Here is a 230,686-nt window from a genome sequence, read left to right as displayed (position 1 = left end):
CCGTCGACAACTATCGGCGCCTGGCCGAGCAGCTGCCGGAAATCGCCGCGCAACTGGTCGTCGGCAGCATCGGCGAGAACGTTTCCGCCGCCGCTGTCGATGAAAGCACGGTTTTCATCGGCGACGTCTTCAGTCTCGGCCGCGCCAGGGTTCAGGTCAGCCAGCCACGCAGCCCGTGCTGGAAAATCGACCACCGCTACGGCCACGCGGGCGTCGCGCGGCTGATCTCCGAGACCGGCCTGACCGGCTGGTACTACCGCGTCCTCGAAGAAGCCAGGATCGGCACGGGCGACCGCCTCGAACTGATCGAACGTCTGCCGGGCGCCGTCTCGCTCGCCGAGCTGTGGCAGGTGTGGCGCGAGCACCGGCCCGCCGCGGCGACCCTGCAGCGTTTGTCCGCGGCGCCCGGCTTGAACCCCGGCTGGCAGAAGAAGCTGCGTGATCGCCTGCACTGGCTGCGCAGCAACGGCAGCGGCGCACAGCCGGCCCGGCCACTGTTCCATGGCCGCCCACCCTGAGCACAGAAAACCGGCAGTCGGCGATTTAGCGATAGAAGGGCAAGGCTGCCACCCGCGCCTCGATGTCGGCGCCAAGTTGCCGGTAGGCCGCGTTGTCCGGGCCACCGTAAAGGCGCTCGAAGCGGGCTTCCGAGAGGTATTCCGGGAGACCGGCCAGCGACGGCGCCAGATCACTGTCGCGCAGCGGCCGGCTCATGGCCGCGTTGAAACGTTGGGGGTCGCCAGCCAGCAGTTCGCCGAAGCGCGTCCCGGCGCGATCGGCGGCGAGGTCGGCGAACGAGAAGCCACTCCCGCGCCGCGAATCGTCGATTTCCTTGTAGACGCCGATGGCGTTGGCCGCCGGTTCGCCGGCCCAGGCGGCCAGAGCGGCTGAAATGACGAAATGCTGCGCGCTGTCGTAGCGTCCGAGCAACTCCAGGTTCAGACGACGCGCACGGGGCCACTCGCCGGCTTGCGGAAAGAGCGTGTTGAGGCTTTTTCCGGACTCGTACGCGGCCAGCACGAGCAGCGCCGCCCGGCGCTGCTGTACGCCTTCTTCCCCGGCGGGGCCGGCGAGCAAGGGCAGCAGAACCTCGCTCAAGGGTACGCGGGCGTTTACCGGGTAGTGCATGAAGAGGTCGGCGAGTGCGCGCTGGGCGGCCTCGACTCGCCTGCTGTCGGCGGGTGTGAAAGCGAACGAGCGGGCGCGATCGAGAAGGCCTGGCTCCCAGACGTAGGCGACAGCGACGACGCCACGCGCGGGCACGAAGTCGAGGCGGCGAAACGCCTGCTGCAGGAGCTGCCAAGGCTCGCCAAGTCCGGCAAGCTCGATCACCGCGACGCTCAAGCACTCGACCAGGAGCCGCGGTAGGGGCAGCGACCCGAGGGTCGCGGAGGAGAGCTGCACTTGCCCGGCGTCGGACCGGAAGGCTGCGCGCAGATTCAGATAGCGAGCACCGGAAAGGCCGGGGAGCCGGAGAGGGACAGTGAGGCGGAATTCACCCGCCTGGTCGACCAGCGAAAAGGAGCCGCGCCCGTGCAGCCTGCGCGTCGCCAGATGATTGACGGCTTCGTCGACCAGCGCCACGGGAATCTGCGCCGTTCGTTGCTCGCCACGACGCAGTCGGCGCGGGTCGTTGCTGAGCAGAAGCCCGCGCGCTTCGCCGATCGCCGCTGGCGAAATGGTTTCGCCGCGGCTGACCAGAGGTACCGTTTGCAGGCCGGCAAGGAAAAGGACTGCCGCAACGAGGAGCGGCAGGAGGACGACGATGCGTATCACCGGCGCAGCGCGGCAAGTGTCTGCCGGCTGGCGCAGCGTCGCTCACTCAGCGGCGCGCGCGCACCCCTGCTGCCGCGCCCTGGCAGCGCTGCCAGGCTCGCCGTTCATGGTGTAGCAGGGGTGGCCGAAGGCAGCGGCGTCAGCGTACTGTCGGGGGTGCCCAGGCGAAACGCAAAGCCCGCCTTGCGCATCAGGTGCGCTTCGTTTTGCAGATCGGCACGGGTCAGCGGATGCTCTTCAAGCCAGCCGGGCGGGAAGCGTAGCTCGAGCTGGCGCCGCTCGACGCGCAGTCCGATCGTCGGCAGCGGGTCGCTCGTGCGGCTGCGGTGGAGGACCACCGCGAGGCGCAGGAGAACGCACAGCCGCGGCGCGGCGTCCTTCCACGCGCGCGGCAGGTGCGCGAAGGCGGTGCCGGGAAACGAGCGGCGGTGACGCCTGACCAGCGCCGAGAGCAGGAGTTGGTCGTCGCGCGAGTAGCCGGGCAGATCGGCGTGTTCGAGCACGTAGGCGCCGTGCTTGTGGTGCTGGTCGTGGGTCAGCAAGAGGCCGACTTCATGCAGGCGTGCGGCCCTTTCCAGGACATGCGCCGCCTCTTCGCCGCCAAGCCGCCATTTGCTGCGCACCTGGCGCAGCAGGGCGAGTGCCGTCGCGCTGACTCGCCGCGCCTGGGCTTCGTCAAGGTTGAAGCGCGTGATGACGTCGACGATCGTCCGGTCGCGCACGTCCTCGTGGCGTATGCGCCCCAGCAGGTCATAGATCAGGCCTTCGCGCAGGGCGCCTTCCGAGACCTCCAGCTGGTCGATGGCGAGCGCCTCGCAGAGCCCGTGCAGGACGACGAAGCCGCCGACGAAGACGCGCGCGCGTGCCGGGTCGAGTTGCCAGCGGCTGGCAATGGCCGTCGTGTCGCGCACCTCGAGCAACTCGCCGCGCAGACGGCGCAGCGCTTCGCGGGTGATTCCCTCGCGGCTCCAGCCCTCGCTGATCAGCACATCCTGGATTGCCTTGATCGAGCCGGAGGCGCCGGTGACCACTCCCCAACCGCGCGCCACATACTCCTGGCGGACCGGCTCGAGGGTCAGTTGCACGAGCAGTTCGGCCTCGCGCAGGCGGCTGGCGGTCACCCGCCCGTCGCCAAAACAGGCCCGGCTGAGGCTGACGCAACCCATCTTCAGGCTGGCCAGGTGAAGGGGATCGAATTTCTCGCCGATAATCAGCTCGGTGCTGCCACCGCCAATGTCGATCACCAGTCGCTGCCCGGAGACGTCGCCCACGCTGTGCGCCACGCCAAGATAGATCAGGCGCGCTTCTTCCTGACCACGGACGATTTCGACCTTGTGGCCGAGCACCTGTTCGGCGCGCGCGACGAACTCGGCACTGTTGCGTGCCTGGCGCAGGGTATTGGTACCGACGATGCGCAGTTGTTCGGGTGGGATGTCACGCAGCCTCTGGCCGAAGCGCGCGAGGCATTCGAGAGCCCGCTTCTGCGCTTCCTGCGAGAGACGGTTGCGCGCATCGAGACCGCCCGCCAACTGAACCATTTCGCGCAAGCGGTCATGGACCTGTACCTGCCCATTGGCCAGGCGGGCGACGATCATGTGAAAGCTGTTCGAACCAAGGTCGATCGCCGCTACAAATTCGGAAGACACGTCAGGACTCCTTGCCGCTACTTGAAAAGAGGGCGCACGCGGGACATTTTGGCGGCCTGCCCGCCTTGGCCAGGCCTGCTTCGCCATGACCGCAGCCAGCACAGCGTGACGTCCCTTGGCTTGGCGCCGGGAAACGGGCCTCGCCTGGCTCCTTGACCGCCCCGCCCGCTGGCGGCGGGCGCGGTGGGTGGCAGCGCGCAACCCATTCCCCGGCGAAGAAAAGATAGCGGAAGTGCTCCCTGTTCACCGTGACATGGCTCACGTTGCGGGATCCGCGACCGGCATGCAGAGAGAGTATCCCTGCCGCCGCGACCGTCGTCAATCGCTCGCCGCGGCCGATCTCAGAACTCGAGCGGATCGACCTCGAGGTGCCAGCGCAGGCGGGACGGCGCCTTGATCGCTTCGAGCTGCGGCAGCCAGTCGGCAAGAAAGCCTTGCAGCGCGCGCCGGGCGGGCGACTCGACGAGCAACTGGCCGCGTTCGAAGCTGGCACGCCGGGCGAGACGCATCGGCACCGGGTCGTAGAAGGTCACCGCATGCTGGCCTTCAACCGCCGGACAGTGGCGCGCGCTTTTCAGAAAGCCAAGCGCGTCGGCCATCAGCGGCGCTTCCGCACGCAGCATGGCCTGGTGCGCGTAGGGCGGGAAACCGGCCTGCTGGCGCTCGTCGAGCAGCTCGGCGGCGAAACCGGGGAAATCATGGCCGACCAGCGCAGTGTAGAGCGGATGCTCGGGAAACTGCGTCTGAATCAGGAACTCGCCCGGGTGTTCGGCGCGGCCGGCGCGGCCCGCGACCTGCATCAGCTGTGCGAAGAGGCGTTCGGGCGCGCGCCAGTCGGCGGCAAACAGCGCGGCGTCCGGAGCTATTGCGCCGACCAGGGTGAGCTTGGGGAAATCGTGCCCCTTGGCCAGCATCTGGGTGCCGACCAGAATATCGGCGTCACCGCTGTATATCCGTGCCACCAGGGCCTCCCACTGTTTGCGGCTACTCGCCGCGTCGCGGTCGACGCGCAGCACCCGGGCCTCTGGAAAACGCGCGGCGAGCACCGCTTCCAGACGCTGCGTACCGCGGCCGAAGGCGCTCAGGTCCTGGTTGCCACAGGTCGGGCAGGCTTTCGGCAGACGCGCTTCGAAGCCACAGTGGTGGCAACGCAGGCGGCGGTCGGCAAGATGCAGCACCAGGTTCGCGGCACAGCGATGGCAGTGCGAGGTCCAGCCGCAAGCGGCGCAGGCCAGCACCGGTGCGTAGCCACGGCGATTGAGAAAGAGCAGGCTCTGTTCGCCGCGCGCCAGGCGCTCCTCAATGGCGCGCAGGAGGGCGCTGCTGAGACCATCCTGTGGCTTGTCGAGGCGGGTGTCGATGCGCTGCACGGCGGGCAGGCGGGCACCTTCCACCGCCCGCTCACTCAGGGTCAGCAGGCGATAGCGGCCGCGGCCGGCGGCGGTGGCGTTGGCCCAGCTTTCGAGTGAAGGAGTCGCCGAACCGAGGACGATCTTGATGGCGCGCTGGCGGGCACGAAAGACGGCCAGGTCGCGCGCCGAATAGCGGATTCCGTCCTGCTGCTTGAACGAGGCGTCGTGCTCCTCGTCGACGACGATCAGGCCAAGCTCCGGCAAGGGAGTGAAGATGGCCAGGCGCGTACCCAGGACGATTCGCGCCTCGCCAGTGAGGGCCGCGCGCCAGTTCCGGCTGCGCGCGGCGTCGCCGAGTTCACTATGCAGGCTGACCAGGCCGGCAGCGGGGAAGCGCGCGGCGACGCGCGCTTCGAGCTGCGGCGTCAGGTTGATTTCCGGGACCAGCAGGAGGGATTGCTGTCCGTCGGCCAGGGCGCGCTCGATGAGGCGCAGGTAGATTTCGGTCTTGCCGCTGCCGGTGACGCCGTGCAGGAGGTAGGCGTGAAAGCCGTCGCCAGATTCGGCGATCGACGTCAGCACGACCTGCTGCTCGCCGGTCAGTTCTGGCGGCTTCGCCGCTGCCGCGGCGTTGGGCAGGACAGCACGCGACTTTCTGGCCTTGACTTGCTTGACGGCACGCAGTCCGGCCGGCACGGTCGACAGCATGACCTGGCCAAGCGGGACGTGATAGTAGTCGGCACAGAACTCGGCGAGGCGAAACCAGTCGGCAGGCAAAGGGGGCAAGTCGCGCAGGACGTCGCCAAGTGGCTTGAGTTGCGCCAGCGGAAGATCGCTCGCCACCGGCAGCTCGACGAGAATCCCGACTTTCTCATGGCGGCCGAAGGGCACGCGAACGCGGTAGCCGATGTCGCTCGCCGACAGCTGCTCGCCATCGGCGACGCGATAGTCGAAGAGACGACGAAGTGGAAGATCGAGCGCGACACGGGCGATCTGCGGCAAGAACATCAGGTCGAAACGCCGTTTGCAGACGAATGGAAAAAAGGATCGCTAGTTAGCGGTGGAAGCTCGTGCCACTTCTCGTAGTGCAGGATAAGATCTTCAGTTATTTGGGGTTTCTGCGCGATTCACAGATTCTGTGGATAACTCTGTGGATCGGAGTGCCTAAAAGCACCGCAACCGCCCTTCCCGTAAGGGTTTCAGAGCCGTTGCCGGAAAAACAGGCGATTGTAAAACGCTGTTAAATTAAATACTTACGATTACCACCCTGATTTACAAGCGACTTTCGCGATGGAGAGGAACTCAGAAGTGGCTTCTGTGAACAAGTCAAGCGGTAAACGCGGACTCAAACCCCTTTCTGGCGCAGCATCCGACTGTGCTCGTGTACCGCGTCAACCAACGCCTTGACGTGGTCCGGCGGCGTGAACTGCGAGATGCCGTGGCCAAGGTTGAAGACGTGCCCGGTCGCACCAGGGCCGTAGGCGTCGAGAACCTTCCTGGCCTCGCAGGCAATCGTTTCCGGAGAAGCGAAGAGCACCGCCGGGTCGATGTTGCCTTGCAGCGAGACCCTGTCGCCGACGCGTCGGCGCGCCTCGCCGATGTCGATTGTCCAGTCGAGGCCGACCGCGTCGCAACCAATCTCGGCGATCGCTTCCAGCCACAGGCCACCACCTTTGGTAAACACGATCGATGGCACGCGCTCACCATCCCTGTTCTTGATCAGCTTGTCGACAATTCGCTGCATGTACGCGAGCGAGAACTCGCGATACGCTGCCGGGGAAAGGGAGCCACCCCAGGAATCAAAGATCATCACCGCCTGGGCACCCGATTCGATCTGCGCGTTGAGATACGCCGTCACCGCGTCGGCAGTCACCGAGAGAATATGATGCAGGAGGTCCGGCCGGTCGTAGAGCATGCCTTTGATGCGCCGGTAATCGGTACTCGAGGCGCCTTCAACCATGTAACAAGCGAGCGTGTAAGGGCTCCCGGAGAAGCCGATCAGCGGCAGCGAATTGTTCAGCGCGCGCCTGATTTCCGCTACGGCGTCCATGACGTAACGCAGGTGATCCCAGGGATCGGGTGCGCTGAGGTCGCGAATCGCCCATTCCTCGCGCAGCGGACGTTCGAAACGCGGCCCTTCGCCGTCGGTGAAATAGAGTCCGAGACCCATCGCGTCGGGAATGGTCAGGATGTCCGAGAAGAGGATCGCCGCGTCAAGATCGAAGCGCGACAAAGGCTGCAGCGTCACCTCGCAGGCCAGGCCAGGGTTGGTGCACAACTGCATGAAACTGCCGGCGCGGGCGCGCGTTTCGCGGTACTCGGGCAGGTAGCGGCCGGCCTGACGCATCAACCAGACCGGGGTGTGCGTGGTCGGCTCCTTGAGCAGAGCGCGCAGAAAGGTATCGTTGGCTGGGCGGGTCACGGCAAACTCCGGCGGCGAGCTGAATGGGGCTCGGAAACCGCGATTATCCCCTTTCCCCGCTACTTCCGCCAGAAAGCCGGCGTCATCACCACCAGCAGGGTGAAGATCTCCAGGCGACCGAGGAGCATGGCGAAGGTGCATACCCAGATCTGGAAATCGGTCAGTCCCGCGTAGTTGTTGGCCGGCCCGACCTGGCCCAACCCCGGACCGGTATTGTTGATACTGGCGACGACCGCCGAGAAAGCGGTAATGATCTCCAGCCCGGAGAATGAGAGCAGCAGCGTCATGCTGGCGATGCAGACCATGTACATGAAACCGAAGGCAAGCACGGCGAAGAGAATGTTGGGCGGTACGACGTCACCGCCCACCTTCACTGGATGCACGGCGCTGGGATGCATGGCGCGCGTCAGCTCCCGGTACACCTGCTTGTAGAGCACAAGTGCGCGAATCATTTTGATGCCGCCACCGGTCGAGCCGGCGCTGGTCGCAAAACTGCACAGGAAAAGCATCCACAGCGGTGCGAAAAACGGCCACAAGGCATAGTCGGTGGTCGCGAAACCGGTCGTCGTGGCGATCGAGACAACGTTGAAGGCCGCATAGCGCAGGGCTTCGTCGAAGCTGGCATAGACGTCGTTGAAGACAAGAAAGGCAGCGATGCCAACAACACTGCCGAGAGTCACGAGTAGAAACCAGCCCGCTTCCGGGTCCGAGCGATAGGGGCGCAGGGAACGCCCGGAGAGAACAACGAAGTGGGTCGCGAAGTTCATTCCGGCAAGGAGCATGAAGACGATGGATACCGCTTCGATGGTCGGCGAAGCGAAATAGGCAAAGCTCGCATCGTGGCTGGAAAAGCCGCCGAGTCCCATGGTGGCGAACATGTGCATGATGGCGTCCGGCCCGCTCATACCTGCCCAGTAGTAGGCCAGGGCGCAGCAGGTCGAGAGCAGCGAATAGACGATCCACAGGCCTTTCGCCGTTTCGGCGATGCGCGGGGTCATCTTGGTATCCTTCATCGGTCCCGGCGTTTCGGCCTTGAACATCTGTCGACCGCCGATGCCCAGCAAGGGCAGGATGGCGATGGCCAGAACGATCAAACCCATGCCGCCGAGCCAGACCATCTGCGTTCGCCAGAGATTGATCGACACCGGCAGGTCGTCCAGACCGGTGAGAACGGTCGCGCCGGTGGTCGTCAGTCCGGAAACCGCTTCAAAATAGGCGTCCGTGAAACTGAGTCCGAGCTGGAGTACCAGCGGCAACGCGGCGTAGATCGGCAGCAGCGTCCACACCAGCGCGACCATCAGGAAGCCGTCACGAATCGTCAGGTCGCGGGTTTCCCTGCGCGTCACGTACCACAGGCCCAGGCCAGTGGCGATGGTCAGCAAAACCGCTTCATCGAACGATGCGAAAGCGCCGTCGTCGAGGAACCACGAGACCCCCAGCGGCACGAGCATGGTCAGCCCGAACATCAGGATGACCAGCGAGAGTACCCGGACCACCGGGTAGAAGCGTTGCATGCTGTCGGCTCAGAAAAAGTGGAAGCCAACCTCGAACAGTTTCTCGACCTGCTTGACCACCTTCTTGTCGATGCAGAAGACGATCACATGGTCACCCGTCTCGATGACCACGTCCTTGTGGGCGATGAGCACCCGCCCGGTCTGCTTCTTCGCTCCCAGACGGAAGAAGTTGAAGTCCTCGGTCTCGCCGAGGTCGCGCACGATGGCAGCGATGAAGGCGCCATGAATCACCGGCAACTCGCCGACGCAGCGACCGACTGCGCGCGAATTCTTCTTGTCGCCATGGGCGACGATCTCGAGCGCTTCCGCAGCGCCACGGCGCAGGCTATGCACCTGAACAACGTCGCCATGGCGGACATAGGTGAGCAGGGTGCCGATCGAGACCTGTGCCGGCGAGATGGCAATGTCAATCGGCCCGCCCTGCACCAGTTCGGCGTAGGCCCGCCGGTTGATCAGCGCCACCACCCGCTGACAGCCCATGCGCTTGGCCAGCGAGGCGCCCATGATGTTGTCTTCGTCGGCGTTGCTCAGGGCAAGGAAGAGCTCCATCTCTTCGATGCCTTCCTGCTGCAACAACTCCTCGTCGGTGGCATCGCCATTGAGGACCAATACCGACTTCAGCGAGTTGGCGACGAATTCGGCGCGGCGGCGGTCGACCTCGATCAGTTTGACCTCGCACTTGCCCTCCAGCGCTTGTGCAACGCGATGCCCGATGTTGCCGCCACCGGCAATCATCACCCGCCGCACGGGCTCCATCGAGCGGCGCAACTCGCGCATCACGGTACGGATGTGTTCGTCCGCAGCAAGGACGAAGACTTCGTCGCCGTCGGCAATGATCGTTTCACCGGTCGGCGTTATCGCGCCACCGTGACGATAGATGGCGGCGATCCGCCCGTCGATCTCCGGTGGCAGGTGGTTGCGCATTTCGGAGATCGGGCTGCCCACCAGCAGCCCGCCGGCGTAGGCACGCAGGCCGACCAGCGCCAGGCGTCCGCCGGCAAAGCTGAGCACTTGCAGCGCTTCCGGGAAGTCGATCAGACGCGCGATGTACTCGGTGATCACCTGTTCCGGGCACAAGGCGTAATCGACGGCGAAATTCTCGGGGGCCAGGAGTGTTTCGCTCTCGAGGAAGTCGCGCGCGCGCAATCTGGCGATGCGGGCGGGGACGTTGAAGATACTGTGGGCCACCTTGCAGGCGACGAGGTTGGTCTCGTCGCTCTGCGTCACGGCGATCAGCAGGTCCGCATCTTGGAGGCCGGCATTGGCCAGTACGGAGGGACACGAGGCGTTGCCGATCACCGTGCGCAGGTCGAGACGATCCTGCAGGAAAGCCAGACGCTCCTGATCGCTGTCGACGACGGTGATGTCGTTGTTCTCGGAGACCAGACTTTCGGCAACGCTGGCGCCGACCTGACCGGCACCCAGAATGACGATCCTCATTTCCTTCTCACTCCCTGACCAGCACGCGGCGAGAAATTACTCGCGCTCGTCGCCACGCCGACCGATGTTGAGGCCAAGCTGCCTCAGCTTTCGATACAGGTGGGTGCGTTCGAGGCCCGTCCTCTCGGCCAAGCGCGTCATATTACCGCGTTCGCCAGCCAGATGATATTCGAAATACATTCGTTCGAAGGCTTCTCGGGCTTCCCGGAGCGGCTGATCGAGAAACAGCGCCGGCAGCGGCGCGGCGGCACCGCCCGAGTCGGTCTGCAGGATGCGCTCGACGTCTTCCGCGGCAATCTCCTCGTCGAGCGCCGAGAGCGCGAGGTTCTTCACGGTCGTCAACAGCTCCGCCCATTCGCCATGCCAGTGGTGCAGACGCAGGGCATTACGCGCACCACTCGAGAACAGGCGTAAGGGCACTTCACCGCGCTCGGCGAGATGGGCGAGGAGCAGGGAGGCTATCTCGGGAACGTCGTCGGCGTGGCCGGAAATCTGCGGTAGCGCCACCCAGACTTCGCCGAGACGATTGACCAGCAGCGGATCCCAACCGGCGTCGACCAGTGCCGGCAGCGAGCGACTGGAGGCGGCGACCATTTGCAGGTTGTGCCGCTCCAGGCGTTCGAGCGCGAAAACAAGATTCATCTGCTGCAGTTTGCCAAGCAGCGCCAGGTCGGCGATGAAGACCACCCCGCCACTGGCGTTGTGCAGCATCTCCTGGGTCAGCGGCGTACTCGCCGCCGAGAGATCCAGCCACGGTGTGCGGTGCGTCTGCAAGGTACGCGCGCAGATTTCCGCGATGCTGCCCGAGGCGCTTTTCAGCAGCAGGACCGAGGTCTTGGCGGCCGCCTGTTCGAGACGCCTCTTGAGGTCCTTGAGCAGCGGCGAGCGCGCGAAGGCGTCGAGGGTCAGCGGCTTCTTCTCGAGCACTGTTTCGTGCTTGAGCGCCTTCTTCACGGTCGCCAGCAACTTCTGCAGGGCGATCGGTTTCTCGAGGAAGTCGGTGGCGCCGATGCGCGTTGCCTCGACCGCCGAATCGATCGTTCCATGCCCGGACATCATCACCACCGGCATGGTCAGCAAGCCGCTCGCCGCCCACTCCTTGAGCAGGGATATGCCATCAGTATCAGGCATCCAGATATCCAGGAGGACCAGATCGGGGCGCATGTCGGCGCGCACCTTGCGCGCCGCTGCGGCATTTTCGGCCAGGGAGATCGAGTGTCCCTCGTCGGCAAGAATCTCGGAAAGCAGCTCGCGAATGCCCATTTCATCATCGACGATCAGTATTTGCGCCATGTCAGGCCTCGGAGGAAAGATTGTGCGAGCGACGTTCGCTCGTCGGCAACGCAGCCAGCGGCAGGGTGATGCTGACCACTGCGCCAACAGCTTCGCGATTGTTGACCTTGATGCGCCCCTGATGTTCGTCGACGATCTTCTTGACGATCGCCAGACCGAGGCCGGTGCCACGTGCCTTGGTGGTCACGTAAGGCTCCAGTACGCGGGCTATCACTTCGGGCGGAAAGCCCGGCCCGCGATCGGCGACCACCATTTCGGCCATATTGCCGAGCAGGCGCGTGCTGATCGTGATACGCGGCGAGTCGACCATTTCCTGCGCGTCCTCGGCATTGCGCAGGAGGTTGTGGATGACTTGCCGCAACTGCGTGGCGTCACCGCAGACTGGCGGCAACCCGGCAGCGAGCTTGAGCTTGATCGCCGCACGCGAGGTTTCATAGAGGCCGAGCACTTCGCTGATCAGCGCGTTGAGGTCCAGAGCAGCGAGTTCGGGAGCCGGCAGACGCGCGTAGTCGCTGAAATCATTGACCATCCGCTTCATGGCTTCGACCTGGCGAATGATGGTCTGCGTCGAGCGCTCAAGCATGTCAGCGTCGGCACCGCTGAGCCGATCGGCCAGCTTCATCTGCAAGCGCTCGGCCGAAAGCTGGATCGGCGTCAAGGGATTCTTGATCTCGTGCGCCAGTCGACGCGCCACTTCGCCCCAGGCTGCACTGCGCTGAGCGGCGATCAGGCGCGTGACGTCATCGAACACCACCACGTAGCCACCGAGCGACTCGCCCGGCAGTTTCGTGCCGCGCAGCAACAGGATCTGGGGCAGGCTACCGGCCGCATCGAGCTCTATCTGTTCCTGCCACTCGTTGTTGGCGTGTTCGGCAAAGGCATCGAGAATGGCCTCGCCAAGCCTCCTCTGGCGCGGCCAGTCGCCCGCCGCTGCGCCGAGAAGCTCGCTGAAGTCGTCAGCCAGTATGGTCAGCGCACCTTCGTTGACGGTACGCAACACGAAGCGCGCATCGAACACCAGCACCCCGGCAGAGAGATTGGCGAGAATCGATTCCAGGTAGGCTCGCGCCGCTTCGAGTTCGGCACGCTGGCGCTCGTTATCGCGTCGCGCTTCGTCGAGTTGGCGGGTCATCTGTTTGAACGAGCGCGTCAGCACGCCCAGTTCGTCGCTACTGTGGACCTCCTTGCGAGGCGTGTAGTCGCCGGCGGTGACAGCCTGCGTTCCCTCGGCGAGAATCGACAGAGGCGCCGACAGACGACGCGCCAGCACGAAGGCCAGCGCGATCGCCGTGAACAGGGCGAGAAGCACGGTCAGCGTCAGCGTCATGGCATAGATGCGCGTCAGCCCCTCACGGCCCAGCGACAGCTCCTGATAGTCGGCATAGACGGTCTGGACGCTATCGGCGTTGACGGCGAGGGTGGCCGGCACCGGTTCGGTCAACTGCAGGATACGGGTCTCGGCACCGAGGCCCGGCGGCGTGACGGCGACCAGAACGCGCAAGGAGAGGTCTTTTTCGCCGTCGCTCTCGAGCAGCGCCACGCGGCGCTCCTTGCGCACCCTGCGCAGTTCCTCGCCTGTTGGCTGTTTGGGCAACAGGGTCGCCAGGTCGCCGGTGGCGGTGGCCAACAATTCGCCGCTGGTCGCAAACAGCGCCGCCGACTGCAGGCCATACTGTTCGCGCAGACGATTGAGGTCGAGCCGGCGCTGCGTTTCGGAACGCTCGCCAAGTTCCAGGGCCATCGTCTGTGCCTTGGCAGCGAGATCTTCAAGCAGCGAATCGAGCGCACTACGACCGAGATTGAGCCCCGCTTCAAGCGCTTTTTCGACGCGAACATCGAACCAGGTTTCTATGCTCTTGGTCACGAACTGCACCGACACCGCGTAGATCAGAACGCCCGGCAGGACGGCCATCAGGCCAAACATCAGCATCAGGCGCAACTTGAGTCGCGAACCGAACACCTTGGCCCGGTGTTCGCCCCAGAGCAGCCGCAACTGCCAGGCAATCAGCGCCAGCAGCGACAAGGCAACGATGACGTTCAGTCCCAGCAGCCACGCGTAGTTGCTGGCAAAAAGCGCGGTATTGGCGCTGGCCGAGGCAAGGAGAAAGAGCAGGATGGCGCCAAACGAGGCAGCGGCGACGATCAGGAATTTCATTTCTCTTCGCCGCTGGATACGGCCGCTGGCAAGGGCAAAGGCGGCGCCACCGGCACCACCTGCGTACCCGCCCCCCCCAGTTGGGCGGACTCGCTCGGGATGAATGTCCAGCGCGCCCATTCCGACGCGAGGTTCCAGTCCCGGTTGGCCAGGGCGTTGACCTGAAACGTCTTCGGCATCTGGCTCAGGTCAAGGCGCATGCGCACCGCAGCCAGGTAGGTCTGCTCGGCATGCACCGCGCTTTTTTCGAAAACCAGCCAGTTGCGCAAGCGCGATAGAATGCGCAGCGCTTCGTCGAGCGAGGCAAAGCTCTGGTGCAATGCGCCGCTGGACAAACGATACTGGCGGGTGAGAGCGTGGTAGGAAAGGAGTAGGGACTGGCTGCGGCTGGCCACCTGTTCGTCGAGCCAGTACCAACGCGAACGGCTGAGTTCGAAATCGACGACGAAGTACAGCCCGACGCCCCTGGCAACGGCGTCTTCCAGGCGCGCATTAAGACTGACGCTGAAGTCGGCGGACAGCACATAGCCTTCGTCGCCAACCGAGAGCAGGGGATTGCGGGCGCTGATGTCTGCTGCCTGCAAGCCGGGTGAGGCGATCAGCAGCCACAGCCAGAAGAAAAACGCGCTAAGCCGCTTTCTGCAACAGGGCATAGAAGAATCCGTCATGTTCGGGCTGCGGCACGAGTTCTTCTTCGATCAGGCGCCGCGCGTCGGGCTGGCGGAAGACGAAGGCGTCGATCTGCGCACGGTTCTCTTCCGGGAAAACCGAACAGGTGGCATAGAGGAGCTTGCCTCCCGCTTTCAATAGTGGCCAGAGGCGATCGAGGATCTCGGCCTGGATGCGGACGAAGCCTCGAATATCGCTTTCCCGGCGCAGGTACTTGATATCGGGATGGCGACGAACGACGCCCGAGGCAGAGCAGGGCACGTCGGCAAGAATCGCGTCGAAGAACTGGCCATCCCACCATTGCTCGGTCGCACAGCAGTCGGCAGGCGTAACCTTGGCGGTCAGACCAAGCCGGCGCAGGTTGTCCTCGACGCGACGCGTACGAACGGCGTCGATATCGACAGCCAGCAGGTCGACATCGGCCGCTTCAAGCAGATGCGCGGCCTTGCCACCGGGCGCGGCGCAGGCGTCGAGCACGCGCTGGCCCGCTACCGGCGCCAGCAACTCGGCCGCGCGCTGGGCGCCGGCGTCCTGGACCGACACCAGCCCGTCGGCAAAACCCGGCAAGGCATCGACCGGCATCGGCCTGTCGAGCACCAACGCCTGCCCACCGAGCGATCGCGCGCAAAGGCCCGCCGCCTGCAGGCGTGCGAGGTAGTCGGCGACCTCGATCCGGCGCTGGTTGACGCGCAGGGTCATCGGCGGCTGTCCGTTGCCGGCAGCGACGATTCCCGGCCAGCGATCCGGATAAGCGCGACGCAGGCGTGCCAGCCACCAGCGTGGGTGCTGTTGCGTGGCTTCGTCGTCGTCGGCCATCGCCACTTGCAAGACATGACGCTGCCGCTGATAGTTGCGCAACAGGCCATTGACCAGGCCCTTGAAAGCGCCACCGGCGAGCTCGCCGGCAGCGGCAACAGCCTGGTCGACAATCATGTAAGCCGAATCAGGACGCGTGTGCAGGCGATACAGGGCGGCCAGCAAAAGCGCTTCAACTTCGGGATGCGGCAGGGCACGGGTCAGCAGGCGGCCGAGGACGAACTCGCCACAGCCGTAACGGCGCAGGCTTCCATAGGTCACGTCCTGCGCGGCCGCACGTGCTGCCGGAGATTCGCCGCCAAGCGTGCCGAGCGCCTGCGTCAGGCTCTTCCCGGAACGAACCGCGGCGATCAGCCGCGCCGCCAGCAAGAGGCTGAAGGCCAGCGAATCGCTTGCCAGCGCGGAGTCCGCCGGAGGGTTACGGCGCTCAGCCGCCGTCTGCTGCCCGCTTGCGGGGCGGCGTACGCGCACCGCACGGGCTGACGGAGAGGGGAATGGAGGCGAAGTCGACAAGGCCTAGAATACTTTGCTCGGGAGGGAGCACCGAGTTTAGCACGATGCCTGGCGATGGCGGCCGGGGCGGTAGGGGGCGATAATGGTCGCATGTCCTCACCCTCGCTGAAACCTTACGTCTGGCTTTCGATTGCGGCGGCGCTGGCCACCATCGCTCTCAAGGCTGTCGCCTGGCTGCTCACCGGCTCGGTCGGTCTGCTTTCCGATGCACTCGAATCGCTGGTCAATCTGGCCGGCGCCTGCATGGCACTGGCCATGCTGTCGATTGCCGAGCAGCCGGAGGACGAGGGGCATCGTTTCGGGCACGGCAAGGCTGAGTATTTCTCGAGCGGCTTCGAAGGACTGCTGATCCTCTTCGCCGCTATCGCGATTGCCATTGCGGCCGGCGAACGCCTGCTCAACCCACAGCCGCTCGAGGCCGTTGGCGTCGGTCTCACGGTGTCGGCAATCGCCGCGATGATCAATCTGATCGTCGGGCGCGTCCTGCTGCTCGCCGGACGGCGGCACCGCTCGATCACCCTGGAAGCGGATGCCCGTCATCTCCTGACCGACGTGTGGACCTCGCTTGGGGTCGTCGTCGGCGTTGGCGCCGTGGCGCTTAGCGGTTGGCTATGGCTGGACCCGATTCTCGCCCTGCTCGTCGCCGGCAACATCGTGTGGACCGCCTGGCAACTGCTGCGCCGCTCGGCCAACGGACTGATGGATGGCAGTCTGCCACGCGAACAACAGGCGCAGGTTCTCCGCGTCCTTGAAGGCTATCGTAGCCAGGGAATCGACTACCACGCCCTGCGCAGCCGGGAAGCGGGGGCGCGCAGCTTCATCTCGCTGCACGTCCTCGTCCCCGGCGCGTGGACGGTAGCGCGCGCTCATCAACTGGTCGAAGGCCTCGAAAGCGAGCTTCGTCAGGAACTGCCGCACGCCTCCGTGTTCGTCCATATCGAACCTCGCGAGGACCCGGCTTCGCACCAGGATCTCGGCCTTGACCGCTGAGCCGGTCGCCGGCGCGGCGTGGCGCCGCCGGCCGGGTGGGCTGACTGCTCTGCCCGCCTTTCTGCCCAGCTTGCTGTTGCCGCTGCTGTTGCTCGTCGCGCCACCGGCATTCGCCTGGAACGCCGCCGGCCATCGGATCAGCGCCTTGATCGCCTGGGAACGACTCGACGAGCGGACGAAGGCTGCGGTGGCGGCCGTGCTGCGCCAGCATCCGGACTACGAGCGCTGGCAGACACGTAGCAAAGACGCAGACGCGGACCGCGCCGCTTTTCTCGAAGCCTCAACCTGGCCCGACGACATCCGCCGGGATCGGCGTTTCTACACCGCCGGACATGCGCCGCCGACGCCGACGCTGCACGGCTTTCCGGACATGGAGCGTCGACTTGCCTGGCACTATGTCGATCGTCCATTGCACCCTGAGCACAAGGCGCGCCCGTCACCGGGCGCGCTAGCCCGCCAACTGGCTGCGCTGCCGAAGATCCTGTGCGACCCGGAAAGCAGCGCCGCCGAACGGGCCTATGCACTCCCCTGGCTGATCCATCTGGTTGCTGATGCGCATCAGCCGCTACACGCGGCGAGCCGAAATCGAGCGCACGGGGACGACGACAGCGGCGGCAATGAGCAGCGGATTTTCAACCCCTTGCAGCCGAAGTATCCGTCTACCAATCTGCACAGCTATTGGGACGAGCTCCCCGGCAAGCCGTGGCTACGCGGAAAACGCCTGGCGAGCACGGTCAAGGTACTGACGCTCCTCTACCCACCCACGGCGCAAGCGGGAGGCGACGCCACGCAATGGCTCGAGGAAAGCTGGCAGCTCGCGCGACAGGCGGCGTATCCCGGTGGCGACAACGCCGTGCTGACGATCAGCGCCGAATTCCAGGCACGGGCCCTGGAGATCACCGGCCAGCGTCTCGGCCAGGCCGGTTATCGTCTGGCCGGACAGCTGCAGCGCGTGTTTTCGGGGGCGGGGCGGCAGTGTTCCACGTGAAACACCGACGCTTGAAAAACAGGGCACAACCGAGCGGCGAGGCGGCGCGGCCGCTCAACCGCGCGCCAAAGCACGCAGACGCGCGACGCGTTCCTCGGTTGCTGGGTGCGTACTGAAGAGGCCCTTGATGCCGCCGCCCGAGAGCGGATTCATGATCATCATCTGCGCCGTCTCGGGATGCGCCTCGGCAGGCACCATCGGGATACCCCGCGCATAAGCGTCGATCTTCGTCAGCGCATCGGCCAGCGCATTGGCGTCACCGGAGATCTCCGCACCCCCGCGGTCGGCCTCGAACTCGCGCGCCCGCGAGATGGCCATTTGAATCAGCGATGCTGCCAGCGGCGCGAGCAGAGCGACCAGGATGCCCGCCAAGGGGTTTCCTGGCCGCCCTTCGGAATCACGGCCGCCGAAGAACATTGCGAAGTTGGCGAGTGCGGAAATCGCTCCGGCCATGGTCGCCGAAATCGTCGAAATCAGAATGTCGCGATGCCGGACGTGCGCCAGTTCATGCGCCATGACGCCACGGACTTCCCTTGCCGACAGCAACTGCAGAATTCCGGTCGTCGCCGCGACCGCCGCGTTCTCCGGATTGCGGCCGGTGGCAAAGGCGTTCGGCTGCGCCTCGTCGATCAGATAGACCTTCGGCATCGGCAGTTCGGCACGCTGTGCGAGCTCGCGAACCATGCCGTAGAACTGCGGCGCCGATGCCTCGTCGACTTCGCGCGCCTTATACATCTTGAGCACCATCTTGTCCGAGAACCAGTAGGCGAAGAAATTCATCGCCCCGCCAAAGAGCAGCGCCAGCAACATCCCCGTCTGGCCGCCGACCATTGCCCCAATCGCCCCGAAAAGAGCCACGATGGCCGCCATCAGGATCGAAGTTTTTACCCAGTTACCGAGCATTTCCGTGACCTCCGCGAGAACAACAGCACACCACCATGGTGTGGCAACTTAGATGATGCCGGACGGCAAGGATTTCAAGGACGGTCCCGCGCTTGCCCCTCATCACGCCTGGTGGATTGCCGGCAAAGCGCAGCGGGAACCCGCCGCGATCCGCGTTCCGACCAGAAACTGTGTCGCTGGCAAACGTTTTCCGCCGGCCTTCTGCAGCTCGTCCAGGCGCAGAGCGCCTGCGCCACAGGCAACGACCAGCGAGTTGCGGTCGGCGACCAGAATCTCGCCGGGCTCGCCATCACCGGCGACCACGGCGGCGCGCCAGACCTTGAGCAGATGGCCGTCGACGGTGCACGAGGCCCCGGGAAAAGGGTTGAAAGCCCTGACGCAGCGAGCCAGCTGCAGCGCCGGCAAACGCCAGTCGAGCGTCGCTTCCGCTTTGTCGATCTTGGCAGCGTAGGTGGCCCCAGCGCCTGCTTGCGCTTGCGGCGACAGCGGCAGACGGGCCAGTGCCTCGACGATCAAGCTTGCGCCGAGTAGGGCAAGTCGGTCGCCAAGCGATGCCGCCGTGTCGTCGGCAGCAATCGGCAGGCTCTCGGAAAGCAATATCGGGCCGCTGTCCAGTCCTGCATCCATCTGCATGATGCACACCCCGGTCTCCTGGTCGCCGGCGAGAATCGCCCGCTGCACTGGCGCAGCGCCACGCCAGCGCGGCAACAGCGACGCATGGATGTTGATGCAGCCGGAAGCTGGCATGTCCAGAACGACCTGCGGAAGAATCAGCCCATAGGCGGCGACGACCATGACCTCGGCGCCAAGCGCGCGTATCTGCTCCTGTGCCGCGAGGTCCTTCAAGGTCGATGGCTGCAAGACTTCGATCCCGGACGCCAGAGCCAGCTGCTTGACCGGCGAGGGTCGTAGCGCCAGGCCGCGTCCCGACGCGCGGTCGGGCTGCGTGAGGACCGCAAGCACCTCATGACCGGCAGCGATGATGGACTGCAGGGCGACTCTCGCGAACTCGGGCGTACCGGCGAAAATCAGCCTCACGCGGTAATTCTCGCCTGCTTGGCGAGCTTGTTCCTGATCCGCAGCTGCTTGAGCTGCGAGAGGTGCTCGACAAAGACCTGCCCCTGTAGGTGATCGATTTCATGCTGCAGGCAGACGGCCAGCAAACCCACGGCCTCGATGGTCTGCTCTGCGCCGTCAAGGTCGAGATAGCGGACCACGACGTGTTCGGCACGCGCAACCTTGTCGTAGATCCCGGGCACCGACAGGCAACCTTCCTCGCAGACCTGCAAACCGTCCTGCTCGAGAATCTCCGGGTTGATCAGGGTAAGCAGCTGATCTCTGGTTTCCGAGGCGTCAATGACGATGAGCTGCTTATGCACATCCACCTGCGTCGCGGCAAGGCCGATTCCTGGTGCTTCGTACATCGTCTCGGCCATGTCACGCGCCAGGCGACGAAGGTTGTCGTCAATCCGTTCGACGCGCACGGCCATCGTCTTCAGACGCGGATCGGGAAAGCGGAGTATCGGTAGTAGAGACATAAAAGGCTTGATCGAAGAAATAACTACGTGCAGAATCTAATGTAGTGTCTTGGGTATTCCAACGCCGGTTGCGTCGGGCGCACGATGGCTTCGGCCATAGACGCGGCCAACAGCGAACTTGGGCAACCCCTGCAGCCGGAGCATTACGCCGCCTCGCCGCCATCCCGCCACACCGCCATGTACGAAGGCTCGTACGAGGATAACATGATGATCCGCATTATATCCGCGTTCATTCTGGCCACGGTCAGCGCGCTGTGCCTGGCCGCCGGGCAAGCCCCGCTGCTGGCCGAAAGCGCCCCCACCCGACATGTGGTCGTACCCGGTGACACGCTCTGGGGAATTTCGGGGACCTTCCTCAAGGAGCCCTGGCGCTGGCCGGAGATCTGGCGGATGAACCGGCAGGAAGTCAGGAATCCGCACCTGATCTATCCCGGTGACGTGATCGTCCTTGATCGTGACGCGCAGGGCAACGCCTTCCTGCGTCTGCAGAGTGCACGGCTGGAGCCGCAGATTCATTCCGAAATGAACGAAGAGGCGATACCGGCGATTCCGCCAAACGTCATCAGACCTTTCCTCTCCGATCCACTGATCGTCGAAGCGAACGCGCTCGACGCGGCTGCACGCATCGTCGCCACGCAGCTCGATCGGGTCTTTCTCGGCAACGGCGACCTGGCCTACGTGACCAATGCCGACCCTGCCCATCGCGACTGGAAGATCTACCGCAACGGCAAGCCTTTGCGTGACCCGGAGAGCAACGACATCCTGGGTTATGAAGCGTTCTACCTGGGCACCGCGAAACAGCTTCAACCGGGCAACCCGGCGACCTTCGAGGTGCGCTCGGCCACGCAGGAAGTCGGCTTTGGCGATCGCCTGCTGCCGGCGACGCCGCCACCGCTGATCGCCTACGTTCCGCACAAGCCTGATTTCGCCGTCGATGGCCGCGTGATCTCCGTCTATGGCGGCGTCGACGCAGCCGGTCGCGGCTCGATCATCTCGATCAACCGTGGCACCAGCGATGGCATCGAGATCGGACACGTGCTGGCTCTCGAACGTAATCGCGTGATTCACGAACGCGACGAGCAGGGTGACAAGGCGGTGGTAGACATTCCGCCTTCACGCATTGGCCTGCTTTTCGTCTTCCGCACCTTCGAACGAATTTCCTATGGCCTGGTCGTGCAGTCCGAAGGCACTGTAGATATCAACGACTTCGTCCGCACACCCTAGAAATGGACACCGGCGAGTCGCTCGCCGCCTGGTTGCGACTGACGCTGATTCCGGGTATTGGCGGCAAGACCCAGCGCAAGCTGCTCAACGCTTTCGGGCTTCCAGAAGCCATCTTCGCAGCGGATCGCGCCGCCATTGCCGGCGTTGTCGGCGACAAGGCGGCCAGCCTGCTCCTCGCTGCCGACAATCGCGCAGGGGTGGAAAGCGCCCTGGCCTGGTCCGCGGCGCCTGACCACGAGCTGCTCACCCTCGCCGACCGCGAGTATCCGCAAGCCCTGCTGCAGATTTCCGATCCACCGACACTGCTCTACGTCCGTGGTCGCATCGATCTGCTCAACCAACCGGCGCTGGCCATCGTGGGCAGTCGCAACCCCACTCCACAAGGGATCAACAACGCCGAGCGCTTCGCCGCCGCCCTGGCTGAAGCCGGACTGACGATCGCCAGCGGCCTCGCCCTGGGTATCGACGCAGCTGCGCATCGCGGCGCGCTGCGCGCGGCGGCAAGCACGGTGGCTTTCATCGGCACCGGGATCGACCGCCTCTACCCTGCCGCCAACCAGCAACTGGCTCTCGAGATCGCCGCCCGAGGCACAGTCGTTTCCGAGTTTCCACTCGGCGCGCCACCCGCCGCCGCCAACTTCCCGCGCCGTAACCGTCTGATCTCGGGCTTCTCGCGCGGCGCACTGGTCATCGAAGCGACCGTCGACAGCGGTTCGCTGATCACCGCACGCCTTGCGGCCGAACAGGGACGCGAGGTATTCGCCATTCCGGGATCGATTCACTCGCCACATTCGCGCGGCTGCCACAAGCTGATCAGAGAAGGTGCCAAACTGGTAGAAACCGTTCAGGACGTCCTCGACGAGCTCACCTGGCCACTGCTGACGGCGACGACCTCCACGAGCCCTGACGACCCTGCGCCGCAAGGCAGCGGCCTGCTGCCAAGCATGGGATTCGATCCTTGCAGCCTCGACGAGCTGGTCGAACGCAGCGGCTTGACGGCTGACGTCGTTTCGGTGATGCTCCTCCACTTGGAACTGGATGGTCAGGTCGCCACTCTGCCAGGCGGCCGCTACCAACGCATTTGCCAAGCCTGAGAGCCTTTTCTGATGATCGACATTCTGGTCTACCTTTTCGAGAACTATCACGACTTCAGCGCCCGCCCAAAGACCAAGATGCTGAAGCGCCGCTTGAGCGCCGTCGGTTTCGAAGACGAGGCGATCACCGTCGCCCTGGGCTGGCTGGACGGCTTGAAAACGACGCCACTCATTGAGCGGCCACGCGACCAGCGCGCGCTACGCGTCTACCTGTCAGAGGAGCAACGCAAACTTGGCCCGGACTGCCTCGCTTTCATCGCTTTCCTCGAAGCGGCGGAAATGTTGGCGCCCGCCTTGCGCGAACTGGTCGTCGAGGGCGCGATGCTCCTCGACGACGACCCGGTCCCTCTGGGCAAGTTCAAGATCATCGTCTTGATGATCCTCTGGAGTCGTGAGCAGGCGCTAGAGCCCCTGATCGTCGAGGAACTTCTCGACGACGGTGAGCACAGACTGCTGCACTGAGCACCGCGCGCCTTCGCTACCAGGACGCTGCTACCGCTCCGGCGACGGCAGGGCAGGCAGCGGTTTCGGCGACCCTCTCGCGAACAGCACTGCCGCCCGCCTTGCTTGCCAAGGGCGGTAGAGTGCTCTTATCATGGCCCGCCGAACCCTGTAGTGTTGGGCCATCCGGCCAGCCGCATTTTGGCCACTTTCCCGGACTGATGAAGACCCCATGAGCAAGAAACTGATCATCACCGAGAAACCCTCCGTCGCCGCTGACCTCGCACGCGCCCTCGGTGGCTTTGTTCGACACGAGGACTATTTCGAGAGTGACGACTACGTGCTCTCCTCGGCCGTCGGGCATCTGCTCGAACTGGCCTGCCCCGAGGAGTACGAGGTCAAGCGCGGCAAGTGGTCTTTCGCCCATTTGCCGGTGATCCCGCCGCACTTCGCGTTGCAGCCGATTCAGAAAACAGAGGCGCGCCTAAAGCTGCTGGTCCGCCTGATCAAACGCAAGGATGTCGACGGTCTGGTCAACGCCTGCGACGCCGGGCGCGAAGGCGAGCTGATCTTCAACTACATCGTCCAGCACGCCAAGACCAGCAAGCCGGTGGAACGTTTGTGGCTGCAGTCGATGACCCAACAGGCTATCCGCGACGGCTTCGCCCGCCTGCGCAGCGGCGCCGAAATGCGCGGTCTGGCCGATGCGGCCGTCTGCCGCTCGGAATCGGACTGGTTGGTCGGCATCAATGGCACGCGCGCGATGACCGCCTTTAACTCCAAGACCGGCGGCTTCCACCTGACGACCGTCGGCCGCGTCCAGACACCGACTCTGGCGCTGATGGTCGACCGTGAAGACCGCATTCGCAAGTTCAAGCCGCGCGCCTACTGGGAAGTCGAGGCGCTCTTCGTTTGTGCCGCCGGCAACTACCGGGGCAAGTGGTTCGACGAGAACTACAAGGGCAAGGACAACGACGAACATGCGCGTGCCGACCGCCTGTGGGACGAAGCGCGCGCCATCGCACTGCAGAAGAAGTGCACCGGCCGGGACGGCGAAGTCAGCGAAGAGTCCAAGGCCTCGACGCAGCTGTCGCCGCTGCTCTACGACCTGACCAGCCTGCAACGCGAAGCCAACGGCCGTTTCGGCTTTTCGGCGAAAGCGACGCTCGGACTGGCGCAGGCGCTCTACGAAAAGCACAAGGTATTGACCTACCCACGGACCGACGCCCGTGCGCTGCCCGAGGACTACCGTGAAACGGTCCGGGCGACGCTATCGATGCTCACCGGCGAGGGGGTCACGAAAGGGAGCGACGAAGCCACCCTGGCCCGCTACGCGCCTTTCGCATCGAACATCCTGGCTCGCCAGTGGGTCGTCGCGAACAAGCGCATTTTCAACAACGCCAAGATCTCCGATCACTTCGCGATCATCCCGACGCTGCAGGCACCAAGACACCTCTCCGAACCGGAGATGAAGCTCTACGACATGGTCGTCAAGCGTTTCCTCGCCGTTTTCTATCCCGCCGCCGAATCGTTGATCACGACGCGCATCACGCGCGTCGAGGAAGAGCCATTCAAGACCGAAGGCAAGGTCCTGGTCAATCCCGGCTGGCTCGCGGTCTATGGCCGCGACGCGCAGGAAGGCAGCGAAGGCAATCTCGTCGCCGTGCAGCCCGACGAAATCGTTCATGGCGAAGAGGTTCTCCTCAACGCACACGAAACCAAGCCGCCGCCGCGCTACTCGGAGGCCACTCTGTTGACGGCCATGGAAGGCGCGGGCAAGTCGATGGACGACGAGGAACTGCGCGCGGCGATGGCCGGACGCGGCCTCGGGACGCCAGCGACACGCGCGCAAATCATCGAGAACCTGATCGCCGAACAGTATCTTCACCGCGACGGCCGCGAACTGCAGCCGACGGCCAAGGCTTTCTCGCTGATGACGCTGCTCAACGGCCTCGGCATTCCCGAGCTGACGGCGCCGGAGCTCACCGGGGCATGGGAATGGAAGCTGGCGCGCATGGAAAGCGGCGAGATGTCGCGCAAGGAATTCATGGGCGAGATCGCGGCAATGACCGAGCGCATCGTTGCTCGCGCCAAGAGCTACGATAGCGACACCATCCCCGGCGACTTCGGCGAACTGACGACCCCTTGCCCCAAGTGCGGCGGTCTGATCAAGGAAACCTACAAGAAGTTTCAGTGCCAGGCCTGTGACTTCGCACTCTGGAAGATCGTCGCCGGCCGCCAGTTCGAAGGTAGCGAGATCGAGGAGCTGCTCACCGAACGCAGGATCGGCCCCTTGACCGGCTTCCGCAACAAGATGGGACGCCCTTTCAACGCGATCATCAAACTTAACGCCGACAACGCCCCTGAGTTCGACTTCGGCCAGGGAAGCGCTGGGGACGCCGCCGAAGAAGTCGACTTCTCGCAAAGCGAAGCCCAGGGCGCCTGCCCGAAGTGCGGCGCACGAGTATTCGCGCACGGCATGGCCTACGTTTGCGAGAAATCGCAGGGACCGAACAAGAGTTGCGACTTCCGATCGGGAACGATCATTCTCCAGCAGCAGATCGAACCCGAACAGATGCAAAAGCTGCTGAGCAGCGGGCGGACCGACCTCCTGCGCGGCTTCGTCTCGGCACGCACCCGGCGGAAGTTCTCCGCGTATCTGGTCCGCGGCGGCGATGGAAAAGTCGGCTTCGAGTTCGAGAAACGGGAACCCAAGGCAACGACCAGGAAGCCCCGAGTGGCCACCGCGAAGACTGACAACAACACGCCGGAAGGCAGCGAAACAACCAGCGCCAGCGCACGCAAGAAGGTGGCCGACTAGGAGCACACCCGCAACAAGGCAGCCTTGCTGCCGTGTTGCGCCGCTGTTTCACGTGAAACAGCGGCGCGGCGGGCCGCAGCCCCGGAATCGCCCGGCCGAAAAGCCGTTCACCGGACACTAATCGCGGACAATCACTCCGGGCGGCGGTGCGTCCAGGATCGCCGCACGCAAGACGTCGATCGCCTGCGGCCGCGGGAAGGTCGCCCGCCAGGCGATCACCACCTGGCGAAGCGGTGCCGGCTCGCTGAAATTGCGGAACTCCAGCAACAGGTCATCACGCGGCCACGCCGCCGCCGCGGAGGCCGGCACCACAGAGATTCCGGCGCCACTGGCCACCATGTAGCGCACCGTTTCGAGCGAGCTTCCCTCGCTCGCCCCGTCGGTACCGCCTGGGCCGGAAAGCTGTGGGCACGCCTGGACCACCTGATCGCGAAAACAATTACCGTTGCCGAGCAGGAGCAGGTTCTCGGACGCCACCTCATTGGGGTCGATCAGGGTTTGCTGCGTCAGCCCATGCCCGCTCGGCAAGACCATGCAAAAAGGCTCCTCGTAAACCACCCGTGAAACGATCCCTGCTTCCGCAAATGGTAAGGCGACGACGATCGCGTCAAGTTCGCCGCGACGCAACTGCGCGCTCAGGTTTACTGTGAAATTCTCATGCAGGAAGAGCGGCATCCGCGGCGCACGCAAGTGCAAAGCCGGAATCAGGCGGGGCAACAGGTATGGCGCGATGGTGTAGATGACCCCCAGGCGCAACGGTCCAAGCAAGGGGTCCTTGCCCTGTTCGACGAGTTCCTTCAGCCTGCTCGCCTCGTCCAAGACCCGCTCCGCCTGAGCGGCAATCTGTTCGCCGAGCATCGTCAGCCGCACTTCAGCCGAAGACCGCTCGAAGAGAATCACTCCGTAGCGCTGCTCGAATTTCTTCAAGGCCACCGACAAGGTCGGCTGGCTGACGTGGCATTTCTCCGCGGCCCGACCGAAGTGCTTCTCGAGGGCCAGCGTCGCGATGTAGCGCAACTCGGTCAAGGTCACTGCCGATCCTCCCGTTTCAGAAAGAGCCACCCTTGTCGGCCGCCAGCAGTGCCAGCTCCGCCGCTTCCAGCCACATCCACCGCCCAACCTCGAGCGACGCCGGCAAGCTGAAACCGCCGATGCTCGTCCGATGCAATGCCTCGACCCGATTGCCGGCCGCAGCAAGCATGCGCTTGACCAGATGATAGCGACCCTGCGTCACCGTCAAGCGCAGGCAGCGCTCGCCGAGAAGAGTGCAGTCCAACGCGGCAACCGGCTCGGGGTCGTCGTGCAGCACCACGCCACTCAGCAGCGCACCCACCTGTGACGCGTCGACCACATGCCGCGTTGTCACCTCATAGACCTTGGGCACCGCCTTTTTTGGTGAACTCAAGCGGTGAATGAACTGACCGTCGTCAGTCAATACCAGCAACCCGGTCGTGTCCTCGTCGAGCCGACCGACCGCTTGCACGCCGCGCTTGATGAGAGGATCGGGAAGCAGCGAGTAGACGCTGGGGTGGTGTAAGGGTCGCTGCGAGCATTCATGGCCTGCTGGTTTGTGCAGCGCCAGATACGCGAAACGCCGATAAAGCCAGGCAACTCCGTCTACCGCAAAGCGCAGGCCCTCCGCCTCGAAGCGGGCAAAGGGATCAGCGCAGGGCTGCCCGGCAACGCTGACGCTCCCCGAGCGAATCAGTGCGCGGCAGTCAGCCCGGCTGCCAAAGCCCTGCGAGCGCAGCAGACGCTCCAGTTCGATCATCGAAACCGCTCAAGAGTGGCGCAGCAAGCCAAGGTGCGGCGTAGGCCGCGAGCTTTCCGTGACGTAAGAATTGTACTCATGTCCGCAGTGTACACGACCCCGCGCTCCGTCCCATCGCCGGCTATTGTTCTTCCCCGCCGCAACGAGGACAATGGAAGGCATTGAACCCAATCTGAAGGGAAGCCGAGCATGCTGGTCAAATTCAACTCGAGCACCTCCGGGCAGATCATGATGTTCGCTCCGGCCGCCCGCCAGTTGCTCGAAATCCTGCACAAGGACTGCACCGCGCGCGGCGTGATTACCAGCGAGCAGTTGCCCGAAGCCATCGAACGCCTGCGGCGCGCCGTTGCTGGCGGCGGTAGCAACGGCACCCTTCCCCCTCAAGCCGGTACCCCCGCCCAAGATGACGACAGCAACGACGATCGAAGGGCCGACGGTCCGCCAATCGGATTGGCTCAGCGCGCCTTCCCGCTGATCGAACTCCTGGAGTGGACGCGCAAGGAGGACGGCTACATTCTCTGGGAAGCGGCCAAGGATTTCTAGGGGGCCCGCGGCTCGCTTCTGCCGCCGCATCGTCGATCGCCGCCTTGGCTCGTGGCCTTGATGGCGATCATCACATCATCAGTGGCGTCGTCGCCCTGCCGAACCACGCTCGGTGCTGGCGGTGCTCGATGAAGCGCGGCAGGCGCGCCGTAACCGCCCAGCGAGCGAGGCGAGCACAAGCTCAGACGCAGGGTGTCCGGCGTCATTCCCCCGCACTCAGACCTTCCGATACACCTCGGCGCCAGCCTTGACGAACTCGATCGCCTTCGCCTCCATCCCCTTGCTCAGCGCCTGCGCCTCGCTGACTCCCTGCGCTGCGGCGTACTCCCTGACTTCCTGGGTGATCTTCATCGAACAGAAGTGCGGACCGCACATTGAGCAGAAGTGCGCGACCTTGGCCGACTCCTTGGGCAGTGTTTCGTCGTGAAACTCGCGCGCCTTGTCGGGGTCGAGGCCGAGGTTGAACTGATCCTCCCAACGAAACTCGAAACGTGCCTTCGATAGCGCATTGTCGCGAATCTGTGCGCCGGGATGACCTTTCGCCAGGTCGGCAGCGTGCGCCGCCAGTTTGTAGGTGATGATTCCCACCTTGACATCGTCCTTGTCCGGCAAGCCGAGGTGTTCCTTGGGCGTCACGTAGCAGAGCATGGCGGTGCCGAACCAGCCGATCATCGCCGCACCGATGCCGCTGGTAATGTGGTCGTAGCCGGGCGCGATATCGGTGGTCAGAGGGCCAAGCGTGTAGAACGGCGCTTCCTTGCACTGCTCGAGTTGCAGATCCATGTTCTCCTTGATCATGTGCATCGGCACATGGCCCGGACCCTCGATCATCACCTGCACGTCGTGCTTCCAGGCAACATCGGTGAGTTCGCCCAGCGTCTTGAGCTCGCCCAGTTGCGCTGCGTCGTTGGCATCGTAGATCGACCCCGGGCGCAAGCCATCACCGAGGCTGAAAGCGACGTCGTAGGCCTTCATGATCGCGCAGATCTCTTCGAAGTGCGTGTACAGGAAACTCTCACGGTGATGCGCGAGGCACCACTTGGCCATGATCGAACCCCCGCGCGAGACGATACCGGTCAGGCGGCTGGCAGTCAGTGGCACGTAGCGCAGCAGAACGCCGGCGTGAATGGTGAAGTAGTCAACGCCCTGTTCGGCCTGCTCGATCAAGGTGTCGCGGAAGATTTCCCAGGTCAGCTCTTCGGCCTTGCCGTTGACTTTCTCCAGCGCCTGGTAGATCGGCACCGTGCCGATCGGTACCGGGCTGTTGCGAATGATCCACTCGCGCGTTTCGTGAATATTCTTGCCGGTCGACAGATCCATCACCGTGTCGCCCCCCCAGCGGATCGACCAGGTCATCTTCTCGACTTCTTCCTGAATGCTCGAACCCAACGCCGAGTTGCCGATGTTGGCGTTTATCTTGGTCAGGAAGTTTCGACCGATGATCATCGGCTCGCTTTCCGGGTGATTGATGTTGCAGGGAATGATCGCCCGCCCGCGAGCCACCTCCGAGCGTACGAACTCCGCCGTGATCTCGTCCGGAATGCTGGCCCCGAAACTGTTGCCCGCATGCTGGCGGCAAAGGATTTCTGCGAAGCGTTCGCCCTGCGCCCCGGAAGCCTTCAGTTGCTCGACGTAGGCGCGGCGGTTGTTGTTCTCGCGGATGGCGACGTATTCCATTTCCGGAGTGATGAGGCCGCGCCGGGCGTAGTGCATCTGACTGACGTTGGCGCCGTTCCTGGCACGCAGCGGCCGGCGCTGCAGGCCGGGAAAACGCAGTTCGTCGAGAGCCGGGTCGGCGGCGCGCCCACGCCCGAAATCGGAACTCAGGTCGCCGAGCGCCTCGCAATCACCGCGCTCGGCAATCCACTGCGCGCGCAGCGCCGGCAGGCCCTGGCGGATATCGATCGCCGCCTGCGGATCCGAGTACGGTCCCGAGCAGTCGTAGACGTAAATTGGCGGGTTCTTCTCGCCACCAAAAGCGGTGTCGGTATCGGCCTGAGAAATTTCGCGCATCGGTACGCGCAGATCGGCGCGGCTACCGGTAACGTAGATCTTGCGGGAATTCGGCAACGGCTGGATGGCGGCCTGGTCGACGTGAGCGTCAGCAGCGATGAATTTCTCGTTAGCGTTCATGGTGTTTCCTTGCAGAGGGGTACGGCAAAAGCGCTACGCAAGCGTGCAGCGTGCAAGGGGCCAGACAGACGAGAGAGACGGAGTGAAGAACACCCTGCGCACCCTGAAAACCCCGTGCGCTCCGCTTCCCTACGACGGCATGACCCGTACAGGTTCGAAGGGACTCTCTCAGCCACAGCGTGATCCGCGCGGCACCCCCAACGTGAGCGCCCCAAATTACTGCAACTGTCGGCATTTAGCAAGAATGTCGACATCGTCCGGGAGCACTCATCGCTCGCGGAAAGCACTGACGCGACGTGGCTATGCGGCGCTCGGCGGAAAATTCGCAAATCAAGGTCGAAGTGCCCGCGGTCGCGAGCGTTGGATAGGGCAGTCACGATCAGGTCGACGACCACCACACAGCGGTTTCCCGCACACGGCAAAAAAGGAGTGCGCATCTTGTGCAGGCGCACTGCACGAACCGCAGTGGCGCTGGCGTCCCCACGGGGATTCGAACCCCGGTACCTACCGTGAAAGGGTAGTGTCCTAGGCCTCTAGACGATGGGGACCCGGAACAGGAATCTCTCGACTTGCTGGTGGAGGTACGCGGGATCGAACCGCGGACCTCTTGCATGCCATGCAAGCGCTCTCCCAGCTGAGCTATACCCCCTCGAAAGAAGCGCGCATTATAGGGTTCGAGGCGGGGCTTGTAAAGCGCCGTTCATCACCGTAGAAAAATCGACCCAGTCTCGCTCCCCGTCGATCTCCTGCAGGCGGCGAAGGTTGCGCGCGCGCAACTGCTTGCTCAGCGAACGGCGTCCGATACGCGCATCAGAAATGTCGATCAGCCCGAATTGCTGATCGGGCATGTAGACCACGTTGCCGAGATGCAGCGAGCGGAAATAGACGCCGGCCTGGTGCAAGCGAATGACGAAGTCCGTGAACGCCCGCTTCAAGCCTGGCTCGATAGCCGGGTCTAAGCCCTCGCGCAGCATCTCACGCAGCGTCTTGCCGGTCAGCGGGTGGTAGTGCACGCCGTCGCGGGCAATCGAAGGAATTCGCCAGACGGCGATGATCACCGGCGCCGCTATGTGGCGCTGGTGAAGAGCCTCGGCGTTGTCGGCGAAGCGTTGCGCATAGGGCGACCAGGCTGCCGAAGAGAGCAGACGCTTGCGGCGAAAGAGCTTGAGGATTGTTCCGTCGGCAAGGCGCAGGACCTTGTCACCAAAGCCATCCGCCTCGAGGATTTCGGCGCCCGCTCGCATGGCAAGGTACTCGTCGTGCTCCAGTTTCTTCAAAGGGCTTCCCCGCGCGAAAGCCCCGAGTCTACCTTTTTCGGCGAACAGCAGGCGCGATCACCTGCGTCGGCCCGAGTCACGGCCGTTAGAATGCAGTTTTTTGCCAAGAGTGATGATCATCCGATGAACTTCATGCACGCTCTCAACGCTGCGTGGCACGACCGCAACAGCCTGCTCTGCGTCGGCCTGGACCCCGACCCGGCGCGCTTCCCCGCCCACTTGCGCGGTCAGCCAGACGCCATTTTTAACTTCTGCAAAGCAATCGTCGACGCCACCGCCGACCTGGTGTGCTCGTTCAAGCCGCAGATCGCCTATTTCGCCGCTCAGCGTGCCGAAGACCAGCTACAGGCCCTGATCGCCCACATCCACGACGCTCACCCGACGACACCGGTGATCCTCGATGCCAAGCGCGGCGACATCGGCAGTACCGCCGAGCAATACGCCATAGAGGCCTTCGAACGCTTCAAAGCCGACGCGCTCACCGTCAACCCCTACATGGGGCGCGACTCGATCGAACCTTATCTGGCCTACGCTGACAAGGGCGTTATCCTGCTCTGCCGAACCTCGAACCCCGGCGGCAGCGACCTGCAGTTCCTCGACGTCGGTGGCGAAAAGCTCTACGAGCGGGTCGCCCGCCTGGTCAGCCAGGAATGGAACCAGGGCGGTCAGTGCGCACTCGTCGTCGGTGCCACCTTCCCCGGCGAAATTGCCCGCGTTCGCGAACTGAGCGGCGACATGCCGCTACTTGTTCCAGGTATCGGTGCGCAGGGCGGCGACATCGAGGCAACGGTCCGCGCCGGCCGTACGGCACACGGCGACGGCCTGCTGATCAATTCCTCACGCGCCATCCTCTATGCCGGCAGCGGTGAGGACTTCGCGCAGGCGGCACGACGCGTTGCTCTGGACACACGCCATGCCATCAACGTCCATCGCCACCCTGCGCCTTAGACTGACTGCCGACAACAACCCTGCGCGGCCAGCAACGTCGCTGATAGCTCCACGCCAGGCGCTGGCTGGAGCGCGCAAGCACCATCGACGGCCGCCGTTTAAACTGCGTCCGCCGCTGGCCGTGCCATGCCCAGCATGACCGGCCGCAAGTCCATCCACCATTGTTCCGTCGGCCGCCGATGCTCCAGATCGACCACATCATGCATGCGGTTGATCGGAGAGATCATGACCTTGCCTTCGACCAGGCCGATATAGGCACCGGCAGCCGAACCCCGCTCCAGTTCGCGGGTCAGGAAATCGATGCAGTGCGCCGCCAGGCGGGTTGCCAGCACGCGGTCAAACGGCGAAGGGTTGCCGCCCTGCTGGACGTGACCCAGGATTGCCTGGCGCACGTCGAACAGGCCGTGACCTTCCTCCTCGAACAGCCGGCACATGAAATCGGTCGTGTACTGCGCGTTTGCGCGCTCGTTGCGAATCGTGAGATAGAAACGCCGACCGCCATGAAAACCCTCGATCATCCGTTCCACATCGGCTTGCAGGTCCTTCAACGAGACCCCTTCCTCGGGCAGGTAGATGCGCTCGGCGCCACTGGCAAGACCGCTCATCAGCGCCAGATAGCCGCAGTGGCGGCCCATGACTTCGACCACGAAGCACCGCCGCGCCGCTATGGCCGACTGCTTGATGCGGTCGAGCGCCTCGACGATGGCGTTGAGAGCGGTATCGGCGCCGATGCTCAACTCAGAGCCGGGCAGGTTGTTATCGATGCTCGCCGGCAGGCAAATGATCGGAATCTTGAATGCCGGATAGCGCTCGCGTTCGCTATAGAGGTTATGGGCAACCCTGTAGGCCAGCCAGCCACCAATGATCAGTAGTCCGTCGATGCGGTACGTTTCGAGCGCTCGCGCGACGGTATAGAGCTGCTCGACGGTCGGCGCCTGCCGGGTGGTACCGAGTTCAGCGCCGCCCATGGCAGCCCACCCCTCGACGTCGCCCCAGCTCAACTCCTCGATGCGGCCGGCAAGGAGTCCCTCGAAGCTGCCACGTACCCCCAACATCGTGTGGCCGCGGTCCAGTCCGAGTCGAACGGCGGCGCGAGCGGCGGTATTCATGCCTGGTGCAAGCCCGCCACCATGCAACACGGCCAGTCGACGGGGGCGGGCCGGCGGTATCACGCTGGGCGGCGCACCGGCCATCGCCTTGAAGGTCTGAAACATCTCGGTGAAGCTGCTCCCGCGCAGTTCCATCGCCTTGGCATAGTCATGCTCGGCGATCTTGCGCGCCACGGCGTGAGTTTGCTCGACACATTGCATCAACGGTGCCTGGCGTACCCGGTTGTAGCGCATGCCGACCATCTGAGGTTCACTCGTCGGGGTGGCCGACAACAACTCCTGCACTGCCGCGTGACCAACCAGAGTGCTCATGCAGCGGTCGAAGGCGCTTGGCGTCCCGCCTCGCTGGACGTGCCCGAGGATAGTCACACGCGTGTCCTCGCCAAGGCGGTCTTGCAGCACCTGTCGCACCCGGTCGCTGCTGATCGGCCCGCCTGCGTTGTCGCACGCGCCTTCCGCGACAACGACTATGCTGTCGCGGCGACCGGCAGCCCTACCGTTGCGCAGCAGATCGCACATCTCCTGCTCCCAGTTTTCCGACGGCGGGCTTTCCGGAATGAGCACGTAGTCGGCACCACCGGCGATTGCGCTCATCAGCGCCAGGTAGCCACAATGGCGGCCCATGACCTCGACCACAAAGGTGCGCTGGTGGCTGGCGGCAGTGCTGGTAATGGCGTCGATGGCCTCGACGATCCGGTGTAGAGCGCTATCGGCACCTATGGTCATGTCGGTACCAACCATGTCGTTGTCAATCGACCCCACCAACCCGGTAATCATCAGCGCCGAGTGCCTCTGCGCGGTCAGCTCGTCGATATCGCCGCGCTCGACAAGTTCTGCCACGAGACTTGCCCACTCCTGCCGAAACAGGTTGGCGCCGGTCAGGCTGCCATCGCCGCCAATCACCACCAACCGGTCGATCCCGTGCCGGAGCAGGTTTCTGGCCGCGGCAAGGCGGCCTTCGCGCTCGCGAAAAACGGGACAGCGGGCCGTCCCGATGATCGTTCCGCCGCGGTGGAGAATGCTCCCGACATCGTCCCAAGACAGCGAGCGAATGCGATCGCCGCCATCCACCATCCCCTGATAGCCCTCAAAAATGGCGTGCACGGCGACACCCAGGTTCAGCGCCGAGCGGACTACGGCGCGGACCGCGGCGTTCATGCCCTGAGCATCGCCGCCACTGGTCAGAACGCCAATGCTTATCGAGAGATTGCTGACCATCGATACGACCTTCCTTCAACTGTGAGAAACGGAGCTTGCCCGGTATCCACGAAAAACGGCAAGAAACATCGGTCAGAATCGATGGCGCGCAGCACGCAATCGTCGATGCGGCGAAAGGCGGAAACTTCTCCAGATCAACTGAAACATTCCTCTGGCGTCACAGGTTGGCCGAACGCCACCAGTTGCTGTGATCCTTGCGCAGTTCGTCGTGCGAGAGCATCGGGTAGTGAACAAGTTGCTCACCAATGCCCAGGAAGAAGCCGCCCTTGACCATTCGATACGGGAACTGCAGCGAGTGCACCCGATGCACGAGCTTGTTCTGCTTCGACCCTGGCCGCAATTCGAGCAAGGCTTCACGCAGGTGGAGCAGGAACGAATAGGGCAAATCGCCTTCCTGGCCGTTCTCGGGATCGCGCGCCAGCGGGCCAAGTTCGAGTTCGACAAAACACATCCCCGGGAAGCGGAAGAACTTCGATGGTTGGGTGGTCACGTCCACGTAATACTTTTCCGGTTCGAGGAGGCTGACCACTAGGCTGTTGATCGGTGCCAGGTCCTGGAACATGTGCCGCTCCTGGTCGGGTTTCGGCAATCCCTCTCCACGCTTCAATCCCAGCGTCGCACCCATCGCGGTCGTCAGGTAAAGCTGGCCGATCGCCTCCATCGAGAGATGCTCCATCACGCGATACATCGAGATGTAGACGGAGTTCTTCGGCGTACCATCCGGCTTCTCCGCGCAGCGCTCAAATGCACCGTCGATGTCGAAATATTCGTGGCGAAATGACGGATCTACCTCGAAGAACAACGCCTGCCCCTTCGACTTGAACTTGTGGCCCGTGGCGTAGTATTGGCCGAACCTCTCCGGTGGCAGCATGGACGCGATCAGTGCTTCAGGTATCAGCGAAAAGTAGAGATGCACCGACATGTTTGAATCCTCCCTGAAATAGTCGACCCTATTCGACGTTCTTGGTTATTGCCTTGTCGGCGATACCCCGCGAAGCCCTGGCACCCAGGGGCCCGTTGTATGGCCAACGTAGCGTACCGCTACACCGTCGCCTTTTTGGCGAGAATGCGCATTCCGTAGAAGCTGCGGAATACGAAGACGAGATTCACGATTAGGAACAGCGCAGCCAGAGCAATTACGACTCCCTGCTGTCCCTGTGCCTGGAGCCCGACCGCCATCTCGACCGCCAGCAGACCGAAGAGCGTCGTGAACTTGATAATCGGGTTCATGGCCACCGAGGCGGTATCCTTGAACGGGTCGCCGACGGTGTCGCCGACCACCGACGCGGTGTGCAGATCGGTTCCCTTGGCGTGCATTTCGGTCTCGACAATCTTCTTTGCATTGTCCCACGCACCACCGGCGTTAGCCATGAAAACGGCCTGATATAGACCGATGATGGCCAGCGAAATCAGGTAGCCAATAAAGAAGAACGGCTCGATGAAGGCGCAGGCCAGGGTTCCGAAGAATACCGCCATGAAGATGTTGAACATGCCCTTCTGTGCGTAGATCGTACAGATCTCGACGACCTTCTTGCTGTCTTTTGGCGACGCCTTGACCACCACATCGAGTCTGATGTGCGTGCTGATGAACTCGACAGCACGGTAGGCCCCGGTCGATACGGCCTGTGTGCTGGCGCCGGAAAACCAGAAGATCGTCGCGCCACCGGCAACGAGGCCGAGCAGAAACGGCGGGTGCAGCAACGACAGCTTGTCGAGGTTTTCGGTCAACCCGCCAGTTAGCAGCATGACAATTGAAAAGACCATGGTCGTCGCACCGACCACCGCGGTGCCGATCAACACCGGCTTGGCAGTGGCCTTGAAAGTATTGCCCGCCCCATCATTCTCCTCGAGCAGGAACTTCGCCGACGTGAAATCGACATCGAAGCCGAAATCCCGCTTGACCTCAGCGGCGACATCAGGAACCTGCTCGATCATCGAAAGCTCATACACCGACTGCGCATTGTCGGTCACGGGGCCGTAGCTATCGACGGCAATCGTTACCGGGCCCATTCCCAGGAAGCCGAAGGCGACGAGCCCGAAAGAGAACACAGCGGCCATCATGGCGGCCTTGGCTGAGTCGGGATTGATCACCGCGGTCAGCTCGTACTGCGACAGGAGGTAGGAACCGGACATCAGCCCGACGATGATCACACCGATCCAGAATGCCGAGAAGTACCCGGCAACGAGTCCGGACAGAATGTTGAGGCTGGCGCCGCCGGCCTCGGACGCGGTCACCACTTCGCGCACATGCTTTGAGTTGGTCGACGTGAATATCTTCACCACCTCGGGAATGATCGCACCGGCCAGCGTGCCAAGGGTGATGATCAGCGAAATCTGCCACCAGAGGTCCGCGTACGCTCTGCCGTTGACAGCGAACTGTCCCATCAGCAGGTACGACACGATGAAGGTGATCACCAGCGAGACGAGCGAAGTGATCCAGACCAGCGACGTCAGTGGCGCTTCGAAATTGAAGCGTTGCTTGTCGCCATATAGACGCCGCGCGAGCATCTGATTGCCGAAGTATGAAATTGCCGAAGCGACAATCATCATTACGCGCATGGCAAACAGCCAGACCAGCAGCTGAACCTGGACGGCCGGTTCTGGCACGGCGAGCATGATGAAGGTAATCAGTGCCACCCCGGTAACGCCGTAGGTCTCGAAGCCGTCGGCGGTTGGGCCAACCGAGTCGCCGGCGTTGTCGCCGGCACAGTCCGCGATTACCCCTGGGTTGCGCGCGTCATCTTCCTGAATGCCGAATTCGATCTTCATCAAATCGGAACCAATATCCGCGATCTTGGTGAAGATGCCGCCGGCGATGCGCAGTGCAGCGGCACCCAGCGACTCACCGATGGCAAATCCGATGAAGCACTTGCCGGCCAGAGAGGCCGGGATGAAGAGCATGATACAGAGCATGATCAGCAACTCGGTGGAGATCAGCAGCATGCCGATGGAAATCCCCGAGGTGATCGGAATTGCGTAAATCTGATACGGCCTCGCGGCCAGCGAGGCGAATGCCGTGCGGCTGTTGGCGAGGGTATTGATGCGTATCCCGAACCAGGCAACGCCGAACGAGCCAGCAATACCGATCACCGAAAACGCCAGGATCGTAGCCACTTCGGAAGCCGCCAGCTGCTGGACGAAATAGAAATAGCCGATCATGATGACCGCGGTAAGAGCCTGCAGAATCAGCAGGAACTTTCCCTGCGTGATCATGTAGGTCTTGCAGGTCTCGTAGATCAGTTCGCTGATTTCGGCCATCGAGCGATGCACCGGCAGGCGTCGAATCCGGCGGTAGATGACGGCGCCGAAGGTGAGGCCACCGACAGCAACGAGAAGTCCGTAGGAAAGAAGTGTCCAGCCCGAGATACCACCGAAGAAGCTTACCAGAGCGGTATCTGCCAGATCGGGAAGAACAAGGTTGACTTCGGAGACGTGGCCCTCCGTGGCGGCGAGGGCTGGAAGCGACGTCACAGCAGACAATAAGAGTAACGCCGACAACAGAAAAGTTGCAAAGCTGGAGCGCGGAGGGGCCAGTGCATTGTGAGCGAATGTCATATTAGAGGGGTCCAGATAGAGTTACTATTTGCTCGCCATATCCTTGGAAGTGTCCGGTTTTCTGGGCGGGAGAAGTCGCTATTCAGTACCGCCGCGGCGAGTATCTCCGCGCCAATAGGGCGTGTCAAGCGTACCCAGCGGGGCCTATCAGAACCGCTTTTCACGCACTATTGGCGGCTTATCGGCACGCCTTTCGAGCATGGTCAATCTGTCACGACAAATAGTTTCCCTATTACGCATCAATGCGTTATGGGCAAGGTATAGAGAATACCAAGCGCCTACACGTAAAGCACATAAGCATGTTCTCTCTCCGCTGACGCGCTTTTAGAAGCGACGATCGATAATCCTTTCAGGCCTTCCTAAAACACATTTCGAATATCCTTTGCTGACGTTGAGAAACCCGAAAGTAGCGGCTTCAGGCGGCCGTCTGTGTCATGAATCATCCCTGCGGGTAGTTCATGAAACATACAACTCGCATGATTCCAAATGAGAACCAACTATTTTTTCGGCACACAACTCCGCGCTCGTGACGCGATACGTGTGGCTGCGGCCGTCCAGTCACGGGACGAGAACGCCGAACGTACTGCGCAACGGGGGGGTTGGAGGGAGGTACGGAAATTTCCGCGCGTCTGAGAAGTGCGAATTCCCTGCGCTGTCTATGCCGCGATCGCTAATGCTCTTGCCACCTCGCCGCATCACGCGCAGGGGCAGTTGGAGTGCCACAGTGATCGCCAACTCGGCAATCAATGGAGAGGCGTAGCGGTGCCTCACGGTATTAGCAATATTCGCTACTTGTCTTCGCGGTTCCGGCTAGCTGCCGGCCGATTCGGCAAGGTCCTACCGGCGTTGCCGACCTGTCACCGACGGTATAACTGCTGTTTGGCGCAAGAAAAAACCGAGACAGTCTTCCGTCTCGGTTCATCGCTGACTAGTACTTACAGGTTACACGAGCGCCACCAACTGCTGTGATCCTGGCGCAGCTCTTCATGTGAAGGCATCTTATAGAAGACGAGATCAGAACCGTTACCAATATAGATACCATTCTTGATCATTCGATACGGGAACTCAAGCGAGTGCACGCGATGCACCAGCTTGCTTTGCTTGCCGGCTGGATCAACTTCAAGCAAGGCCTCGCGGAGGTGGTGAACAAACGAGTACGGCAGATCGCCAACGGCCCCAGCTCCCGGATCCGTCGCCAGTGCGCCTAGCTCCAGTTCAACAAAGCACAGGCCAGGGAAGCGAATGAACTTGTTGGGCTGACTGGTGACCTTTTCATAGTACGTCTTGGGGTCTTGCGCGCTGACCACCAGACTGTTGATCGGTGCGAGGTCCTGGTACATGTGCAAGCCCTTCCCCTTCGCCGGAAACGAATCGGCGCGGCTCAAGCCCAGTGTCTGCCCGTACGCGGTGCCCAGATACAGCTTGCCCAGAGCGCTCACCGGGATGTGCTCAAGCACCCGGTAAACAGAAATATAGACCGAGTTCTTGGGCGTGCCATCGGGGTGCGCGACACAGCGTTCAAAACCCTCATCAATGTTGAAGAACTCATGACGGAATTTTGGATCGACCTCGAAGAAGATCGCTTGTCCCTTGGATTTGTAGCTATGGCCGGTTGCGTAGTATTGCCCGAACTGCTCAGGTTCCAGCATTGAGGCGATCAGGGCTTCGGGGACCAGCGAAAAGTAGAGATGTATCGTCATGATTGTGTACTTTCTCCAAGATGAGATTGTGTGGACCACGTGCCACCGACGGACAATGCCGATGGTTACACATAGACCGATGCGGTTTTCTTGTTGCGGCCACGACTCTATTGTGCGAATTATACGAGCTGTGGCTGGCGGCGGCTAGCCGCTTGAACCGACTTCGTCCGTTCGCCTGCGCATTTATGTGTGAAGCATTTCCTGCCAAAAACCCGGCGCAGCGGTCATTCCTCCCCGTCGCCATGGGAAAGTCCGGATGTTTGCTCATCCGGCCATTACTCAGACGTCGATGTTTCGTGCCGCCAGGGCATTCGACTCGATGAAATGGCGCCGCGGTTCGACCAACTCGCCCATCAAGGTGGTGAAGATCTCGTCGGCGCGGATCGCGTCTTCGATCTGAACCTTGAGCAAGCGACGCACTTTCGGATCCATGGTCGTTTCCCAAAGCTGCTCCGGGTTCATTTCACCGAGTCCCTTGTAGCGCTGTTTGGTCACCGTACGCTCGACTTCGCCGAGTAGCCACTGCATTGTTTCAGCGAAGCTGCCGACGGTCTGTTGCTTTTCACCGCGAACGACGACGCCGCCAGCGCCAAACAGGTCGGCCAGGATCTCGGCGGTCTTGCGCAATTGCGCGTAATCACCGCTGACCAGCAGATCGTCATCGATGACGCCCACCTTGAGATTACCGTGCAGCACCTTTTCCAGGCGTAGCTGCCAGCGTTCCTCGGCGTCGTCATAACGCGCGAAAATGTTGATTCCCAGCTTGCCGCCAACGGCTTGCATGAGAGCGACGGCGCTGGCGGTGGCCGCCGCCTGGTCGCTGACGTCGACCTTCAGATTGGCATCGATCAAGGCATGCAGAACTTCGGGATTGATCAGGTGTGACAAACGGTTGATGACCGCCTCGGCGAGCAGATACTCACGCGCCAGTTCCTCCAGAGCAGCGCCGGAAATCTCCGCCGCTCCGGCTTTCGGGGTAAGCACCGAACCCTCCAGGGCGAGGGTCAGCAGGAACTGCTTGAGCGCCTGATCGTCCTTGATGTAGCGCTCGGTCTTGCCGTGCTTGACCTTGTACAGCGGCGGCTGCGCTATGTACATGTGGCCATTCTCGATCAGCTCGGGCATTTGACGATAGAAGAAGGTCAGCAGCAGGGTACGGATGTGTGCGCCATCAACATCGGCGTCGGTCATGATGATCAGACGATGATAGCGCAGCTTCTCCGGCTTGTACTCGTCCTTGCCGATACCGGTACCGAGCGCGGTAATCAGGGTGACGATTTCCTGCGACGAAATAAGCTTGTCGAAGCGCGCCTTCTCAACGTTAAGGATCTTTCCCTTCAACGGCAGGATGGCCTGGAACTTGCGATCGCGACCCTGCTTTGCGGAGCCACCGGCGGAGTCTCCCTCGACCAGGTACAGTTCGCAAAGCGCAGGGTCCTTCTCCTGGCAGTCGGCCAGCTTTCCGGGCAAGCCCACGCCATCGAGCAAACCCTTGCGTCGGGTCATTTCCCTTGCTTTGCGAGCCGCGTCACGTGCCCGCGCCGCTTCGACGATCTTGCCGGTAATCACCTTGGCGTCAAGCGGCCGCTCCTGAAGAAACTCGCTCAGCTTGGCCGCCACGACCTCTTCGACCGCCGGCCGCGCCTCCGACGAAACCAGCTTCATTTTGGTCTGCGAGGCAAACTTCGGATCCGGCATTTTCACCGACAACACGCATGCCAGACCTTCACGCATGTCGTCACCGGCGATATCAACCTTGGCCTTCTTGGCAATCTCGTTTTCTTCGATATAGCGGTTGATGACCCGCGTCATCGCTGCCCGCAGGCCGGTCATGTGCGTTCCACCGTCGGCCTGAGGAATGTTGTTGGTAAAGCACAGCACCTGTTCCGCATAGCTGTCGTTCCACTGCATGGCCACTTCCACGCTGATCGGACCATTGACGCTCATCGACTCGCCGGCAGCGTGGAAAACGTTCGGATGAAGTACCGACTTGCTGCGATTGATGTACTCGACGAAACCTTGAACGCCGCCCAGAAAGGCAAAGCTCTCTTCCTTGCCGTTGCGCTGGTCGACCAGGCGGATCTTGACCCCGTTATTCAGAAACGACAGCTCGCGCAGACGCTTGGCGATGATTTCAAAGTGGAATTCGACAACGCCGAAGATCTCTTCGTCAGCCATGAAATGCAACTCGGTGCCACGCTTCTCGGTGCTGCCAACGACCCTCGTCGGCGACACCTCTACTCCCTTCTGAATCTCGATCGGGCGATCGACGACCTTGCCCCGGTTGAAGTCGATCAAGTGCTTTTGACCGTCGCGGCGAATGGTCAGGCGCAGCCATTTCGACAAGGCATTGACGCAGGAGACGCCAACTCCGTGCAGCCCCCCGGAAACCTTGTACGAATTCTGGTTGAATTTTCCGCCCGCGTGCAGCACGCACATGACGATCTCGGCGGCCGAGCGCTTCGGTTCGTGACGGTCGTCGAACTTGATACCGGTGGGAATTCCACGCCCGTTGTCGGTCACCGAAATCGAGTTGTCAGCATGAATGGTGATGACAATATCGTCGCAGTGACCGGCCAGTGCCTCGTCGATGGCGTTATCGACCACCTCGAAAACCATGTGGTGCAAACCCGTGCCGTCCGAGGTGTCACCGATGTACATCCCGGGGCGCTTGCGAACCGCCTCCAGGCCCTCCAGCTGCTGAATACTTGTTTCATCGTAGGCCGGTTGCTCGTTTTCTTCAGTCATTCTTGATCCAAACTGTCTTTCGTCGGTTTAACCACTGCTGCTCCTCATGAGCCCTCGCGTCACCTCAAATGCGCATCGGCATGACCACGTAGCGAAACCGCTCGTTGCCCGGTATGGTCAGCAAGGCACTCGAATTTGCATCGTTGAAGCCCCATTCGATGGCCTCGTCAGAGCGGTTGTTCAGCACGTCGAGCAGGTAAGCGACGTTGAAACCAACGTCCAGTGGTTCGCCGTCGTACTCCACCTCTATCTCTTCCAGCGCCTCTTCCTGCTCGGCGTTGGCGGCCATGATCTTGAGACTGCCTTCACCCAGCATCAGGCGAACGCCACGAAATTTCTCATTGGTCAGAATCGCCGCCCTGACCATGGACTGCAGCAACTGGGCACGGCTGACCGAAACCACGTTCCTCAGGCTGGCCGGAATGACGCGTTCGTAGTCGGGGAAGCGACCGTCGATAAGCTTGGAGACCAGAGTGATGTTCGCGAACTTGAAGCGAATCTGGCTGGGCAGCATTTCGATGACCAGCGGCTCGTCGCTATCGCTTAGCAGCCTGTTGAGTTCGATTACCGTCTTGCGTGGCAGGATCAATTCCTGGCGCGTTGCTCCGTCGGCGCGCAGGGCCTCGGGAGAATCTTCAAGTGGCATGCTGGCGTAGGCCAAGCGATGTCCGTCAGTGGCCACGGCGCGCAACTCGCGACCGTCGACGAGCAGCAGCAGACCGTTAAGGTAGTAGCGAACGTCCTGAGCCGCCATCGCGTACTGAGTCTGCGCCAACAAGCTGCGAAACTCCTTCTGCGGAACACTGAAGCGCCGGACTTCACCCTCAGCCATCGCCAGGCATGGGAAGTCATCTGCCGGCAGGGTCTGCAGGCTGAAACGGCTCTTGCCAGCCTTTAGCTGCAAGCGCCGGTCGTCCAGCACCAGACTCACCTCGACGGATTCCGGCAGGGAACGCAAAATTTCCTGTAGCTTCCTCGCACCGACGGTCACGGCGCCATCGCCATCGCCGGTTGCTCCGCTCGTCGAGCTGGTGATCTGAATTTCTATATCGGTTGCCAGAAGGGTCAGTACGTCGCCGCGCTTTTCGAGCAAAACGTTCGACAGAATGGGCAAGGTGTGACGCCTCTCAACTATCCCCGAAACCGCCTGCAAGGGTGCCAGCAGAGTGTCGCGTCTTGTTTTAATAAGAAGCATATATATAAATCCTATAAAGACTATAGTCGGAACAAGTCTGTTGATACTTTGTAATTTATGTTTTTATTCAATGCGTTGACAAGATTTTTCGAACTGAAAAAAGTCTGTTTTCTCCTGTGGACCAAATCGAACAATTTATCCACAGGGACCTTTTGCCCTCTTTTTCCACTTTTCCTTTGCACTTTTTCCACGGACTTCTACACGCGCCACCCTAGCTCTTGAGGACCTGCTGCAGCACGTGCACGTCGTGGTTGAGTTCGTTCTCCTTGGTACGCAGGTCATCGATGGTGCGTACCGCGTGCAGCACCGTGGTATGGTCGCGCCCACCGAAGGCGCCGCCTATGGCCGGGTAGCTCAGCGTGGTCAGATTCTTGGTCAGCCACATGGCGATTTGCCGTGGCCGGACGATCACTCGCGTGCGCTTCTTCGAGAACAGGTCGGCCACCTTGATCTTGTAGTAGTCGGCAACCGTCTTCTGGATGTTGTCGACGGTGATTTGGCGGTTGACGGCGCCAATCACGTCCTTCAGCGCTTCCTTGGCCAGATCCAGCGATATCAGGCGACCGTGGAACGCCGAGTAGGCGAGTACCTTCTTGAGCGCACCTTCGAGTTCGCGCACATTGGAGCGCAGGTGTTTAGCGATGTAGAACGCCACTTCGTCGTCAAGCGCAACGCCATCGCCTTCGGCCTTCTTCTTGAGAATTGCCACCCGCATCTCCGTCTCCGGAGGTTCGATTTGTACGGTCAGTCCCCAATCAAAACGTGTAATCAGACGATCTTCAAGACCCGAGATGTTCTTCGGATAGGTGTCACAGCTGATCACGATCTGTTTGCGCGTTTCGCTCAGGGCGTTGTAAACGTAGAAAAATTCCTCCTGGGTACGGTTCTTGCCGTTGAAGAACTGTACGTCGTCGAGCAGTAGAACGTCGAGCGAGCGGTAGTAGCGCTTGAAGACGTCGAAGGACTTCTGTTGGTAAGCGCGTACGACGTCCGAGTAGTAGTCTTCGGCATGGACGTAACGGACGACCCGGTCGGGATAGTTGTCGAGTATGTGATTGCCGATGGCGTGGATCAGGTGCGTCTTGCCGAGACCAGCGCCGCCATAGATGAAAAGCGGGTTGTAAGTGGTCTCCCCGGGGTTGATCGAGACCTGCCGCGAAGCGGCGCGCGCCAGATCGTTGGCTTTGCCGACGATCAGGTTGTCAAAGGTAAAGGTCTTGATCAAGCGGGTTTTTTCGTATGCGGTACGGTCTCTTTCGGCGAGTGAGTTGGCACTGACGGCAGCCGCCGCCAGCGCAGCAATCGGGCGGCCATCATTTCGCTGCGCAGGGTTATTTGTTCCGGGCGCCGGTGGATTTGGCGGTGTGACGCGTTCGCCGAGGCTCAAGACGACGTTGACCGGCATCGAAAAGTGCTCGCTCGCCAACTCTTCGATGCGTGCCAGGTAGCGTTCCTTGACCCATTTCAGAATGAACCCATTGGGCGCCAGAAGCCGCAATCCGCGCGCGCAGTCCTCCTCTCCCTGCAGGACGAGGGGCCGAATCCAGGTGCTGAACTGCTGAGGCGGAAGTTCCTGCTCGAACTGGCTCAGACATGCGGACCAAAAGCTAGCCATCAATGATCATGGAGTAAAATCCCGAAATAGTGCGCCGATGCACGAGCGCAACGGCAGCCGTTCGCCATGACAAGACAGCTTGAAAATCATTGAGATGGACCGCTATCGCCGTGTGGCGCAGGCTACCTGCACGAGGCTGATAGCGAAGACCTGCCGCTGACCCTCGGCGCTTCGCATTTGTTGTCTTGTCTGGAGCGCTCAAAGGTCAATTCTAACCCGTTGAACGAAAGTTATCCACAGCTTCAGTCAAAATATGGTCTTGACAAGCTTTGCTCTAAAGCTGTCTAATTACGCGTTCACTTCGCAATGACTTCAAGGGTTTAACCATGAAACGCACTTATCAACCGTCGGTGGTTCGTCGCAAGCGCACCCACGGCTTCCTCGTCCGCATGTCTACTCGTGGCGGGCGTGCCGTCATCCGTGCTCGTCGAGCCAAAGGTCGTCACCGCTTGGCGGTTTGAGCGGCAGGACCTATCCCGTCAGCGATCTTTCGTTCGCCGCTGCCTCTTTCTCAAAGCGCTACCGCCTATTGAAAACGGATGAGTACTCATCCGTTTTTGGTTTCAGGAAGGCGCTAAAAAGCCGGCATTTCCTGCTACATTACCGCCCTCGCGACGCGGAGAACCTCCCCGATGCTCGGCTCGGCCTGGTTGTTGCCAAGCGCTTTCTGCGCCGGTCGGTCGATCGAAATCTGGTCAAGCGACTGGCAAGAGAGAATTTTCGCCTGCTGCGCGCCCGCCTTCGCTGCAATGATTTCGTGTTGCGTCTGGCGGTCAAGCCGAAAGCAATTGACCGGGAAGCTTTGGCGCTGGAGATCCAGCGTCTGCTGAGCAAGATGACCTCACCACAATAATGGACTGATGAAACCGTTGCTCCTCGCGCTGATAGGCTTTTACCGCTACGCGATAAGTCCCCTTCTTGGGCGTCGTTGCCGTTTCTTCCCCAGCTGTTCGGAGTACGCGGCGGAAGCCGTTGAAAAGTATGGCGCGGGCAAGGGAGGACGCCTTGCCCTGCAGCGGGTGTTCCGCTGTCATCCGTGGAATCCGGGTGGTTTTGATCCCGTACCCTGAATATCAATTGAATCGTATAGGCTTTCATGGATAACCGACGCCTGCTCCTGTTGCTGGTTTTCTCCTTCTCGCTGGTCATGCTCTGGGATGCCTGGCAGAAATACAATCAGCCGCCGCCAGTCGCCCCAATGGCGACAGCCGGGGCGGTGGCCCCCGGGTCGAGCGATGCCGCGGCGCCACAGCCGTCGGCAAGCCTGCATTCGCCGCTGCCGACGGTACCCGGCGAAGCAGCGGCACCGGTCGCGCCAGCGGGCGAGTCATTCACCATCAAGACTGACCTTTTCGTTGCCGAGATTTCAGCGCAGGGTGGTGACATCGTCCGCCTGGTGTTGCACAACTACAAGGACACCGAGGCTAAAAGCAAGGATTTCGCGCTCTTCGAGCGTCGTCATCATTACGCCGCGCAAAGCGGCCTGATCGGCGACGGTCTGCCAAACCACAAAACGGTCTTCTCTGCTTTGCCCGGCCCCCGCGAGCTCGGCGGTGACGCCAAGACTCTGCAGTTTCGCCTCGAGGCGCCGCCTGTCAATGGCGTAAGGGTTTCCAAGATCTACACCTTCACGCGCGGAAGCTACCTGATCGACATCACTCAGGAGATTGACAACGCTAGCGACAAGGAAGTGGCGCTTCATGCCTACTACCAGTTTCAACGCGATACCAAGGCTCCCGAGGGCGAGAGCCGGATGGTGTCGACCTTTACCGGTCCAGCCGTCTACACGGAGCAGGAAAAGTTTCAGAAGGTGCACTTCGCCGACATCGAAGCTGGCAAGGCCAAGTTCGTTACCCAGGCCGAGAATGGCTGGATCGCCATGGTTCAGCACTACTTCGTCGCCGCGTGGCTTCCTCCCGAGAAACTGCCACGCGAGTTCTATATGCGCAAGCTGGATGGCAACGTAGACCAGTTGGTGGCAGCCGGCGTCATCTTGCCGGTGCCGCTTACGGCACCTGGCTCGAAGACCGCTTTTTCCGTTCCCCTCTATTCCGGCCCGCAGTTGCAAGGAACCCTCGATCGTCTGGCACTGCCGAAGGCCGAGGGCGGACTCGGCGCGCAAGGTTTACCATTGGTTGTCGACTACGGCTGGTTGACGATCATCGCCGCGCCAATCTTCTGGTGTCTGCAGGCGATCCACAATGTCGTCGGCAACTGGGGATGGGCGATCGTCCTGCTCACCGTCGCCATCAAGTTGCTGTTCTTTCCGCTGTCGGCAGCCAGCTACAAGTCGATGGCCAAGATGCGTACCGTGACGCCACTTCTGGTCAAGCTCAAGGAGCGGCACGCCGGCGACCGCCAGAAGCTCAACCAGGAAATGATGGAGCTCTACAAGCGCGAAAAGATCAATCCGCTGGGCGGCTGCCTGCCCATCGCGGTGCAGATTCCGGTCTTCATCGCCCTCTACTGGGCCCTGCTTGGTGCGGTCGAAATCCGTGATGCACCGTGGATACTTTGGATTACCGACCTCTCGGCGAGCGACCCCTACTACGTGCTGCCGGTGGTGATGGTGGTCACCATGCTCATCCAGACCAGGCTCAACCCGACGCCGCCGGATCCGATCCAGGCAAAGGTGATGATGATGATGCCGTTCATCTTCGGCGCCATGTTCTTCTTCTTCCCCGCTGGCCTGGTGCTCTACTGGGTGGTCAACAACACCCTGTCGATTGCCCAGCAATGGCAGATCACGCGGATGATGGAAGGTGGCGCGAAAGCCGCCAACGACCCAAAAGCCTGAGTCGGGCAAAACGGCAGCGACCATAGCCGCCATCGCGACCGCTCCCGGTCGCGGTGGCATCGGCATAGTCCGCGTCTCGGGAACGAAGCTACTGGACTTCGCGACGGCGCTGAGTGGCAGGCAACCGGCTGCCCGCGTGGCGACGCTCGCCGAGTTCAAGGCTGCTGACGGTAGCGTCATCGACAGCGGCCTACTACTCCACTTTCCCGCGCCGAAGTCGTTTACCGGCGAAGACATCGTCGAGCTGCACGGCCACGGTGGCCCGGTGGTCATGAAAATGCTCCTGGCGCGTTGTCTGGAGCTTGGTGCGACCCTGGCCGAGCCTGGCGAATTCACCCGCCGCGCCTACCTCAACGGCAAGCTCGATCTGGCGCAGGCGGAAGCGGTCATCGACCTGATCGACGCCGCAACCGCAGCCGCAGCGCGCAGCGCCGTGCGCTCGCTGCAGGGTGAGTTTTCCCGCGCAGTGAATGGCTTGCTCGAACAACTGATCGAGCTGCGCGCGTTGGTCGAGGCGACCCTGGATTTCCCGGAAGACGAAGTCGATTTTCTCGAAGCCGCCGACGCTGTCGGCCGTCTTGGTCGCCTGCAACAACGCCTGACACAGGTCTTTGACCGCGCTCAGCAGGGCCGCTTGCTGCACGGTGGTCTGCACGTCGTCCTCGCCGGCCAGCCAAATGTCGGCAAGTCCAGCTTGCTCAATTGCCTTGCCGGCGACGACCTGGCGATCGTTACGTCCCTGCCGGGAACCACTCGCGACGTTGTGCGCAGCACCCTTCAGCTCGAGGGCATTCCACTGCACGTGATTGATACCGCCGGCCTGCGCGAAACTGCCGATCCGATCGAGCAGATCGGCATCGAACGCAGCTGGCGCGAGATCGAGCGGGCAGACGTGGTCGTTCTGCTGGTCGATGCGTGCACCGGCGTTGGCGAAGCAGACCGTGCCATTGTCGCGCAGTTGCCCCGTCATCTTGCCCGCGTGACGGTGCATAACAAGATCGATCTTGCCGGCCGCACCGCGACCAGCACCGATGACGCCGACGGCGTGACCATCGCCCTCTCGGCCAGATCGGGCGACGGCGTAGACCTCCTGCGCCAGGCCCTGTTGCGCATTGCTGGCTGGCATCCGGCCGAAGACGTGTTCATCGCCCGCGAACGCCATTTGCGTGCCCTGCAGCAGACCCGAGAGCGCATCGAGCAGGCGCAGGCACAACTGCCACGGCTGGAGCTGTTCGCGGAAGAGCTGCGTCTGGCGCAACTGGCGCTGGCGACGATCACCGGCGAGTTCACTGCTGACGACCTTCTCGGCGAGATTTTCGGACGCTTCTGCATCGGCAAGTAAGGCCGCTGCTGACTTTCTGCCCGCTGTCCAGGGCGCGTCAAAACAAAGGATTATAGGGAATGAGCTGGGACCCCGAGCAATACCTCAAGTTCGTCGAAGCCCGGCGGCGACCGGCGCTCGATCTGATCGCCCGTCTTGGCGGCAGCTGCCCCAGGAACGTGGTTGACCTTGGCTGTGGCGCCGGCAACATCACTCGACTGCTCGCCGAACATTGGCCGCAGGCCAGGATCATCGGCATTGACAGTGATGCGGCAATGCTCAGGAAAGCCTCATCGACGGCTTCACCGATCGATTGGCAGAAGGCCGACATCGCCGCCTGGCGGCCATCGGTGGCTCCTGATCTGATCTTTTCGAACGCCGCACTGCACTGGCTCGACGATCACCCGCAGCTGTTGCCCGCGCTGATCGCGCAACTCGCCGACGGTGGCGTGCTGGCCGTGCAGATGCCGTCGAACTTCACTTCTCCGTCGCATCAGATTCTGCGCAAGCTGACCGATGACTATCGCTGGCAACAGACGCTCGGCGGCATCGAGATGGGCAAGGTTCTCACGCCGGCCGAGTACCACCGTCTGCTGTCGCCACACTGTCGCCATCTGGACATATGGGAGACCACCTACTGGCAGGCACTCGGCGGTGACGACGCGATCATCGAATGGATGAAGGGAACGACGCTGGTGCCCTATCTGTCCCGTCTTGACGAGGTCGCCAGAGAGCAGTTTCTGGCCGCTTATCGCGCACCGCTGGCAATCGTCTATCCGCGCACCAGTGCCGGCCATACCTTGTTCCCGTTCAAGCGAGTCTTCTTCGTGGCACAGCGCTGAATGGAGTTTACGCCCGCCGAAGTGTCCGTTTTCTTCGCCCTGGGGATGGCCGCCTTGTTCGCCGGTTTCATCGACGCGGTCGTCGGCGGCGGCGGTCTGATTCAGATCCCGGCGCTGTTTACGACGCTGCCGAACGAAGTGCCAGCGACCCTCTTCGGCACCAACAAGTTCTCCAGTGTTTTCGGAACCAGCAACGCCGCCTGGCGCTATTCGCGTCGGGTCAACATGCCTTGGCGAACGACCTTGCCGGCGGCAATCGCGGCATTCGTCTTCTCCTATTTCGGAGCGGCGGCAGTTGCCTGGATGCCGCCAGAGCTGTTGCGCCCGCTGATCCTCCTGCTGCTTATCGGCGCGGCCATCTACACCTTCGCGCGCAGTGAATTCGGTGCCGTTCATCGGCCGCAGCACACGGGTCGCCGCGAGTTCGTCTATGCGCTGATCGTTGGCGGTGCAATTGGCTTCTACGACGGCTTCTTCGGGCCCGGTACCGGCAGTTTCCTGATCTTTCTCTTTATCCGTTTTTTCGGCTTCGATTTCCTGCACGCCTCGGCAGCGTCGAAAGTCGTGAACGTGGCCACCAACCTGGCGGCGATGGGCTATTTCCTCCCCAACGGTCACATCCTGCTCGGCGTTGCCGTGCTCATGGCCAGCTGCAATGTTCTTGGATCCCTGATCGGTACCCATCTTGCACTGCGGCACGGCAGTGGCTTCGTCAGGAAGGTGTTCTTGTGCGTCGTCAGCGCTTTCATCATCAAGTTTGCGTACGATACCTTCGCTTGAGTCTGTCTGCTTGGCGGCTCAGGCGTGCGGTTTGTCGCCCTGCTTGCGCGTCGCCGACAAGGGGATGACAGCAATCCCGTACTTGCGCGAGACGCGTTGGTACATCTCGCGTGCGGCAATCACCTTGGGGTTGCGCAGGTCCCTTTCCTGAGCCATCTGCAGGTAGCCGAGACCGCGCTTGGCCAGCGCGGGATTCCATCCCTTGAGTTCGAGAAGGGTGAAAATGGCTTTGCTGGCGTTGACCAGGAACTGCAGGTTGGGTACCCGTTCGGCGGCTTCGATGAGCAGCTTCACCGAGCCATCGAGATCGCCACTGCGCGCGGCAAGCACGCCGCGGTTGTTGAGGTCGACAATTTCCTTGCCGACCTGCGCGAGTAGCGCCTGACCCGTTACTTCGTTTCCGGTCTTGGCGTAAATGCTTTCGATCTGGGCGATCATCGCGCGGTCCTGGTGGTTCTCGGCGGCGACCTTGCGGACCACTTCCTGGGCGCTGGCTTCGTTGCCCGTGGCCAGGCACGCGTGTGCCAGATCGAGCGCCTGCTTGCTCGAAACCAGGCCATCCTTGCCGTCAGCCTTCAAGCCATCGTGCAGGACGAGAGCTTTCTCGACGGCCAGCCTGGCTTTGGTCGGATCGCCCTCCTTGTTCGCGCATAAGCCATCGACGACCAGGGCTGCCAGTTCGCCCTGTTTGCTGCCGCGCCAGTCGCGGCGGAGTTCGCCGGCAATCCGCTTGGCACCTTCGACGTGTCCCAGATCGAGCATTGCGCGCGCGAGATTGGAATAGTCGTCGATGTTGTTCAGCGAAGATCCACGCCTGCGCTCGAGCACTTTTCCGTAGGCGCGTTCGGCGGTCTTGAAGTCCTGGTTTCGCGCCGCCACGTCGCCGACCATCCGTTGCCGGGCCGAGTTGTTGGGCGAGATCAGCGCTGCCGATTGCAAGGCTTCCTGGGCCTCGCGCAGCTTGCCCATCTCTTCACGTACTTCGGCGAGAAAATCGTAGGCGGCCATGAACTCCGGGAAATCGTCGATCAGCGCCTGGGCGACGATTTCGCCTTCGGCCAGACGCTGCTGGCTGCGCAGCGCGGTCGCCAGACCCATGCGTGCCCAGGGCACCACGCGCTGCTGCAGCACCTGTTCGAATACCGCCTGGGCTTCGGCTGGACGTCCGAGCACGTTGAGAATCTCGCCCTTGAAGCGCAGCAGGTCGAAAAGGAAGCCGCTCTCCTGCGCGAGCAGGCGTTGGCAGGCCTTCAGCGCGTCGCTGAAGGCGCCGTTGTCGAGATGTTCGTAGAGCGGCGCGAAGAACTGCTTGCGGTACAGCGCACGTACCAGCCTGCCGTGCAGCTCGTCGGCGGTGAAGGGTTTGATCAGGTAGTCATCCGGGGCCAGTTCGGCGATCGAGACGACATTGTGATAGGCGCGCTCGCTGGTAATCAGCATGAATACCGTCGATAACGCCACCAGGCGTTGCTGGCGCAGTTCTTCGAGCAGCTGCTGGCCGTCGCGTCCGTCCTCGAGCTGGTAGTCGGAGAGGATGATGTCGAAATGATGTATGCGCACTTGCCGGAGAACTTCGGCCGAGGTGCCGGCGTTATGCACCGATGTGACACCCAGTGCCGAAAGCATGATGCGCAGCGAGCTGCGTGCGTTGGGATAGCGATCGATGAGCAAGGCCCGCTTGAGCGCCAGCTCCTTGCTCATCTTGTGGAGCAGATCGGCGGTCGTCTCGGGTGTCCTCATGACTGGCACATTACCTGACCGTGCCCTGGCGGGCAAGCCAGGGAGTCAGCTCGCCGCGCGGGGTCAGCGCCCAGCAGCGTCGCTGACCGCTGGCGGTGCGAGCCGGGCGCCGACTTCGCTGCCCGTGCTGTTCAGCAGGGCTCGCTGCGGATGAGGTGATCGAAGGCGGTAAGCGCAGCTTTGGTGCCCTCGCCCATGGCGACGACGATCTGTTTGTAGGGGACGGTGGTCACGTCGCCGGCGGCGAAAACGCCCGGCAGTGAAGTGGCGCAGCGGGCGTCGATCTCGATCTCGCCGCGTGGCGACAACTCAAGCGTCCCCTTGAGCCACTCGCTGTTCGGCAACAGACCGATCTGCACGAAGATACCGGCGAGGTCGATGCGCCGCTTTTCGCCGCTGGCGCGGTCGGTGTACAACAGGCCGTCGACCTTCTCGCCGTCGCCGCTCACTTGCGTGCTCAGCGCCTCGGTGATCACCTCGACGTTGCCCAGACTGAACAGCTTCTTCTGGAGCACCGCGTCGGCACGCAGGGTCGCCTCGAACTCGAGCAGCGTGACGTGGCCGACAATGCCGGCAAGGTCGATTGCCGCTTCCACGCCCGAGTTGCCGCCACCGATCACCGCCACCCGCTTGCCTTTGAACAATGGTCCGTCGCAGTGCGGGCAGTAGGCGACGCCATGACCCCGGTACTCCTTTTCGCCGGGAACGTTCATTTCCCGCCAGCGCGCACCGGTAGCCAGGATCACCGTCTTGCTGCGCAGCGTTGCGCCGCTGGCCAGGCGAATCTCGGTCAGGCTGCCGGCGGCCTGTGGCAGCAGCGCTTCGGCGCGCTGCAGATCCATGATATCGACGTCGTACTCCCTGACGTGCTCCTCGAGTCCGGCAGCGAGCTTCGGCCCGTCGGTGGCCTTGACGGAGATGAAGTTCTCGATCGCCAGGGTATCGAGTACCTGCCCGCCAAAACGCTCGCTGACCACGCCGGTGCGGATTCCCTTGCGTGCCGCGTAGATGGCGGCGGCTGCGCCCGCCGGGCCGCCGCCGACGATGAGGACGTCGAAAGGCTGGCGAGCGCTGATCTTCTCGGCTTCCCGCCGGGTGGCACCGGAATCGATCCTGGCGACGATCTCCTCCAGGGCCAGGCGGCCCTGGCCGAAGGGCTCACCGTTGAGAAACACCGTCGGCACGCCCATGATCTGGCGCGCACTCACTTCGTCCTGGAACAACGCCCCGTCGATCATCTGGTGGCTGATGCCGGGGTTGGTGACGGCCATCAGGTTCAGCGCCTGCACGACGTCCGGGCAATTGTGGCAGGAAAGCGAAATGAAGGTCTCGAAATGGAACTCGCCGGGAATGGCGCGAATTCCTTCGATCACGCTGGCGTCGACCTTCGCCGGGTGACCGCCGACCTGTAGAAGGGCGAGAATCAACGAGGTAAATTCGTGCCCCATGGGGATGCCGGCAAAACTGATGCGCGCCGTTTCACCCGGCAGACCGACCGAAAACGACGGCTTGCGCGCAGCGTTGCCGTCTTCCCTGAGGGTTACTTTGTCGCTGAGCGCGGCAATCTCCTGCAGCAGGGCGAGCATCTCGCGGGCGGCTTCGCTGCTATCCGGCGAAGCAACTATCTCGATCGTTCGCTGCAGTTTCTGCAGGTAGGCGACGAGTTGAGTCTTGATGTTGGCGTCGAGCATGTCCTTGCGTCCTTGTCGAGTGGCATGGAAAGGGTCCCAACGCAAAGGGGCCGCCAAGCATCGCTTCGCGGCCCCTTTGCGTTGGGACCCGGTCTCACGCTGCGCGGAGCATCCGCCAGCGTGAGTGAGCGTTTGCTCCTAGATCTTGCCGACCAGGTCGAGTGACGGAGCGAGCGTCGCGTCGCCCGGAGTCCATTTGGCCGGGCAGACTTCACCCGGATGACTGGCGACGTATTGGGCAGCCTGCACCTTGCGCAGCAGCTCCTTGGCGTCACGACCAATGCCCAGGTCGTGAATCTCGCACACCTTGATGACCCCTTCGGGGTTGATGACGAAGGTGCCGCGTAGTGCCAGACCTTCCTCTTCGATCATCACCTCGAAGTTGCGGGTGATCGCGCCGGTCGGGTCGCCGATCATGGGGTAGGTGATCTTCTTGATTGTCTCGGAAGTGTCGTGCCACGCCTTGTGGGTAAAGTGCGTATCGGTGGACACCGCGTAGATTTCGACGCCAAGTTTCTGGAACGAAGGGTATTCGTCGGCCAGGTCACCGAGTTCGGTCGGGCAGACGAAAGTGAAGTCGGCCGGGTAGAAGAAGACAATCGACCACTTGCCTTTAAGATCGGCGTCGGAGACGGGGCCAAACTTGCCGTTGTGAAAAGCGGTTGCTTTGAACGGTTTGATTTCGGTATTGATCAAGGACATCTTGAGCTCTCCTTCGGGTTGAGTGAATGAACTGAATCGACGAGCCGATGGTAGTGGATTCGACAGCATTGTTCCAATTGATTCTCGCAATTCGAGTCATAGCCAAGCGCTATATGCACCAAGTTGAGAGGATCGGCGCCGCGCTCTCGCGCTCGCTGAAACCTGTTATTTTTCAGCGAACTGCCGTAGAATTCCGCTCTTTTGCGCAGCTCAGTGCGCGAGGAAGGCCGGACTGCCCATGCTCTTTCCTGACCGTTTCGAGGTGATTGTCGTCGGTGGCGGCCATGCCGGCACCGAGGCGGCCCTGGCCGCGGCGCGCACGGGAATGAAGACCCTGCTGCTGACGCACAACCTCGACACCCTCGGTGCGATGAGCTGCAATCCGTCGATCGGCGGCATTGGCAAGGGGCACCTGGTCAGAGAGGTCGATGCGCTCGGTGGAGCGATGGCCGAGGCGACCGACGAGGCGGGCATCCAGTTCCGCACCCTCAACTCCAGTAAGGGTCCGGCGGTGCGTGCGACGCGGGCGCAGGCCGACCGTGTCCTCTACCGGCAGGCGATTCGCCGTCGCCTGGAAAACGAGCCGAATCTGACCATTTTCGCGCAAGCCTGCGACGATCTGATCGTCGAAGCTGACCGGGTTGCCGGGGTGGTGACCCAGCTCGGCGTGCGTTTTTCGGCGCGAGCGGTGGTCTTGACCACCGGTACTTTTCTCAACGGACTGATCCACGTCGGCATGTCGAACATGGTTGGCGGACGCATGGGTGACCCGCCAGCGGTTTCGCTGGCGGCACGGCTGCGCGAGCTGCAATTGCCGGTCGGGAGGCTGAAGACCGGCACGCCGCCGCGGCTCGACGGGCGGAGCATCGATTTTTCGCGGCTGGTCGAGCAACATTCGGATCAGCCGCGTCCCGTCTTCTCGTTTCTTGGCGACGCGGCGCGGCACCCGCAGCAGCTGCCGTGCTGGATTACCAGTACCAATGCCGGCACGCACGACATCATCCGTGCCAACCTCGACCGCTCGCCGATGTACACCGGGGTCATCGAGGGCGTCGGCCCACGCTACTGTCCTTCCATCGAAGACAAGATTCACCGCTTCGCCGGCAAGGACAGCCACAACATCTTCCTCGAACCGGAAGGTCTGAACACGCACGAGATTTACCCCAACGGGATCTCGACCAGCCTGCCGTTCGACGTCCAGCTGGCGATCGTGCGCTCGATTCGCGGCCTCGAGAACGCGCACATCCTGCGTCCGGGCTATGCCATCGAATACGATTACTTCGACCCGCGCGCGCTCAACGCGTCGCTGGAGACGAAGGCCATCGGCGGACTGTTCTTCGCCGGTCAGATCAACGGCACGACGGGTTACGAAGAAGCTGCCGCGCAAGGCTTGCTGGCCGGGGTCAACGCCGCCCTGCTGGCGCAGCAGAAAGAGTCCTGGACACCGCGTCGTGACGAAGCCTATCTCGGCGTGCTGGTCGACGATCTGATTACCCGCGGCGTCGCGGAACCCTACCGCATGTTCACCAGCCGCGCCGAGTATCGCCTTTCGCTGCGCGAGGACAACGCCGATATGCGCCTGACCGAACATGGTCGCCGCCTCGGTCTGGTTGACGATCGACGCTGGGCGGCTTTCTGCGCCAAGCGCGCAGCGATTGGCGCTGAGCAGGAGCGCCTGAAATCGACCTGGGTACAGCCGGGAAAGCTTGCCGACGGCGAGGCGCTGCGCGTCTTCGGCAGGGAACTGGAGCACGAGTACAGCCTGCACGATCTTCTCCGCCGTCCGGATGTGAGTTACCCGGCATTGATGAGCCTGCGCTTTGGCGAGGCGTCGGCTGACGCCGGCTTGACCGATGCGCAGGTCATCGAGCAGGTTGAAATCCAGGCCAAGTATCAGGGTTACATCGAACGCCAGCAGGAAGAAGTGGCCAGGAGCCTGGCCAACGAGGAACGCTGCTTTCCGCCCGACTTCGATTTCGCCACTGTCGGCGGCCTGTCACGAGAGGTGCAGCAAAAGCTGTCGCTGCAGCGCCCGCAGACGCTCGGCCAGGCGTCGCGAATTCAGGGCATGACGCCGGCGGCGATCTCGATCCTGACGGTGTGCCTCAAGCGTGGCGAGTCGGACGCTCAGCGCCTGCGCGCTGCTGGCAGCGCTTGATGGCTGCGGCGGAGCAACTCGAACGGGGCTTGCAGGATCTGGGCATCGAGCTCACTGCGAGCGCGCAGAACAAGTTGCTCGCCTACGCAACGCTGCTCGAGAAATGGAACCGGACCTACCGCCTGACCGCAGTGCCGAATGCGGCGCAGACGGTCAGCCATCACCTGCTCGATTCACTGGCGGTGCTGCCCTTCCTGAGCGCCGAGAGCCTGCTCGATGTCGGTAGCGGCGGTGGCATGCCCGGGATCCCCCTGGCCATCGCCCGCCCCGAGCTGCGCGTCGTCCTGCTCGACAGCAATTCGAAGAAGAGCGCCTTCCTGCGGCAGGCGGCAATTGAGCTGGAACTGGCGAATATTGCCGTACACTGCGGGCGGGTCGAGGAGTATCGGCCAGCGTTTTCTTTCGCGGCGATCACCGCGCGCGCTTTCGCCGATCTGGCCGAGCTGGTCAGGCTTTCGCGTCACCTGTTGCAAGTGGACGGCCACTGGCTGGCCATGAAGGGCATCTGCCCGCAGGCCGAGATTGCGCGTTTGCCGGCAGACGTCGCGGTCGACGCGCTACATCGTCTGGCAGTGCCGGGGCTTACCGGCGAGCGGCATCTGGTGCTGATCAGCAGCCGTGCCGCCGGGCATTGAGGGGGAGTTGATTTGGCAAGAATACTCGCGGTAACCAACCAGAAGGGCGGCGTCGGAAAGACGACGACCGCCGTCAACCTCTCTGCCTGCCTGGCCGAATGCGGCCAGCGCGTATTGCTCATCGACCTTGACCCGCAGGGCAACGCGACCACCGGTTGCGGTGTTGTCAAGCGTGGCGCCATGCCGACCGTCTATCAGGTGCTGATCGGTCGGTCGACGGCCGCGCAGACTCGCCTGAGCAGTGACTTCGGCTTCGACGTGCTGCCGGCGAACCGCGAACTGGCGGGAGCCGAGATCGACCTGATCGACCTCGGGCAGCGCGAATATCGTCTGCGTGACGCGCTTGGCAGCGTCCGCGAGGACTACGACTTCATCCTCATGGATTGCCCACCGGCATTGAACATGCTGACCGTCAACGGTCTGGTGGCCGCGGATACGGTGATGATTCCGATGCAGTGCGAATACTATGCCCTGGAAGGCCTGACCGACCTCGTTGCGACGCTGAAGAAGATCCGCGCCAACCTCAACCCGAGGCTCGAGATCGAGGGGCTGCTGCGCACCATGTTCGACCCGCGATCGACCTTGACGCAACAGGTTTCGTGCGAACTCGAAGGACACTTCGGCGAGAAAGTCTATCGCACGATCATCCCGCGCAATGTTCGTCTCGCCGAAGCGCCGTCCTACGGCAAGCCGGTGATTGCCTTCGACCGTAGCTCCAAGGGGGCGCAAGCCTATCTTCTCCTGGCGCAGGAGATTCTCGACCGCCGCGCCGACAGGAAGCGCGCGGGCGCAACGACCGCCGGACTGGGAGTCGAGTCATGAAACTCAAGGGCTTGGGCCGCGGTCTCGACGCCTTGCTGGCCGGCAACGACGCGCAGAACAAGGAGCAGCTGCGCAGCGTGCCGCTGGCCGACATCCAGCCCGGTAAGTACCAGCCGCGCACGCACATGGACAGCGCGTCGCTCGAAGAGCTGGCTGCGTCGATCAGGATGCAGGGCCTGATGCAGCCGATCCTGGTCCGCCCGGTGAGCGAAGAGCGCTACGAAATCATCGCCGGCGAGCGACGCTGGCGGGCGGCCAAGATGGCCGGCTTGAGCGAGGTTTCGACCTTGATCCGGGAGATTCCCGACGAGGCGGCGTTGGCCATGGCGCTGATCGAGAACATCCAGCGCGAGAACCTCAACCCGCTCGAGGAAGCGCTGGGCCTGCAGCGCCTGATCGACGAGTTCGCCATGACCCACCAGCAGGCAGCCGACGCCGTCGGTCGTTCGCGGCCGGCGGCGTCGAACCTGCTGCGCCTGCTGCAGCTGGCGCCAGCGGTCCAGGAGCTCCTGATGCGCGGCGACGTGGATATGGGCCATGCGCGCGCACTTCTCCCGCTGGCGGGCGCGCTGCAGGTTCAACTGGCGCAACGCGTGGTGCAGAAGGGATTGTCGGTGCGCGAAACCGAGCGCCTCGTCCAGTACGCGCTGCGGCCCCCGAAGGAGCAGGCACCGCCTAGGCCGGATCGCGATGTGCTGCGTTTGCAGGACGAATTGGCTGACCTCTTGGGGGCGCAGGTGGCCATTCGCGCCAACCAGCGCGGCGCCGGCAAGGTGCTCATCGAGTTCGGCGATCTTGATCAGCTTGAAGGAATCCTGCAGCGCCTGCGTCATTAATGCGGCGCAGCATAGAGGCGTTTTGGCAGCCGGCTGATACCGCACGCAAGGCAGATTTTGCAGCGAAAAGGGAACTTGGGACTTTCTTGCACATGCGGTTTGATTCGGCTAAAGGAGTCTGGTATCCTGCCAACGTTTTGGAGGGGCTGGTCGTGCATTCGCAGGTTCGCTGGTTTTTCCGCTGCCAGGCGGTCGTCACCCTGGTGGCTGCGTTGATAGCGGGCCTTGCACTGGGGGTCGATGCGGCTGTTTCCGCTGCGCTCGGTGGTGGCATTGCGATTGCCAGCGCTCTGGCCTATGTGTGGCGCGCTTTGCGGCCGAAGGGAACGGCGGTTGCCGATGCGAAAAAGGCGTTCAGTTCCCAGGTCGCTGCCGAAGGTTACAAGTTTGCGGTGACTCTTCTGCTGTTTGCCCTGGTGTTCAAGGGCTACGCACAGCTCGCCGCCTTGCCGCTCTTCCTTGCGTATGCTGCAACAATTGTCGTTTATTGGATGGCGCTGCTCAGACAGCACTAGTCAAACAGGGGAAAAACATGGCTTCAGGCGAAGCGTTAACGAGCAGTGAATACATCGTCCACCACCTGACCAACAACGCGGTTGGTGAAGGATTCTGGAGTCTTCACCTGGACACCTTGTTCGTTTCCGGCATTATCGGGCTGGTCGCCTTTCTCGGCATGGCCAAGCTTGCCAAGGAGGCGACCTCCGGTGTTCCCGGCCCGCTGCAGAGTTTCATCGAGATCCTGCTGTCCTTCGTCGACCAGCAGGCCAAGGACACGTACCACGGCAGAAGCCCGCTGGTGACCCCCCTGGCCATCACCATCTTCGTCTGGGTCTTCCTGATGAATGCCATGGACCTGATCCCGGTCGACTTCCTGCCCTTGATTCTCGGCGTTTTCGGGATCCATTACTTCAAGGCGGTGCCGACGACCGATCCCAATCTGACGTTCGCCATGTCCTTGACGGTCTTTACGATCATGATCGTCATGGGCATCAAGGTGAAAGGCGTGGGCGGTTTTTTTTCACGAGGTCGTCGCCGAGCCATTTGGTATCAAGCTGGCGCCGCTCAATATCGTCTTCCGTCTCATTGAAGACCTTGCCAAGCCGATTTCTCTCTCGCTGCGTTTGTTTGGCAACATGTACGCCGGTGAAATGGTGTTCGTCCTGATCGCGCTGCTCGGCGTCTGGCAGTTGCCGCTGGCTCTGCCGTGGGCCTTGTTCCACATCCTGATCATCACCTTGCAGGCTTTCGTGTTCATGATGTTGACCATCGTTTATCTGTCGATGGCCAGCGAGTCCCACGGTTAGCGGGCGATCGCCGGGTGTCATCATGCTCTGTCTGATTCACGCCGTTCCTGTTTAATCCATTTAGCATTTTTTGTTAGGAGAACCACCAATGGAAGCCGCTCTGTCAATGTTGCTTGGTAACACCGCCATCGCCGTCGCCATCCTTATCGGGGCGGGTGCCCTTGGTACCGCTATCGGGTTCGGTATTCTTGGTGGTCGCTTCCTCGAAGGAGCCGCTCGCCAGCCGGAAATGATTCCGACCCTGCAGGTCAAGATGTTCATCGTTGCCGGTCTGCTCGACGCGGTGACCATGATCGGTGTCGGTATCGCCCTGTTCATGCTCTTTGCGAACCCTTTCATCGCCGTCGTCAAGGGCTGATCGCTTCTCCTTTCCGACTCACCCCTAGAAGGAGGTTAGCGTGAATATCAACGCAACGTTATTTGGCGAGGCGGTCTGGTTCGGTGTCTTCATCTGGATCACCATGAAGTACGTCTGGCCGCCCCTGCAGAAGGCCATTGCCGATCGCCAGGCACTGATCGCCGAGGGGCTTGCCGCCGGTGAGCGTGGGAAGCACGAACTCGAGCTTGCCGGGAAGCGTTCCGCCGATTCCCTGCGCGAAGCCAAGGTGAAGTCGGCCGAAATCGTCGTCGCCGCCGAAAAGCGCGCCTTGCAGGTGATTGAAGAGGCGAAGCTGGCGGCAAAAGTCGAAGCCGACAAGGTCGTCGCCTCAGCACAGGCCGAGATTGCTCAGCAGGTCGAGCAGGCCAGAGCCGAACTGCGTGGCAAGGTCGCCGATCTCGCCGTCGCCGGCGCGGAGCGCATCCTGAAGCGTGAGGTCGATGCCAAGGCGCACGCGGAGATGCTGGCCGCACTGAAGCAGGAACTCTGAGACCATGGCCGAACTCGCTACCATCGCGCGTCCCTACGCTGAGGCGGTTTTCCGCGTCGCGTTGGAAAACAAGGCGCTTACGGCTTGGTCCGAGCGGCTGTCGCTGCTCTCCGCACTCGCCGCGGATAGCCGGATGCTTTCATGCATCGGCAACCCCGAACTGTCTGCCGCGCAGAAGAGCGAACTTTTCAAGTCGCTGGCTGGCGAGGCGCTTGAGGGCAGTGAAGCCAATCTGATCGACGTTCTTGCCGCCAATGAGCGGCTTTCCTCCCTGCCGGAAATCGCGAACCTGTTCGAGACGCTCAAGGCCAGCCAGGAGGGCGTCAAGGAAGCGACGATCTACAGCGCTTTTCCGGTCGATGCAACGCAGCGCAAGGCGCTAATCGCGGACCTCGAAGCGCGTTTCAAGACCCGGCTGACTGCCGACGTGGTCGTCGATCAATCATTGATCGGCGGCGTAAAGATTGTGGTTGGCGACCAGGTCCTCGACACTTCCGTGCGCGGAAAATTGGAGAGCCTGCGGTTGGCGCTCAAGAACTAGGAGAATTTCCATGCAGTTGAATCCTTCAGAAATCAGCGAACTGATCAAGAGCAAGATCGAGAATCTTGCGATCAGCGCCGATCTGCGCACCCAGGGCACCGTTGTTTCGGTGACCGACGGCATCTGCCGTGTCTATGGCCTTACCGACGTCATGCAGGGAGAAATGCTCGAGTTTCCGGGCAATACCTTCGGCATGGCGCTGAACCTCGATCGCGACTCGGTTGGCGCGGTGGTTCTCGGTGAGTACGATCAGATCAGCGAAGGCGACACGGTCAAGACGACCGGTCGCATCCTTGAAGTTCCGGTCGGTCCCGAGCTTCTCGGCCGCGTGGTCAACTCGCTTGGCCAACCGATCGACGGTAAAGGCCCGATCAACAACAAGCTGACCGACAAGATCGAGAAGGTGGCCCCTGGGGTGATCTGGCGCAAATCGGTTTCGCAGCCGGTGCAGACCGGCCTGAAGTCGATCGACGCGATGGTGCCGATTGGCCGTGGTCAGCGCGAGTTGATCATTGGTGACCGGCAGGTGGGCAAGACCGCGGTGGCAATTGATACGATTATCAACCAGAAAGGCCAGGACCTGATCTGCATCTACGTTGCCATCGGTCAGAAAGCCTCGACCGTCGCCAACGTCGTTCGCAAGCTCGAGGAGAATGGCGCGATGGCGTACACCACCGTCGTTGCTTCCACCGCCTCGGAAACTGCCGCGCTGCAGTACATCGCGCCATATTCCGGTTGCACCATGGGCGAGTACTTCCGTGATCGCGGCCAGGATGCCCTGATCATCTACGACGATTTGACCAAACAGGCATGGGCCTATCGCCAGGTGTCCCTGTTGCTTCGCCGGCCGCCAGGACGTGAGGCCTACCCGGGTGATATTTTCTACCTGCATTCGCGCCTTCTTGAGCGTGCGGCACGCGTTTCCGAAGAATGGGTCGAGAAATTCACCAATGGCGAAGTCAAGGGCAAGACGGGCTCGCTGACTGCCCTGCCGATCATTGAGACGCAGGCCGGTGACGTTTCCGCCTTTGTCCCGACCAACGTCATCTCGATTACCGACGGGCAGATCTTCCTCGACACCGACCTCTTCAACGCCGGTGTCCGCCCGGCCATGGACGCCGGTATCTCGGTCTCGCGCGTCGGTGGTGCGGCGCAGACCAAGGTCGTCAAGAAGCTCGGCAGCCATGTTCGTCTGGCGCTCGCCCAGTATCGCGAACTCGCCGCGTTCTCGCAGTTCGCGTCCGACCTCGATGAAGCGACTCGCAAGCAGCTCGATCGTGGACGCCTGGTAACCGAGCTGATGAAGCAGCCGCAATACTCGCCAATGTCGATCTCCCAGATGGCAATCACCCTGCACGGGGTGAACAAGGGCTATTTCGACGACGTCGATGTGACCAAGGCGCTGACTGTCGAGAAGCAGATGCAGGCTTTCATCGCGCAAAAACACGCCGACCTCATCAGCAAGATCGAAACAACCAAGGATCTCGACGCTGACGCTGAGCAGAAGCTCACCAAGGCGATCGAGGAGTTCAAGGCCACACTGGCCTGATGATCGATCGAGGAGGTTGCCATGCCTAGCGGCAAGGAAATCCGCAACAAGATCAAGAGCATCGAGAGCACGGCCAAGATAACCAAGGCCATGCAGATGGTTGCTGCATCGAAAATGCGCAGGGCGCAGGACAGGATGCGCGCGGCCCGCCCTTACGGCGAGAAGATTCGTCTGGTAGCCGGCAACCTCTCGCACGCCCTGACCGACTACCGCCATCCCTTTCTGACCGTACGTGAGCAGGTGAAGGCCATCGGCTTGATCACGGTTACCTCCGACAAGGGACTGTGCGGCGGGCTGAACACCAACCTCCTGCGTCTCGCGCTGACGAAGATGAAGGAGTGGGATGCCGAAGGCAAGAAGTTGCGCGTCACGACGATCGGCAGCAAGGGGCTGGGCTTCATGCAGCGCGCCGGCGCCGACATCGTTTCGCAGCTGACCGGGCTCGGCGACACGCCGCACCTGGAAAAGCTCATCGGTCCGGTCAAGGTTCAGCTCGACGCCTACATCAACGGTGAGATAGACGTCCTGTACATCGCCTGCACGCAGTTCATCAACACCATGAAACAGGAACCGACCTTCTATCAGTTGCTGCCGCTGTCTGGCGAACTGGTCGGTGGCGGCGAGAACCGCTGGGACTATATTTACGAGCCCGATGCCAAGACGGTGATTGACGACCTGCTCGTGCGCTATGTCGAGGCGATGATTTACCAGGCGGTTGCCGAGAATATGGCTTCGGAACAGAGCGCCCGCATGGTCGCCATGAAGTCGGCTTCGGATAACGCCAATAACGTCATCGGTGAACTCAAGCTGGTGTACAACAAGGCTCGTCAGGCCGCGATCACGCAAGAGATTTCGGAGATATGCAGCGGCGCAGCGGCCGTCTGACGTCCGACCACGCGATAGTTAGTTTATTGATTAGGGATACAACCATGAATCAAGGAAACATTGTTCAGTGTATCGGCGCCGTCGTGGACGTCCAGTTCCCGCGTGACGCCATGCCCCACATAAACAACGCCCTCCTGCTCGACAAGGCCGAAGAGTCGGATATGTGCGAAGCCGATCTGGTGTTCGAGGTTCAGCAGCAACTGGGCGACGGTATCGTGCGCACGATCGCCATGGGGTCGTCCGATGGCCTCCGCCGTGGCATGAAGGTCAACGATACCGGTGCTGGCATCTCGGTACCGGTTGGTGACGCCACGATCGGCCGCATCATGAATGTTCTCGGTCGACCAATTGATGAAGCCGGGCCAATTGCCACCGAAGAACGACGTTCCATTCACCAGTTGGCACCCAAATTCGACGAGTTGTCGCCCTCCGTCGATCTTCTGGAGACCGGCATCAAGGTCATTGACCTCGTCTGTCCTTTCGCCAAGGGCGGCAAGGTTGGCCTGTTCGGCGGCGCTGGCGTGGGCAAGACCGTCAACATGATGGAGTTGATCAACAACATCGCCAAGCAACACGCGGGGCTTTCGGTTTTCGCCGGGGTCGGCGAGCGGACTCGTGAGGGCAATGACTTCTACCACGAGATGAAGGAGTCGAATGTTCTCGACAAGGTGGCGATGGTTTTCGGTCAGATGAACGAGCCGCCGGGCAACCGCCTGCGCGTCGCGCTGACCGGGCTGACCATGGCCGAGCGCTTCCGTGACGATGGCCGCGATATTCTCTTCTTTGTCGACAACATCTACCGTTACACGCTGGCCGGAACCGAGGTATCGGCGCTGCTCGGCCGGATGCCGTCTGCGGTGGGCTATCAGCCGACCCTGGCCGAAGAAATGGGCCGCCTCCAGGAACGGATCTCGTCGACCAAGGTAGGTTCGATCACTTCGATTCAGGCCGTCTACGTGCCCGCCGATGACCTGACCGACCCGTCGCCGGCGACCACCTTCCAGCACCTCGACTCGACCGTCGTTCTGTCTCGTGACATCGCTTCGCTGGGCATCTATCCGGCCGTCGACCCGCTCGACTCGACCTCGCGTCAGCTCGACCCGCAGGTGGTTGGCGAGGAGCACTACGGCATTGCCCGTGCAGTGCAGATGACTCTCCAGAAGTACAAGGAACTGCGCGACATCATCGCCATTCTCGGGATGGACGAGCTGTCGCCGGAAGACAAGCTGGCCGTTTATCGGGCCCGGAAGATTCAGCGTTTCCTGTCGCAGCCGTTCAGTGTGGCCGAGGTCTTTACCGGCTCGCCGGGCAAGTATGTTCCGCTCAAGGATACCCTCAAGGGCTTCAAGATGATCGTCGAGGGCGAATGCGACAACATTCCCGAGCAGGCCTTTTACATGGTCGGCGGTATCGAAGAAGTGTTCGAGAAAGCCAAGACCCTCTAAAAGGGGATCAGGGAACGTCGCTTCGCCCCGCTTGCGGGCGCGAAGACGACTTGCAAGGGAAGAAGACCATGTCAATCAGAGTACATGTCGACGTTGTCAGCGCGGAGGAGTTGATCTTCTCCGGGCAGACCGACTTCGCGGTTTTTCCAGGCGAGGCGGGTGAGCTCGGTATCTATCCGCGCCATACGCCGCTGCTGACCCGCATCAAGCCGGGGACCGTGCGCCTCAAAATACCGGATCGTGAAGAATACGAGTTGGTCTATGTGTCCGGCGGGATGCTGGAGGTACAGCCGGCGCTGATTACGGTACTGGCCGATACGGCGGTGCGCGCAGCGGACCTGGACGAGGCCAAGGCGATCGAAGCAAAGCGTCATGCAGAGGAGATGCTTCGCGACCATACCTCCGATGTTGGTCTGGCTTCGGCGGAAGCCGAGCTGGCCCAGGCCGTGGCTCAATTGGCGGCAATCAAGAAACTTCGCACGCGCTGAAGAGCCGTCGAGGCCGGGGATGTAGACGCTCCCTCCGGCACAACGGCAGGAAAAAGGGCAGCCCAGGCTGCCCTTTTCTTGTTCACCGTCGAGGAAGACGGGCTGGGTTTAGCGTCTAGCGAAGAAGCTCCATCCGCCCAAGCCGCTTTTCGACGCGTGCCAAGTCGTCGCGAAGCGCGTCGACCTCGGCGCAGAAAGCGTCGACATCGCGGCGCGGGGGAATGGCTTTCTCTTCTTCGGTCAGATATTCGACGATGCCAAATGCCAGATTGCGGGCGCTCCGCCCGTGCCATCGCGCCAATCCGCTTGCCAGACGCAGGGCCCGGCGGGCGACGATGTCGCCCAGCACTTGTGAAAGATCGTGCTCGGCATCCCAGCGCAGGTTGCGGAAGACAAATGCGAGTGCCTCTGCGAGATCCACCGAGCCCGCGATGGTCGCCGCGGAAAACAGCGACGATCGGTTACTCAGCGCACGTACCGGCGCGTCGTCGGGCAGGCGGATACTGACCGCGACGGGCGAAGCTGCGTCCGCCGCGGCGAGCAGGCCGGACTCGAGTATGGTGAACCGCAACTGCCCGCTGGAAAACTGGACCCGCGCTGTCTGCCCGGAAAAGGCGGCCAATCGAGCACGAGCCCAGTCTTCACCCGTCAGTACGTGATTGATGACCGCCAGCGGCGGCCCGCTCCACATACCCTTCAGGAAGCTTGCTGGATACCGGCAACCACCCAGCCGCTCGAACCGTCGACCGGCTTGGTCAAATTCCACACCTCGTCGAAGGCTACTGCGGGCGCGTCGGCCTGCTCACGAATCATGCCGTTCATGCGCACGCTGGCGACATGGCGGCTACCCTCGGTGAGCACTTCGAGAAGCTCGGCGTCTAGCGTCACCACGTCCGTTTGCTGACTTGCTCCGCTGCGCTCGCCCATCTGCAGCTTGATCTCGGCAAAAACCTCGGGGGTGACGAAGGCACGGATGTCTTCCATGTTGCCGGCGTCATTTGCCGCCTGTAGGCGGACGAAGTTCAACTTCGCGACACGGAGAAAGCCATCCACGTCGAAGTCGGCGGGAATGCCTGCCGGCTCCGGAGTGGCCATGTTCGCCGCTCCGCCTGGACGATGCTCTGGCTGGCTTCGGCCAGGAAGCTCCTGGGCGGCGTCGAAACGCGGCGGCGGGGCGGCCACTCCGCCGCCCGCGCCGGCATAGCTCATAGGCTGGCCAGCCCCGGCCGTCGCCGCAGCCTTGCGCCGAAACAGCCACTTGAAGACGAACACCGCGGCCATCGCCAAGAGCGCGATCATCACCAGATTGGCCATTCCCTCACCGAGACCAAAATGCGACAACAGCGCCGCAATTCCGAGCCCGGCCGCGAGTCCGGCCAGGGGGCCCATCCAGCTGCTCTTGGGTGCCGCTGCCGTCGGCGATGCAGCATTGGCCGGCGCCGGCGCGGCTTTCTGGGGTGCTGGCGTGGCCTGCCGCTGCATGCCCATCGAGCGACCACCGCCGAAGCGCTTGGCTTCGGCATCTGCGACCATGAGACCAAAGCTAAACGCGCACACGGCCAACGCAACAAAGAATTTCTTCACGACTCTCTCCTCTTCAGAACTTGAAACCACGGTGCAGGGCAACGACGCCCAGCGCCAGATTGAAATATTCGACCCGCTCTAGCCCAGCCTGTTCCATCAAGCTCTTCAGGCCCTCCTGGTCCGGGTGTACACGAATCGATTCTGCGAGATAGCGATAACTTCCCTCGTCGCGAGTGATCAGCTGACCGAGGCGCGGAATCACCTTGAACGAGTAGAAGTCGTAAGCCGGTGCCAGAGGCTTCCACACCTGCGAAAACTCGAGGACCAGCAGGCGACCTCCCGGTCTAAGTACCCGGCGCATCTCGGCGAGTGCCGAGATCTTGTGGGTCATGTTGCGCAGGCCGAAGGCGACCGTGACGCAGTCAAAGTAGTCGTCCGGAAACGGCAACTTCTCCGCGTCGCATTGCGCGACGCGGACCATCACGCCACGATCGCAGAGGCGGTCGCGGCCGCGCGTAAGCATGGCGTTGTTGATATCGGTCAGCCAGACCTGACCGCCGCGGCCCAGCTTTCTGGCGAAGGCCAGAGCAAGGTCGCCCGTGCCGCCAGCGACGTCGAGGATCCGTGAATCCTCACGGACACCACTCTTGGCGATGGTAAACGCCTTCCACAAGCGGTGCAGACCGCCCGACATGAGATCGTTCATCAGGTCGTAACGTTGTGCCACCGAATCAAAAACATCTGCGACGCGCTGCGCCTTGTCGCTTTCCGCTACTTCCTCAAAACCAAAATGGGTGGTCCCTCTATCACTCATTGATCCCGCTCGCGCTCCTGAAGTTGTGCTGCTCAATGCTTGCCGCAGCCACCGTGGGCCTTGCTGACCGGCGGCGTGGGAACTTTCCCCGGGTCACGACTGGCACCCGCTGCCGCCAGTTTGGCCAGATAATCCTTCCACAGCTGCTGTTGATGGCTACCCAGGTTGTAGAGAACATCCCAGGAATAGAGACCACTGTCATGGCCATCGGAAAAGACCGGGCGGATGGCGTAGTTGCCGACGGCTTCGACGCGGTCGATGCCCACCCCGCGCTTGCCGACTTGCAGCACCTCCTGACCCGGGCCGTGGCCGCGCGCCTCAGCGGACGGCGTAAAGACGCGCAGGAATTCGTAGCTCAGTTCGAAACGCTCGCCGTCCGCAAAAACCAGCTCCAGGACGTGAGACTTCTGGTGCAGTTTGATCTCGGTCGGGATTTTCGTGGTCTCGTCCAGGCCTGCCATGGATGCCTCTAAGCTCAATAGGGCCGACCATGATAGCGCAAAACGCATGCCGGCACGCCGCGACGATCCGCGGCGTGCCGGCGATCGCCCGCGGCTCGGACGGCGATCAGGTGACGGAAAAGCTCACCCGGTCGAAATCTGCCCCGGAGCCGATAACCCGGTCCAACTTCACCCGCCAGACGCCGTTGACGTAGATCTCCAGCAGCCGCCCGGAATAGAACCAACCCTGCGGGATGACCAGGCTCTGCTGGGCCCCGATCGCGGCAACCGCGGGCAGCATGAAGGCGCGGCTATAGGGCTCCGGTCGTCCCGCCTCGCGCGCCAGCGGCCGGGCGGCTACCGCCTGCGGCCTGCCCGGCAGGGCTGAGATGCCGGCGATCAGACCTCCGCCCTGTTCCTGCATCAACCAGACGACCTGGGCCAGAAGATGGGCGTTCCCGTCGTGTGGGCAGATGGACAGCAACTGCTCTGGAACCAAGCGCCGTCCGGCGGTCGAGCGCAGCAAACGGAAGCCGTTGGCACTCTCGTCGAGCACCTCCCAATCGTCGACTGCAAAGCCCAACTGAGTCTGGCGGACTTCAAGCTGCTGGGTTGGATCGAGCGTATAACGGAAGGTAAACAGGCTGTCGAATTCCTCACGCGAATAGATGCGTGCGCTCTCCGGCTGACTGAACTCCTTCCCCGAGATGATGTAGTGCACTCCGGTAAAGCCGGCGCACACTCTGGCCATTCCTGCACCCGGGTGACGGCGGAACTGGCGCGCCGCGCGCAGCAAGGACCACGGCCTGGCCAGCCGTTTGAGAAGCTGCTGGCACTGGCTGGCGGAGCAGTCCTCACCGAGACCGAGTTGTGACGGTGTGATCTTCTGCTGCAACTGCCTGCGCGTCTGGTTGATTTGCATTGCCAGACGGGCGCTGTCGATGCGACGAATGTTCTCCGTCTGCAGGCACGCGGCGGCGGGACGCAGGCCTGCATCTTCCATCAGGTCGACGACCGTTGGTGGCAGGCTTTCGCCCGGGGCCACCGGATGGACGGTCAGCAGCGGCGCCCAGTTGCTCGCCCAGCGTCGGACTATGCCGAGCTGCTGCACGCTGAGGCTGTACGGACCGGCCAGCTCGGTCAGCAGCTGACTGGCGAAAGCCGCCGTGCAGTGGGTGCTCCGCCCAAGCGGGTCGAGAGAGTCGGGCACCGCCAGCGTGGCCACCCCCCACTCCTCGGCGCTGGCGTAGAAGCCGTGCAGATTCAGCCACATGCCGCGCGGCAGTTGCCGGCGAGCGCGATGATACTCGCTGATTGCCATCCCGGTGTAGTAGATGCAGCGATGCAGGATGAGCGCCAGCCGGTCGGCGGCGTCGTCGTCTTCATCGTCAGTCCGTTGCAACCGCGCGCAATGGGCGTAGGCTCGCGAGGCCTTGAGCCAGGTGGCGACCACCTGCTGAAAAGCGGCTTCCTCGGCGTCGCCCAGCGGCAGCGCCTTACTGGTGTATTCGCGAGCCAGCTGTTCCTCGATGAAGCACAGCGAAATTCGCGTCTGCTCAAGGAGTTGCAGGTAGACGTCGCCCGGTGGCGGCGACTGCAGCAGGCTATCCAGGAAATTGTTGATCTCGAACTGAGCCTGACGCGAGTTGGCCAACGGCAGGCGTGAGAGAATTCTGAAACCCGTTTGCAGGTCCGAAATTTTCATGGTGGCTGGGGCTGTGCTAAGGACTGCGCTCATGATTTTGCCTCCTGGCTGACCGCTGCCCACGGTCTAGGTGGTACGCAGGGCGGCGATGATCTGGTCACCCAATTTCCGGCCATCAACCGGCTGGCGCCGTGTGGTACTGGCCCGTTTTGCGGCTGCCCAGACCGGCTGGGGGAAGTTTCTGTCGTCTCGCCAACGTGGAATCAGGTGCCAATGAACATGTGGCGTCAGGTTGCCCAGGCTCGCAAGATTGACCTTGTCCGGCTGGTAAAGGCTGCGTACGGCACTCTCGACAGCAAACACCACCGTCATCAGCTGCATTCTTTCCTTGTGCGGCAGGTCGGTCATTTCGCGGAGATGGCGGTGCAGGATCACGCGGCAGAAACCCGGATAATCCGGGTCCGCTACCATCACCACGCGGCAGATGCCGTTCTCCCAGATCACTTCTCCGCCTGGTGAGTCGCATAGCTCGCAATTCTCCAAACCGCCTTCACTCACTTCCTGACTCCTTGTCCACCGGCCGACGCCAATGCGCCGTGTTGACCGAGACGATAGGCCTGTGCGGCGAAACGCGAGAGGAAATAGGTCACGGAGCGAGAGACAAAAACCCGGGAAGGCCATCGCTTTCCAGGAGTCGCGCCGGCAGGCTCCGAACGGGGCGTTCGCGGCCGCCGCCGAGGCACTCCGCGCGGGCTTGTGGTGCGGTGCGCGATCGGCCATCCCGTGCGCGCTAGCTGACGAGCCCCTCACGACAGGGCGAAGGACGGGAAGCGGCGGCTGGCTGGACGAGGACGCAGGCCGCGCGGCAAGAACCCGGAAAGCGAAGCGGCGCCACTCGCGCGGCGCCGCTCGCGCGGCTCAAGACCGGCCGCTGACGGCAGGCCTTACAAGCGTTCGACGCGCACCTTGGTGACGGAGCGCGCGTCCGCTTCGATCACCGTGTAGCGAAAGCCGCGTTCTTCCACGCTATCGCCGACGACCGGAATGTGGCGCAGGCGGTTGATCAGGAAGCCGGCGAGCGTGTGCGCTTCGCCGACCGGCAAATTCAGCCGCAGCGAATCGTTGAGTTCGGAGATCGGCGCCCGCCCGCCGACCAGATGACGATCGTCGGTCTCCGACTCGATGACCACCCGAGGCGGCTTCATGTTGTCGAAGTCGTAGCCCGAGTCCACCGTCCCGACGACCTCCTCGAAGATGTCTTCCATGGTCAGGATGCCGATCGCCGAGCCGAACTCGTCGACGACGATGGCCATGTGGTCGTTGCGCGCCCGCAGCATCGGCAGGACCTGATCGATGGTCTGCTTCGGAGAAAGGTAGAGTGCCGGGCGAATGAAGTCGCTCACCGAACGCTTGCCAATGTCCGGCAGCAACAGGTCCCAGGTGGTCAGCGTCAGCACACCGGTGACGTTGGTGATGTTGCCGCGAAAGACGGGCAGGCGATTGAAGCCGTGTTCCCAGACTCGCCGTACCGCCTCGTCCATGCCGCGACTCTCGCTGAAACCAATGACTTCGGCCAGCGGCGTCATTACTTCGCCGACCGTTGTGTCGGCGAAGCGAAAGATGCGCCGAATGCGTTGTTTATTGGTGGCGCCGCCGCCGTCAGCGGGCGTTTCCGAGAGATCGAGCAAAACGCGCAACTCATCCTTGGTGATAAAGCCGATCTGCCCCGACGACGCGCCGCCGAACAGGCGTGCGGCAAAGCGGGCAACGCGGCTGAAGACGAAAATCACCGGATAGAAAAGGTAGGAAAAGAAGCGTAGTCCGTAGATGATCTTGGTCACGATCCAGTCGGATTTCTGCTGGAAGATGCTCTTCGGAACGATCTCGCCGAAAATCAGCAGGAAGGGCGTGAACACCAGCACCGAGACCAGGTCACCCGACTCCCCCAGCAGATCGATGAACATCAGCGTGCCAATGGTGGTGATCGTCACCGTCGCGATGTTGGTCCCGACCAGCGTCGTCCCGAGCATGACGTCGGGCGTTCGAAAGAGCTCCAGCACCAGTTTCGCACCCGGGTCACCCAGGCGTGCCTGATGGCGAAGGTGAATCTTGTCGGCGTTGACCATTGCCAACTCCGATCCCGAGAAGAAGCCCTTGAGTATCAGGAAGATGAAAATCACCACCAGGTGAAAGCCCCAATCGAACGGGATCCATTCCATCGTTATCTCCTCGCCTGGTTATCAGCGGCAGCGGTTTTATCTACGCTCTGGTCGCCCTCGGTCGCCTGCGCGCCGCTGGACTCCGCTTCCTCTTCCCTCGCCTCGCGCAACAGCTCGTCCTCGTATTCGTCGAGTGACTCCTGTTCCTGATCTGCCGGTGATTCGTCGGACGTTGACTCGGCAAGGCTCTCCATGTCCAGCGGTTCCGCCGGAGCGGAGCCGCCATCCTCCTCCTGCGTTCGCCCAAACGAGACGCGAACCTTGGTGATGCGCATGCCGCTCACTTCTTTCACCGTGAGCTCGTAGTCGGCGCTGAAGATCTTCTCGCCAACCCGCGGCAGCCGGCCAAAAAGTACCAGCGCGACGCCGCCGATGGTGTTCATCAACGGGTCGTCGATGTCGAAATTGGTGAGCGTGCGGAAATCCGCGAGGCGCATATAACCGGGGACGGTGAAGCTGTTGTTGTGTTCCTGCTGATAGTGCTCCTGTCCTCTCATCTTTCCGGAAATTTCGCCGAAGATGAACGTCATCACGTCCTTGATGGTGACGATTCCGAGGACTTCGCCGTATTCGCCGATGACCACCGCGGCGCGGGTGTTGAAACGCTGGAAATACTCCAGCATCTCGTCGACTTTCTTGGTTGGCGGAACGAAATGCGCCGGTTTCAGGATTTCCGATAACTCGATTTTCGAGATATCGCCATCAACGCGCACCCGGCGCAGCAGATCCTCGGCCTGCAGGAAGCCGATCACGTTGTCCCAGTGGCCCCGGTAAACCGGAACACGCGGATGGCGATAGCCGCGAAAGCGCTCGATCAGTTCCTCGATCGGCAGATCGGCGTCGAGGAAGCGGATGCGCGGCCCCGGCGTCATGATTCGTGCTACTTCGGTTTCCGCCGCCTCGAGCACCTTGTCGATGAGCACCCGCTCCGACGCCTCGATGACCCCGGTCTCCTCGCTGTCGGCCATCAGCGTACGCAGCTCGTCCGGCTTGAGGATGTTCTCGCGGTCGACGTGTTCGCCAACGACGAAGGTCGTGACCCGGTCGGCAACCAGGCGCACGACGTCGCGCAGAGGGGTGACCAGGAAAATCCACTTCGGCAGAAAACGCGCTGACAGTTTTGTGGCGAACTTTACCGGCGCGTTGACGGCGATCGTTTTCGGAGTGACTTCGCCAAAGAGCAGCAGTAGCGGCACCATGACGACGATATTGATCCATCCGGCATCCTTTTCGCCAAACATGGTGACCAGAATCATGGTCATGTTGGCCGCCGCCGCGATGTTCACCAACTCGTTGCCGCAGAGCAACGAGACGATCAGCCGCCGTGGCTCGTCGAGCATCGCGTGAATGCTTTCGGAATGAGGGTTGCGCGAGTTGCGCAATTTCTGCAGATCGATGCGACTAAGCGAGAAAAGTGCGGTTTCGGAGCCGGAGAAAAACGCTGAAAACGAGAACAGAATGCACTGAATCAGAATTCGAATGGTCAGTTCCCAATCGATCTCCGACAGATTGATCAAGTCGACGGTTTCCCTCAACCAGTCCATGAAATGCCCCCGTCCCAGGAATTATTGGCCAGCACAGACCGCCATTTGGCGTGCCGGATCGCAGTGTGCACGGTCCTCTGATCAACCGGCCGGCAGCCGAACCGATGCGGGGACGCGCAAGCGGCAAGGATAGGCGCAATGTAGGCACGAAACAAGCCTTGGCGCGGGAAAACGCCGACTTTTCCGGCTCTTGGCGGCCGCGGAGGCGTCGTTGGCAACTCCGTCCCGCGCATTCGTTGCGCGTCTTTGCCGAAACACGGTGCAGCTTTCCCTGGTCGCTGCCAAGGCAAGAGCCCTGCGTTGTTGGCCGCTAGACATGCGCGTTGGGCGCGTAATCTACGCACGAAAAACACGGGATAGAGACGGAATCTATTGTATTCTTGCGTCTGCCCGTTTACAGGTTGCGATCGAGGAACAGCCCACGGCGGGTTCCCAATGAATTGTCCTGCGGGTATTCGCCGGTGACCGGGTTGGCTTGAGAAGCGGCCTCCAGGTGGCGGCGAAAGCGCCCGGAAGGTCGTGACCCGCCGCGGTCGGCGGCCTGGATCCCCATCCGGCGACGGCACAAGCCAGTTGCCATCAGAAGAGAGGAGCATTTGCCCCATGGCTGACAAGAAACCAGATTCACCCTCGCACGAACCGCCCCGCGGCCCGATTCTCGTGCCGGTCGATTTCTCGGCGCACTCGGAGGCCGCGCTGCTGCTCGCCAGTGACTTTGCCGACGGCCTGGGATGCAAACTCGCGGTCCTGCACGTGGTGCACGACCCACAGAACATGCCTGGCTACTACGCGCGCATGGCCGGCAAGAAGACCCTGACGCGAATGGCGGATATTGCGGGCGAAATGCTCGACGAATTCATGGCCAAAGTTCAGAAGCGGCATCCCGAGCGGCACGCCTTGCACAAGGCCGAGGTGCTGCTGGTCAAGGGAATTCCGGTGACGCGAATTCTGCAGGTGGTCGAGAAAGAGAAGGCCAGCATGGTCGTCATGGGCAGCAAGGGTGCGACAGGACTGCGGCACCTGCTGCTCGGGTCCGTGGCCGAGCAGGTCCTTGGCCTCGCCAAGCTGCCGGTGACTATCGTCAAAGAACAACCAAAATACTGAGTCGAAACGACCGGAGGAGACCTTACCTATGCTCAACACCTATCTGAAACAATGCCAGACAACCAACGGTGCCCTGGTTGCCCTAGGCATCGTCGGCGCAGTTCTGGGCGTCATCGCCTGGCCCGCGCTGGCCGCCACCGGCAGCACCGCCCCCATGAACTGGGGTGGCATGACCATGGAGCTGCTCGGCGGCCTGGCCCTTTTCCTCTACGGCATGACGCAGATGGAAGTGGGGCTGAAGGCGGTCGCCGGCGAGCGCATGAAGAGCATCCTCGCCAAGCTGACCGTCAACCGCTTCGCGGGCGTCGGAACCGGCGCCGTGGTGACCGCGGTGATCCAGTCGTCATCGGTGACCACCGTCCTCCTGGTAGGCTTCATTTCGGCCGGGCTGATGTCGCTGCCGCAATCGGTCGGCGTCATCATCGGTGCCAAGATCGGCACCACGATTACCGGCCAGATCGTCGCCTTCAAGATCACCAAGGCGGCGCTGGCGATGGTCGCCGGCGGCTTTGGCATGCTCTTTCTTTCCAAGAACGAGAAGATAAAGGCCTATGGCGGCATGCTGATGGGTCTGGGCCTGGTGTTCTTCGGCATGCACGTGATGGGTGAGGCTATGCACCCCTTGCGCAGCTACCAGCCCTTCCTCGACTTGATGCAGACGATGACCAACCCGCTCCTCGCCGTGCTCGTCTCGGCAGTCTTTACCGGGATCATCCAGTCTTCCTCGGCCACCACCGCGATCATCATCGTCATGGCCTCGCAGGGTTTCATCAGCCTCGATGCCGGTGTCCCGTTGGTCATGGGTGCCAATATCGGCACCTGCGTGACGGCGCTGCTGGCCGCCATCGGCAAGCCGCGGGAAGCTGTGCGCTGCGCCGTCGTGCATACCGGGCTTGCTTGTACGGGCGTCCTTATGTGGCTGCCGTTTGTCAGCGTTATCAGGAGTGCGGCCGTCGCCATGTCGCCGGTCTATCCCGAACTCAGCGGTATGGATCTGCTCGCAGCGGAGACGCCGCGCCAGATCGCCAACGCGCACACCTTCTTCAACATTGCCAACGGCTGCATTTTCATCTGGTTTACCACCTACATCGCGCGCGCGGCGGAGTGGCTGGTGCCTGACAAGCCGCTCGAAGAGGACGCGATGATCGTGCGTACCAAGTTCCTGCAGGAGGAACTTCTGACCACGCCAACCCTGGCGCTGGACAGTGTGCGCATGGAAGTCATGCACATGGGCGAGACCGTCAACGCGATGCTGAAGGGGATCATGCCGGCGATCATCAAGGGCGATACCAAGGCGCTTGAGGAAATACGCCAGATGGACGACACGGTCGACATCCTTCATGCGGGAATTCTCGACTACATGGCCAAGATCAGCAAACAGCCGCTGCTTGAAGAACAGACCAGGGAGTTGATGCAGCTGATGGAGGCGGTGAGTAACCTGGAGAACATCGGCGACATCGTCGAAACGAATCTGGTGGTCCTCGGCCATGATCGCGTTCGCGACAAGATCGAGGTCAGCGAACAGACCCAGCAGGTGCTCAATGGCTTCCAGGTCGCGATCAGCAAGGCCGTAGCGGCGGCGGTGATGGCCGTCGCGCAGCGCAACGAGCGCTCGGCACAGGTGGTCACCGGGATGAAGGACGAGATCAACCGCATCGCCGATTCGGCAGCCATGCACGAGGCGCGCCGGCTGGTTGCCGAGGAGCCCAATCGCATCCTGGCCTACACGCTGGAAGTCGAGATCATCGAGAAGCAGAAGCGCATCTACTACTTCGCCAAGCGCATGGCCAAGACCGTCTTGCCGACGGTTCTTCAACAGCGCGATTAAGTAGTCGTCGTTCGCAAGAGCCCTTGCCCGCTGCGGGCAAGGGTTTTTTTCGTTTTGGCCTGGCGTGTGGCCCCGCGCCTGCCGGTCGCCGTCGCGAAAATCGTGTCGCCGGGCTGGCCGGGTTAGAATGGCGCGATGCTGGTTCTCGGAATCGAATCCTCATGCGACGAAACGGGTATGGCGCTGTACAGCACGTCTGCTGGCGGCTCGCTGCTCGCGCACACGCTGCACTCGCAGGTGGCCATGCACCAGGACTACGGCGGTGTCGTGCCGGAACTCGCCTCGCGCGATCATATCCGGCGCGTCGTACCGCTGTTGCGCAAGGTTCTTGCCGATAGCGGCCGTTCGCTGCCCGAGATCGACGCCGTTGCCTACACTCAGGGGCCGGGTCTGGCCGGTGCCTTGCTGGTTGGAGCGGCCTTTGCCGAGGCGCTGGCGACCGCGCTCGAGCGGCCCAGCGTCCCCGTGCACCACCTCGAAGGTCACCTCCTGTCGCCATTGCTGTCGCGCACGCCACCGCGTTTCCCTTTTGTCGCCCTGCTCGTTTCCGGCGGCCATAGCCAGCTGATGCGCGTGACGGGCGTCGGCGAGTACGAGCTGCTCGGCGAAACGCTCGACGACGCGGCCGGCGAGGCCTTCGACAAGACCGCCAAGCTGCTCGGCCTGGGCTATCCCGGCGGACCGGCGCTGGCCGAGCTGGCCGAACGGGGCCGCCCGGAGGTGGTGAAGCTGCCGCGCCCGATGCTCAAGTCCGGCGATCTCGATTTCAGTTTCAGCGGCCTGAAAACGGCAGTGTTGACCAAGGTCCGCGAGCTGCCGACGATCGATGAGCAACAGCGGGCGGACATTGCGCGCGGTTTCCAGGACGCGATCGTCGAGGTCCTGGTCAGCAAGGCCTTGCGCGCGGTGGCGACGAGTGGTCTCAAGCAGTTGGTCGTCGCCGGCGGCGTCGGCGCCAACCGTGAGCTGCGCCGCCAGCTCGACGCGCGCGCCGGCAAGGCGAGGATCGCCGTCTTTTATCCCGAACTCGAATTCTGTACCGACAACGGCGCGATGATCGCCCTCGCCGGCGCCCTGCGCCTGCAGACCGCCGGCGATCGCGGAACGGCCGGCAAAGCGACCGGTGCTTTTCAGGTGCGGCCGCGCTGGCCGCTGCATTGCATTTAGCGCGAGTCGGTCGACTTCGTAGCGTGCCCTGATTTGGTCGATCTCACCGGCCTCGGCGGCTTGGCGCCACTGGCCAGCGCCTCCTTCTTGCCGCCGATTTTCGGTTCGCTGCCGGCCATCAGCCGCTGCAGGTTCTGCCAGTGCTTGCCGATCAGCGCCATCGAAATGATCCCGATGGCCAGCACGATGCCGTCCTTGCCCCACGCCAGAACGGCGAAAACCGGCGCCGCTGCCGCCGCTACCAGCGCTGCCAGCGACGAATAGCGCAAGGTCAGGGCGATGAACAACCAGGTGCCCAGCGTCGCCAGTCCCAGCCAGACGTTGATCGCCAGCAATACGCCGGCCGCCGTGGCCACGCCCTTGCCGCCCTTGAAGCCCAGGAAAATCGGGTAGAGGTGGCCGAAGAAAACCGCCAGCGCGACCAGTCCTGGCGTGTAGTCGGGCAGGCCGTACTGGCGCGAATAGTGGCTGGCCAGAAAGACCGCCAGCCAGCCCTTGGCCGCGTCGCCGAGCAAGGTGAATATCGCGGCTCCCTTGTGACCGCTGCGCAGGACGTTGGTCGCGCCGGGATTCTTCGAGCCATAGCTGCGTGGGTCGGCAAGGCCGAAAAGGCGGCTGGCGACCAGCGCGAACGAAATCGATCCCAGCAGATAGGCAGCCAGGACGCCGAGGGCAGTGAGCAGGGAAGGCGGCATGAGCGGTGATCCGGTCGGCGGACGGTGGAATGCCTGGCAGCTTGGCTGCACGGATGGGCAGATGGTCGATGTGGCTCTGGGTTAGAATGCGCACACTTGTCGTCGCGCAGCAGACTTCGCGACCAGCCCGGGATTTTACACCGACCTGACGCAACGCCGCATGGACATCATTTTCATCGACGCGCTTCGCGCTTCCACGCTGATCGGCATCTACCCGCGCGAAAAAGCGATGCCCCAGACGATAGAAATCTCGTTGCAGATCGGCACGTCGACCGCCAGCGCCGGCGCCAGCGACGACATCGGTGACACCATCGATTACGCGACGGTCGCCGAACGCCTGCGCAGCGAGTTGGCGGCGCGCCACTTCAACCTCCTCGAACGTCTTGCCGAATACGTGGCGACGCTGCTTCTCGAAGACTTCGGCGCCACCTGGGTTCGCGTCTCGATCGCCAAACTGGGAATGATGAGCGGCGTGCAGCGCGTCGGCGTGGTCATCGAGCGCGGCGCCGCCTCCTGATCGCCCGCTCGCGGCCCCTGTCTGGCTGCCTGCCCACTGCCAGCCCTGTATTGCTCGAGCGCTCAGAAGCGCAGGTTCATCCCGGCGTAGAGCGAACGCCCGGTACCCGGCACCGCGGTTCCGTAGAGCATTGGCCGCTGACCAAGATAGGCGCCCCCGAGGGGCGACTCATAGAGCCTGTCGAAGAGGTTCTCGACGCCGATGTCGACGCGCAGCTGCTTCCATTCGTAGCTGCTGCGCAGGTTGAGCAAACCGTAGCCGCTGGTCCTTAGCTCATTGCGCGTCTGCGAAACCTGCGTCTTGGCGTCGACGAAGACGCCCTCGACGGTGTTGGTCCACGCTCCCGAGTTCTGCACCAGCGCCAGCTTCGCGTTCAGAGGCATGATGTGGTACAGATTGTCGTCACTCTGCGAGTTCCGCCCGCGCACGTAGCTCAACACCCCGGTCATCGTCAGCTTGCCGATTGCGCTCGCTTGCACCAGCGGCAAGCGGGCGCTGGCGTCGGCGCCGTACAGCCGCGCCGTCTGATTGGCAAACTGCAGGTAAACGAAGTTGTCGGTGCGTGTCAGGTTGCTCCCCTGGCACGGCGACATGCCGCTGCCACCCGAACAGCGAACGGCATCGACGTAATCCTGCACGTAGGTGTAGAAGGGGGTGACGCTGAGATTCCACTGCTCGCGCGCCGCGTCGTGCCAGCTCGCTGTTGCGCTGATGGTGTGCGCGACCTCCGGATCGAGGTCGACGTCGCCGACGTAACCGTTGCCGTCACCGAACCAGTTGACCATGTTCATGGCCATCGGGTTGTTGGTCGACCAGGCGTAGCGCTCGTAGAGGTTCGGCGAGCGCGTCTTGCGCGCGTAGCCTGCCTCGTAGGTCTGCTCGGCAGCTGCCGTGAAGCGCAGCAGGGCGGCGAGATCGATGTTGTGGTCGGTCTTCTGGCGATCGAGAGCGTTGAACGCGCCGGGAATCGACGCCGGATTTTGCGGGTCGCCGTAGAACGCTGTGTTGTAGCCCTGCACGTCGCCGCTATCCATCCTCACCGTGCTGCTGCGCAGTCCGAGCTGCGACAGCCATTGCCGACTCCAGCGCGCCTCCCACTCGCCATAGACGTCGAAGCGGTCGCGCTGGCCGTCGTTGATGTTCCAGAAAGTCGATCCCTTCATTCCCGCCATCGGCATGGCCACCACCGGCGAGATCGGATCCCACCAGTCGTCCAGCCGGTATTTCTGGTATTCGCCGCCGACCCTGAACAGGTCGCGTTCCGAGGCGATGATCTCCGCCTTGAGCTGGACGCCGGTGGTCTTGCCGTGCGTATCCATCGGCATGCCGGCCAGGTTCTTCATCGGGCCAGTGGTCTGCAGCTTGTCGTCGAGGAAGTTCATCGTATGCCGCGTGTCTTCGTGATAGGCGCGCGCCTCCAGCGAACCCCAGGCATACTCGCCCAGATAACGGGCGTTGACCTGCTGGCTGGTGTTGTCGGTCAAGTCCATGCGTTGATTCGGGAAGCCTTGGTAGGGCATGTGCTGATAGCCGAACTTGAGCTCGAAGAGATGCTCGGCGTGGCGCAACGCGAGGCTCAGCAACTGGTTTTGCGACTTGTACGGCGACGAGCCCACCTCGTCGCCGTCGAGCCACTCGGTCGTACCCTCCGACAGCCCGGCGGCCTTGAAACTACCCCCGGCCCGATAGTTGTCCGCCTGCGCCGTCGAGCCCGCATAGTTGAGGCTGAGCATCTCGTTGGCAATCGTCGCCGAGAGATTGGCGCCGCGACCGTTGCCGTTGCTGCGGTAGAAGGCACCGGCCTGGCCCTTGAGCAGCTTGCCTTCGCCGGCCTTGGCGAACTCCGGAGGCGGCGAGTTGACCTGGATCGTTCCGGCAATGCTGTCGCCGCCGGCGCTGACCGGAGTGACGCCGGCAAACAGGGCGACGCTGTCGACGTTGGTCGGGTCGATATACGACAGCGGCGGATTCATGTGGTTGGCGCACGAGGAAATCAGGTTCATGCCATCAACCTGGATGCGGATGCGGTCGTCGGCAAGACCGCGGATCACCGGCAGGCTGGAAACGCCACCGGCGCCGTAGGTGCTGACACCGGGCAGTGCGTCGAGCAGCCTGGCGCTATCGCTGGTTGCAGCGCGGTAGGGCGCGATGCTCGCCGCGTCCAGGCGCCTGCTGTCGAGCGGATCGACGTCGTCGATCCGCGATGCATTGACCACCACTTCCTTCATGACCGGTGTTGCCGAGCTCTCTTGTGCGTCGGCGTGCTGCCACCCACCGGCCAAGGCCAGCGCCACTGCGACGGCGATCGGTTTTCTCTCCCGCTCCATTGCCAACTCTCCCTGAATGTCTTCTTGATGCCGGGCATTCTAGGGATTGATGCTGCAGTGCGGAATGTGGCAAATCGCCGCACAAGGCACTATTTTTGATGAAAATCAAAAGCTTGTGGCAGGGGACCTGCTGTCGGTGGGCCTGGTGGCAGCGCGGCCGACGCTTGCGTTACGGGTTCGGCCTGACGCCGCGGTCAGCCGAACGAAGCCTAGGGCAGGGTCATGCCGACGGTCCACATCATGCCTGCCGCGCCGAACAGCACCACCTCTGAACAGAAGCGGTTATAGCAGTAACCCATCGACGGTATGATGGCAGGGGCATACCCCGAGCCGTTCATCGGGATCTTGTCCTGATACTCACCCCGGTAGCCATGTATGACGCCGGCCGTGAGTTTCAGATAGAACGGTTGCACCGTCTCGACCGGCCGCCAGAGCAGGCCGCCGTAGGCGTACCAGGTCGCCTGACTATAGGAGTTGTCAAACGTCGCTGCGCCGACCAGCAGCTGACCCTTTAGCCACTGCTTGTCCAGTCGCCACTCGGGGTTGATCAGAACTTGCGAATTATCGTGCGCGTCATCGGGGTGGAAGTGCACCGAGGCGAGGCTGGTCTGGAGGTAGAAACGGTCGGTTCGCCACGGCTCGGGAGCGCTCCAGGCGGCCTTGAAGTCTGCCTGTGGCGGGGTCTGGGGCAGTTGTTGCGCCATGGCGGCCGGAACGGCCAGTGTCGTCGCCGCCAGTGCGGCAAGTGCTCGTTTCAGAAACGGCATCATCAGTCTCCCTGCACGCGTCGCGCGGCGGCGTTAGTGGCTGGAACGGCGCGAATCGGTACGATCGCGAAGACGTCGTTGGCGAGGAAAAAACAGCTTGTTTTGCCCGGCCCGGGACGAAAAGCCGGAACGATAGCACGGCTCCCGCGGCCTTGTCAGGTTTTGCGCCGTCCGCGCCGCGCCGGCATTCAGCGGCCGGCCTTTCGGCCAGGATCGCCGGCCGGCGGACGGCTCACCGGAACGGGTGGATCGACGAGCGGCCAGACGCCGCGGGCGAGCGCGCGACTGCCGTCGAAAACCAGCCAGCTCTGGCTGCCGTAGTGCGGCAGCGGGCGCAGCAGGGCGCTCAGCGCCGCAGCGTCGCGTGCCGAAACGACCGCTACCGGCACGTCCGTTTGGCCGACGATGGTCCACAGCTGGGCGCTTCCGCGCTGACCGGGAGTCGGCGGCCGCGGCGGCAGGCCGGTCGCCGCCAGCGCCGCGTCAACGTCGGCATGCAGGCCGATCAGCAATACCGGCGTCGTCGTCTTGCGCAGATCGTCGGGCGGGATTTCCCGCGGCGCGACTTCAAATAGCCGTGCCGCAAGGGCTGCACCCGCGTCGCGCACCTCGGAAAGCGCCGTGACCAGCAGCAGGCGTGGCTCGCGGGCGACGATCCACTGGCGCAGGATCGGCGGCAGTTGCGCCGCGTCGAGCAATCGCCAGAGGCGCAGCTGCGGGTCGAGAACGACGCCTTGCGGCGAGCCGGAAAGCGTCAGACTGACCGTCTGCTGCAGCCGGTCAATGTCGACGGAACGGCTTTCCGCGCGCCCGCCGTAGTTGATTTCGAGGGGCAGACGCAGAGCGTAGGCCGGCGCGTCTTGACTCACTTCGAGTGTCAGGCGCGTGTCGCCGGCGACGGTGCTGGCGCTTGCGCTGTGGATGCGCAGTGTGGGCGCGCCGTCGCGCAGCAGCCACTGGCGGAAGAAAATCGTCAGCGACTGCCCCGACGCCTGCTCGAATGCTTGCTGCAAGTCGCCCCAGCTGGCGACACGAAAGCGCTGCTGTTGCCAGAATAGCCGCAGGCCGGCGCGAAAGTGCTCCTCACCAAGTCGGTCGCGCAACATCACGAAGAGCATCGCCGCCTTGCCGTAGCCGACGGCCGCCGCCGCGCCGTGCGTGCGCGAGCGGAACGACGCCAGCGTCTGCCTGCTCGCCGCCGGCAGCGCGGCGAAGTCGCGCAGCCAGCCGAGGCGCATGGCCTGCGCGGCGGCGGCCGATTCGCTCTCCTTGTACGCGTAGTCGGCCATGAAGGTGGTCAGGCCCTCGGCCCAGTTACCCGTCGCGTAATCGACGTAGACGCCGTTTCCCCACCAGTTGTGCAGGATTTCGTGGCCCAGCGAAGTGGCGCGAATGAAGGGCAGCTTGAGCACCTCGGCACCGAGATAGGTCAGGGTCGGCATTCCGAAGCCGGTCGGCAGCGGACTGGCGATCACCGAAAAGCTGCTGAACGGGTAGGCGCCGATTTCCCGTGCATAGCGTTCGATGTGCGTACGCGTGTCGTCGAGGTAGGCGTCGGCCAGGCCGGCGATCTCGTCGAGCTCGCGCGTGAAGTAAGTGCGCAGGCGCAGCGGCCCGGCGTCGCCGGCCGGCATCGTTTTCTCGCGCACGATCCACGGGCCGGCCATCAGGTCGATGCCGTCGGCCGGATCGGCGAACTCGAAGCTGGCGCGATAGCGATCGCCGGGTCCTGCCGGTAGCTCCTCGTCGAGCAGTCGGCCGGCGACCAGCGCCCGTTGTTCACCAGGGACGTTCACGCGCACGCGGTAGCTGAACAAAGCCGCCGGTTGCGGATACCAGCCGCCGCCCGAGGGCAGGAAACTGCCTTCGACAGCGGCCATCGGCGGCAACCCGCGCAGCACCTGACGATGGTCGAGGCGGGGATCGAGGGCCGGCAGCGTGCCCTGGTAGGCGATGCGCAGCGTCGCCTGCGCCGTCGGCAGGCGTGCCTGCCAGGTGCGCAGATTTCCCTGCTGCCCGGTCAGCCGGACGACGATCGGCTGACTGTCGGCCGACGCGCTGTCGATGGTCAGCGACTCGTGCAGGGCGAAGCGAAAGCTCCGCTGACCGGGCCTGACCGCGGCGACGACGGCGAGGCGGCGACTGGCCGGGTCGAGCGTGACATCGAGTGCGAGATGCGCGGCAGGCGTGTCGACCGCCCACGCCGCAGCGCTGGCGACGGCCAGCAAGAGTAGCGCCGGCAGCGAGCGCAAGGCAGACCAGCGACTCATTGCTGCGCCGGGAAGCGGACGATGATTTCAAGCTTCTCGCCGGCGCGCTCGATGTGCAGCGGCAACCAGGTTCCCGGCGGCTGCTGGCGTATCGAGTTCAACAGCGAAGTCAGACCGTTTAGCGGCTGGCTGGCCACGGCAAGAATCCGGTCGCCATCCTGCAGGCCGCTCTTCTCGGCCAGGCTGCCCTTACTCACGCTGGCGATCAGCACTCGCCCGTCCTTGCTTTCGAGCGTCACGCCAAGGCGCGGCGGCTCGGTCGCCGTGCGCGGCGGTGTTGGCACGGCGAAGACGGCGTCGGCGAGCCCGGGGACAAGCTCGTCGCAAGGGCTTGCCGCGGCGAGCGGCAACAGGGTGCCGATCGAGCGCACGCCAAGGTCGCGCAACTGGTGCGGCACGCCATGCCCGAAGCGCAGGTGACCGCTTCCCATGATGCCGACGATCAGCGGCTTGCCGCCGCTCGCCGTCGGCGCCACCTGGCCGGCCAGCACTTCGGCCATCGCCCGATCCCAGGCCAGTTGCGAGTCGACAAAGCGGGCAAAGGCGGCGTCGCCGCGTCTGGCCTTGGTCGACTTGCCGCGCATCGTCGCGTGCTGGCGATAGACCTCGAAGAGGAACTCGCGGTAGGCGTCCGACGGCGCGGCCGCCTGGCCGACGCCTTCACGCTCGGCAAGCGGTACCGCGTCCCAGCCGCGGTCGGCAATCTTGCGCGTCAGCTCCTGGTCGATATTCAGGGCCAGCATCGGGATTCGGTTCAGTCGCGCGAACTCGAAGAGCGGCAGATACAGTTCCGGCCGCGTGTTCCAGACCTTTTCCCATTCCGCTTGCGCGAGAAACTCCTTCACGCTCAGCTCGCCGGCGACCCAGCGATCGAGAATCGCTTGCACCCGGCGGGGAAACATTTCGAAGCCGATGACCATCTCCGGGCGCAGCGCGTGCAGTCCGGAGAGCACCTGCAATTGCCACTGGTGGTGGTCGGCGTCGTCATGCTCTTCTCCGAGCAGCAGTACGTCGCGTCCGCTCAGTTCAGCGAGAATCTTCTGCTTGCTGGCGGCTTGCGGCTGCCGCTCGGCGAAGACCGCCCAGCTTGCCGGCGCCAGACAGGCTTTGGTCGGCGCTTTCGTGCTGCCCGCTGCGCTGCCCATGGCGCTGCTGTTGGCGACCAGCGCGCCCAGAAGCGTGCTCCCGACTGCCGCGACGAGCAGGGAGAAGATCGTTCGCGGAGCTGCTCGGGATCCGGGTCGGGGTGGGAGTGATGGCATCATGGCTGGTGGCTCCGGGGTGGGGTGCTGGTCGGCGACCTGCCGCCCGCCGTGGGCGTCGCCAGGCAGGACTTTCCTTGCTGTTACCGACCTGCACAGACATCATAGGGCAGAAAATGTTCGCCTCGGCAGGCTGCCGGAAAGGACCGGAAGCTGCTATCTTCGCAGCATCGCAACCAGAGCACGGGTGACGCGCCATGAGCACGCCCTTCTCCACCGCCGCCGGCACGCACCGCGTACGCGGTGCCTGCCCGCACGATTGCCCGGACACCTGCGCGCTCGAAGTGAGCGTCTGCGACGGCCGCGTCGTCAAGGTCGCCGGCGCCGCCGATCACGCGCCGACCGCCGGCGTGCTGTGCACCAAGGTGGCCTTCTACCCCGAGCGCATCTATCACCCGGACCGCCTGCTCTACCCCTTGCGCCGGGTCGGCGGCAAGGGCCCCGGGGCGAGCTTCGAACGCATCTCCTGGCCGCAGGCGCTGGCGACGATCGCCGATCGCTATCGCCAGATCATCGCCAGCGACGGCGCCGAGGCGATCGTTCCCTACAGCTACGCCGGCAATTCCGGCCTGCTCGGCTACGGCTCGATGGATCGCCGCTTCTTCCACCGTCTCGGTGCTGCGCAACTCGACCGCACGATCTGCGCCAGCGCCGGCGCGATGGGCTACCGCGCGAGCATCGGTGCGAGCGTCGGTTTCGACGTCGAGAACGTCGTCGATGCGCGCCTGATCATCATCTGGGGCAGCAACAGCGTCGTCTCGAACCTGCACTTCTGGCGGCTGGCGCAGGAAGCGAAACGACGTGGCGCACGTCTGATCGCCATCGATCCCTGCCGCACGGCGACCGCCGACAAGTGCGACCAGCACATCGCGCTGCTGCCCGGAACCGACAGCGCGCTGGCCCTTGGGCTGATGCACGTGCTGATCCGCGACGAGCTTCTCGACCGCGACTACATCGCCCGGCACACGCTCGGCTTCGACGCCCTCAAGGAACGCGCTCGGCAATACCCGCCGGCACGGGTAGCGGCGATCTGTGGCATCGAAGAAGCCGAGGTCGAGCAGCTCGCGCACGAATACGGCCGCACGACTCCGGCAGCGATCCGCACCAACTACGGCATCAACCGCACCGCCGGCGGCGGCATGGCGCTGCGCACGCTGGCCTGCCTGCCGGCGCTCACCGGCGCCTGGCGACACCCTGCCGGCGGCATCCTGCTCTCCAGCTCGGGCAACTACCCGGTGGACAGCGCTGCCCTCGAACGCCCGGATCTGATGCCCCACCCGGCGCCGCGAACGATCAACATGAGTACCATCGGCCAGGATCTGTTGCGCGCGCGGCCACCGATCAAGGCGCTGTTCGTCTACAACAGCAATCCGGTGGCCATCGCGCCGCACTCGGTCGAGGTCGCGCGCGGCTTTGCCCGCGACGACCTATTCACTGTAGTCCATGATCTTTTCCAGACCGACACCGCCGACTACGCCGACATCCTCCTGCCGGCGACCAGCCACATGGAGCAGCTCGACATCCACAAGTCCTACGGGCACCTGCACGTCCAGGTAAATCAGCCGGCGATCCCGCCGCTTGGCGATGCTCTGTCGAACACCGAGCTGTTCCGCCGCCTGGCGCGCGCGATGGGTTTCAGCGAGGCGTGCTTTGCCGACTCCGACGAAGACCTCTGCCGCCAGGCCTTCGACTGGAACGACCCGCGCCTGGCCGGGCTGTCGTGGGACAAGCTCAAGGCCGACGGGCACGCCCGGCTGAACCTGCCGCGCGGCGCAGCGCCCTTTGCCGACGGCGGCTTCCCGACTCCCTCGGGAAAATGCGAGTTCTACAGCGCGAGCCTGGCCAGCGCAGGCGTCGACCCGCTGCCCGATTTCACCGCCCCGCGCGAGTGGCGGCAGAGCCCGCTGGCCAGCGAGTTTCCGCTCGCCTTGATCACCCCGCCGGCGCGCAACTTTCTCAACACCAGTTTCGCCAACTCGGCGCGCTTCCTGGCGCAGGAAAGGTCGCCGGCCATCCATCTGCATCCGGCCGACGCGGCCACACGCGCCATCACCGACGATAGCCTGGTGCGTATCTTCAACCGCCGCGGCGAGTTCCACGCCCGCGCCGTCGTCAGTGACCGTGTCCGGCCCGGCGTGGCGATGGCCACTTCGATCTGGTGGCGCAAGCTTTCGCCCGACGGTCGCAACTGCAACGAAGTGACCAGCCAGGCGCTCACCGACATCGGTGGCGGCGCCACTTTTTACGATTGCCTGGTCGAGGTTGCCGCGCTTTGATCGGTTTGCGTCGCCGCCTGGTTTCCGGGCCATGACCGTCGACGCAAGACACGCTTCTGGCGGTACCACGCGCGCCTGGCTGTTTGCCCTGCTGGGCGCACTGCTGGTGCTGGCCGCTGGGCAGGTCGTCGCGTATTACGCGCAAGAGAGTGAACTGGAGCAGGAAAGGAGCGACGTTCTCCATCGCCTGTCGACGGTGCGCGCCCGACTCGAAGGCCTGGTCAATGTCAACCTCTCGCTGGTGCATGGCCTGACGGCGGTTATCGAGTCCCGGCCGGACATCGATCAGGCCGGCTTCGCGGCCATCGCCGATGGCCTGGTGGACAAACGCTACGCCTTGCGCAACATTGGTGCCGCGCCGGATCTGGTGCTTTCCCTGATGTATCCGCTCAAGGGCAACGAGGCGGCGCTGGGCCTGGATTACCGCCAGCATCCGGTGCAACGCGAGGCGGCGTTGCGCGCGCGCGACAGCGGACGCACGGTGATCGCCGGGCCGCTGTCCCTTGAGCAAGGGGGAGTGGCCATCATCGCGCGCAAGCCGGTCTTCCTGCCAGCCGCCGAAGCCGGCGGAGAAAAGCGTTTCTGGGGCCTGGTGTCGGCGGCGATCGACGTCGAAACGCTCTATGAGCAGGCGGGTTTGCGCGACTCCGACCTCGGTCTGCGAGTGGCGCTTCGGGGGCGCGACGGCAGCGGCGCGCGCGGTGCGGGATTCTTCGGCGACGCGGCGCTCTTCGGCGACGATCCGGTGACCGTCGAAGTGACCCTGCCCGGCGGCGGATCGTGGCAAATGGCCGCCATTCCGGCCGATGGCTGGGGACGTGTCGACGCGGGTATCGTGCTGCTGCGCCTGGTGAGTTTTCTGCTGGCCCTGGCGGCGGCGGTCATGACCTATCGCCTGGTCCGTGGCGGCGAGCTTCTCGCCAGCCACAGCGCCCGACTCGACGCGCTGCTCGAGACCCTCCCGGATCTGGTCTGGCTGAAGGACGCCAACGGCGTTTATCTGAGCTGCAATCCGCGCTTCGAGTTGTTCTTCGGCGCGACCGAGGTCGAGATAAGGGGCAAGACCGACCATGATTTCGTGCCTGCCGAGCTGGCCGATTTCTTCCGCGAGAAGGACCGCGCCGCGATTGCCGCAGGCGGTCCCCGCGTCAACGAGGAATGGGTGTCCTTTGCCAGCGATGGTCATCGCGAGCTGCTGGAAACGATCAAGACCCCGGTCTTCGACGGGCGCGGCCGTCTTCTCGGGGTGCTGGGCATCGCTCGTGACATCACCCAGCGCAAGCAGGCCGAGGCCAGTTTGCGCGAGCAGGAGGCGTTCTTCCGACTGATCGCCGAGAACATGGGCGACATGGTGACGGTGCTTGATGTGCAGGGGCGCCGTCTCTACGACAGTCCCGCGTACCGCGCCCTTTTCGGCAAACCGGACGAAGTGCAGGAAGCCGATCCTTTCGCCAGCGTTCATCCCGACGATCGCGAACGTGTGCGCCGGGCCTTCGCGACGACCATCGCCACCGGCATCGGGACGCGCGGAACTTTCCGCGTCGTGCTGCCCGGTGGCGGCTGGCGCGACATCGAATCGCAGGGCGGCGTGATTCGCGATGTCGATGGCCGGGTCGAGCGGGTGGTGGTGGTCTCGCGCGATGTCAGCGAGCGCAGGCGCATGGAGGATCGGATCCAGCAGCTCAACGCCGATCTCGAGGCGCGGGTAAGTCAGCGCACGGCCGAATTGGACGCTGCCAACAAGGAGTTGCAGACCTTCACCTACTCGGTCTCGCACGATCTGAAGGCGCCGCTGCGCGGCATCGATGGCTACTGCCGTCTGCTGCTGGAGGATCACCGCGAGCAGTTGGACGAAGAGGGCCGCCTGTTTCTCGACAACGTGCGTAATGGTGTCGCCCACATGGCGCGCCTGATCGAGGACCTGCTCGCCTATTCGCGCCTGGAAAGGCGCGGCCTGCACGGGCAGACCCTTGACCTTTCACGGCAGGCGGGCATGGTTCTGGACAGCCGCCGTGTGGAGATGCAGGCGCTGGGGATGGTCGTCGACGTGCGTCTGCACGGCCTGAGCGCCTGTGCCGATCCAGCGGCTCTGAATATCGTGCTGCGTAACCTGGTCGACAACGCGCTCAAGTTCTCACGTCAAAGACAGCCACCGACCCTGGCCATCAGCGGCACCCAGACCGAGAAATCGGTGACCGTGGCGATCAAGGACAACGGCATCGGCTTTGACATGCGCTTTCACGAGCGCATCTTCGAAATCTTCCAACGCCTGCAGCGTGCCGAGGATTATCCCGGAACCGGCGTCGGCCTGGCCATTGTGCACAAGGCCGTACAGCGCATGGGGGGACGGGTCTGGGCCGAGAGCCAGCTTGGTCACGGCGCCACCTTCTATCTGGAGTTGCCACGATGATCGCCAGGGCGAAAGCAATAGCCGGTGCGCGTTCACGGCGCCTTTGCCGACGCGTCAGCACGATCATGCCTGCGTCGGGCGATCGCCTCGATCGGCGTCTGCGGCACGCGGCGGCGACCCTGCTGCGTACGGTCTGCGGGCGCTGCCAGGCCGCGTTGCTGGTGATCGCGCTGCTGCTGCCCGCTTTCTCCGCCTCCGTGCAGGCCGAGCAAAAAACGCTGCGCGTCGGCGTGGGCAGCAATCCCCCCATCGCCTTCGACGATTCGTCCGGAGAAATGCAGGGAATCGCCGTCGACGTCGTGAACTACGTTGCGCAGCAGGAGGGCTGGCGCGTGGAGTTCGTCCACGACGAGTGGCAGGCGATCTTCGCCATGCTCGAGCGCGGCGAGATCGACCTCCTGACCGGTATCGCCTACACCCCTGAACGCGCCGAACGATTCCAGTTTACCGGGCAGACCCTGCTCGGCAACTGGGGCGTCGTCTACGCCAGGCCAGGGAGCAGGATCCAGTCGCTGCTCGCCCTGCGCGACAAGCGCGTCGCGCTGGTCGAAGGTGCGACTCACAGCGATGCGCTGCGCGAGCTGCTCGACGAGTTCGGTGTGCCTATCCTTGCGCTTCCTGCCGCCAACTACGAGCAGGTAATGGCCCTGGTCGCCGCCGGTGACGCCGACGCCGGGGTCGTCAGCCGCGTTTTCGGGACGCTGCATTCGGCCCGTTATAAGGTCGAGTCCACGGGCATCGTCTTCAACCCGATCTCGGTCCGCTATGCCGCGCCGGCAGGCGCCGATCCGGCGATCATCGCGGCGCTCGACCGCCACCTCGCAGCGCTGCTCGACGAACGCGATAGCGTCTATTACCAGTCGCTCGACCGCTGGCTGGGCGGGTCCGGAACGGACCAGTGGCCGCAGTGGGTGGCGTGGGCCTTGATCGCTGCGGCAGCTGCGCTGGTGGTGGCCGCATTCTTCGTCGTTCTGCTGCGTCGGCAGGTGAAGCGACGAACACTGGCCCTGCGCGAGAGCGAGGATTCCCTGCGTGCGACCTTTGATCAGGCGGCTGTCGGAATTGCCCAGGTCGCCCCGAACGGCTCCTGGCTGGACGTCAATCAGCGCCTCTGCGACATCGTCGGCTACAGCCGTGACGAGATGCTGCAATTGAGCTTTCAGGCGATCACCCATCCCGACGACCTCGCCGCAGATCTCGAACTGGTCAATCAGGTCCTGGCCGGGAGCCGGGATACTTACAATCTTGAAAAGCGTTACCTGCACAAGTCCGGCGCGTCGGTGTGGATAAACCTGACGGTGAGTCTGGTGCGCCGCGGTGACGGCACGCCGAAGTACTTCGTATCGGTCGTCGAGGACATCAGCCGCCGCAAGCTCGCCGAAGCGGCGTTGCGCGCGAGTGAAGCCCGACTACGCCTGTTCATCGAGCATGCGCCAGCCGCGCTGGCGATGTTCGACCCCCGCATGCACTATCTGGCTGTCAGCCAGCGCTGGTTGAGCGACTATGGGCTGGAAGACTGCGACGTCCTTGGCCGCTCGCACTACGAGATATTCCCCGAGATCGTCGACGCCTGGAAGGAGGTCCATCGCCGGGCGCTGGCGGGCGAAGTGGTGCGCGCCGACGAGGAGCGTTTCGAGCGCTTCGATGGCCGCGTTCAGTGGCTGCGCTGGGAGGTGCGGCCGTGGCACACCGCCGAGGAAACGATTGGCGGCATCGTCATCTTTTCCGAGGATATCAGCGAACGCAAACTGGCCGAGGCGCAAGCCCGACAGGGCGAACGGGTACTCGACTCCGTCTTCCAGGCCCTGCCCGATCTCTTTTTCCTGATCGCTGCGGACGGCACCATCCGCGATTACCGTGCCCGGCAAAGTGCCGACCTCTACCTGCCGCCGGAAGCCTTCCTCGGCAAGCGCGTGCAGGACGTCCTGCCCGGCGAAGTGGGCGAACTGCTTGCCTGCCGGATGGCGGAAATCGGCGAACACGGCGGGCTGGCGACGACCGAATACGACTTGCCGCTGTCGGGCTGCGTACGCCGCTTCGAGGCGCGACTCACGCGTTTGCCCAGTGCCGGTCCGTTCATCGCCGTCGTGCGCGACATCAGCACTGAACATCAGGTGCGTCTGGCGCTGGCGGCCAGCGAGGCGCGCTATCGCACGCTGTTCGAGTATGCGCCGGACGGCATCTTCGTCGTCGACCAGGAGGGCTACTGTCGCGATGGCAATGCAGCCATCTGCCGGATGCTCGGGTACCCGCGAGAGGATCTGCTCGGTCGGCATTGCGCAGACATTGTTGTGCCGGGCGAGCGCGCGCACATCGCTCCGGCGCTTGACGCCATCAAGGACAAGTCTGATTACCAGCGGGAATGGCAGTTCCAGCGCAAGGATGGCTCGACTTTCGTCGCCGATGTGATCGCCACGCGGATGCCCGACGGTGCTCCGCTGGCAGTGATTCGCGACATCAGCGAGCGTCGACACATGGAAGACGAGATCCGGCAACTGAACGCCGATCTCGAGGAGCGCGTGCGTCGGCGCACCGCCGAACTGGACGCCGCCAACAAGGAATTGCAGACCTTCACCTATTCCGTCTCGCACGATCTGAAGGCGCCACTGCGCGGCATCGATGGCTACAGCCGCCTGTTGCTCGACGCCTACCACGACCAGTTGGACGCAGAGGGGCGCCTGTTCCTCGACAACGTACGCGACGGGGTCGCACACATGGGCCGCCTGATCGAGGATCTGCTGGCCTATTCGCGTCTCGAACGGCGCAGTCTGCACAGCCAGACGCTCGTCCTGTCGGAGCAGGTGAGCGCCTGCCTGGAGATCCGCCGTGCGGACATCGACGCCTGCGGCATGGTCGTCGAAGTGGCGACGCTATCGGGGCTGAGTGTTCGCGCCGACCCGGACGGGCTGAGCATGGTGCTGCGCAATTTGCTCGACAACGCGCTCAAGTTCAGCCGCAAGAGTCGGCCGCCGACCCTAGTGATCAGCGCCAGCCAGACCGACGAGGCGGTGATTCTGGCGTTCAAGGACAACGGTATCGGCTTCGACATGCGCTTTCACGAGCGCATCTTCGAGATCTTCCAACGCTTGCAGCGCGCCGAGGACTATCCCGGCACCGGCGTCGGCCTGGCCATCGTACACAAGGCCGTGCAACGCATGGGCGGGCGGGTGTGGGCGGAAAGCGCGCCTGGTCGGGGGGCTTGTTTCCATCTCGAGTTGCCGCGCGGGTCCAATGCTGGCTGGCCACCGGCCGGCGACCCGGGAAAAAGGCCATCGCGAAGGGTGGCTTGACGGCTTGTTTCTACTGGTGCCTCCGGTCGGAATCGAACCAACACCTGATGATTACAAATCAACTGCACGACCTTCATGCTACGGAGGCGGCGACGGCTGCCGAGGCCGTGATTATAGCCGAATCGGAATCGTCCGCCAGGCGGTGACGTGCTTGCGTCGTGCCTGGCGGGCGTGTCCGGGGGCTGGCTGGCTGGGCGCCAGGCGAGCCGCCGTTGCGGCCCGGGCGAAGCGCTGCGCTCCTCCCTCAGGTGTCTGATCTAGCGCAACTTCCACCGCTCGGCGTGCTTTCTCCGCAGCGGGCGCGCTGCTAAAATGCCGCGACCCGCAACTCTTGTTGATGGAAGCTCATGCCAACGCCCACGAATCCGTCGGAAATTGCCCGCGAAGCCTTTCGCCTGTTGGCCAGCCGGCGCTTGCCGCCGTCGCCCGAGAATTATCGCGCGCTGTACCACGAGATCGCCGGGACCCCGGCCGGCGCCGCGGCGCCGTTTCCGGAGCGTGAGCTGAAGGCGCTGCTAAGCGCCTTGCCGAAGGAAAAGCCGGCTCAGGAGAGGTTGCTGAAGCGCTTCGAGCAGGCGTTCAAGGGCAAGACCTGGGACGAGCTCAAACGCGGCTTGGGCGAGTTCTTCGCGCAGCTCGGCAAGGAACAGGATCTTCCCTGGAGTGAGCTGTTCGGCGACTTCCTGCGGCAGTGGGAGAGCAAGCAGGCGGGTCTGACCGTGGCCCGCAAGCGCGAGGCGGTGGAGCGGGTACTGGCCGGCGCTGCCGGCAACAGCGAGCTGCTGTTCACGCGCCTGCAGGGGCTGGTCCGCTCGTGGTCGCTGAATGCGCCGATGGCCGAGGAAATCCCCCTCGTCGAGGGCGACAAGGCGGTGACTGCGACGGCCGCCCCGTCGGCCAAGCCGTCGACGGCAGACCTTGCCGCGGCGGCAAAAGCGCAGCAGACCAGCGCGCAGGCTGCCGAGTTGTCGGCCGAGCTGAGCGAGATCTTCGCGTACACGCTGGAAGTGCTCGTTCCGTCACAGCTTCATGACGAGCCGGAGCTGGTCGCCGACGCGAAAGCGTTGGCGCACAAGATTCGCACGGCCACCTCGCGCGCAGCGATGGACGGCTTGCAGGCGAGTATCAAGCGCTTTGCTTTTCGCCTCGAAATCCTCGCCGAAGACCGCGTCGAGCTGCGTGCGGGCCTGCTCAATCTGCTCCAGTTGTTGATCGAGAACGTTGGCGAGCTGGTCGTCGAGGACCGTTGGCTCGCCGGCCAGATCGAGATCGTTCGCGATATCGTCGCCGGCCCGTTGAGCATCCGCTCGATCGGCGATGCCGAAAATCGGCTCAAGGAAGTGATTTTCAAGCAGGGGCAGCTGAAGCACAGCCTCAACGAAGCGCGCGAAAGCCTCAAGCAGATGCTCGCCGGTTTCGTCGATCACCTGGCCGAGTTTGCCGATTCGACTTCGGACTATCACGACAAGATCGAAATCTGCGCCGACCGCATCAGTAACGCCGAAGACATCTCCGAGCTGGAAGACGTGCTCGCGGAAGTGATCCGCGAGACGCAGATCATCCAGCTCAACGCGCAGCGTTCGCGTGACGAGCTGCGCAATGCCAAGCAGAGCGTCGAGGACGCCGAGAAGCGCATCGGAGAACTGCAGGCCGAGCTCGACAAGGCCAGCACCCTGGTGCGTCACGACCAGCTTACCGGCGTCCTCAATCGTCGCGGTCTAGAAGAAGCGTTCGAGAAGGAGACGGCGCGCGCGCAGCGCCGCCAATCGACCCTCTGCGTCGCCTTGCTCGACATCGACAACTTCAAGAAGCTCAACGACAGCCTCGGACACGACGCCGGCGACGCCGCGCTGATCCACCTGACGACGGTCATTCGCGAGACGATGCGTCCGCAGGATACGGTCGCCCGCTTCGGTGGCGAGGAGTTCATCATCCTGCTCCCCGATACGCCGCTCGAGGACGCGCAGACGGCGCTGGTCCGCCTGCAACGCGAGCTGACCCGGCGTATTTTCCTGCACAACAACAACCGGCAGCTGATCACCTTCAGCGCGGGCCTGACCGATCTGCGTGCCGGTGATACGCAGGCTTCGGTCAGCAAACGCGCCGACGAGGCGATGTTCGCCGCCAAGCAGGCCGGCAAGAATCGCGTCTTGCTGGGCTGAGCAGCTGTCGCCGGCCAGGCGGCGGGCAGCGACCGGCGGACGCCGCTCGTGGCGCTACGCTTGCCCGCAGGCTTGCCCGGTCGCCGCGCGCGGCGCGCCGCTGGCCAGGACCCTGAGCACTTCGCCGGCAGCCAGCAGGCCGAAGGTGGCGGTGACGCAGACCGAAGAACCGTAACCGGCGCAGTTCAGTCCGCTGAGCGTCGGTGCTTGCCCGCCCGCCGTGGCGGCTTCGGGATAGCGAAGCGCTTCGCTCGAGAAGACCGCAGCAACGCCGAATTTCTTCTTTGGCTCGCGCGTGAAGCCATGGTCCTTGCGCAGCAGCGAGCGCAGCCTGGCGAGCAGGGGATCCTGGCTGCTCAAGGCCAGGTCGGCGATCTGAATGCGCGTCGCGTCGATCTGGCCGCCGGCGCCACCGGCAGTGATCAGCGGCAGCGCGCAACGTCGCGCGCAGGCGATCATCGCCGCCTTGGTACGCACCTGGTCGATGGCGTCGATCACATAGTCGAAAGGACCGGCGAAAAGCGCATCGACGTTCTCCGGGGTCACGAAATCCTCGACTTCGCTGACCGTGCAGGCTGGATTGATGGCCTGGATGCGCTGCGCCATGGCGCTGACCTTGGCCTTGCCGAACTCGCCGTCGAGTGCGTGTACCTGGCGGTTGACGTTGGACTCGGCGACCATGTCCAGATCGATCAGCGTGATCCTGCCGATGGCCGACCGCGCCAGTGCTTCGGCAGCCCACGAACCGACGCCGCCGACGCCGACGACGGCGACATGAGCGCGCTGGAAGTGCTGCAGTGCGGCCGGACCGTACAGGCGCGCAATGCCCGCGAAGCGGCGCTCCAGATCGGCCGCCCCTTGATCAGTCATCGGGTGTCAGCGGCGCGCCGTATCACCTGGTTGAAAGGCTCGATCCATTCCGGCGCGAACTGCTGGTCGCAGGCGTTGATCTCGGCGATGGCGCGCAGCAGGGAGCGTTTGCGACCACGCTCGGCGTGCTTCAACATCACCGCCTCGAAGGCATCGACGATGGCCAGCACCTTGGCACCGGGGCAGATCCCTGCCCCTTTCAGGCCGCCCGGGTAACCCTTGCCGTCAGGCATTTCATGGTGCTGCGCGACCATCTCGGCGGCGGCTGACCAGCCGCCCATGCGCGACAGCAGGCCGGCGGCGTGTCCCGGGTGCGCGCGCATGATGCGTTGCTCCGCGGCGGTCAGCGCACTGGCCCTGAGCCACACGGATTCGGGAAGAAACATCATGCCGATGTCGTGCATGTAGATGGCGGCTTCAAGTTGCACCGGGTCAATCGGGTCGCCGGCCATCTGATTGGTTTCCAGTGCCAGACGCAGGATGCGCATGGTACGGCCCTCGAAACGCGGTGAGCGCATTTCGAACTGATTGGCGAGCGTCAGAAAGAAAAGCAGGTCGTCGGCGGCTTGCGACCTGGAGCCATCGCCCGGGCCGCGTTTCGTTTCGCCGACCATGACCGGGAGCGGGACAGCGACCGGGCGGCTGCCGGTCACCGCTTCGATCACTTCGGCGACACACGCGTCGAGTCGGGATGGCTTCGCCGCGGCCAGCTTTTCCAGCCCTTCGATCAGGAGTTGAAGCTGCAGGCCGTCGAGTGTCTGCCCGGAGGACAGCCGTTCAACCGCCAGCTCGAGGCGATCGACCGTCAACAGGATGGTTTCGGCAATGGCATCGGTGAACGGGAGCTCGCCGTTGCGCACGCGCACGAGAACCGACTCCATCGGATGCACGATGGCCACGCCCACTTCGACCTTGCACAGTGCGGCGTCGCCCTTGATATTGTGCAGTGTGCGGAACAGATTGCCGACGACCGCGCGTTCAGTGGGATGGTTCCGGAGGTGCGCAACGTCGCGTTCGATCGTTGGTGCGTACTCCCACAGGATGTCGATGAACTCCTGCAGGGCTTCCTGGTCGGTGGTAACTGGCTCACTAAGCGTCGATGCGTCCATGGTTCGAATCCCTGGCTGATCTTTTCCTGCATTTTACCGGATCGCCTGCTCGGCGAAGGTATCCATATTATTAATGGGGCTTCACCGCCGTGCTCGTGCATCCGCCAACGAATATGTCGTAAGGATGCGCTTGAAGGGGGTCGGAGGCACTTGGCATAATGCGCCGAAATGGCCCTTTTCGCGGGATGCTGGGCTACACTGCGCTTTTTTTCGTTTATGAGGATCTCCGATGCCCATTGTCACCACCCCCAGCGGTCTCCAGATTGAGGACATTATCGCCGGTAGTGGACCGGTCGCCTGCTCTGGGCAGCACGTCATCGTGCATTACACCGGCTGGCTTGCCGACGGCACGAAGTTTGACTCGAGCGTGGACCGCAACGAACCCTTCCGCTTTCCGCTGGACGGAAAACACGTGATCGCCGGCTGGGAGGAAGGTGTCCCGGGAATGTGCGTGGGCGGCATCCGCCGGCTGATCATTCCGGCCGATCTCGCCTACGGTGCGCGCGGTGCCGGCAGCCTGATTCCGCCCCACGCCAAGATCACCTTCGAAATCGAGTTGCTGGACATCGCCTGATTCATGGCCGATCGGCCACGCAAGCCGCAGGGCGTAGCCCCGGGAACCGGGGCCGCGCCGGCTTCCCGCGCGCCGCCAGCGGCCGATGTCAAACCGGCAAGGGTGGTACGCCGGATTCCGGCAGGCTCGGTCTCGTCGGCTGCGTCGACACGCTCCGCGGCGGGTCCGTCGCCCGCGCCGGCCAGGCCCGCCGCCGCAAGCAGCGAGGCTCCGCAAGCGGGCGTTCGTATTTCCAAGCTGATGGCCGAGCGCGGCCTGTGTTCGCGGCGCAACGCCGACGACTATATCGCGCGCGGCTGGGTTTTCGTCGATGGGCGGCGGGTGAGCGAACTCGGCACCCGCGCCGACCCGTCGGCGGTGATCGTTCTCGACAAGCAGGCGCAGGCGTGCCAGCAAAGCCGCATGACGATCCTGCTGCACAAGCCGATGGGCTACGTTTCCGGGCAGCCGGAGCCCGGTTTCACGCCCGCGGTGACGCTGATTCAGCCCGAAAACCAGCTGTGCACGCCGGACACGCCCGCGTTTCATCCTTCATGCCTCAAGGGTCTGGCGCCTGCCGGCCGCCTCGATATCGATTCGACCGGCCTGCTCGTGCTGACCCAGGATGGTCGCGTCGCGCGCCACCTGATCGGCCAGGATAGCAGCGTCGACAAGGAGTATCTGGTTCGCGTCGAGGGCCAGCTTGACGGCAAGGGCCTGGCGCTGTTGAATCATGGCCTCAGCCTCGACGAGCGGCCACTGAAGCCGGCCAAGGTCGAGTGGCTGAACGACGATCAGCTGCGCTTCGTGCTCCGCGAGGGACGCAAGCGTCAGATCCGGCGCATGTGCGAGCTGGTCGGCTTGCGCGTCCGTGGCCTCAAGCGCGTGCGCATCGGCGCCGTCAGACTCGCCGACCTGCCGCTCGGCCAATGGCGATTCCTGCGCCCGGACGAGGTATTTTGAGGCTTCGGCAGTTTGCCGCGATAGTCCTTGTCAACTTGGTCAGTAGGGAGCAATAACCCATGTTTGATCTTTTCAAATCGGCGCCGTTTAGCGACCCGCAGCTTGGCGAGCTCGTGCGCTCGCGCGGCCACTGGCGCGGCTCGATCAGCCTTGGCGCCGACGAGAGCGTCCCGCTGGCGGTCTCCGGGACGCGCAACGAGCCCGACGCACAGGCCTTGCAGGCGGCGCGAGAAGTCGCCACGCGCTTTGCCGGCTGGCGGCCAACCATCGAACAGGCGCTGCTCGAGCATTACGGCCCGTATGCGGAATCTCTGGCGCGGGGCGAGCTGAGCGAAGCGAGTGCCGCTTTCCCCAGGCTGGCGGACGCCAGTCAGGTGTGGGGGGCGGTGTCGCTGGTCGCCGTTACGGTCTCGTCGCTGGATGGCAAGGCGAGCACCGAGTTGGCCTACAGCACGCTCTGGGATGAAGAGCACACCGTCGGCGCCTGCTTTGAGGGCGACGAGTTCATCGAACTTTGTGGCAGCGTCGTGCCGGTGTGAACGCGGCGATCTCGACCGGCCGCCGGTGAACGCCGTCTGATCGGCAGGCAGCGCTCAGAGAAAGACCGGTTCCGGCACGAGTTCGACGGCGAAGCGTTCGCGTACGGCGGCCTGAACGGCCTGCGCCAACGCCAGCACGTCGGCGCCGCGTGCGCCGCCGTGATTGACCAGCACCAGCGCCTGCTTGGCGTACATCCCGGCGCGGCCCAGATCCCTGCCTTTCCAGCCGCTGTGCTCGATCAGCCAGCCGGCGGCGAGCTTGACCCGGCCGTCCTGCTGCGGGTAGCGCGGCAGATCGGGATGGGCAATGGCCAGGCTGGCGGCGACCGACGCGCTGACCACCGGGTTGTGGAAGAAGCTGCCGGCGTTCGGCAGCGTCGCCGGGTCGGGAAGCTTGCGGCTGCGGACGCGGATCACCGCCGCGGCGATTTGCCCGGGCGTACAGGCGGCGGGCGGGTTGCTGACCTGCTGGCGCTCGATTTCGGCGGCGAGGTCGCGGTAGGCGAGCAGCGGCTGCCAGGCTTTCGGCAGACGGAAGGTCACCCGGGTGATCACCCGCTGCCCGCTCAGGTGCCAACCTTCCTGCTTGAAAACGCTGTCACGGTAGGCCAGGCGGCAGTCGTCGCGATCGAGGCGCAGGGCTCGGCCGGTGACCATGTCGATGGCTTCGACGGCGTGCAGGTGCTCGCCGACTTCCAGCCCATAGGCGCCGATATTCTGGATCGGTGCAGCGCCGACCGTGCCGGGAATGAGCGCCAGATTCTCCAGGCCGGGCCAGCCCCTGGCCAGCGTCCACAGTACCAGCTGGTGCCAGTTCTCGCCGGCGCCCACGCGCAGGTACCAGGCGTCGTCGTCTTCGCCGATCAGCTGGCGACCGCGAATCGCCATGTGCAGGAGCAGGCCGTCGAAGTCGCCGGTGAGCACCAGGTTGCTGCCCGCACCGAGGACGAAGCGGCGACGGCGGTGATTGCCGGCGAGCGCTGCCAGTTGCGCGCTGGCGTCGATTTCGGCGAAAAACGCCGCCCGCCCCGGCAAGCGCAGCGTGGTCCGTGCGCCGAGGTCGACGTCGCGCACGACGAAGTCGGGCAGATCGTGCGCGCTCAGCTTGCGGCCTCCCGTTCGGCGCCTGCCCGTTTGCCTAGAGCAGAGGGGCCAGCCAGCGTTCGGCTTCGGCGACGCTGAAGCCGGCGCGCGCCGCCCAGTCTTCGAGCTGGTCGCGCGCGATCTTGCCGACGGCAAAGTAGCGTGCCTGGGGGTGCGCCAGATAGAAGCCGGCCACCGCCGCCGCCGGCGTCATCGCGAAATTCTCGGTCAGCCCCATGCCGGCGTTGGCCGGCGCGTCGAGCACTGCGAAGAGCGCGCGCTTGGCAGTGTGGTCGGGGCACGCCGGGTAGCCGGGCGCTGGCCGAGTGCCGCGGTAGTCCTCGCGGATCAGCGCTTCGCAGTCGAGCGTCTCATCGCTCGCGTAGCCCCAGTAGTCGCGCCGCACCTGCGCGTGCAACCATTCGGCACAGGCCTCGGCGAGGCGGTCGGCAAGCGCTTTCAGGATGATCGCGTGGTAGTCGTCGTGCGCCGCGGCGAATTCGGCGAGCTTGCCTTCGATGCCGAAGCCGGCGCCGACGGCAAACGCCCCCAGCCAGTCCGGCGTACCGCGCTCGGCGACGAAATCGCTCAGGCAGTAGTGGGGTTTGCCCGTCGGGCGCTCCTGTTGCTGGCGCAGATTGTGCCAGCTCATCAACTTCTCGCGGCGCGCTTCGTCGGCGTAGATCTCGATGTCGTCACCGACGGCGTTGGCCGGGAAAAGGCCGAAGACGGCGTTGGCGCTCAGCCATTTCTCGGCAATGATCGTGTGCAGCATCTTCTGCGCGTCGGCATAGACTTCGCGCGCCGTCTCGCCCACCAGCGGGTCGTCGAGGATCTTCGGGAAGCTGCCGGCCAGATCCCAGGTCTGGAAGAACGGTCCCCAGTCGATGAACTCGGCGAGCGTTGCCAGGTCGATGTCACGCAGCACGTGCAGCCCCGGTTTGCGCGGCGCGAGCGGCCGGTAACCCGCGTCGGGGTCAGCCTTGAAACGGTTGTCGCGTGCCGCGGCCAGGCCGACCAGCTGGACTCCCTTCTTGTTGGCGTGCTGTGCGCGCAGTTTTTCATAGTCGGCGGCGACCTCGCTCTTGAAGCTGGCCGCGTGGTCGATCGACAGCAGCTGGGTGACAACACCGACGGCGCGCGAGGCGTCGGGGACGTAGATCACCGGCCCGCTGTAGTTCGGCGCGATCTTGATCGCCGTATGCGCGCGGCTGGTCGTCGCGCCGCCGATCAGCAGCGGCACTGGCGGGCCGCCATCGGCGCCGTCGGCAAAGCCCAGGCGCTGCATTTCGGCGGCGACGTGACTCATCTCCTCGAGTGACGGGGTGATCAGGCCCGACAGCCCGACCGCCTGCGCGCCGTGTTCCCTGGCCGCGTGCAGGATCTTGTCGCAGGAGACCATCACCCCGAGGTCGACGACGTCGTAGCCATTGCAGCCGAGGACGACGCCGACGATGTTCTTGCCGATGTCGTGAACGTCGCCCTTGACCGTGGCGACGACGATCTTGCCCTTGCTGCTCACCCCGGTACGCAGTTTCTCGGCTTCGATATAGGGGATCAGGTGGGCGACCGCCTGCTTCATCACCCGCGCCGACTTGACCACCTGCGGCAGGAACATCTTGCCGGCGCCGAAGAGGTCGCCGACGACGTTCATGCCGTTCATCAGCGGTCCTTCGATCACCGACAGCGGCGGCTTGCCCGCGGCTTCGAGCGCCGCACGGCATTCTTCGGTGTCGTCGACGACGAAGTTGTTGATGCCCTTGACCAGCGCGTGCGTCAGGCGCTGTTCGACCGGCAGCTCACGCCAGCTGAGATCGGGGCCGGTATCTTTGGCCTTGCCCTCCTTGACGGTCAGCGCGAACTCGACCAGCGCTTCACCGGCTGCCGGGCTACGGTTGAGGACCACGTCCTCGACCTTGTCGCGCAGCGCCGGGTCGAGGTCGTCGTAGACGCCGAGCATGCCGGCGTTGACGATGCCCATCGACAGCCCGGCCTTGACCGCGTGATAGAGGAAGACGGTGTGGATCGCCTCGCGCACCGCGTCGTTGCCACGGAACGAGAAGGAGACGTTGGAGACGCCTCCCGAGATCTGCGCACCGGGCAGATTGGCGCGGATCCACTTGCACGCCTCGATGAAGTCGACGGCGTAGTTGTTGTGCTCCTCGATGCCGGTGGCGATGGCGAAGATGTTCGGGTCGAAGATGATGTCCTCGGGCGGAAATGCCGCCTGCTCGGTGAGCAGCTGGTAGGCGCGCGCACAAATTTCGGTCTTGCGCGCGTAGGTGTCGGCCTGGCCGCTTTCGTCGAAGGCCATCACCACGACCGCTGCGCCGTAGCGTCTGGCCAGCCGCGCCTGGCGCAGGAATCCGGCCTCGCCCTCCTTCATCGAGATCGAGTTGACGATGCCCTTGCCCTGGATGCACTTGAGGCCGGCCTCGATGACCTCCCATTTCGACGAGTCGATCATGATCGGCACGCGCGAGATGTCCGGCTCGCTGGCGATCAGCTTGAGGAAGCGCTCCATCGCCGCCTTCGAGTCGAGCATCGCCTCGTCCATGTTGATGTCGATGACCTGCGCGCCGTTCTCGACCTGCTGCCGGGCGACGGCCAGCGCGTCGTCGAAGCGGCCTTCGAGAATCATCCGTGCGAAGGCCTTCGAGCCGGTGACGTTGGTTCGTTCGCCGACATTGACGAACAGCGATTCCTTGCCGACGTTGAAGGGTTCGAGTCCGGAGAGGCGCAGTTTCCGCTCGACCTGCGGCACGGCACGCGGCTTGACGCCGCTGACGCCCCTGCTGATCGCCGCGATGTGTTCGGGCGAGGTGCCGCAGCAGCCGCCGACGATATTCACGAAGCCCTGCCGGGCCCAGTCGGAAACTTCCGCGGCGAGCTGCTCCGGCGTCTCGTCGTAGCCGCCAAAGGCGTTCGGCAGCCCGGCATTGGGATACGCGGAGATGAAGCAGTCGCAAATGCGCGACAACTCTTCGACGTACTGGCGCAACTCAGCGGCGCCGAGCGCGCAGTTCAGACCGAAACTCAGCGGCCGAACGTGGTTCAGCGAGTTCCAGAAAGCCTCGGCAGTCTGCCCGGATAGCGTCCGCCCCGAGGCGTCGGTGATCGTTCCCGAGATCATCACCGGCCAGCGTCGTCCCACCTGCTCGAAGTACTGCTCGACGGCAAACAGCGCGGCCTTGGCGTTCAGCGTGTCGAACACCGTCTCGACCAGGATGATGTCCACGCCACCCTCGCAAAGTCCGCGCACGGCTTCGCTGTAGGTGCCCACCAGTTGGTCGAAGCTGGTGTTGCGGTAGCCCGGATCGTTGACGTCCGGCGAGATCGACGCCGTACGCGACGTCGGCCCGAGGCCGCCGGCGACGAAACGTGGCCGGCTCGGGTCGCGGGCGGTGAACTCGTCGCAAACCGAGCGTGCGAGCTGGGCGCCGGCGACGTTCAGCTCGTGGACGATGGCTTCGAGGTGGTAGTCGGCCTGCGAGACGCTGGTCGAGTTGAAGGTGTTGGTTTCGATGATGTCGGCGCCCGCCGTCAGATACTCGGCGTGAATTGCGCGGATCAGATCGGGCTGGGTGAGCACGAGGAGGTCGTTGTTGCCTTTCAGGTCGTGCGCGTGCCCGGCGAAGCGGCTGCCGCGGTAATCCGCTTCCTGCAGCCGATGGCGCTGGATCATCGTGCCCATGGCGCCGTCGAGAACGAGAATCTTCCTTTCGAGGCAGGCTTTGAGTTCGGCGGTACGGTCCGGCTGCATGGCTATTCCTTGTCTACTGGTGCGGCGCTGCAAAACAAAAAACCCGTCGGCGCAAAGCTCGACGGGTTCTGATCTGGCTTCGCTTTAGCGGTATTTTTAACGCGCCCGCAATCTGTTTACGTCAAATCGGCGCGAACCCGGCATGCTAGCCGGGCAGGACGCGAATCTACCCGTCGGGGAAAAGCTTGTCAAGCCAGCGGTTTTCCCGCGGCTTTTCCCGACTTGCCGCTTTTCTTGCCGACGCCGGGGCCGTTAGGTGAGCAGTCTCTTCGCGTCGCTCAGTGTATTGCGCAACAGCGTGTCGACAAACGCCAGCGGCTTCCGGACATCGAAATCCACTGTCCAGCGCAGCGGCGTGGAGAATATCGCCAGCTCAACGTCCGCCTTGAACAACTCGCCTCGTTCAATCGCCTTCAGGCGGGCGGAGAGCGTGACCCGCCGGACATCGATCAGACCCCCGGCGTGCGCCGCGGCGTACTCCGACACCCGCAACATCGCTGCGGAACCCTGCCTGACGCCTTCCAGGCCGGCTTTGGCGCTCTCGAAGGCGAGCGCACTGGAACCCTGCTTGACCAGCTCAAGCGAATGGCTGGCAGCTTCCAGGGCGAGGTAGACGGACGACTGCCCGACCCCGGCCAGGCTCTGTTCGGCGGCATCGAGAGCCAGGCGGCCGCCGATCTCTACGGCGCTCAGCGTCTGCTTCGCCAGCTGCCAGGCGCTGAAGTCTGCGCCTGTTTGCGCCGCGGCAACGCTTCTCCTGGCCGCCTCCAGGACGCCGTAGCGGCCACCGATTCGAGCCGCCTCCACGCCTTTCTTCGCGACCTCCAGGGCGCCGTACTCGCCGCCGAAACGCACCCCTTCGAGCGCTGCCTTGGCGGCTTCGAAGGCGCCAAACTCGACGCCCTTCTGCACTCCCGTGAGCACCCCTTCAGCGGCATAGAGAACACCCTGCGCGGCGCGCATGGCGGTTTCCAGGCCGGCGATCTTCGCCGCGAGGTACGGCGCCTTGTACGACTTGGTCCAGCTCAGATGCTTCAGCTCGTGCACCGCAGCATCGCGCTCGCGCGCCAACGCGCCGACGGCTTCCCTGGCCGTCCTGACCTTGCTCGCCGCTCCCCCCATGGCGTTGCTGTACGCCTTCTGCGCGCGACTCACCTCGTTCCTGGCGTTGATCATCGCCGCGTCGTAATCGTGCTGCGCCTTGCTCAGCGCTGCCTGCGCGCTGCGCATTCCGCCGTCGTAGTCGGTCTGCGCCTTGCGCAGAGCCTTCTCGGCGTTCGCCAGCGCCTTGTCGAAAGCCTGCCTTGCTTTCGCGACATCGCGTTTCGCCTGCTTCAGGGCGCGGGCGTATTTTTCTCCTTCGCTGGCCACCGCCTGCTGGCACTGTTCGAGCAAGCGGCTCGCGTCGGCCTGCGCCCGCTCAAGCGCCTTCTTCGCCTTGTCGAATTCGGCCTTGTAAATCCGCTCGGCCCGGTCAACGTCTCTCGTCGCCGCCTTGAGGTCCGTTTCGACGACGCTGGTTGCTGAGTGCAGTTTGCGCGCCAGGTCATCTTTCAGATACGCGGTCAGTTGATTGTCAAACTCTCCAGCGAGCAGGAAATCCAGTGTGGCGGGTTCGCCAATCGAGCCTTCGCTGACGCCGTCGATCTGGTAGCTCAGGAGCCCAAGAAAACTCTGCCGGAAATGAAATTCGATCCCCCGGTTGGAGATGTCGGCAATGACAGCGGTGCTTGCACCGAGGAAATCGATGGCGCCGTCGACCAGGAGCGATTGTCTGGCGGTGGTCAACTGCAGATCAAGAATCGCGTTCCGGCCTGCTTCGCCAGATATTTTCAGCGGGCCGATCGTGAGCCGGTCGAGATGAGCTTTGGCGACAACGCCGTCGTCGGACAGGCGCGTGTACGCGGCAGCCTTCCTGCCAAACAACACGAGATCGCAGGCGAAGCTGAAACCGCGCTCAAAGCTGATCGTGCCAATGCTTCCACCTGCCGGCGCACAGTAGATCTTGAGTTCGTGCAGGGTGAAAAAATTGGGGACGGCGTCCGCCGGCAGCTTCAGCTTCGATACCTGTTCGGCAAAACTCACCAGGTTGGCTGGCGACAACTCCTGCAGTTCGCCATAGAGGATCTCCTCGCTGGGATCCTCGGAAATCTTCACCGCCATATTGGCGGTGACGTCGCCCAGCACTAGACCGCCGGCGAAGCCGAAGTCGGATGGCGTACCGGTCGTCAGAAAGACGGGATAGAGTATGCCCAGTTCCAGCGCCAGCGCGGGACCGATCCTGAGGCCTTGCACACCGAAAGGGTTCTGCCAATAGGCTTTCATGGTTCCCGAGCCGGAAGCGCCCTCGATCCCCACCGCCAACTGGGCGTCGAAATGCAATACTTCATCCTGCCGGGGAACGCTCACGTCCAGACCGAAGATCAGGTTGAACGACGGCTTTGGCGAAATCACGATCCTGACCTGGAAGGGATTGCAGGCGACCGAGTTGCCGAGCTGCAGCCGAGTGTCGGGCAGGGCAATGCCAATGTCGACGCCCTTCCCGTAGTAGGCCGACAGTTCGAGACCCACTTGCCTGTTGCCCGTGAGATCCGAAAGCGCCGGGATCTCCTGCAGCACGCACATCAGTTGCAGACCCTTGCGCACGGCAAAGGAAAAATCGGGATCCTCCGTCCGGCCGTCGTGCGAGGCGTAGATGAACGCCGCCTTGGAAAAGGTCAGCGAGTCGACAAAGGTCTTTCTTGCCGCGGGAATGATCGCCGAGAAAGCAAAACTCTCGGCGTGGATGGCGGCATAGACAATCGCCGTCCAGCCGTCGGCGCCCTTTTCGTAGGCCAGCCGGCAGTCGAGCTCCAATCCTTCGATGACGGCCTGGCCGACGACGGCGAATTGACTCGCCCGACCACTGGCAGCGGTGAAGAACTGCATCTGCAGCCGTGCCTTCTTCACGGTGAGCGGTCCGATCGTCAATTCCCCAAGGTCGCCGGTGAAGGCCATTCCGCTGGAAGATATCTGCGCCAGCGCCTGACACTGGTGACCGTGCGCCTGCAAGCTGGCCCCCAGGGTCACGCCTTCTGCCAAAGCCTGCTCGCCGAGCTTGCATTTGGCCGTCGCCATGGCGAGGTGGACTTCGCTCAGCGTCACCGCGAAATCCGGCAGGGCGAGGCTCAGAGAGGTGACCTCCTGAAAGAGGGCTTGCAGGTCGGTCAGCGAAAAATCGCCGATCTCGGCGTACAGGGCACTGTATTTCCGGTTCAGGACGCCGCCGAGCGCGTAGGTCTTGCCGGCGGCGTCAAGCTTGGCCTGCAGCCGTATGGATTTCTCCCCGCCCACCGCGAAGTCGGCTTTCAGCTCCTTGAGCGACAAGGTCGAGATGCCGAACAGTCCGTCCACCCGCGCGGCTTGCGCGCTGACCTTCAGCGCTTTCCCGGCGTATTCGATTCGACAGCGGCAGTCGACCGCCTGGTGGCCGAGGTTCGCGAGCGCCACCTTGCCCTCCAGGCTCGGCAGCACGCTCCAGGCCGTCGCTGCGCCTGGCGAAGACTTCGCCGGCTTGATTTCGACACCGAGCTGCAGATCGCTGAAGACGACATCGTCGCCGAGCGCGACGTGAAAGCTGGCGGCGCTGGTCAGGATCATGCCCGACGGCCTGAGTTTCTGCGCCAGGTCCTGATTGCTGACGTCCAGTGTGCCGCCGACCAGCAGACCTTCGTCCTGCCTGATGAATTTCTGCAAGGGCCGCAGCAGGGCGCTGCGCATGCGCAGGATACCGCTGAAGATCAGACGCGACTTCTCCTGGTCGGCCTTCAGGACGACTTTTACCTGGTCGAAGACAAAGTCCTGATTGCTGCTGCTGGCGAAGTCTGTGAAGAGCAGATCGAAGGTAAAGCCGTCCTCCTGGAGGTCGAGGCTCGAGCGGCTGGTCCCGTCATCCGATTGCGCGACACGAATGCTGACGCCTTTCTTTCCCAGCGCGTCGGTGCTCGCGACAAGGGCCTTGCCGCCGGGCGTCGCAGCAACTGGCGCCAGCACGGCCCGCTTCGCCGTCGCGGCTTTCCCCCTGGCGACTGGCGCTGCGGCGGGGGCAGGGGCAGTCGGCATGACGACAAACTGGTTGTTTACCACGGTGGCCAGACGTACGGATCTGAGCGACAGGCCCGACAGGGAATATTCAAACGCTTCTGGTGCGGTCATGGGAGAGTCCTCCAGTCATTCGCTGTAACACACACGGGGAAATCGGGAAATCGGGAAATCGGGAAATCGGGAAATCGGGAAGTCGAGCAGCCCTTTGCAGGCGGAGCGTCGCGACGCGAGCGTGGCCGTTTTTTTTTCTCTGAGCGTCGAGTTCTGCTTAAGTTCGTGCCCCGTTCCCTGCTCGGCCCGCGGCACGCCGGGCGAGTGCCACGGCAATCCCACTGCGCGCAAGCGGTCAGTGATTGCTATGATCGCTGCTGTTTCGCATGCGCGGTGCTGCCGGGCCCCCGTACTCGGCGCGTGCTTCTGCGCCCTGCGCCGCCAGTCTCCGATCAGGACGGTGAGCAGTGAAACGGCAATCAGGAGGCAGCAGCCCATGGCAACCCATCGCGAAAGTCGCGCCATTGCGCTCCCCGCCGAGTGCCTGTTCGATGTCGTCGCCGATGTCGAACGCTACCCCGAGTTCGTGCCGCTGGTCTGCGAGGCGAGGATCGTTCGCCGCGAAGAGGCGGCCTACGAAACCGAGCAGAGCCTGGCGCTCGGGCTGCTGCTGCATCGCTTCCGCACGCGCACCGAACTCGACCGCCCGCACCGGATCAGCGTTCGTTCCAGCGATCGCTCGTTCGCTCACTTCGACATCCTCTGGGCCTTCACGCCGCTCGCCGACGATCGCTGCCACGTCGACTTCGCGCTCGACTGCGAGACCCGCTCGCTGTTCCTGATGCCGGTGATTCAGCTCATGGTCGTGCCGATGGCCGCCGGCATGGTCAGCGCCTTCGAAGCGCGAGCGCACGCTCTGGCCGCGAAAAGCGGCGGTGGCGCCGGCCCGGGCGGGTAAAATGCGAGGCTTCTCGAATCAAGGATTTTCCCGTGAGCCAGGAGCCCAGCAGTCATTCGGCGAGCATCGCCGCAGTCGCCAGCACGAACTTCATTCGCAACCTCATCGAAGCCGACCTTGCTGCCGGAAAGCACGTGGCGCGCCGATGGTCGGGCCAGCCCGGGCCGGCCGCGCAGCAACTCGCCGGTGAACTCGACCCGGCCAGGATCCGCACGCGCTTTCCGCCCGAGCCGAACGGCTATCTGCACTTCGGCCACGCCAAGTCGATCTGCCTGAACTTCGGGCTGGCGCAGGACTACGGCGGTCGCTGCCACCTGCGTTTCGACGACACCAACCCCGAGAAGGAAGAGCAGGAATACGTCGATTCGATCATCGATGCCGTGCATTGGCTCGGCTTTTCCTGGGAAGGCCCGCTCGTCGAAGGGTCGGCCGACAGCGAGTGCAACCTCTATTTCGCGTCCAACTACTTCGACTGGATGGTCGCCTTCGCCGAATACCTGATCAGCAGCGGCCACGCCTACGTCGATAGCCAGAGCGCCGAGGAAATGCGCGCCAGCCGCGGCACGCTCACCGAAGCCGGCGCCGATTCGCCGTTCCGCCAGCGCAGCGCCGACGAAAGCATGGACCTCTTCAAGCGCATGCAGAAGGGCGAGTTCCCCGACGGCGCGCACATCCTGCGCGCGCGTATCGACATGGCGGCCGGGAACATCAACCTGCGCGATCCGGCGATCTACCGCATTCGCCACGCCAGCCATCACAACACCGGCGACCGCTGGTGCGTCTATCCGATGTACACCTACGCGCATCCGATCGAAGATGCGCTCGAGAACATCAGCCACTCGATCTGCACGCTCGAGTTCGCCGACCAGCGACCTTTCTATGACTGGCTGCTCGAGCGGCTGGCCGAAGGCGGGCTGTTGCAGCGGCCACTGCCGCAGCAGATCGAGTTCTCGCGACTGAACCTGACCTACATCGTCCTCTCGAAGCGCAAGCTGATCCAGCTGGTCGAGGAAAGGCACGTGAGCGGCTGGGACGACCCACGTTTGCCGACGCTGGTCGGCGCCCGCCGGCGCGGCTATCCGGCGGCCGGTTTTCGCCTCTTTGCCGAGCGCGTCGGCGTTTCGAAATCCGACTCGCTGATCGAGTACTCGCTGCTCGAGGATTGCATGCGCGAAGTGCTCAACGACGCGGCCGAACGCCGCGTCGCGGTGCTCGATCCGCTCAAGCTGATCATCGACAACTACCCGGCCGGAGAAAGCGAGGAGTGCTTTGCGCCCAACCACCCGCTGAAGCCGGAAACCGGCAAGCGCGCGATGCCCTTTGGCCGTGAGCTGTGGATCGAGCGCGAGGACTTCATGGCCCAGCCGAGCAAGGGTTACCACCGCCTCTACCCGGGCAACATGGCCCGCCTGCGCTACGGCTATGTCGTCAAATGCACCGGCTTCGACCGTGACGACAGCGGTGTCGTCAGCGCCGTCCATTGCGAATACTTCGCCGACTCGAAGAGCGGCACGCCCGGCGCCGACGGCTACAAGGTCAAGGGCAACCTGCACTGGATTTCGGTGGCCGAGGCCTGTCGCGCCGAAGTGCGCCTGTACGACCGGCTGTTCGCGGTTCCGTCACCGGGCGCCAGGCGCGACGGTGACCCCGAAGGCGTCGAGCGCGATTTCCGCGCTGACCTGAATCCGGACAGCATGCGCGTCATCCAGGCCTGGCTCGAGCCCTCGCTGAAGGGCGTTCAGCCCGAAGAGTGCTTCCAGTTCGAACGGCACGGCTATTTCGTAGCCGATCGCCTCGACTCGCAGCCTGGCGCGCCGGTCTTCAACCGCACGGTGACGCTCAGGGATTCCTGGTCGGTAAAGGGCGGCGCGCGCAAGTAGGGAGTCCCTGTTGGCGTCGCGCCGCGTGGCCGTCACTGCGAGGAGCGAAGCGACGCGGCAGTCCAGGGAGCACCTGTCCGGTCACGCGTTGAAACCTGGGGCACCGCGCCAGGAGCGCCGTCCGTCCTGCCGTCGCCGCTCCCGCCGCGCCTACAGCAACTCCAATACCTTCTCCGGCGGCCTGCCGAGAACCGCCCGCTCGCCGCGCACGACGATCGGGCGCTCGATGAGAATCGGGTGTGCGGCCAGCGCGTCCAGCCACTCGTCGTCGCTCAGCGAACGTCCGGCGTAGTTTTCCTTGAACACCGCTTCGCCGCGACGCACGAGTTCCGCCGGTTTCATTCCCAGCTTGTCGAGCAGCGCGCGCAGCTCGTCCCGGCTTGGCGGCGTCTTGAGATAGTCGACCACCTCCACTTCGAAGCCCCTGTCAGCGATCAACTGGCAGGCGGCACGGCTCTTCGAGCAGCGGTTGTTGTGATAAATGCGCAGCGGAATGTCGCCCATCGATGACCCCTGGAGAAAGAAAACGCGTGTTCGCCACGCGACGAGCCCCGCCGCAGCGGGGCTCCGGGCAAACCAGCGAGGTCGCCTACAGCGCCTTGCGCCGGCCGGTCACCAGCAGACCGACGAAGCCGATCGCGAACAGAAGAATGGCGCTCGGCTCGGGCACTGCGGAGAAGAACCTTGCCGCCAGGATCTCATGCGTCCTGGTCGTCGGGTGTACCCCGTCCCAGAACATCCAGGTGGCCGGATTGCACTGACCGTTGAGGAGGTTATTGACGCACGCCTGGTCCGTGACGTCAAAACCATAGGCGCCCTTGTTGGCGATGATCTCGCTGAGTGTCGCGGCGGTATCGAACTGGACGATCTCGAGCGAGGGCAGTGCCGCATCGAGCGCGCTCATCGCCAGCCCAAGACTGTTGTTGAAGAGGGCGCTTAAGCCCGACAGGCCGACGTTACCGAGAAAGCCGGGGGTTTGCCCGAGGTCCGGCATGTTCGCCACCAGGACGTGTTGCGCCCCGGCGGTGGCCAGCGTCTGCACCGTGGCCACGATGTTCGCGACGCCATTGCTGATCACGTTGGCGCCACCGGCGGAACCGGGCACGATCCCGGGCAGCGTTGCGGTGGTATCCGCGTAAAACACGTCGTTCGGGAACAACCACACGACGAAGAGCGAAGTCGCCGGGTCGAAGACCGGGCTCTGGGTCGCGAAGGACGCCAGCTGCCAGGCGTTGCTTTTCTGCGCGTAGACCGGCTGCAGCGCGACGGGCACGTTCGGATTGACCGAACTGAAGCTCTCCAGCCCGGTGGTCGCGCCGCCGATCGCATAGTTGGTTCCGCCGGCCAGCGAAGGCCCGAAACTGGTATTGCCCGGGTTGTACATGTTCCACAGATATTCGACGGCGACCGGGCCGTTCGAATACTGACCGTTGTAATAGGGCGGCGGCGGGAAGGTGACCGTGCCGCCGGTAGCCGCCTGGCTCAGCAGCCCGCTGTTGCCACCATCGGAAAGACTGTCGCCAAAGACGAAGAGATTGGTCAACTGCTGCAAAGCAGCGCTGGCCGAAGTCGGAACGCCGACCACCAAGAGCAACGCCAGGATGCGGAGAAGCTTGTTCATCTTGTACTCCTTTCCAGTTGATCCACGTCGGTTTGACGAACGTCAACTCGCAAGCAAGAAATGCGCCGCAAGGCGCAAGAAGCTGTTTTAACGATCTATCTTGTTTCCTGTACAGGCTGGATCGTTGTCGACTGTAAAAATTACCGACACCCTTCGTGCGCCAGGGTCAACGGCGGAAAGCGCCAGCGCCAGCTGGCCTCCGCCGATCCGCGGCGTCTCATTCGGCGCGCAACGCGTCCACCGCGTTCAGCCGAGCCGCGCGCCGGGCCGGCAGGACGCCGGCCAGCAGGCCGATGGCCACGGCGATGAGTTCGGCGAGGGCGACGAAGCTCAGCGGCGTATGTACCGGGAGCGCCGGGACCAGCAGGTGGATCAACTGCGCCAGCCCGAAGCCGAGCAGCAGGCCCATCAATCCGCCGAGCGCCGAGAGGGCGACCGCTTCGCCGAGGAAGAGGCCAAGGATCGTCTGGCGTGGCGCGCCGAGGGCGACCAGCAGGCCGATCTCGCCCGTCCGCTCGTTGACCGCGATGGTCATGATGGTGACGATGCCCACACCGCCGACGAGCAGCGAGATGCTGCCCAGCGCGCCGACGGCCATGGTCAGCACGTCAAGGATGTTCGACAGCGTGCGCAGCATGTCTTCCTGGGTGGTGATCGTGAAATCCTCGCGGCCGTGGCGAGCCGTCAGCGTGCTCCTGACCAGCGCGCTGACGCCGGCGGCACGCACCCCTTCCTCGTACGACAGGTCGATCTTCATGATCCCGTCGCGGTTGTACAGCTCGAGCGCGCGTGCCGTCGGGATGTACGCGGCGTCGTCGAGATCGATGCCCAGGAACTGCCCCTTGGCTTCGAGGACGCCGATGACGCGAAACTGCATGCCGCCGACGTGTACCTTGGCACCGAGCGGGTTGGCGGTGCCGAACAGCTCCTCCTTGAGGCGTGCGCCGAGGACCATGAAGGCGCGCGCGCTGTCGGCGTCCTCGGCGGGCAGGAACTGGCCGCTGCGCACCTTGATGCTGAACACCTTGAGCATGTCGGCGCTGACGCCATTGACCGTCGTGCGCCGCAGGCGGCCATTGGCATTGACTTCGGAATTTCCCCAGACGGTCGCCGTCATGCCGGTAATGTGCGGCAGACGTTCGAGGGCGCGCGCGTCGTCGAGGGTCAGCGGCCGCACCGACGTCGGAATGCCGCTCGGCGCGTGCCCGGCGGTTTTCGTCCGGCCGGGCGAGACGCTGATGACGTTGGTGCCGAACTGCGTGAATTCGGCGAGCACGAAGCGATGGATGCCCTCGCCGATCGACGTCAGCAGGATCACCGCCGCGACGCCGACGGCAATGCCGAGCAGGGTCAGGAAGCTGCGCAGGCGGTGCGCGGTGATCGCGCGCAGGGCAAGGAGCAGGGAGTCGCGGGGGCGGATCATCTTTCCGGAAAAGACAGTCTGTGGGTCGTTTGAATGGCGTCGCGCCGTTCGTCGGCGACGCGCGCCTCGGCGGCAAACTCGGGCCAGCGCTGCACGGCTGCCTGCACTTCCGCGATGATCGTCGCCGCGCGGCCCCGTTTCATCAGCGCCGCCTGCGCGCAGGCCTTGAAATCATTGCGCGCGAACCCGTCCCGTTTTCCATTCAGCGTCATCTGGTGCGTGGCCGTCCAGGCCCCCGACGGATTGTAGCTGTAGGTGAGGTCGAAGGCCGGGGCGAGCGACCACTCGCCTTCCCGGTTCATCAGGAAGGCGATGTTCTTCACGTGGTCGTCCTGGTTGCGCGCGACGATGTTGAAGACCATCCGTCGGAACTGCTCCTCGACGGCGGCCATTGGCAGCCGCAATTGGTGGAGGGTCAGCAGTGCCTGCTCGTAGGCCGTGGCGCCGGCGTGGTTGAAATCGAAATGCGCCAGTGCGGCCAGCGACTGCATGTGCAGCTTTTCCCCACCCGGCAGGCGATCGAAGCGGCGGGTCATGAAGTGCCGCCGTCCGTTCTCCTCGAGCAGCCGGCAGGCGCTCATCGTGATCCCCGCCGCCTTGGCCATCAGGTGATAGGCGTACTCGATGGCGCCGTATCCCTGCGGATCTTCCAGCTCCTTGTCCTTGTTGCCGGAAACGCCGTCGAATTTCAGCAGCCAGTATTCGCAACCGTCGCCGGCCGCGATTGGTCCCGAACGCACCTCGCTGGTCGTCGGGTTCCACGCGATCACCGCCTTGGCCCGCGCCCCGCCGGCGGCCGTGCCGACGCTCAGGAGGTCGCGCAGCGCCTTCGCCTTGCCCGCCTGGTGAAAACGTTCCTGGAGATCGTCCCGATGCGTCAGGACTTCGCTCGCCCGCCGTACCAGCGCAGCGACGTCGACCGGCCTTGCCTCGCGCCCTCGCGGCCCCCGTGCCGGCATAAACTCCAGCGCACCCATGCCGCGCCTGCCGGTGTAGCAAAGGCGCTGCACCGCGTTGAAACTCTCCGGCCTGCGGCCCTGCGTGGCCAGCCAGGCGTCGATCAAGGCGTTGCCGAAGCGGTCCGGCAGCGAATCCGCGAGCAGTCCCGGCAAACCGTGGAAGGCCTCGCGCGGCAACGCCGGGAATTCATACACCCGCTCGTTCAGGGGCATGGTCAGCGGCGCAATCTCGATGCCGCTGCGCGCGAACTCCGGGTCGTACTGAAAGGCCGCGACGTCCCGTCCTTCCGGCCGCGACACGGCGCCGATCGTCCGGCCCCAGAGCTGGACCCTGGCGATCATGTCGGATCACCCCAGGTCAATTTCTTCTCGCCGGGCTGCTTTGCCAGCGCCGCCTGGGTAGGCTTGCGCTTTCGAGCGTCCCTAAAATGTGCGGAGCTCGACTGCAAAAGTGCGGAGCGTTCGGGGATTGTGCGGAGCCCAAGTGCGCGGCGTCACCCATTCGAGGACATGGCTGGACTCGACCAATCGGAGTCAAATCGGCATTCTCTTGCAGAGAAATAGCCCCAATTGGCCCGAATAAGCCCGAATTGCCCCGGAACAGCCCTGATGAGAGTTCAGGATCCCTCATGACAAGCCCCATCGTGAGCCGCGACCGTGCACCGTCGGGCCAAGCCAAGGATCCGCAGGGGGGGCCGCACGTGCGGAGTCAAACGCAGGAGGTCGGGTCCTCCCCTGTGCCTTGGGCAAAAGTCACGACGCGTTTCTCGCGCTACCTGCCGAGCGCCTTCCCGGCGAACTATCCGGAATCTCCGGATAGTTACCTCTCTCAGGGAGCTCAAATCCAGATCCAGGGAACTCGGTGGCGAAATTCGGGGAGGTCGAGCCAAAACGCCAGCGGTGGTCATGCGACCGCCTCCCCTCTGCGAATGCCCCAATAGGGGGTTCAATCTGGCTGGGCAGGACGGTTGAGAATCATTCATGGCGAGGCTTCTGGTGCGATCAGTGTCACCTCGGAAAAATAGGAGGTGTAGCGTCGCGTATCTCGGGTCAATAGCGGAAATCGCGATACAGCGGCATGCGCACCGATGAAGAAGTCGGCGAACACCTTGGTGTCGACCAGCAGCATCAGCCCTCACTCTCACTGTGCAGTAGCGCCATCAGCTCGTTAGTCCGCCATTTGACATCGGCTTTGCCACGGGCAGCTTCGAAGCGGTCGGGCTTGTGACTCGGCCTCGCGCCGGCCTTGTGGATTACGACATCCCCTTCGCGATTGACCGAGAAATCCACGGAGCAACCGGGTGCCAGGTTCAAGGCATCACGAATCTGCTTGGGGATGGTGACCTGACCCTTGCTGGTAAGTGTCGTCGCCATGTCTCGCGCCTCCTTCTGGATTGCGTTGGCGAATATTGTAATGCCCGGTGAGTGGGTGTGCTGTCGAGGTTACGGCGGGCAAGTGATTTCCTCGCCATGTACACCATGCGCCTCGCCAGTGCGTCATTGCGAGGAGGCGCAGCCGACGTGGCAAGCCAGAGATCTTTCTCCTGGCGGTGGCGATGCGTCGGCGGTGAAGAAGTAAGAGGGTGGAGCTGGATTGCCGCGTCGGCTTTGCCTCCTCGCAATGACGGCGTAGGTGCGTGCCGCTCGTCAGAGTTCTCGCCCGCTCCGTCGCCGGCTCAACGCCGGGACAGCGACAGCACCGGATCCAGCCGCGCGGCCTGGCTGGCGGGCAGGACGCCGAAGAGCACGCCGGTGACGAGCGCCGTGCCGAGCGCGGCGAGCACGGCCCAGTCGGGGGGGAAGGCCGGGTAGACCGGGTAGAGCTGGCGGATGAGCGCCGCGCCCGCCTGCCCCAAGACGAAGCCGAGCACGGCGCCGGCGACCGAGAGCATCGCCGCTTCGGTCAGGAAGGCGTTGCGGATCGTCGTGCCGGTGGCGCCGAGGGCCTTGAGCAGACCGATTTCGGCGGTGCGCTGGGCGACCGAGACGAGCATCACGTTCATCACCAGGATGCCGGCGACGGCCAGGCTGATGGCGGCGATGCCGGCGACGGCGAGGGTCATCGTTCCGAGCAGGCGGTCGAAGGTGGCGAGAACGGCGTCCTGGGTGATGATCGTCACGTCCTCCTCGCCGTCGTGACGCTGCTTGATGATCTCGGTCACCTGCACCTTGGCCGGTTCGATCGCTTCGCGGCTGCTCGCTTCGACGAGAATCCGGAACAGGGTGTTGCTGTTGAACATCGCCTGCGCCAGCGCCACCGGGACGATGACCAGCTCGTCGGTATTCATCCCCAGCCCCTGGCCGCTGGACGCGAGGACGCCGACGATGCGAAAGCGGCGGTCGCCGACGCGCACCAGTTGTCCGAGCGCCGACTCGTGGCCGAACATTTCGTCGCGCACCTTGGCGCCGATGACCGCCTCCGAAACGCCACGACGCCAGTCGCCGGTGGGCAGGAAGCGCCCCTGTGCGAGCGCCAGGCGGCGCACGTCGATGAACTCGGCGGTGGTGCCGACGACCATTACTTCGCGCAGCTTGCCGGCAAAGCTGATCTCGGACGTGCCGACGGCCAGCGGTGCGGCGCGGTGCACGGCGTTGGCGCGCAGCAGCGCCTGCGCGTCGTCGATGGTCAGGTCGCGCGGCGTGCTGGTGACCGCGTTGCCGGGGTTGAAGCCGCCGGTCTGCGAGCGCCCGGGCAGGACGATGACCAGGTTGCTGCCGATCGACGAGAACTCCCTGAGCACGTAGCGGCGGGCGCCGTCGCCGAGCGCGGTGAGGACGACGACCGCGGCCACGCCGATGGCCATCGCCAGCACCAGCAGGAAGGTGCGCAGGGGATTGCCGGTCGCCGCGTCGCGGGCGAAGCGGATCAGGTCGGGAGTACGCACGTGCTGGTGGTCGCTTCAGGGGGCGCGCTGTCGTGTTGCAGCGCGCCGTCTTCCATCAGCAGCTGGCGCCTGGCGCGCGCGCCGAGGGCGCCGTCGTGGGTGACGACGATCAGCGTCACGCCGCGGCCGTTGAGCGTTTCGAGCAGGCGCATGACTTCCTCGCCGGTGGCGCGATCGAGGTTGCCGGTGGGCTCGTCGGCGAGAATCACGGCCGGCTGCATGATCGTCGCGCGGGCGATCGCCACGCGTTGACGCTGGCCACCGGAGAGCTGGTCCGGGCGATGGTCGGCGCGGTTCTCGAGCCCGTAGTCGCGCAGCGTCTGCGCCACCCGCTCGGCACGTTGCGCGGGCGCGATGCCGGCGAGAATCATCGGCAGGGCGACGTTCTCGGCGGCGGTCAGGCGCGGCACCAGGTGAAAGCTCTGGAAGACGAAACCGATGCGCTCGCTGCGTACCCGCGCCTGCTCTTCCGCCGACAGCGTGGTGACGTCGCGGCCTGCGAGCTGGTAGGTGCCGGCATTGGGGCGGTCGAGCAGGCCGAGGAGGTTGAGCAGCGTCGATTTCCCCGAGCCGGACGGGCCCATCACCGCGACGTACTCGCCGGCGGCGATGGTCAGGTCAAGGCGGCGCAGCGCGTGCACCTCGCTGTCGCCGAGCTGAAAAACGCGCTCGATGCCGGCCAGTTCGATCAGCGCTGCGCCCATTGGCTAGCGGCCGGCGGCCGCCTGGCCGTCGACCGAATAAGGCGCGCCGGCCTTGACGCCGGCGCGTTCGAGCGAGGTCACGACGCGGTCACCCGGCGCCAGCCCGTCGAGCACTTCGGCGAACTCCCAGTTGGCCAGACCGGTCTTCACCTTGCGCTCTTCGAGCCTGCCTTCGGCGCCGGCGACCAGCACTCGTCCGCCTTCGAGCAGCGCCGAGGTCGGTACCCGGACGACGTTCTCGCGCACGTCGAGGATCACTTCGATGTCGGCGCTGTAGCCGACGAGCAGCTTGCCGGGCGCCGTCGGGTCGTCGAAAGTGGCCTCGATATCGACCGTGCGCGCCTGCTTCTCGAGCGCCGAGACGTAGGGCGCGACGCGCTTGACCTTGCCCGGGAACGATTGCCTGGGCAGCGCGTCGAGGCTGATCCGCACCGGTTGCCCGGCAGCGATGCGCGGCGCATCGACTTCGTCCATCGGCGCCTTGACGTACAGGCACGAGTCGTCGATCAGGTCGATCGCCGGCGGCGTCGGCACGCCCGGCGGCGACGGCGTCGAGTACTCGCCGACCTCGCCGACGATCTTGGCGACGGTGCCGGCGAAAGGCGCGTAGAGCACGGTCCGGCCCTCCTCGACGCGGGTCAGGCGGACTCGCGCTTCGGCTTGCACGACGTCGGCCCTGGCGGCGGCACAACCGGCGCTCCTGGCCTGCGCCTCGCTGCGCGCGCTGTCCTCCTTGGCGGGCGACACAAAGCCCTTGGCGCGCAGGCTCGCCTGTCGCTCGGCCTCGCGTTCGGCGTTGGCGGCGACGGTGCAGGCTTCGTTTACGCGCTGGCGAGCGGTGGCCACCTGCGTGGCGTACCACGCCCGCTGCGCCTGCTGGTCGTCGTTCCACAGCTTCATCAGCAGCTGGCCCTTCTCGACGCGGTCGCCCTCCCTGACCGCCAGCACCTCGATGCGGCCACCGGTGATCGTCGACAGCTTGGTGCGCTGGCAGGCTTCGATGGTCCCGGCGCGGGTGTTGGCGATCGTCGATTCGACCAGGCCGCGTTCGATTTCCCTGAACACCACCGCCACCGGCTCTGGCCGCGTTGCCCACCACACGCCTCCGCCGATCAGCACGACGACGGGCACAGCAAGCAACAGACGGCGAATCAGCGAAGACATGGCGACATGGCGGGGAGGCTCAGGGTTGGCGAGGCAGCTTGAGGGCAAGGTCCGTCATGTTCTGACGAAACCGTGCCCAGGGCAAGGACGGAACGTCTCGTCGCGCCTCGCTGCCGCTGGCCGGCCCGGCGCCAGCTCGGTGGCCCTCGGCGAGCATGCTAGAATCGCCCCCCGCTTCCGCCCCCGCTGGTGTCCGCCCGCCCGATGTCCTCGCTCAACCCCCCGCAACGCGAAGCGATCCGCTACCTCGACGGTCCGCTGCTGGTTCTGGCTGGCGCCGGATCGGGAAAGACGCGGGTGATCACCGAGAAGATCGCCTATCTGATCGAGGTCTGCGGTTTCAGCCCGGGCAATATCGCCGCCATCACCTTCACCAACAAGGCGGCGAAGGAAATGCAGGCGCGGGTGAGCAAGCTGCTCGCCGACAAGCCGTCGAAAGGCCTGACCATCTCGACCTTCCACGCGCTCGGCGTGCGCATCCTGCGCGAGGAAGCGCGCACGCTCGGCTACAAGCCGAACTTCTCGATTCTCGATTCCACCGACTGTTTTGCCATCGTCTCCGAACTGGCCGCCAGCGTCGACAAGGCGGTCATCCGCAAGCTGCAATCGCTGATCTCGAACTGGAAGAGCGCGCTGGTCTCGCCCGATCAGGCGCGCAAGGAAGCGCAGAACGACACCGAACTGCTCGCCGCGAACGCCTTCGCCAGCTATTCGGCGACTCTGCAGGCGTATCAGGCGGTCGATTTCGACGACCTGATCGCGTTGCCGGTGGCGCTCTTCGAAAATCATCCGGAAGTGCGCGAGAAGTGGCAGAACCGCCTGCGCTACCTGCTCATCGACGAATATCAGGATACCAACACCAGCCAGTACAGATTGCTCAAGCTGCTCGCCGGACCGCGCGCCGCGTTCACCGCGGTCGGCGACGACGACCAGGCGATCTATGGCTGGCGCGGCGCCGACATCGAAAATCTGCGCGGGTTGCCGCGCGACTATCCGCAGCTCAAGCTGATCAAGCTCGAACAGAACTATCGCTCGACGGTGCGCATCCTCAAGGCGGCCAACGCGCTGATCGCGCACAACGAAAAGCTGTTCGACAAGAAGCTGTGGTCCGACCTCGGCCACGGCGACCCGATCACCGTCAGCATCTGCCAGGACAACGAAAAGGAAGCCGAGGCGGTGGTCATGAAGCTGCAGGCGCACCGCTTCGAGCATCGCGGCGCGTTCCGCGATTACGCCATCCTCTACCGCGGCAACTTCCAGGCGCGGGCGCTCGAGCATTTCCTGCGCAACCAGCGCATCCCCTACCTGCTGTCCGGCGGCCAGTCGTTCTTCGAGAAGAGCGAGATCAAGGATCTCGTCGCCTATCTGCGCCTGCTGGCCAACGACGCCGACGACCCGGCGTTCATCCGTGCGGTGGGCACGCCGCGGCGTGGCGTCGGCGCCAGCACGCTGCAGGCGCTCGGCGGCTACGCTGGCGAACGCCACCTGTCGCTGTTCGCCGCCGCTTTCGAACAGGGCTTCGCGCAGCGCGTGCAGCCGCGCCAGCTGGCGCCGCTGCTCGAATTCTGCGAATTCATCAATCGCCTGCAGGCGCGCGCCGACCGCGACCCGGCGGCGCAGCTACTCGGCGAACTGCTCGACGCCATCGCTTACGAGGACTGGCTCAACGAGCGCGACGAGAAGCGTGCGGCGCAAATAAAGTGGGGCAACGTCCAGGAGTTCTGCGACTGGCTGGGCAAGAAGGGCCAGGAGGAAAACAAGACGCTGATCGACCTCACCCAGACCATTGCCCTGATCAACCTGCTCGACAAGAACGAGGCGGACGTCGACGCCGTCCAGCTATCGACCCTGCACGCCGCCAAGGGGCTGGAGTTCAGGCACGTCTTTCTGATCGGTATCGAAGAAGGCATTCTGCCGCACCGCGAAGCGCAGGCCGACGGCCGCATCGAGGAGGAGCGCCGCCTGATGTACGTCGGAATCACCCGCGCGCAGCGGTCGCTGCACCTGAGCTATTGCGAGCGACGCAAGCAGGGCCGCGAAACGATTCCCTGCGAGCCGTCGCGTTTCGTCGCCGAAATGGGCAGCGAGGATCTGCGCGTGTCCGGCGGCAAGAGCGCCGCGCCGCCGGACAAGGCCGCCAACTCCGACCGCCTGGCAGCGATGAAAGCGATGCTCGGCAAGGCCCGGTGAATCCTGGCAAGTCCCTCTGCTCCGGGAGGTGGTTACAGCGCGTTACGCGACGTTACGCGCGACCTGACATCGCATTGGCAAGCGCCCGCGTTAATGCTGGCAAGGCCGAAACAACAGAAACAGCAAAACGGCCGAGCGCACAATACCAATCAATCTCAGGAGATCCACATGTTCAAGAACATCATCGCCGTTGCCATCGCCGCCGCTTTCAGCACCGCCGCTTTCGCACAAGCGCCTTCTGCCGCCGGCGCAACCAAGGCCGTCGAGGCCGTCAAGCCAGCCGCAGCGGTTGCCGCAACGCCAGCTGCGACGACGCCAGCGGTTGCGACCCCTGCAGCGACTCCCGCGGTGACCCCGGCAGTTGCTGCCACCGCAGCGACCGCCAAGCCCGAAGCGATGGCTACCGAAACCATGCACGACGCCAAGCCGAAGGCGAAGGCGCCGGCGCACAAAGCAGTGGCCAAGCATCCGGCGGGCGATAAGATGGACGCCGCCCCGGTCGAAGGCGCGACCGCCAAGCCGGAAGCGATGGCTGGCGAGAAGATGCACGATGCCAAGCCAAAAGCAAAGGCGCCCGCTCACAAGGCAGCGGCCAAGCCTGTGGCAGGCGAGAAGATGGACGCGGCACCCGCGGCTGAGAGTGCTGCTCCGGCTACGACCAAGTAATCACTGCCGCACGCCGTGAGCCTGGGAAGAAGCTTCTTCCCAGGTAAAAAAAGAGACCCTGCGGTCTCTTTTTTTGTTACACCCGAGCAAACGCCTTACTTGACGAGGCCCAGCAGATGTTCGACGGCAGCCTTGATCTCGTCGTCGGTCAGGTCCGCGGCGCCACCCTTGGGCGGCATCGCGCCCTTGCCGTTGGTGGCACTGGCGACCAGTGCGTCGGTTCCGGTGGCAATGCGCGGCGCCCAGGCTTCCTTGTCGCCTGCCTTCGGCGCGCCGGCGGCGCCACTGGCGTGGCAGGCCATGCAGACTGCCTTGTAAACCGCCTCGCCGCTACGCGGCTCCCCTGCGGCTGCAGTCGCTGCCGGCTTCTGGTACGCCAGCTTGGCCACCGGCAGAATGCGGGCATAGATCGCGTCGGCGTCGCTGGCGGACTGGGCGCTGCCCTTGCCGATCATCGACAGCGGCCAGATGACGACCATCAGGAGAACGGCGATGACGATGGTGATCACCAGGATCGTCCGTGAAGAAAATTGTTTTTGCGCCATGCCGAATCCTTGGTTGTCTGCGGGTTAGATGACGAATTGTAACGCCGTTTGCCGCCGCCCAGAAGTGCCGAGCTGGACGGCCCAGGGCAAACCGGTTAAGCTTGCCGTCCTGCACGCGCCCGTAGCTCAGTTGGATAGAGTACTGCCCTCCGAAGGCAGGGGTCGGACGTTCGAATCGTCTCGGGCGTGCCAGAAGCACAGGAAAATGGGCACCTCATTGGGTGCCCATTCGGTTTTTACGACGGCTCGACGGCTCTCTTCGCGGCTGCGCAACGCGCCGCTGATCGGGCTCGCTACGCAGCCTTTCCTGCCAGCGCGCTCGCGCTAACCCGAGCGACCGACGAATCCCGGCAGTCCCGCCGCCTCGGGAGAACTCGCCAAATAGCGCGCCCAGCCGATCTTCTCGTCGTAGTCGTCGGGGTCGGCCTGGCGAATGTCTTCCAGGGTCATCTCCATGCAGTTCTTCTTGCACGTCAGCTGCTCGGCGAAGATCACGCGGGTGCGGAAGAAGCTGCCCCATTTGAACTCGGCGAAGATGGCGTTATTGGGGTCCTTGACGTAGCCGTAGCCTTCGCGCACCAGCCAGGAGAGGCTCCGATACAGGTCGTTGTCGAGGTCTTTGACGTGCTGCTTGAGTGTGCTCGGATTGTTCGGACCGGCGCCCATGGCGTCGAAGGGGTACACCCAGTTATTGGCGGCCATCGTTTTCCAGAAGTGCTTTCCCGCGATGGAATTCCAGTTGCGCGTGACGAGGACCGGGACCTCCATGTCGCCTTTGGCGCGCCACAGCGAAACGCTCAAGTGGTGGTGGTCGATGAGGTAGAACTGCCCGCCGTTGCCGATGATCACCGGGACGGTGCGCGGCAGGAGATAGTCTTCCAGAGCGCTGTCGCTCTTTTCCTTGATTTTCGCCACCTTGACGTTCACTTCGTCCATGCCGACGGCGTTCTGGGTGGGCTTGAGGTCACTGAGCTTGAGACGCCCCAGAGTGCCTTGCGGACTCTGCGCGTCGATTTTGGGGAGAAAACCGCATACTTCGTCACTCTTCTTGGCCATTGATCGCTCCTGGTGTGGTGGACATCGTGGGCAATTCCCCGGCGCGGCGTGGCTGCCCGGTGCGCCGCCCGCAGCTTGTGGAGACGGGGAATGGTCTCGGCACCGGGGTTGAAACTCTCGCGATGGTATTCCGATAGGCCCCGGAGATTCAACCCTGCACCGAACAGCGGATTCGACGATAATCCCTGGCCTGACGCCTGCGCTTCTCGCGCCGGCGCGAACAGATAGTTCCTTACAGCGAAGTGATGCAGCGAATGACGAATGCGATGGCTCCGCAGCGCCCGACCCGGGAAGAAATTGCGCAGCTCCCGCCTTTTGCCGGCTTGCCCCTTGAGCGTATTCATTTGCTGAGGACAGCGGCGCAGTTCGAGGCCGCGCGCGGCGAAATCCTGCGTGCCGGTTTCGTCGGCTTCGACACCGAGAGCAAGCCGACCTTTGCCAAGGGTGAGCTGACCAGCGGGCCGCACGTCGCCCAGTTCGCGCTGCGCGAGCAGGCCTTCATCGTCCGCGTCGAAGGCGCGGCGGCGTGCGAATTCATCAAGAGCGTCGTCGAATCAGACGCGGTGGTGAAGGTCGGCTTCGGGCTGAAGTCGGATCGGACGGTGCTGCTGAGCAAGCTTGGCGCCAGCATTCGGGCGATGATCGATCTTGCGGACGCGCTGCGCAGGAAGGGAATTCGCCAGACGATTGGCGCGAAAGCCGCGGTGGCCATGGTCCTCGGACAGCGCCTGCAGAAGTCGCGCTCGGTGACGACGTCCAACTGGGCGCGCCAGACGCTGCTGCCGAACCAGCTTCTTTATGCGGCCAACGACGCCTACGCCGCTCTGGCCGTGTTCTATGCACTGGACCTGCACCTTGCACCCGTCGCCCCGGCTGGACCCTCCGCCTCTGCCGAGTCGGTGGAGCCGGTGGAGTCCGTCGAATCGCCCGATTGATACGCGCTGCGCCAGCGCATCAATCGGCGTGGTACTGGCTGGCGTTCCTGCCTTTGAACGGTGCATAGAAAGCCTTGATGGCAGCGATGTCGGCCTCGACGTCGCCGGTCGGCACGAAGATTTCTCCCAGGCCACTGACCTTTTTCTCGTAATCCATGTAGGCGAGGACGATCGGCACCTGTGCACTGACGGCGATATGGTAGAAGCCGGTCTTCCATTGCCGCGTCTTGCTGCGTGTTCCTTCGGGCGGGACGATCAGTTGCACCGGGCCATCGGCGGCCTTGAGCGCGGCTGCCGACGCGGCGACCAGATTGTTGGCCGTTTCGCGCGCAACGGGGATGCCGCCGAGCCACATCATCAGGCCGCGAAACGGCGGCCTGAAAATCTGCGCCTTGCCCATCCAGTAGATATTCAGCCGCAGGGCGAAGGCGACCATCAGCGTGTAGGGCAGGTCCCAGTTGCTGGTGTGCGGAGCGGCGATCAACACGCTCTTGCTCGCCGACGGCGGCAGACTGCCCTCGATCTTCCAGCCGGTGAGCTTCAGGAAGCTCACCGAGAAAGCGCGCAGCAGGGTGTTGACGATCGGGGTGCCGAAAATGGTTCGGTGCATGGGTCTGCCTGTCAGTTGGCGCGCAGTACCGGTCGCCGGAAGGCAGGCCACCGCGTTTGAAACGGGACGCGCATTATCGCCTGTCCTGGCCGCCGGTAGGCGTGCAATGAGTCGGTTGGCTGCGATCAGGGGCGTTCGCGACGGCCTTGTCGCGTGATTGCCTGAATGCAACGGCGCGGCTACGCCACCAGCTTCAGGCCGAGGATGCCGGCGACGATCAGGCCGATGCAGAAGAAACGGGCCAGCGTTGCCGCCTCCCCGAATACCGCGATGCCGAGCGCAAAGGTGCCGACGGCGCCGATCCCGGTCCATACCGCGTAGGCGGTGCCCATCGGAATGCTCAGTTGCGCGTAGAGCAGCAGTGCGCCGCTGGCGACGATGCACACGCCGGCAAAGGAGATCCATCCCCAGTGCGTGCCGCGCTCGCCGTGCCCGAGTTTGAGCCCCAGCGGCCAGCCGCACTCGAAAAGTCCGGCGACGAGAAGTGCCACCCAGTCCATCGTTCCGGCGCCTACTTCGAGGCGATCTTGAGGCCGACGATGCCGGCGACGATCAGGGCAACGCAGAAGAAACGCTCTATCGTTGCTGCTTCGCCAAAGAGGAGTATGCCGAGAACGAAGGTACCGACGGCGCCGATGCCGGTCCACACGGCGTAGGCGGTGCCCATGGCAATTTGCCGCTGCGCGATCAGCAGCAGCGCGCCGCTGGCGCCCATGCTCAGTGCGGCGAAGGCCAGCCAGCCCCAATGGGCGCCACTCGGCGACCAGCCGAGCTTCAGCCCGACCGGCCAGCCCCATTCGAAAACGCCGGCGACGAGCAGCGCCATCCACTCCATGCTCTGTTCTCGCTCAGCCCGGGGCAGCGGGATAGAGGTCGTCGAGCAGCTTGCGGGCGATCTCGGCGATCAGCGGCGTGGCGGCGCCGGCAACGCTGCCCGGGTCGATGTCGCTCGCCGCGACGCCCGTCTCGCGGCCGGCCCAGGCAGCCAGCAGCCTGGCCCTGCTCGCCGCGACGGCCGCGGTCACCAGCGGGGGCCAGAACGCCGGATACTCGGTTTCTCGCCACTCGCCGCGTCCGCGCCCGTAATGCGCGACGGCCAGGTAGCGCAACAGCGAGCTGACCACCAGTTCGCACAGGAAGCTGTCGTCCCAGCGCAAGGTGGTGCCGCGTCGACCGCGCGCCATATTGACGCCGCGGGCAATGCCGGCGCCGCCCAGCGCGCCGACGACGGCGCCGGTGATCATCCCGGCGCCGAGCGTCAGGCCGGCGTGCGCGATGTCGACGCCGAGGCCGGTCAATGCGCCGGATACCGCGCCGCCCATGAGCGCCGCCTTGCGCTCATTGACCGGGGCTTCGACGCTCACGGTCAGCGCGATGCGCCGCAGCAGCTCTTCGCTGGCGTGGCCTTCGAGTTCGTGAATGGCGATCAAACGATCGAGCCCCGCCTGCAGATCGCTGTCGACGCGCGAAGCGAGCGCCTGCAGGGCGCGCGCCTTGTCGTCCCCGGCAGCGTCGTCGCCAGCCGCCGCGTTGCGGCCAACACCGAGCGCGCGCTTGAGGTCGCGCAGCGTTCCTGTCAGCCGCGTTTCGGGCAAGGTTTCGAGATCCAGCGCGGCGCGCGCCAGCGTTTCTGCCAACACCGCCATCGACGCGTCGAACTGTGCCTCACGGCGCGCCTGCCAGGCGCCGACCAGGCGTGCGTAGGCTTCCCCGCGTTGTGCCGGCAACATCGTGCCGACTTCGTGCAGGAGGGTGATCTCCTGCACCCAGCAGCGTGCAAAAGCGTCCAGCGGGAGCACCGAGTGGACGATTGGATAGCCGCCGAGGAGGCTTCGCCAGCGGTCGTGTTCGGCGGCTTCCTCGGCGGGCGGTCGCGAACGGCCGGTCTGGTTGAGGAGGACGATGACCGGTTTGCCGATCCACTCGAGAACGGCAAGCTCGGGTTCGAGGTAACCGGCGTCAGCCGGTTCCTCCGAGGCATTGACCAGGTAGAGCACCACGTCGGCCTGGTCGCGGACGTTGGCCACCGCCTGCTGGGTAAACCACATCGAGCGATCACGAAAGCGATCCCAGACCTGCCCGACGAACCAGCCGATGGGGTTGCCCTGCTGGCGCAGGCGCTTGGCAAGTCGGGCGCTGTCGCCAAACCCGGGGGTGTCCCAGAGCGTCAATTCGTCGCCTTCGGGCGTGCTGATCAGCGAGTAGGCGTTGACGTCGACGGTGACGTGCGGTGCGTCGCGTACCTCGCCGACGTCGCAGCCGAGCAGCGTCCGCGCCAGCGTTGTCTTGCCGGCGTTGGTATGCGAAATCAGCGACAGGGAGATGCGATCTGCGCTCATGCCGAGCCCTCCAGACGACGTTCGATCTCGTCCTGCGCCGCGTTCAGATCGGCTTGGGCGAGATCCAGGAAAACCGGGGTGAGCCCGAGTTCGGCGAGATCGGCGAGTTCGCTGCGCCAGGCGGCCCGGCGCTGTTCGATACGGCGTGGATCGGGGTCGAAACGGGCGCGCCACGGCGCTTCATCGACCAGCACGAGGACCGGCCCGCCATTTCCCATGGCGCGCACGGCACGAACGAAGGCGCCCTGTGTTTCGCGCTCCGGGGTGGCCAGCAGACTGAACAGCGCGACGCTCAGGCCGTGGCCCTCGCGGTGCCCGCCTGCCGGTAGCGTCTCTTCTCCGCCATAGCTCACCGGCGTCGCCCAGGTGAGCTGCGCGTTGTCGCCGAAGACCCGCCTGAGCAGCCGCTGCAGGCCGGTCGTCGTTGCCGGCGCCGGGTGATAGCTGTAGGGGATGACGGTCAGCTGAGCCGGTCCGGCCAGGTAGCCGTGCAGCAGGCGCTGGAAATAGGGGTCGCCAAGGTCGCCGAGCAGGCGTGCGCGGCGATGGCGTTCAAGCAGGCCGCTGGCAATACCGAGAACGCTGCGCGGCACGATGACGACGATGAACAGCGTGGCGGCGAGAAGATGCAACCAAGGCGCGGCGTTTTCCGTCGCCGGCAGGACGCCGAAGCGGATCGCGGCGAGTCGGTCAACGTCGGGCAGGAGCGAACCGGTGAGCCACAGCGCCGGTGCCAGCAGCACGCTCAGCAGGCGGTGCACCGTTTCGGCGTCGAGGAAGGTACTCTCCCAGCCGGCGCGATATTCGAAGGCCAGTCCGCGCAGATAAAGCCCGCTCAGGATGCCGGCGGCAAACAGTGCGGCGGCGAAGTGCAGCAGGCGTGCGACGCGTGCGGCGTAGAGAGGCGCGGCAATCTGACTCCAGTCGCCCAGCAGTCGGGGCAGCACGGCAGCCGGCATGGCGACGCCGCGTTGGCGCAGCCGGCGACCGCTGCCGGCCAGGCCGGCGACCAGCGCGCGGCGCACGGGGCCCGCTTGACGGGCTGGTTTGCCACCGCGGCGCAGGCTATTGACGAGAAGCAAGAGGTAGACCGCGACGTTCCACGCCAGCAGGCCGAGCACCGGTGGCGCCAGCAGGTTGATGTTCTGGCCCGATCCGATGCGGTCGATGAGCACACCGGCGGCAAAGGAGAGCACCATCACCAGGGCAGCGATCCAGCCGCGCCACAGCAGACCGTCTACGACGCGAACGAAACCGGGGTCACGCGGTCGCAAGCGGTCGAGCGCAAATCGCGCGCGGCAGGCGATGAAATCAGCGGCTCTGGCGCCTTCACCGACGGCCTCTGCCGCCGCCTGGCTGGACCACGAGCGGTCCTCGTCGGTCCAGCTTTGCCTGTCCCCGTCGACGGTCTCGACGGCGCGCACTGCGGTGGTCAGCAGGGCGTCGCGTTCATTCATCGTCGGGCGATATGAGGGAGGGATGGCGGGCCGCAATGAGCGGGGAGTGGTCGGGGGTAGGCGTGCGCACTGCGCAGAGTTTCTCTGGCCCGGTCGGCGCTGTCAAGCGCGGGAAACCAGTACGGGTAAGCGGCGGCCGCCTGCGCGCTCGGGCGCAGTGGCTGGCGTCGTTGGCGAAGCGCCGGGCCGGTGCAAACGCTCTTGCGCGGCAAGGTACCGCCAGACTTGCTGGCAAATCTTGTCGTTTTCGTGAAACCTGTCATGCTCTTTCCCGTCTCCTTTTCACGATTCGAGGTTTACGCGTGCCAGTTCATCGCCCGCTCATCGTCAGCATCGCCATTCTGCCGATCGTCCTCGCCGGCTGCGCGCTCTTCGAGCAGCGGCCGCCGTCGGTTGTTGCCGCCGCGCAACCAGGTATCACCAGCGAGGGCGGGCAACTGCAGATTCCCCTCGGCAGCGGGGTCTACTTCTGTGAACTCGGGCGCAGCGTCCTGGTCCGGCGCAATGAAAAAAACACCCGCATGATCGAGCTGGACTGGCAGGGCAAGCGGCGCACCTTGCTGCGCTACGACTCGAGCTCGGGCCTGCCTCGCTACGAGGATCGGCAGAATGGTCTGCTGTGGATCGATCTGCCCTGGAAGAGCGTCTTGATGAACGCCAGGACCGGCCAGCCGCTGGCCAACGAGTGCAAGCTGAGTTAGGCGTTTTGTGTTGGCGCGCCGGGATGGGCGATCAGACCGCAGCGGGCCGAGGCGCTGAAATCACATGCCCCGTCGCTGCCGTTGGCTTACCAGGGGCGACTGCCAAAAGCGCTGGCGAAATGATCGGCGATCTCGTTGCGTGTCGGGCGATGGTTCTGTCCGCCACGATGGGCGATCTTGATCGCCCCCATCACGGCGGCAAGCTGACCCGTTTTCTGCCAGTCCCAGCCGGCGCCAATACCGTAGAGCAGCCCTGAGCGGTAGGCATCCCCGCAACCGGTGGGATCGACGACGGCAGTGGCCTGGACAGCCGGGATTTCGTGGCAAAGGCCTTTGGCGTAGATGCGCGAGCCTTCGCCACCGAGGGTCACGACCAGCGCGTCGACCTCGTCGGCCAGTCGTTCGATCGATCGATCGGTGCGGTCACAGAGCAGCTTCGCCTCGTAATCGTTGAAACAGGCGTAGCTGGCGAGCTTCATGAAGCCCATCAGGTCCTCGCCGGAGAACATCGGCAGCCCCTGGCCGGGATCGAAAACGAAGGGGACGCCAGCCGCCGCGAGGTCCTGCGCGTGCTGCAGCATGCCGTCGCGTCCGTCCGGTGCGACGATTCCGAGGGTCGCTCCAGGCACATCGGCGACGTGATTGAGGTGCGAGTAGGTCATCGCGCCGGGGTGGAAGGCGGTGATCTGGTTGTCGTCGAGGTCGGTGGTGATGAAAGCCTGGGCGGTGAAGCTGCCGGCAATGCGGCGCACGTGCGCCCGCGACAAGCCAAGATCGTCCAGGCGCAGCAGATAGGGGTCGGCGTCGTCACCGACCGTGGCCATGATCAGGGGTTCGCCATTGAGCAGCTTGAGGTTGTAGGCGATGTTGCCGGCGCAGCCACCGAACTCGCGCCGCATCTCGGGAACCAGGAACGCGACATTGAGGATGTGAATCTGCTCGGGCAGGATGTGGTTCTTGAAACGATCATGGAAGACCATGATGTTATCGAAGGCGATTGAGCCGCAAATGAGTGTCGACATTGACTTTCCGGGGAGTTACATCGGGATGAGGGAATGATGGGCAAGGCTTACGGATAGAAGACGTAAAGCCGGTAGCCGGCGGCCTTGACCTCACTGGCGTCCAGCCACAGGCGAACTTCGACGTCGGCGTTGGCGGCGAACGATTTTTCGGCAAGCTGTGCCGGCGCGAGGTACTCGTCGGCCATGAAAACGCGGCGCACGATGGGCTTGTCGGCGCTGTCGGTGAGCGTCAGTTCGATCGCCGGGTACGCCTGCGCATAGCTGGCCCGGTTGCGCAGGGTCGCCTGGAGCACGAGTTGCTTGTTTCGTCCCGGTTCGCTCTGCAGATCCGAGGCTTCGATACTGACCAGATCGACGTGACGCGGCAGCGGGATGTCGGTGCCCAAAGCGGCGCTCAGCGCGGCCAGTGCCGGTCGTGTGCTGGGTGTGGTGAGGGCGATCACCCCGCGGAAATGAAAGATCGTCTGGCCGATCAGGGTCAGGACCAGGAGGACGATGACGATCACGAAGGGCGCGGCCGGCGCCTTGCCGGCGACCGGCGGCGCGGGCTGGCTGATGGCGCCTTCCAGCCAGCGATCGTAACCCGGCAGGTCCTTTTTTTCACGCGGCAGGAGCCCGTGCTCGGCGTCGTGGATGGCGTCCCTTTCCGTGCCGTTCGCCACTCGCCCGGTGGCCATTGGCGGCGAATCGGTTGGCGGGCTGACGCGCATGCTGTCCGCAAGGCTTTCGCGAGCGCCCTCGGGAATCGCATGGTGCGTACTGTCGGCGACAGTGTCGAGGGTGTAGGCAGCAAGGTAAGGCTCGGCGCGACCGGAAGGCTCGGCGTCGGCGGGTGCGTGTTCGTCGTCCTCCCCGCTCGCGGTCTCGGCGGCGTCGATGTCCTCGCGCAGCAGCGCGGCGACGGCGGGGGCCGCCTCGTCCGCGCTGTCCGACCGCGGCGGTGTTTCCGCTTGCGGCGGGGTTTCCGTGTGCAGTGGCGTTGCCGACTCGAGCGGGACATCCGGCGCCGTCGCTGGCGGCGCAGCGACGACCGGTTCAGCGTCGTCGAGCAGGCTGTCGAGAGCGTTGAACACCCGTCGACACTGCCCGCAGCGGACCTTCCCGGCACGCGCCTTGAGTTGCTCCGGGGTTACGCGAAAAATCGTCTGGCAGCCCGGGCAGCAGGTTTTCATCGGCTAGTCCTTCACGCCGGCGAGGCATACCCAGCCATCGCGCGTGTCGGCAACGCGCAGCGGCAGGTAGGGCGCGTAGGCAGCGACAAGCTGATCGCTCTGCTCGGCGAGGATCCCCGACAGCGCCAGGCGACCGCCGCGACGTACGTGGCCACAGATCGCTGGTGCCAGAACCTTCAGCGGGTTGGCCAGGATGTTGGCGACGACGATGTCGAACTGCCCCTTCACTTCGCGTTCCGAGTCCTGGAAGCGGACGGCGACACCGTTGCGCTCGGCGTTGCTGACCGACGCGGCCACCGCCTGTGGGTCGATGTCCACTCCCAGCACATCGCTGGCCCCGAGTCTGGCCGCGGCGATGGCCAGGATGCCCGAACCGCAACCGTAGTCGAGGACCGAGACTGCCGGCGCAATGCAGTTTTCGAGCCACTCCAGGCACAACCGGGTCGTGGGGTGCGAACCGGTGCCGAAGGCCATCCCGGGATCGAGGACCAGAACGATGGCCTGCGGATCGGGCGCGTCGTGCCACGACGGAACGATCCACAAACGCTCGGAGACGCGAATCGGTTCGAACTGCGCCTGGGTGACCTGCACCCAGTCCTGCTCGGCGATCTCCTCCTCGGCAAAGGCAGGTGCCTGGTCGAGGCCGGCTCGCGCCGCACAGAGGCTGACCAGTCGCGTGCTATCGGTGTCTGGCTTGAGCAGGGCGACCACGCGCGAGCGCTCCCATCCCGGCCGGGTCATCGAACCGGGCTCGCCAAATTGCGGCGTCTCGTCGACGGTGCCGGCGTCGGCATCCTCGATGCTCGCTGCCAGCGCCCCTTCCTCAAGGAGCGCATCGGCCAGGGCCTCGGCGTGCAGGCAGTCGGTTTGGATACTGAGGGATAGCCAGGCCATCGCTGATCGGCGCCGCTCAGGCGCCCTTGTTGAGTTCGTTCTTGGCGGCCAGCCGCTGTTCGAGATAGTGAATGCTGGTGCCACCTTCCATGAAGCGGGCATCATGCATCAGTTCCTGATGAAGGGCGATGTTGGTCTTGATGCCTTCGATACTCATTTCCGACAGTGCGGTGCGCATGCGGCGAATCGCTTGATCGCGAGTGTCACCGTAGGCAATCACCTTGGCGACCATCGAATCGTAGTGTGATGGCACGGTGTAGCCCTGATAAATATGCGAGTCCACGCGGATGCCGGGTCCGCCGGGGGGGTGGTAGAAGGTGATCTTGCCGGGCGAAGGAACAAAGGTGAACGGGTCTTCGGCGTTGATTCGGCATTCGATGGCGTGGCCGCTGAAAGCCAGATCCCGCTGTTTGAAGCGCAGCCGTTCGCCGTCGGCAATACGGATCTGCTCGGCGACCAGATCGACGCCACTGATCAGTTCGGTGACCGGATGTTCGACCTGAATGCGCGTGTTCATCTCGATGAAATAGAACTCGCCATTCTCGTAGAGGAATTCGAAGGTTCCCGCACCGCGATAGTTGATGCGTCGACAGGCTTCGGCACAACGCTCACCAATGCGCGCGATGTGGCGGGCGGCAATTCCCGGAGCAGGAGCCTCCTCGATGATCTTCTGGTGGCGGCGCTGCATCGAGCAATCACGCTCGCCGAGAAAGACCGCATTGCGAAAACTGTCGGCGAGCACCTGGATCTCGACGTGGCGCGGGTTTTCCAGGTACTTTTCGAGATAAACCTGTGGATTGCTGAAGAAATTCTGCGCTTCGCTACGGGTCATGGTCACCGCGTTGACCAGCGCTGCTTCGGTGTGTACGACGCGCATGCCGCGCCCGCCACCGCCACCCGCCGCCTTGATGATGACCGGGTAGCCGACTTCCTTGGCCAGGCGCAGGATTTCCTTGGGGTCTTCGGGCAGCACGCCCAGCGATCCGGGGACGCAGGGAACCCCGGCGGCGCGCATGGCCTCCTTGGCAGAGACCTTGTCGCCCATCAGGCGGATAGTCTCCGGACGGGGGCCGATGAAAACGAAGCCCGAGGACTCCACCCGCTCGGCAAAGTCCGCGTTTTCGGAGAGAAAGCCATAGCCGGGGTGAATGGCTTCGGAATCCGTGACTTCGGCCGCCGAAATGATCGACGGGATGTTGAGGTAGCTCAGCGCCGAAGGTGGCGGACCGATGCAGACCGATTCATCAGCGAGTCTGACGTACTTGGCTTCGCGATCGGCTTCCGAGTGAACGACCACTGTCTTGATGCCGAGTTCGCGACAGGCACGCTGGATACGCAGGGCGATTTCGCCGCGATTGGCGATAAGGACTTTCCCGAACATGACGGAAGATTCTCCCTAGCCGATGACGAATAGCGGCTCGCCGTATTCGACTGGCTCGCCATTCTCGACCAGAATGGCCATCACCGTACCCGCGTGATCGGCTTCGATCTCGTTGAGCAATTTCATTGCCTCAATGATGCAGAGCGTGTCGCCGGTTTTGACGACGCTGCCCAGCCGGACGAAGGGCTCGCCGCCTGGACTGGCTGAGTGGTAAAAAGTGCCGACCATCGGCGCCTTGACGACGTCGCCGTCCGGCAGTTGCGGTCCGTCGGATGCCGTGACGGCGACCGTTGCCGGCGCGGCGGCCATCATCTGGGTCGGCGTGGCCATGGTCATGGCGTAGGCTTGATGAGCCATGGCACCACCATGTTTCACGATGCGCACCCTCTCTTCGGCGTCATTGATCTCGAGTTCGGTGATACTCGACTCCTCGACGAGATCAATCAGTTTCTTTAACTTGCGCAGATCCATTAATTCTCTCCGGATGAACATACTCGTTCGCGGCCAGGGGCCACGAGCGCCAGACAACGTATTGCTCGAAGGCTCACTCAGCTGAAACCTTGCTCAGTAGGTATTCGAGCGCCAGCAGATAACCCTCGCTGCCAAGGCCGGTGATGACGCCAATCGCCAGATCGGAGAAGTACGAATGGTGGCGGAAAGCTTCGCGCGCGTGCACATTGGAGAGGTGGACTTCGATAAAGGGAATGCCGGTTCCTGCAATCGCGTCGCGCAGGGCGACGCTGGTGTGCGTGTAGGCCGCTGGGTTGACGATCATGTAGCTGACGCCTTGCTGGCCCGCGGCGTGCACACGTTCGATCAGTGCGCCTTCATGATTGCTCTGGAACGACTCCAGGTTGACGCCGGCAGCCTCGGCGCGCTTGGCCAGGGCCAAATTGATTTCGGCGAGAGTGGTCGATCCGTAGTGCTTGGGTTCTCGCGTGCCGAGGAGGTTGAGATTGGGCCCGTGCAGGACGAGCAGGTGCGGACTGAGCGGTTCTTTGTCGGTTTCCGCGGTGTGGGTCTTTTGCTTCTTCATGGCTGCAAGTTTGCCGCAAATGGGCGCATTTTGTCCAGCAACTGTCTTCAGCGGGCGGTCAATTTGCGCAGGAAATCGTCGAGTTCGCTTTCCGCCAAGGGCCCCAGTCGAAGGAGACGCCCGGCGCCGTCCTGATCGAGAACGATGGTGTAGGGCAGACTGAGCGACGAATTGCCGAACTGGCCTGCCAGCTCAACACCTTTGGCGCCACCCATCAACAGCGGGTAGGCGACCGGATGGCGTTCGGAGAAGTCGCGAACGCTGTCGGCCGAATCCAGCGCGATACCGACAAATTGCACCCCGTTAGCCGCATATGCCCGCTGTAGTCGCGAAAAAGCCGGCATCTCCTCTCGACAGGGGGGGCACCAGGTGGCCCAGAAATTGACCACCAGAGTCTTGCCGCGCCATTGTGAAAGTGGCTGCGGCAGACCGTTCTCGTCGTCGAGCGTGGTGGCGAACAGGTGCGCGACGGCGTCGGGCGGGACAGCTGCAAAAGCCCGCTGGACGGTGCTCGAGTGCTGCGTTGCGTTGTAGATGGCTGCCAGTAAGGCGATGATAGCGGCAAGGAGCCCAATCAGGAAACCGCGCCCTCTGCTCATGCTGCGGGCCTGCCGTTGCCGGCCAGTAGTTGCTGCACCGCCGCCAGGCGCGCGCGCTCGCGGACCCGGCCGTCGCGTGTCTTGAAGCTCACGCGCTCGTCGTCGCGTGGGTAGACCACCAGGTTGGCGACCGCATCGTCAATGAGCAGGGTCAGCACTGCTTCTGCGCGATCGGTACGCGGCGGGCTGTGGCGGTAGTTGATACGCTCGTTGAGGAGGAAGATCTCGACGTCCTTGGCGCTGTCGGCGAAGAGCTGAATGTCGATCTCGGCGTAACGGCCGGCAGTGCCGTCAAGCACCGAACCGCTGAGGTAGGGGTTGAAGCGCTGCACGGCGGTCATCAGCCGCGCCGCGATTCCCAACAGGTGCAGGCGCCTCGCCTGCTGTTCGTCTTCCTGGAAGAGGCGCTGGTAGGTTCGCAGTTCGGCCTCGACTTCGGCATCGTCGGGCATCGCGGCGCTGTCCGGCAAGCCGAGGCTGCGCGCCGCCTTGCGTTTGGCCAACGCCGCCGAGTTGATGCCGTCCTCGGCCATCAGACGTGCTGCGAGGCTGGCGATGCGGCTGCGCTGCTGTGGGGCGCGCTGGCGATCCTGTCGGCTGCTCATCAAAGCTTTCCGGTGGCGCGTGGTGGTGTCGAAGGGCAAGCTGGGGTCGTCCGGGCAGGCCAGGAAGGCAGGCCTGCGGGCGGGGTACAATCGCGTCTTCTGCGCAGCAATTCTAACTTGGATCGGCCAAATGCATATTCATATCCTCGGCATCTGTGGCACCTTCATGGGGGGGCTTGCCCAGCTGGCGCGGGCCGCCGGGCACCGCGTAACCGGCTGCGACAGCAGCGTTTACCCACCGATGAGCAGGCAGCTCGAAGCGGCACAGATCGAGCTCGTCGAAGGCTACGATGCGGCACAGGTCGCTTTCGAACCCGATTGTTACCTGGTTGGCAACGCCATTTCCCGCACCAACCCGCTGCTCGAGGAGATCCTCGACCGTGGCTTGCCCTACGTCTCTGGGCCGCAATGGTTGGCCGAGCACGTGCTGCATGGACGCTGGGTACTGGCCGTCGCCGGGACGCACGGCAAGACCACGACCGCCGCCATGCTGGCGTGGATTCTCGAGCAGGCCGGCCTGAGCCCCGGCTTCCTGATCGGGGGGGTGCCGCTGAACTTCGGCGTTTCGGCACGCCTGTCCGGCGACGACAGCGACTCGCCGTTCTTCGTGATTGAAGCAGACGAATACGATAGCGCCTTTTGCGACAAGCGATCGAAGTTCATTCACTACTCCCCGCGAACGACGATCCTGAACAACCTTGAGTTCGATCATGCCGACATCTTCGCTGATCTGGCGGCGATCGAGACGCAGTTCCACCATCTGGTGCGTACTCTGCCGGGCAATGGCCTGCTCCTGACGAATGCCGCCGAGGCCAGTCTGGAGCGCGTCCTGGCGCGCGGCTGCTGGACCCCGGTCGAACGCTTCAACGATGCGCAAGGCTGGCGTGTCGAGGGCGACGACGCAGACGGTTCACTGCAGTTGTGGCAGGGCGAGCAACTGATTGGTTGCACGCAATGGGCGCTGAGCGGCGCGCACAACCGGCTCAACGCGCTGGCCGCCCTGCTCGCGGCCAGACATGTCGGGGTGTCTTTCGCTCAGGGCCTGGCGGCGCTGGCGACGTTCGAGAATGTCAAACGACGCATGGAGCTGCGCGGTACTGTCCGCGGCGTCGAGGTCTATGACGATTTTGCGCACCATCCGACGGCGATCGCGACCACTCTCGCCGGTTTGCGGCACAAGGTCGGCCGGGCGCGCATCCTGGCCGTTCTCGAACCGCGTTCGAACACCATGAAGCTGGGGATCATGAAGGCACTGCTGCCAGGCAGCCTGGCCGACGCCGACGAGGTCTTCTGCTACGCGGCGAATCTTGGCTGGGACGTTGCGGAGGCGCTCGTTCCGCTGGGCGAAAAAGCGATCGTCGAGAACGATCTGGAGCAGCTGGTGGGGCGGATTGCGGGCGCTGCAAGCGCCGGCGACCAGATTCTCGTGATGAGCAACGGCGGTTTTGGCGGCATTCACGAGAAGCTGCTGGCCGCGCTCGCGGCCTGAGCGATCAGCGCAGGAAATGATCGGCGAGCAGTGCCGCGAAGAGCAGGGTCAGATAGATGATCGAATAGCGAAACGTCAGCCTGGCCAGCTTGTCGCTGTAGTCCCGCCAGAGGGTGACACTGTAGAGGAGGAAGATGCCGTCGAGAATCAGAGCTGCCGCCAGATACCAGGGACCACTCATGCCAAGCGTGTAGGGCACGATGGTTGCGCCGGTGAGCATCACCACGTAAAGCAGGCTGTGCAGGCAGGTCAGGCGGATGCCGTGGGTGACCGGCAGCATAGGCAGACCCGACTTGGCGTACTCGGCGCAGCGGTAACAGGCCAGGGCCCAGAAGTGCGGTGGCGTCCAGATGAAGATGATCAGAAACAGGACCAGCGCTTCGGCGCCGACCTGGCCGGTGATCGCCGCCCAGCCGAGTAGCGGGGGCATGGCGCCGGAGGCGCCGCCGATGACGATGTTCATCGGCGTCGCCGGTTTCAGCACCACGGTGTAGATCACCGCATAGCCGAAAAAGGTGGCCAGCGTCAGCCACATGGTGAGCGGATTGACGAAGGCGTGCAGAATCCACAATCCCAGGCCGCCGACCACGGTTGCCAGGGTCAGTGTTTCGCGTGCCGAAACCTCGCCCCGCGCGGTCGGTCGGGCACGCGTTCGCGCCATGCGAGCATCAATCTCCTGCTCGATCAGGCAGTTGATTGCGGCGGCCGCGCCAGCGACCAGGGCGATGCCGACCGAGGCGGCGACAAAAAGCCCGAACGGCGGGAACGATGGCGCCGCCAGAAACATGCCGATCATCGCGGTGAACACGATCAGGCTGTTGACCCGCGGCTTGCACAACTCGAAGAAAGCCCCCAGGCGCTGCCCGGGCGAACGCCGGGAGCTGGTGCTGATCACTGCCATATCGCTTTCCTGTCGCTTCTTTGTTTCATCGTCTCAACCCCTGCTTCCGCGCAAGCTGGCAACTTCCGAGGATTTCTGAATAAGCGCACGCCGCAGCGCTGGCGAATGATGCCATCCCCGCGGGAATCAGTCACCTGCACGCGCGATGTGGTCTTTGTTTGACGACGATCACTTCTTTCCAGGCTGCGCGGTGGTTCAGCCGGCAAAGTGGAGGCTGATCAGAATGTAGTCGACGAAAAGCAAGATGGCGAACGGCACCATCGCCCACAGCCACTGCACCGTTCCGGTCGGCCCCGAGAACGTGCTCGCCTGATTGCCGGCGCCCTTCCGGTGCTTGGCCATCGAGTAGATGGTGATCGCAAAAATCGTCACGAAGAGCACGGTAAGCATGACCAGAACATAGCCGTGCATGGCCGACGGCTCGTGGCTCGCAGTGGCGGAGAAAGCGGTGTCGGCAGTCGACTCGGCGCGTGCCAGCGCCGGCGCCGCTGCGGCAAGCAGGCCCGACCATAAGACGTTCGCGCGTTGACAGAAACGATGAGGCATCTTCAAAACGCTCTCCTCAGGGAGTTTTCTCGGGCCGAGCGGCGCCCAGGTTCTTCTTCAGCTCGTTGCCGAGCACCCACTTCTGTTCTTCCGTCAGCCAGCGGCCAACTTCGACTTCCTTGCCATGCGAGCGGATCAGCAGGCGGCGCTGCTGTCCCGGAGTCCGATCGAACTGCAGCTGCGCCCAGTACGGATGAAAGGCATGGCGTTGCCACCGCGCGCCGCAACGTGTCTCGATCGTCAAGCGTTCCGCTTCAAGGGTGATCCTCTCGAAGTCGTCGGCGCTGGCGTCGATTTGCCGTAGAGCCCACCACAGCAGACAGAGCTCGAGTCCGGTAAAGGGAAGTACCGGCCAGGCGCCGAAATACGAGAAAGCGATTGCGATGGCACCCGACCAGGTCGCCGTGACACGAAACAGCCACTTGCGTTCGACCACGGAAAGCGAGCAGTCCCGGCGGGCCTCCCAGGTTTGCGCTGCCGGTGTCTGTGCCGCAACCAAGCTCATCGATTCCTCCTGCATGCTCAGACCCCGCGAGCGGCTCGGCTGGGCTTGACACAGATCAAGGGATCTAGCGCGAAATTCTAACACGGGGCCCGGCGCGCTTGGCAAGGTGGGCAGGCAACTGCATGATTATATGTACCTTCACTTGGCGTTGCGCCGCCTCGCGGCGGCTGCGCCTGGGCATTCCGCGCATTCGCCGGGTGGCCCTCGGCGGGGGCTTCCGGTCGAACCGGGGGCCAGTCTTGGGGTGCGTCACGGGCCGTGGCGACTAAGGCTTCGTGACTGGCCCCGGCATTTTTTTCGCTTGAACATTGATCCACATCAAGTGGAGTGTGTTAACCTCCGCGGTTGGTGAAAAACTGGAACGGAGCCCGCGCGGGCTCTTTTTGGCACGTTTTCGAGAACGTCAGGGGCTGGCGCCGATGTTCTGCCGCACGGCAGGCGCGGTACCTTGCGGGGAAAGGGAGAAGATGGCACGAAACTCAAACAGCAATCGTCTACGAAGCGGTTCTAGCGGACGCTTCTTTGCCGCATTGCTCGGCTTGTTCAGCGGCGCGGCGAACGCAGCCTGGGAGCTTAATCTGCAGGAACCAGCCACCGCTGTCGCGCGCCGCGTCTACGAGCTGCACAGTCTTTTGTTGTGGGTGATCGTCGTCATTTTTGTCGGCGTTTTTGCAGTCGTTGCCTACTCGCTCGTTTATCACCGCAAGTCGAAGGGTCACAAGGCGGCAACTTTCCACGACAACACCACCGTCGAACTGGCGTGGACGATCGTGCCGGCGCTGATCCTGGTGGCGATAGCCTTTCCGGCGACATCGGCCCTGGTCGACATGCGCGACACCTCGGAGCCCGATCTGACGGTCAAGGTCACTGGCTATCAGTGGAAATGGGGCTACGAATACCTCACTGGTGACGCCGCCGGCGTCAAGTACATGAGCGTGCTGTCGACGCCGCGCGAGCAGATTGAGAACAAGGCCCCCAAGGGCGAGCACTATCTGCTGGAAGTCGATCGCCCGCTGGTGGTGCCGGTCGGCAAGAAGGTGCGCATTCTGACGACGGCCAACGACGTGATTCACAACTGGTCGGTGCCGGCGTTCGCCGTCAAGACCGACGCCGTGCCGGGCTTCCTGCGCGACACCTGGTTCCGAGCCGACAAGGAAGGCACCTACCGCGGTCAATGTTCCGAGCTTTGCGGCAAGGACCACGGCTTCATGCCGGTGGTCGTCGAGGTCGTTTCCGCGGAAAAGTACGCGGCCTGGGCTGGTGAGCAGAAGCAGCAGATGGTTGCGGTTGCCGAGGATCCGAACAAGGTCTGGACGCTTGACGAACAGCTTGCCCTTGGTGAGAAGGTTTACACCACCAACTGTGCCGCCTGTCACCAGGCGACCGGCGAGGGATTGCCGCCGGCGTTCCCGGCGCTCGACGGCTCGGCAGTTGCCAAGGGGCCACGAGCGGCGCATGTCGAGATGGTTCTCAAGGGCAAGGCTGGTACCGCCATGGCCGCCTTTGGAGAACAGTTGAGCGACACCGATATCGCCGCCGTTGTCGCTTACGAGCGCAACGCATGGAGCAACAAGCTCGGTGAAGTCATCCAGCCCGCCGAAGTCAAGGCGCTTCGCGGCAAGTAATCGCGCCACAGGCCATCAGGAGAATCTGATTATGCAAGCCACGTCACACACCGGTTACGCCGGCCACCACGACCACGATAGCCACGGGCACCCGACGGGTTGGAAGCGCTGGGTGACCACGACCAACCACAAGGACATCGGTTCAATGTACCTGTGGTTCAGTTTCGTGATGTTCCTCGTTGGCGGCGCGATGTCGCTGATCATCCGCGCCGAGCTGTTCACGCCGGGGCTGCAGTACGTGTCGCCCGAGTTCTACAACCAGATGCTCACGCTGCACGCGCTGATCATGGTCTTCGGTGCGATCATGCCGGCCTTCGTCGGCTTCGCCAACTGGATGATCCCGATGATGATCGGGGCTTCGGACATGGCCTTCGCACGGATGAACAACTGGAGTTTCTGGTTGTTGCCGCCGGCCGCGATTCTGTTGACCGCGTCGATCTTCGTTCCCGGCGGCGCCGCCGGTACCGGCTGGACCCTGTACCCGCCCCTGTCGATCCAGATGGGCATGGGCATGGACATGGCCATTTTTGCGGTGCACATCCTCGGCATGTCGTCGATCATGGGTTCGATCAACATCGTCACCACCATCCTCAACATGCGCACTCCCGGCATGACGCTGATGAAGATGCCCCTGTTCTGCTGGACCTGGCTGGTCACGGCCTTTCTGCTCATCGCCTCGATGCCCATCTTGGCCGGCGCGGTGACCATGCTGCTGACCGACCGCCACTTCGGCACCAGCTTCTTCAGCGCTGCCGGTGGCGGTGATCCGGTGCTCTTTCAGCATATCTTCTGGTTCTTTGGCCACCCGGAGGTGTACATCATCGCCTTGCCGGCCTTTGGCGTCGTTTCGCATGTGATTCCGGCTTTCTCGCGCAAGCCGCTGTTCGGCTACGTCTCGATGGTCTACGCGATTGCTGCGATCGGACTGATTTCGTTCTTCGTCTGGGCGCACCACATGTACGTCACCGGCATCCCGCTCACCGGCCAGCTGTACTTCATGTACGCGACGATGCTGATCGCGGTGCCGACCGGGGTGAAGGTGTTCAACTGGGTCACCACCATGTGGCGAGGCTCGCTGACCTTTGAGACGCCAATGCTGTTTGCCCTCGGTTTCCTGGTGTTGTTCACCATCGGCGGCCTGACCGGACTGGTGCTGGCAATGACCGCGGTGGACATCCAGTTGCAGGACACCTATTACGTCGTCGCCCACTTCCACTACGTGATGGTCGCAGGCGCGCTCTTCTCCGCCTACGCCGGCCTGTACTTCTGGCTACCGAAGTGGACCGGCCACATGTACAACGAAACCCTCGGCAAGTGGCACTTCTGGCTGTCGATGATCTTCTTCAACATCGCCTTCTTCCCGCAGCACTTTCTCGGCCTGGCCGGGATGCCGCGACGGATTCCGGACTATGCGCAGCAGTTTGCCGACTTCAACGTCATTTCCGGCATCGGCGCCTTCGGCTTCGGCTTCAGCCAGTTGCTGGTCCTGGTGATCGTCGTCCAGACAGTCAGGGGCGGCGCTCGTGCCGCGAGTCGGCCCTGGGATGGGGCGCACGGGCTGGAATGGACGGTGCCCTCGCCGGCGCCTTACCACACCTTTGAAGATCCGCCGCATTTTGACCAGGCCGAGGCGCACGGATGACGAGTGACCCGTCACGTAATCAGGGCAACCGGCGCATCGCGATCGGTCTGGCTCTGTTCGCGGCCGCCGTGTTTCTGAGCTACATCATCCGCCAGTGGATGGGCAACACGTGAACCCTGCGTTGCACCCGCCAGCGTCGGCGACTGCCCAGTCGCCGGCGCGCTCCGGGAAGAACCTGCGCCTGGCGCTGATCCTGCTGGCGATAGTGGTTGGGAGCCTGCTCTTCGTGTCGGTGCAGCCGGGCCTGTACCGGGCTTTCTGTGAGTGGACCGGGCTGTATGACATCGATCGCGCGCAGGAAGTCGCCGCATCGGCGATTCCGGGTCGTCCGATCACGCTGCAGTTCGATGCCAACAGCCATGACGGAGCCTTGCTTTTCCGCCCCGAGACGACCGTCCTGTCTGCCAAGACCGGCGACATCATGCACGTGGTTTATCGGGTCGAGAACACGCTTGACCGCACGGTGGTCGGTCAGGCGGTCCCCAGTTACGGGCCGCAGTATGCGGGTAACTACGTGAAGAAGCTGGATTGCTTTTGCTTCAAGCAGCAGACTTTTGCGCCGCGCGAAGTGCGTGAAATGCCGGTCGTCTTCTTCCTGGATACCAGGCTGCCCGAAGAGGTCAATACGGTCACGCTTTCATATACGTTTTTCGAGGTGCCGGTGGAAAGCCGGAAGTGAGCGATGGCGCTACGCGATACCCCGACGGGGAAAGGCCAACGCTTCAGTACCATCCGCACGGTTGCCTGGGCTCTTCTGGGCGTACGCGGACACAAGCCGCACGAGCACGACGTAGCACCCTTGTCGCCGTTGCAGATTTTGATCACCGCATTGGTTTTCATGCTGATCTTTGTGCTCGTGCTGGTGAGCGTCGCAATTTACATCAGCCGTCAGTGATCGGACGCATCAACGAAGTAACCGGGTAACAACGATAATATGATCTGGAGGAAGTCAAGATGAGTCACCCCGCATCCGCAAGCCGCTATTTTGTTCCCCAGCCGTCGTACTGGCCGCTGGTGGGCTCGTGCGCATTGCTCCTGCTGGCTAGCGGCGCCGTGCTGATGATGAATTCGGTGGCCAACGGCGGTTTCGTCGTGCTGGCGGGCTTTGCCGTCCTGACGACCATGCTCTTCGGCTGGTTTGGGCGGGTGATCGGCGAGTCCGAGGGCCAGCGTTACAACCTGCAGGTCGATCGTTCGTTTCGCTGGGCAATGTCCTGGTTCATTTTTTCCGAGGTGATGTTTTTCGTCGCCTTTTTTGGTGCCCTTTTCTATATTCGCGTACTGTCGATTCCCGACCTGGCCAGTCCGGCGCAGGCCGCGCTGTGGGAAGGGTTCCAGAATTCGTGGCCAAGTGCGGGACCCGCGGCGACCGATCCCTTTTCGAAGATGCACGCCTGGGGAATTCCGGCGATCAATACGCTGCTGTTGCTGACTTCCGGTGCCACGCTGACCTGGGCGCACTGGGGGCTGGTTGCCGAGAAGCGCTCGCAGCTGATTATCGGGCTGGTGCTGACCATCGCGCTGGGTGTGCTCTTTCTTGGCTTGCAGGTCTTCGAGTACGCCGAAGCCTACGGCCACATGAACCTGAAGATGACCACCGGCGTTTACGGGTCGACCTTCTTCATGCTTACCGGCTTCCACGGTTTCCACGTCACTCTCGGAGTGACGATGCTGACGGTGATTCTGTTCCGAGTACTGAAGGGCCACTTCACTGCCGAGCGTCATTTCGCCTTCGAGGGGGTTGCCTGGTACTGGCACTTCGTCGACGTCGTCTGGCTCGGTCTGTTCATCGTCATCTACTGGCTGTAGAAGCGGGATTGCCGATTGCAGGGATCGCGGCGCACACAGGGTGCGCCGCTGCACCCGCAAGTCACATCAGGCGCTCGCCAATCCAGCCAAATCGCTGCGAGGCGATGAGCAGCGCAAACAGCATAAACGACAGGCCGACGCGCAGCGAGAGCGCCTTCACGGCGCGGGTCTTTCCCTGGCCCTGGTCGCGATAGATGAACACCAGGGCACTGCCAAGACTGGCGACTATCGTAATCAGCATCAGCGCAACGATGATGTGCATCGCATTTCCTCCAGAAAGCTCGCAGTCTACCGGACTAGCGACCTCATAGGACCCCGGGCTGGGCCAAGCGTTCTCCAATGCCGATTTTCCCGTTCAAGCGTCGTATCGTACGCCTGCTGCTGGTCAGCCTGGTGGTTCTCGCCTGCCTGGCCATGGCGCGCTTCCAGCTCTGGCGCGCGGAAACCCGTGGTGAGCGCTTCGAACGCGAGCAGGCCGCGCTGATCGCGGCGCCAATCGCCTTGTCGGCGGGGCAGCGACACGGCGACGAGCTGATCGATAGAGCAGCGACGGCGCGCGGCCATTGGCTGGCGGACAAGGTGCTGTTTCTGGACAACAAGATCAATCGTAGCCGACCGGGCTACCATGTCCTGACGCCCTTGCAGTTGTCGGGTAGCGACACCGTCGTGCTCGTCAATCGCGGCTGGATAGCCGCGCCGCGGCTGCGCTCCGATAGTCCGTCCGTGGTGACGCCGGCCGGCGAGGTCGAAGTCGTCGGGGTGACCCGCGGCTTCGAGACGCGGATTTTCGAGCTCCAGCGAAGCGAGCCCGAAGGGCCACTCTGGCAACACGTGCGCGAAGCCGATTACCGTCAGCGCAGCGGTCTCGACGCACTGCCGGTGATCCTCCTGCAGACGGGCGGAGAAGGCGATGGCCTGGCCCGTGACTGGGGCAGTGCGGATAATCCCGGGACGAAACACTATGGCTACGCGGCCATGTGGCTGGTTTTCGCTCTCATGGCCGTTGCCTACGGCTTCCTTGCATGGCAGAACAAATGAAAACACCGCAACAGACGATAGGGCCGCTCGAAGGCGCTACCCCTCCCACCCTCACCCCCGCCGGCATGCGCGCCCGGCAGCGCAAGGGTCGATTGACGCTGCTCGCCGTCGTTGCGGTATGTGTGTTGCCTCTTCTCGCCGCCCTGTACTTTCGCTTCGTTTCGCCCCCCGAGGCTGCGGCGATGGTCGGTCAGCCGCTGGCAGAGCCGGTGCAGCTGCCTTTTGAGATGCTGCAGCGCTGGGACGGCGCGGTCATCGAGCATCCTGAAGTCAGCGGCAGGTGGCTGGCGATTTTCGCGGCCCCTGGCGCCTGCGATGAACGTTGCCAACACACGCTCTACCTGACCCGCCAGGCGCGGACGGCGCAGGGGCGAAACATGGCGCGCCTGGAACGGCTGTGGCTGATTACCGATGGCACCGCACCGGCGACCGAGCTGCTCGCGGCACACCCGGATCTGGTGCTCGTCAAGGCCAGCGATGAGAAGGTCCTCGCGCTTCTCGGGGGAGCCGACGCGCGCAAGATAAATCTCGTAGACCGGCGGGGTTTCCTCGTCTTTCGCTACCCGGACGACGCCGAGCCAAAGGGCTTCATCCGCGAACTCGGAAAACTGATCAAGTTCTGAGTCATCGCTCCCGGTGTGCATGGGGTGGCTTGCTTCCCGGCCGGGAGCTTGCCTGCCGAAGTGAGCCGCGCCGCGCGTGGCCGCTTGGCGGCTTGAGTCAGCTCTCGTCCTTGCTTCGCTCGAGACAGCTTCGGTAGCGGTCGTCGACCCGCCTCGCGAACCACTCGGTGGTCAGCTGGCGGGTGATCTTCGGACTTTTCAGTTCGATGCGGGGGAGCAATTCGCGCGGCCAGTTTTCCTGGCGCGTCGCGTCGGCAGTCGTGAACAAGCGGCGATAGAGCGTTGACTGCTCAAAGGCGAAGCTTTTCTCGAGTTTGAGATCGCGCTCGATCTCGGCCGCGCTGAGTTGCAGGCGGGGCCCCAAAGCGAGTAGCGCGCGCAGGGAGTCGCTGGATTCGCCGGCGGGCTTGCCATCCTTGTAGCGCAAGAGGTCGCCGTCGAGTTCCAGCCGCTGCCCGCCAAGGCCGGCGGCGGCGTTCTGGAAGGCAGCGTTACGGCTGCTGTAGCGGCCGGCGTTGAAGTCGGCAAAGCGGTAGATCATCTGGCTGTAACTGGTCGGGTAGTCGAGCAGGATGGCTACCCCGAAATAGACGCCGCCGCGGCGGCTGAACACCTCGTCCCGGACGCTGCCCTGGCGTGGGTAGGGGTAGGGCCGGTTCCGAAGGTGCTCCTCTGCAAAGTCGACGCTGACCTGCATCGGGCCCCCGGTGCGCACCGGGTTGTAGCCGGCGAACAGGGTCTTGCCGCCGGGAAGCTCCGAGATCATGTCGTCGTAAAGGGTGTTCATCTGCTTTTCGGTGCGCAGGGCGTCGATGCGCGCCTTGTAAGTGCTGCCGTCCGGTGATGACTTGCGCACCGCGAGGTCGAGTACGAGTTGCGGGATGGCGTATTTCTCGCGCCGCCGTTCGAGTTCCTTCCAGACGATGCGTGCCAGGCCGGGAACCGCAGGATCGGCCTGGAAGCTCGATTCCTGCGCGATGACCGACACCGCTGCACAGAGATTCTCGGGGGTTGGCGGAATGCGCAGCGCTGCAAAAGCGGCGAAGATATCCGTCGCCCAGCCGGCGCGATCAGCGATCTGCCGAGGCAGCAGGCGGTCGACCCGCGCCTGGCCTTCGCGGTTGCCAGGGTACGGTGCCCGCTGGGGCAGCGCCAACGGTGCGTCCGGCGCGGGCGTCGTCGGTAGCTTGCCTGGGGAGGGCGCCGGCGAGGGTTGCGCTTCGCGTGGCACGGGGGCTGGTCGCGATTCGTAGCCGCCCTCGGTCGCGCAGCCGGCGAGGGCGGCTGCGATCAACAGCAGGCATGCTGGAGTGTAGAGGGTTTGCCGACCTTCCCGGCAGCAGCGTGCGAGAAGCAGGACGCTCACCCTCCCTACTCGCCCATCACCCGGCCGTCACGGCGCGGATCGGCGCCGCCGAGGAAAGCGCCGCGCCGTTTCTGAATCGCCTGCAGGCCACTGCTCAATCCGACCTCCCGGACCGTGTGGCCTCTGGCCTGCAGGGCGGTGACAAAGTCGGGTGCAAAACGCTGCTCCTCGAGCAGGGTCGGGCCGTTCAGCGAACCAAAGTTGGGCAGGTTGATCGCTTCCTGGGGCGTCAGGCCCCAGTTGAGCGTCGCGTAAAGCAGCTTGGCGGTGTAGTTGATGATCATCGCTCCACCCGGCGACCCACCGCTCATCAGCAGCTCGCCGCTGGCGTTGTCGAATACCAGTGTCGGGCTCATCGACGAGCGTGGCCGTTTGCCGGGCTCGACGCGGTTGGCGATCGGCGTGCCGCTGCTGTCGCTGGGCAGGAAGGAAAAGTCGGTGAGTTCGTTGTTGAGCAGGAAGCCGCGCACCATCTGGCGCGCGCCAAAGGCGTCCTCGATGCTGCTGGTCATCGCCACGGCGTTGCCATAGGCGTCCACGACGCTGATATGTGAAGTGCCGTACTCGACCTGCTCCGGCATCGGTGCAAGTGTCGCCTTGAGCGGCGTCGGGGTGCCCGCCTTGGCGACCCCCATGCTCTGCGGACCGATCAGCCGCGCCCTTTCGGCCAGGTAGTCCGGCCGGATCAGCGACGCCCAACTGCCTGCCGGGGCGGCAACGAAGTCCGGGTCGGCAATATACTGGGCGCGATCGGCGAACGCCAGGCGTGCCGCCTCCGTGTAATAGTGCATCCACAGAGGATCTTCGAAGCGCAGGAACGGGGCGCGTGTGCGGTCGAGAATTCCCAGAATCTGGGCGATCGCGATCTCTCCCGAACTCGGTGGAGGGAAGCCACATATGCGGTAACTGCGCGGTGGCAACACTGCCCGCGGTTCGTAGATGGAGCACAGCGGCGCGCGCCGCTTTGCCTGGTAGCCGGCCATGTCGGCCAGGCTCAGGTAGCCCGGGTTATCCGGGTGCTGGCGCACCCGGTCGACAACCGCCTGTGCGACCTCGCCTTCGTAGAACGCCTTCGAGCCTTCGCTGGCGATCCTGCGCAGGACCGCCGCCAGTTCGTTATTGCGCAGGATCGTACCCACTGCGTGCGGCTCGCCATCCCGGTCATAGAAATACGGCCCTGCCTTGGGATCCTTGCGCAGGTCGCGCTCGCTTCTGAGCAGGGTGTACAGGCGAAGGCTGAGCGGGAAGCCATCCTCGGCGAGCGCTATCGCCGGCGCGAAGAGACGTGACCAGGGTAGCCGCCCGTACTCGGCGTGCGCCATTTCAAGCATCCGCACGGTACCCGGAACGCCGACCGCGCGGCCGCCGACCACCGCCTCGCGAAAGGCCATCGGTTTGCCGTCGGCGCGGGTGAACAGCGTTTCGCTGACCCCTGCTGGCGCCGTCTCACGGCCATCGAAAGCGGTGATTTCCCGACCATCGTAGTGCATCAGGAAAGCGCCGCCGCCAATGCCGCTCGACTGCGGTTCGACCAGTGTCAGGACCATCTGCGCGGCAATTGCCGCATCGACTGCCGAGCCGCCGGCCTGCAGGATCTCCAGCCCAGCGTCACTGGCCAGCGGATGGGCGGCGGCAATCGCGAAGTACTGCCCGCTCCAGCCGGGCTGCACGGTCGGCGCGGAGGTCCCTTCCGGTTGATGCACTCCGCTAGCGGCGGCGGCGCTGCTCGTGTGCGATGTCGTTGGGACCTGTGAACAGCCGGCGGCGAACAAGGCCGAGAGCAGAACGAAATAGGCAGGTTTCATGGTGGCAGCCGGGTGGACAGAACAGCACTTTGTCTCATTGAAGGCAGGCAAACGTCAAGGGGGAACGAAGCTGAATGCTCTCCAGGCGACACAGGCCTTGTCCGCGAATCTATATCAGTATATGCTTATGGACATGATGAACGACCCCGCACCCCGCATTTTCTGGTGGCATGGACTGCTGGCCAGTGTGGCCGCCGCCGTTTCCCTTGCCGTGCACGCAGAAGCGCTGCCGTCGGTCGTAGTCGAGCCGCATGCGGTTGAAGTGACGTTGCCCGCCGAGGCCTTGGTCGAGGCGGTCACTCAGGCGACGCTGGCGGCGCAGGTCTCCGGTCGCGTCGTCGAAGTGCTGGTCGACGCCGGGCAGGTGGTCCGCAAAGGCGATCTCCTGATGAGGATCGACGCGCGCGAGGCCAACGAGGCCGCCGCTGCCGCGGCAGCCGTGTATGGCAATGCGCGCGCTCACTACGAGCGCACCCTGAGCCTGCGCCAGCAAGGCTTCGTCAGCCAGGCGGCGGTGGATAAGGCAAGAGCCGAACTGGAGACCGCGCAGGCGGCGCGCGGGCAAAGCGCAGTGGCTGCCGGACACGCGACCGTACGGGCCCCGATCTCCGGAGTCGTCGCGGCGCGGCTGACCGAGCTCGGCGAGATGGCAGCGCCGGGAAGGCCGCTCTTGATCATCCACGACCCGAGCGGCCTTCGCGTCGCCGCCAGCGTGCCGCAGTATCGGCTGGCGCAGATGCGCGCGATAAAGCAGGCGCGAGTCGAATTCCCCGAACTTGGCAGGTGGGTGGACGCCAGCAGCGTCACCGTGCTGCCTACCGCTGATGCGGCGACGCATGTCTCGGTGGTGCGTGTCGGCCTGCCCGCTGCTGGCAACGATCTCGTCGATATCGTCCCCGGCATGCACGCACGGGTGCACTTCGTCATCGGCCAGGCGACCAAGCTCACCGTGCCGCAGGCCTCAGTCGTGCGCCGCGGCGCGGTGGCTGCGGTTTATGTCCACCATGCGGACGGCAGCCTGTCCTTGCGCCAGCTGCGTCTCGGTGAAGCCGTCGGCGCGGGCGAGATCGAAGTCCTCGCCGGTCTGCACGCTGGCGAGCGCGTCGTGCTCGACCCGGTGAAGGCGGCCATTGTGCTGAAGTCGGCGAAGCGGCCGGGTGAGTAGCACGATGGGTGTCTCCGGCCGCATTGCGCGCTACTTCGTCAGCTCGCAGATGACGCCCTTGCTCGCGTTGGTTGCTCTGCTGATGGGCATCTTCGCCACCCTGGTGACGCCGCGTGAGGAGGAGCCGCAGATCGACGTCACCATGGCCGACGTGTTCATCGCTTTTCCCGGCGCGTCGGTACAGGATGTCGAGAATCTGGTCGCCACGCCGGCCGAACAGGTCCTGTCGCGCATGTCCGGCGTCGAACACGTGTACTCGATGTCGCAGCCGGGAATGGCGGTGGTCACCGTGCAGTTCGAAGTTGGCGTCAAGTACAACGATGCCGTCGTGCGTCTGTACGACAGCGTACATTCCAATCGCGACTGGCTATCGCCGAATCTCGGAGTCCTCGAACCGGTGGTCAAGCCGCGCGGCATCGACGACGTGCCGATCGTCTCGCTGACCTTCTGGACCGCCGATCCTGCGCGCTCGGCTTTCGAGCTGCAGCAGGTGGCGCGCGCCGCCGAAGTCGACTTCAAGCGGGTCAAGGGAACACGCGACGTGTCCACGCTTGGCGGCCCGGATCATGTTCTGCGCGTGTCGATGGACAGCGAGCGCATGAACGCCTTTGCGGTGACGGCACAGGATATTGCTGCCGCCTTGCGTCTCGGTAATGCCCGCCAGACGTCGGGAAACCTGGTCGCCGGCAACCGCGAAGTCCTCGTCGAGACGGGCAGCTATCTCGAATCGGCCGCCGACGTCAGGCAACTGGTCGTCGCCGTTCGTGGCAGCGCTGGCGAGCGCAAGCCGGTTTTCATCAGCGACGTCGCCGACGTCGAGGACGGTCCTGATCAGCCGCGCCGGTACGTCTGGTTCGGCAATCGCGACGGCGAGTTTCCGGCGGTCACGGTACAGGTCTCGAAGAAGCCCGGAGTCAATGCCGCCGACGTTGCCAGCGCGGTCATTGCCCGCGCCGAATCACTCAAGGGCACCCTGATCCCGGCTGGCATCGAGGTCACGACGACGCGCAATTACGGCCAGACGGCAACCGACAAGGCCCAGAAGCTGATCGGCAAGCTGGTCTTCGCCACCGCTTTCGTGGTTGTGCTGGTCTTCTTCGCCCTCGGCCGACGCGAAGCGCTGATCGTCGGTGTTGCGGTCAGCCTGACCCTCGCCGCGACGCTCTTTGCCTCCTGGGCCTGGGGATTCACGCTCAACCGCGTTTCGCTCTTCGCACTGATCTTCTCGATCGGCATTCTCGTCGATGACGCCATCGTCGTCGTCGAGAACATTCATCGCTGGCAGGCGCTGCAGCCGGGCAAGCCGCTGCTCGACATCATCCCGCTGGCCGTCGACGAGGTCGGCGGCCCGACGATACTCGCCACTTTCACGGTCATCGCCGCGCTGTTGCCGATGGCTTTCGTCACCGGCCTGATGGGGCCGTACATGAGCCCGATCCCGATCAACTCGTCGCTCGGCATGTTCATTTCGCTGGCCGTCGCCTTTGTCGTCACGCCGTGGCTGGCTGCCCGGCTGCTGGCAAAGACTGCGCACGCGGACGCGGACGCTGGCGACGGGTCGCACGGGGGAACGGGCGAGTCGCGGAGCCAAGGTCGGCTCGATCGCCTGTTTCGCCGCCTGCTGACGCCGTTTCTCGATGTTCGGAAAGGCGGTGCGGCGCGCCGCTGGCTGCTCCTCGCGATCGTGTTGCTGATCGTCGGTTCGGTGGCCCTGGCAGCGGTGCAGCTGGTCGTGCTGAAGATGTTGCCCTTCGACAACAAGAGCGAATTTCAGGTGGTGCTCGACATGCCGGTGGGCACGCCGCTCGAGGAAACAGCGCGCGTGTTGCACGAGCTCGGCGCCGCCATCGGCAAGGTGCCGGAAGTGAGCAACTACCAGGCCTACGCCGGCACCGCCAGCCCGATCAACTTCAATGGGCTGGTGCGTCAATACTATCTGCGCGCCGCACCCGAACTCGGCGACCTGCAGGTCAACCTGGTCGACCACCAGCAGCGCGCACGCAAGAGTCACGAGATCGCCATCTCGGTGCGCGAGGCGATCGAAGCGATCGGCAAGCGCGCCGGCGGCAACGCCAAGGTCGTCGAAGTGCCGCCGGGGCCGCCGGTGCTTTCGCCGATCGTCGCCGAGGTCTATGGTCCGGACTACCGTGGGCAGAGGGCGGTGGCCAAGGAAGTGCGCAAGGTCCTCGAAGCGACGCCGGATCTGGTGGCCATCGACGACTCGGTCAATGCCGGCGGCCAGCGCAGTGTCCTGCACGTTCTGCAGAACAAGGCTGCGCTGCTCGGCGTCGCGCAAAGCGACATCGTCGAGGTCACCCGCATGGCCATCGCCGGCAACGACGTCACGCCGGTGCACAATACCGGTTCGAAGTACGAAATCCCGGTTCGTCTGACGCTGCCGGCCGAGCAGCGGAGCTCGCTCGACGCGCTGCTCAAGCTGCGCGTGCGCTCGCGCGACGGGCAGCTGGTGCCGGTTTCCGAACTCGTCGAAGTGCGCGAGCTGGGTCGCGAGCAGGCGATCTACCACAAGAACCTGCTGCCAGTGGTCTACGTCGTTGCCGACATGGGCGGCAAGCTCGATTCGCCGCTCTACGGCATGTTCGCCGCGCGCAGCGAGATCGTCGGGCGCGCGCTGGACGGCGTAGATCACGCCGCCGGCACGCTCGACGAGTGGTTCATCACGCAGCCGACCGCGCCGGACGCCTCGTACAGCATCAAATGGGACGGCGAGTGGCAGGTGACCTACGAGACTTTCCGCGACATGGGCATCGCCTACGGCGTCGGCCTGATCCTGATCTACCTGCTGGTCGTCGCGCACTTCAAGAGCTACCTGGTGCCACTGATCATCATGGCGCCGATCCCCCTGACCATCATTGGCGTCATGCCGGGGCACGCCTTGCTCGGCAGCCAATACACTGCCACGTCGATGATTGGCATGATCGCCCTGGCTGGGATCATCGTCCGCAACTCGATCCTGCTGGTCGATTTCATCCGTCAGCAGATAGGCGAGGGAATGGAGCTACGCGAAGCCATCGTCCAGTCCGCCGCGGTGCGCGCCAAACCGATCGCGTTGACCGGGCTGGCAGCGATGCTCGGCGCGATGTTTATCCTCGACGACCCGATCTTCAACGGGCTGGCGATCAGCCTGATCTTCGGCATTTTCGTCTCCACCCTGCTCACGCTGGTGGTGATCCCGGTGTTGTACTACGCAGCCTTCAGAAAGGAGAATCAGACATGACCACCGATCGCGCCGTGCGCATCATGGCCGGCAGCTTCATCCTCATCTCGCTCGCGCTGGGTGTCGAAGCCAGCCCGCTTTTCTTTTCCGGGCACTTCCTGTGGTTGACCACCTTCGTCGGCGCCAACCTCCTGCAGAGCGGCTTCACCCGCTTCTGCCCGGCCGAGAGCCTCATGGTCAAGCTCGGCATGAAGCGGCTCGACGAAGCGTCCTGCGGACGCTGAAGTACGCAAAGTCGCCGCCGGGAGCGACGACTGCTGCGCATTCGCGCCCGGCCAAGCCTGCCGCTGAGCTTTACCGACTGACGTCCACCACCACCCGTCCGCGCACCTTGCCTGCGAGCAGTTCGGCGCCGACGGCAACTGCCTCGGAAAGCGGGATTTCGCGCGTAATGGAGTCCAGCTTGGCGATTTCGAGATCGCGACCGAGGCGTTCCCAGGCTTCCTGGCGGACGGTCAGCGGAGCCATCACGCTGTCGATACCGTAGAGCGTGACACCGCGCAGGATGAAAGGCGCCACCGTCGCCGGGAAGTCCATTCCCCCGGCCAGGCCGCAGGCCGCCACCGCGCCGCTGTACTTGGTCGTTGCGCAGGCGTTGGCCAGCGTATGGCTGCCGACGGTGTCGACCACCCCCGCCCAGCGTTCCTTGCCGATCGGCTTGCCCGGCGCCGACAGTTCACTGCGCTCGACGATCGTGCTGGCGCCCAGGGCCTTGAGGTGCTCGGCTTCGTCGGGGCGGCCGGTCGAGGCAGCCACCTGATAGCCGAGCTTGGCGAGCACGGCAATGGCCACGCTGCCGACACCACCGTTGGCGCCGGTGACCAGAATTTCGCCGTCGGCAGGCTTGATCCCGTGCTTCTCGAGAGCGAGGACGCAGAGCATCGCGGTATAGCCGGCGGTGCCGATGGCCATCGCCTGCCGCGCGCTGAAACTTGCCGGTAGCGGTACCAGCCATTCACCCTTGACGCGGGCCTTCGCGGCGAGGCCGCCGCAGTGCGTTTCGCCGACGCCCCAACCGTTGAGAACGACACGGTCGCCGACCTTCCAGGCCGGATTCGAAGTCTCGATCACGGTGCCGGCAAAGTCGATTCCGGGGACCATCGGAAAGCGGCGAACCACCGGCGACTTGCCGGTCAGGGCCAGACCGTCCTTGTAGTTGAGCGTAGACCACTCGACCTGGACGGTGGTGTCGGCGTCCGGCAGCACGGCGTCGTCGATGTCCTGCAGTAGCGCCCGGTAAACGCCGTCGTCTTTGGTAATCAGGATTCCCTTGAACATCGTCTTTCTCCTTGGTGGTGAAAATTGGATAAGAAAACCATACGTGTAAAAAATATCAGCGGCGTGGCAGGGCCGCCAGGAAGAGCTTGAAGAATGCGTGCATCGGCGCCGTCGAGCGCGTCAGCCTGGCGCGCAGTATGGCTCCTTCCCAGCCAACCCAGAAAGCGTGCGCCAGCGCCGGACAGTCCGCGTCTGCCGTCAGTTCGCCGCAGCTTGCTGCGCCGGACAGGCACGCCGCCAGGGCTCGCTCCCAGTCGGCAAGAACCGCTTCCAGGCGAAGGCGCAAGCTTTCGTCGAGTGCGCTGACTTCCTGGCCCAGATTGCCGACCAGGCAGCCGCGGGTGAAGGCATGTTTCTCGACACCGCGACAGGCGTCATCGACAAACGCTGCCAGTCGTGTCAGCGGTGTCAGGAGTGGGTTGTCAAAATGTTGCTTGAGCTTGCGTGCAAAGTACTCGGCGTAGGCGTCGAGGGTCACTGCGACAAAAGCATCCTTGCTCTCGAAGTAGTGATAAAAGGAGCCCTTCGGCACGTTGATCGATTTCAGGACATCGTCGAGGGCCGTTGCACTGACGCCCTGGGTGGTCAGGATTTCCAGCCCGCGGCGAATCAGCAAGGCGCGGGTGTCGGCATAATCAAGACCATTGCGGGCGGGGCGACCGCGCGGACGGCGAGGGAGTGAGCGAACGGTTTCCATTGGCCGCTATATTGGACTGTATGTCTAGAATGGTCAAGAAGCTCTTCGCGAGACTCCTCCCGCGTTGGGCTGGCGGCGTGTCGATTCGCGTCGGCCCTGCGCCTCCTGAGGCGAACGGCGCGGTCGGACTCGCTGCGCCGGCGTCACAGGGCGAAGTCGGAAAACTTCAACGTGCTAGAATCTCATGGCATTGGCAGTCGCCCTGTCCTTGGCTTGCGCTGCGCATGCATGTGGAATCAAGAAATGCGCAATGGATGCGCTCGCAAGCGCCGTCGGCTCGGGGTGGAGCGGTCAACGATGGTAAAACGGCGGTGGCCCACCGGGAACTCCGCCAGGCGCTACGGCTGGCGCGCCAATGCCCGGGCTGAATGTGATCAGTGCTGAGGGGGAGTGCCCGTGTTTAAGACTGTCCTGCGCTGGCTGGGTCTTGTCCCGCCTGCTCCTGCTCCGGCTTCCGTGTCGGACACCGCTGCCGAGCAGCTCGACGCGCTGGCTCCCCTCAGGTCGGCGGGAAGACCGCAAGCAGCCGACAAATCGCTGCGCGTCACGTCCTTTGTCTGCCGCGAAGAGCTGCTCGATCGCAACGAACAGATAGCCGGCTACGAGTTCGCCCTTGGGCGCAACCTGCAATCGGCGATGCTGGAGAAAAGCGCGAAGCTGCGTCAGGTCCATGACGAAGCCCTGCTGCACAACCTTTCGCCGCTGGCGGTTTCTTCGCTTCTCGGCAATCGCTTTGCTTTTATCCGCTTGTCATCGGCGTCGCTGAGCAGCCTTCTCCTGCCCACCTTCGCCAATCGCAATGTGATCATCATGATTACGCCAGCGACGGCGGTGGAGGGTGACCTCGCTGCCGTGCGAACGGCGCTGCGACGCTTGCAGGACCTTGGCGTCAAGCACGGCTGGTCGCTTGATCGGCCGCTTCCCGGGATGGCCGATCTATTCGAGCAGGCGACAATCGTCGAGATCGACACCACGGCTTTCGACGGCATCCAGTTGAAGAAGATGTGCGTCGATCTGCACGCCAGCAAGGCCAAACCGAGAGTCATTGCCGGCAGGATCCAGACCGCCGACGACTTCAGTCTTTGCTATCAGAGCGGCTTCGATTATTTCATGGGGCCCTTCGTTTGCAGCCGTGAGAACTGGCATCCGCCGAAGAGCGAAGTCAACCGGCTGCTGGTTTTCGAAGTCCTGAACATGATTCGCTCGGGAGCCGATTTTGCCGACATCGCCGATCGGCTGCGCAACGATCCGATCCTGACCTACAAGCTCCTGCGCTACATCAATTCGCCCGGGATCGGCATGCTCAGGCGTATCGACAAGATTCCGCAAGCGCTGCTGATTCTGGGCCGGGACCAGTTCTCGCGCTGGCTGTCGCTGCTGCTTTTCGATCTGAATCAGCCGGGTTACGTCGGGCGCGTCCTGAACGAGAATGCGCTGACCCGCGCGCGCTTCATGGAAAGGCTGGCCGGACGCGGCGAGTTGCCGAAGGAGGCCGACAAACTGTTCATGATCGGGCTGTTTTCCCTGCTCGATGTCATGATGAAACAGCCGCTGGCCGAGATCCTCAAGCAGGTTTCGCTGCCCGATGACGTCGTCTCTGCGCTGCAGGGCGAGCCGGGCGCGATGCGCGATGCCCTGGCCCTGGCCATCGCCGTCGAATCGAAATCGCCCGAGGAGATCGCCGCCGCCGCGCTCGTGTGTGCGCTCGACGCAAGGCAGGTCGCGGCGCTGATGCTGGAGGCGCTGGACTGGGCACAGAACGTCGTCGGCGCCGCCAGGCAATGACCGCCTCCCGTCGATTTGCCAGCCCCTGGCTGCGGCTGCCGACTGGCAGTCGTGCGTTTCAGCCGCCCGTCCGCTTGGCTGCGAAACCCTCCTTTCTGAGGTGCTCGAGCAGACGGTCGCAATGATCCCCCTGCACTTCGACGACGCCGTCCTTGACCGTGCCACCGGCTCCGCAGGCGGCCTTCAGGCGTTTCGCCAGCGCCGCGAGATCACCGGCGTCGAGCATCAGCCCACGTACCAGGGTCACTGTCTTGCCGCCTCGCCCCTTGCTTTCGCGGCTGACGCGCACGCCGCCGTCACCCTGGCCAGGCGATGGCACCCGCGTCGCGGCGCAGACGCAGCCGGCCAGCGCTCTGCGGCAGGACGGGCACATGCGGCCGCCGTCGGTCGAGTAGACCAGCCCTCCGGTGGCCGGTTTACGCATGCCTGCGCTGGCGCTGCTGTTCAGTGCCGGCGCAGCGGCTCACCCGCCGCGCCTGCTCACGACGCATCGAAGACCCGCTGCCACAGTGCGCTGACCGCTTCGATCTGACGCCTCACCGAAGCACGCTCGACGCGCGCCCGGCGGTCCGCGTTCAGCCGCAGAACGTGCTGCAAGCGGCGAAGCTCGCGATACGCGTCACGCGCCGGGTCGGCCAGTTCGACCGGGATCAGGCCCAGCTCGGCAGCGATCCCGAGCAGGGCGATATTGCCCAGGTTGCCGCATAGTTCGGCATGCGCGTGTGCGTGTCCGAGGACCAGGTACTGGACGATGAACTCGGCGTCGATCAGGCCGCCACGGTCGTGCTTGATATCGAAGTCTTCCTTGCTGCGTGAGCCGTGCTCGTCGAACATGCGCTGGCGCATCGAGAGCACGTCTTCCCTGAGCCTGGCCAGATCGCGCGGCTGGCGCAGGATTTCGATGCGCAGCGCTTCGAACTGCTGTCCGACCGCCGGGTCGCCGGCGCAGAAGCGGGCTCGGGTCAGCGCCTGATGCTCCCAGGCCCAGGCGTTTTTCAACTGATAATCGCGGAAAGCGCTGATTGGCGACACCAGCATTCCCGAATCGCCGTTCGGGCGCAGCCGCAGATCGACCTCGAAGAGCATGCCGGCCGAGGTACGGCTCGACATCCAGGTGCTCATCCGCTGGCCCAGGCGCGCGTAGACTTCGCCCGCTCCGTCCGCGGGGTCGTCGTGCAGATAGATCAGGTCGAGATCCGAGGCGAAGCCGAGCTCCTTGCCGCCGAGCTTGCCGTAGGCAATGACCGCGAAACGCGGCGCCTGCTCGGGATGGGGATGGCGATCGCGCAAGCGCCGCCAGCACAGATCCATCGTCGTCTGCACCAGGATGTCGGCAAGCTGGCTGAGCCGGTCGGCCAGGTGCTCAACGGTGTGCAGGCCGGCGATATCCTGCGCCAGGAAGCGCAGGACCTGCGCGTGGTGCACCTCGCGCAGGATGTCCATCTCGCGCTCGGTATCGTCGAGATGCTGGGCCAGTCGCAGCTGCAGTTCGTCGCGAAACTCCTGCCAATCGGTCTTCACGTCAAAGATTTGCGAGTCCAGCAGCTCGTCGAGCAGGATCGGGTGCCGGTTCAGGTAGTCGGCGGCCCAGGACGAACTGCCGATCAGTTCGGCGAGGTGGCTGAGCGCTTGCGGGTACTGCTGCAGAAGCGCCAGATAGGCGCCTCGGCGGCTGATCGTCTCGAGAAAGTCGAGGCCGCGCTGCCAGGTCGCGTCGGGGTTGCTGGTGGCCGCCGCCGCTTCGATCAGGCGCGGCCCGAGAGCGTCGAGGCGCTCGCGGTTGGGCGCCGGCAGCTGCGCGTAGCGACTGCTTTGGCGGAAACCGTGCAGGCGTTCGAGAATTGCTTTCGGCTGGCGAAAGCCGAGGCTGGACAAACGTTCGAGCCCATCGTCGCCGGCGACGACTTCTTCCCAGATGCCGAGAAGCGGGTGGGTGCCTTCCTCCGGTTCGGAAAAGACGGCTTCGAAACAGCGGGAAACGATTGCCCGATGCTCGTCGAGAACGGCGACGAACGCGCTCCAGTCGGCAAAGCTCAGCGAGCTGGCGATTTGCTGGCGTTCCTCTTCGGTTCCCGGAAGGCGGTGCGTCTGGGCGTCGTTGACGTATTGCAGGCGGTGTTCGAGGCGGCGCAGGAAAGTGTAGGCAGCGGCGAGTTCGTGTTCGTTGTCGGCGGGCAGCAGGCGGCGTTCGGCAAGCAGCGCCAAGACCTCGAGGGTTGGTTTTGTTTGCAGGACGGGATCGCGGCCCCCACGGATCAACTGGAAGACCTGGGCGATGAACTCGATTTCGCGGATGCCACCCGGGCCGAGCTTGATATGCTCGGCCATTTCCTTGCGCGCCACCTCGCGGCGAATCTGCGCGTGCAGATCGCGCATGGCATTGATGGCGCCAAAGTCGAGATACTTGCGAAAAACGAAAGGGCGACAGATGTTCTGTAGCGCGCTCACCCACTGCGGCTGCAGATTCTCGCCGTGGTTCAAGACCCTGGCCTTGATCCAGGCGTAGCGTTCCCACTCGCGGCCTTGCGCGATCAGGTAGTGTTCGAGCGAGTCCAACGAGCAGACCAGCGGTCCGGAATCGCCGTTCGGGCGCAACCGCATGTCGACCCGGAAAACCCGGCCATCCTCGGTGAGCTCGCCGAGAGTGCCGATCAGGCGCTTGCCGAGGCGCTGGAAGAAGTCGTAGTTGTCGATCCGGCGGCCTTCGCCGGCGGTCTGCCCATCCTCCGGGTAGATGAAGATGTAATCGACGTCGGACGAGACGTTGAGCTCGCGTCCGCCGAGCTTGCCCATGCCGATGACCAGCAGCCGTTGTGCCTGCCCGTGACTGTCGAGCGGCTCGCCAAACTGCTCGCAGAGCTGCCGATGATGGAAATCGAGGGCGCGATTGGTGCTGATTTCGGCGAGCACGGTCATGCTTTCGACGACTTCGGCGAGCGTCGCCAGACCGCCGACGTCGCGCACCACCAGCGCCGCCATTACCCGCTGACGGAGGCCGCGCAGGGCACTTTTCAGCGGCTCATCGCCAGTCGTCGCAGGCGAACCACTCGCCGCAGCGCCGTTGAGAAAGTCATTCATCTGCTCGACGCCGAGCGCCTGCGCTGCGTGCGCTTCCAGCCAGGCACCTATTTCGGGGCGGGCGGCGAGCAGATTGCGCAGGTAATGACTGTGTTTCTGCGCTGCCTGCAGCGCGCTTGCCAATGGCGCCGGGCACTTGCTGGAGGATTCTATGGTCGGATCCATGATGTTCTCGGTAAATTGAGTGTTGCGCGGGGTCGCTGTGCCTGGCGCCGGGGAACAGGGGCAAAGCCGTTACAATGCCGGCTTGAAGCTGAAAACAGCAGTCGCTCGCCGACAACCTGGCTGCCATTTTTCTTCCTGGACATCACCATGCGCATGCACAGCAGCGCTGCCCCGCGCCCATTCGGTCAATCGCCCGCAGCATCCTGCGTGCGCGCTGCAGCGCGGACTTCCCTCGCCATTGTCTAGCGCTCCCGACATTCTAGTGATGCCCGGCGGCTATTGGCAAAACTCCGTACGCGACGATCAGGCCTGATGCGCCAGGACGAACTGCGCCCAGCGCTCTATCATCGCCTTCATTTGCTGATGCCGCTGCTCTCGCATTCGGCAACGGGCCGCATCTGGCGCCTTCTGGTACGCGTTTTCTGGCTCGCCTATTTTGCCTTCGTGCTGCTGATTCTGGCGCTGCGCTACCTGATCCTGCCGAACATCGAAGCCTACCGAGTCGACATCGAGGAGCAGGTCAGCCAGGCGATCGGCCTGTCGGTCAGCGTCGGACAAATTGCGGCCAGCTGGGACGGAATCCATCCCGATCTGCTCCTCTCCGATGTGATTATCGCCGATAGCAAGGGACAGCCGGCCCTGGCCTTGCCACGGATTCATGGCGTCCTCTCCTGGTCTTCGCTACCGCGCCTGGCGCTGCGTCTGCGCTTGCTGCAGATCGACGAGCCGACCCTGCATCTGCGTCGGGATAGCGACGGACGCTTTTTCGTCGCCGGGATCGCACTCGCCGACGCCGGAGGCGACAATGCCGTTGGTGACTGGATACTGGCGCAAAAGGAGATCCGCGTCCGCGGCGCGACGGTCGCCTGGGAGGACGCCAAGCGCGAGGCGCCGCCGCTGATTCTCGAAGCCGTCAATTTTGCGCTCGACAACGACGCTCACCACCACCGCTTCGCTCTGACTGCCTTGCCGCCGCCCGCACTGGCAGCCGCGATCGACCTGCGTGGGGATTTTCGCGGCCAGCATCTCGGCGAGCTCGAGGCCTGGAATGGCCAGGCCTTCGTCCAGATCGACTATGCCGACCTCGCCGTCTGGCGGACGTGGATCGACTACCCGATCGTCCTCCAGCACGGCCGCGGCGCAATGCGCGCCTGGGTCGGCTTCACCGCAGGCAAGCTCGACGCGCTGACGGCCGATCTGGCGCTCGACGACGTCAATCTGCGCCTGGCGAACGACCTCCCCGCGCTCGAGCTGGAACAGCTCTCCGGCCGTATCTCTGCGCGTCTATCGGCGACCGGGATGAGCGTCGACGGGTCTCGCGTGGAGCTGCTCACCGAGGAGCGCAAAGGCAAGGGCGCCCGCGCGGACGAGTTCATCCGCCTCGCACCGACCGATTTTCACGTTGACTGGCAGCGCGCCCCAGACGGCGGCGCGTTGCGCGGCAGGCTTACTGCCAGCGTTCTCGAACTGACTGCGCTCGCCAGCCTGGCCCGCTACCTGCCGCTGGACGCCGGATCGCGGCAGCTGCTCGCCGACTATGCGCCGCGTGGCCGCGTCAGCCAATTGCGTGCGGCCTGGGTCGGTGACGCCGAACGGCTGCACAGCTATTCGCTGAAAGCCCATTTTGACGCGCTTGCCGTGCGCGCCAAGGATTCGTTTCCAGGGGTTTCCGGGCTGTCCGGAGTTGTTGATGCCAATGAGCGGGGCGGCAGCGCGACCTTGGGTTCGGGGAACGCGGAAATCGATCTGCCCAGCGTCCTGCCGGACTCGTCGATGCGCCTGGGCAAGCTGAACGCACAGGCGCGCTGGAAGATCAACCAGGGCGTGCTCGAGGCCGAGTTGCTGCGCGCAGAATTCTCCGGGCCGGACGCGACCGGTTCGGCAAAGGGAACTTACCGCTACCGCGGCGATGGGCCGGGCAGCATCGACCTCAGCGCTGCACTCACCCGCGCCGACGCGCGCGCCGTCTGGCGGTACCTGCCGCTGGTGCTGAATCGCGACGCTCGCCACTGGGTTCGCGACGCACTGAAGGCGGGAAGTGCCAGCGAGGCCAAGCTGGTCCTCAAGGGCAATCTGGCCAACTTCCCGTTTGTCGACCACACTCAGGGCCAGTTTCTGGTGACCGTCAAGGCGCAGGGCGTGACGCTCGACTATGGCAACGGTTGGCCAGAGATTACCGGCCTCGACGCGGATCTGCGCTTCGCGGGCAATGGCATGCTGGTCGACGTACGCCGCGGCGCCATCCTCGGCGCCAGCCTGGCGCAGACGCGGGCCGAAATTCCAGATTTCGACGCGCCGGTGTCGACCTTGAAAGTGCAGGGGCGCGCCGAGGGCGATACGGCGCAGTTCCTCAAGTTCATCGTCGACAGCCCGGTCGCCGAGCGCATCGACCATTTTTCCGATGCCATGCGCGCCAGCGGCAAGGGGCGTCTCGATATCGGGCTGGTGATTCCTCTCGAAGAGGCGCGGCTCGGCGAGTCGAAGATCGATGCGGAGTACGTCTTCCTGGGCAACGAGGTCAGCGTCGATCCGGCCCTGCCGCCCTTGCACGAGGTCAATGGTCGCCTGCAGTTCACCGCCCACGATCTGCGCATTCCCGAGATCAAGGCGAAACTGGCGGGTGGCCCGGTGAAGATCAAGGGCGGTGCGGACAACGGCAAGGTGCGGGTTGACGTCGATGGAAGCGTCGACGTCAACGGATTGCGTGGACTGGCCAGCTGGCCACTGCTCGCCCAGCTCTCCGGAAGCGCTGCTTACAATGCCCAGATCCAGGTCAGGAAGCGCAACGTCGAACTGGTGCTCGAGTCGGATCTGCTCGATATCGCGTCGACGCTGCCGGCTCCCTTCGCCAAGAGTCGTGGCGAGCCGATGCGCCTGCATCTCGACAATAGCGTCCTGCCACCAGTACAGGCCGGCAAAGCGCTACCTATCGTGCGTGAGCAGCTGCGCGTGGCGCTCGGCAGCGTGCTCAACCTGCACCTGATCCACCGCCAACAGGACGGCCGGCATTCGCTCGAACGTGCGGCGATCGCCATCGGCAGGCCGATGAAGGTGCTGCCGGAACGGGGCATCAACGTCGGGATCAGCACCCAGCTGCTCGATATTGACACCTGGCGCAAGGTCCTCGCCGGCCCCGGAAAGGATACGCCGGTCGTCGAGCCGGGGGCGGGCGTTGACGCGGCTTCCGAGGGCGCATCGGCCGGCGGCCTGCCGGTCCTGGTCGAGCTTAAAGCGGGCCAGGTGGTCGTTTCGGGTTGGCGCTACAGCGACGTCACGCTGGCGCTTTCCGGCGAGCATCCGCGCTGGGTTGCCAGCCTGCTGTCGCGCGAAGCGACGGGTGCCCTGCAATGGGACGGTGCGGGTACCGGCAAGCTGAGCGCGCGTCTGAAAAAATGGCAGCTGCCGGGCAAGGACGAGCGGTCGATCGAACCCGTTCAGTCGGGCGACGCCCTGCAGAAGTTGCCGGCGCTCGATATCGTGGTTGACGAATTCGAGGTTGGCGTTCGCCGCTTCGGTCGCCTCGACGTGCAGGCCCATAACGATGGCGGTATCTGGCGGCTCGATAGAGTCGAGCTGCTCAACCCGGTGGCGAAATTTTCCGCCAGCGGCCAGTGGCAGGTCGCCAACGGCAATCGCACCCAGCTCGATTTCGCCCTCGACAGCAGCGACGTCGGCAAGCTGCTCGATCGCCTCGGCTATCCTGGCAGCGTGCGTGCCGGCAGCACGCGCATGAAAGGGAAGCTTGGCTGGAACGGGCCCCCGGAGGGGCTCGACTACGCGACGCTCAACGGCGACTTGCAGCTTGAGGCACGCAAAGGCGAGTTCCTCAAGCTTGACCCTGGCGCTGCCGGCAAACTCCTTGGCCTGATCAGCCTGCAGGGCTTGCCGCGCCGCTTCACGCTTGATTTCGGCGATGTCTTCAGCGAAGGTTTCGCCTTCGACACCATCAGCGGCAGGATGACGGTGAAAGACGGAGTGATGAGCACCGACCAGCTGCAGATCGATGGCCCGGCGGCGCGCGTCCTGATGCGTGGAGAAACCGACCTGAAGAAGGAAACGCAGCGCCTGAATGTCAGCGTTCAACCGGAGTTGAGCAGTAGCGCCGCCCTCGGGGTGGCGGTGATCAACCCGCTTGCCGGCATGGCCGCGCTGTTGGCGAACAAGTTTCTGCAGAATCCCTTGAACAAGATGTTCAGTTTCGAGTATCTGGTTACCGGCAAGTGGGATGATCCCAAAGTCGAGAGAATCACCGCCACACCGACGCCAGCGCCGCCGGCAAACTCCACGCAGTGAGCAGATTTCGCCCTCCCCAACCCATTCTTCGGAGTATCCCATGAAGCCAGCCAGCCAGGCGCGCGCGGACGACCGGCAGCCGGCCGCGTCCAGTCTGTGTGTCGCGGCAGTACAGATGGTGTCCACGCCGCGAGTCGACGAGAACCTGCGCACGGCGGCGGCGCGTATCGCCGAGGCCGTCGCGCTGGGCGCCGAGCTGGTGGCCCTGCCCGAGTACTTCGCGATCATGGGCATGAGCGATAGCGACAAGGTCGGCGTACGCGAGCACGACGGCAGCGGCCCGATCCAGGATTTCCTCGCCGCCAGCGCGCGCGAGCACGGCATCTGGCTGATCGGCGGCTCCTTGCCCTTGTCTGCCGACAGCCCGGACAAGGTGCTCAACTCCAGCGTCGCGTACAATCCACACGGTCAGCGGGTCGCGCGCTACGACAAGATCCACCTCTTCGGCTTCCGGCAGGGGGCCGAGGCCTACGACGAAAGCGTGACCATCCAGGCCGGCAGGCAGCCGGTCGCCTTCGCCACGCCTTTTGGCCGCGTCGGTTTGTCGATCTGCTACGACCTCAGGTTCCCGGAGCTTTATCGCGCGCTTGGGGTCACAGAGCTACTGGTCGTTCCGGCGGCCTTTACCGAAACCACCGGGCGGGCGCACTGGGAGATATTGCTGCGCGCCCGGGCGATCGAGAATCAGTGCTACGTGCTGGCTGTTGCGCAAGGTGGCCGGCACGAGAACGGCCGCGAAACGCACGGCAACAGCATGCTGATCGATCCCTGGGGCGAGATCCTCGATCGCAAGCTGAAAGGGCCGGGAGTCGTCGTCGGCACACTCGAACGTGACCGCCTGGACTCGGTCCGCGCCAACCTGCCGGCGCTCAAACACCGCGTCATGTAGTCATGCCGGCCGCCGCGCCGCGCCAACCGCAGCATTAACGGAAATCCGATGAACGCCAAACAACCCACGCTTCTCGTGCAGGCCCAGAAAACCCTGCTCACCCCCTACGGTCTTGACGTCGCCGACCTGAACAAGGTCTTTGGCCAGATCATGTCGCACCAGGTCGACTACGCCGACCTCTATTTCCAGTACAGCCGCTCCGAGGCCTGGAGCCTGGAAGAAGGAATCGTCAAGTCGGGCAGTTTCAGCATCGACGAAGGCGTCGGCGTGCGTGCCATGGCCGGCGAGAAAACCGCTTTTGCCTACTCGGACGACATCAGCTCGCAGGCGCTCGCTGACGCTGCCGCGACGGTGCGTGCGATTGCCGCCGTCGGCGAGCAGCAACGCGTTCCGGCGCTGAAGAAAGGCCGCGCGCCGCGCGCCCTTTACGTGCCGCACGACCCTCTGGCGTCGCTCGACGCGGCGAGCAAGGTCAAGCTGCTCGAACGGCTGGAAGCGCTCGCGCGCGCCGAGGACAGCCGCGTGACGCAGGTGATGGCGCATCTCGCGGGAGAATACGAGGTGATTCTCGTCGCCGGCAGCGATGGTCGGCTGGCCGCCGACATCCGGCCGCTGGTGAGGGTTTCGCTGACGGTCATCGTCGACGAGAACGGTCAGCGCGAACAGGGTTCCGCCGGCGGTGGTGGGCGCACCGACTACAGCTGCTTTACAGACGACGTCCTGCACGGCTACGCGCGTGAAGCGGTCCATCAGGCGGTGACCAACCTCGTCGCCCAGCCGGCGCCGGCCGGCACGATGTCGGTCGTCCTCGGCCCCGGATGGCCCGGCATCCTGCTCCACGAGGCAGTCGGGCATGGCCTCGAAGGCGACTTCAATCGCAAGGGCAGCTCGACCTTTGCCGGCCGTATCGGCAGTCGGGTGGCGTCGAAGGGCGTCACCGTGATCGACGACGGTACGCTTCCCGACCGCCGCGGGTCGCTGACCATCGACGACGAAGGCAATCCGACGCAGCGCACGGTGCTCATCGAAGACGGCATTCTCAAGGGCTACATGCAGGACGGCCTCAACGCGCGTCTGAGCGGCGTCGCGCCGACCGGCAACGGCCGTCGCGAATCCTTCGCGCACCTGCCCTTGCCGCGCATGACCAACACCACCCTGCTGAACGGCGACAAGAGTCCCGAGGAGATCATAAAGTCGGTCAAGAAGGGGATCTACGCGGTCAATTTCGGTGGCGGCCAGGTCGATATCACCAACGGCAAGTTCGTTTTTTCGATGTCCGAAGCCTATCTGATCGAGAACGGAAAGATTGGCCGTCCGGTAAAAGGCGCAACCCTGATCGGCAGCGGCCCGGAGGCCATGAACCGGGTGTCGATGATCGGCAACGACATGTGCCTCGACCCCGGTGTCGGCACCTGCGGCAAGGAAGGGCAGAGCGTGCCGGTGGGTGTCGGCCAGCCGACGCTGCGCATCGACGGGCTGACCGTTGGTGGCACGGCGTAGGCGGCGAAAGGGCAGTCCCGGGCAGATCAGGGCCGGGTTGCCCGCCCACTTGCGGATGGCCTGACAAGGTATTTCCGTAGTCATAACAGCGTCTTCCAGTCGTATAATCGCAGCCTCCCCATGCTGCTGACTGGAGTTCCCCCGTGACATCCACCCGTGCCTTCTCGAAGCTCGCCGCGGCGCTGTCATTCTTCCTGCTGGCCTGCTGGTCCTTCATGGCCGGAGCGACCGTGGTCGCTCCGCCCGCGGAGCAGGTGCAAGCGGGGGAGGCGATCCTGCTCCATAATTTCCGGCCGATCGTCACCTTTCGGGCGACCTTCCTCGGCGCCCCACCGGTCGCACGCGCACGAAAATCCGAGCAGCGCATCGACCAGCTGACGCCGGCCCAGATGGTGCAAGAGATTAGTTTGACGCCTTTCAGCTTTGACGGTGGGCGTGGCATCACCCTGACCAATAACGACAATATTCTCTTTGCCCTGGTCGACGGAGACCTGGACCCGCAGGAGAAACTCACCCTGGAGCAGGCCGCCGAGCGTGCGCGCGAGGCGCTCAGCGCTGCACTGCTGGCGGACGCCACGCAGCGTCGCCCCGAAGTCCTGCTCAAGGGAGTTGGCTTGTCTGTGGCGGCGACGGTGATCGCCTTTGCGTTGCTCTGGTTGATCGCTCGTGCGACGCGGCTGCTGGTCGGCCGTCTGCAACGAATCATCGAAGAGGAAGATGCCGGTAGCAAGTTGCGCTGGGCACGGCACGGCTGGTTGCTGGTGCAGCGAATATCGCAGCTGTTCATGGGTTTTCTATGGTTGAGCGTCGCCTACCTGTGGTTGACCTACGTGCTGGCGCGCTTTCCGCTCACCGAGCCTCTCGGTGAGCGCCTCGGCGACTTCCTTCTCGACCTGCTGGAGACCATCGGCACGAGTTTCATCGGCGCCATGCCATCGCTGACCACGGTGGTGGTCATCCTGTTCATGACCAAGGCCGCCAACGACGCTATCGGCAACTTCTTCCAGGCTGCCAAGGACGGCCGGGTGCATGCACCCGGCCTGCACTCGGATACGGTCAGCGCCACTCACCGCCTGGTGACCGTCATCGTCTGGGGGCTGGGCATCGCCATCGCCTACCCCTTCATTCCGATGTCCAACAGCGACGCTTTCAAGGGCTTGTCGGTGATGCTCGGCTTCATGTTCACGCTCGGTTCTGCCGGCATCGTCAACCAGTTGATGAGTGGCCTGGTGCTGGTCTATGCACGCGCGCTGTCGGTCGGCGACTTCGTCGAGATCGGTGACAACGCCGGCGTGGTCAGCCAGGTCGGCGTGCTGTCCACCAAGATCATCAACATGCGCAACGAGGAGATCACCATTCCCAACGCGGTGCTGGTCGGCAACCCGATCCGCAACTTTTCCCGGCTGGCCGGTGAGCGTGGCACGCTGGTGTCGACCAAGGTGACCATCGGCTACGACACGCCGTGGCGGCAGGTGCACGCGATGCTCATCGCCGCCGCCAAGCAGACGCCAGGCTTGCGGCCTGTTCCGACGCCGTTTGTCTATCAGAAAGGGCTGGCCGACTGGTACGTCGAATACGAGCTCTTCGCGCACATGGACAAGCCGCTCGAGCGGATTCCGGTCCTCTCCGCCTTGCACGCCAATATCCAGGATCAATTCAACACCTACGGCGTGCAGATCATGTCGCCACATTTCAACGCGCAGCCCGCCAACAATCTGGTCGTTCCGCCCGACGCCTGGCACGCTGCACCCGCGACGCCGGAAAGCGGCAGCGGAAAGTCCTGAACACCCCGCCGGCTGGCAGCGAAACGGGGAGAACCGCCGACCTTTCCGATCGGCACCCCTGGTGCCGCCGCAGGGCGTGAGAGGCACACCGGTCTCGCCGCTGGGTGCCGACGCTCTATCGTCTTCCCTTAGGATGTCCTGATGCTCAGCTTCGCGATCACCGTTTTCCTGTCGGCCTTTCTGCTCTTCCAGATCCAGCCGATCATTGCCAAGATGATTCTGCCGTGGTTCGGCGGTTCGTCTTCGGTGTGGAGCACCTGCCTGGTTTTCTTCCAGGCCGAACTGCTGCTCGGCTATCTGTACGTCCATCTGCTGCACGAGTCGCTTTCGCCGCGACGACAGAATGTCGTCCACTGCGTCCTCTTGCTGCTCAGTCTGGCGACGCTGCCGGTCATCGCCGACCCGGCGTTGAAGGACGTTGCTTTCGCCAACCCGACGTGGAACGTGCTGGTGGTGCTCGCTGCGGCCGTGGGTATGCCCTATCTGCTGCTGTCGACCACCGGTCCGTTGATGCAGGCCTGGTATGCACGCAGCTTTGCCAGTGCCATGCCCTATCGCCTGTACGCGCTGTCGAACCTGGCGTCGATGATCGCGCTGCTCAGTTACCCGGTTCTCGTCGAACCGTATTTTCGGGTGCACGATCAGGCCATGGCCTGGTCGGCCGCGTACGCCCTGTTCGTCGTCGCCTGCCTGGGCAGCGCCTGGCAGTCTTGGAAGGGCGTGTCCAGCGAGCGCGAGGTGCTGAAGGTGAGCAGCGAGCCGGTACCACGACCGCCCCTTGGCGAGTGCCTGCTCTGGATCGGCCTGGCGATGACGGCGTCGCTGCTGCTGCTGGCGATGACCCGCCACCTGACGCAGGACGTCGCGCCGGTGCCCTTCCTGTGGGTCGTGCCGCTGAGCATCTACCTGCTCAGCTTCATCCTCTGCTTCGACGCCCCGCGTTACTACTATCGACCGGGTTTTCTGGTCGCGCTGCCGATTGCCTTCGTGGTTCTTGACCGCGTGCTCGATGGCGGCGGCATGGAGGTGCCGCTGCTGGTCACCTTGATGTGCCTTTCGCTGTTCGTCTTCTGCATGGTCTGTCACGGCGAGCTGGTCAGGCGCCGGCCACCGGTTCGCCATCTGACCCTGTTCTACCTGATGCTGTCGATTGGCGGCGCGCTCGGCGGCACCTTCGTCGGTCTGCTGGCGCCGGCGATCTTCAATGCCTATTTCGAACTGCCGATCGGGCTCTTTCTCTGCGCCCTGCTGGTGACCATCGTTCTCTGGCGTGAGCTGCGACTGATCCGGCGCGTCCTGCTCGTCGTGGCGCTGCTGGCCTACGCTTACCGGCTCGGTGGCATCGCCATCGATTACGTCCAGAACTACCGCGTCGTGGTGCGCAACTTCTATGGCCAGCTGCGCGTCGACGACGTCGACGAGGAAGCGCTCGGCATAAAGCGCCGGATCCTGCACGGGCGCATCAATCACGGCGAGCAGTATCTTGCCGCCGAGCACCGCCGGCAGCCGACTGCGTACTACTGCGAGAGCTCTGGAGTCGGTCAGGCGCTGCGTGCCATCGCCGGCAAGAAGCCACTCAAGATCGGCATCCTCGGCCTCGGCGCCGGTACCCTTGCCACCTATGGCCGCAGCGGCGACGAAATGCGCATGTACGAAATCAACGAGCAGGTGCTCGATCTCGCGCGCAACGAGTTCAGCTACCTCGGCGATAGCAAGGCGACGATCGTTCCGGTGCTCGGCGACGGCCGCCTGATGCTCGAACGCGAGCCCGCCCAGAATTTCGACCTCCTGGCCATCGACGCTTTTTCCGGAGATTCGATCCCCACCCACCTGCTGACCCTCGAGGCGATGCAGGCCTATCGCCGGCACCTGAAAAGCGACGGCGTGCTGGCCGTGCATATCACCAACCGCTACCTCGACCTGCGGCCGGTGATCGCTGCCGCCGCCGAGCAGCTCGGCGTCAGCGCGCTGATCTTCGACCTCGATCCCGCCGCAGGCGACCGCTTCTGCCGCCATTCGGTATGGGTGCTGCTGCTTCCCGCCGAGCGCGCCGCGCAACTGTCGAAAGCCTTCCACGGCGGTGACAAGCTCGTTCCACGCCCCGCTTTTCCCGTATGGACCGACAGCTTCTCCAATCTGCTCGGCATTCTGCAGTAGCGATTACCGACGGTTGCCGCTCAACCGCCCTTCCCGCCTGCCCCGTTCTCCTTCGCCTCGCGGGGAGGGGTTGGCGGAGATGGTGGCCTAGACGCGAGCCCGTTGGCGGCGGGCGTTGCCAATCTCCATTCCAGGTGAGCACATGTCCGAACTGATCCAGCGCGCCAAGAATTTTGCGACCTCTGCCCATCAGCGCATAGGCCATCGCCGCAAGTACAGCGATCAACCGTACCAGGTGCACCTGGAATCGGTGGCGCGCATGGTGGCGTCGGTGAGCGATGACGCCGAAATGATCGCCGCTGCGTGGCTGCACGACGTCGTCGAGGATACGCCGGCGACGCTTGGCGACGTCGAGCGCGAGTTCGGCCCGGCGGTTGCCGCGCTGGTCCAGGATCTCACCGACGTCAGCCGACCGAGCGACGGCAACCGCGCCATCCGCAAGGAGACCGATCGCCAGCATACGGCACACGCCTCGCCCCGTGCCAAGACCATCAAGCTGGCCGACCTGATCGACAACTGCCAGGACATCACCAGCCATGACGCTCGCTTCGCCAGGGTATACCTGAGCGAAATGAATGCGCTCCTGGCCGTCCTGGGCGAAGGCAATACCCGCCTGTTGAACAAAGCCCGGGCACTGCACGGCGAGTGTCAGGAAAAGCTGTCGCAGCGTGCCGGCGCGGAAGCGAGCCCTTCCACCATCGGCCTGGCGGCGCTCTTTCCCCAGGTGGCGAACTCGCTGCTCCTGCGTCGCTTTCGTGAGGTGTTTACCGCCGGCGACATTGCCGAACCCCTGCTCTCCTTCGACACCGACGCGCCCGCGCGCGACAGCGCAAGAATCATGAAGGCGCGGCACCTGAAGATTGCCGGTATCCGCGTCGACGGCGTCGTCCAGGCCTATGTGCGCCTGGCCGACATCGCCGTCGGCGATGTCGGCGATGGCGACCGAGGGGGCGCTGCTCCGAGCGGACGGCAGTTGCAGCACATCGCGGCGGACCAGGTGCTGGCCATCAACGCCCCGCTGATGGATGTGGTCGGCATTCTGACCCGTCACGACCAGTGTTTTGTCTCCGTCTTCGATTCCGTCGTCGGCCTCATCGAGCGTGACGCGGTGAACAAGCCGCCGGTACGGATGTGGCTTTTCGGCGCCATCACGCTCTACGAAATGGGGCTGCTGACGCTGATCGAGAAGATCTATCCCGACGGCAGTTGGCAAGGCATCCTGCCTGCCGGGCGCCTGGAAAAGGCGCGCGAGCTGCAACGTGAGCGACAGCGTCGCAATCAGCATTGCGAGCTGATCGATTGCCTGCAACTGGCCGATAAGGCGATGCTCACCCTCGAATACCCCCCGGCGCGGGACGCCCTCGGCCTGCCGTCGAAGCGGGCCGCCAAGGCGTTGATCAAGGATCTCGAATCGCTGCGCAATCATCTCGCCCACGCGCAGGACATCGTCTCGCACGACTGGGTACAGATCATTCGCCTCGCGCATCGCATGGCGGAGCTGAGCACGGCGTAGGCCGTGCCGGGCTCGGGCCAGCCGATCGTGCTGCTGGCCGACGCGCCGCGCTTTGAGCGGGTCACTTCCGGCTACGCCCTGACGCCGTTGACGACGATGGTTCTGTGGTGGTGGTGCGAAGCGATCGCCCGATGAGTCGAGCTCCTACCCGGGGCTGGCGGACCTCTTGTTGGAGGCCCATCTATCAGGCGCCAGCGACGCTGGCCAAGAAAGGGTAAGGATCTCCGCAGTGGGACGACTTAGGTTTTTCTCGACCCGCAGCCGGAACGCCTGAATGCCAGAATTCGACACGATTTCCGTGATCATCCCGACGCTGAACGAAGAGGCTCGCATTGGCGCCACGCTGGCCAGCGTCCTTCCGCAGCGGCCTGCGGAAGTGCTGGTGGTGGACAGCCACAGCAGCGATACGACGGTGGCGATCGCCGCGGCGATGATCGGCGTGCGCGTTCTGCAGGCGGACAAAGGCCGTGCGCGCCAGATGAACGCCGGTGCTGCGGCAGCTCGTGGCGACTGGCTGCTGTTCCTCCATGCCGACACGCTCTTGCCGCCATCGGCGCTGGAGCGCATAAGCGCACAGCCGGAGGGCATCCTGGCCGGCGCTTTCAGGCATCGGTTTTCGGGTGACGACTGGCGCCTGCGGCTGATATCGCGCCTGGACAACACCCGCGCCCGGTTGACCAGGATCGCTTTCGGTGACCAGGCGATCTTCGTGCGGCGAACCTTGTTCGAGCGTCTCGGCGGTTTTCCGCCGTGCGACGTGATGGAGGACGTGGCCTTCGGCGAACTGCTACGCAAAGTCACCACGCCGGTTCTGCTGCGTGAGGAGGCAATCACCGATGCGCGCAAGTTCGAGCAGATGGGGGTATGGACAAGCCTGGCGCGGGTTGGCGTGCTGCTCGCCTTCCATCGCTTGCGCCTGCCGCTGGTGGGGCGGTCGTTTTTCAAGGAAATTCGCTGAAGGTCTGCCGCGCGCGGCCGGATCCTGGAGAGGTCATGAAGAACTGGACGAGTTGGAGGGCAGGTGCGAAATGGACGCAGCGGATCTTGGCGCTCGCACTTCTGGGCCTGTCGTTTTCCGCCACTGCGGCCTTCGACCACAGTCACGCCGCGTGGACGGCGCTGCTCAAGCGGCATGTGGTGCTGATCGACGGCGGCAAGGCGTCGCAGGTGGACTATGCCGGGCTGGCCAGGGAGCGTCCGGCGCTGACGGCGTATCTCGAAAGCCTGTCGGCCGTACAGCGGGCGCACTTCGAATCCTGGCCGAAGGTGCGGCAACTGGCATTCCTGATCAACGCCTACAACGCGTTCACCGTCGATCTGATACTCGGCCGGTATCCCGATCTGCAGTCGATCCGTGATCTCGGCAACATCGTCTTCAACAGCCCGTGGAAGCAGAAGTTCTTCTCGCTGTTCGGCGAACCGCGCCATCTGGACTGGATCGAACACGAGCTCATTCGCAAGCCGGGCGCCTATGACGATCCGCGCATCCATTTCGCGGTGAATTGCGCCTCGCTCGGCTGTCCGATGCTGCGTGAGGAGGCTTTCGTCGGCGAGCGCCTTGATGAGCAGTTGGAGCAACAGACGCGGCGCTTCCTCGCCGATCGCACACGCAATCGCTACGAGCCGCGAACCGCGACGCTGATGGTCTCGCCGATTTTCGACTGGTACGGCAAGGATTTCCAGGCCGGCTACCGAGGTGTGACCTCGCTCAGGCAGTTCCTGGGCAATTACGCCGATCTGCTGGCCAGAACGCCTGCCGAACAGGCGCTGCTGCGCCAGCAGCTGGTGGGAATCGACTTCCTTGACTACGACTGGGCGCTGAACAGCGTGCCGCGCTGAGCGGCTGCGTGCGGCGCAGCACGACACTATCCGCCTGAATCTACTTGCCGCCGCGCGTGTCCGTGACGGCCGCGAGGACACCGAGGCCGATCAGGACACCGGCGCTCAGGTAGCGCCCAACGCCGCGCAGCCTGCTGCGGCGCATCAGCGCCGGCTGTATCGCGCTCGCACTGAGCACGTACAAGCTGTCGGTGACGACGGCGATGAGCACGAACAGCGATCCCAGAAGCAGGGTCTGCAGCAGCGCCGACGCGGCCGGGTCGACGAATTGCGGCAGGAATGCGGCGAAGAACAACGCCGTCTTGGGGTTGAGCAGGGCGACGACAAAGCCATCGCGAAAAATTGGCGCGAGACAGGCTGCGCCGAAGGTGGCGCCGGCGGTCTGCGGCGCTGGCACGGCGCAGACCGCTTTGACGCCGAGATAGACGAGGTAGGCTGCGCCGGCATACTTGACGACGGTGAACGCCAGCGACGAGATGGCGAACAGCGCCGCCAGGCCGATCGACGCCCCGATGGCGTTGGCCAGATTGCCGAACGCGACGCCGGCCAGTGAAGCCAGTCCGGCGCGCCTGCCCTGCGCCAGGGTACGCGCCACGATATAGATCACTCCCGGTCCCGGCGTTGCGGCGAGCACCAGGCTGGCCAGCACGAAGGCGGAAAAAGGCAGCGTTGCGGACGCGCTGCCGAGGGTGGTGATTTGAGTGATTTGGGGGATTTCGTTCATCGCATTTCTCTGCCTGGCGAAGAGAGGGACGAGATTCGCGCGTCGACGTCGCTGACCGCAGGCCAGCGGTCGCGCACAGTGTAGTGCTGAATTCCTGGTGAGACTCTTGGCGACCGCTGAAAGCAGGGCAAAACCCTGTGATGGCTGAAATTCGCAGGGTCCATGCCAGGGCGGCCCTCGTCGCCACCCCTCGCAATGACGAGCGGGCTGGCGTGTCGCCGCCTTCCCGACGAGACTTTCAGCCAGCCGGACAGCAGCGCGCAACCCCTGTGGTGGCTGGGATGTATGTTCCACTCTGCGTGCGACACTACACCAACGGACGCAAGAAACTCATTTCTTCTTTTCGGAAGCCGTGTGCGACTGGCTGTCGCCAGATCGTCCAGGGCAAGCGATTCGCGTGCCCCGGCCGCTGCGCGGGAACGTCGAGAGCCGCTTCACGAGGCGCCACGAAGCCGCTTCTTGTCCAGTTTCGCCTGGTACATCCGGCTGTCGGCCGCGCTTATCAGTTCGTCCGCCGTCGTGCCATTCTCCGGCGTGTAGAGGACGAGGCCGTAACTGAAAGCGATGGGAAAGGGCTTGCCTGCAGCGGCAGCCGTTTCCTGAAGGCATTGCTCGGCTCTGTCGAGCAGGCGGCTTCCTTCGTCGAGATCGCAGTCATGCAGTAGCAGCAGGAACTCGTCCCCACCGAGTCGAACGGCGGCGTCACTGGCACGGATACTTTCGATCAACACCCTGGCGACGGTGCTGATCAGCCAGTCGCCTTCAGCGTGCCCGAAGTCGTCGTTGGTCGCCTTCAGCCCGTCGAGATCGACGAAACAGACCGCCAGCCGACCACCCTGTCGGTGCATTCTCGCCATCGATTTGTCCAGCATCATCATGCCGGTACGTCGATTCAGCAGCCCCGTCAGCTCGTCGAAGGTGGCATAGTGTTCGAGAGTCTGTTGTGCCCTTTTCAGCTCACTGATGCTGGTGATGCCGAGCACCATGACCGCCTGTCCCGAAAAGCTGATTGCGTTAACCGACACCAGAGCCTCGAACACCTCACCAACGGCGTCGACGAGACGAACCTCGCACTCGTTGAGCGTCTCCCCCTGGCCGAGTTTGTCGAGGAATCGCTGATTGGCTTCGTCTCCGCCGGCCAGCAGGGGAGCCAAGTAGACGCCCGGTGTCGGGTCCGGTGGCAGTCCAAGTAGATTCATGGCTTTCTGATTGGCGTGCAGGATGGTCAGCTTCTCGCCGAGCACCAGTAGGAATGCCGTCGGACTGGCCGAAAAAAGACGTTCCAGGTCTTCTTCGCGAGCGGCCAGCTCGGTCATGTCGCGCTGGATACGACGCGTGGCCGGCGCGCAGATGAACGCGGCCGAGAGAACCAGGACCAGCAGTGTCGTGCTCATCAAGGCGATTTCCAGCCACCGGGCGAAGACCACCTTCGCGTTCGCCTCGCGGTCGTAGAGGGTGACGATGGCGCTCATGCCCGCCAGGAAATCGGCCTCGTGCTGCCTGATGGTGTCGATATTGCGAGCCAGGGTGGCGACGCTTTCCGGCGCCGACAGAATCGCCCGGGCGGCAGCGGCGATGGCCTCATGGTGCGCGTGCAGCGGCCCAAACAGGTTTTCCACCGCTTCGCTGTTGCGCCCCGGCAAGCCCAGTTCGCTGTCGCCGCGCAACAATCCGGCGTGCGTACGTTCCCACAGGTTCAGCGCCTCCGCGAGCTGCCTGCGGTAACGGGTGTCCTCGCTGCCGGATTGGGCGGTCGAGATGTAATAGCTCAAGGCGGTGATTTTCTGGCTGAGCATGCGTTGCCGGCCGGCCATGTTGACCACGCGCGAGTCGTACTTCTGATCGGCCAGCACGAACTGCATCACCCCCTGCGCGGCGATCGTCAGCATGGCGATTACGGCTAGCGCCATGGTGTACCGCTTGCGTAGCTGGCTGGCCGATAGCATTGCTGCGCTGCTGTTCAAGGCCTTGATACTCGGTGGCATACGCTTGACTCTCGCAAGTGCCGCTGGATTTTTTCTCCTGCCTCGGTGCCCTTGCCGGCGGAACGGGTAGCGCGGCATCGTAGCAGAGGATTGCTCGTTCGGGGGGCAGAGGCGACAGGGTGAGGCGACAGGGTGGGGCGACCGTGTTCGCCAGCTTCTGGCCAGCGACGCCGTCAAGGTCGCTGGAGAACTTGTCGTGTGAAATAATGACCAACGAGCGCTGACCGGAACGGTCACGCCTGGCACCCACGCGGTGCCTCCTTATTGCCCATTCTTACCATCCCCTTCTCCAGGAAAAGGAATCAACATGACGAGCACAGTAACTCTCGCTGGCAACCCGTTTCAGGTTAACGGGAATTTCCCGCAGAAGGGTCAGACGGCGCCCGCGTTCACGCTGGTCGGCAAGGATCTCGCCGATGTTTCGCTGAGCGCTTTTGCCGGTCAGAGGAAGGTCCTGAACATTTTTCCGAGCGTCGACACGCCAACCTGCGCAACGTCAGTGCGTACCTTCAACGAGAAGGCGAGCAATCTGGCCAACACCGTCGTGCTCTGCATCTCGGCCGACCTGCCTTTTGCCCTGAGTCGTTTCTGTGCTGCCGAGGGTCTCGAGTCGGTGGTGACCTTGTCGACCATGCGCGGTCGCGAGTTCCTCGAGGACTATGGCGTTGCCCTGAGCAACGGCCCGCTGGCCGGCCTCGCTGCGCGTGCGGTGATCGTCGTCGACGGCGACGACCGGGTAATGCATAGCCAGCTGGTTGCCGAAATCAAGGACGAACCCGACTACGACGCTGCGCTGCGGGCGCTTGCCTGAGCCGCGCCTGGCGACACCCGTCACCAGCCTCAACACCTGTCGAACAGCGCAAATGGCTACCCACGACGGCGCTGACGCGACTCAGCAGCGCCAGGGCATCCAGTCGATCGAGGTCGGCACGCGTCTGCTGCGTGCCCTGGCCGCCAGCCCGCGCTCGATGATGCTGCGCGACGTCGCTCGCAATGCCGGCATGCCGGCAGCCAAGGCACGTCGCTATCTGGTGAGTTTCATGCGCATGGGCCTGGTCGAGCAGGACGCCAATACCGGGCGTTACGACCTCGGCGAGTTTTCGCTGGAGCTGGGGTTGGCCAGCCTGGCGCGGCTGGACCCGGTGCGCCTGGCCGGACCGGTGCTCGACGATCTTTGCGAGCAGATCGGCGCCACCGTCGCGCTGGCCATGTGGGGCAATCACGGCGCCACCTGTGTGCGCTGGGTCGAAGCCGGCGGCGCGGTGACGGTCACCCTGCGCACCGGCGTCGTGCTGCCGCTGACGACCTCGGCGACCGGGCTGGCGTTTTCCGCCTTCTACCGTTCGCCTTACCTGAAGAAGATGCTCGACGCCGAGGTGCAGGCGACGGCCGAGGCTGCGGGCAAGACGCCGACCGAGGTGATGGCGGCACTGGCGCTGCAACTCGAAGACATCCGCCGGAACGGCATCTCACGGGCGGCGGGCAGCATGACGCCGGGGATCAACGGCGTCAGCGCACCGGTTTTCGGGCACACCGGGCGGATGGTTGCGGCAGTCACCGCGCTGGGCCTCGTCGGCAGTTTCGGCGTCGAGCCTGACAGCTCCATTGCCCAGGGCACGCGGGCGGCGGCGGCGACGCTTTCCCGGCGTCTCGGTTACGGCAGTAGCGATGGCGCGGCAGGAGAGCAAGCCGCGGCGCCTGTCGGCGCAGCACCATCGTAATCAAGGAGCGCTCGCCGTCTGCGCCTGGCAGCTGCCGCGCCGGTTGCGGGGCGTGCTGTATCGCGCCTTCGATCACCACGCCGATGCCCGGTCATCCGCGCGGCAAGCCGGCCGGCGAGCGCTGCGTCAATCTCGCCGACGATCTGCGCTGTCGCTTGTGGGGGCGGCCCGAGCGACCAGCGTTCTGCGCCGGGCTGCAGCCGGCCGGCGAGATGTGCGGTGACGACCGGCTGCAGGCGATCGCCTGGTTGTCGGCACTGGAGCAGGCAACTCGACCGTGAGTGCTAAAATGCGAGTTTTTGTCGAAGGCGCCACGTGGACCCCTTGCTTCTGCTAAAAGCTCTGATTCTCGGTATCGTCGAAGGTCTCACCGAGTTTCTGCCGGTTTCGTCGACCGGCCACCTCATCCTTGCTGGCGCCCTGCTCGATTTCAACGACGAGCGTGGCAAGCTGTTCGAGATCGTCATCCAGTCCGGCGCCATGCTTGCCGTGTGCTGGGAGTTCCGCGCCAAGATCATGGAAGTGCTGCGCGGCCTGCCCAGTGATCGCGCCGCGCAGCGTTTCGCACTCAATGTGCTGGTCGCCTTCCTGCCGCTGGCGATCATCGGCCTGCTTTTCGGCAAGACGATCAAGGCTTATCTGTTCAACGCGCCAGTGGTGGCGACGGCCTTCATCGTTGGCGGCCTGATCATTCTTTGGGCCGAACGCCGCGAGCATCGCATCCGCGTTGAGTCGATCGACGACCTGTCGCTGGCCGACGCGGCAAAACTTGGCTTTGCGCAGGCTCTGGCGCTGATTCCGGGGACGTCGCGCTCGGGAGCGACGATCATCGGCGGCCTGCTGTTCGGGTTGTCGCGCCGTGCAGCCACCGAGTTCTCCTTCTTCCTGGCCATGCCGACGCTGATCGGGGCGAGCATCTACCAGCTGTACAAGGAGCGCGCGCTGCTCTCCGCCGACGATCTCGGGATGTGGGTGGTCGGCTTCGTCGCCGCTTTCATTTCCGCCTTCTGGGCCGTGCGCGGGTTGTTGCGCTATATCAGCACGCACGACTTCTCGATCTTCGCCTGGTACCGCATTGCCTTCGGGATCCTGATCCTCGTCACCTGGCAGTACGATTTGATTGCCTGGGGAGAGCACTGAGTTGGCTGGCCCGCGCATCGTCTATCTACACGGCTTCCGCTCGTCGCCGGCGTCGTGGAAGGCGCGCCTGCTCGCCGAGTTCCTCGCCGCCGCCGGTCTCGGCGACCGTTTTTTCTGCCCCATGTTGTCGCACGTGCCGCGGGCCGCGATCGCCACCGTCGAAGCCTTGCTGGACAGCGATGAGGCGCCGACGACCCTGGTCGGCAGTTCGCTGGGTGGCTATTACGCGGCCTGGCTGGCCGAGCGGCGCGACCTGCAAGCGGTGTTGATCAACCCGGTGGTGATGACCCCCTCCTTGCTCGAGGGGCTGCTCGGGGCGCACGTCAATGACTATAGCGGCTGCCGCTTCGAGTTTGGCGCCGAACACGGCGAACAGCTGCTGGCGCTGGACACGCCGCTGATCACGCCGTCGCGTTACCTGCTTCTGGTCGAGACCGGCGATGAGGTGCTCGATTACCGGAGGGCCGTCGCACGCTATGCCGGCTGTCGACAGTTGATCGTCGAAGGCGGCAATCACAGCTTCACCCGCTTTCCTGACTTCGTGCCGCAAATCATTGAATTCTGTGGGTTACAATCGTAGCGATGCACGTTCTATACGAAGAAGACGGCGCCTTCCGGACGGCCAGCATTCTGGCCGACAACGACACCTCGTTACAGGTCGAGACGGCTTCCGGGAAGCGAAGCAAGATCAAGACGACCAGCGTTCTGCTGCGCTACAGCGAACCGGCGCCAACGCTCCTGCTCGATGAGGCCGAGGCGCTCGCTGCCGGAATGGAGCACGAGTTTCTCTGGGAGTGTCTGGGCGACGGCGAGTTTTCCTTTGCTGATTTTGCCAACGAGTACTTTGGCCACGCGGCCAGTGCGGTTGAGGCAGCGGCCTTGCTGCTGGCCCTGCATTCGGCGCCGATCTATTTTCATCGCAAGGGCAAGGGGCGCTTCCGCAAGGCTCCGGCCGACATTCTCCAGGCCGCTCTCGCCGGCCTCGAAAAGAAGCGTCAGCAGGCGCTGAGCATAGGGCGCATGGTCGCTGAACTGAAGGCCTTCACGCTTCCACCAGAGTTCACGCCGATTCTCAGCCAGTTGCTTTACAAGCCCGATCGCAACCGCAGCGAGACCAAGGCGCTCGAAGCGGCGTGTAGCGAAAGCGGTCTGTCGGCGCCGCATCTGTTGCACAGGTGTGGCGCCATCCGCTCGGCTCACGACTATCACTTGCAGCGTTTTCTGCTCGAGTACTTCCCGCAGGGGACCGGTTTTGCCGCCTGTGCCGCGCCCCCCTTGCCGAGCGGTCTGCCGCGCGCCGACGTGCGCGCTTTCTCGATCGACGACGCGGCGACCACCGAGATCGACGATGCGTTTTCGCTACAGGCGCTGCCCGGACTCGGCTGGCGGGTCGGCATTCATATCGCCGCGCCGTCGCTGGGCATTGCACCAGGATCACCGCTCGACGCGATTGCGCGCGACCGCCTGTCGACGGTTTATCTCCCGGGCAGAAAGATCACCATGCTCCCGGAAAATGTGGTCGAGGGCTTTACGCTGTGCGCCGGGCGCGACTGTGCCGCCATTTCACTGTATCTGACGCTGACTCCCGAGTTCGAGATCACCGCCTGTGAGTCGCGCGTCGAGATCGTCCCGGTGGTGGCCAATCTGCGCCACCACGACCTCGAACCCCTGTTCAACGAGGGCACCATAGCTGCCGGCCTTGCGGAGTTCGCTTTTCGTGACGAACTGATGACCCTGTGGCAACTGGCCAATGCTTGCGAAGGCCGACGCGGCAAGCCCTCGGCGACGCAGACTCATCTCGACTACAACTTTCGCATCCAGGGTGACCTCGAAGACGCCGACGCGTGTCGCGTCGAGATCAGTGCTCGCCGGCGCGGCAGCCCGCTCGACAAGCTGGTCGCCGAAATGATGATCGTCGCCAATAGTACCTGGGGTGGTCTGCTCGCCAACAAGGGGGTAACCGCGATCTATCGCATCCAGACGCCCGGCGGAAAGGTGCGCATGAGTACCTCGCCGCAGGCGCACGAGGGTCTTGGCGTGAAGCAGTATGCGTGGTCGACGTCGCCCTTGCGGCGCTACGTCGACCTGATCAATCAGTGGCAGCTGGTGGCCTATCTGAACGGCGATACACCGCCCTTCGCCGCGCGCTCGGACGATCTGTTCGCCGCGCTGCGCGATTTCGACTTGACTTACGGCGCCTACGCCGACTTCCAGCGCAACATGGAACGCTATTGGTGCCTGCGCTGGTTGCTGCAGCATGGCGTGGAAACGATCAAGGCGACGATCATCGGTCGCGAGAACCTGGCCCGGCTCGAGCAGCTGCCGCTGGTCCAGCGCATTCCGTCGGCACCGGAACTCAAGCCCGCTCAGGAGATTCTGTTGCGGATCGAGTCGATCGACTTGCTGACCCTCGAACTCGATTGTCGCTATGTCGAAACGCTGCTCCCCGCGGCAGCTGCGATCGAGGGCGCCGACGACGGACTGCTGGAGGCGATCGATTGAGGTGAACGCCGTGCTCCGCGACCGCTATCGATCGCCGCTGGCGGCACGCCGTCTGTGGCTGGCCATGGCGATCTCCTTGCTGCTGCATGGCGTGCTGCTGGCAGTGCATTTCAGCTTTCCGGATGCTTCGCGAGCGTTTCAGGAGCAGGCGCTGGACATCATTCTGGTCAATAGTCGCTCACCGCGGAAGCCGGCCGAAGCGCAGGTGCTGGCGCAAACCAATCTCGACGGGGGCGGCAACACCGAGCAGGAGCATCGCGCGACGACGCCCTTGCCGCCGGCACCCCGCCATCAGGATGGCGACGACCTCGAACACTCGCAACGACGCGTCCAGGAACTCGAAGCGCACCAGCAACGGCTGGCCGCAAGAGCGCGTAGTCGGACGGTGGTCGCCGCCAAACCGGACAAGGAAGAGCAGCCTACGCCGACACCGGAACCCGCTATCAGCGGCCGCGATCTGGCGCATAGCGCGCTGGCCATGGCCCGTCTCGAGGGGGCGATCGACAAGGAGCTCAACGAGTACAACCAGCGGCCACGCAAGAAGTTCATCGGCACGCGGGCCACCGAGTATCGTTTCGCGCAGTACATCGAGGCCTGGCGGAGCAAGGTCGAGCGCGTCGGTACGCTCAATTACCCCGATGCGGCGAGAGGCAAGCTCTACGGCACGCTGGTCATGACCGTCAGCATCAAGAGCGACGGCAGCCTCGCCGGAATAGAAATCAATCGCTCGTCAGGTCACCGGATTCTTGACGACGCCGCCCGCCGCATCGTCACCATGGCCGCGCCGTACGGCGACTTCCCGCCCGCCATCCAGCACGATACGGATATTCTGGTGTTCACCCGCAGCCTGCGTTTCACCCAGAGCGACAGTCTCGAGAGCAAGAAATAGGGCCAGGATGAGCGACCGCTACTGCGTTTTCGGCAATCCCGTCGGCCACAGCAAGTCGCCGCTGATTCACGCGGCCTTTGCGGCGCAGTGCGGGCAGGACCTGAGCTACGAGGCGCTGCTGGTGCCGCTCGACGGTTTCGCCGCCAGCGTGCGCGCTTTTGTCGCCGCCGACGGACATGGCGCCAATGTCACCGTGCCTTTCAAGGAAGAGGCTTTTCACCTGGCGGACCGGCTGACCGTTCGCGCCGAGCTCGCGGCGGCGGTCAACACGCTGCGTTTCGACGGCGCCGAGATTCTTGGCGACAATACCGACGGCGCCGGCCTGCTGCGCGACTTGAGCGTCAACCTGGCGTATTCGCTCGCCGGCAAACGTGTCCTGCTGCTCGGCGCCGGTGGCGCCGCGCGCGGCGTCATCGCGCCTTTGCTCGACCACCGGCCGGGGCTCCTGGTGATCGCCAACCGCAACGTCGCGCGGGCGCAGGATCTGGCGCAGCGTTTCACGACGCTCGCCGGCGGTCTCGTCCCGCGCGCTTGCGGCTACCCGGAACTCGCCGGGCAATCGTTCGATCTGGTGATCAACGCCACCTCGGCAAGCCTCGCCGGCGCGCTGCCACCGCTGCCCGTGGCGGCCGGTTGTTTTGCCCCCGCCAGCCTGGCCTACGACATGATGTATGGCCAAGGCGACACGCCCTTCCTGGCCCTGGCCAGGGCACAGGGCGCGGCGCGACTCGCCGACGGCCTGGGCATGCTCGTCGAGCAGGCCGCCGAGGCCTTCCATCTCTGGCGTGGCGTCCGCCCCGACAGCGCGCCGGTGATTGCCGCGCTACGGGCGAGGAGCGGGCCGGGGCGCGACGGATGATCGCTCCCGGCGTCTGGCTGAAGCGGCTTCTGCTCGCCGTCATCGGCCTGCTCCTGCTCTATCAGTTCTGGCTTTTCGGCTGGGTGCTGTGGTGGAACTGGGTCAATCCCGAAAGCACGCGTTTCATGGACATTCGCCTCGCCGAGTTGCGCGTTGCGGAGCCACAGGCACGGCTGCAGCAGCGCTGGATCGGCTATGGGCAGATCTCGCCCAACCTCAAGCGCGCCATCGTCGCCGCCGAGGACGGCAAGTTCCTCGACCACGAAGGCTTCGACTGGGAAGGCATCCAGAACGCGATCGAGAAGAACCAGAAGAAAGGCCGCGTCGTTGCCGGCGGCTCGACGATCTCGCAGCAGCTGGCCAAGAATCTTTTCCTGAGCCCGGCCAAGACCCCCTTGCGCAAGGCCGAAGAGGCGGTCATCACGCTGATGCTGGAGGCCGTCTGGAGCAAGCGGCGCATCCTGGAGGTGTACCTCAACGTCATCGAGTGGGGCAGCGGCGTCTTCGGTGCCGAAGCCGCTGCCCGCCACTATTTCGGCATCGCGGCGAGCCAGCTGTCGGCCGAACAGGCGGCACGCCTGGCGGCCATGGTTCCCCGGCCGCGCTTCTACGACCGCAACCGCAACGCCCCGGCGCTGGCCGCGAAGAGCGAGGTCATCCTGGCGCGCATGCGTTCGGCCGCAGTTCCCTGAGCGGGCGCCTCCTTCCCTTCGCTCTAGCGGGCGGCAGCCGGCGGCGGATGGCGACCATTCGCCAATCCTGGGATACTATCGAGCTACGGTCCACGCCGCGCGAGTCCTTTTCCGGCAACCCATGAAGGAGTGACTACCGATGAAGTTTCGCACCCTGTTTCTGCTGCTCATCCTCGCCGCCACGGCGGGCTTTTCCGCGCTCAACTGGGACGCGTTCATTACCCCGACGACCCTGTCTCTGGGCGTGACCGACGTGCAGGCGCCGATCGGGGTGATCATGCTGGGTGTGGTCAGCGTGCTGACCGCGTATTTTCTGCTCTTCGTGATCTACGTGCAGGCGTCGGCGCTCTTCGATTCCCGTCGCCATGCGCAGGAGTTGAAAGCGAACCAGGAACTCGCCGATCGGGCCGAGGCCTCTCGGTTCACCGATTTGCGGGGGTTCATCACCACCGAGTTGCAGGCAATGGCCAGGCAGAACGCGAGCAACGCCGCGTCGGGCGGCACTGACCCGGCACTTCTGGCCCGGCTCGATCGCGTCGAGACCGAGCTGTTGTCGGCGGTCGAGCAGTCGGGGAACAACATCGTCACTGCGCTTGCCGGAATCGAAGACCGCCTGACCCGGTCGGCGGACGGTGGACTGCCGGTGGTCGCTGCACAAGGTCGCTTCTGACTTTTCCGAATGCCGCTGACGCGCTTGACGGCATTGCTGCCGGGGGGCGAAGTGCCTTCCCTGCCTGAGTGCCGCCGACCGGCGGCGCATGCCCGGCGAGGGGCCGAAAAAAAGCCCGCGCTCGGCGGGCTTTTTCGTTTCAGTGGCGGCTTGGTCAATCAGCGATCGCCGTAGGCTCGGCGGTTGGCGTTCGCGCCACCCCCATGGCCACTCTTCGGTCCTTCGCGGTAAGGCGTCCGCGGCATGCCTTCGCGGCGGGGAACAAATGGCTTCCCCTGGCGGTTGTCGCCACCCTTCCAGCCCGCCTTGCCGGTCGGTCGCGGTTTTGCCGGTGCTGCCCGACGCGTCGGCTCGTGACCTTCGACGACGGCGACCGGGATCAACTGCTTGGTGAAGCGCTCGATCTTGCGCACGTTGAAGTGCTCGGCGTGATGAACCAGCGAGATGGCCAGGCCATTGCGGCCGGCACGGCCGGTACGACCGATGCGGTGCACGTAGTCCTCGGCGAACTTCGGCAGGTCGTAGTTGAAGACGTGCGTGATCGTTGGCACGTCGATGCCGCGTGCGGCGACGTCGGTGGCCACCAGGATGCGCACCTGACCGCGACGCATGGCGGTGAGCGTGCGGTTGCGGGCGCCCTGGTGCATGTCCCCGTGCAGCGCCGCGGCGTTCAGGCCGGCGACGTTGAGGCGATCGCTGACCGTATCGGCGTCACGCTTGGTGGCGGTGAACACCACCGCTTGATCGATCGACGCATCGCGCAGGAGGTGGTCAAGGAGGCGGTTCTTGTGCGACAGGTCGTCGACGAAGTGCATGCGCTGCTCGATGTTGTCGTGCCGGGCGGTGGTCGCATCGACGCGAATCTGCAGCGCGTCGCGGGTCATCCGCTTGGCCATCTCGCCGACCGTTCCGTCGAGCGTCGCCGAGAAGAGCATCGTCTGGCGATCGGCCGGAGTCGCCGACACGATTCTTTCGATGTCTTCGATGAAACCCATGTCCAGCATGCGGTCGGCTTCGTCAAGGACGAGGATCTCCAGTTGCGAAAAGTCGATCTTTCCCGAACTCATGTGGTCGATCAGGCGGCCCGGCGTGGCGACCAGGATCGCCGGATTGCGGCCGAGGAGTTCCATCTGCTTCGGATAAGGCATGCCGCCGAGAATGGCAACGGCGCGCACGTGGTGCACCTGGCGGCCGTACTTGTCGGTGGCGGCGGTGACCTGCAGGGCGAGTTCGCGGGTCGGCGTCAGGACCAGCATTTTCGGCTGCGCTGGCTGGAAGCGCTGGCGATCGTTACCGCGCGAGCGGGCCGGGCGACGTTCCTGGCTGCTCGGGCTCGTCGGGCGGGCTGCTTCGGGCGCGCGTTCCTGCGCCGCGAAGCGATGTAGCGCCGGCAGCATGAAGGCCGCCGTCTTGCCCGAGCCGGTCTGCGAGGAAACCATCAGGTCGCGGCCTTCGAGGGCTGCCGGAATGGCCTGTTTCTGGACCGGCGTCGGTTCGCTGTAACCGGAATCGGTAAGGGCTTTGAGGATGGCCGGGTGGAGGCCAATTTCTGCAAAAGTCATGGTTCTCTTTTCGATGGATGCGCCGCACTCTAGCGCCAGGGCATAGTGCGTTGCGAAAAAACAAATGCAACGCCAACCAACGAAAAGCTGAGAGAAGCTTCGATCGATTCGATCGTTTCGATCGATTCACGGAAGTCAGCAGCTATCGGCACAAAAGCTTTGTGCCAGTGCGGCGCTGAATGAATCGACACCAGAAGGCAGGGGGGCTTGAGAGTTACGGCCAGGTTCGCGATGCTCGTCGCACCGTGCGGCATGTTGCCGTTCAGTGCAGCCGCGCATTATAGCATCAGCTCGCTGCAGGCGGTGCTTTTTTGCCTGTCTCGCTCAGTTTAAGTATCCGCGCTGCGAAAACCTCGGTGACCAGTACCGATTGCGCGCCAAAACGGAAGTGCGAGCGACGCGCCCACAGGCTGTCGGGCGCCGTCCCGTCGCGTTGCAGGGCGTGCAGCGCCGGTGCGAACAGGGCATGGCGGTTATCGAGGCGCCGGAAGTTGATCTTGCCACGTTTGAAGCCGGGGTGCGCGAAGAGCAGCGCGCCAAGCGAGCGGTTGCCCAGGCGCGCCAGCCAGACCTGCAGCGGGCCGCGTGGCCGACGCGGCAGCACGGTGTGGGCGAAGACGACCACCTGCTCATCACAGAGCAGAGCCACTTCGCGAATCCATGCCAGTACGCCCGGCCCGATACCCAGCCGCCGCGCCTCGTCGGTGGTCGGCAGGCCGAGGCCCTGGCGCAGCACACGTACCGCGAAGCCTCCTCTGGCCTGGATGCGCGCGGTCAGCGAGGCGCGGTCTCGCAGCCAGGGGATGAATGCGACGTTGGCGGGGGTGCGCAGCAAGCGGCTGCGCCAACGCCCCTGGGATGCGCTGCTGTCGAACACCCGCCCGGCTTCGCTTATTGGGGACGCGGCGACTTGTCGATACCGGCGATGCGCGCGCCCGGCTTGATTCCCTTGCTGGCGAACCAGTCGAGGTTCATTTCCAGTGCGTAGCGTGCGTCAGCGGCTGCGCAGTGGTTGTCGTCGCTCTGCGGCTGCATTTTCTCGATGTTCAGAATGCGCCCCTCGTCGTCGAGAAAGGCGACCGACAGCGGCAGCAAGGTGTTGCGCATCCACATGCAATGGCGGGCTGCCTGGGTAAAGACGAAGAGCATCCCGTGGTTGGCCGCCATGCTGCGGCGATTCATCAGACCCTGGGCGCGATTGGCTTGATCGGCGGCCACTTCGGCTTCGATGCGGTGAAAGCCGGCGCTGAGCTCGATGCGCGCGAGCTGCGCGGGAACGGGTGGGGAAGCCAGCAAGGAGGCTAGCGCGATCAGGAAACAAGAAAACCTGTACATCGGGAACTCCGGGAGGGAGGTTGGACTGACCAGCAGGGCGAATCAACGGCGATAAGCCGACAGCAAGCGCGCCGGAAAGGCGCCAAGAAGGTGCTGGATCATGACTACTTCCGTGATTTGCTCTTCGCTGGCGCCTTGCTTGTGGTTTTCGCCTTGGCATTGGTTTTGGCCGATGCGCCCTTCTGCGTGGGCGATTTTGTCGTGGCGCTCGACTTCGCCGCGACGGGTCTGGCGGATGACGAATTCTTTGCTGCTTTCGCTGCCGGCTTCGGGTGCACCGTGGCTTCGCCGAGGCTTACCTCGGCAGTGGCATTCTCGGCGGCTTTTGGTACCGCCAGTGTTGCCGTGCACGAGAGCAGGAGTGCGGCAGCCAGCAGGCTGCGCGCGGAAGGCTTGATGTTCGTTTTCATGGCCAGGGTCAGTGACTGGTGCCTTCGGAACGCGATATCTTGTTCCACACGTTGTACTTGCCGACCGGTTTCCTGGCCGGAATCCGCTTCACTTCCTTGAGCGTTTGCGCGTCGATCACCACTATTGCGCCATCGTCTTCCCAGAGGCTGGCCAGCGCGTAGCGCCCGTCACGAGTGAACTCGACGTGGGCCAGCGTCTGTCCCGGCTTGGCCCTGATCTGCCCGACCACTTCCAGGCTCTGTTTGTCGATCACCTGCAGGACATTCTTGTTTTCCTTGCTCATCATCGAGTCGGTGAAGGCGTAGCGGCTGTTCTCGTGGCTGCGCAGGAAGAATCCCGGTCCGAGCGTCTTGATTTCCTTGATGATCTTGTAGGTTTCGAGGTCGATGACGGTGATCACGCCTTCGTTCAGGTTGGGCGACGCCATGACCGTTCGCGTGCGACCCGCCGGGTCTGTCCACTGCCAGGTGATGCCCGAGCCAAGATGCGGCATTCCCGGCAGGTCGAGGTCGGCGATTTTCTTGCGGCCATCGAGAAAGATCACCTGTCCCTTGCTCGCCGAGCGCGACGCACCCAGGATCACGTGGTAGCTCTGGGTGAAAAAGAAATCGTCGAGGTAGTCCTTGAGCATCGTTCGCCGCGGATAGAACATGGCCGGTGTGAAGTGTCCTTCCCGGTACTGGTAGTCGTGAACGAGACCTTCGGCAACCGGTTCGGCGTCGGGATCGTAGCTGATCTCCCAGGCTTCGGGAACGTCTTTCAGCGCGGCGACGAAACTCTTGCGCGGCGCCGCGTCGTAAACCGCCGACACGCGCGAAGTCTTGTCGCCGGCAGCGTTGAGCGTCGGGATGATCTTTACCAGCGAGAGGTCCTTGGCGTCGAGCAGGACCAGGCTGTGGGGCAGGTAGTTGGCGACCATCACCCACTTTCCATCTCCGGAGACGGCGGCGTTGCGCGTGTTCAGGCCGGCGCGAATCTCGGCGACGACGACCAGGTTGTAGATGTCGAACTTTGTGATCCAGCCGTCGCGCGAAGCGAAATAGACGAAGCGGCCGTCAGGCGAGAACTTCGGTCCGCCGTGCAGCGCGTAGCGGCTGGGAAAGCGGTACAGGCGTTCGAGCTTGTCGCCGTCGAGTACCGACACGTGATTGTCGCCGGTTTCGACGACGATGAAGAGGTTGAGCGGGTCGGCACCTTTCAGCCCGGCGCCAGGCCGGTCGGGCAGCTTGGCGGCGTCGGCGTTGACCACCTGCGAGGAGCGAATCTCGCTTGCGTCCCATTGCGGCGCCGGCGTCACCTCGCTGTAGATCAGGTCGGCGAGTTGTTGCACCTGGTCGGCGCTCAACTTGTCGCCGAAAGCCGGCATTTGCGTGGCCACTCGTCCTTCGCCGATCACTTTCAGCGCTTCCGGCTTGCGCAGTCGGGCCAGGTTCTCCGGCAGTAGCGCCGGACCGATACCGCCGAAGCGCGTCTCGCCGTGGCAGGCGGCACAGTGCTCCTTGTACAGTGCCTGTACGCCGGGAACATCGGCTGCGCCGGCGAACGACGATACACTGGCGAGAGACGCCGCCAGGCAGACGGCAGAAATTCCCAGGTGCCAGTTCATCAGGCTCTCCGCAGTCTGATGTGCGGGGTGACGGTCAGGCGTTCGCGGCCAGGCTCGACACCGATTTCCTCGTCGTCCAGATAACAGCCCGGGTCTTCGGCCCAGGCGTCGCCGGTCAGCTGTTGGGCGCGCACGCGCGTGTTGCCGTTGCAGATGTCGAAGTGCTGGCAGTCGCCGCAACGTCCGGAGACGCGGCGCGGAAACTGTTTCAGACCGGCCATCAGGGGGTCGGAAACGTCCGTCCAGATTTCCGAGAAAGGCCGCTCACGGATGTTGCCAAGGTTGTAGTGCCACCACATGGTGTCCGGATGGACATTGCCCAGATTGTCGATGTTGGCAACATTGACTCCCGATGAATTGCCACCCCATTGCGCCAACCGGGCACGGATGTTGGCCGCCTTGTCGGGAAACTTCTTCTTCACCCAGTAGAGGAAGTAGACGCCGTCGGCGTCATTGTTGCCGGTCGTGAATTCCTTGTGCAGGCCGCGCTGCTGATAATCCCAACAGGTATCGAAGAGCAGATCCATCGCCCAGCGCGTCAGCTTGTGCTGGGCATCGTCCTTGCGGTTCTTGTTGCCGCGGCCAGCGTAGTTGAGGTGCGAAAAGTAGAAGCGGTCGATGCCTTCGTCCTCGACGAGTTCGAGCAGCCGCGGCAGGTCGTGCGCATTGTCCTGGGTCATCGTGAAGCGGACGCCGATCTTCAGACCGAGGTCACGGCACAGGCGAATGCCTTTCAAAGACGCATCGAAGGCCCCTTCCATACGCCGGAACTTGTCGTGTGTCGCGCCCATGCCGTCGAGCGAAACGCCGACGTAGTCGAAGTCGCATTCGGCGATGCGATCGATGTTCGTCGCGTCGATCAACGTTCCATTGGACGACAGCCCGACGTAGAAGCCCATCGCTTTCGCCCGTTGGGCGATGGCGAAGATGTCCGCTCGCAGCAGCGGCTCGCCACCGGAAAGAATCAGCACCGGAACGCGAAAACGCTTGAGGTCGTCCATCACCGAAAAAATCTCGTCGGTGCTCAGTTCGCCGGGGAAGTCCTTGTCGGCGGAAATCGAATAGCAGTGCTTGCAGGTCAGGTTGCAGCGGCGGATGAGATTCCAGATCACCACCGGCGCCGGCGGGTTCTGCTTGGGGCCGGGCTGCTTGGGTGCGACAAGTTCCTGCATGTACTGGGAGATTCGAAACATCGTGCACTTCCCGAAAGGAAACCGTGTATTAGAGAGCAGCCCCGGCAGCTCGGCCTTGACGTGGATCAAGGCTCCGAGCATCCGGTGCCGGGCCTTCGATCAGGCGCAAGCCTGGCCAGGCGGCTGTTCGCCGCGCGGAGAAAGTCGCATTCTCACCCTCGTTTCTCCCGCCGGCAAGCTGTGACCGTCGATTCCTGGATTGGTGCGTTGCCGATGGGCGTGGTCATGGGGTATTTTCGCGGCGGCCAGGCGCTCCGGGCCGCGCGAACCGCTTTGTGCATGGCGCTGGACGCCGCTTCGTGAAGCGTTGAAAATGGCCGCTGGACGTCGTCGCGGCGATGGTGGAGTGATGGGCGTGGCGCGCATGGGGGCTGTGGCGGATCCGGTTGGCCGTCGTTTCTTAGTGGGTTTCTCGAGGTCGCAGGGCAGATGAAGGTAACAAGCTGGTGCACGCGGCGCAGCCGGGGCCGACTCCATGGCCGCTGAGTTCCTGCCCGGGAACCGCCTGACCTTGCTCAACAGCGGCAGCGAGTACTTTCCGGAACTGATCAGGGCGATCGACGGCGCACGCCACGACGTGCACCTGGAAAGCTACATATTCGAGGACGATGCGACGGGCCGGGCGGTGGCTGCGGCGCTGTCGATGGCTGCTCGACGCGGTGTGACGGTACGCGTTCTGGTCGACGGCTTCGGCGCCCGCGAGTTTGCCGACCGCCTGCAACCGGGGCTGGTCGCCGCAGGCGTGCAGGCAATGGTCTACCGACCCGACATCGCGCGCTTCCGTTTGCGCCGCCATCGTCTGCGTCGCTTGCACCGCAAGCTGGCGGTGGTCGACGGCGAAATTGCCTTTGTTGGCGGCATCAATGTCATCGATGATCTCAATACCCCCTATCAGATTCCGCCCCGCTACGACTACGCCGTTCGCGTCGAAGGCCCCTTGCTGGCGCCGATCCAGCAGGCGCAACATCGGCTGTGGGAAATCGTGCTGTGGGCGAAGCTCAATCGTCGTTACCGCGTGACGAGAGGCGTGCCGACCGATCTCGGACCGTGCGGCGAGCAGACCGCGGCATTCCTGGTGCGGGACAATATTCTCCACCGCCGCGATATCGAGGAGGCCTACCTCGACGCGATCGGCGCTGCGCGGGAAGACATTCTCGTCGCCAACGCCTATTTCCTGCCCGGTCGCCGATTTCGCCGCGCCTTGCACGACGCCGTAAAACGCGGCGTTCGCGTGGTCATCCTGTTGCAGGGGCGGATCGAGTATCGGCTCATTCACTACGCCACGCAGGCGCTTTACGGCCGCCTGCTGGGCTCCGGCATCCGCATTTTCGAGTATCGACGCAGCTTCCTGCATGCCAAGGTGGCGGTCATCGACCGCCACTGGGCGACCGTCGGCTCGTCGAACATCGATCCCTTCAGTCTGCTGCTGGCCAGGGAAGCGAATATCGTCGTCAAGGATTCGCTGTTCGCCGAAAGTCTGCGCGAAAGTCTCGACCAGGCGATGCGCAATGGGGCGCGCGAACTGCCGGTCGATAGCTGGAAACGCCTGCCCTGGCATTCGCGCCTGCTGCGCTGGGCGAGCTACAACCTGGTCCGGATCATGGTTGGCATCGTCGGTTATGGCGGCAAGCGCTAGCCCGGGAAGATGCCACGCCGTGCGGGAACGCGCTCGATCGACCAGGCGGCAATCGCCCAGGGCCAGAAGTCACGCAGCGGTCCGCTGCTGATTTCCTGCGGTACGGTATGGCCAAGAAAGCGCAACGCCGCCGCCAGGGCAGCGCTGCCGGCCGACCGATCGACGGCCGGCGCCTGCGTTTGCTTGGCGAGCTTCTCGCCGCAGGCATTGGTCACCACGGGCAGGTGCGCGTAGGTCGGCGTGGCCAGCGCCAGGCGTTGCTGCAGCCAGATCTGCCGCGGCGTCGAATCGAGCAGATCGACGCCGCGCACCACCGCGTTGATTCCTTGCGCGGCGTCGTCAACGACGACTGCCAGCTGGTACGCGTACTGACCGTCGGCGCGCAACAATATGAAGTCGCCGACGGCGCGGTCGAGATTCTGCTCCACACGGCCCTGAACGCGGTCGCCAAAAGCGATCGTCGTGTCGGGCACGCGCAGCCGCCAGGCGCGCGCCGCACGGCCGCCGCGCAGGCCGTTGCGGCAGGTTCCCGGGTAGACCAGTCCGCCGTCGACCGCTCGCGGTGGCGAGCAGGCGGCGATTTCCGTTCGCGAGCAGGCGCAAGGGTAGACCTCGCCGTCGAGTTGCAGGCGCACCAGTTCGGCGTGATAGAGATCCAGGCGCTGGCTCTGGACGAGTACTTCGCCATCCCATGCGAAGCCGAAGCCTTCGAGGGTGCGCAGGATTTCGTCGGCGGCGCCGGGAAGCGTCCGCGGCTGGTCGACGTCCTCGATGCGCAGCAACCACTGGCCACCGTTGGCGCGGGCGTCGAGATAGCTGCCGACGGCGGCGACCAGCGAACCAAAGTGCAGCGGGCCCGTCGGTGAGGGCGCAAAACGGCCGCGATAGGGCGCAGGCAGGCGCCGAGCGCTCGCCTCCGCTACCCTGGCTGGGCTCATCGCGCTCGGCACCGGGCACGCCGCCTTTTTATTTCCAACTCTGCCGCGTAAAATGCGCCGGTCATTACAAGGACTCCAGCCATGAGCGATCGTGTGTTCACCCCTGCCAACGAAGCCGCCATTCTCGCCGAGGCGCTGCCGTACATCAAACGCTTCCACGGCAAGACCATCGTCGTCAAGTACGGCGGCAATGCGATGACCGACGAGCACCTCAAGCAGTGCTTCGCGCGCGATGTCGTGCTGCTCAAGCTGGTCGGGATGCACGTGGTGGTGGTGCACGGCGGTGGCCCCCAGATCGAAAACCTTCTCGCCCGGGTAGGCAAGAAGGGAAAGTTCATCCAGGGAATGCGTGTCACCGATGCCGAAACGATGGAGATCGTCGAGATGGTTCTCGGTGGGCAGGTCAACAAGGACGTCGTCAACCTGATCAATCAGGCCGGGGGCAAGGCCGTCGGCTTGACCGGCAAGGACGCCAGCTTCATTCGTGCCAAGAAGCTGTTGCTGGCCAACCACGAGAACCTCGGTGACCTGATCGACGTTGGCCAGGTCGGCGACATCACGCAGATCGATCCGTCGCTGATCGGCCATCTCGAGTCAGGCGGTTTCATTCCTGTCGTGGCGCCGATCGGCGTCGGCAAAGGTGGCGAAACCTACAACATCAACGCCGACGTCGTCGCCGGCAAGATCGCCGAAATCCTCAAGGCCGAAAAGCTGGTCCTGCTCACCAACACGCCAGGTGTCCTCGACGAGAGCGGCGAGCTGATCACCGGCATGACCCCCAACGAGATCGACGAGATGGTTGCGGACGGTACGCTGTCGGGCGGCATGCTGCCGAAGATCAGTTCGGCACTCGATGCCGCGCGCAGTGGCGTCAAGAGCGTGCACATCATTGATGGCCGCGTCGAGCACGCGCTGTTGCTGGAGATCCTTACCGATCACGGCGTCGGCACGATGATCAAGTCGCATTGACCGGGGCCTTCTGCTGAGCGCTTCCTTGCCGGTCTGGCTTTTCGATCTCGACAACACCCTGCACGACGCCAGCCCGCATATCTTTCCGCACATCAATCGTTCGATGGTGGCGTACATCTGCCAGCACCTCGGCGTGGACGAGGACGAAGCAACGCGTCTTCGGCAGGATTACTGGCAGCGCTACGGCGCCACGCTGCTCGGTCTGATGCGTCATCATGCGATCGATCCGGACCATTTTCTTCGCCATACGCACGACTTTCCCGATCTGCGGCCGATGCTGGTCTTCGAGCGCGCTCTGAAGGCCATGCTCGGTCGCTTGCCAGGGCGCAAGATCGTCTTCTCCAACGCGCCGGGGCGCTACAGCGAGGCGGTCCTGGAAATGACCGGCATTCGCCGCTGTTTCGACGCCGTCTACTCGGTCGAGCGCATCGGCTTTCAACCCAAGCCGGCAGTCGCCGGTTTTCGCCACCTGTTGCGCAGCGAGCGTCTACACGCGCAGCGCTGCATCATGGTCGAGGACGCGCTGCCCAACCTGCGTACTGCCAAGCGACTCGGCATGAAAACGGTCTGGGTGAGCGCGGCAACGCGCCAGGCGGCCTGGGTGGACGTGCGCCTGGCGTCCATTCTCGACTTGCCGCGTCATCTCGCCCGCCTGTGAGAGGCGGCCGATGGTCCTGCCAGGACCGTGACTGCCCAAACGCTTGTACACCGTGAGCCTTGCTCCACCGTGACCACCCGCAGTCGTGTAGACTCTGGCCGCACCAATTGCCGTCGGTTGCCATGAGAGAGTCCGGTTCCCTGGAACAACAGCTACTTGAGTACAAGGCCATCCTCGAGCATTCGGGGATTGCCGTGGTGTGCACGCGCAATCGTCGCGTGTACCGCTGCAACCCCCGCGCCGAAGAGCTTTTTGGCTGGCCGGCGGGGACGCTTGTCGGGCAGCCGGACCTTGTTTTCTACCCCGATAGCGCGGCGTGTGAGACCTTGCGCCGGCAAGCGCGCGCGGCCCTGCGCGTCGGTGAGATCCTCGATCTCGAAACGCAACTGGCGCGCCGCGATGGCAGTATCTTTGTCGCACATCTCATCGCCCGCGCGATCGACCCTGCCGCGCCGGGCCAGGGTGCCGTGTGGATCGTGCGTGACGTGACGCAGGAGGTGGACGCACGCGAAGCGGGCGCACGCTTGCTGCGCGAGCAGCAGCTCATTTTTCAGAACGCCGAAACCGGCATCGTCATCCTGCGCGACCGTGCCATCCAGCGCTGCAATCGACGTTTTGCCGAAATCCTGGGTTATGAGCCGGACGAATTGATCGGTTGCTTGACGCGTATCTACTACCCGAGTGAAGAGGCCTGGCTGGAGACCGGCCGCAAGGCTTACGCGGCAATTTCCGAGACCGGCATCTACCGCGGGGAGACGACGTTTATCCGCCGCGACGGAGCGGCGATCTGGAGCCATATCACCGGCAGCATGATCAATCCGGCGAAGCCCCAGGATGGCTACATCTGGTTGTACGAGGACGTCACCGAGAAGCGTCAGGCGAGCCGTGCGATGGACGCACTGCTGCGCGAACAGACGTTGATTTTCGAACGGGCGCCGATCGGCATCGTTTTCGTGCGCGAGCGGATCATTCAGCGCTGCAATCCAAGTTTCGAGAGGATCTTCGGCTATTTGCCGGGGCAGCTGATCGGCCAGTCAATGCGCGTCTGTTTCGCCAGTGAGCTGGCGTGGCGTGAAGCCGACGAACGCGTTGTCCGCGGCAGCGGCGCGGGCGGGACTTTCATCGGCGAGATCGAGTATTGCAAGGCCGATGGCGCGCCGATCTGGTGCCAGGTCACCGGTAGCCTGCTCGACCCGGAAAACCATGACCAAGGTCACGTCTGGCTGTTCCAGGACATCACCGCGCGTCGCGCAGCCGAGGAGGCGCTCGTCGAAAGCCTCTGGGAGCAACAGCTGATCTTCGACAACGCGATGATCGGCATTTCTTATCAGCGCGAGCGCACGATCTGGCGCTGCAACCGCCGTTTCGAGGAAATCTTCGGTTATCCCGTTGGCGCAATGACCGGGCAATCGACGCGCATTCTTTTTGCCACCGAGAAGGCCTGGGAAGATGCCGGACGGGAGGTCTATGGCGACGCGACAGGAAGCGGCTCCTTTGACGGGGAGTTTCTCTTCTCTCGTCGCGACGGTACGCCGATCTGGGTCCATATTATCGGTCGTACGATAGACGACGGGGATGCTCGCCAGACCTGGATCTGGACGCACGAGGATGTGACGGCGCATCGGGCCGCCCAGGAAGCGCTACGGCAGAGCCATCTCGAACTCGAACAGCGTGTCGCCGAACGGACTCACGAGCTGTCGCAACAGCTCGACTTCATGCACCAACTGGTCGAGGCCATCCCGGGGCCGGTGTTCTACAAGAATCGTCAAGGCCGCTACCTCGGCTGCAATCAGGCTTTCCTCGAAATGATCGGCAAGTCGCGCCGGGAAGTGGTCGGCGCGACGGTCTACGACGTCGCGCCGCGCGAGCTCGCCAACCGCTATATGGCGGCTGACGAAGAGCTCTTCCAGCGTTCGGGTTCTCAGGTCTACGAAACGCAGGTCCTGCGCGCCGACGGCAACTATCGTGACGTCGTTTTTCACAAGGCGATCTACGGCATGTCCGACGAAGTGGCGTGCGGTCTGGTCGGCATCATGCTCGACGTGACCGAGCGCAAGCGCATGGAGCAGCGCCTTCAGCAGGCGGCGACGGTTTTCGACAGCAGTGCCGAAGGCATCACCATCACCTCACCGAACGGAGAAATCATCGCCGTCAACCGTGCGTTTACCGAGATCACCGGTTACAGCGAGGACGATGTCGTGGGTGGCAACCCGCGCCTCCTGCAGTCGGGATTTCAGGACCCGGAGTTTTACCGCGAGATGTGGCGGACCCTGCACACTTGCGGGCGCTGGCGGGGCGAGCTGTGGAACCGGCGCAAGGACGGACAGGCGTTTCTGGAGTCGCTCACGATCAGCGCCGTGAAGGACCCGCAGGATCGGGTGACCCATTACGTTGGCGTTTTCTCCGACATTACCGAATTGCGCAAGGCGCACGATCAGCTCGACCATCAGGCGCATCACGATCCGCTCACCGGGCTCCCCAATCGGCTGTTGCTGGGCGATCGCCTGCACAAGGCGCTGCAGCGTGCTCACCGTGACGAGCGCGGACTGGCGGTGCTGTTTGTCGACCTTGATCGTTTCAAGAACATCAACGATACCCTCGGTCATCAGGTCGGCGATCGCGTTCTCTGTGAAGTGGCGCGACGCTTGACCCGACTGCGGCGCGAAGCGGATACCGTGGGCCGCCTTGGCGGCGACGAGTTCCTGATCATCATCGAAGACCTCGGCGATGCAGCGGCCGTTTCGCACATTGCGGAGAGGATTCTCGCCCTCTTGCAGGACTCGCCGGTGACCGTCGAGCACGAGTTCTACGTTGGCGCCAGCATCGGGATCAGCCTCTTCCCTCAGGATGGCGGCGACGCCGAAACGCTGATGAAGAATGCCGACGTCGCCATGTACCGGGCCAAGGAGCGCGGCCGCAATACCTATGAGTTTTTTACCAAGGAGCTGACCCAGTCGTCGCTCGCCCGCCTGCAGATGGAGACCGATTTGCGGCGGGCCATCGATCGCGGCGAGCTGCGCGTCTTCCTGCAACCCCAGTTCTCGCTGACCGGCGGCGAGCTGGTCGGCGCCGAAGCGCTGGTCCGCTGGCTGCGCCCCGAACGGGGGCTGGTGATGCCGGGAGAGTTCATCAGGCTTGCCGAGGAGTCGGGGCTGATTGTCCCGATCGGCGAATGGGTCCAACACACCGCCGCGTGCCAGTGGGCGGCCTGGCTTGGCGCGGGATTGAAGCCGGGCGTGTTGTCGGTCAACGTCTCCGGCGTCGAGTTCCAGCGCGGTCGAATCCAGGAAACCGCCTGCAAGACGCTGGAATCCTCGCAGCTGCCGGCGCAGTTTCTGGAGTTGGAAATTACGGAAAGTGCGATCATGACCCAGGCCGAAAGCAGCGTTCAGGTTCTCGATGCGCTGCGGGCGATGGGGCTCGGTCTGGTGATTGACGACTTCGGAACGGGCTATTCGTCGCTCGCCTACCTCAAGCGTCTGCCCCTCAACAAATTGAAGATCGACCAGAGTTTTGTTCGCGGCTTGCCAGGCGACGCCGAGGACCGGGCGATCACCCGCGCCGTGATCGCTCTTGCCCACAGCCTGCAACTGACGGTGATCGCCGAAGGCGTCGAGAGCGAGGCGCAGCGCGATTTCCTGGCCGGCGAGGGCTGCGACGAGATGCAAGGTTATCTGCGTGGCCGGCCAATGCCCCTCGACGACTACCGGCAGCGCTTCCTCGAGGGCTGAAGCGAAATGGCTGAAGCAAGTTTCCCGGCTGCAGGCTCCCGTTTGCCATTCATTGATGCGCTGAAGGCCGTCGCGCTGCAGTTGATCGTCCTCCATCATCTGGCTTTCTATGGACCGATGTCGGACCACGCCTACGCGTTGATTCCGGAGCTGCTTTCCTGGTTGAGTCAGCACGCGCGCGCGGTGGTGCAGGTGTTTCTGGTGATTGGCGGCTTCCTCGCCGCACGCAGTCTTGCTCCGACTGGTACGCTGGTGTCGAGCCAGCCCCTGCGGCTGCTCCTGAAACGCTACCTGAAACTGGCTGTTCCCTACCTCGCCGCCTTGCTGATCGGCATCGTCTGCGCCGCCCTTGCCCGCACCTTGATGACGCATGAATCCGTTCCGGAACAGCCGACGCTGGCGCAGTTGCTGGCCCACGCGCTGCTTCTGCAGGGCGTCCTGGGGTACGACGGTCTGTCGGCGGGCGTCTGGTACGTGGCCATCGATTTCCAGTTGTTTTCCCTATTGCTGGTGGTTCTCTGGCTGGCGCGCGGTGTCGGTGGTGGCGGCGCCGGAACTGCATTGGTCGGTGCGCTGCTGGTCGCCACCGTGGCACTGCTTTCGCTGTATTACTTCAACCGTGACCCCGCGTGGGACAGCTGGGCGCTGTATTTCTTCGGATCGTATGCGCTCGGCGCGCTGAGCTACTGGGCGGCGCGCGCGAAGCACGCTGTGCGATGGCTGTTGCTGATCGTCGTCGCCGTCGTCGCTGCCCTGCTGTTCGACTATCGTTCGCGCATCGCGGTGGCACTGTTGGTGGCTCTGGCGATCGGCCTGGCGAGCCGCTACGGCTTTCTGGCGCGCTGGCCGAGGTCGTCGCTGTTCGCCTACCTTGGGCAGATCTCGTACTCGGTGTTCCTGATCCACTTCCCTGTCTGTCTGATCATCAACGGGCTGTTTACTCGCGCCGGCGTGGCTGACCCGTGGCTCAATCTGGCCGGCGTCATACTCGCGTGGGCGGCGAGCCTGCTGGCTGGCGGGCTGTTCTACCGCTTTGTCGAAAGTCCCGCGCAGCGCGGGTTTCGCGGCTTTCGTGTCACGCCGCGTCTCACCTAGAGCTTTTCAACCAGGCCGCCGCGGTCAAGGCGAAGTAGCTCAGGATGCCGTCGGCGCCGGCCCGCTTGAAGGCCAGAAGACTCTCGAGAACGCATGCCTTTTCGTCCAGCCAGCCGTTCTGAGCGGCTGCCTTGAGCATCGCGTATTCGCCGCTCACCTGATACGCGTAGGTCGGTACCTGGAATGTCTGCTTGACCCGCCGGACGATGTCGAGGTAAGGCATGCCCGGTTTGACCATCACCATGTCCGCCCCTTCGGCGAGGTCGAGAGCCACTTCGCGCAGCGCTTCGTCGCTGTTCGCCGGGTCCATCTGATAGGTGTGTTTGTTGCCCTTGCCGAGGTTTCCGGCGGAGCCGACGGCGTCCCGGAACGGGCCGTAGAAGCTGGAGGCATACTTGGCCGAATAGGCCAGGATGCGGGTGTGAATCTTCCTCGCGGCGTCGAGCTCGTGACGGATGCGGGCTACCCGACCGTCCATCATGTCGGAGGGGGCGACGATGTCAGCGCCTGCCTGCGCGTGCACCAGCGCCTGTCGGGCGAGAACTTCGAGCGTTTCGTCGTTCAAGACATAGCCGGCCGGGTCGTTGGCGTCGATCAGGCCGTCCTGCCCGTGGCTGGTGTAGGGGTCGAGGGCCACGTCGGTAATCACCCCCAGGCCGGGGAGCTCTTTCTTCAATGCCGCAACGACCCGTGGCACCAGGCCGTCCGGGTTGTACGCTTCTTCGGCGCCGGCTGTCTTGCCCGCCGCGTCGATTACGGGGAATAGGGCCAGCGCCGGGATTCCCAGTTTCAGCGCCTGCTCCGCGGTCTTCAGCAGCCGGTCCAGGCTTTGCCGTTCAACGCCGGGCATCGACGCGATTGGCTCGACGCGGTTGACGCCGTCGAGGACGAACACCGGGTAGATCAGATCATCGGCGCTCAGCCGCGATTCGCACATCATGCGGCGGGAAAAGTCGTCGCGGCGCATGCGGCGCATACGCGTGTCCGGGAAGGCTGTTTGGTCGTTCATGGAATTCGCCAAGATCAAATCGATGCAATTGATGAAAAGATGTGTTTGCCGGGAACTATCGTCGGCCACTTCGCTCTTAGCAAGCGGGTGGCTTGCCCATCCCCCGCTTCACCTCCCTGAGCGGGTGCCTTATTCCTGTAAGGCATGTTGCCCCCGGCCCCCCTTTGCCGGGGGCTTTTTTTGTGCCTTGACTAGTGACTCTTGGCGGCGCTGCCGCTGCGCGCGCTCCAGCCGATGGCGCCGCGCTTCTTGGGGCGGGCTTTCTTCGCGCTGGCCAGTCCGGAGGGGGGGGCTGGCTCGTCTCGCAGCGGCAGGTCAAGCCAGTCGCCAAGGATCGCCTCTGCTTCCTTGACGCCCGATTTCTGCAGGCTCGAAAACAGCTGCAGGCTGAAGTTTTCGCCGATCGTGCCCAGTACCTCCTGTACCTCGCGAAAGACCAGTGCCTGTTGCTGGCGGGTCAGCTTGTCAGCTTTGGTCAGCAGGACGTGAATCGGTTTGCCGGTCGGCGCGAACCAGGCGAACATCTGCAAATCGAGTTCGGTGAGGGGGTGGCGACTGTCCATGATCAGGACCAGGCCACAGAGCGCGTTACGGTGGCGCAGGTACGGCGCCAGCAAGCCTTCCCATTGCGAGCGGATTTCTTCGGGGGCTTTGGCAAAGCCGTAGCCTGGCAGGTCGACGAAGTACTTTCCGGGTTCGAGCGCGAAATAATTGAGATGCTGCGTTCGCCCCGGCGTTTTCGAGACAAAGGCCAGGCGGGTGTGATTGGCGAGCGTGTTGATCGCCGAAGACTTGCCGGCATTCGAGCGTCCGGCAAAGGCGACTTCGCATTGCGAATCGGTCGGCAGATCACGCAAGTCGGCAACGGTCTTGCTGAAAGCGGCTTTCTGGAAGAGGGGCATCGGGGAACCTGCGAGTGGATGGACAGGCGCGCGTCCAGAGGGAAAACTGATATAGAATATCAGGTTTGTCGCTTGGCTTCGCCGGCCTCAGATCAGTCATTGTTGTCAACGGGAGTTTGGACATGATTCGTACAACGGCAGTTGCGCTTCTCCTGGCCGCCAGTTTGCCCGCCTTCGCGGCAGAGCAGGCGCCTGTACAGCTTGACTTAGCAAAAGCCAAGGAAATTGCGGAAGGCCTTTGCGTTGCTTGCCACGGTGCCGATGGCAACAGTCCGACGTCGGCAAATCCGATCCTTGCCGGCCAGATTCCGCAGTATCTGTACAAGCAATTGAGCAACTTCAAGTCGGTCGACGGAAAGCCGCCGGTACGTGACAACGCGATCATGGGTGGCATGGTCGCGGCCCTGTCGGATGAAGACATGCGCAGCCTGGCTGTGTACTTCTCGCAGCAAAAGATGACGCCTTCGGTGGCGACCAACGAGAAGCTGCTTGCCGAAGGTCAGGCGCTCTGGCGCAAGGGCGACTTTGACAAGGGCATCCCCGCGTGCGCTGGCTGCCACGGACCCGCTGGTGCTGGTTTGCCGGTGCAGTATCCGCGCCTGGCGGGACAGTATGCCGAGTACACGGTGAGCCAGTTGAAGACTTTTCGTAGTCACGAACGGGCCAACGACGCGGAGAAAATGATGCGCGTCATTGCCGGCAAGCTATCCGACCCGCAGATCAACGCCGTCGCCGAGTACGTTGCCGGCCTGCGCTAGGCGCCCCGGCTACCTGCGCTCTCGCTGGTTTCGCTGCGGATTTCCGGACACCCGCATCACGGTCAGGCTTTTCTTGGCAATGGGCGGCGGACGCTCTAGTATGGTGTCGTGACTTCTTGACCAGAAAGGACGTTTCATGAAGACGCTCAAGCAAATCCTCGACAGCAAAGGTGGCGTGCTGGCAACCGTCGCGCCGGACGACTCGGTTTTCAAGGCTTTGCAGGTGATGGCCGAACGCAACGTCGGGGCGGTCCTCGTCGTCGACCAGAATCGACTCCTCGGTATCTTTTCGGAGCGCGACTACGCGCGCAAGGTGTCCCTGTTAGACAAGTCCTCGCGCGACACGCAGGTTTGCGAGATCATGAGCAACAAGGTGTTGTACGTGACACCCGACCAGACCGTCGACGAGTGCATGGCGATCATGACCGAAAGACATTTTCGCCACCTGCCGGTGCTCAATGAGCAGCACGAACTTCTGGGCATCGTTTCCATCGGCGATGTGGTCAAGGAAACGATCTCCGAACAGCAGTTCATCATCCAGCAGATGGAAAAATACATCGCTGGCTGATCTCCGTATCGGTTCTTCTGGGCCGCCTTTCCTGGCCAGGCCGGCGGGTCGTCAGCGGCGAAGGGCGCTTCACGCAGTTTTTCTGAGGGCGCTTTGTCCGCGTCCAGCGGGCTTTCGTCGGCTTTTCCAGAGGCCATTCCCAAGCGCAGATTTCCACGCCTCTTGACGGCGCAGTCTTGGTTTTTGCGCCGAGCGACGTTCGCGAGAACGAGCCGGGGCTACGACTTCCTGTCGCCTGTCAAGCCGCTCGTACGCGACCCGTCAAGGCGCAGGCGAGGTCGGCTGTCTTGATGGATTCTGTCACGAGTTTCCCCTGCCGCCCGGTTGCTGACCTTACCCGCTTTTCGCGCAGCGATGCTCCTTGTCGGTGACGAGGGCTTGATCCCAGATTCGAACGATGACCTATCCCACTATCCTCAGCGCGTCCGTCTTCCTGCTCATCGTTTTCGCTGTCGAGCGTCTTTGCCGACGCTCGGGCGTTCCGTCGGTCATCGTGCTGGTGGCCAGCGGCCTCCTGGCACGGCCGATGCTCGACTCCTTTGGCGTGACGCTGGGCTGGGCCGGCACCCTGGTGCCGATCATCGGCACTATCGGCCTCGTGCTGATCGTCCTGGAAGGCGCTCTGGACATCGAGTTGCGACGCCAGCGCCTGCGCCTCATCGCGGCGACCTTTCTCCTGGCGACGGCCGGTTTCGTCATCGCTACCATCAGCTTCGCGTTGGCCGGGCGTTGGCTGCTGGGTCTTGGCACGGTGCAGTCCATTCTGCTGGCAACGTCGGTTGCCGTAATCAGCAGCGCGGTCGCCATTCCAAGCAGTACTTTTCTGCCGCCCAAGGCGCGCGAATTCATCACCTACGAAAGTTCGATGTCGGACATCATCGGGGTCCTGGTTTTCTTTTCCCTGCTCGGTTCGGATGGTACGGTTGGCGGCGCCCTGTTGGCGCTGCTCGGCGGCGGCATGTTGTCGCTCCTGCTATCGCTGCTCTGCGCCTTGGTGTTGATGCTGCTACTGCTGCGCGTGTCCGGGCCGATCCGCTTCGTACCCTTGCTGGCCGGCTTGTTCGCCTTGTACGCTACAGGCGAGCTGCTGCATCTCTCGCCGCTGATCATGGTGCTTTTCCTGGGCCTGTTGCTCAACAAGCCGTCGCTGGTTACCCGCTTCCGGCCGGTTCGCGCGTGGGTGAGTAGAGAATACGAATCGACGCTGTCCGAGTTTCGTACCCTGGTCGTCGAACTGACCTTCGTCGTGCGCGGCTTCTTCTTCGTACTGCTCGGCTACTGGACGGATTTGTCCGATCTCACCTCGTCGTCAGCCTGGCTTGGCGCGGGTCTGGTTCTGACGGTGGTGTACGGTAGTCGTTTCGTCATGTTGCGGCTGATGTTGGGGCCTGCTGCTGCCGGGCCGCTGATGTGGATTGCCCCGCGCGGCTTGATCACGGTTCTGCTCTTCCTGCACGTTCGCGACACGTTCTCGCTGCCCAGCTACCTCAATGGTTCGATCATGCTCGTGGTGCTGGCTTCGTCGGCTTTCATTCTGATCGCCAGTTATCAGGTCAACCGGCAGGTGCCGCAGGCAGCTCTCCCCGACGTGCCGCCCTTGCCGCCTCCCGACGACGAGGCACTGGCCAGCACACGCGAAGCAGTCGACGAGCCGGGCAGGGTTGACGTTCGCGAGCGCGCCTGAGCTGGTCGGCGTGACGGTCGCGCGTTCCCGGCACGCCTGATCGCTTGCCAGGCTTGCATTATTCGCGGCGCTCGGTTCTAATTACTCCTCTGCCCCGATGACTGCCAGCTGACGACGATGCGGCAATTCCACGACCATGATGTGTTTCCGCTTGCTCCTTCTGGAGCCTGTTTGGTTGTTGCCGTCGGCGTCTCTCCCGTAGGTGTCGTACGCTTGGTACGCGTACCAGGCGCCACGCCGGCAAGGGCCAGGAGAAGACAAGTCAAAGCGTAGGAAGAAACGACAACTCATTCCAGAAACCCCCGCCGGTGAAAGCCGGGCGGGGGTTTTGTTTTTCTGCAGCAACGTCCGGCAAAGTCAGCAGTGCAATTCAATTGAAGGAGAGTCCCTTGGCCAAGCAAACATTCGAAACCCTCAGCGGTGCACAGATCGTCGTGCGCCTGCTCGAACGACAGGGCGTGCGTACCCTGGCCGGTATCCCCGGCGGTGCAATTCTGCCCATCTACGACGCCTTGTCGCAGTCCGCGCTGATTCATCATGTGCTCGCCCGGCACGAACAGGGCGGCGGCTTCATGGCCCAGGGGATTGCTCGCGCCACCGGCGCACCGGCGGTATGCCTGGCTTCTTCAGGCCCCGGGGCGACCAATCTGCTGACGGCGATTGCCGACGCCAAGCTGGATTCGATTCCGCTGGTGGCCATCACCGGGCAGGTGCCGCGAGCGATGATCGGTACCGACGCCTTCCAGGAAGTCGATACCTACGGTCTGAGCATTCCGATCACCAAACACAACTTCCTGGTCAATTGTGCCGAGGACCTGCTCGAAGTCGTCCCGCGCGCCTTCCGGATCGCCGCTTCGGGTCGCCCGGGGCCGGTCCTGATCGATATTCCGAAGGACGTCCAGAATCAACTGGTCGAGGTCGGCGAGTGGCCCGCCATCGGCGTTGCCGAGCCCGTTCCAGCGCCGGCTGCCGAGCGGGTCGGCGTCGCTGCGGCGATGATCAACGAGGCCTCCCGGCCCATTCTTTACCTCGGCGGTGGGGTCGTCCATTCGGGCGCCTCCGCGGCCGCCGTGGCGCTGGCCGAAAAGGCCGCTTTGCCGACGGTGATGACCCTGATGGCGCTCGGTGCGCTGCCGGTCGAACATTCGCTGTCGCTCGGCATGCTCGGCATGCACGGGGCGCGCTTTACCAACCTCGCGCTTGACGAGTGCGATCTTCTGATTGCGGTCGGGGCTCGCTTCGACGATCGTGCGACCGGCAAGGTGGCGGGTTTCTGCCCGCAGGCCAAGATCGTGCATATCGACATTGACCCTTCGGAGCTGGACAAGATCAAGACCGCGCACGTCGGCATCGCCGGCGACGTCAACGCCGTGCTGCAAATGTTGCTGCCAGCGGTTGAGGCACAGCAGCGGCAGGCATGGCTGGCGCGTGTGGCCGGCCTGAAGGCGGCGCATCCGCTGCGCCTGCCGGGAGTCGACGACCCGCGTACGCCTTACGGTTTGATCCGCGCCGTCGCCGATTGCCTCGACGATCAGGCAACCATCACCACCGACGTTGGTCAGCATCAAATGTGGGTGGCGCAAGCCTACCCCTTGCGCCGGCCGCGCCAGTGGCTGACCTCCGGCGGTCTCGGGACGATGGGCTTCGGAATGCCGGCGGCGATCGGCGCGGCACTCGCCGAGCCGGAGCGGACGGTGGTCTGTTTTACCGGCGACGGCAGCATTCTGATGAACGTGCAGGAACTGGTGACCGCGGCCGAAGAGAAGGTCAATGTCAAGATCGTGCTGATGAACAATTCGTCGCTGGGCCTGGTTTTCCAGCAGCAGACCTTGTTCTACGGCGAGCGCATCTACGCGTCGAAGTTCAAGGGAATGCCTGACTTCGTCCGCGTCGCCGAGGGTTTCGGCGTGCCGGCCATCGATCTCGATACGGAGAGCGATCCGCGCGCAGCGCTGGCCGCCGCCTTGTCTGCCCCCGGCCCGATGCTGATTCACGCCAGCATCGCCATGCACGAACAGGTTTTGCCGATGGTGCCGCCCGGTGCCGCCAACAAAGACATGATCGGAGGCTGAACGCTATGAACTCGATCTCACGAACGGAAAATGAGGCGCTGGCGCGTACGGTGCTCGAACTGGACGTCTACAACCACCCCGGCGTCATGTCCCACGTCGTCGGTCTGTTCTCGCGCCGCGCCTACAACGTCGAAGGCATCCTGGTGATGCCGGTGGGCAGCGGCGTGACCAGTCGCATCTGGCTGCTGGTCAATGAGGACCAGCGCCTGGACCAGATGGTCAAGCAGGTGGAGAAGCTGGAGGACGTCCTGGCTGTGCGCCGGCACGGTGCCGAGCACGAGGTGTTCGTCCGCCTCGAGGAGTTTTTCCGCTAGCTCGCGCCGGCAAGGGGCCAGGCGGCGATCGCCGGGCGTTTGCCTGCCCTGGGTGGCCAGCGGCCACCAGATCAGCGCAGCCGCTGTTGCGGGTCGAAGCGGACAATGCTCAGCCCGTCGGGGGTTTTCCTCGGCGGTGCTTTCCAGGCGTGACCGTAGACCACTTCCACCGTTGCCGGTACGCGGCCATCGTCGGCAAGCCGCGCGTAGGCGGCGCGTGCCGTGGCCCAGGTGGCACGCCCGGTCAGGCCACGGCTGCGCGCCTGCATCGCGCAGCGCGAGCCGCTCTGGCGCAGATCGGCGAGCAGCTTGTCGAAGCTGGTGTAGGTCATGGTCAGCAGCTCGGCGTCCATCACCGGGTCGGAAAAGCCGCATTCAAGCAACATGTCGCCGTAGTCGTGCATGTCGGTAAAGCGTTGCGTGTGCACCTGGCCGTCGTTGAAGCTGGCGCGAAGTTCCTTCAAGGTGTCTGGCCCGAAGGTCGAGAACATGAGCAGGCCACCGACGTCGAGCACCCGGTGCGCTTCACGAAACGCCGCCAGCGGGTCGTCAAGCCAGTGCAGCATCAGGTTCGACCAGACCAGGCCGACCGACTGTGGCTTGAACGGCAGAGTGCTCGCCTGCGCCACCAGCAAGGGGGTTCGCCGGTTGCGCAGGAAGGGCATCAGCCAGCGCAAGCGTGAGCGTTTGGCCTGGCTCACCCGGAGCATGCTTTCGCAGAGATCGGCGCCGACGACAAGGGCTTCGGGATAGCGCTCGTTCAGTGCGGTGAGGCTGGCGCCGGTGCCGCAGCCGAGATCGAGAACGCGCTGCGGCGCGATGCGCACGTAGTCCAGCCTTTCCAGCATGCGGCTGCCGATCTCGCGCTGCAGCACGGCCGCCTCATCGTAGGTCGCCGCGGCGCGGGCAAAACTGCGTCGCACCTGGCGCTGATCAACGAACTGCGCCGGTGCCTTCATCGGTGACTAGATCGGGCGCAGGCCAAGCTTCTCGAACAGGGCTTCGTCGCGGTCTGCTTCGGGGTTGCCGGTGGTCAACAGCTTGTCGCCGTAGAAGATCGAGTTGGCGCCGGCCAGAAAGCAAAGCGCCTGCAACTCGTCGGACATTTCCTGGCGACCCGCCGACAGGCGCACGAAGCTCGTCGGCATGGTGATCCGCGCGGCGGCCAGGGTACGCACGAACTCGAAGCTGTCGACCGGCGCGACGTTGGCCATTGGCGTACCGGGGATCGGTACCAGATTGTTGATCGGTACTGATTCGGGCGGTGGATTGAGGTTGGCGAGCTGAACGATCAGCGCGGCGCGGTTGCGGCGCGACTCGCCCATGCCGATGATGCCGCCCGAGCAGACCTTGATTCCTGCCTCGCGCACCTGCCCGAGGGTGTCGATCCGGTCGGCGTGCTTGTGGGTGGTGATCACCTGTCCGTAGAAGGAAGCGTCGGTATCCAGATTGTGGTTGTAGTAGTCGAGGCCGGCGTCCTTGAGCTCGTCGGCCTGCCCGTCCTTGAGCATGCCCAGGGTGACGCAGGTCTGCAGACCCATGCTCTTGACGGTGCGAATCATCTCCGTGACCTTGGCCAGGTCCTTGTCTTTCGGGCCCCGCCATGCGGCGCCCATGCAGAAGCGCGAGGCGCCCTTGTCCTTGGCGGCCTGTGCGGCGGCGATCACTTCGTCGAGCGGCATCAGGGCTTCACGTTCGGTGGTGGTGCTGTAGCGCGCCGCCTGCGAGCAATAGCCGCAATCCTCCGAACAGCCGCCGGTCTTTACCGACAGCAGGGTCGAGCGCTGAATCTCGTTGGCGTTGAAGTTTTCGCGGTGCACCTGTTGTGCGCGAAACAGCAGATCCATCAAGGGAAGCTGGTAAAGTGCTTCGACATCGGCGACCGACCACTTGCCTGCTGGGGTCGAAACGGCGCGCTCCGGGCTAAGTGTCGCGGCTTGAGGAATTGCGTTCATTGGCTAGACCTATGGGTTGGGGTAATTTGAGGCCCGTTGCCCCACGGATTCGTTCATTCATCGATCCATGGATTTGCCGCGAGCCCTCCGAGGATGCCAATCTTAACTCAAACAGCCAGACGGATCCTCAGATCGTGCGCAGGACTGCTGACTCAGGATTGCCTGTTGTGCGGAGCGAGCAGCGGCGCCAGCCCACTCTGCCCGGCCTGCGAGGCCGACTTGCCGCATCTGCCCGCATCATGCTGTCCGCGCTGCGCCCTGCCGGTGCCGGGTGGCGAGGTCTGCGGCCGTTGCCTGGCCAAGCCACCAGGCTACGATCTGACCCTGGCGGCGTTTCGCTACGCCTTCCCGCTCGACAAGCTGGTGCAGTCGTTCAAGTACGGCCATCGCCTCGCTCTGGGCAGCTACTTCGGCCGCCAGCTTGCCGCCCTGCCGGGAAGCGCTTGCGCGGACCTGATCATTCCCGTGCCGCTACATCCGCTGCGCCTGCGCGCGCGCGGCTTCAATCAAGCGCTCGAACTGGCGCGTCCGGTCAGCAAAGCCTGGCGAATTCCGATCGATAGGCAGAGCTGCAGGCGCATCCGGCACACTCCTGCGCAAGCCGATCTGCCCTGGCGGGAACGGGCCGGCAACGTCCGCGGCGCCTTCCAGTGTGCAACGGATTTCACCGGCCAGCGTCTGTTGCTGGTCGACGATGTAATGACGACCGGCGCCTCTCTCGACGAACTAGCCCGCGTCGTGCGTTTGCGTGGCGCAGAACGGGTGACACTGCTGGTCGTGGCGCGCGCTTTGCCGCCAGTGTGAGCGGATAGCTCTGCCCGGGGCGCCGCGACGAGCGGTCCGGAAATACTTCCCCCCAGTGCCTGCTGGCTGCCGGCTCTGCTCAGAGATGCTCGAACTCGGCAACGTCTGCCGCCGGGCTGCTCGCCGAGGCAGCGAAGGCGATGATTCCACTGCCGCGCAGGACGAATTCCTCACACCTCAGAAACAGCTCGCTCTCGCCGTTGACGGTTACGAAAGTGCCATTGGTGCTCAGATCGCTGAGCACGAAGTGCTCGCCTCGCCGCTCGATTGTCGCGTGATTGCGCGACGCGCGGCGGTCGCGAATGGTGATCCCGCAGTTCGCATCGCGGCCCATGTCGACGCGTAAACGCGTCTTGTCGAGCACTTTGACCTGGCCGCCATAACGGACGCACAAGCGCCCGCTGTTCCTGGATGGCGCCGCCGCGGGCGCTGCCTCTGCCATGCCCGTCTTGCCCGCTCTTGTCTTGGCCTCGAGCCACACCACTTCGAATACCTCGTCGCCGGTTGGCAGCCTGTTTTCGGCTTGCTCCTGCAGGCCACGCGTCGCCGATTGCAATGGAGCGGAGAGCAGAGATCTGGTCGCGCCGCAGGTCAAGGTCTGACCAGCGCTGGCCAGATTGGCAAGGAACTCGGCGATGCTTGCCCCCTCACCATGAGCGCCCGCATCGTCCTCGCGCACCTGGCCGTGATGAAAACCGACGCGGATTGCCAGTTGGACACCGGACACCGGAGGCAGGTCGGCCACCCGCCGCTGCATGGCGATGGCGGCCTGGCAGGCGTCATCGGCGTTGTCGAAGAGAGCCGTGAGCTCATCGCGCTTGGCGTTTTTCGCGAGCCGCCCACGGAAGCCCTCAACGCCTCGCGCCACGCGCTTCCGGCAACGCTCGACGGCGTGCTCGGCTTCCGCGCCGCCCCGCTTTTCGAACAATTTCGAGCTTCCGGAGATGGCGGCAATCAGTACCGACAGCATCCTTTCCTTGTCGCTCATCACGCGCGCACCGCCAGCGGCACGCCTTGCAGGCTGGGCAGTATTTCGCCGAGCGGTGCCGGATCGAAGACCAGATCGCCGCCATCCATGGTCGCCGGATCGCCCCCTGGGCGCAGACCCTGGAAATCGAACAGCGTCTGGTCTGCCAGGTGCGAGGGAACGACTTTCTGCAGCGCGGAAAAAACCGCCTCGGTGCGCCCCGGGTAGCGGTGGTCCCAGTCGGCCATCATCGCGCGGATCTTCTGGCGCTGCAGATTGTCCTGCGAGCCACAGAGGTTGCACGGGATGATCGGGTAAGCCATGGCGCGGGCAAAACGGGCAATGTCTCTTTCGCTGCAATAGGCAAGCGGTCGGATGACCACGTGCGCGCCGTCGTCGGTCAGCAGTTTTGGGGGCATGGCCTTGAGCCGCGCGGCGAAGAGAAGGTTGAGGAACAGCGTATGGACAATGTCGTCGCGATGATGGCCGAGGGCAATCTTGTTCGCACCGACTTCCTTGGCGGTTCGGTAGATCACGCCGCGGCGCAGGCGCGAACACAGCGAGCAGGTCGTCTTGCCCTCGGGAATCTTGCTTCTGACGATCGAATAGGTGTCCTGTTCGACGATTCGATAGTCGACACCCAGCTTTGCCAGGTAGCCGGGCAGGACCTCGGCCGGGAAGCCCGGTTGCTTCTGGTCGAGGTTCATGGCGATCAGCCGGAAATCGACCGGCGCCCGTTCGCGCAACGCCATGAGGACGGAGAGCAGCGTATAGGAGTCCTTGCCGCCGGAAATGCAGACCAGAACGGTGTCGCCGTCGTCGATCATTCTGTAATCGGCGATCGCTTTGCCGGTATTGCTCTCCAGACGCCTCCTCAGGCGCTGCAAGGTGTTCGATTGTTCCACCAGTTTCCTTTCCAACGGCGTGACCAGTTACAGATGTGCGGTGCGACCGCCATCGACGTTGATCACCTGGCCAGTGATGTAGTCCGCGTCGTCCAGCAGGTAGCGCACTGCGCAGGCGATGTCCCGCGGGCAGCCGGCGCGCTGCAGCAGGGTGTGCGCGACGATGTTCTCGCGAGCTGCGCTGTCGAAAACTTCGCTATCCGGCCACAGGGTCGGCCCCGGCGCCACCGCGTTGACCCGCACCTGTGGTGCCATTTCGATGGCCAGGGCGCGCGTCAGGCCAAGCAGCCCCGCTTTCGCCGCGCAGTACAGCGGATAACCGCTCAGCGGGCGCTCGGCATGAATGTCGGTGATATTGACCACCGCTCCCTGCGTCGCCACCAGGTGCGGTGCGGCTGCCTGCGTCAGGAACAGGGGGGCTTTCAGATTGCTGCCAATGAGGTCGTCCCAGCTTGCCAGGTCGATCTTGCCCAAGGGCGTCGGAAAGAAGCTCGACGCGTTGTTCACCAGGGCATCGAGACGGCCGAATTGCGCGACCGTATTGGCGACCAGCAAGGGCAAGGCATCGACGTCCAGCAGGTCCGCCTGCAGGCAGGCTGCCGAAGACGGCCGGATGGCGTTCAGTTCGCTGGCCAGTGCCGCTGCGGCAGCCGATGCCTGGCGATAATGGAGCACCAGATTGGCGCCGGTGGCGTGCATTTCGCGGGCTATCACACTGCCCAGCCGCCGGGCCGCGCCGGTCACCAGTATCGTTTTTCCACTCATCTCCCATTCCAGGCCAGCACCAACAAGGATATGATTTTAACGGATTATTGCCCCTGCTTCGGGAAAAACAACCCGTTCTGGCGTCAGCGCGGTAGACTGCGGGTGGAGTGACTTGGGAAAAGAACGATGAGCAAACTGGACCAGGCGCTTGACGCCGACGATCTGATGATTCTGGCGGAGCGCATTGAGCAGTTGGCGGCAGACGATGCCGAATGGGTCGCTCGGCTGTTTCAGGAGTTGCTGCGCGCGCGCGCCCATGAGGGCGAACTGCTGGCCGGGCAGGCAAGCGGCGGACAGCAGCAGGAAGGGGGCGAGCGCGAGTTTGATGAGCAGCTGGCGCAGGTCGCGCTGGACACCGCCGAGTGGCTGAGAACGCTCTGGGAGGTCGGCTACATGGGGGCCGGCAACTTCCGTTCTCAGCCGCGTTCGGCATTTCCGGCGATCGATCTTGAGGACGTCAGGAAGTCCTCGCTGTTTGCGCGTATTCGCCAGGGCAAGCATGCGCTGCCATTTCCACCGCCTACCCGGCAAGGGTTGCCATGGCACGAACTCGTCGAAGGGGGCACAGGAACGCAGCTGGTCAGCGCCGAGATCGTTCGCGATGAAGTCGGTCTGCCGATGGGTGCGATCATTGAAGGCTGCAGCGAGTGGCAGGTCCTCGAGGAAGGCACCGCGAAGCAGGAGTGCGTCGTGCAGCACCAGGGGAAGGGGCCCAGGTTCCGCCTGCGGCTGTTGGCCGCGGAGAGCGCTGAGTTGCATCGCGAGCCGCCGAGTTTGACGCGCGAGATCCATCTGCAGGGGCGTGGCGGCTTCAACTCCTATACCCTCGAATGGCCGCTGGAAAATGGCCATACGCAGTTCGTTGCCTTGCGTGCTGCGACCTGGGAGCGAGCCCAGTCAGAGGCTGAGCATTGGCTGGCGATCACCCACCCGGAGTTGTACGGGCAAGTGCGCTTCGTGGCTGCAGAGAACTGAGCCGTCGACCGACTGGACGGCGAGGCATCCGGCAGTGAAGCGCCCGTGGTCGATCGTCGCCTTGCTCCGCCTTCGCTGACCGCCGCCATGACATTACCCGCACCGACGACCGAGGCGCTGGCCTTCAGCACCGCGCTCAGCGGTCATCTTGTCCGTGAGATTGACGCGGGCGGCGGCTGGATCGGCTTTGATCGCTTCATGGACCTTGCGCTCTACGCGCCGGCGATGGGCTACTACTCAGGCGGCGCCCACAAGTTTGGTGCGGCGGGCGATTTTGTCACCGCTCCGGAACTCTCTCCGGTTTTTGCCCAGACGCTCGCCGCGCAGGTGCGACAGATCCTCGCGCTCAGCTCTCCGCAGATCATTGAAGTTGGCGCCGGCAGCGGCCAACTGGCAGCCGACCTGCTGCGCGAACTCGAGTCACGTGGAGTGCTTCCCGAAAGCTACGCCATTCTCGAACTGTCCGGCGAACTGCGGGCGCGGCAGCGCCAGGTGATTGCCGCCCAGGTGCCGCATCTGCTGTCGCGGGTGTCCTGGCTCGAGCGCCTGCCCGAGCGCTTCGCTGGGCTGGTGCTGGCCAACGAAGTGCTCGATGCGATGCCGGTGCACCTCGTCGTCTGGAACGAGACGGGCGTCGCAGAGCGCGGCGTCACCGTCAAGCACGGGCAGTTTGCGTGGGTCGATCGCCCGGCTAGCGGCAGGCTGCGCGAGCGGGCACTGGCACTGGCCGCCGAATGCGCCCTGCCACCCGGGTACCTGAGCGAGGTTTCGTTGGCCGCAGGTGCCTGGGTCGCGGAGTGGGCGGCACGTCTCGGGTGCGGCGCCCTGTTGCTGATTGACTACGGTTTTCCGCGCCGCGAGTACTACCATCCGCAACGCAGCGCCGGCACGCTGATGTGCCACTACCGCCACCACGCCCACGGCGAGCCTTTCTATCTGCCTGGTTTGCAGGACATCACCGCGCACGTCGATTTCACGGCGATCGTCGAAAGCGGCTGTTCGGCTGGTCTGGAATTGCTCGGCTACAGCACGCAGTCGAGCTTCCTCCTCGACTGTGGCCTGGCTGCGGTTCTCGCACGAACGCCAAGCAGTGATGCGCGGCGCTACCTGCCCCTGGCCAGTGCCGCCAACAAGCTGGTTTCACCGGCGGAAATGGGCGAGCTGTTCAAGGTGATGGCGCTTGGCAAGGGTATTGCCGAGCCACTGCTCGGCTTTGCCAGCGGCGACCGCAGCCGGACCCTCTGAAGCCGCCCGCCACTGCCGGTGGCCTTGCCAGTGTCCCCGGCGTCGCTCGCGCTGCTGGCGGCCTGCTGGCAGGCTCGGGCCGACTACGTGCGCTGCACAGGCGCGGTCTCTGCCCCGGGCTTCACGAGTGGTGCCAGCGCGGCCACGCGAGCGGCGTGTATCCGCGCGCCAATCTCGGCGGGTTCCGGGCAGCTGCCGGCAATCGCCGCGGCATCGATGCCGCGTGCCAGCAGCAGGGCCTGGCGAAGAAGTGGCGCTGCTGGATAGCCGGCGTCCTGCCAGCCCAGGCGACCCTGAAAGTCGCAGGTGCAGGCTTCGAGCAGCTGCTCGAAGCGCTCGGGGCGGCGCAAGGCGTCGGTGTTTTCGAGCAGCCTGACGATCTCTGCCGTCGCCAGTTGCCCGGCGCGATGTACGTCGCCGTGATGGCGTGCGACGAGGAGCGCCAGATCCCGGCACTCGATCGGTACTCTGAGGCGCTTGCACACCGCGCTCGCCAGTTCGACGCTGCGCGCTTCGTGACCCGGATGGCGTGGCAAGTCGGCAGCAGCCGTCTCGCCCTTGCCGAGATCGTGGAGCAATACGGCGAAGCGTACCGGTAGCGTGCAGCCGCGCTGCGCCGATTGATCGACGACCATCATGACATGCACGCCGGTATCGATTTCCGGGTGCATCTCGGCGCGTTGCGGTACGCCGTAAAGGCGGTCCAGTTCGGGCAGCAGTCGGCGCAGCGCTCCGCATTCGCGCAGTACGTCGAACATCCGCGACGGTTTTTCTTCCAGCAGACCCTTGGCCAGTTCCTGCCAGACGCGTTCGGGGACCAGGTGGTCGAGCTCGCCGCTGGCGACCATTTCTTGCGCCAGGGCCACGGTTTCCGGGGCTACCGTAAAAGCGGTGAAGCGAGCGGCGAAGCGGGCAAGGCGAAGGACGCGCACCGGGTCCTCGACGAAGGCCGGACCGACGTGGCGCAGTACGCGCGCGGCGAGATCATCGACACCGCGATGGGGGTCGATGAGCATCCCATCGGCACTGCGCGCAATGGCGTTGATGGTCAGGTCGCGGCGCGCCAGATCCTCACTCAGGCTGACTTCCGGTGCGGCGCGAAAAGCAAAGCCCTTGTAGCCGCGGCCCGTCTTGCGTTCGGTCCGCGCCAGCGCATATTCCGCGTGCGACTGCGGGTGCAGGAAAACCGGGAAATCCCTGCCGACGGGCTTGAAGCCGCGGGCGAGCATCTCCTCGGGTGAGGCGCCGACGACGACGTAATCACGATCCTGAACCGGCAAGCCGAGCAGTTCGTCGCGGATGGCGCCGCCGACGGTGAAGATCTCCATCAGGACGCTGGCCGGCGCTTAGCGCGGCGCGCCAGCCAGCTCAGCGACCGGCACGGAGGCGATAGCGATCCAGGCGAACCTGCCCCTGCTCGGCTGGCGACAGGTAGGTCGGGGCCACGGCTTCCAGGGCTGTTGGCTGCCAACCAGGATAGTCGTGTGCGCCATCGCTGACGCTGTCTACGTCCATCGAACGCAGGTTGTCCGGCGACATCGGCGGGTTTGGCAGCAGCCACAGCAGGCCGGCCTGCAGGTAGGCCCAGCCGCCGTTGCCTAGATCGATGATGCGCCGGCGCTTGCCGACCAGTTGGGCCGTGTACTCGACCAGCTCACGCAGCGTGTAGACCTTAGGACCACAGAGGTCGTAAGTCTGGCCAAAGGTGTTGCGATCGTTGAGGCTGTCGCAGAAAGCCTTCGCCACGTCGCCAACAAAGACCGGCTGGAAGCGCGCGGAGGCGCCGCCGAGCGGGAAAATCGGGAACAGTTTGAGCAATTTGGCAAACATGTTGAGGAAAGCGTCACCCGGGCCGAAAATCACCGACGGTCGAAATACCGTGATCTCCAGTTCGTCCATGGCCGCCCCGACCACGGCTTCTCCTTCACCCTTCGAGCGCAGATACTCCGATGCCCCGTCGCCGGCTGCATTCAGCGCGCTCATGTGCACCAGGCGCCGGACGCCGCTTTGTTTCATGGCCGCGACAATGTTCCTCGGCAGGTCGACATGTGCCGCGGCGAAACCCTTGCCGTAAGGCAGGCGCGAATCCTTGTCGTGGAGTATGCCGACCAGGTTGATGACGGCGTCCTGGCCGCGCATCAGTTCGACGAGGGCCTGTGAATCGTTCACCTTGGCTTCGACCATCTCGACGGTCGGCAGCATGATCAGCTTCTTGGTGTTGTCGCGGTGGCGGGTAGCGATCGTCACCCGTACGCCGCGTTGCGAAAGGCAGCTGGCGATCCAACCGCCGACAAAACCACTGCCGCCGATCAACAGCACGTTCTTGAGTTCCATAGCGTTCTACCGGTGAAATGAGTGTCGAGAAAGCATGATTCTAAGGCAAATCCTCGCCCTTGGCTTCGCCGCCGGTGCGGGGAGCGATGACCCCGAGCCGGTTCTTGAGCGTTTGCGGTCGGCCGTCGAACAGTGCCGAGTAATAGACCGAATTGCTCATCACCTTCTTGACGTAGTCCCTGGTTTCGCCGAAAGGAATCGTTTCCGCATAGATTGCCCCTTCCAGCGGCACGTCGGCGCGCCATCTGCGCGCCCGACCCGGCCCGGCGTTGTAGGCCGCCGAGGCGAGCACCGGGTGATTGTCGAGGCTCTCGAGCACCAGCCGCATGTAGCTGGTGCCGAGCAGCAGGTTGATTTCGGTGTCGTTGACCTTGCCCTGGTGGTAATCCTTGAGACCAATCTTGCCGGCTACCCATTTGGCGGTGGCCGGCATCAGCTGCATCAGACCGGAAGCACCGGCACCCGAACGCGCATTGGTGACGAAGCGGCTCTCCTGGCGCATCAGGCCATATACCCAGGCGTCGTCGAGCGCCTGGTTGCGTGCTGCCGGCCGCACCTGATCGCCAAACGGTGCCAGGTAGCGCAGCGAGTAGTCGTGTTCACTGCGCGTTCGGTCGGCCGTGGCAATGGCACGGTCGTAGATGTCGGCACGCAAGGCGATCGCGGATGCGGTCAGCAGTTCCCGGTCGCTCATTCCGCGCAGGGCCCAGTTCCATTCGCGGACAGCTTCCGAGCGCAGATTGAGGCGGAAGAAAGCCAGTGCGCGTTGCACGCCGGGATTGGCGTGAACGGCGGCCAATTCTTCCTTGCTCGGCGGTGACGCCTGCGGTGGTGGTGCAATCGGCTGGCCGAGGTCGTCACTGGCCAGGTTGCCATAAAAATCGGGTTGTCCGGCGATCTTCATAAACAGCGCATTCGCTTCGGCAAGTCGACCGCCGGCACGGTAGGCGCGGCCCAGCCAGTAGATCCAGGCCGGCTGCGCGGCAAGTTCCGGCGGCATCGCTTCGATCGTCGAGCGCACGGCGCCCCAGTCCTGTGCGCGTAGCGCCGCGCGGACCTTCCACTCCGCCACGTCGTCCGAAAGTGGCGCGTCACCCGCCTGCCGATACCACTCGATGGCCTCTGGCATGTGGTCCTGCGCCGCCTGGCGGCCGATCTGGGCCCACGCCCAGCCCAGTTGATCCTTGTTCAGCGAAGGCGCTATCCGCTGCAGTTGCTGTGCAGCCATGCGCGGGTCGTTGCGGGCGATGCGCTGGATAGCGAGGACGGCCAGCTCGCGTTGCATGCGATTGCCGGAAAAATCGCCCGGCAATCTGATCAGCCAGGGCAGCGGCGCGCCGATGATCGTTTGCGCCAGCTTCTTGTCCGGCGTCTGGCTGGGCGGCAGATAGTTCATGCTGTACGCCGCCGCAGTGGTCTTGTTGGCCTCGAACTGGTTGCGAATGCGCGCCCAGACGGCGTCGGCGAGGACCCGCTTTTCGAGTATCAGTGCCTCCAGCACCGGGTAGCAGGGTTCCGGCGGCTCGAGCAGAGTCAACCACAGCGGCAAGGCATCGTCGAGCATGGTCGGGTCGCCGCGTGCGCGCCTGCTCTGCAGCGAATAGCAGGCGAGATCCTGCGCCGGGGCTTGCAGCAGACCCGGGAACTCGGCGTCGAAGGCCGCCCATTGCTGCTGCTTGCCGGTCTGTCGGAGCCAGTCCGTGCGCAACTTCTCGGCGACGTAGGTGTTCTGGTGTCGGTTCAGGAAAGCCGCGACGGTCGCCGGATCGGCCTCCTTCAAGTCGAGGAGAAGCTGCCAGTAATCGACATAGGCCGCCAGTTCGTAACCCTGCAGCGTCGCCGCCAGTTGCTCGAGGCGGACTCTGTCGCCGTTGCGAGCGGCGCTGCGGGCGGCGAGAAACTGCTCGTCTGCGTCCGTCGCGACGGCGCCGAGCGGGGTCAGAAACCAGCTGCCGAGGACGATCAGGATGGTGTGGCGGAGGGTGTCGCGAAACTTCATGGTAAGCTGGATTTCCCTGAAAATATCGGTTTTGAGCATATCACATGGCTGCCGGACCAATCTCTGCAATCGCTGTCGACGGACCGGCCGGCGAGCGCCTGGCGGCGCGTTGCGCAGTGCGCAAGAGCCTGCTCGATCGCCGCCTGGCGCTGACTGCCGAGCAGTGCGCGCAACTCTCCAGCCGCGTCTGCGCGCACTTGCGCGACGGCTTCCCGCATTTGTCGGCGCTGGCCGTCGGTTTCTGTTGGCCGATGAAGAATGAAGCCGATCTCAGGCCGTTGATCGAGGAATGGGCCAGTGCGGGCAGGCGAGGCTTCAGCGCGTTGCTGCCGGTGGTCATCGACGAGCAGCAGGCGTTGGCATTTCGCGCCTGGTCCGCGGACAGCGTCATGTTCGCCGATCGCTATGGCATTCCAACCCCGGCTGGCGGCGACTTTCTGATTCCCGAGGCGCTGTTGTTGCCGGTGAATGGCTTCGACCTCGCCGGCTACCGCCTCGGCTACGGGGGGGGCTATTTCGACCGCACCCTGGCCCTGCTCTCGCCGCGACCCTTGGTCGTCGGGGTCGGATTCGAACTGGGCCGGCTGGACACCATCGTTCCCCAGCCGCACGACCAGCCCCTCGACGCGGTGGTTACCGAAGCCGGTATCTTCCGGCCGTTGCGCTAGGCTGGCTGGCGGCCGAGAACGAAGGCTGCCAGCGCATCGGCAGGCATCGGGCGCGCTATCCAGTAACCCTGGATTTCGTCGCATTGACAGAGACGCAGCTGCGCGGCGACCTCGGCATCCTCGACACCCTCGGCGATTGCGCGCAGCTTGAGCGCGTGCGCCATCTGGACGATGGCGCGAACGATTGCCGCGTCGTCGGCGTTGCTGACCAGGTCGCGGACGAAGGGGCGGGCGATCTTCAGTTTGTCCACCGCGAAACGTTTCAGGTAAGCAAGGCTCGAGTAGCCGGTACCGAAATCGTCTACGGATAGTTTGACGCCGATCGCCTTCAGGCGGCGGGCAGTGTCGAGCGTTGCTTCAGCGTCGTGAATCAGGATCGATTCGGTCAGTTCGAGTTCCAGCCATTGCGAGTCGAGGTCGGCGAGGACCAGCGAGTTGATCACCGTTTCGAGCAGATCGCTGCGCCGGAACTGCACGCCGGAAAGGTTGACCGCGACGCTGAAGGGCGGCAGCCCGGCCGCCTGCCAGGCGCTCGCCTGACGGCAGGCTTCGCCGAGAACCCACTTGCCGAGCGGCACGATCAGACCCGTCTCTTCGGCAATCGGGATGAATTTGGCCGGCGCAACCAATCCGTGATCCGGGCTCTGCCAGCGCACCAGCGCTTCGACGCCGACGATCGCGCCCGAAGCCAGGTCGATCTGCGGCTGATAGTGCAGGACGAATTCGGAACGCTCGAGTGCCCGCCGCAGACGAGTTTCGAGATGCATGTGCTCGACCGCCTGGACGTTCATCTGCTCGGTGAAGAAGCGGTGCGCGTTGCGGCCGGAGTGCTTGGCGTGATACATGGCCGTGTCGGCCTTCTGCGTCAGGCTGTCGAAATCGTCGCCATCGTCGGGAAAGAGCGAAATACCGATCGAGAACGAGGTGGACAAGGCGTGCTGGCCGATCAGAAACGGTTCGCCCATGCGCTGCTGGATCTTGTCCGCCAGCCGCGACACCGACTCGCTGTCGCCCGCGTCCCTGAGGACGATCAGGAACTCGTCGCCGCCCTGCCGGCTGATGGTGTCGGATTCGCGAACACAGGTGCCGAGCCGGGCGACAACGGCCTGGAGCAACTTGTCGCCGACCGGGTGGCCGAGCGAGTCGTTGATCGTCTTGAAGCGGTCGAGGTCGAGGAACATCAGGGCGACGCGGCCGTGCGACCGCCTGGCCAGCGCCAGGGCCTGCTCGAGGCGGTCGCGCAGGAGCAGGCGGTTGGGCAGCCCTGTCAGCGGGTCGTGGTGGGCCAGGAATTCGGCGCGTTGCTGCGCGGCCTTGCGCTCGGTGATGTCGGTAAATGTGGCTACGGCGGCGTTAGCCTGCGTCGCGGTGCCGGTGCACAAGGGCGAGGCATTGATCAATATCCAGCGCACGCTGCCGTCGGCGGCGCGCAATCCCATGACCGTTTCGCGCACTTCGCAGGCTTCGCGGATGGCGATCACCCAGGGCCAGTCCTCGCTGGCAAAAGGTGTTCCATCCTCGCGCAGCCTGGTCGTGCCGGCGGCAAGCGAAACGCCGCCGGAAAACGTTTCCTGCGAGTCGGCGAAAATTTCTTCGGCGGCGGGGTTGGCAAAGATCAGTTTTCCCGCCTGCGACCACAGCATCAGCCCTTCGGCCATCGCCGACACCACGCCACGGAAGCGGCTCTCGCTTTCGTGCAGACGGTCGATCATCTGCCGCAACTCGCTGACATCCTCCTTGATGGCGACAAAGCTGGTGGTGCGACCCTGACTGTCCTCGACCGGTGCGATCATGGCGCGTTCGTGATAAAGCGAGCCGTCGCGACGTCTGTTCTCGAACTCGCCATGCCAGGTGTCGCCGGCCTTGAGCTTTGCCCACAGGTCGGCGTAGGTGGCCGCTGGCGTACGTCCTGATTTGAGTATCGCCGGCGTCTGGCCGATGACCTCATCCTTTGCATAACCGGTCGTTTCGACGAACTTGTCGTTGACGTATTCGATACGCCCCTGGGTATCGGTAATGATGATCGTGGCCGGGTTCTGCTCGACGACCAGCGAGAGCTTGCGTGCCCAGGCCTCGGCCACGTGGCGTTCGGTGATCTCGTGGAAAATGCCGAGGATGCTTGTTTCGCCAGTTGGTTTGGTGTGTTCCGGGACCAGAACGCCGTCGAAGAAGCGTGGACCCTGGAGCGTCGGAAAACCGAACTCGATCTGCTGCGCACAGTTGGTTTCGTAGACTGCTGCCAGCGCACGCTCCCAGCGCTCGATCAGCGCCGCGTCCAGATCGGGGAAGTCGGCGAACACCTCGCGCACGGTCCTTCCGAGAACGCTGCCTGGTTGAAGGCCCAGCGAACGTTCGAAGGAGGCGTTGGTGAACAGGTGGCGATACTGAGCGTCGTAGCGACTGATGATCACCGGCAGATTCTCGACCAGCGTCCGGTACGAGTTCTGCCGTTCGAGGAGGTCGGCCGTCCGCTCGCGGACCAGTTCCTCGGCCATCGCGCGCCGGTTCAGCACGTTGTGCAGGTAGATCAGCAGGAGCAGGGTGAACAGCGCGCCGAGCAGCGGAACGTAAGGCACCATCGGCGAATAATTGCGCTCCAGCCAGCCCGGCGTAGCCTCTATCTCTACCGACCACAGCCGCCGTCCAATCTCGACCTCGGCTCGGTAGCCGTTGATCGCCGCCGCCTTTGCGCGCTGCGTCGGAGGCTGCCCGGCAGGGGTCCAGGCACGAATCAGCTGCTGTTCCTCCGGCCGCGTCTGGTCGACCAGGAAGACGTTCAGGCCGGTTTCGGTATCCCCGGCGTTGGCGGCGTCGAACATCTGATTCATGCTCAGGACACCGAGGACGATGCCCCTGATCGCCGCACGGCGCTGATCGCGGGTGGGAGGGACTTTGCCGCCACGGTAGACGGGTGCGCAGATGACCACGGTGTCGGTCTGTCGGTTGTCGATGAGGAGCGGGCCAAGATCGCTGCTCACCTGCAGGCCGGTATCAATCGCCTGCTCGATGAGCGGCCCGCGGTTCGACGCGGCGTGCAGATTGACCCCGATGGCCAGGTGATTGGGCTCGTAGGGCACGGCATAGAGGACCGGGAAATAGCGTGGGCGATCGCCTACCGGCCTGCGTTGCTCCTTCAGCGTTGCGTTCGCTGATCGCAAAGGAGTTGCCCCAAATCCGGCGGGCGCGGCGCTCGAAGTTGTCGCGATCAGCCGCCTCGACGACGGGCAACCAGCCAAAACCGCGAATGCCGCGATCGCCGACCATTGGTCCGGCGAACGCCTCGAAAGCACGCCAATCGACCGCTTCAACGCTGCTGAAAAGGCGTTGCAAGGTCGTCAGGTTGTCCAGCTGATCGACAATCCGCTGCCTGACGAGGTCGGCACGCGTTGCCGCTGCCTGGCGAAAGCGTTGTTCAAGGCGTTCCTGGGCGGCGTTCGACAATGAGCTGCTCACCCAGCCGGTAATCGCCGCAGCGGCCAAGGCGACGCCGATCAGGATCGCTGCGTGGCCAGACCAGGACCGGCGTGAAAAGAAAGAGAATGCCATTTACTACGATTGCCCTTGTTGGCACCCAGAGTCTCGCATGCTAGGCGCGCGGTTCGACTAAAGCAATGCGCTTCTCGCCGGTGGCAGTCGCCCGGGCAAGGCCGAACAGGCACTGAGCATGCGCTCGAGTGCTGCATCCAGCGTCGCGCGCGGACACCCGAAATTGAGTCGCAACCAGCCGGGAAGGCCAAAATCAGCGCCATTGGACAGGCCGACGCCGGCGTTCTCGAAAAAAACCGCGGCGTCGCCGACGCCGAGGGCGCGCGCGTCGATCCACGCCAGGTAGGTCGCCTCGACCTGGTTCACGGTCAGACCCGGGATGTCGCCGAGTACCGCTGCCACCCGGTCGCGGTTGTCGCGCAGAACGGCGAGCAGCGCCTGTTGCCAGTCATCGCAGTCGCGATACGCGGCTTCCGTTGCCGCCAGGCCCAGGGCATTCACATGCGGGACGATGCCGTGCATTGTCGCCTTGAAGCGCCGCCGCAGCGCAGCGTCGGGAATGACCGCGAAAGCGCAACCGAGACCGGGAATATTGTAGGTTTTCGAGGGCGCCATCAGGGTGATGCTGCGCTGCGCGATGTCGGCGTCGATCGTCGCCAGCGGCCGGTGTCGCAGGTGTCGGTCGAGCAGCAACTGGCAGTGGATTTCGTCGGAACAGACGATCAGCTGGTGGCGTTTGCAGAAGGCCGCGATCTGGGCGAGTTCGTCATCGTCCCAGGCGCGCCCCACCGGGTTGTGCGGGTGGCAGAGGAGCAGCAGGTGGCTGCTCGGCGTCACCGCCTTGTGCAAGGCGGCGAAATCCCACACCCAGCGGCCGCCAAGCTGCTGCAGCGCGGCGGTGGCCAGTTCCTTGCCGGCCAGGCCGGGTGCCGAGAGGAACGGGGGATAGACCGGCGTCGCCGTCAACACATCGCCGTCGACCGCGCGGCAGGCGACGTTGAGCCCGCTGACCAGCCCCGGCAGCCAGACCAGCCAGTCCGCCTCGATCTGCCAGTCGTAGGCGCGCTGCAGATGCCCGAGGACGGCAGCGAGCAGCGACGGGGTCGCCTCTGCGTAGCCGAAACAGCCGTGGGCGACGCGCTTTTCAAGGGCGCTGATGATCGCCGGCGGCGCCGCAAAATCCATGTCGGCAACCCACAGGGGGAGCACGTCGCGGTCAGCGTAGCGGTTCCACTTCAGCGAGTCGCCGTGGCGACGGTCGATGACGCGGTCGAAGCAGAAATCACTCACCGGCAGCATCGGCACAATGCACTCAGACTTCGAGGTCCGCAAAGAGGGCCGTCGACAGGTAGCGTTCCCCGAAAGAGGGAATGACGACGACGGTCAGCTTGCCCGCGTTCTGCGGCCGCCGCGCGACTTCCATCGCCGCCCATACTGCGGCCCCGGAAGAAATGCCGACGAGCAGGCCTTCTTCGGTGGCCATTCTGCGGGCGGTGGCGAAAGCGTCGTCCGCGCTGACCCGCAGCACTTCGTCGTAGATCGCCGTGTTGAGCACCTTCGGCACGAAGCCGGCGCCGATGCCCTGGATCGGATGCGGTCCCTTCGTTCCACCGGAGAGCACCGGCGAAGCGTCGGGCTCGACGGCGATCACCTGCACGCCGGGCTTCCTCTCCTTGAGCACTTCGCCGACGCCGGTAATCGTGCCGCCGGTGCCGACACCGGCGACGAAAATGTCGACCTGGCCATGCGTGTCACGCCACACCTCTTCAGCCGTCGTCGTACGGTGGATGGCCGGGTTGGCCGGGTTTTCGAACTGCTGCGGGATGTAGTAGCGCGAATCGGCGGCGGCCATGGCTTCGGCGCGGCCGATGGCGCCGCCCATCCCGTCCGGCCCGGGCGTGAGGACCAGTTCGGCCCCGTACGCCTTGAGCAGCAGGCGGCGCTCGCGGCTCATCGTTTCCGGCATCACGAAGCAGCACTTGATCCCGCGCGCCGCGCAGACCATTGCCAGACCGATGCCGGTGTTGCCCGAGGTCGGTTCAAGAACGATCGTTTCCGGGCCGATCCGGCCGGCAGCCTGCGCGTCGTCGATCATGGCCATGGCGATGCGATCCTTGACGCTGTGCGCCGGATTGCAGAACTCCAGCTTGGCGGCGATGGTGCCTTCGATGCCGGCAGTGATTCGATGCAGTCTGACCAGTGGCGTATTGCCGATCAGGCCGGTGACGTCGTTGACGATGTTCATGGGCATCTCGATGATCTCCTCGAAAGTGTGCGGTGTCTGGACCGGCTCGGGAACGAACAGCGGCGTGTGAGAGGTCAAGGCCGCTGGCGTTGCCGGCCAAGCCTATCACCGCTACGGGTGTCTGCGGCGTGAAACTAGCCCAGGAACAGCTTGTACGCCTGGTTGTTGGTCTCGTTCCAGTGCGCGTAGCCGACCTTCTTCAGGAAGTCCTCGAATTCGTTCATTTCACTCGGCGGTACCTGCATGCCGACCAGTACTCGCCCGTAGTCGGCGCCGTGGTTGCGGTAGTGAAAAAGACTGATGTTCCAGCCCGCGCTCATGCTGTTGAGAAATTTCATCAGTGCGCCAGGGCGTTCGGGAAACTCGAAACGGTAAAGAAGCTCGTTGCTGATGCGTGGCGAGTGGCCGCCAACCAGATGGCGGATGTGCCCCTTGGCCATTTCGTCGTCGGTCAGATCGAGGGCCGGATAATCGTGCCTGTGCAGCTGTTCGAGGAGCTTTATCGATTCGGCGCGGGAACCGACCTGGATGCCGACGAAGACGTGTGCGTCGCGCTGGTCGTTGTAGCGGTAGTTGAACTCGGTGATGTTGTGCGATCCGATCAACGACACGAATCGCTTGTAGGCACCGGGTTTCTCGGGCAGGGTCACGGCAAAGACGGCTTCGCGTTGTTCGCCCAGTTCCGCGCGTTCGGCAACGAAGCGCAGACGGTCGAAGTTGAGGTTGGCGCCGGAGGCGATGGCGACCAGCGTCTTGTCTTTCAATTTGTGCGCGCGGGCGTATTCCTTGGCGCCGGCCACCGCCAGCGCGCCCGCCGGTTCGAGGACCGCGCGGGTGTCCTCGAAGACGTCCTTGATCGCCGCGCAAATGGCGTCGGTATTTACCAGCACCATTTCATCGACGTACATCTGGCAGAGGCGGAAGGTCTCCTCGCCGACGTATTTGACCGCCGCACCGTCGGCAAACAGGCCGACATGGTCGAGCCGCACGCGCTTGCCGGCCGCCAGCGAGCGCGCCATGGCGTCGGCGTCGCTGGCTTCAACCCCGATGATCCTGGTCTCCGGCCGGACCCGCTTGATGTACGCGGCAACGCCGGAAATCAGTCCGCCACCCCCGACACAGCAGAATACGGCATGGATCGGTTTGCCGTGCTGGC

Annotated in this window: 192 protein-coding genes, 4 tRNA genes, 3 pseudogenes and 2 riboswitches (1 of these 201 cut by a window edge); of the genes and pseudogenes, 93 read left to right on the top strand and 106 right to left on the bottom strand. The window is 64.0% G+C overall.

The genetic code is table 11. The features are described 5' to 3' along the window. A protein-coding gene (locus QZ613_RS18900) for an MOSC domain-containing protein (RefSeq protein ID WP_291983580.1) crosses the window boundary here: on the top strand, nt 1-518 show its 3' portion. 181 nt of this gene lie to the left of the window's left edge; only the last 518 of its 699 coding nucleotides appear in the window; its start codon lies off the left edge, out of view; its stop codon occupies nt 516-518. A 25-nt stretch (nt 519-543) separates the two neighbouring features. On the opposite strand, the gene QZ613_RS18895 is transcribed toward QZ613_RS18900, so the two are convergent. From QZ613_RS18895 to rsmB, 10 genes are all read right to left on the bottom strand, one after another. Further along, nucleotides 544-1,776 carry a hypothetical protein gene (locus QZ613_RS18895; RefSeq protein ID WP_291983578.1) on the bottom strand — a complete coding sequence of 411 codons (1,233 nt, stop codon included), beginning with the start codon at nt 1,774-1,776 and terminating at the stop codon, nt 544-546. 104 nt (nt 1,777-1,880) lie between these two features. Then, complete coding sequence (locus QZ613_RS18890) at nt 1,881-3,422, bottom strand: exopolyphosphatase (protein WP_366144476.1); 1,542 nt, start codon at nt 3,420-3,422, stop codon at nt 1,881-1,883. Between the two features lie 341 nt (nt 3,423-3,763). After that, a complete protein-coding gene (locus QZ613_RS18885; protein ID WP_291983576.1) occupies nt 3,764-5,782 on the bottom strand; it encodes a primosomal protein N' in 2,019 nt (672 codons plus the stop codon). 337 nt (nt 5,783-6,119) lie between these two features. Continuing rightward, nucleotides 6,120-7,196 carry a uroporphyrinogen decarboxylase gene (gene hemE, locus QZ613_RS18880; RefSeq protein ID WP_291983574.1) on the bottom strand — a complete coding sequence of 359 codons (1,077 nt, stop codon included), beginning with the start codon at nt 7,194-7,196 and terminating at the stop codon, nt 6,120-6,122. A gap of 59 nt (nt 7,197-7,255) precedes the next feature. After that, on the bottom strand, nt 7,256-8,710 hold the full coding sequence (locus QZ613_RS18875) for a potassium transporter TrkG (protein WP_291983572.1): 1,455 nt from the start codon (nt 8,708-8,710) through the stop codon (nt 7,256-7,258). Between the two features lie 9 nt (nt 8,711-8,719). Continuing rightward, nucleotides 8,720-10,150, bottom strand: a complete 1,431-nt coding sequence (gene trkA, locus QZ613_RS18870) for a Trk system potassium transporter TrkA (protein ID WP_043567742.1) — start codon at nt 10,148-10,150, stop codon at nt 8,720-8,722. 36 nt (nt 10,151-10,186) lie between these two features. Continuing rightward, complete coding sequence (locus QZ613_RS18865) at nt 10,187-11,443, bottom strand: response regulator (RefSeq protein ID WP_043567741.1); 1,257 nt, start codon at nt 11,441-11,443, stop codon at nt 10,187-10,189. Nucleotide 11,444: 1 nt separating this feature from the next. Then, nucleotides 11,445-13,598: an ATP-binding protein gene (locus QZ613_RS18860; protein ID WP_291983570.1), complete on the bottom strand. Its 2,154-nt coding sequence runs from the start codon at nt 13,596-13,598 to the stop codon at nt 11,445-11,447. Further along, on the bottom strand, nt 13,595-14,251 hold the full coding sequence (locus QZ613_RS18855) for a DUF4390 domain-containing protein (protein ID WP_291864057.1): 657 nt from the start codon (nt 14,249-14,251) through the stop codon (nt 13,595-13,597). Before QZ613_RS18855 ends, QZ613_RS18860 begins: the two co-directional genes overlap by 4 nt. Further along, nucleotides 14,226-15,554 carry a 16S rRNA (cytosine(967)-C(5))-methyltransferase RsmB gene (rsmB, locus tag QZ613_RS18850; protein ID WP_291983567.1) on the bottom strand — a complete coding sequence of 443 codons (1,329 nt, stop codon included), beginning with the start codon at nt 15,552-15,554 and terminating at the stop codon, nt 14,226-14,228. The genes QZ613_RS18855 and rsmB overlap by 26 nt, the downstream gene beginning before the upstream one ends. Nucleotides 15,555-15,686: 132 nt before the next feature. Here rsmB and QZ613_RS18845 point away from each other — a divergent pair, with 132 nt between their 5' ends. Both QZ613_RS18845 and QZ613_RS18840 read left to right on the top strand, forming a co-directional pair. Beyond that, nucleotides 15,687-16,586: a cation diffusion facilitator family transporter gene (locus QZ613_RS18845; protein WP_043567737.1), complete on the top strand. Its 900-nt coding sequence runs from the start codon at nt 15,687-15,689 to the stop codon at nt 16,584-16,586. Further along, nucleotides 16,576-17,574, top strand: coding sequence for a S1/P1 nuclease (locus QZ613_RS18840; protein ID WP_291904126.1), 999 nt, complete (start codon nt 16,576-16,578; stop codon nt 17,572-17,574). Before QZ613_RS18845 ends, QZ613_RS18840 begins: the two co-directional genes overlap by 11 nt. A 54-nt stretch (nt 17,575-17,628) precedes the next feature. Here the strand turns inward: QZ613_RS18840 and htpX are convergent, their stop codons facing one another. The 3 genes from htpX to def form a co-directional block, all read right to left on the bottom strand. Beyond that, nucleotides 17,629-18,477: a zinc metalloprotease HtpX gene (gene htpX, locus QZ613_RS18835; RefSeq protein ID WP_291904124.1), complete on the bottom strand. Its 849-nt coding sequence runs from the start codon at nt 18,475-18,477 to the stop codon at nt 17,629-17,631. A gap of 102 nt (nt 18,478-18,579) precedes the next feature. Then, complete coding sequence (gene fmt / locus QZ613_RS18830; protein WP_291983565.1) at nt 18,580-19,515, bottom strand: methionyl-tRNA formyltransferase; 936 nt, start codon at nt 19,513-19,515, stop codon at nt 18,580-18,582. Next, entirely contained in the window at nt 19,512-20,015 is a 504-nt protein-coding gene (gene def / locus QZ613_RS18825; RefSeq protein WP_043567729.1) for a peptide deformylase, read from the bottom strand. Before def ends, fmt begins: the two co-directional genes overlap by 4 nt. Nucleotides 20,016-20,099: 84 nt before the next feature. Here def and QZ613_RS18820 point away from each other — a divergent pair, with 84 nt between their 5' ends. The 4 genes from QZ613_RS18820 (at nt 20,100) to QZ613_RS18805 (ending at nt 25,595) form a co-directional block, all read left to right on the top strand. Further along, the gene (locus tag QZ613_RS18820) at nt 20,100-21,239 is read left to right on the top strand and encodes a LysM peptidoglycan-binding domain-containing protein (RefSeq protein ID WP_291983563.1); all 1,140 of its coding nucleotides are present in this window, start codon (nt 20,100-20,102) and stop codon (nt 21,237-21,239) included. Between the two features lie 2 nt (nt 21,240-21,241). Continuing rightward, nucleotides 21,242-22,333 carry a DNA-processing protein DprA gene (gene dprA, locus QZ613_RS18815; RefSeq protein ID WP_291866900.1) on the top strand — a complete coding sequence of 364 codons (1,092 nt, stop codon included), beginning with the start codon at nt 21,242-21,244 and terminating at the stop codon, nt 22,331-22,333. Nucleotides 22,334-22,345: 12 nt separating this feature from the next. Beyond that, nucleotides 22,346-22,795 carry a DUF494 domain-containing protein gene (locus QZ613_RS18810; RefSeq protein ID WP_043567724.1) on the top strand — a complete coding sequence of 150 codons (450 nt, stop codon included), beginning with the start codon at nt 22,346-22,348 and terminating at the stop codon, nt 22,793-22,795. Nucleotides 22,796-23,006: 211 nt separating this feature from the next. Beyond that, nucleotides 23,007-25,595 (top strand): DNA topoisomerase III, encoded by a 2,589-nt coding sequence (locus tag QZ613_RS18805; protein ID WP_291983561.1) that lies wholly within the window; start codon nt 23,007-23,009, stop codon nt 25,593-25,595. 117 nt (nt 25,596-25,712) lie between these two features. Here QZ613_RS18805 and QZ613_RS18800 read toward each other — a convergent pair whose 3' ends face one another. Continuing rightward, the gene (locus tag QZ613_RS18800; protein WP_043567721.1) at nt 25,713-26,627 is read right to left on the bottom strand and encodes a hydrogen peroxide-inducible genes activator; all 915 of its coding nucleotides are present in this window, start codon (nt 26,625-26,627) and stop codon (nt 25,713-25,715) included. 16 nt (nt 26,628-26,643) lie between these two features. Further along, entirely contained in the window at nt 26,644-27,363 is a 720-nt protein-coding gene (locus QZ613_RS18795; protein ID WP_291983613.1) for a pseudouridine synthase, read from the bottom strand. Between the two features lie 192 nt (nt 27,364-27,555). On the opposite strand from QZ613_RS18795, the gene QZ613_RS18790 reads away from it, so the two are divergent. Next, nucleotides 27,556-27,909: a DUF1840 domain-containing protein gene (locus QZ613_RS18790; protein WP_043567716.1), complete on the top strand. Its 354-nt coding sequence runs from the start codon at nt 27,556-27,558 to the stop codon at nt 27,907-27,909. A 216-nt stretch (nt 27,910-28,125) separates the two neighbouring features. Here the strand turns inward: QZ613_RS18790 and thiC are convergent, their stop codons facing one another. From thiC to QZ613_RS18770, 4 genes are all read right to left on the bottom strand, one after another. Further along, nucleotides 28,126-30,042: a phosphomethylpyrimidine synthase ThiC gene (gene thiC, locus QZ613_RS18785; RefSeq protein WP_291983558.1), complete on the bottom strand. Its 1,917-nt coding sequence runs from the start codon at nt 30,040-30,042 to the stop codon at nt 28,126-28,128. Between the two features lie 109 nt (nt 30,043-30,151). Then, nucleotides 30,152-30,251: riboswitch (TPP riboswitch) on the bottom strand. Between the two features lie 263 nt (nt 30,252-30,514). After that, nucleotides 30,515-30,590: transfer RNA gene (locus tag QZ613_RS18780), tRNA-Glu, on the bottom strand. Nucleotides 30,591-30,615: 25 nt separating this feature from the next. Further along, nucleotides 30,616-30,691: transfer RNA gene (locus tag QZ613_RS18775), tRNA-Ala, on the bottom strand. 16 nt (nt 30,692-30,707) lie between these two features. Then, entirely contained in the window at nt 30,708-31,319 is a 612-nt protein-coding gene (locus QZ613_RS18770) for a hypothetical protein (protein WP_043567712.1), read from the bottom strand. A 123-nt stretch (nt 31,320-31,442) separates the two neighbouring features. On the opposite strand from QZ613_RS18770, the gene pyrF reads away from it, so the two are divergent. Then, on the top strand, nt 31,443-32,267 hold the full coding sequence (gene pyrF, locus QZ613_RS18765) for an orotidine-5'-phosphate decarboxylase (protein WP_043567771.1): 825 nt from the start codon (nt 31,443-31,445) through the stop codon (nt 32,265-32,267). A 98-nt stretch (nt 32,268-32,365) separates the two neighbouring features. On the opposite strand, the gene QZ613_RS18760 is transcribed toward pyrF, so the two are convergent. The 7 genes from QZ613_RS18760 to dnaA form a co-directional block, all read right to left on the bottom strand. Beyond that, nucleotides 32,366-34,594, bottom strand: a complete 2,229-nt coding sequence (locus QZ613_RS18760) for a 6-phosphofructokinase (RefSeq protein ID WP_043567709.1) — start codon at nt 34,592-34,594, stop codon at nt 32,366-32,368. Nucleotides 34,595-34,751: 157 nt separating this feature from the next. Next, on the bottom strand, nt 34,752-35,516 hold the full coding sequence (locus tag QZ613_RS18755; protein WP_291983554.1) for a hypothetical protein: 765 nt from the start codon (nt 35,514-35,516) through the stop codon (nt 34,752-34,754). A gap of 119 nt (nt 35,517-35,635) precedes the next feature. After that, nucleotides 35,636-38,149 carry a sodium-translocating pyrophosphatase gene (locus tag QZ613_RS18750; RefSeq protein ID WP_291983552.1) on the bottom strand — a complete coding sequence of 838 codons (2,514 nt, stop codon included), beginning with the start codon at nt 38,147-38,149 and terminating at the stop codon, nt 35,636-35,638. 935 nt (nt 38,150-39,084) lie between these two features. Then, on the bottom strand, nt 39,085-39,849 hold the full coding sequence (locus tag QZ613_RS18745; protein ID WP_043562518.1) for a hypothetical protein: 765 nt from the start codon (nt 39,847-39,849) through the stop codon (nt 39,085-39,087). 279 nt (nt 39,850-40,128) lie between these two features. After that, complete coding sequence (gyrB, locus tag QZ613_RS18740; protein WP_043562521.1) at nt 40,129-42,597, bottom strand: DNA topoisomerase (ATP-hydrolyzing) subunit B; 2,469 nt, start codon at nt 42,595-42,597, stop codon at nt 40,129-40,131. 64 nt (nt 42,598-42,661) lie between these two features. Continuing rightward, nucleotides 42,662-43,792 carry a DNA polymerase III subunit beta gene (dnaN, locus tag QZ613_RS18735; protein WP_043562523.1) on the bottom strand — a complete coding sequence of 377 codons (1,131 nt, stop codon included), beginning with the start codon at nt 43,790-43,792 and terminating at the stop codon, nt 42,662-42,664. Between the two features lie 211 nt (nt 43,793-44,003). Further along, the gene (gene dnaA, locus QZ613_RS18730) at nt 44,004-45,407 is read right to left on the bottom strand and encodes a chromosomal replication initiator protein DnaA (protein ID WP_291983549.1); all 1,404 of its coding nucleotides are present in this window, start codon (nt 45,405-45,407) and stop codon (nt 44,004-44,006) included. 326 nt (nt 45,408-45,733) lie between these two features. Between dnaA and rpmH the strand changes: the two genes are divergently transcribed. The 7 genes from rpmH to QZ613_RS18695 are packed head-to-tail and all read left to right on the top strand — an operon-like array spanning nt 45,734 to nt 51,147. Then, complete coding sequence (gene rpmH / locus QZ613_RS18725) at nt 45,734-45,868, top strand: 50S ribosomal protein L34 (protein WP_081444259.1); 135 nt, start codon at nt 45,734-45,736, stop codon at nt 45,866-45,868. Beyond that, nucleotides 45,865-46,260 carry a ribonuclease P protein component gene (gene rnpA / locus QZ613_RS18720; protein WP_291983547.1) on the top strand — a complete coding sequence of 132 codons (396 nt, stop codon included), beginning with the start codon at nt 45,865-45,867 and terminating at the stop codon, nt 46,258-46,260. The genes rpmH and rnpA overlap by 4 nt, the downstream gene beginning before the upstream one ends. Before the next feature lie 7 nt (nt 46,261-46,267). Then, nucleotides 46,268-46,477 (top strand): membrane protein insertion efficiency factor YidD, encoded by a 210-nt coding sequence (gene yidD / locus QZ613_RS18715; RefSeq protein ID WP_291866834.1) that lies wholly within the window; start codon nt 46,268-46,270, stop codon nt 46,475-46,477. 26 nt (nt 46,478-46,503) lie between these two features. After that, entirely contained in the window at nt 46,504-48,204 is a 1,701-nt protein-coding gene (gene yidC, locus QZ613_RS18710; protein ID WP_043562530.1) for a membrane protein insertase YidC, read from the top strand. Continuing rightward, nucleotides 48,170-49,546 carry a tRNA uridine-5-carboxymethylaminomethyl(34) synthesis GTPase MnmE gene (gene mnmE, locus QZ613_RS18705; protein ID WP_291983545.1) on the top strand — a complete coding sequence of 459 codons (1,377 nt, stop codon included), beginning with the start codon at nt 48,170-48,172 and terminating at the stop codon, nt 49,544-49,546. The genes yidC and mnmE overlap by 35 nt, the downstream gene beginning before the upstream one ends. A 59-nt stretch (nt 49,547-49,605) precedes the next feature. Then, nucleotides 49,606-50,367, top strand: coding sequence for a methyltransferase domain-containing protein (locus QZ613_RS18700; RefSeq protein ID WP_043562533.1), 762 nt, complete (start codon nt 49,606-49,608; stop codon nt 50,365-50,367). Next, entirely contained in the window at nt 50,368-51,147 is a 780-nt protein-coding gene (locus tag QZ613_RS18695; protein ID WP_043562535.1) for a TSUP family transporter, read from the top strand. 18 nt (nt 51,148-51,165) lie between these two features. Here the strand turns inward: QZ613_RS18695 and QZ613_RS18690 are convergent, their stop codons facing one another. The 3 genes from QZ613_RS18690 to ahpC all read right to left on the bottom strand — a co-directional run bounded on the left by QZ613_RS18690 (nt 51,166) and on the right by ahpC (nt 55,280). Beyond that, nucleotides 51,166-52,887 (bottom strand): response regulator, encoded by a 1,722-nt coding sequence (locus QZ613_RS18690; protein WP_043562536.1) that lies wholly within the window; start codon nt 52,885-52,887, stop codon nt 51,166-51,168. A 131-nt stretch (nt 52,888-53,018) separates the two neighbouring features. Next, complete coding sequence (ahpF, locus tag QZ613_RS18685) at nt 53,019-54,578, bottom strand: alkyl hydroperoxide reductase subunit F (protein WP_291983543.1); 1,560 nt, start codon at nt 54,576-54,578, stop codon at nt 53,019-53,021. Between the two features lie 138 nt (nt 54,579-54,716). Next, entirely contained in the window at nt 54,717-55,280 is a 564-nt protein-coding gene (gene ahpC, locus QZ613_RS18680) for an alkyl hydroperoxide reductase subunit C (RefSeq protein ID WP_291983541.1), read from the bottom strand. A 238-nt stretch (nt 55,281-55,518) separates the two neighbouring features. Between ahpC and mnmG the strand changes: the two genes are divergently transcribed. From mnmG to QZ613_RS18615, 13 genes and pseudogenes are all read left to right on the top strand, one after another. Beyond that, nucleotides 55,519-57,438 carry a tRNA uridine-5-carboxymethylaminomethyl(34) synthesis enzyme MnmG gene (gene mnmG / locus QZ613_RS18675; RefSeq protein WP_291983539.1) on the top strand — a complete coding sequence of 640 codons (1,920 nt, stop codon included), beginning with the start codon at nt 55,519-55,521 and terminating at the stop codon, nt 57,436-57,438. Then, entirely contained in the window at nt 57,438-58,073 is a 636-nt protein-coding gene (gene rsmG, locus QZ613_RS18670; protein WP_291983537.1) for a 16S rRNA (guanine(527)-N(7))-methyltransferase RsmG, read from the top strand. Before mnmG ends, rsmG begins: the two co-directional genes overlap by 1 nt. 12 nt (nt 58,074-58,085) lie before the next feature. Continuing rightward, nucleotides 58,086-58,895: a ParA family protein gene (locus tag QZ613_RS18665; protein ID WP_043562541.1), complete on the top strand. Its 810-nt coding sequence runs from the start codon at nt 58,086-58,088 to the stop codon at nt 58,893-58,895. Beyond that, entirely contained in the window at nt 58,892-59,731 is an 840-nt protein-coding gene (locus QZ613_RS18660) for a ParB/RepB/Spo0J family partition protein (protein ID WP_291983535.1), read from the top strand. The genes QZ613_RS18665 and QZ613_RS18660 overlap by 4 nt, the downstream gene beginning before the upstream one ends. Continuing rightward, on the top strand, nt 59,731-60,246 hold the full coding sequence (locus QZ613_RS18655) for an ATP synthase subunit I (RefSeq protein WP_291983533.1): 516 nt from the start codon (nt 59,731-59,733) through the stop codon (nt 60,244-60,246). The genes QZ613_RS18660 and QZ613_RS18655 overlap by 1 nt, the downstream gene beginning before the upstream one ends. A 17-nt stretch (nt 60,247-60,263) precedes the next feature. After that, nucleotides 60,264-61,035: pseudogene (gene atpB, locus QZ613_RS18650) on the top strand (F0F1 ATP synthase subunit A). A gap of 100 nt (nt 61,036-61,135) precedes the next feature. After that, nucleotides 61,136-61,393, top strand: a complete 258-nt coding sequence (gene atpE / locus QZ613_RS18645; protein WP_169065069.1) for a F0F1 ATP synthase subunit C — start codon at nt 61,136-61,138, stop codon at nt 61,391-61,393. A 40-nt stretch (nt 61,394-61,433) separates the two neighbouring features. Then, nucleotides 61,434-61,904, top strand: coding sequence for a F0F1 ATP synthase subunit B (locus tag QZ613_RS18640; protein WP_034912725.1), 471 nt, complete (start codon nt 61,434-61,436; stop codon nt 61,902-61,904). Between the two features lie 4 nt (nt 61,905-61,908). Next, entirely contained in the window at nt 61,909-62,445 is a 537-nt protein-coding gene (locus QZ613_RS18635) for a F0F1 ATP synthase subunit delta (protein WP_291983527.1), read from the top strand. A 10-nt stretch (nt 62,446-62,455) separates the two neighbouring features. Beyond that, nucleotides 62,456-63,994, top strand: a complete 1,539-nt coding sequence (gene atpA / locus QZ613_RS18630; protein ID WP_042330412.1) for a F0F1 ATP synthase subunit alpha — start codon at nt 62,456-62,458, stop codon at nt 63,992-63,994. A 21-nt stretch (nt 63,995-64,015) separates the two neighbouring features. Continuing rightward, complete coding sequence (atpG, locus tag QZ613_RS18625) at nt 64,016-64,879, top strand: F0F1 ATP synthase subunit gamma (protein WP_042330410.1); 864 nt, start codon at nt 64,016-64,018, stop codon at nt 64,877-64,879. A 44-nt stretch (nt 64,880-64,923) separates the two neighbouring features. Beyond that, nucleotides 64,924-66,324 carry a F0F1 ATP synthase subunit beta gene (gene atpD / locus QZ613_RS18620; RefSeq protein ID WP_042330409.1) on the top strand — a complete coding sequence of 467 codons (1,401 nt, stop codon included), beginning with the start codon at nt 64,924-64,926 and terminating at the stop codon, nt 66,322-66,324. A gap of 68 nt (nt 66,325-66,392) precedes the next feature. Continuing rightward, nucleotides 66,393-66,812 (top strand): F0F1 ATP synthase subunit epsilon, encoded by a 420-nt coding sequence (locus tag QZ613_RS18615; RefSeq protein WP_291983611.1) that lies wholly within the window; start codon nt 66,393-66,395, stop codon nt 66,810-66,812. A gap of 115 nt (nt 66,813-66,927) precedes the next feature. Here QZ613_RS18615 and QZ613_RS18610 read toward each other — a convergent pair whose 3' ends face one another. The 8 genes from QZ613_RS18610 to QZ613_RS18575 all read right to left on the bottom strand — a co-directional run bounded on the left by QZ613_RS18610 (nt 66,928) and on the right by QZ613_RS18575 (nt 74,998). Next, the gene (locus tag QZ613_RS18610) at nt 66,928-67,434 is read right to left on the bottom strand and encodes a hypothetical protein (RefSeq protein ID WP_291983521.1); all 507 of its coding nucleotides are present in this window, start codon (nt 67,432-67,434) and stop codon (nt 66,928-66,930) included. A 74-nt stretch (nt 67,435-67,508) separates the two neighbouring features. Further along, complete coding sequence (locus QZ613_RS18605; RefSeq protein ID WP_291863825.1) at nt 67,509-68,396, bottom strand: Tim44-like domain-containing protein; 888 nt, start codon at nt 68,394-68,396, stop codon at nt 67,509-67,511. 13 nt (nt 68,397-68,409) lie between these two features. Continuing rightward, complete coding sequence (gene ubiE / locus QZ613_RS18600; RefSeq protein ID WP_291983519.1) at nt 68,410-69,150, bottom strand: bifunctional demethylmenaquinone methyltransferase/2-methoxy-6-polyprenyl-1,4-benzoquinol methylase UbiE; 741 nt, start codon at nt 69,148-69,150, stop codon at nt 68,410-68,412. Between the two features lie 32 nt (nt 69,151-69,182). Continuing rightward, a complete protein-coding gene (locus QZ613_RS18595; RefSeq protein ID WP_043562566.1) occupies nt 69,183-69,611 on the bottom strand; it encodes a DUF971 domain-containing protein in 429 nt (142 codons plus the stop codon). A gap of 106 nt (nt 69,612-69,717) precedes the next feature. Further along, nucleotides 69,718-71,328, bottom strand: coding sequence for a hypothetical protein (locus tag QZ613_RS18590; protein WP_291983517.1), 1,611 nt, complete (start codon nt 71,326-71,328; stop codon nt 69,718-69,720). A gap of 33 nt (nt 71,329-71,361) precedes the next feature. Further along, nucleotides 71,362-71,793: an HIT family protein gene (locus QZ613_RS18585; protein WP_291903210.1), complete on the bottom strand. Its 432-nt coding sequence runs from the start codon at nt 71,791-71,793 to the stop codon at nt 71,362-71,364. A gap of 386 nt (nt 71,794-72,179) precedes the next feature. Beyond that, the gene (locus tag QZ613_RS18580) at nt 72,180-73,454 is read right to left on the bottom strand and encodes a hemolysin family protein (RefSeq protein ID WP_291983515.1); all 1,275 of its coding nucleotides are present in this window, start codon (nt 73,452-73,454) and stop codon (nt 72,180-72,182) included. A 2-nt stretch (nt 73,455-73,456) separates the two neighbouring features. Continuing rightward, entirely contained in the window at nt 73,457-74,998 is a 1,542-nt protein-coding gene (locus tag QZ613_RS18575) for a hemolysin family protein (RefSeq protein ID WP_291983513.1), read from the bottom strand. Between the two features lie 603 nt (nt 74,999-75,601). Here QZ613_RS18575 and QZ613_RS18570 point away from each other — a divergent pair. The 3 genes from QZ613_RS18570 to tsaD all read left to right on the top strand — a co-directional run bounded on the left by QZ613_RS18570 (nt 75,602) and on the right by tsaD (nt 79,097). Further along, complete coding sequence (locus QZ613_RS18570; protein WP_043562576.1) at nt 75,602-76,102, top strand: universal stress protein; 501 nt, start codon at nt 75,602-75,604, stop codon at nt 76,100-76,102. Nucleotides 76,103-76,130: 28 nt separating this feature from the next. Continuing rightward, a complete protein-coding gene (locus tag QZ613_RS18565) occupies nt 76,131-77,930 on the top strand; it encodes a Na/Pi cotransporter family protein (protein ID WP_291867653.1) in 1,800 nt (599 codons plus the stop codon). 135 nt (nt 77,931-78,065) lie between these two features. Continuing rightward, nucleotides 78,066-79,097, top strand: a complete 1,032-nt coding sequence (gene tsaD / locus QZ613_RS18560; protein WP_291983511.1) for a tRNA (adenosine(37)-N6)-threonylcarbamoyltransferase complex transferase subunit TsaD — start codon at nt 78,066-78,068, stop codon at nt 79,095-79,097. Here the strand turns inward: tsaD and plsY are convergent. Beyond that, a complete protein-coding gene (gene plsY, locus QZ613_RS18555; protein WP_291983509.1) occupies nt 79,094-79,792 on the bottom strand; it encodes a glycerol-3-phosphate 1-O-acyltransferase PlsY in 699 nt (232 codons plus the stop codon). The genes tsaD and plsY overlap by 4 nt on opposite strands. Before the next feature lie 160 nt (nt 79,793-79,952). On the opposite strand from plsY, the gene QZ613_RS18550 reads away from it, so the two are divergent. Continuing rightward, complete coding sequence (locus tag QZ613_RS18550) at nt 79,953-80,309, top strand: dihydroneopterin aldolase (RefSeq protein ID WP_043562580.1); 357 nt, start codon at nt 79,953-79,955, stop codon at nt 80,307-80,309. A gap of 62 nt (nt 80,310-80,371) precedes the next feature. On the opposite strand, the gene QZ613_RS18545 is transcribed toward QZ613_RS18550, so the two are convergent. The 4 genes from QZ613_RS18545 to QZ613_RS18530 all read right to left on the bottom strand — a co-directional run bounded on the left by QZ613_RS18545 (nt 80,372) and on the right by QZ613_RS18530 (nt 86,938). Then, nucleotides 80,372-82,636, bottom strand: coding sequence for a TonB-dependent receptor plug domain-containing protein (locus QZ613_RS18545; RefSeq protein WP_291983507.1), 2,265 nt, complete (start codon nt 82,634-82,636; stop codon nt 80,372-80,374). Between the two features lie 209 nt (nt 82,637-82,845). Next, entirely contained in the window at nt 82,846-83,406 is a 561-nt protein-coding gene (locus tag QZ613_RS18540) for a hypothetical protein (RefSeq protein ID WP_291983505.1), read from the bottom strand. A 185-nt stretch (nt 83,407-83,591) separates the two neighbouring features. Further along, complete coding sequence (locus QZ613_RS18535) at nt 83,592-85,673, bottom strand: M1 family aminopeptidase (RefSeq protein WP_291983503.1); 2,082 nt, start codon at nt 85,671-85,673, stop codon at nt 83,592-83,594. Beyond that, the gene (locus QZ613_RS18530) at nt 85,670-86,938 is read right to left on the bottom strand and encodes a ChaN family lipoprotein (RefSeq protein ID WP_291865585.1); all 1,269 of its coding nucleotides are present in this window, start codon (nt 86,936-86,938) and stop codon (nt 85,670-85,672) included. The genes QZ613_RS18535 and QZ613_RS18530 overlap by 4 nt, the downstream gene beginning before the upstream one ends. A gap of 194 nt (nt 86,939-87,132) precedes the next feature. Between QZ613_RS18530 and QZ613_RS18525 the strand changes: the two genes are divergently transcribed. Genes QZ613_RS18525 through QZ613_RS18515 form a run of 3 tightly spaced genes read left to right on the top strand, consistent with a single transcriptional unit; the run spans nt 87,133 to nt 94,911 of the window. Further along, the gene (locus tag QZ613_RS18525; protein ID WP_291983501.1) at nt 87,133-89,211 is read left to right on the top strand and encodes a molybdopterin oxidoreductase family protein; all 2,079 of its coding nucleotides are present in this window, start codon (nt 87,133-87,135) and stop codon (nt 89,209-89,211) included. Between the two features lie 31 nt (nt 89,212-89,242). After that, entirely contained in the window at nt 89,243-91,621 is a 2,379-nt protein-coding gene (locus QZ613_RS18520; protein WP_291983499.1) for a PAS domain S-box protein, read from the top strand. Beyond that, nucleotides 91,618-94,911 carry a PAS domain S-box protein gene (locus tag QZ613_RS18515; protein WP_291983497.1) on the top strand — a complete coding sequence of 1,098 codons (3,294 nt, stop codon included), beginning with the start codon at nt 91,618-91,620 and terminating at the stop codon, nt 94,909-94,911. Before QZ613_RS18520 ends, QZ613_RS18515 begins: the two co-directional genes overlap by 4 nt. Nucleotides 94,912-94,925: 14 nt before the next feature. Here QZ613_RS18515 and QZ613_RS18510 read toward each other — a convergent pair. Beyond that, nucleotides 94,926-94,999, bottom strand: a tRNA-Thr gene (locus QZ613_RS18510). Between the two features lie 259 nt (nt 95,000-95,258). Between QZ613_RS18510 and QZ613_RS18505 the strand changes: the two genes are divergently transcribed. Further along, nucleotides 95,259-97,073 carry a GGDEF domain-containing protein gene (locus QZ613_RS18505; RefSeq protein WP_291983495.1) on the top strand — a complete coding sequence of 605 codons (1,815 nt, stop codon included), beginning with the start codon at nt 95,259-95,261 and terminating at the stop codon, nt 97,071-97,073. Between the two features lie 54 nt (nt 97,074-97,127). Here QZ613_RS18505 and QZ613_RS18500 read toward each other — a convergent pair whose 3' ends face one another. Together QZ613_RS18500 and QZ613_RS18495 are read right to left on the bottom strand one after the other, a co-directional pair. After that, complete coding sequence (locus QZ613_RS18500; protein ID WP_291865572.1) at nt 97,128-97,943, bottom strand: tRNA threonylcarbamoyladenosine dehydratase; 816 nt, start codon at nt 97,941-97,943, stop codon at nt 97,128-97,130. Continuing rightward, on the bottom strand, nt 97,940-99,052 hold the full coding sequence (locus QZ613_RS18495; protein ID WP_291983493.1) for an HD domain-containing phosphohydrolase: 1,113 nt from the start codon (nt 99,050-99,052) through the stop codon (nt 97,940-97,942). The genes QZ613_RS18500 and QZ613_RS18495 overlap by 4 nt, the downstream gene beginning before the upstream one ends. 229 nt (nt 99,053-99,281) lie before the next feature. On the opposite strand from QZ613_RS18495, the gene QZ613_RS18490 reads away from it, so the two are divergent. Genes QZ613_RS18490 through QZ613_RS18480 form a run of 3 tightly spaced genes read left to right on the top strand, consistent with a single transcriptional unit; the run spans nt 99,282 to nt 101,107 of the window. Further along, on the top strand, nt 99,282-99,626 hold the full coding sequence (locus tag QZ613_RS18490; RefSeq protein WP_291865568.1) for an FKBP-type peptidyl-prolyl cis-trans isomerase: 345 nt from the start codon (nt 99,282-99,284) through the stop codon (nt 99,624-99,626). A gap of 3 nt (nt 99,627-99,629) precedes the next feature. Continuing rightward, nucleotides 99,630-100,568 (top strand): pseudouridine synthase, encoded by a 939-nt coding sequence (locus QZ613_RS18485; RefSeq protein WP_291865565.1) that lies wholly within the window; start codon nt 99,630-99,632, stop codon nt 100,566-100,568. Between the two features lie 59 nt (nt 100,569-100,627). Continuing rightward, nucleotides 100,628-101,107, top strand: coding sequence for a hypothetical protein (locus QZ613_RS18480; RefSeq protein WP_043562594.1), 480 nt, complete (start codon nt 100,628-100,630; stop codon nt 101,105-101,107). Between the two features lie 54 nt (nt 101,108-101,161). Here the strand turns inward: QZ613_RS18480 and murB are convergent, their stop codons facing one another. The 3 genes from murB to QZ613_RS18465 all read right to left on the bottom strand — a co-directional run bounded on the left by murB (nt 101,162) and on the right by QZ613_RS18465 (nt 110,147). Beyond that, entirely contained in the window at nt 101,162-102,181 is a 1,020-nt protein-coding gene (gene murB, locus QZ613_RS18475; protein WP_291983491.1) for a UDP-N-acetylmuramate dehydrogenase, read from the bottom strand. 64 nt (nt 102,182-102,245) lie between these two features. Next, nucleotides 102,246-105,953 carry a methionine synthase gene (gene metH, locus QZ613_RS18470; RefSeq protein ID WP_291983488.1) on the bottom strand — a complete coding sequence of 1,236 codons (3,708 nt, stop codon included), beginning with the start codon at nt 105,951-105,953 and terminating at the stop codon, nt 102,246-102,248. Between the two features lie 61 nt (nt 105,954-106,014). Then, nucleotides 106,015-106,096: riboswitch (SAM riboswitch) on the bottom strand. A 109-nt stretch (nt 106,097-106,205) separates the two neighbouring features. Next, nucleotides 106,206-110,147 carry a hypothetical protein gene (locus QZ613_RS18465; RefSeq protein ID WP_291983486.1) on the bottom strand — a complete coding sequence of 1,314 codons (3,942 nt, stop codon included), beginning with the start codon at nt 110,145-110,147 and terminating at the stop codon, nt 106,206-106,208. Nucleotides 110,148-110,523: 376 nt separating this feature from the next. On the opposite strand from QZ613_RS18465, the gene QZ613_RS18460 reads away from it, so the two are divergent. Continuing rightward, nucleotides 110,524-110,985: a type II toxin-antitoxin system RatA family toxin gene (locus QZ613_RS18460; RefSeq protein ID WP_291903248.1), complete on the top strand. Its 462-nt coding sequence runs from the start codon at nt 110,524-110,526 to the stop codon at nt 110,983-110,985. Nucleotides 110,986-111,017: 32 nt separating this feature from the next. Then, entirely contained in the window at nt 111,018-112,865 is a 1,848-nt protein-coding gene (locus QZ613_RS18455) for a glutamine--tRNA ligase/YqeY domain fusion protein (RefSeq protein WP_291866422.1), read from the top strand. A 150-nt stretch (nt 112,866-113,015) separates the two neighbouring features. On the opposite strand, the gene arsC is transcribed toward QZ613_RS18455, so the two are convergent. The 9 genes and pseudogenes from arsC to QZ613_RS18410 all read right to left on the bottom strand — a co-directional run bounded on the left by arsC (nt 113,016) and on the right by QZ613_RS18410 (nt 121,621). After that, nucleotides 113,016-113,369: an arsenate reductase (glutaredoxin) gene (gene arsC, locus QZ613_RS18450; RefSeq protein ID WP_043562599.1), complete on the bottom strand. Its 354-nt coding sequence runs from the start codon at nt 113,367-113,369 to the stop codon at nt 113,016-113,018. 85 nt (nt 113,370-113,454) lie between these two features. Continuing rightward, nucleotides 113,455-114,486 (bottom strand): SGNH/GDSL hydrolase family protein, encoded by a 1,032-nt coding sequence (locus QZ613_RS18445; protein WP_291983484.1) that lies wholly within the window; start codon nt 114,484-114,486, stop codon nt 113,455-113,457. Between the two features lie 217 nt (nt 114,487-114,703). After that, a complete protein-coding gene (locus QZ613_RS18440) occupies nt 114,704-115,909 on the bottom strand; it encodes an ABC transporter permease (protein ID WP_291866418.1) in 1,206 nt (401 codons plus the stop codon). Then, a complete protein-coding gene (locus tag QZ613_RS18435) occupies nt 115,906-117,210 on the bottom strand; it encodes a HipA domain-containing protein (protein ID WP_042334021.1) in 1,305 nt (434 codons plus the stop codon). Before QZ613_RS18435 ends, QZ613_RS18440 begins: the two co-directional genes overlap by 4 nt. A gap of 637 nt (nt 117,211-117,847) precedes the next feature. Further along, nucleotides 117,848-117,967: pseudogene (locus QZ613_RS18430) on the bottom strand (DNA-binding protein); the annotation flags it as partial. A gap of 29 nt (nt 117,968-117,996) precedes the next feature. Then, complete coding sequence (locus QZ613_RS18425; RefSeq protein WP_042334024.1) at nt 117,997-118,242, bottom strand: AbrB/MazE/SpoVT family DNA-binding domain-containing protein; 246 nt, start codon at nt 118,240-118,242, stop codon at nt 117,997-117,999. A gap of 302 nt (nt 118,243-118,544) precedes the next feature. Next, on the bottom strand, nt 118,545-119,753 hold the full coding sequence (locus QZ613_RS18420; protein WP_042334207.1) for an ABC transporter permease: 1,209 nt from the start codon (nt 119,751-119,753) through the stop codon (nt 118,545-118,547). Continuing rightward, the gene (locus QZ613_RS18415) at nt 119,735-120,457 is read right to left on the bottom strand and encodes an ABC transporter ATP-binding protein (RefSeq protein ID WP_291866408.1); all 723 of its coding nucleotides are present in this window, start codon (nt 120,455-120,457) and stop codon (nt 119,735-119,737) included. Before QZ613_RS18415 ends, QZ613_RS18420 begins: the two co-directional genes overlap by 19 nt. A 3-nt stretch (nt 120,458-120,460) precedes the next feature. Then, nucleotides 120,461-121,621: an efflux RND transporter periplasmic adaptor subunit gene (locus QZ613_RS18410; RefSeq protein WP_291983481.1), complete on the bottom strand. Its 1,161-nt coding sequence runs from the start codon at nt 121,619-121,621 to the stop codon at nt 120,461-120,463. Nucleotides 121,622-121,825: 204 nt separating this feature from the next. Between QZ613_RS18410 and QZ613_RS18405 the strand changes: the two genes are divergently transcribed. Further along, the gene (locus QZ613_RS18405; RefSeq protein ID WP_042334027.1) at nt 121,826-123,811 is read left to right on the top strand and encodes a UvrD-helicase domain-containing protein; all 1,986 of its coding nucleotides are present in this window, start codon (nt 121,826-121,828) and stop codon (nt 123,809-123,811) included. Between the two features lie 168 nt (nt 123,812-123,979). Next, nucleotides 123,980-124,477 (top strand): hypothetical protein, encoded by a 498-nt coding sequence (locus tag QZ613_RS18400; RefSeq protein WP_291866401.1) that lies wholly within the window; start codon nt 123,980-123,982, stop codon nt 124,475-124,477. 95 nt (nt 124,478-124,572) lie between these two features. Here the strand turns inward: QZ613_RS18400 and QZ613_RS18395 are convergent, their stop codons facing one another. Continuing rightward, nucleotides 124,573-125,022 (bottom strand): c-type cytochrome, encoded by a 450-nt coding sequence (locus tag QZ613_RS18395; protein ID WP_291866398.1) that lies wholly within the window; start codon nt 125,020-125,022, stop codon nt 124,573-124,575. A gap of 115 nt (nt 125,023-125,137) precedes the next feature. Here QZ613_RS18395 and QZ613_RS18390 point away from each other — a divergent pair. Continuing rightward, a tRNA-Arg gene (locus QZ613_RS18390) sits at nt 125,138-125,214 on the top strand. A gap of 132 nt (nt 125,215-125,346) precedes the next feature. Here QZ613_RS18390 and QZ613_RS18385 read toward each other — a convergent pair. After that, nucleotides 125,347-126,078 (bottom strand): ParB/Srx family N-terminal domain-containing protein, encoded by a 732-nt coding sequence (locus QZ613_RS18385; protein ID WP_291903252.1) that lies wholly within the window; start codon nt 126,076-126,078, stop codon nt 125,347-125,349. Between the two features lie 254 nt (nt 126,079-126,332). Between QZ613_RS18385 and QZ613_RS18380 the strand changes: the two genes are divergently transcribed. Then, a complete protein-coding gene (locus tag QZ613_RS18380) occupies nt 126,333-127,013 on the top strand; it encodes a 3'-5' exonuclease domain-containing protein 2 (protein ID WP_291983479.1) in 681 nt (226 codons plus the stop codon). Nucleotides 127,014-127,032: 19 nt separating this feature from the next. Here the strand turns inward: QZ613_RS18380 and QZ613_RS18375 are convergent, their stop codons facing one another. The 5 genes from QZ613_RS18375 to QZ613_RS18355 form a co-directional block, all read right to left on the bottom strand. Then, entirely contained in the window at nt 127,033-127,623 is a 591-nt protein-coding gene (locus QZ613_RS18375; RefSeq protein WP_043562604.1) for a 1-acyl-sn-glycerol-3-phosphate acyltransferase, read from the bottom strand. A 179-nt stretch (nt 127,624-127,802) separates the two neighbouring features. Next, nucleotides 127,803-128,123 (bottom strand): multidrug efflux SMR transporter, encoded by a 321-nt coding sequence (locus QZ613_RS18370; RefSeq protein WP_043562606.1) that lies wholly within the window; start codon nt 128,121-128,123, stop codon nt 127,803-127,805. An 11-nt stretch (nt 128,124-128,134) separates the two neighbouring features. Next, nucleotides 128,135-128,458 (bottom strand): multidrug efflux SMR transporter, encoded by a 324-nt coding sequence (locus tag QZ613_RS18365; RefSeq protein ID WP_043562608.1) that lies wholly within the window; start codon nt 128,456-128,458, stop codon nt 128,135-128,137. Nucleotides 128,459-128,471: 13 nt separating this feature from the next. Further along, nucleotides 128,472-129,962 carry a DUF3482 domain-containing protein gene (locus QZ613_RS18360; protein ID WP_291983476.1) on the bottom strand — a complete coding sequence of 497 codons (1,491 nt, stop codon included), beginning with the start codon at nt 129,960-129,962 and terminating at the stop codon, nt 128,472-128,474. Further along, entirely contained in the window at nt 129,959-131,419 is a 1,461-nt protein-coding gene (locus QZ613_RS18355; protein WP_043562612.1) for a DUF2868 domain-containing protein, read from the bottom strand. Before QZ613_RS18355 ends, QZ613_RS18360 begins: the two co-directional genes overlap by 4 nt. A 302-nt stretch (nt 131,420-131,721) precedes the next feature. Between QZ613_RS18355 and QZ613_RS18350 the strand changes: the two genes are divergently transcribed. Next, nucleotides 131,722-132,120: a hypothetical protein gene (locus QZ613_RS18350; RefSeq protein ID WP_291983474.1), complete on the top strand. Its 399-nt coding sequence runs from the start codon at nt 131,722-131,724 to the stop codon at nt 132,118-132,120. Between the two features lie 86 nt (nt 132,121-132,206). Here QZ613_RS18350 and QZ613_RS18345 read toward each other — a convergent pair whose 3' ends face one another. The 8 genes from QZ613_RS18345 to QZ613_RS18310 form a co-directional block, all read right to left on the bottom strand. Next, complete coding sequence (locus tag QZ613_RS18345; protein WP_043562613.1) at nt 132,207-133,142, bottom strand: carbohydrate kinase family protein; 936 nt, start codon at nt 133,140-133,142, stop codon at nt 132,207-132,209. Nucleotides 133,143-133,189: 47 nt separating this feature from the next. Continuing rightward, nucleotides 133,190-134,314, bottom strand: coding sequence for a DUF3426 domain-containing protein (locus tag QZ613_RS18340; RefSeq protein WP_043562614.1), 1,125 nt, complete (start codon nt 134,312-134,314; stop codon nt 133,190-133,192). Between the two features lie 3 nt (nt 134,315-134,317). Then, nucleotides 134,318-135,208, bottom strand: a complete 891-nt coding sequence (gene prmA, locus QZ613_RS18335) for a 50S ribosomal protein L11 methyltransferase (RefSeq protein WP_043562615.1) — start codon at nt 135,206-135,208, stop codon at nt 134,318-134,320. A 16-nt stretch (nt 135,209-135,224) separates the two neighbouring features. After that, nucleotides 135,225-136,589: an acetyl-CoA carboxylase biotin carboxylase subunit gene (gene accC / locus QZ613_RS18330; RefSeq protein WP_043562617.1), complete on the bottom strand. Its 1,365-nt coding sequence runs from the start codon at nt 136,587-136,589 to the stop codon at nt 135,225-135,227. Nucleotides 136,590-136,604: 15 nt separating this feature from the next. Then, nucleotides 136,605-137,060 carry an acetyl-CoA carboxylase biotin carboxyl carrier protein gene (gene accB / locus QZ613_RS18325; RefSeq protein ID WP_291983472.1) on the bottom strand — a complete coding sequence of 152 codons (456 nt, stop codon included), beginning with the start codon at nt 137,058-137,060 and terminating at the stop codon, nt 136,605-136,607. Between the two features lie 73 nt (nt 137,061-137,133). Then, nucleotides 137,134-137,625 (bottom strand): type II 3-dehydroquinate dehydratase, encoded by a 492-nt coding sequence (gene aroQ / locus QZ613_RS18320; protein WP_043562621.1) that lies wholly within the window; start codon nt 137,623-137,625, stop codon nt 137,134-137,136. 47 nt (nt 137,626-137,672) lie between these two features. Beyond that, on the bottom strand, nt 137,673-138,224 hold the full coding sequence (locus QZ613_RS18315) for a TlpA disulfide reductase family protein (RefSeq protein WP_291983470.1): 552 nt from the start codon (nt 138,222-138,224) through the stop codon (nt 137,673-137,675). Then, the gene (locus QZ613_RS18310; RefSeq protein WP_291983468.1) at nt 138,221-138,829 is read right to left on the bottom strand and encodes a hypothetical protein; all 609 of its coding nucleotides are present in this window, start codon (nt 138,827-138,829) and stop codon (nt 138,221-138,223) included. The genes QZ613_RS18315 and QZ613_RS18310 overlap by 4 nt, the downstream gene beginning before the upstream one ends. 130 nt (nt 138,830-138,959) lie before the next feature. Between QZ613_RS18310 and mpl the strand changes: the two genes are divergently transcribed. After that, complete coding sequence (mpl, locus tag QZ613_RS18305) at nt 138,960-140,318, top strand: UDP-N-acetylmuramate:L-alanyl-gamma-D-glutamyl-meso-diaminopimelate ligase (protein WP_291983467.1); 1,359 nt, start codon at nt 138,960-138,962, stop codon at nt 140,316-140,318. A 4-nt stretch (nt 140,319-140,322) separates the two neighbouring features. Here the strand turns inward: mpl and cyoE are convergent, their stop codons facing one another. From cyoE to QZ613_RS18290, 3 genes are all read right to left on the bottom strand, one after another. Further along, nucleotides 140,323-141,219: a heme o synthase gene (cyoE, locus tag QZ613_RS18300; protein ID WP_043562627.1), complete on the bottom strand. Its 897-nt coding sequence runs from the start codon at nt 141,217-141,219 to the stop codon at nt 140,323-140,325. Between the two features lie 195 nt (nt 141,220-141,414). After that, on the bottom strand, nt 141,415-141,765 hold the full coding sequence (locus QZ613_RS18295) for a cytochrome c oxidase subunit II transmembrane domain-containing protein (protein WP_291868039.1): 351 nt from the start codon (nt 141,763-141,765) through the stop codon (nt 141,415-141,417). A gap of 16 nt (nt 141,766-141,781) precedes the next feature. Then, nucleotides 141,782-142,270, bottom strand: a complete 489-nt coding sequence (locus QZ613_RS18290; protein WP_291983466.1) for a DUF2244 domain-containing protein — start codon at nt 142,268-142,270, stop codon at nt 141,782-141,784. A 467-nt stretch (nt 142,271-142,737) separates the two neighbouring features. Here QZ613_RS18290 and coxB point away from each other — a divergent pair, with 467 nt between their 5' ends. From coxB to QZ613_RS18260, 6 genes are read left to right on the top strand one after another with little or no spacing between them, the layout of a single operon-like run. After that, entirely contained in the window at nt 142,738-143,895 is a 1,158-nt protein-coding gene (coxB, locus tag QZ613_RS18285; protein WP_291868045.1) for a cytochrome c oxidase subunit II, read from the top strand. Between the two features lie 31 nt (nt 143,896-143,926). Then, on the top strand, nt 143,927-145,537 hold the full coding sequence (ctaD, locus tag QZ613_RS18280) for a cytochrome c oxidase subunit I (protein ID WP_043562636.1): 1,611 nt from the start codon (nt 143,927-143,929) through the stop codon (nt 145,535-145,537). Then, nucleotides 145,534-145,650, top strand: a complete 117-nt coding sequence (locus tag QZ613_RS18275; RefSeq protein ID WP_291868050.1) for a cytochrome oxidase small assembly protein — start codon at nt 145,534-145,536, stop codon at nt 145,648-145,650. The genes ctaD and QZ613_RS18275 overlap by 4 nt, the downstream gene beginning before the upstream one ends. Further along, entirely contained in the window at nt 145,647-146,216 is a 570-nt protein-coding gene (locus QZ613_RS18270; RefSeq protein WP_291868053.1) for a cytochrome c oxidase assembly protein, read from the top strand. Before QZ613_RS18275 ends, QZ613_RS18270 begins: the two co-directional genes overlap by 4 nt. Nucleotides 146,217-146,219: 3 nt before the next feature. Further along, on the top strand, nt 146,220-146,432 hold the full coding sequence (locus QZ613_RS18265) for a DUF2970 domain-containing protein (protein ID WP_043562638.1): 213 nt from the start codon (nt 146,220-146,222) through the stop codon (nt 146,430-146,432). Nucleotides 146,433-146,491: 59 nt separating this feature from the next. Continuing rightward, nucleotides 146,492-147,346, top strand: coding sequence for a cytochrome c oxidase subunit 3 (locus QZ613_RS18260; RefSeq protein ID WP_043562640.1), 855 nt, complete (start codon nt 146,492-146,494; stop codon nt 147,344-147,346). Nucleotides 147,347-147,407: 61 nt separating this feature from the next. On the opposite strand, the gene QZ613_RS18255 is transcribed toward QZ613_RS18260, so the two are convergent. Next, nucleotides 147,408-147,608, bottom strand: coding sequence for a twin transmembrane helix small protein (locus tag QZ613_RS18255; protein WP_291868057.1), 201 nt, complete (start codon nt 147,606-147,608; stop codon nt 147,408-147,410). Between the two features lie 77 nt (nt 147,609-147,685). On the opposite strand from QZ613_RS18255, the gene QZ613_RS18250 reads away from it, so the two are divergent. Beyond that, complete coding sequence (locus tag QZ613_RS18250; protein WP_291868060.1) at nt 147,686-148,384, top strand: SURF1 family protein; 699 nt, start codon at nt 147,686-147,688, stop codon at nt 148,382-148,384. After that, nucleotides 148,381-149,007 carry a hypothetical protein gene (locus tag QZ613_RS18245; RefSeq protein WP_043562778.1) on the top strand — a complete coding sequence of 209 codons (627 nt, stop codon included), beginning with the start codon at nt 148,381-148,383 and terminating at the stop codon, nt 149,005-149,007. Before QZ613_RS18250 ends, QZ613_RS18245 begins: the two co-directional genes overlap by 4 nt. Nucleotides 149,008-149,104: 97 nt before the next feature. On the opposite strand, the gene QZ613_RS18240 is transcribed toward QZ613_RS18245, so the two are convergent. Together QZ613_RS18240 and ggt are read right to left on the bottom strand one after the other, a co-directional pair. Further along, a complete protein-coding gene (locus QZ613_RS18240) occupies nt 149,105-150,301 on the bottom strand; it encodes a DUF1615 domain-containing protein (protein WP_291983463.1) in 1,197 nt (398 codons plus the stop codon). A 77-nt stretch (nt 150,302-150,378) separates the two neighbouring features. Continuing rightward, complete coding sequence (gene ggt, locus QZ613_RS18235) at nt 150,379-152,178, bottom strand: gamma-glutamyltransferase (protein ID WP_291983461.1); 1,800 nt, start codon at nt 152,176-152,178, stop codon at nt 150,379-150,381. 97 nt (nt 152,179-152,275) lie between these two features. Here ggt and QZ613_RS18230 point away from each other — a divergent pair, with 97 nt between their 5' ends. From QZ613_RS18230 to QZ613_RS18220, 3 genes are read left to right on the top strand one after another with little or no spacing between them, the layout of a single operon-like run. Then, nucleotides 152,276-153,343, top strand: coding sequence for an efflux RND transporter periplasmic adaptor subunit (locus tag QZ613_RS18230; protein WP_291868068.1), 1,068 nt, complete (start codon nt 152,276-152,278; stop codon nt 153,341-153,343). Between the two features lie 4 nt (nt 153,344-153,347). After that, nucleotides 153,348-156,581, top strand: coding sequence for an efflux RND transporter permease subunit (locus QZ613_RS18225; RefSeq protein WP_043562646.1), 3,234 nt, complete (start codon nt 153,348-153,350; stop codon nt 156,579-156,581). After that, on the top strand, nt 156,578-156,805 hold the full coding sequence (locus QZ613_RS18220; RefSeq protein ID WP_291983459.1) for a DUF2892 domain-containing protein: 228 nt from the start codon (nt 156,578-156,580) through the stop codon (nt 156,803-156,805). The genes QZ613_RS18225 and QZ613_RS18220 overlap by 4 nt, the downstream gene beginning before the upstream one ends. A gap of 70 nt (nt 156,806-156,875) precedes the next feature. On the opposite strand, the gene QZ613_RS18215 is transcribed toward QZ613_RS18220, so the two are convergent. Together QZ613_RS18215 and QZ613_RS18210 are read right to left on the bottom strand one after the other, a co-directional pair. After that, nucleotides 156,876-157,859 (bottom strand): MDR family oxidoreductase, encoded by a 984-nt coding sequence (locus tag QZ613_RS18215; protein ID WP_291868071.1) that lies wholly within the window; start codon nt 157,857-157,859, stop codon nt 156,876-156,878. Between the two features lie 55 nt (nt 157,860-157,914). Continuing rightward, the gene (locus tag QZ613_RS18210; RefSeq protein WP_291868074.1) at nt 157,915-158,556 is read right to left on the bottom strand and encodes a TetR/AcrR family transcriptional regulator; all 642 of its coding nucleotides are present in this window, start codon (nt 158,554-158,556) and stop codon (nt 157,915-157,917) included. 396 nt (nt 158,557-158,952) lie between these two features. On the opposite strand from QZ613_RS18210, the gene QZ613_RS18205 reads away from it, so the two are divergent. Continuing rightward, nucleotides 158,953-160,341: an HDOD domain-containing protein gene (locus QZ613_RS18205; RefSeq protein ID WP_291868078.1), complete on the top strand. Its 1,389-nt coding sequence runs from the start codon at nt 158,953-158,955 to the stop codon at nt 160,339-160,341. Nucleotides 160,342-160,399: 58 nt separating this feature from the next. Here the strand turns inward: QZ613_RS18205 and QZ613_RS18200 are convergent, their stop codons facing one another. Both QZ613_RS18200 and glnE read right to left on the bottom strand, forming a co-directional pair. Further along, the gene (locus QZ613_RS18200; RefSeq protein WP_043562655.1) at nt 160,400-160,765 is read right to left on the bottom strand and encodes a translation initiation factor Sui1; all 366 of its coding nucleotides are present in this window, start codon (nt 160,763-160,765) and stop codon (nt 160,400-160,402) included. Between the two features lie 56 nt (nt 160,766-160,821). After that, the gene (glnE, locus tag QZ613_RS18195; protein WP_043562657.1) at nt 160,822-163,584 is read right to left on the bottom strand and encodes a bifunctional [glutamate--ammonia ligase]-adenylyl-L-tyrosine phosphorylase/[glutamate--ammonia-ligase] adenylyltransferase; all 2,763 of its coding nucleotides are present in this window, start codon (nt 163,582-163,584) and stop codon (nt 160,822-160,824) included. Between the two features lie 312 nt (nt 163,585-163,896). Here glnE and QZ613_RS18190 point away from each other — a divergent pair, with 312 nt between their 5' ends. From QZ613_RS18190 to QZ613_RS18150, 9 genes are all read left to right on the top strand, one after another. Then, nucleotides 163,897-167,877: a YhdP family protein gene (locus QZ613_RS18190; RefSeq protein ID WP_291983456.1), complete on the top strand. Its 3,981-nt coding sequence runs from the start codon at nt 163,897-163,899 to the stop codon at nt 167,875-167,877. Nucleotides 167,878-167,917: 40 nt separating this feature from the next. Beyond that, nucleotides 167,918-168,766, top strand: coding sequence for a carbon-nitrogen hydrolase family protein (locus QZ613_RS18185; protein ID WP_043562660.1), 849 nt, complete (start codon nt 167,918-167,920; stop codon nt 168,764-168,766). 48 nt (nt 168,767-168,814) lie between these two features. After that, entirely contained in the window at nt 168,815-170,266 is a 1,452-nt protein-coding gene (gene tldD / locus QZ613_RS18180) for a metalloprotease TldD (RefSeq protein WP_043562663.1), read from the top strand. 143 nt (nt 170,267-170,409) lie between these two features. Next, entirely contained in the window at nt 170,410-172,050 is a 1,641-nt protein-coding gene (locus QZ613_RS18175; RefSeq protein ID WP_291983454.1) for a mechanosensitive ion channel domain-containing protein, read from the top strand. A gap of 141 nt (nt 172,051-172,191) precedes the next feature. After that, nucleotides 172,192-174,207, top strand: coding sequence for a fused MFS/spermidine synthase (locus tag QZ613_RS18170; protein WP_043562665.1), 2,016 nt, complete (start codon nt 172,192-172,194; stop codon nt 174,205-174,207). A 142-nt stretch (nt 174,208-174,349) separates the two neighbouring features. After that, nucleotides 174,350-175,720 carry an HD domain-containing protein gene (locus tag QZ613_RS18165; protein ID WP_043562668.1) on the top strand — a complete coding sequence of 457 codons (1,371 nt, stop codon included), beginning with the start codon at nt 174,350-174,352 and terminating at the stop codon, nt 175,718-175,720. A gap of 3 nt (nt 175,721-175,723) precedes the next feature. Beyond that, nucleotides 175,724-175,855 carry a hypothetical protein gene (locus QZ613_RS18160; protein ID WP_291868094.1) on the top strand — a complete coding sequence of 44 codons (132 nt, stop codon included), beginning with the start codon at nt 175,724-175,726 and terminating at the stop codon, nt 175,853-175,855. 139 nt (nt 175,856-175,994) lie between these two features. Continuing rightward, nucleotides 175,995-176,678, top strand: a complete 684-nt coding sequence (locus tag QZ613_RS18155) for a TIGR04283 family arsenosugar biosynthesis glycosyltransferase (protein ID WP_043562670.1) — start codon at nt 175,995-175,997, stop codon at nt 176,676-176,678. 86 nt (nt 176,679-176,764) lie between these two features. Further along, nucleotides 176,765-177,559: a DUF547 domain-containing protein gene (locus QZ613_RS18150; protein ID WP_291868098.1), complete on the top strand. Its 795-nt coding sequence runs from the start codon at nt 176,765-176,767 to the stop codon at nt 177,557-177,559. A gap of 40 nt (nt 177,560-177,599) precedes the next feature. Here QZ613_RS18150 and QZ613_RS18145 read toward each other — a convergent pair whose 3' ends face one another. Beyond that, nucleotides 177,600-178,283 carry a LysE family translocator gene (locus QZ613_RS18145; RefSeq protein WP_291868102.1) on the bottom strand — a complete coding sequence of 228 codons (684 nt, stop codon included), beginning with the start codon at nt 178,281-178,283 and terminating at the stop codon, nt 177,600-177,602. Nucleotides 178,284-178,717: 434 nt separating this feature from the next. Beyond that, entirely contained in the window at nt 178,718-180,193 is a 1,476-nt protein-coding gene (locus tag QZ613_RS18140; RefSeq protein WP_291868105.1) for a diguanylate cyclase, read from the bottom strand. Between the two features lie 382 nt (nt 180,194-180,575). On the opposite strand from QZ613_RS18140, the gene tpx reads away from it, so the two are divergent. The 10 genes from tpx to QZ613_RS18090 all read left to right on the top strand — a co-directional run bounded on the left by tpx (nt 180,576) and on the right by QZ613_RS18090 (nt 188,741). Further along, nucleotides 180,576-181,079 (top strand): thiol peroxidase, encoded by a 504-nt coding sequence (gene tpx, locus QZ613_RS18135; protein ID WP_043562676.1) that lies wholly within the window; start codon nt 180,576-180,578, stop codon nt 181,077-181,079. Nucleotides 181,080-181,131: 52 nt separating this feature from the next. Continuing rightward, on the top strand, nt 181,132-181,989 hold the full coding sequence (locus QZ613_RS18130) for an IclR family transcriptional regulator (protein ID WP_291983451.1): 858 nt from the start codon (nt 181,132-181,134) through the stop codon (nt 181,987-181,989). Then, nucleotides 181,983-182,270, top strand: coding sequence for a YkgJ family cysteine cluster protein (locus QZ613_RS18125; protein WP_291983609.1), 288 nt, complete (start codon nt 181,983-181,985; stop codon nt 182,268-182,270). Before QZ613_RS18130 ends, QZ613_RS18125 begins: the two co-directional genes overlap by 7 nt. A 34-nt stretch (nt 182,271-182,304) precedes the next feature. After that, nucleotides 182,305-183,129 carry an undecaprenyl-diphosphate phosphatase gene (locus QZ613_RS18120; RefSeq protein WP_043562682.1) on the top strand — a complete coding sequence of 275 codons (825 nt, stop codon included), beginning with the start codon at nt 182,305-182,307 and terminating at the stop codon, nt 183,127-183,129. 1 nt (nt 183,130) lies between these two features. Beyond that, nucleotides 183,131-183,709, top strand: coding sequence for a YqiA/YcfP family alpha/beta fold hydrolase (locus QZ613_RS18115; protein WP_291983415.1), 579 nt, complete (start codon nt 183,131-183,133; stop codon nt 183,707-183,709). 2 nt (nt 183,710-183,711) lie between these two features. Continuing rightward, nucleotides 183,712-185,631, top strand: coding sequence for an RNB domain-containing ribonuclease (locus QZ613_RS18110; protein WP_043562686.1), 1,920 nt, complete (start codon nt 183,712-183,714; stop codon nt 185,629-185,631). A gap of 1 nt (nt 185,632) precedes the next feature. Beyond that, entirely contained in the window at nt 185,633-186,520 is an 888-nt protein-coding gene (locus QZ613_RS18105; protein ID WP_291868113.1) for a TonB family protein, read from the top strand. A gap of 7 nt (nt 186,521-186,527) precedes the next feature. After that, the gene (gene aroE, locus QZ613_RS18100; protein WP_043562688.1) at nt 186,528-187,379 is read left to right on the top strand and encodes a shikimate dehydrogenase; all 852 of its coding nucleotides are present in this window, start codon (nt 186,528-186,530) and stop codon (nt 187,377-187,379) included. Next, nucleotides 187,376-188,071: a monofunctional biosynthetic peptidoglycan transglycosylase gene (gene mtgA / locus QZ613_RS18095; protein WP_043562691.1), complete on the top strand. Its 696-nt coding sequence runs from the start codon at nt 187,376-187,378 to the stop codon at nt 188,069-188,071. Before aroE ends, mtgA begins: the two co-directional genes overlap by 4 nt. A gap of 139 nt (nt 188,072-188,210) precedes the next feature. After that, nucleotides 188,211-188,741 (top strand): hypothetical protein, encoded by a 531-nt coding sequence (locus tag QZ613_RS18090; protein ID WP_043562692.1) that lies wholly within the window; start codon nt 188,211-188,213, stop codon nt 188,739-188,741. A gap of 158 nt (nt 188,742-188,899) precedes the next feature. Here QZ613_RS18090 and QZ613_RS18085 read toward each other — a convergent pair whose 3' ends face one another. The 6 genes from QZ613_RS18085 to nirJ form a co-directional block, all read right to left on the bottom strand. Beyond that, nucleotides 188,900-190,303 (bottom strand): DEAD/DEAH box helicase, encoded by a 1,404-nt coding sequence (locus tag QZ613_RS18085; RefSeq protein WP_043562693.1) that lies wholly within the window; start codon nt 190,301-190,303, stop codon nt 188,900-188,902. 286 nt (nt 190,304-190,589) lie between these two features. After that, nucleotides 190,590-191,138 carry a chorismate lyase gene (locus tag QZ613_RS18080; protein WP_291868121.1) on the bottom strand — a complete coding sequence of 183 codons (549 nt, stop codon included), beginning with the start codon at nt 191,136-191,138 and terminating at the stop codon, nt 190,590-190,592. A gap of 56 nt (nt 191,139-191,194) precedes the next feature. Beyond that, on the bottom strand, nt 191,195-191,638 hold the full coding sequence (locus QZ613_RS18075; RefSeq protein WP_291983412.1) for a DUF192 domain-containing protein: 444 nt from the start codon (nt 191,636-191,638) through the stop codon (nt 191,195-191,197). A 42-nt stretch (nt 191,639-191,680) separates the two neighbouring features. Next, entirely contained in the window at nt 191,681-191,989 is a 309-nt protein-coding gene (locus QZ613_RS18070; protein WP_043562695.1) for a hypothetical protein, read from the bottom strand. 67 nt (nt 191,990-192,056) lie between these two features. After that, a complete protein-coding gene (locus QZ613_RS18065; protein ID WP_043562697.1) occupies nt 192,057-193,655 on the bottom strand; it encodes a nitrite reductase in 1,599 nt (532 codons plus the stop codon). Then, nucleotides 193,655-194,848, bottom strand: coding sequence for a heme d1 biosynthesis radical SAM protein NirJ (gene nirJ, locus QZ613_RS18060; protein ID WP_291868127.1), 1,194 nt, complete (start codon nt 194,846-194,848; stop codon nt 193,655-193,657). The genes QZ613_RS18065 and nirJ overlap by 1 nt, the downstream gene beginning before the upstream one ends. Nucleotides 194,849-195,323: 475 nt before the next feature. On the opposite strand from nirJ, the gene clsB reads away from it, so the two are divergent. Beyond that, the gene (clsB, locus tag QZ613_RS18055; RefSeq protein ID WP_043562700.1) at nt 195,324-196,484 is read left to right on the top strand and encodes a cardiolipin synthase ClsB; all 1,161 of its coding nucleotides are present in this window, start codon (nt 195,324-195,326) and stop codon (nt 196,482-196,484) included. Here the strand turns inward: clsB and gluQRS are convergent. Next, nucleotides 196,481-197,422, bottom strand: coding sequence for a tRNA glutamyl-Q(34) synthetase GluQRS (gluQRS, locus tag QZ613_RS18050; protein WP_043562701.1), 942 nt, complete (start codon nt 197,420-197,422; stop codon nt 196,481-196,483). The two genes, clsB and gluQRS, sit on opposite strands and share 4 nt — an antisense overlap. Nucleotides 197,423-197,503: 81 nt before the next feature. Between gluQRS and argB the strand changes: the two genes are divergently transcribed. The 4 genes from argB (at nt 197,504) to QZ613_RS18030 (ending at nt 203,875) form a co-directional block, all read left to right on the top strand. Then, nucleotides 197,504-198,391, top strand: coding sequence for an acetylglutamate kinase (gene argB, locus QZ613_RS18045; RefSeq protein WP_043562703.1), 888 nt, complete (start codon nt 197,504-197,506; stop codon nt 198,389-198,391). Between the two features lie 25 nt (nt 198,392-198,416). Continuing rightward, complete coding sequence (locus tag QZ613_RS18040; RefSeq protein ID WP_291868132.1) at nt 198,417-199,049, top strand: pyrimidine 5'-nucleotidase; 633 nt, start codon at nt 198,417-198,419, stop codon at nt 199,047-199,049. A 122-nt stretch (nt 199,050-199,171) separates the two neighbouring features. After that, nucleotides 199,172-202,780 (top strand): PAS domain S-box protein, encoded by a 3,609-nt coding sequence (locus tag QZ613_RS18035; RefSeq protein WP_291868135.1) that lies wholly within the window; start codon nt 199,172-199,174, stop codon nt 202,778-202,780. A gap of 6 nt (nt 202,781-202,786) precedes the next feature. Further along, nucleotides 202,787-203,875: an acyltransferase gene (locus QZ613_RS18030; protein WP_291983409.1), complete on the top strand. Its 1,089-nt coding sequence runs from the start codon at nt 202,787-202,789 to the stop codon at nt 203,873-203,875. On the opposite strand, the gene hemB is transcribed toward QZ613_RS18030, so the two are convergent. After that, nucleotides 203,868-204,884, bottom strand: coding sequence for a porphobilinogen synthase (hemB, locus tag QZ613_RS18025; protein WP_291983407.1), 1,017 nt, complete (start codon nt 204,882-204,884; stop codon nt 203,868-203,870). The genes QZ613_RS18030 and hemB overlap by 8 nt on opposite strands. A 191-nt stretch (nt 204,885-205,075) precedes the next feature. Next, on the bottom strand, nt 205,076-205,786 hold the full coding sequence (gene yihA / locus QZ613_RS18020; protein ID WP_291983405.1) for a ribosome biogenesis GTP-binding protein YihA/YsxC: 711 nt from the start codon (nt 205,784-205,786) through the stop codon (nt 205,076-205,078). A gap of 122 nt (nt 205,787-205,908) precedes the next feature. On the opposite strand from yihA, the gene QZ613_RS18015 reads away from it, so the two are divergent. The 5 genes from QZ613_RS18015 (at nt 205,909) to ilvN (ending at nt 211,182) form a co-directional block, all read left to right on the top strand. Further along, nucleotides 205,909-206,544 carry a c-type cytochrome gene (locus QZ613_RS18015; RefSeq protein WP_043562711.1) on the top strand — a complete coding sequence of 212 codons (636 nt, stop codon included), beginning with the start codon at nt 205,909-205,911 and terminating at the stop codon, nt 206,542-206,544. Between the two features lie 136 nt (nt 206,545-206,680). Beyond that, nucleotides 206,681-207,112, top strand: a complete 432-nt coding sequence (locus QZ613_RS18010) for a CBS domain-containing protein (RefSeq protein WP_043562712.1) — start codon at nt 206,681-206,683, stop codon at nt 207,110-207,112. 397 nt (nt 207,113-207,509) lie between these two features. After that, nucleotides 207,510-208,796, top strand: a complete 1,287-nt coding sequence (locus QZ613_RS18005) for a cation:proton antiporter (protein WP_291983403.1) — start codon at nt 207,510-207,512, stop codon at nt 208,794-208,796. A gap of 389 nt (nt 208,797-209,185) precedes the next feature. Continuing rightward, nucleotides 209,186-210,868 (top strand): acetolactate synthase large subunit, encoded by a 1,683-nt coding sequence (gene ilvB, locus QZ613_RS18000; RefSeq protein ID WP_043562714.1) that lies wholly within the window; start codon nt 209,186-209,188, stop codon nt 210,866-210,868. Nucleotides 210,869-210,873: 5 nt separating this feature from the next. Beyond that, nucleotides 210,874-211,182 (top strand): acetolactate synthase small subunit, encoded by a 309-nt coding sequence (gene ilvN, locus QZ613_RS17995; RefSeq protein WP_043562716.1) that lies wholly within the window; start codon nt 210,874-210,876, stop codon nt 211,180-211,182. Nucleotides 211,183-211,253: 71 nt separating this feature from the next. Here the strand turns inward: ilvN and bioC are convergent, their stop codons facing one another. Both bioC and bioB read right to left on the bottom strand, forming a co-directional pair. After that, on the bottom strand, nt 211,254-212,141 hold the full coding sequence (gene bioC / locus QZ613_RS17990) for a malonyl-ACP O-methyltransferase BioC (protein ID WP_043562717.1): 888 nt from the start codon (nt 212,139-212,141) through the stop codon (nt 211,254-211,256). 6 nt (nt 212,142-212,147) lie between these two features. Continuing rightward, the gene (bioB, locus tag QZ613_RS17985) at nt 212,148-213,137 is read right to left on the bottom strand and encodes a biotin synthase BioB (protein ID WP_043562719.1); all 990 of its coding nucleotides are present in this window, start codon (nt 213,135-213,137) and stop codon (nt 212,148-212,150) included. A 93-nt stretch (nt 213,138-213,230) separates the two neighbouring features. Here bioB and QZ613_RS17980 point away from each other — a divergent pair, with 93 nt between their 5' ends. Beyond that, entirely contained in the window at nt 213,231-213,941 is a 711-nt protein-coding gene (locus QZ613_RS17980; RefSeq protein ID WP_043562720.1) for a ComF family protein, read from the top strand. A 79-nt stretch (nt 213,942-214,020) separates the two neighbouring features. Here QZ613_RS17980 and QZ613_RS17975 read toward each other — a convergent pair whose 3' ends face one another. From QZ613_RS17975 to QZ613_RS17965, 3 genes are read right to left on the bottom strand one after another with little or no spacing between them, the layout of a single operon-like run. After that, on the bottom strand, nt 214,021-214,929 hold the full coding sequence (locus tag QZ613_RS17975; protein WP_291868160.1) for an FHA domain-containing protein: 909 nt from the start codon (nt 214,927-214,929) through the stop codon (nt 214,021-214,023). After that, nucleotides 214,929-215,813: a tRNA 2-thiocytidine(32) synthetase TtcA gene (gene ttcA / locus QZ613_RS17970; protein WP_291983400.1), complete on the bottom strand. Its 885-nt coding sequence runs from the start codon at nt 215,811-215,813 to the stop codon at nt 214,929-214,931. Before ttcA ends, QZ613_RS17975 begins: the two co-directional genes overlap by 1 nt. A gap of 27 nt (nt 215,814-215,840) precedes the next feature. Beyond that, nucleotides 215,841-216,578, bottom strand: coding sequence for a pteridine reductase (locus QZ613_RS17965; protein ID WP_291983397.1), 738 nt, complete (start codon nt 216,576-216,578; stop codon nt 215,841-215,843). A 126-nt stretch (nt 216,579-216,704) separates the two neighbouring features. Between QZ613_RS17965 and QZ613_RS17960 the strand changes: the two genes are divergently transcribed. Both QZ613_RS17960 and QZ613_RS17955 read left to right on the top strand, forming a co-directional pair. Further along, on the top strand, nt 216,705-217,553 hold the full coding sequence (locus QZ613_RS17960) for a hypothetical protein (RefSeq protein WP_043562725.1): 849 nt from the start codon (nt 216,705-216,707) through the stop codon (nt 217,551-217,553). An 87-nt stretch (nt 217,554-217,640) separates the two neighbouring features. Further along, nucleotides 217,641-218,798 carry an SAM-dependent methyltransferase gene (locus QZ613_RS17955; protein WP_291983395.1) on the top strand — a complete coding sequence of 386 codons (1,158 nt, stop codon included), beginning with the start codon at nt 217,641-217,643 and terminating at the stop codon, nt 218,796-218,798. A gap of 83 nt (nt 218,799-218,881) precedes the next feature. Here QZ613_RS17955 and QZ613_RS17950 read toward each other — a convergent pair whose 3' ends face one another. Genes QZ613_RS17950 through QZ613_RS17940 form a run of 3 tightly spaced genes read right to left on the bottom strand, consistent with a single transcriptional unit; the run spans nt 218,882 to nt 223,131 of the window. After that, a complete protein-coding gene (locus QZ613_RS17950; protein ID WP_291981172.1) occupies nt 218,882-220,126 on the bottom strand; it encodes a multifunctional CCA addition/repair protein in 1,245 nt (414 codons plus the stop codon). A gap of 40 nt (nt 220,127-220,166) precedes the next feature. Further along, nucleotides 220,167-221,132: a complex I NDUFA9 subunit family protein gene (locus QZ613_RS17945; RefSeq protein WP_291868174.1), complete on the bottom strand. Its 966-nt coding sequence runs from the start codon at nt 221,130-221,132 to the stop codon at nt 220,167-220,169. Between the two features lie 40 nt (nt 221,133-221,172). Further along, complete coding sequence (locus QZ613_RS17940; protein WP_291981175.1) at nt 221,173-223,131, bottom strand: lytic transglycosylase domain-containing protein; 1,959 nt, start codon at nt 223,129-223,131, stop codon at nt 221,173-221,175. Nucleotides 223,132-223,175: 44 nt separating this feature from the next. Between QZ613_RS17940 and QZ613_RS17935 the strand changes: the two genes are divergently transcribed. Further along, complete coding sequence (locus QZ613_RS17935) at nt 223,176-223,799, top strand: 5-formyltetrahydrofolate cyclo-ligase (protein ID WP_043570841.1); 624 nt, start codon at nt 223,176-223,178, stop codon at nt 223,797-223,799. Here QZ613_RS17935 and QZ613_RS17930 read toward each other — a convergent pair. From QZ613_RS17930 to ilvA, 5 genes and pseudogenes are all read right to left on the bottom strand, one after another. After that, nucleotides 223,796-226,957 carry an EAL domain-containing protein gene (locus tag QZ613_RS17930; RefSeq protein ID WP_291983393.1) on the bottom strand — a complete coding sequence of 1,054 codons (3,162 nt, stop codon included), beginning with the start codon at nt 226,955-226,957 and terminating at the stop codon, nt 223,796-223,798. The two genes, QZ613_RS17935 and QZ613_RS17930, sit on opposite strands and share 4 nt — an antisense overlap. 43 nt (nt 226,958-227,000) lie before the next feature. Further along, nucleotides 227,001-227,063 (bottom strand): annotated as a pseudogene (locus tag QZ613_RS21230) (hypothetical protein); the annotation flags it as partial. A 339-nt stretch (nt 227,064-227,402) separates the two neighbouring features. Continuing rightward, nucleotides 227,403-228,584: a PatB family C-S lyase gene (locus QZ613_RS17925; protein ID WP_043570843.1), complete on the bottom strand. Its 1,182-nt coding sequence runs from the start codon at nt 228,582-228,584 to the stop codon at nt 227,403-227,405. A 13-nt stretch (nt 228,585-228,597) separates the two neighbouring features. Then, nucleotides 228,598-229,530, bottom strand: coding sequence for a cysteine synthase A (cysK, locus tag QZ613_RS17920; protein WP_043570852.1), 933 nt, complete (start codon nt 229,528-229,530; stop codon nt 228,598-228,600). A gap of 134 nt (nt 229,531-229,664) precedes the next feature. Continuing rightward, on the bottom strand, nt 229,665-230,686 hold a 1,022-nt coding region (gene ilvA / locus QZ613_RS17915; RefSeq protein WP_291983390.1), incomplete at its 5' end, for a threonine ammonia-lyase, biosynthetic.

The organism is Candidatus Accumulibacter sp. ACC005, from assembly GCF_907163215.1.
GTDB lineage: Bacteria > Pseudomonadota > Gammaproteobacteria > Burkholderiales > Rhodocyclaceae > Accumulibacter > Accumulibacter regalis.
Note: the sequence above shows the minus strand (reverse complement) of the source record. Positions and strands in the feature narration are given on the sequence as shown.

What these genes read in the sequence shown, in the direction of transcription:
- QZ613_RS18395 (WP_291866398.1), bottom strand. Translation starts at nt 125,022, where the DNA reads ATGGCGCAAAAACAATTTTCTTCACGGACGATCCTGGTGATCACCATC.
- QZ613_RS18380 (WP_291983479.1), top strand. Translation starts at nt 126,333, where the DNA reads ATGACGAATGCGATGGCTCCGCAGCGCCCGACCCGGGAAGAAATTGCG.
- QZ613_RS18490 (WP_291865568.1), top strand. Translation starts at nt 99,282, where the DNA reads ATGCCCATTGTCACCACCCCCAGCGGTCTCCAGATTGAGGACATTATC.
- thiC (WP_291983558.1), bottom strand. Translation starts at nt 30,042, where the DNA reads ATGAACGCTAACGAGAAATTCATCGCTGCTGACGCTCACGTCGACCAG.
- QZ613_RS18540 (WP_291983505.1), bottom strand. Translation starts at nt 83,406, where the DNA reads ATGATGCCGTTTCTGAAACGAGCACTTGCCGCACTGGCGGCGACGACA.
- QZ613_RS18590 (WP_291983517.1), bottom strand. Translation starts at nt 71,328, where the DNA reads ATGAGCGCAGTCCTTAGCACAGCCCCAGCCACCATGAAAATTTCGGAC.
- QZ613_RS18885 (WP_291983576.1), bottom strand. Translation starts at nt 5,782, where the DNA reads ATGTTCTTGCCGCAGATCGCCCGTGTCGCGCTCGATCTTCCACTTCGT.
- QZ613_RS18410 (WP_291983481.1), bottom strand. Translation starts at nt 121,621, where the DNA reads ATGTCTTCGCTGATTCGCCGTCTGTTGCTTGCTGTGCCCGTCGTCGTG.
- QZ613_RS18260 (WP_043562640.1), top strand. Translation starts at nt 146,492, where the DNA reads ATGAGTCACCCCGCATCCGCAAGCCGCTATTTTGTTCCCCAGCCGTCG.
- QZ613_RS17950 (WP_291981172.1), bottom strand. Translation starts at nt 220,126, where the DNA reads ATGGAGATCTTCACCGTCGGCGGCGCCATCCGCGACGAACTGCTCGGC.
- QZ613_RS18565 (WP_291867653.1), top strand. Translation starts at nt 76,131, where the DNA reads ATGCTCAACACCTATCTGAAACAATGCCAGACAACCAACGGTGCCCTG.
- yidD (WP_291866834.1), top strand. Translation starts at nt 46,268, where the DNA reads ATGAAACCGTTGCTCCTCGCGCTGATAGGCTTTTACCGCTACGCGATA.
- mnmG (WP_291983539.1), top strand. Translation starts at nt 55,519, where the DNA reads ATGCTCTTTCCTGACCGTTTCGAGGTGATTGTCGTCGGTGGCGGCCAT.
- QZ613_RS18635 (WP_291983527.1), top strand. Translation starts at nt 61,909, where the DNA reads ATGGCCGAACTCGCTACCATCGCGCGTCCCTACGCTGAGGCGGTTTTC.
- QZ613_RS18405 (WP_042334027.1), top strand. Translation starts at nt 121,826, where the DNA reads ATGTCCTCGCTCAACCCCCCGCAACGCGAAGCGATCCGCTACCTCGAC.
- QZ613_RS18010 (WP_043562712.1), top strand. Translation starts at nt 206,681, where the DNA reads ATGAAGACGCTCAAGCAAATCCTCGACAGCAAAGGTGGCGTGCTGGCA.
- QZ613_RS18265 (WP_043562638.1), top strand. Translation starts at nt 146,220, where the DNA reads ATGGCGCTACGCGATACCCCGACGGGGAAAGGCCAACGCTTCAGTACC.
- QZ613_RS18210 (WP_291868074.1), bottom strand. Translation starts at nt 158,556, where the DNA reads ATGGAAACCGTTCGCTCACTCCCTCGCCGTCCGCGCGGTCGCCCCGCC.
- QZ613_RS18550 (WP_043562580.1), top strand. Translation starts at nt 79,953, where the DNA reads ATGGACATCATTTTCATCGACGCGCTTCGCGCTTCCACGCTGATCGGC.
- QZ613_RS18690 (WP_043562536.1), bottom strand. Translation starts at nt 52,887, where the DNA reads ATGAGGACACCCGAGACGACCGCCGATCTGCTCCACAAGATGAGCAAG.
- QZ613_RS18515 (WP_291983497.1), top strand. Translation starts at nt 91,618, where the DNA reads ATGATCGCCAGGGCGAAAGCAATAGCCGGTGCGCGTTCACGGCGCCTT.
- QZ613_RS18745 (WP_043562518.1), bottom strand. Translation starts at nt 39,849, where the DNA reads ATGACGATACATCTCTACTTTTCGCTGGTCCCCGAAGCCCTGATCGCC.
- bioB (WP_043562719.1), bottom strand. Translation starts at nt 213,137, where the DNA reads ATGAACGCAATTCCTCAAGCCGCGACACTTAGCCCGGAGCGCGCCGTT.
- QZ613_RS18155 (WP_043562670.1), top strand. Translation starts at nt 175,995, where the DNA reads ATGCCAGAATTCGACACGATTTCCGTGATCATCCCGACGCTGAACGAA.
- def (WP_043567729.1), bottom strand. Translation starts at nt 20,015, where the DNA reads ATGTCTCTACTACCGATACTCCGCTTTCCCGATCCGCGTCTGAAGACG.
- QZ613_RS18365 (WP_043562608.1), bottom strand. Translation starts at nt 128,458, where the DNA reads ATGGAGTGGATGGCGCTGCTCGTCGCCGGCGTTTTCGAATGGGGCTGG.
- dnaA (WP_291983549.1), bottom strand. Translation starts at nt 45,407, where the DNA reads ATGGCTAGCTTTTGGTCCGCATGTCTGAGCCAGTTCGAGCAGGAACTT.
- QZ613_RS18445 (WP_291983484.1), bottom strand. Translation starts at nt 114,486, where the DNA reads ATGAACAAGCTTCTCCGCATCCTGGCGTTGCTCTTGGTGGTCGGCGTT.
- QZ613_RS18250 (WP_291868060.1), top strand. Translation starts at nt 147,686, where the DNA reads ATGCCGATTTTCCCGTTCAAGCGTCGTATCGTACGCCTGCTGCTGGTC.
- trkA (WP_043567742.1), bottom strand. Translation starts at nt 10,150, where the DNA reads ATGAGGATCGTCATTCTGGGTGCCGGTCAGGTCGGCGCCAGCGTTGCC.
- QZ613_RS18580 (WP_291983515.1), bottom strand. Translation starts at nt 73,454, where the DNA reads ATGGAATGGATCCCGTTCGATTGGGGCTTTCACCTGGTGGTGATTTTC.
- QZ613_RS18225 (WP_043562646.1), top strand. Translation starts at nt 153,348, where the DNA reads ATGGGTGTCTCCGGCCGCATTGCGCGCTACTTCGTCAGCTCGCAGATG.
- QZ613_RS18110 (WP_043562686.1), top strand. Translation starts at nt 183,712, where the DNA reads ATGCACGTTCTATACGAAGAAGACGGCGCCTTCCGGACGGCCAGCATT.
- dprA (WP_291866900.1), top strand. Translation starts at nt 21,242, where the DNA reads ATGGACACCGGCGAGTCGCTCGCCGCCTGGTTGCGACTGACGCTGATT.
- QZ613_RS18385 (WP_291903252.1), bottom strand. Translation starts at nt 126,078, where the DNA reads ATGGCCAAGAAGAGTGACGAAGTATGCGGTTTTCTCCCCAAAATCGAC.
- QZ613_RS17955 (WP_291983395.1), top strand. Translation starts at nt 217,641, where the DNA reads ATGACATTACCCGCACCGACGACCGAGGCGCTGGCCTTCAGCACCGCG.
- QZ613_RS18290 (WP_291983466.1), bottom strand. Translation starts at nt 142,270, where the DNA reads ATGAGCTTGGTTGCGGCACAGACACCGGCAGCGCAAACCTGGGAGGCC.
- pyrF (WP_043567771.1), top strand. Translation starts at nt 31,443, where the DNA reads ATGAACTTCATGCACGCTCTCAACGCTGCGTGGCACGACCGCAACAGC.
- QZ613_RS18035 (WP_291868135.1), top strand. Translation starts at nt 199,172, where the DNA reads ATGAGAGAGTCCGGTTCCCTGGAACAACAGCTACTTGAGTACAAGGCC.
- QZ613_RS18245 (WP_043562778.1), top strand. Translation starts at nt 148,381, where the DNA reads ATGAAAACACCGCAACAGACGATAGGGCCGCTCGAAGGCGCTACCCCT.
- atpD (WP_042330409.1), top strand. Translation starts at nt 64,924, where the DNA reads ATGAATCAAGGAAACATTGTTCAGTGTATCGGCGCCGTCGTGGACGTC.
- QZ613_RS18255 (WP_291868057.1), bottom strand. Translation starts at nt 147,608, where the DNA reads ATGCACATCATCGTTGCGCTGATGCTGATTACGATAGTCGCCAGTCTT.
- ahpC (WP_291983541.1), bottom strand. Translation starts at nt 55,280, where the DNA reads ATGTCCTTGATCAATACCGAAATCAAACCGTTCAAAGCAACCGCTTTT.
- QZ613_RS18495 (WP_291983493.1), bottom strand. Translation starts at nt 99,052, where the DNA reads ATGGACGCATCGACGCTTAGTGAGCCAGTTACCACCGACCAGGAAGCC.
- ggt (WP_291983461.1), bottom strand. Translation starts at nt 152,178, where the DNA reads ATGAAACCTGCCTATTTCGTTCTGCTCTCGGCCTTGTTCGCCGCCGGC.
- ctaD (WP_043562636.1), top strand. Translation starts at nt 143,927, where the DNA reads ATGCAAGCCACGTCACACACCGGTTACGCCGGCCACCACGACCACGAT.
- gluQRS (WP_043562701.1), bottom strand. Translation starts at nt 197,422, where the DNA reads ATGAGCCCAGCCAGGGTAGCGGAGGCGAGCGCTCGGCGCCTGCCTGCG.
- QZ613_RS18805 (WP_291983561.1), top strand. Translation starts at nt 23,007, where the DNA reads ATGAGCAAGAAACTGATCATCACCGAGAAACCCTCCGTCGCCGCTGAC.
- glnE (WP_043562657.1), bottom strand. Translation starts at nt 163,584, where the DNA reads ATGGATCCGACCATAGAATCCTCCAGCAAGTGCCCGGCGCCATTGGCA.
- argB (WP_043562703.1), top strand. Translation starts at nt 197,504, where the DNA reads ATGAGCGATCGTGTGTTCACCCCTGCCAACGAAGCCGCCATTCTCGCC.
- QZ613_RS18855 (WP_291864057.1), bottom strand. Translation starts at nt 14,251, where the DNA reads ATGCCCTGTTGCAGAAAGCGGCTTAGCGCGTTTTTCTTCTGGCTGTGG.
- QZ613_RS18485 (WP_291865565.1), top strand. Translation starts at nt 99,630, where the DNA reads ATGGCCGATCGGCCACGCAAGCCGCAGGGCGTAGCCCCGGGAACCGGG.
- gyrB (WP_043562521.1), bottom strand. Translation starts at nt 42,597, where the DNA reads ATGACTGAAGAAAACGAGCAACCGGCCTACGATGAAACAAGTATTCAG.
- QZ613_RS18345 (WP_043562613.1), bottom strand. Translation starts at nt 133,142, where the DNA reads ATGTCGACACTCATTTGCGGCTCAATCGCCTTCGATAACATCATGGTC.
- QZ613_RS18140 (WP_291868105.1), bottom strand. Translation starts at nt 180,193, where the DNA reads ATGGCGCTAGCCGTAATCGCCATGCTGACGATCGCCGCGCAGGGGGTG.
- QZ613_RS18310 (WP_291983468.1), bottom strand. Translation starts at nt 138,829, where the DNA reads ATGAGCAGCCGACAGGATCGCCAGCGCGCCCCACAGCAGCGCAGCCGC.
- ahpF (WP_291983543.1), bottom strand. Translation starts at nt 54,578, where the DNA reads ATGCTCGACGCCAACATCAAGACTCAACTCGTCGCCTACCTGCAGAAA.
- QZ613_RS17925 (WP_043570843.1), bottom strand. Translation starts at nt 228,584, where the DNA reads ATGCTGCCGGTGAGTGATTTCTGCTTCGACCGCGTCATCGACCGTCGC.
- QZ613_RS18015 (WP_043562711.1), top strand. Translation starts at nt 205,909, where the DNA reads ATGATTCGTACAACGGCAGTTGCGCTTCTCCTGGCCGCCAGTTTGCCC.
- rsmG (WP_291983537.1), top strand. Translation starts at nt 57,438, where the DNA reads ATGGCTGCGGCGGAGCAACTCGAACGGGGCTTGCAGGATCTGGGCATC.
- QZ613_RS18660 (WP_291983535.1), top strand. Translation starts at nt 58,892, where the DNA reads ATGAAACTCAAGGGCTTGGGCCGCGGTCTCGACGCCTTGCTGGCCGGC.
- QZ613_RS18810 (WP_043567724.1), top strand. Translation starts at nt 22,346, where the DNA reads ATGATCGACATTCTGGTCTACCTTTTCGAGAACTATCACGACTTCAGC.
- QZ613_RS18085 (WP_043562693.1), bottom strand. Translation starts at nt 190,303, where the DNA reads ATGACTTTTGCAGAAATTGGCCTCCACCCGGCCATCCTCAAAGCCCTT.
- hemB (WP_291983407.1), bottom strand. Translation starts at nt 204,884, where the DNA reads ATGAACGACCAAACAGCCTTCCCGGACACGCGTATGCGCCGCATGCGC.
- QZ613_RS18755 (WP_291983554.1), bottom strand. Translation starts at nt 35,516, where the DNA reads ATGTCGGTGCATCTCTACTTTTCGCTGATACCTGAAGCACTGATCGCG.
- QZ613_RS18700 (WP_043562533.1), top strand. Translation starts at nt 49,606, where the DNA reads ATGAGCTGGGACCCCGAGCAATACCTCAAGTTCGTCGAAGCCCGGCGG.
- ubiE (WP_291983519.1), bottom strand. Translation starts at nt 69,150, where the DNA reads ATGAGTGATAGAGGGACCACCCATTTTGGTTTTGAGGAAGTAGCGGAA.
- QZ613_RS18750 (WP_291983552.1), bottom strand. Translation starts at nt 38,149, where the DNA reads ATGACATTCGCTCACAATGCACTGGCCCCTCCGCGCTCCAGCTTTGCA.
- QZ613_RS18865 (WP_043567741.1), bottom strand. Translation starts at nt 11,443, where the DNA reads ATGGCGCAAATACTGATCGTCGATGATGAAATGGGCATTCGCGAGCTG.
- ilvN (WP_043562716.1), top strand. Translation starts at nt 210,874, where the DNA reads ATGAACTCGATCTCACGAACGGAAAATGAGGCGCTGGCGCGTACGGTG.
- QZ613_RS17975 (WP_291868160.1), bottom strand. Translation starts at nt 214,929, where the DNA reads ATGAGCGACAAGGAAAGGATGCTGTCGGTACTGATTGCCGCCATCTCC.
- metH (WP_291983488.1), bottom strand. Translation starts at nt 105,953, where the DNA reads ATGCAGCCGGACCGTACCGCCGAACTCAAAGCCTGCCTCGAAAGGAAG.
- accB (WP_291983472.1), bottom strand. Translation starts at nt 137,060, where the DNA reads ATGGATCTGCGCAAGTTAAAGAAACTGATTGATCTCGTCGAGGAGTCG.
- QZ613_RS18875 (WP_291983572.1), bottom strand. Translation starts at nt 8,710, where the DNA reads ATGCAACGCTTCTACCCGGTGGTCCGGGTACTCTCGCTGGTCATCCTG.
- QZ613_RS18520 (WP_291983499.1), top strand. Translation starts at nt 89,243, where the DNA reads ATGACCGTCGACGCAAGACACGCTTCTGGCGGTACCACGCGCGCCTGG.
- QZ613_RS17960 (WP_043562725.1), top strand. Translation starts at nt 216,705, where the DNA reads ATGAGCAAACTGGACCAGGCGCTTGACGCCGACGATCTGATGATTCTG.
- QZ613_RS18460 (WP_291903248.1), top strand. Translation starts at nt 110,524, where the DNA reads ATGGCAACCCATCGCGAAAGTCGCGCCATTGCGCTCCCCGCCGAGTGC.
- plsY (WP_291983509.1), bottom strand. Translation starts at nt 79,792, where the DNA reads ATGCCGCCTTCCCTGCTCACTGCCCTCGGCGTCCTGGCTGCCTATCTG.
- QZ613_RS17940 (WP_291981175.1), bottom strand. Translation starts at nt 223,131, where the DNA reads ATGAAGTTTCGCGACACCCTCCGCCACACCATCCTGATCGTCCTCGGC.
- QZ613_RS18595 (WP_043562566.1), bottom strand. Translation starts at nt 69,611, where the DNA reads ATGGCAGGCCTGGACGAGACCACGAAAATCCCGACCGAGATCAAACTG.
- QZ613_RS18695 (WP_043562535.1), top strand. Translation starts at nt 50,368, where the DNA reads ATGGAGTTTACGCCCGCCGAAGTGTCCGTTTTCTTCGCCCTGGGGATG.
- QZ613_RS18075 (WP_291983412.1), bottom strand. Translation starts at nt 191,638, where the DNA reads ATGTACAGGTTTTCTTGTTTCCTGATCGCGCTAGCCTCCTTGCTGGCT.
- QZ613_RS18415 (WP_291866408.1), bottom strand. Translation starts at nt 120,457, where the DNA reads ATGGGCGCAGCGCTGATCGAACTGGCCGGCATCGAGCGCGTTTTTCAG.
- QZ613_RS18090 (WP_043562692.1), top strand. Translation starts at nt 188,211, where the DNA reads ATGAAGTTTCGCACCCTGTTTCTGCTGCTCATCCTCGCCGCCACGGCG.
- QZ613_RS18435 (WP_042334021.1), bottom strand. Translation starts at nt 117,210, where the DNA reads ATGATCGCCAGGGTCCAGCTCTGGGGCCGGACGATCGGCGCCGTGTCG.
- QZ613_RS18505 (WP_291983495.1), top strand. Translation starts at nt 95,259, where the DNA reads ATGCCAACGCCCACGAATCCGTCGGAAATTGCCCGCGAAGCCTTTCGC.
- cysK (WP_043570852.1), bottom strand. Translation starts at nt 229,530, where the DNA reads ATGAACATCGTCAACGACGTCACCGGCCTGATCGGCAATACGCCACTG.
- QZ613_RS18530 (WP_291865585.1), bottom strand. Translation starts at nt 86,938, where the DNA reads ATGATGCCATCACTCCCACCCCGACCCGGATCCCGAGCAGCTCCGCGA.
- atpA (WP_042330412.1), top strand. Translation starts at nt 62,456, where the DNA reads ATGCAGTTGAATCCTTCAGAAATCAGCGAACTGATCAAGAGCAAGATC.
- QZ613_RS18375 (WP_043562604.1), bottom strand. Translation starts at nt 127,623, where the DNA reads ATGCACCGAACCATTTTCGGCACCCCGATCGTCAACACCCTGCTGCGC.
- aroQ (WP_043562621.1), bottom strand. Translation starts at nt 137,625, where the DNA reads ATGAAGAAGCAAAAGACCCACACCGCGGAAACCGACAAAGAACCGCTC.
- yihA (WP_291983405.1), bottom strand. Translation starts at nt 205,786, where the DNA reads ATGCCCCTCTTCCAGAAAGCCGCTTTCAGCAAGACCGTTGCCGACTTG.
- QZ613_RS18545 (WP_291983507.1), bottom strand. Translation starts at nt 82,636, where the DNA reads ATGGAGCGGGAGAGAAAACCGATCGCCGTCGCAGTGGCGCTGGCCTTG.
- QZ613_RS18425 (WP_042334024.1), bottom strand. Translation starts at nt 118,242, where the DNA reads ATGGCGACGACACTTACCAGCAAGGGTCAGGTCACCATCCCCAAGCAG.
- clsB (WP_043562700.1), top strand. Translation starts at nt 195,324, where the DNA reads ATGGCCGCTGAGTTCCTGCCCGGGAACCGCCTGACCTTGCTCAACAGC.
- QZ613_RS17980 (WP_043562720.1), top strand. Translation starts at nt 213,231, where the DNA reads ATGCCAATCTTAACTCAAACAGCCAGACGGATCCTCAGATCGTGCGCA.
- aroE (WP_043562688.1), top strand. Translation starts at nt 186,528, where the DNA reads ATGAGCGACCGCTACTGCGTTTTCGGCAATCCCGTCGGCCACAGCAAG.
- QZ613_RS17945 (WP_291868174.1), bottom strand. Translation starts at nt 221,132, where the DNA reads ATGGAACTCAAGAACGTGCTGTTGATCGGCGGCAGTGGTTTTGTCGGC.
- atpG (WP_042330410.1), top strand. Translation starts at nt 64,016, where the DNA reads ATGCCTAGCGGCAAGGAAATCCGCAACAAGATCAAGAGCATCGAGAGC.
- QZ613_RS18170 (WP_043562665.1), top strand. Translation starts at nt 172,192, where the DNA reads ATGCTCAGCTTCGCGATCACCGTTTTCCTGTCGGCCTTTCTGCTCTTC.
- QZ613_RS18655 (WP_291983533.1), top strand. Translation starts at nt 59,731, where the DNA reads ATGCGGCGCAGCATAGAGGCGTTTTGGCAGCCGGCTGATACCGCACGC.
- QZ613_RS18185 (WP_043562660.1), top strand. Translation starts at nt 167,918, where the DNA reads ATGAAGCCAGCCAGCCAGGCGCGCGCGGACGACCGGCAGCCGGCCGCG.
- QZ613_RS18525 (WP_291983501.1), top strand. Translation starts at nt 87,133, where the DNA reads ATGAGCACGCCCTTCTCCACCGCCGCCGGCACGCACCGCGTACGCGGT.
- tpx (WP_043562676.1), top strand. Translation starts at nt 180,576, where the DNA reads ATGACGAGCACAGTAACTCTCGCTGGCAACCCGTTTCAGGTTAACGGG.
- QZ613_RS18145 (WP_291868102.1), bottom strand. Translation starts at nt 178,283, where the DNA reads ATGAACGAAATCCCCCAAATCACTCAAATCACCACCCTCGGCAGCGCG.
- QZ613_RS18370 (WP_043562606.1), bottom strand. Translation starts at nt 128,123, where the DNA reads ATGGACTGGGTGGCACTTCTCGTCGCCGGACTTTTCGAGTGCGGCTGG.
- accC (WP_043562617.1), bottom strand. Translation starts at nt 136,589, where the DNA reads ATGTTCGGGAAAGTCCTTATCGCCAATCGCGGCGAAATCGCCCTGCGT.
- QZ613_RS18215 (WP_291868071.1), bottom strand. Translation starts at nt 157,859, where the DNA reads ATGTTCAAGGGAATCCTGATTACCAAAGACGACGGCGTTTACCGGGCG.
- prmA (WP_043562615.1), bottom strand. Translation starts at nt 135,208, where the DNA reads ATGGCCTGGCTATCCCTCAGTATCCAAACCGACTGCCTGCACGCCGAG.
- QZ613_RS18760 (WP_043567709.1), bottom strand. Translation starts at nt 34,594, where the DNA reads ATGGTCAGCAATCTCTCGATAAGCATTGGCGTTCTGACCAGTGGCGGC.
- QZ613_RS18065 (WP_043562697.1), bottom strand. Translation starts at nt 193,655, where the DNA reads ATGAACTGGCACCTGGGAATTTCTGCCGTCTGCCTGGCGGCGTCTCTC.
- QZ613_RS18820 (WP_291983563.1), top strand. Translation starts at nt 20,100, where the DNA reads ATGGCTTCGGCCATAGACGCGGCCAACAGCGAACTTGGGCAACCCCTG.
- QZ613_RS18005 (WP_291983403.1), top strand. Translation starts at nt 207,510, where the DNA reads ATGACCTATCCCACTATCCTCAGCGCGTCCGTCTTCCTGCTCATCGTT.
- QZ613_RS17965 (WP_291983397.1), bottom strand. Translation starts at nt 216,578, where the DNA reads ATGAGTGGAAAAACGATACTGGTGACCGGCGCGGCCCGGCGGCTGGGC.
- QZ613_RS18845 (WP_043567737.1), top strand. Translation starts at nt 15,687, where the DNA reads ATGTCCTCACCCTCGCTGAAACCTTACGTCTGGCTTTCGATTGCGGCG.
- QZ613_RS18130 (WP_291983451.1), top strand. Translation starts at nt 181,132, where the DNA reads ATGGCTACCCACGACGGCGCTGACGCGACTCAGCAGCGCCAGGGCATC.
- QZ613_RS18440 (WP_291866418.1), bottom strand. Translation starts at nt 115,909, where the DNA reads ATGATCCGCCCCCGCGACTCCCTGCTCCTTGCCCTGCGCGCGATCACC.
- QZ613_RS18220 (WP_291983459.1), top strand. Translation starts at nt 156,578, where the DNA reads ATGACCACCGATCGCGCCGTGCGCATCATGGCCGGCAGCTTCATCCTC.
- nirJ (WP_291868127.1), bottom strand. Translation starts at nt 194,848, where the DNA reads ATGTTTCGAATCTCCCAGTACATGCAGGAACTTGTCGCACCCAAGCAG.
- QZ613_RS18535 (WP_291983503.1), bottom strand. Translation starts at nt 85,673, where the DNA reads ATGAGTCGCTGGTCTGCCTTGCGCTCGCTGCCGGCGCTACTCTTGCTG.
- mtgA (WP_043562691.1), top strand. Translation starts at nt 187,376, where the DNA reads ATGATCGCTCCCGGCGTCTGGCTGAAGCGGCTTCTGCTCGCCGTCATC.
- QZ613_RS18315 (WP_291983470.1), bottom strand. Translation starts at nt 138,224, where the DNA reads ATGAGCAGAGGGCGCGGTTTCCTGATTGGGCTCCTTGCCGCTATCATC.
- htpX (WP_291904124.1), bottom strand. Translation starts at nt 18,477, where the DNA reads ATGCTCGGTAACTGGGTAAAAACTTCGATCCTGATGGCGGCCATCGTG.
- QZ613_RS18190 (WP_291983456.1), top strand. Translation starts at nt 163,897, where the DNA reads ATGCGCCAGGACGAACTGCGCCCAGCGCTCTATCATCGCCTTCATTTG.
- dnaN (WP_043562523.1), bottom strand. Translation starts at nt 43,792, where the DNA reads ATGCTTCTTATTAAAACAAGACGCGACACTCTGCTGGCACCCTTGCAG.
- QZ613_RS18575 (WP_291983513.1), bottom strand. Translation starts at nt 74,998, where the DNA reads ATGGACTGGTTGAGGGAAACCGTCGACTTGATCAATCTGTCGGAGATC.
- tsaD (WP_291983511.1), top strand. Translation starts at nt 78,066, where the DNA reads ATGCTGGTTCTCGGAATCGAATCCTCATGCGACGAAACGGGTATGGCG.
- mpl (WP_291983467.1), top strand. Translation starts at nt 138,960, where the DNA reads ATGCATATTCATATCCTCGGCATCTGTGGCACCTTCATGGGGGGGCTT.
- QZ613_RS18275 (WP_291868050.1), top strand. Translation starts at nt 145,534, where the DNA reads ATGACGAGTGACCCGTCACGTAATCAGGGCAACCGGCGCATCGCGATC.
- QZ613_RS18165 (WP_043562668.1), top strand. Translation starts at nt 174,350, where the DNA reads ATGTCCGAACTGATCCAGCGCGCCAAGAATTTTGCGACCTCTGCCCAT.
- QZ613_RS18030 (WP_291983409.1), top strand. Translation starts at nt 202,787, where the DNA reads ATGGCTGAAGCAAGTTTCCCGGCTGCAGGCTCCCGTTTGCCATTCATT.
- QZ613_RS18295 (WP_291868039.1), bottom strand. Translation starts at nt 141,765, where the DNA reads ATGCCTCATCGTTTCTGTCAACGCGCGAACGTCTTATGGTCGGGCCTG.
- QZ613_RS18340 (WP_043562614.1), bottom strand. Translation starts at nt 134,314, where the DNA reads ATGAAAACCTGCTGCCCGGGCTGCCAGACGATTTTTCGCGTAACCCCG.
- QZ613_RS17935 (WP_043570841.1), top strand. Translation starts at nt 223,176, where the DNA reads ATGGCTGCCGGACCAATCTCTGCAATCGCTGTCGACGGACCGGCCGGC.
- rpmH (WP_081444259.1), top strand. Translation starts at nt 45,734, where the DNA reads ATGAAACGCACTTATCAACCGTCGGTGGTTCGTCGCAAGCGCACCCAC.
- QZ613_RS18500 (WP_291865572.1), bottom strand. Translation starts at nt 97,943, where the DNA reads ATGACTGATCAAGGGGCGGCCGATCTGGAGCGCCGCTTCGCGGGCATT.
- QZ613_RS18860 (WP_291983570.1), bottom strand. Translation starts at nt 13,598, where the DNA reads ATGAAATTCCTGATCGTCGCCGCTGCCTCGTTTGGCGCCATCCTGCTC.
- QZ613_RS18355 (WP_043562612.1), bottom strand. Translation starts at nt 131,419, where the DNA reads ATGAATGAACGCGACGCCCTGCTGACCACCGCAGTGCGCGCCGTCGAG.
- yidC (WP_043562530.1), top strand. Translation starts at nt 46,504, where the DNA reads ATGGATAACCGACGCCTGCTCCTGTTGCTGGTTTTCTCCTTCTCGCTG.
- QZ613_RS18400 (WP_291866401.1), top strand. Translation starts at nt 123,980, where the DNA reads ATGTTCAAGAACATCATCGCCGTTGCCATCGCCGCCGCTTTCAGCACC.
- arsC (WP_043562599.1), bottom strand. Translation starts at nt 113,369, where the DNA reads ATGGGCGACATTCCGCTGCGCATTTATCACAACAACCGCTGCTCGAAG.
- QZ613_RS18465 (WP_291983486.1), bottom strand. Translation starts at nt 110,147, where the DNA reads ATGACCGCACCAGAAGCGTTTGAATATTCCCTGTCGGGCCTGTCGCTC.
- tldD (WP_043562663.1), top strand. Translation starts at nt 168,815, where the DNA reads ATGAACGCCAAACAACCCACGCTTCTCGTGCAGGCCCAGAAAACCCTG.
- QZ613_RS18615 (WP_291983611.1), top strand. Translation starts at nt 66,393, where the DNA reads ATGTCAATCAGAGTACATGTCGACGTTGTCAGCGCGGAGGAGTTGATC.
- coxB (WP_291868045.1), top strand. Translation starts at nt 142,738, where the DNA reads ATGGCACGAAACTCAAACAGCAATCGTCTACGAAGCGGTTCTAGCGGA.
- cyoE (WP_043562627.1), bottom strand. Translation starts at nt 141,219, where the DNA reads ATGGCAGTGATCAGCACCAGCTCCCGGCGTTCGCCCGGGCAGCGCCTG.
- QZ613_RS18570 (WP_043562576.1), top strand. Translation starts at nt 75,602, where the DNA reads ATGGCTGACAAGAAACCAGATTCACCCTCGCACGAACCGCCCCGCGGC.
- QZ613_RS18480 (WP_043562594.1), top strand. Translation starts at nt 100,628, where the DNA reads ATGTTTGATCTTTTCAAATCGGCGCCGTTTAGCGACCCGCAGCTTGGC.
- bioC (WP_043562717.1), bottom strand. Translation starts at nt 212,141, where the DNA reads ATGAAGGCACCGGCGCAGTTCGTTGATCAGCGCCAGGTGCGACGCAGT.
- QZ613_RS18200 (WP_043562655.1), bottom strand. Translation starts at nt 160,765, where the DNA reads ATGCGTAAACCGGCCACCGGAGGGCTGGTCTACTCGACCGACGGCGGC.
- QZ613_RS18790 (WP_043567716.1), top strand. Translation starts at nt 27,556, where the DNA reads ATGCTGGTCAAATTCAACTCGAGCACCTCCGGGCAGATCATGATGTTC.
- QZ613_RS18360 (WP_291983476.1), bottom strand. Translation starts at nt 129,962, where the DNA reads ATGAGCGCAGATCGCATCTCCCTGTCGCTGATTTCGCATACCAACGCC.